The organism is Synechococcus sp. JA-2-3B'a(2-13) (assembly GCF_000013225.1).
GTDB lineage: Bacteria > Cyanobacteriota > Cyanobacteriia > Thermostichales > Thermostichaceae > Thermostichus.
This window is the reverse complement of sequence record NC_007776.1, coordinates 1,196,400-1,427,085: the sequence shown is the minus strand read 5'-3', so window position 1 is coordinate 1,427,085 and position 230,686 is coordinate 1,196,400. Positions and strand designations below refer to the sequence as shown.

The following is a 230,686-nucleotide window of genomic DNA, read 5'->3' as shown; positions in this document are numbered from 1 at the left end:
GGCAAAGAAGGCGGCAATGGGCATGCCCAGCACCACCATCTCCGGCAGATCCAAAACCAAAAGACGCAACACCGTCAGGGGGGGGACGGATCCCTCGACCAGCCGCTCGGCCAGGGTAAACAACCGGCCCACCAGCAGCAGCAGGGTTCCCCCCGCAACACCGGCCAGCACCGGGGTGAGCATCTCCCCAAACAGATAGCGCTCCAGCAGCCAGAACTTGGTGAGCAACCGTGCCATGTTTGAGAATCGAAGGGGATCGCCCTCATCCCCAAGGGAGAGGCGAGTTGCAATGGCCGAAAAATCGGCAGCAAAAGCCCTGAACCAGGCTTATCGATTTATTCTCGCTCAAGGGCTTGGGGAAGCAGGGGGGGGAAACGACTCTGTTTTGTCGGCAGGATCCGAACGCGGCCTAGGAGAGTTGAGGGGAGGTTCGGACTCGGGATCCAGCTTGGCACCCCAGGTGACCAGGTAGGCCCGTTGTTCGGGGGAAAGGCGGTGAGCTTGGCGAAAATCTGCTCCTGCCACGATGGCGCCGGTGTAGGCCCCGGTCTTGAAATCGGGCTTTTGCCCTGGCTGAGCAGGGGAAGCTGTCTGAGGGGATCCCACAAACAGCAAAGCGCGGTAGAGATCGGCCCCGCGCAGGTCGGCATTCCGCAAGTTAGCTCCGCACAGATTGGTGTGGCTGAGATCGCAGCCGCTCAGGTTGGCCCGCTCCAGGCTGGCTTCGCTGAAATCCACCGCTCGCAACAGGGTGCCATGCAGGTCGGCTCCCTCCAGCATCGTGCCCAGGCTGACCACCCGGATGCCGTTCACGCGATCCCGCTGGTAACCCCCTTTGCCGTCCAGAATGGGTCGGCCCAGGTGTTGATCCCGCCGCAGAGGGCTGAGCAGGTTAGCAGTGGAGAGAAAGCGCAGGATCTTGGCTTTGCCGAAGCGATCCACCCCATTCAACAGAGCAGCCGTGCGCCCGGCAGCAATGGCCCGCTCCAGGGGCCAATCGTCCAACTGCCCATCGGGAGACAAGACCAAGTTGGAAATGCCTTCAAAGTAGGCGTCGATGGTCTGCTGCTGGGTAATGATGTTCTGCTGAATGGTGAGATCGCGGGAGATAATGTACTGCCGCCAGGCAATGTAGGCAGCCAGGATGGCAATCAAGATTTGGCCTGTGGCCCCGAACACTTCTCCCAAAGCCCCAATTGCTTCCCAACTCAGGGATCCCAAGGCAGAAAACAGCCCGCTCCCGGCAATCCCTCCCATCACGGCCAAGCTGAGGGCCACTCCCGCCCAGGCCAATTGAGGCCAAGTGGTCAGCCACTGCCAAAGACGGCGTCCGATCTGCACCCAAAGCGGTCGCCCCCACCAGCCCGCCAGGCCCAGCCAAGCCAGCACCGCCCCCCAGCCCAAGACCGGCTGAGCCATCAGCTTTCCCAAGAGCAGCAAGAAGGCCGGGATCCCCAACAGCAGCAGATGAATCAGGGGTTGCCACGGTGAGACCGGAGACAGCAGGATCCCGGATTCAACCAGCGACGGCTCTTGGGGCAGATGTTCGGGGGCAAGGGTTCTGTAGGTCATGGCGCAAGCAGGGAGGTTACTCTAGGGCTAGTGTTAGACTTGCAAAAAAAGCCTGCGTTAGTCCGTATTTGGAGTTGGCGGATAGGGCAGGATCCCGCCTACTCAGTTTGGTAGGATAACCTCGGCCTTTCTTCTCTAGCCCAGCCTGGTGTGAGGATAACCACCATGATCTCTTCCTTATTGTCCTTACTGCCTATTGGTCTGCAGAAATCCGGCGAACACCAATCTACAGCAGTCCTGCCCGGCCTGCGGGCGCAGCGCCATCGTTCTGCAATGCTGACGCGGCTGGCAACCTCTCTGATGCTTGGCACCACCTTACTGCTGACAGCAAAGTTGGATCCCGGCTGGGCGCAAACTTCCCTGGACACCGGCATTACCGGTGAGCAGACCCTGCCTCAAGCTCCCCCTCTCCCGGACAATCGCCCGGCCATTTTTGTGGATGCAGCCAACGGCAGCGATACCCGTGGGGATGGATCCCGCAATAACCCCTTCAAGACGATTACTTATGCCATTCAGCGGGCTGAGGCTGGCAGCGTCATTCAGCTTTTTCCTGGGGTGTATAGCGAGGAGAGCGGCGAAACCTTCCCCATCCGTCTGAAAGCCGGCCTCACCTTGCGTGGGGACGAGTCCACCTTGGGAGAGGGCTATCTCATCACCGGCGGCGGTACCTACATGAGCCCGACCCTAGGCCGACAAAATGTTGCTCTGCTGGCAGAGACCGGCGCAGAAGTGCGAGGAATTACCCTGCGCAACCAGGGGCGGCGCGGCTATGCCCTCTGGGTGGAATCTGCCTCCCCGCGCATTCTCAACAACAGCTTTGTGGGCAGCATCCACGATGGGATCTTCATTGCCGGCGCTGCCAATCCCTGGGTGGAGGGCAACCGCTTCTATAAAAACGGGGCCAACGGCATTTCCGTCTTGGGCACCTCCCAGCCCACCATCATCAATAACCTGTTCCAGGAGACCGGCTTTGGCATCACCATCGACCAGCGCTCGGCGCCTATTGTGCGCAACAACCGCATCCTGCAGAACCGTACCGGCGTGATCGTCGGGGGCAGCTCCAGGCCCATCCTGCGCAACAATCTCATCGCCCAGAACTTGGAGACCGGCCTCACCGCCATCACCACTGCCCAGCCGGATTTGGGCACGGCCACGGATCCCGGCAACAACATCTTTGAGGGCAACGGCCAATACGATATCAACAACGCCACCCGCGGCCTGCGCCTCAATGCCAACGGCAACCAACTGCGGGGCAAAGCCAAAGGGGATCTGGATCTGTCCGGTCAAACCACCGTTGCCGCCCTTCCCGACAGCGCTCCCCGCCCCATTGCCCCTGGCACTTTGGCTCTGCCCAGCGCTCCGGCCCAGCCGGCTACTCCCAGGGATCCCCGGCCAGCGGCTGAGACCCCCTCCACCTTGCCGGTTTTAACGGTGCCCCAGTCTACTGCCCCGGTTCCCCCCTCTCCGCCCCAAGGATCCGGAGGGCGCATCTTGCCAGATCCCTCCAGCCCTCAGGCAACTCCCCAGCCCCAACCTCCGGGGGAGCAGTTTGTGGCTGTCCCCTTCACCCCCGATGGCTCTACCACACCTGCCCAGCCGGCTGACCCTGCCCCCGCAGCTCCTGTTCCCAGGCCACCCTCGGCTCCCCTCACAGATATCACCACCCTTCTGCCCCCGCCGGCCCGTCGCTCATCGGCAGGGATCCCGGCCACTCCCTCTGCTCCCACTACAACTCCAGTTGCCCCCCCTGTGGTTGCTGTGGGTAACGACTCCGTTTCGCCAACGCGAACGGCAACTCAATTTCGCGTGTTGGTGACCCCCAAGAGCAGCGATGACTTGAACCGATTGCGGCAGCTCATCCCCGAGGCGGTGGAAACGGTTTTCAACGGCAGAACAGTGTTGCAGGCGGGCCTGTACGACAGTCGCAGCCAGGCCCAGTCGGTCTTGGATCGGCTGTTGGATGCCGGCTTTGAGGCGGTTGCCGAGATGATTTTCCGCTAGCGACCCCCCACACTGCCGGCTTGCTTCTCCATAGCGGTACGAGGGAGCTTTGATCCCAGTTCTTTGGCGGGGTGGCCAGCCATTGAGCCCAAGTCTCCTTGGTCGCTGGCAAGGGAATTGACTACAAGTGCTTGCCAAGAGCGATGACGGCTCGAACACCCCCTCTCTAGTCCAACGGATCCAGTCGGTAGCGGCTGAGCCAGTGATCCAAATGCACTTCCTCCTCGTCCAGCAGTTGGGCGTTGATCAACCCCCGTTTGAAGGCAAGACGGATGGCTCTGGCCCGCAAGCTGAAGGTGGTTCCCCACTCGTCGCTCTCAATTTGGTCGTTGCTGACTTCTAACTTGTCGTAGAGGTTGCGCAGACGGTTGGTTACCCCTCGGCGGGACAAAAAGCGCCGTGCAGCAATGGCCTGGTCGGTGAGGCCGAGGGCAATGTCGATCAGCACTTCGTACTCGGCATCGCTGAGACCGGTGATTTTGTTTTGTGAACGGGAATCGACCCCGCGCACCTCTCGGTCGATCACGCATTGCTCATCCTGCACCACCGCTTGGATGGCGCTGACCAATTTTTCATCGGTGCAATTTTTCAAAAGGTAGCCATAGACAGTTTGCGGAGGCACGATCTTGTGCAGCTCCCGCACATAGACTTCATCGGCAAAATGCGACCAAAAAATGATGCGCGTGCTGGGGCACTCTGACCAAACCTGCCGCGCTACCTCGATCCCGGTCATCTCAGGCATGCGAATGTCCATCAACACGAAGCTGGGGTGGTGCTGGCGGTAGAGTTCCAACGCCTCTCTACCATTCGAGGCTATATACACCGGGCCGAACTCAGGCAAATGTTGTGTTAGCAGGCTATGAACATGCTGACGGTAGAGAGCGTCATCTTCAGCAAGGAGGGTACTCACAGGCCTTTATCAGAGTTACCGAATACTTTCTTTTCACTTCCTAACTCTAAAAACACCCACAAGGGAAGGCAAGGCACTATTGAGCAGTACTCAAAAGGAGCAAGGGATCCCCTCCGCCGGCTATGAGTAGCAGCTCGGAAAAAGGATTTGGCCCCGCTCTGTCCTGTGGAGGTTGCGGTTTCCCCATAGCGCTCACGCAAACGGCCAATGAACTTCTCCACCGCAGACGTCGAAAACTTTTGATAAGCAGCAGTCTATGCTGTTTCTACGGCAGAGGCCAAAAACGCCTCGATCTCAGAGCGTTGGGGCAAGCTAGGTTGGGCTCCTGCACGGGTTACAACCAAGGCAGCGGCGGCATTGGCAAAACGCAGGGCTTCCCTCAGGGATCCCCCGGCAGCCAAACAAGCAGCTAAGGCCCCACAAAACCCATCTCCGGCAGCGGTGGTATCCACCACTTCCACAGGATGAGCTGGCCAATGGCCACTTTCTTCCCCATCTGCCCAGACCAGCCCTGCCCCTCCCAAGGTAAGGATAACGGCTGGGATCCCGTGTTTCTGCAGTTCTTGAGCCACCTTTTGGGCTTGTTCCGGCGTCTCCACAGGGGATTGGGCAAGGGCAGCCGCTTCGGTTTCGTTGAGCACCAAGTAGCGAACCTGGCGCAACAGGGATCCTGGCAATGGCACGATGGGCGCAGGGTTGAGCAAAATCGGGATCCCTTGGGCAGAGGCTTGTTCTGCTGCAGCCTGCACAGTGGGCAGGGGGATTTCCAGCTGCAGCAGGAGCAGGGCCGCTGGGGTAAAGGGAGGCAAATGCTCCGGCAGATAGCGACCATTGGCTCCAGGGCTGACCACGATTCTGTTTTGCCCGCCGGGATCCACTGTGATCAAAGCTAGGCCGCTGGGCCCCTCCAACTGCCTCAGGTGGCGGGTATCCACGCCGTTGTGCTCCAGGTTCTCTTGGAGCAGACGCCCAAACTCATCGGATCCCACCGCTCCCCACATTTCCACCTGGGCTCCCGCCCGCGCCGCTGCCACCGCTTGATTGGCTCCCTTACCGCCAGGGTAGGTGGCGTAGTCGGATCCCAGCACCGTTTCCCCAGGGCCGGGATGATGGGGCACCTGCACCACCAAATCCATGTTCAAGCTACCCACCACTCGGATCGGGCCTGCCATCGGGCTTGTGGGGAAATCCTGTTGGAAAAGCAGAGATCCAGAGATCTTTGGTTTGGATCCCTGGGCAGCTATTGTATCAGCCGCCGGTCTTGGCCAGGGATCCCCTTGAGCGCCCTACCACGCGACAAGGGCTGATAGCAGTCGTGGTTTTTATTACCATCTATTTCAACTTTTATTACCATCTATTTCAACTGATCGCGCTAGCGGGCCGGAGGCCTTAGCAGGAAGCAACCGGTCGTTTGTTTCACCTCAACGGTGAGATAAATGACTATGCGTTGTGGAACGGTTATCTGTAGGGATTGGTCGCCCTTCGACATATCGCCACTCTGCTGAAAACACAGGGCAAGAACCCGATTCCAAAGGTTGAGGATCCCGACTATCTTGGTGGGTGTTGACCCAGGAAGCAAGCTGATGTTGCTGACCACTACAGACGTGCTCCAAGGTAGAGAGGTTGAGCGTTACTTGGGCATTGTTACCGCCGAGGTAGTTTATGGCACCAATGTTCTACGGGACTTCCTTGCTACCCTCCGCAACATCATCGGGGGACGCACAAGAACCTATGAAGAAGTTTTCGAGAATGCCCAGAAAAAGGTTTTGGAAGAGTTGGAGCAGCGAGCCAAACGTTTGGGAGCAAATGGCATCCTAGGCGTTAGCATTCATACCAACATGAGCACGACAATGATCCTCGTTACCGCCGCCGGCACCGCCGTTAAGCTCCGCTGACGGATGCTTCTGTTGAAGGTTTCCCTTTCTCGGAAGATGATGGCAGCCTGTTCTCAGGCCAGGCTTTCCATCACCGCCTCGTCGATCTCGAAATTGGCGTAGACATTCTGCACATCGTCTAGGTTGTCGAGACGCTCCATCAGGGCAAGCACTGACTTGGCCGTATCGGGATCCTCCACATGCACCTCAGTGGATGGGATCCAGCGGATGGCCGCATCTTGCACTGGGTAGCCCTCTTTTTTCAGGTAGGTGGCCACCTGCTCCAGCAAAGAGTAGTCGCAGTACACCTCTGCTCCTGTGCCTTCCACCTTGAAGTCGTCTCCTCCCGCTTCCGCCACCGCCAGCAACAGGGCTTCGGGATCCAACACCTCCTCCAGGCTGATCACCCCTTTTTGCCGGAACAGCCAGCTCACGCAGCCGGCTTCTCCCAAGCTGCCGCCGGTTTTGCTGAAGGCTTCTCGCACCTCGGCAGCCGTGCGGTTGCGGTTGTCGGTCATGGCCTCGATCAACACAGCCACCCCACCGGGGCCGTAGCCCTCGTAGCGAACTTCTTCCAGGGGGCTGTCGTCGCTCCAGTTGCCGGCTCCCTTGGCAATGGCTCGTTCAATGTTTTCGCTGGGCATCCCCGCTGCTTTGGCTTTCTCCACTGCCGCCCGCAACTGAAAATTCCCATCCGGATCTGGCAAGCCGTTGCGAGCTGCCACGATGATGGCCCGCGAGAGTTTGGTAAAGAGGCTGCCCTTTTTGGCATCTACACGGGCCTTTTGCCGTTTAATGTTGGCCCACTTGCTGTGTCCTGCCATGCCGCCACACACCAGTCAAGCAATGAATTGGAGGGATCCCTCCACTTTTGAAGCCTAGATCACCTCGGCTCAGGACTCAACCCCACGGCAACTGGGAGGGCACCGGCCTGGTCACAAATTATAGTTAGTTATTTCAAACAGCAGTGAAACGGTTCGTTATGTCGATTCCTAACTCCCTCTCCCAGAGAGAAACTGGGGGTAAGGGCAGCGGCGCGGAGCGCTTGGGGAGTATCTCAATCTGGTTTGAAATGACTATAACGAGGGATCCTTCACAACCCAGACTCAGCTACCCAACAAACCCATCAGGGCTGAATCGGCTGCCGCTGAATTACATCCCCTTGAGGTGGAGGTGGAGCGGCTGGGGTTTCTTGAGGGGTAGGCGTTGCCTCTATGGGAGGAGTTTCCCCAGGAGGCGGGGGCAGAGGGGGCACACCTTCTCCAGGCACAGGCCCAGGTGTAGGCGTGGGGGTTGGGGATGGAGTTAGAAAGGGCGTCACCTGTCCCAACAGCTCGGCATAGAAAATCGCATCTTGCTCTGGCCCAAAGCGCCCCACTTCCCAACGGTGACGGGGCACAAACATTGTTTGCAGCAGCACTTCCCGGCTGACAAAAGCGGGAGTACCCGAGAAGACGTAGCCATCGACAATGACCCGATTCAGATCGGGCCGAGTTTGAAACACCCGATCCACCTCCCGCAGCATCTCCGTATCCAGCCGCCCCAGCAGAGTTTCCAGGGTGTCTTCAGGGCTGATCGGTACCCGTACCGAAAAGCGATAGCCTTCGCAACGATAGTCCCCACAGGTCTTGACCAGCTCGTTACGCACCCGGATTTGCGCCCCAGGATCGAGATTGCGCCCCGGCACAAGGACTTCCTCCTGGGGTTGCTGTTCGACCGGCTGGGCCCATAGCTGGAGTTGACTTGCCCATCCTGCCCAAACTAGGGATCCGAAAAACAAGCCAAATCCCCAACCTTTTAGAGGAAGGCTCCAACCCAGACTGCCCTGCTTAGAGCGAGGTGAAACGGGGGGCTCACAATCCTGGATCGGGCTGTTCATAAAGCGTTGACCGATTCCTCAGCGATGGCTACCGCCAAATCTACCCGACATCGGCCAGAGAGGCACTAGGCAGGGAGAAAAATAGGGTATCGGCTCCGAATGGTTTCAAAATAGGGGCAGATAAATAGGGAAGCTTTGACAAACTCCCTGTCCTGGGCAGCAACGGATGTGCTGTGGCAGCGCATGGGTGTAGGATCTTAAGCTCTGGGTTCCCGCTCTGCAGGCAGGCCAGTGCTCTGCTGTGTGGGCAATGGATCCATGGATTGTTATTACCGTTGAGATCGCAAACCCAATTCTCTTCTTCTTCTCACGTCTTCTCATGACCGCGGTTGTTCCTTCACCTTTGCGCTACGCCTACTACCCCGGCTGTGTGGCCCAGGGGGCCTGTCGTGAGCTGTATGACTCCACCGACCAGATTGCGCGGCATCTGGGCATTGAACTGGTGGAGCTGGAAGCCGCTTCCTGCTGTGGTTCGGGCACCTTCAAAGAAGAATCGGAGCTGCTGGAAGATACGGTGAATGCCCGCAACCTGGCTTTGGCGGAAGCGCTGGGGTTGCCGATGCTCACCCACTGCAGCACCTGTCAGGGGGTGTTGGGCCGCGTGAATGAAAAGTTAAAAGCTGCGAAAACCGCGAATCCAGAGTACTTTCACCAGGTGCAGGCCCTGTGCCAGAAAGGAGGCTGCGAGAGCTGCTACCAGGGCACAGGCGATGTGCGCCATTTGCTGTGGGTGCTGGCTCATGACTACGGCCTGGAGCGATTGGCCCAACAGGTCAAACGGCCTCTCCTGGGACTGCGCTGCGCTGCCTTCTACGGGTGTTATCTGTTGCGGGCCTACGACATCTCCCGCTTTGATGTGGCACGGGATCCCCGTTTGATGGAGGATCTCTTCGAGCGTTTGGGGGCCACCCCTGTTTGGTATCGCGGGCGCACCCAGTGTTGCGGCTGGCCCATTTCCAGCTATGCCCCGCAGCAGTCTTTCTCGATGGCAGGCCGGCATCTTCTGGAGGCCATAGAGGCGGGAGCGGATTGTTTGGTCACCCCCTGTCCCCTGTGTCACCTCAACTTGGACTCTCGGCAGCCGGAGGTGGAAGAGGTGATCGGGCGCAAGCTGGGGATCCCGATCCTGCATTTGCCACAATTGGTGGGCCTGGCCCTGGGGATCCCGGCGAAAAACTTGGGACTGAACCGCCATGTAGTACAGGTGGAAAGAGCCCTGCAAAAAATAGGCCGCTAAATCCCACTTGATGGCTGGGGGATCCCTGGGCAAACATCAGGTCTGGGAAGGATGTGTTATTCTGCCCAGCAAGGTACCCGTCCTTGTTCAAAAACCGCAAAGATCCTCGTAAGCTTAGATCCACCTACTCCTGCTTGGCAGCTCCCTATGGTTGTCTCGGATCCCTTTGGCCTTGTTGTGCAAGAAGTGCAGCAGGGCGGGTACGCAGACCGAGTGAAAAAGCTGGTTTACTTTGCCTGCACCAGCACTTGGGAAAGCGATGTCAGCAAGTTGAACCAAATAGACCTGAAAGCTCTGCTGGAGCAGCTCTGCCGCCAGCACGCTACCCTTGATGCTTTGGGCCAGCGCTTTCGAGATGCCATTAGCCGCATCAACAAAAAAGCCGAGTATGCTCGCATCGCCAAGATGCTGCTAAGCAAGCTACAGCCCCTGTATCAACAGCCCCAAGCGGATCCCTCTAGCCCACTCATGCCCTCGCCCAAGGAGCCATCAGCTTGGGCCGCACCCTCGCCTATCTTGTCCTTGGAGTATGGAAGCCCACGACTGCAAAAGCAAGACTATGATCCCTTCGAGTTGCGGGCAGGGGTGATGCGGCAAACCAGTCCTTTGCGGGCCAAGCTGGTTCTGTTCACGGCTTTGTACCACAAAATAGAGCCCACCCTGCAAGGGTTGGCCGCCCTGCGACGCCACAGCCTGGACGAACTGCTCAGAGCCCTTTACGATGCCTGCCACTCCCCCCAAGAACTGGAAACCCGGCTGAAGGAGGCGGTGCAGCAGTTGCAGGAGCCGGATCAGGATGGCCAAGCCGCCAACGCCGTGCTGCAGATGCTGAAGCCTCTTTACGTTGAGGTGCCCCCGGAAACGGTCGCCGCTGGAGGGTTGGCTGCCGAGCTCCCCTCTGCCGATCTGGATTGGCTGAATACGGAAGATGCCGTTCGTGCCGGCAGGACAGAGTCCTTGTCCGGTTCCATGACTTGGATTGACGCTGGGATCCCAGAGGATGAGGAAGAGCCTGCAGAGCTTTCGGCTTTTGCGACCCCGGCAACACCATCCGCCCCCTCTTCTGACCTGCAACAGGAGCTCCCAGAGCCCTGCTGCCAACTGCTCCATCGCAGCGCCGGATCCCTGATGGTTGCCATCGAGAATACCCTAAGCGAGTTGGGCAATGCCCTGGACGAAGGGCTACAGGATGAGGATCCCGCCCAATATCTGACGCTCAAACACCAGGTGCTGCGCGGCTTCTTGAGGGATGTCGAGGGATCCGCCGCAATGTTCATGGGGATCTTGAAAAAGCTAGAACAATCGGAGTGGCGCCTGGTGCAGCCCCTGCGCGTCAGCAATGCAAAACAGGCTCTGCCGGAGGCGGTTACCGAAATGCCCGCTGAGCTGGCGGATCCCTATGCTTCCCTAAGACAGGTGTTGGCCAGCAGCGAGCTGGCCCAGCAAAAGCCGCAGTTGGAGCAGGAGGTGATGCGTTTGGTGCAGCGCAGCGTCGGCTCTGTCAAGACTGCTATCGAACAGGCCCTGAGCGAGTTGGGCAAGGCGTTGGATGAGCAGTTCCAAACCTGCACCCTAGAGGAAGCCTTGGTTCTCAAGTACCAAACACTACGCGCCTTTTTGCAGGAAGTGGGGGAGATCTCCACCAAATTTGCTGCTTTCTTGGATCGCATGGAGGAGGCAGAGCGCCGTCTGTTCGGGCTGGTTTGAAGCTCAAACCCGCTGTTTGGGGATCCCGTTCAACACTCACGATCAGCCGCGCCGAGTGTTGGGGAAACGCCTTGATTTTCTTCTAGAATGGCCGCTAGTTTGGATCCCCTCTCGCTTTTCTGAGCTCTCCCCCCTCCATCTATGGACGCCAAGGATCTGCTCCGGCTTTACCGGGCAGGACGAACCAACTTTGCGGGCGAAAACCTGGCCGCCCTTGACCTGAGCCGGGCCGATTTGATCGGGGTGGATCTCTCCCAAGCAAACCTGCACAGTGCCAATTTGATCTTCGCCTTCTTGGGGCGAGCCAAGCTGCAGAAGGCCAACCTCGTCGGGGCTAACCTTGGTGGGGCCAACCTCAGCCAGGCGGACTTGAGCGAGGCGGATCTCAGAGATGCCCAGTTGCACGGCGCCACCCTACAAGGAGCAGATTTGCATGGGGCCAACCTGACGCTGGCTCTGTTGATCGATGCCAACCTGCTGGATGCGGATTTGCGTTGGGCCAACCTCACCAGTGCCAACTTGGGGGGAGCTTGCTTGCGGGGGGCTAATCTCCGTTTCGATAGCCGCCGGGGAGCGGTATTGCGCAACGCCAATCTTAGCCGCGCTGATCTCAGCGGAGCCAACCTGTCGGGAGCGGATTTGACACGGGCCGACCTGAGCGGGGCCAACCTAAAAGAGGCCAGTTTGATCAAAGCCAACTTGCAAGGGGCCAATCTGCAGCAAGCCCGTTTGCAAGGGGCCATCCTGAGCGAGACCGACCTGAGGGGGGTTTCTTTTTTGGGGGCAGACCTGCAAGGGGCGCAGATGGCGCGGGCCAACTTGAAGGAGGCGATACTTCGCCAGGTGAATTTGACAGAGGCCAACTTAAGCGAGGCGGATCTGGCCGGGGCCGATCTTTCCGCGAGTTCTTTGTGCTCGGCCAAACTGGCGCGGACGGATCTCAGTCGGGCCAATCTGGCCGGGGCCGATTTGCGGTGTGCCAACCTGGTGGATGCCTATTTGGGCCGCACCAACCTGGAAAATGCCGATCTCGGCGAGGCAATCCTAACCCGAGCCGATCTGAGCACAGCCAACCTCAGCGGGGCCAATTTGCGCGGGGCAACTCTGCCGGATGGACGGGTAGGCTGATTGGACAGACTCGCTACCGTATGAGGACGAGGATTCTTGTCCCTGAGTGAGACGGGGATCCGCCCCGGAAAAGGTGAGGTTTTCCCCTGCCCCAGAGGGGCCACAACCGCTACCCTACAAGGGAAGGATGGGTCAAAGAGATCCGTGAACAGCCGCCGATTTCTGTCCTTGATGGAAGCTTTGTGGGCCGATCTGCCCTTGCCGGAATGGTTGCCGGGGGCAGGAGAGCGCTCCTGGCAGCAGACGGTGGCAGCCCTGCTCCAGCTATGGCAAGAAGTTGGACAGTTTGGGGTGGTGATCGGTGGGCCGGTGTCTTGGTGGCCCCCCTGGGTGGTTCGGGATCCGCTGCCTCAACTGCCGTCGCCCATTGACGCTCCAGAACCGAACCTGAAGCTGCGGGAGCTGGCCCGTGAAGATCCCTGGCTGTTTACCCCTGACTTGTCCCCTGAGTCGATTCTGACCCCTGGCCAGACGGTGATCCCTCTCCTGCCGCAGGATCCCCTGGTGGAGGAGCCTTTTTTGCTGGTGCTCACCCCTGTTTTTTCGGCGGTGGCCGCCCAAGGGCATCACCCCCACACGCGGCAGAGGGGGATGATGGTGTCTTTTGAGCCGGAAGTGGTGCATCGGGCTTGGCAGATCCTAGAGCAGCGGGTTCAACAGGGTAGGCCGGATCGCTTGCCCTTCTGGCAGGAGCTGATCAAGCACCATCCCCTCATGGAGCCTCATGTGCGGGTGCTGGCCCGCTTCAGCAGCCTTCTTCTGCTGGGAAACCTGGCCGAGTCGGGATCCCCGCCCGCTCGCTTACCCCCCGCCAGAGCCGAGAACTCCCCTGCGCCCACAACCCGGCCAGAAGATTGGCAGAAGCGGCGGTCTCCTCCTTCCCATGGCCAGCCTGCCGGTCAAGGCCAACAGAACAGCCTTTCGGAGGCAGAACTGTTGCGGGCTCTCATCCACGAGATCCAGACGCCCCTCAGCACCATCCGCACCTTGGTTAGTCTCATCCTGAAGCGGCACGATCTGCCGTCGCGGGTACGGGAATACGTGGAGAAAATTGACCGCGAATGTACCGAGCAAATCAACCGCTTCGGGCTGTTTTTCCAGGCTACAGAAACGGTGATGCCCGCTGCTACCCCACAGGAGGGGCGTCGGCTTCAGCTAGAGCCCATTGCGCTGGTGGACTTGGTGCGGCAAAACCTGCCTCGCTGGCAGGAGCAGGTGGAACGGCGGGGATCCCAACTGGAGTTGGAGATTCCCGATGAGCTGCCGGATGTGGTCAGCGATCCCAAGGCGCTGGAAGCGGTGCTGTTTGGCATGGTCGACCGCATTGCCCGCAGCACGCCGGCTGGCAGCCACATTCGCGCCCAGTTGGTCAGCGCAGGGGAGCTGGTCAAACTTCAGTTTCAGGTCAACACACCTGAGGGCAGCGACGCCACTGTTGCCTCAGAGCCCAAATCCCCTCAGGCGATTGGGCAGTTGTTGGTCGTGCAGCCGGATACCGGTGCAGTGAGCCTCAGCCTTCCCGTCACCCAAACTCTGTTCCGCGCCTTGGGGGGCTACCTCACCGTGCGCCATCGCGCCCGTCGGGGGGAAATTCTCAACATCTACCTGCCCCGCCAGCTATAAGCCACCCAGTTGGGATCCCGATAGCGTCTCAGGATTGATATGGCGGATTGCAGGGGAGGTAGGGCTAGGATCGATCTGCCAGCGCCGGGAGAGTCTAGGGATTGGATCCATGCCGAGAGCCAGAAAAGTTGCTGAACACCATCCAGAGCCTGAACCCGTCTGCGGAGCCGGAGAACCCAAGGTTAAGGGGGTCACTCTTTCTGCCCAGCAGCTTTCCACTTTGCTTCACGAAATGCGCAATCCTCTCACCGCCCTGAGCACGCTGGCCAAGTTATTGCAAAAACGCTTGCCCCCCGAGGATCGCAACCACTGGATTGGCCTGAGCATTGAACAGGAGTGCAAGCATTTGCAGGAGCTGCTCGCGGAGTTCGAGCGTTTGGACGGGATCCCGGCCCCCCTCCAGCTTCAGCCCCTCTCCTTGGCCGACCTGCTGCGGGAGTGGATCCCCATCTATCAAGCCTTGGCCGAAACCCAGGGACACCACTTTCAAGCCGTTCTGCCCCCTTCCCTACCCCCTGTACAAGCCGATCCGCGCGCCCTGCGCCAGGTGCTTGATAACCTGATCGACAACGCTTGCAAGTACACCCCGCCCCCAGGTGAGATCCGGCTGAAGGTGGAGCTGGGTGAAGATCCCTCAACTGCTTCGCAACGGGAAGTGTTCGTTGCCGTCTGCGACAACGGCCCCGGCATCCACCCTGAGAACCTGGAGCGGATCTTCGATCCCTTTTTTCGGGCAGATCTTTCTAAGCCAGGGCAGGGGCTGGGGTTGGCCATTAGCCGCGACCTGGCCACCCGGATGGGCGGAGATCTCCAGGTGGAAAGCTCCCCCCAAGGCTCCTGTTTTCGCCTGAGATTGCCCACAGGTTAGTAGGAAGATTGTAGAGATATGGGATGGCAGGTGCCGCCAAACGCTTGAACGCTACCCAGGAGCTGCAGATGGCCTCTTCTCCCCCAGCCAAACCCGAACCCCCTGCTGCCAGTCCAGCAGCCCGCATTCTGCTAGTAGATGATGAACCCGGCTTACGGGAAGCGGTGCAAGCCTACCTCGAGGACAGCGGCTTTGAGGTGATCCCGGCGGCCAACGCCCAGCAGGCTCTGCAACTGCTCAGCACGGCCCAGCCTCAGTTGATCATCTCCGACATCATGATGCCGGGCATGGATGGCTATCAATTTTTGGCCCAACTGCGAAAACTCGAGCCCTACAGCCATCTGCCGGTGGTGTTCCTCACCGCCAAGGGGATGACCGCCGACCGCATCCAGGGTTACCGGGCCGGTGTCGATGCCTATTTGCCCAAGCCCTTCGATCCGGAGGAGCTGGTGGCCATTGTCTCCAATCTCATTGAGCGATCCCGCGCTGCCAGCCCTTCGGAGGTGGTGGCCCGCGAGCTGGCCTCGATTCGCGCCCTGCTGTCGGAGCGCACCCTTGCCACAGCCACGCCTGCCCAGACCTCTGCCCCCACCCCCCTGCCCCCACCCATCAAGGTAGAGCTGACGCCGCGGGAACAACAGGTGTTGGAGAAGGTGGCAGAAGGGCTGATGAACAAGGAGATTGCCAAGCAGCTGCAAACCAGCGTGCGCAACGTGGAAAAATACGTGACCCGCCTGCTGAACAAGACGGGCACCAGCAGCCGCACCGAGCTGGTTCGCTATGCCCTTACCTATGGCCTAATTCGGCTATAGCCCTCACCCCCAACCCCTAGGAAGACTGAAGAACGTGAGACACGGTTTTATCGCTGGGGCTTTGGTGGCACAGTAACCAGCAGCTCCAACCCAAAGGCGTGATCCCCGGCAGGGTAGCTGGTAATGCCCAGCCCATCGATGCGGGTCAGCAGCTCACGGGCCTCCGGCTCCAAGCCTGCCAAACCACCCGGTAGTGTGGCCTCCAGCACTGTTCGGATCCCTTGCCAATTCAGCAAAAAGTAGCCGTAGTTGGGCTTGGGCAACTGATCGTAGAGGGTTTTCAGCGGCTCGGTTTGGGGAAGCAAATTGCCCTGGCGTTGGGCGAGGGTTTGCAGCGCCGCCGTGCTGCTAGTCACGATCAAATAGTTGCCTTCCCAGGCGCGGGTCAAAAGCGGGCGGTTAAACAAGGGATCCGCCCACGTCACCTGTCCACCCGCCTCCGTTACCCCTACTCCCGATTCTTGGGCCAGCCGATCCAACTGAGTCAGGGCCGCGTTGGCCTTGTCTTTTTGGCTGGTCTCGATCACCAAGGCTGCTCCCATGCCCTGCAACAGGGGATGGGCCTGGGCATCCGGTGCCACCAGCAGGGCCATCTCCCCATCCATCCAAGCCAGCAGATCTTTTTCCAAGTCCAGACGGGTATTGGCGCGAAACTCAGCCCGCAGCTCCTCTAACGACTCCTTGACCGGCGGATCTTTCTCCAGCTCAGGCATAACGGCTTGCCAGCGCTGGGCGATCTGTTGGGTGGTCAGCACCGCCAGGGCATTGCCGGGCAGCCGCTGAATAAGTTCGCCGCGAGCCGGTTGCCACCCCCCCTGCACCTGGGTTTTCGGATCGGTCTGGGTCAACATGCGCAGCCGTAGGCCCTGCTCCTGCCAGTGGGCAGCCATGGCCAAAGAGCGCAGGGGTTGCAGGGATCCCAGCGTCGCCGGATCCAGATCCTGCATCCAGTCTTTGAAAGATTCGGGATCCTCCTGCAAAGCCTGGAAGTTGAAGTAGGCAAAGGCCAGCGTGCCGCTCTTATACAGATCGCCAACAGCGGTGCGGAAACTTTCGGAGCGGCCAATCGGCTCTGCTTCGCCGCGATACACAGCAATCGCCTGCTGCATCACCCTTGGGTCGTTGGCCACTGCCACAAAGCGGTTGCCAAACTCAGCAGTTACCCATCGCTCGCCCGGCTCCCCGTTGGTTTGCACATAGAGGGTGACCCCCTGCTCCTGGCGCTGCTCGAAGTTGGCCCCTTCTGCTGCTGCCTGTTGCCGCACCTGGGCCAAGAATTGCCCAGACAAATCAGCGTTGCGGGTGCTGGCTCCAAACAGGATCCCAGGCACCGGCTCGGCAGCTCCGGGCACCAGATTGGGGATCACCACTGCCATCGTGAATTGCTCGCCAGCCCAAGCTTGCATCTCTTCCCGAGAGAACTCCTTGCCGGTTTCAGCCAAAGCTTCTGCCGTCCAGCTCTCCCACTGGGCCAAAAGGTCAGGGTGAGTGCGAAAAGATTCTTCCGGTTGGGTAGAAAAGGTCAGCACCAGGGGCGCCGACTGGGGAACCAGCGCGGTTTCCGGCAGAACATCGCCGGTCAACTGTACCTGTGGCCCTCTGAGTTGGCAGGATCCCAGGAGCCAAGAGCTCCCCACCGCCATCAACGTCAGAGAGAGAGGGCGCAGCCGAGAATGAAGCTGGACTTGCATGGCGGCTACCTAAGCAGCTAGTGGATATAGCCAATCGTAGCATCTAGGCATGAGCCTGCAAACCCAAATTTTCTGTAAGTGAAAAAATAGTCCACTCTAGCACAAGTCAAGATAGTCTAACAAGATAGTCTAAATTGTGAGTAAACCTACGGCCTGTTCACAGATCAAGGGATACAAAACGTCGTGTTTCTGAGGCTTGATTCCGATGAGTCCAGAACAGGCAGGCTTACAGCTGTATCCTGTAGCCTCTTAATAGGCTGTAGCGTAATAAGATCCCAAACTCGGCCTGGAGGAGCTGTAGTGAACCAAAGTCCACGAAATGCTTGCCCCGCGGCGATAGCAGCCAAGACAGGAATAGTTATCAGTTGAACATTTCCTGCAACAAACTTGAAGCTTTCCTGTACATGTTGCTTTTCCCCAGGCAATGACACTTCTCCCTTTGCCAGAAGTTGCAATCCTTGCTATGCTTGAGCTTAAGCAGAGCTACTCCTTCTCTCTAGCAGGAAGATCAATGGGGGTCATTAGCTGTGACGCAAGCCACCAACTTTGAACAGCTGGGAACTTTATTTTGGCAAGGATCCTACTCTGCCTTTTTTGCCCAGGCCGAACAAGAAAGTATTCCCTCAATTCTCCTAGAGACCATTGCTCTTTCCATCGCTCCTGAGTTTGCAGAAAGGTACAGGGGTGGATCTCTAGAAGGGTTATTGTGGCCACAGACAAAGCGACTTTTGCAAGTTCTGTCGATTGTCTATCAACCTGTTGCAGAACGCATGCGGGAGGAAGCCCTAAAGCTTCCTGTACACCACCACCATAGACTTCAGCTGCTGGCGCACAGCCTTGACTGCTTCGCTAGAGCTGGGGAAGAGGATTGGGTGTGGTTAGTATTGAAGCAAATTCTAGAAGATTGGCCTCCAAATGCCTTTATCAACTCTCTTTACGATCCCCAGACAGGCGAGGAAGTGGCGCGCCTGTGGCTATTTCAGGTTACTCAATACCTTCGTGACCTCTCTCAGGAGGAGGCTGATGCCTTTTTACCCACAGCCAGTTCCTTCTATCATCGAGAAGCTGCTGCTGCGTATGGCCGCTGGGTCAATCAGAAACGGAACGGCGACTCCGCCTGGCCAGAGTGGTATATCCCACCAGAAATCCGGCTAGATGAGCCTTTTGGAGCAGCTCTTGCAGAAATTTGCAGGGATCCCTCCCTGCGGGTGGTGGTCGAGGTAGGGGCCAGTAGTGGAGAAGGATCCACAGCTGTTTTGCGCTACGCCCTTCCTGACTCTGTTCGCATCTACAGCATAGAAGCTCATCCTGAGCGCTACAAAGAGTTGGCTAGAAGGGTAAGCAAGGATCCCCGCTGTATCCCCATTCACGCTGCTGCCCAACCTAGGATCGCTACAGTGGAGGAGGTGGAAGAATGGCTGAAATCTTGCTCCAGCTTTTGGGCCTCCTATAGCCGAGAGCAGGCTCTGGAATGGCACCAGGAGGGACAAGATTTACTCAAGTCTGTTCCCACGGATGGGGCAAGCCGAGTTCCCAACCCCGACCTTCTTCTCATTGACGGCGGCGAGTTTACGGGCTGGTATGACCTGCAGGTTTTTTTAGAGCGAGGTGCTCGTCCCAAGTATATTGCCCTGGATGACATCTTCGCTTTTAAGAACAGCCGTTGCTTGACGGAGCTCCCCAGCTATGGCTACCGACTCATTTGCTGGGGAAATGTCCGCGAAGGCTTTGCCATCTTTAAAGACAGCAGAGCCACTCTTCCCATTCACTTCTTCACCATTGTTTTAGACGGGGAGCCGTACATTGAGCGCCACTACTCCACCCTCTGCGAGTTGGATAAGCTAGGGATCCCCTGGCAGTGGGTGGTGGTCGAGGGCGTTGCTGCCTTACGCCATGACACAGGGTGGAGCTTAGCCAACGGCGGCCGCATCCCTGAGGAATACTCCCAGGGGCACAGCTTGGATGGTACGGTCGAATACTTGAGGGACTTGGCAGCCAAAGACAGCCGTGTTCGGCTTGTTCAGAAGCCCGATGGCCAGTTTTGGGATGGCAAAATTGAAATGGTCAGGGCAGCCCAACCTGACTATCCCTGCTTGCTGTGGCAGTTGGATGCAGATGAAATTTGGACAGTCGAACAAATCCGGCGGGTTCATCGACGCTTTGAAGCAGATCCCACTCTAGAGGCGGCCCAGTTCTACTGTCGTTACTTCGTGGGCCCCAATCTTGTCCTGGACAACAAAGGTAAGTGGGGCAACAACCCCCAGATGGAGTGGTGGCGGGTCTGGAGATGGGATCCCTCTGAGTGCGAGTGGCAAACTCACGAGCCACCTGTATTGATCCGAAAGGGACGACTTCCCGAGAGGGTTCTGACCGCAGACCAAACGGAAGCAGAGGGCTTAGTGTTTGACCACTATGCCTATGCATTGCGAAAGCAGGTGGAGTTTAAGGAATCCTACTACGGCTACCAAGGAGCTGTCAGAGCTTGGGAAGAGTTGCAAAAAGCGGAAAAGCCCTGCTCGCTGCAGCCCTTTTTCCCCTGGGCATACGGGGATCCCTTGGTGGTAGAGGTGCGGCAACGTCTTCACCTATTTGTGGACGGGGTGTTCTTCCAGAGGCACCAAGCTGGTATTGCTACAGTTTGGCGCAACTTACTGCGGGAATTGCCTCAGCTGGGGATTCGCATCACTTTCTACGATCGGGGTGGCATGGGAGAGCTACCCCAGGGTGTCGAGAGAATGCAGGGTCACCCCTTTAGCTACGCCCGCTGGGATGATCCTGAGTTGAGACAAGCTTTTATTTGGTCAGGGGCTGATGTTTTTATGAGCACCTACTATACATACCTGCCCTCTGACATTCCGCAGGTGCTCCTGCTCCATGACATGATCCCAGAAGTGCTGGGTTGGGATCTCTCAGATCCCATGTGGCGCCAAAAGCACGCAGCCCTTGAAGCAGCCGCTCGCATTGTAGCTGTTAGCCAAAACACGGCCTGTGACTTGCTGCGTCTAACTGGCAAAGAGGCAGTAGTAGCTTACCTTGGGGTTGACACCAGTGTATTCAAGCCGGATCCCTCAGCTATTCCCAAGCACTGGCTGCTGATTGGATGCCAGCAAGGCACTTACAAACGACATGAGTTATTTTTTGAAGCTTATCAGCAGTGGTCCTATAAGCCTTTCCCTGTCCTTTGCACTCATTCCTGGTCGACTCCAGAGGCTTATCGACAGGCGGCAGCTCCGCAACCTGTTATGAATGCTTATCTAGATCTGCAGCAGTTGGTTCATCTGCAGCAGTTGGTTCAAGCCTACCAGAATGCCGTGGCGCTGGTTTACCCAAGTGCATATGAGGGATTCGGGCTACCCGTATTGGAGGCCATGGCCTGTGGGACCCCTGTCATTATCTATCCCAACTCTGCCTTAGTGGAAGTAGGAGGAGAAGCTGCATTTTATGTAGAGGACTCTTTGTCGGACACCTTGGTTCAGGTTCTGGATCCCAAGTTGCGCGCTGAGAAAGTCAGGAAAGGCTTAGAGTGGGTTAAGTCTTTTACCTGGGAGCGCATGGCTAAAACCATCCAGGAAGTTCTGCACCTTGCAGTCAAGCCAAGCCTAACAGCCTTGTAGTCTTGGCAAGCATCTTGCTGCTAACCAGTTTCACAGTGCCCCCACTGCCGGTGTGGAACCTCAACCCCTAACTTCTGGAGGAACGGTCACTCTGGCTCGAGCCTGGGCAACCAACCCATCCACGTACTCGTTCCAGCGCAGACCTTGGTGGGCTGGGATCCAGACCACCCGCACCTGAGGGCACTCCTGCTTGAGTTGATATAACTCCTCAACCAGATCCAAGTTTTCCACTGGCCCTGTGCGCCGCCGCCATCCCTGGGCTGCCCAGCGCTCCATCCAATTGTTGTAAGTCTGCACGCAAAGGTGGGAGTCGCTGTAGATGGTATCGACGCCGTTGCCCTGGGTGTGGCGGCAATACCGCAAAGCCCGGATGAGGCCGGTCAACTCCATGCGGTTGCTGGTGCTATCGGGATCCCCTCCCCAAAACTCTTCCACAACCCGATCATCTTGAACCACCACCACGGCCCATCCCCCTGGCCCCGGATTGGGAGAACATCCCCCGTCCGTGAAGATGCCGCTGCGGGGGCAGGCAGCCAGACGGCTGGGGCGCGCTCCTTTGCGGCTGCGCATCCGTGAAACCTTGGCCATGGTGCTCATCCGGCGCTAACGGCAACATTTGGGATCCCGGCTCGACAACAGACACTGCATCTTACCGCACAAGGGCGTGCCAGCACCACTATTTAGTGTATCTAGTTCCGGGAAAGTTTTACTTTACACTATCAGTAGTATAAACCTCGTCAACACCAGCTCACGTGACGTAAGGTTAGAGAGACAGGGAAATTCTGCCAAAACGGCGCGAACAAAAACCCCCAGAAAATCTGGGGGAGGAGTGGTGTGTTGAGGTGATGAATACTCGCATGATATCTCTCAAATTCGGTGAGTAGGCCAAACCGGCGAGAGATCCCTGCGTTTTTTTGCAGAAATCATTGCAGATACTGGAAAGCATCAGACACTAGAAGCCAGCGCATCAAAACTGAGCTTATTTCATCTCGATCAGGTATAGTGCTCGCTCTCGGAGAACTACCTATTTAGACACCAGATGTAGAGAAGCCTTAATGACTTTATCCTACGCACCTACCGCCGACACTAGGGGTTGTGTCAAGTCCAAATGAGCATAGAGACGGGAAAAGTCAAAATTCGCTGACATTAGCTCTTGGATGCAGCGGACTTTCACCTCCTCGTGCAGGCGAATCTGCCCAAAAACCCGTTCGATGCGGTTGATGGTGGTGAAGGTGTCCAGATCCACCGAGAGAATCGGCACTTCCAGCTCTTCTGCTCGAGACCGAATGCGGGGATCCAGAGGGAGCTTGCCGGTCAAGATCAGGCAGAGGGTGGAAGTTTCTAGGGCGGCCAGTTGAATATCGGTGCGGTCTCCGCCGGTGATCACCGCCTTGTGATCCAGCTTACGGAAGTACTTCAAGGCCGAGTTGACGTTCATCGCCCCCACCGCGATGTCTTCGACCATCAAGTCCATCCGGTCCGGACAGCAGAGCACCTCGGCATCCAGTTGCCGCACCAACTCCCCAACGCTGATGCTGCGCAAAATGCGATGGGAGGGCAAAATCCCCAGCACCGGGATCCCGTGTCCCTCCAAAAAAGGCCGAATGATCGTTTTTGCCGGTTGCACCTGGTCGGGCGGCACATCGTTCAGCAGCACGCCTGCCAAGCGGGATCCCAGTTGACGATGGACAAAGAGAAGAGAATCAACAGCCAAGGAGGAATGGTAGCGACTGATCAGCAGTACCGGAGCATCCAGGGCTTGGGCCATCTTGGCCAGCGACAGGCCAAACAATTCCCCCTCGTAAAGATCGGCTGGGCCTTCCAGCAGCACCAAATCGGCAGGGGAGCGCTGGACAAACTCCAACAGAGGGGCAACCGGGCACTCTGGAGCTGGATCCCCGGGAGCTCGCTTCATTTGAGCCAGCAAAGCCTCTTCGTTGAGCCGGAGCAGCATCGGCGGCATTTGATCCATCGTCAGCCGCAGAGACTCCGCCACAAAGCGCATATCCGGATCGGCCCCTTCCAGCGAGCAATCTTCCCGCTCGCAAGAACCGATGGGCTTCCCATAGGTGACTTTTATCCCTTGCTGCTGCAGATGCTTGGCCAAACCCAAGATGGCAGCCGACTTACCGCTGAAGGGCTCAGTAGAACCAATTAAAAGGAACTTGGACACGGATGGCTCCCGGTAACGAGAGGGACGAAGGGATCCCTTACTCAGTCTAACGGAGGCTGCTCTCTCCTCAGTTCTGGACTAACCGATTAGGATCGACTCTTCAGGGTAGGTTACCAACGGGCGGGGCTGTTGTTGAGCCAAGGCCAAGACAATCGTCAATGCCCCCAACCGGCCCCAGAACATCACCAGCACAATGATCAGTTGGCCAAACCAGTTGAGCTCCCCGGTAAAGCCCGTCGAGAGGCCGCAGGTGGCAAAGGCGGAGATCACCTCAAACAACACCGGATCCAACCTACTGTTACTGTGGGTCAGCAAAATCAACCAAGCCGCCAACAATACCACAAACAGAGAAACCGTTAACACCGCTGCCGCCTTGCGCACCATGGAGGGATCCAAGCTGCGCCCGGCAATCTGAGCGCTGGGCAAACCGCGGGCATAGCCCCAGAGGGCCAACACCAACACCGCCAAGGTGCCGGTGGTCATGCCGCCCCCCATAGAAGCTGGGGCTGCCCCAATAAACATGAGAGCCATCAGCAGCAACTGGCTTGCCGGGGTCAAATCCTCAATGGGGATCCCGGCAAACCCAGCCGTTCGGGCAGAAACCGACTGAAAAAACGTCAGGCCCAAGCGGTGGGGCCAGCTTACCTCCAGCAGGGATCCACCGGGCAAGCTCTCTCCCAAGAACAAACCAATGCCGCCCGTGCAGAGCAAAACCACCACCACGCCCAGGGTAATCCGGGTGTGCAGAGAGGGGCGGTGGCCCCGCGGCCAGGTTAACAAATCCGACAAAACCGGGATGCCCAAACCGCCGATAAAAATCAGACCGGCCAAAATCGCCAGCGACAGACCATCTGTAGGGATCCCTTCCCGGCCAAACAGGTCGAATCCCGCATTACAAAAGGCGGACACCGCGTGAAAAATAGCCAGAAAAACCGCCCGCTCCGGCCCATAGAGATCCCGCCAATGCACCCAGAGCAGCAAAGCCCCCCCCAACTCAATGAGAGTGACCCCCAGCAGCACCCGCCGAGTCAATTCCAGGATCGCCCCCGGATCGATGAGCCCCAGCGAATTGCACAGCGCCAAGCGATTGAGGAGGGAAATGCGCCGCCCGATCAATTGAAACACCACCACCGCCAACACCATGAAGCCCACCCCGCCAATCTGAATCAGGATCAGCAGCACAATCTGGCCCAACAGGGTGAGATCCTCCGCCGCCACAATCGTCGAGAGCCCCGTCACGCTCAGGGCCGACATGGCCGTAAACAGCGCCTCATTCCAGCTCAAGGGATCCCCACGCCCGATCCCCGGCAACATGAGCACCAAAGTTCCCACCACTGCCAAGAGCCCCAACCCTGTGACCAGCCGCAATGGCGGCGGCAGCGGGCGACGCCTGTCCCCCCCGAAAAACCACTGCAGACGATTCCCAAAGGCCCTAGAGGACTGAGACAATGCCGAGCCCGGTGTCGGCAGGTGGCGGGCGCGGGATGGTACCGGTGGAACCAAGCGCTCAGAGCCCTCCTCTGGCGGAAGCGGGACGGAGCCCTCTCTCATCGGAGCCCTCCCTACATTTCATTCAGCCGCGAGATGTTGGTATTGGCCCCCAGAACCACCAGCAAATCCCCCTTTTCCAGCAGGTAGTCTGCGGGGGGAGAGACCACCAGCGATTGCTTTCGCTTCACCACCAGCACCGTGATGCCGAAGCGGCGACGCAGATCCGACTCCGCCAGCGTATGGCCCACCAACGCCTCCGGCACCTGTAATTCCGTAATGCTGTAGCCCGGCTCCAGCTCTAGCTGATCTAGGATCCCCGGTGCTGTCAACACCTGAGCCAAACGGCGCCCTGCCTCTTGCTCCGGCAACACCACCCGATCTGCCCCCACTCGCAGGAGAATAGAGCGTTGCCGCTCGGTCGACGCCTTACAGACCACATTGCGCACCCCCAGACTTTTCAGGGCCACCGTCGTCAGCAAATTGCTCTCGAAATCGCTGCCAATGGCCACCACCACCGTGTCGAAGGAGAGGATATCCACCGCTCGCAGCGCATCTTCATCGCTGGAATCGAGTGCCACCACCTGCGTCAGCTGATCCGCCAGGCGCTGCACGATCTCACGGCTGCGGTCGATCCCCAAGACATTGTGCCCTCGCTCCATCAAGGTGAGAGCCAAGCTAGAACCAAAGCGCCCCAGACCAATTACCGCATATTCACGATCCACCCGCTGTCGTTCGCGCCGGCGGAACGCAGTCCCTGCCATAGGATCTCCTGCCCCCTCTTTCAAGAACAGATCATAAGTTCATCCAGCAGGGATCGGAAGGGCCGCGACTCTAGGCCGACTCAGGCTTGGGCAGCGTAGAGGGGTGAGGAATCAGCTCGCGGGTGGAACGGCGCTCCACCATCTCTGCGGTGATGCGGATGTATTTCAGGTCGCGGCGGGAGGGTGCCTCGTACATCACATCCAGCATTAGCTCTTCCACAATGGCCCGCAGGGCGCGAGCCCCGGTCTTGCGGCGATAAGCCTCTTTGGCAATGGCAGCAATGGCGGCAGGTTCAAACTCCAGTTCCACCCCGTCCATGCGCAACAGCTTCTGCGCCTGCTTGAGAATGGCGTTTTTGGGCTGCGTCAGGATCGCCTCCAGCGCCTTCTCATCCAGCGGATCCAAAGTCGCCACTACCGGGAGCCGCCCCGTGAATTCGGGAATCATGCCGTACTTGATCAAGTCTTCAGGCTCCAAAGCCTTGAGGGCATTGGCCATACGTTGCTCGCGGCTAACCGACAATTGCTCCCCTGGCTTGATAAAGCCCATCGATTTCTTGCCAATGCGCTGCTCGATTACTTTTTCCAGGCCAACAAAAGCCCCCCCGCAAATGAAGAGGATGTTGGAAGTGTCGATTTGAATGCAGTCTTGATAGGGGTGCTTGCGCCCTCCCTGGGGAGGCACGTTGGCTATTGTCCCTTCCAGCATCTTCAACAAAGCCTGCTGCACCCCCTCGCCGGAGACATCGCGGGTAATGGAGGGGTTCTCGCTTTTGCGGGCAATTTTGTCGATTTCGTCGATGTAGATGATGCCGCGCTGGGCCTCTTCTACGTCCATGTCCGCCACCTGCAGCAGGCGCAAAAGGATGTTTTCCACATCCTCGCCCACATAGCCAGCTTCCGTAAGGGTGGTAGCATCTGCAACCGCAAAAGGCACATCCAACATGCGAGCCAGGGTTTCCGCCAGCAGGGTTTTGCCGGAGCCAGTGGGGCCAATGATCAAAATGTTGGACTTCTGTAGCTCCACCTCATCCAGTTCCGAAACTCCGACGCTACCGGGGTTGGCCTTGGCAGCCAGACGCTTGTAGTGGTTGTAAACCGCCACCGACAAAACCTTCTTAGCTTTTTCTTGGCCAATCACATATTGGTCGAGATAGCGCATGATCTCCTGCGGCTTGGGCAACTGCGCCAAAGAAGGCAGGCTGCGGGAGGGTTTTTTGGGGGTTTCGCGACGGCCGCCGGCAGGGGCGGCAGCAGGAGGAGTGTTGCCGTCGTAGAGTTCCTCATCCAAAATCTCGTTGCAGAGCTCCACGCACTCGTCACAGATGTAGACCCCCGGCCCCGCAATCAACTTACGCACCTGATCCTGTGACTTGTTGCAGAAGGAGCACTTTAGATGGGAGTCATATTTGGCCATGGGATCCTCGTTGCTGCTTGCTCTTGGCTATCCTAATCCGGCAAAAGCCAGAAGAAAACTAAACCTTCCAATCCAGTCGCAAATTGGCTGCGAAAGCGTAAGGAGGCCGAAGTTGGTGGAATCTCACTGACCTACTAGTCTAGCATCTCCACTGGGCTCGTAGGGCTTGTTTCCGGATCCCCAAGGGGGCAGGGTGCCAAGAGATTCCCATGGGGATCAACTGGAAAGACTGGAGATATAGTCATTTCAAACTGGATTGAGACACTTCCCAAGCGCTCCGTGCCGCTTCCGCGACCACCCACTCTTCAAAAGGGAGCTGGGAAGCAATGCAACGGAGGTGTTTCATTCTTGCTTCAAAGTGACCATAAGCTTCTCCAGCGCTCTGCGCTACCCGTGCAAACGCCACAGCCTCGGTTCTCCCCAAGTGTCTTACAAGGAGGAAAACTGGAAATGGAAGGGGTGAGCCGTTTCGCTGCTATCGGGAATGGTCATACATCCTTTGGACGGATTTATAGAAAAACCGCCCGACTTGACGCCGAGCGGAAGATGGTGTGAGGAGTGAACGGAAACATGCGTCTCCGCTGATCCCATCATAGTTGAACTTATCTGGCACTGGCAAAGGAATCCTTCAGTTAAGTTGGATACTTTTTGGAGGTGTGGCCGCGCCTTTTTGTAACCAAAAAGGGGAAGGAACTGTCCGTGTTTCGTTCGCTTCCCCCTATTGGCGTCCACTCCTCACTAAGGTTGAATCATAAATCATCCCTGCCGCTAAGACAACCCACCCTACCCAAGTTTTTCGGGGATCCACCCTGTCAAGGATGCAGATCACCGGATTCCACGGTGGGATCCAGCGCCAACAGCTCCGCTTCGGTCAGCAGGGGGATCCCCAGTTGTTGGGCTTGCTCCAGCTTGGAGCCGGGGTCAGAGCCCACCACCACGTAGTCGGTTTGGCGGCTGACGCTGGCGGTGACTTTGCCCCCCCGACTCTCAATCCAAGCCTTGGCCTGCTGGCGGGAGAGGGTGGGCAAGGTGCCGGTGATTACGAATTTTTTCCCGGCCAGGATCTGGGAGACGGCAGGGTTCTCCTGCTGAGGAAGAGCGGGGATCCCTAGCGCCTGCAACTCCTGCAACAGGCGACGATGGGCCGGCTCGGCAAACCAGGCCACCACCGCTTCCGCCACTTCCGCGCCTATCCCATAGATCTGGGCGATGGTTTCTGCACTGGCCTGGGCCAAAAGCTCAGGGGTGGGAAAATGGCCGGCCAAAATCTGGGCAGTGACCACCCCCACATGGGGGATCCCCAGCCCGTAGAGCACTCGTTCCCAGGGCTGTTGACGAGAGCGCTGAATGGCTTGCACCAGCTTTTGGCTGGAGCGGGATCCCATTCCCTCCAAACCCTGCAACTGCTCTGGGGTGAGGCGGTAGAGATCGGCTACGGTGCGCACCCCCAAGCTCTCCACCAATTGGGCTGCCCGCTTTTCCCCTAAGCCTTCGATATCCAAAGCATCGCGGCTGGCCCAGTGCTGCAATTGGCCCCGCAGCTTGGCCGGGCACTCGGGGTTGGGGCAGCGGGTCACGGCTTCGCCGGGGGGACGAACCAAGGGGGTGTGGCATTCGGGGCACTGGCTGGGCAGGCTGTAGGGAACGGCATCGGCAGGGCGCAATTCCTTCAGGATCCCGACCACCTCCGGGATGATCTCCCCGGCTTTGCGCACGATGGCAGTATCGCCGATGTGCACGTCCAGCTCCCGCAGGCGATCGGCATTGTGCAGGCTGGCGCGGCTGACAAGGGTGCCGGCCAGAGGAACCGGCTCCAGCTCTGCCACTGGAGTGACGGCGCCGGTACGGCCCACGCTGGCCACGATGGCGCGGATGCGAGTGGGAACCTCTTGAGCTGGGTATTTGAGGGCAATGGCCCAGCGGGGAAATTTTTGCGTAAAGCCGGCCTCCTCCTGCAGCCGCAAGGAGTTCAATTTCACCACCACCCCGTCGCTGGCGTAGGGGAGCTGGGCACCCCGCCATCGCTCATAAAATTGGATCACTTCTCCCAAGCCCCGACAGACCTGGGAAAGGGGGTTGACCGGAAATCCCAATTCCTTGAGCTGCTGCAGACACTGCCACTGGGTTTGCGGGGGATCCCCGGCAGGCCATCCCTCCGGCCAGTGGAGGGCGTAGGCGAAGAAGCTGAGCTTGCGGGCGGCCACAACGCGGCTATCCAACTGCCGCAGGGTACCGGCAGCACAGTTGCGCGGGTTGGCAAAGGGGGGATCCCCAGCGGAACGACGCTCTTGGTTGATCCGTTCAAACTCGGCTAGGGCCAGATAGACTTCCCCCCGCACCTCCAAAACGGGAGGCGGATCTGCTGTCGCCAGCCGCAGGGGAATCGAACGAATGGCGCGCACGTTGGGGGTGATGTCCTCTCCGGCCTGTCCGTCCCCCCGAGTAGCACCCCGCTCCAAAAGACCCTCGATGTAGGTTAGGGCCAAGGCGGCGCCATCAATCTTCAGCTCACATACATATTCCAGCTCTCCCTCTGTCCTGCTGTCGGGAACAGGGGCACGGCCCAAAACTCGCAGCAGACGCTCTTGCCACTCCTCTAGCTCTTCTGGGTTGAAAGCGTTTTCCAAGCTGTAGAGGGGGATGCGGTGGAAGACGGTGGGAAAATGCTCTGCAGGTTTTTCTCCCACCCGCTGAGTAGGGCTATCGGGGGTGACCAGTTCAGGGTAAGCCCGCTCCAGCTCTTGCAGCTCGCGGTAGAGGCGGTCGTAAACGCTGTCTTCCAGGATGGGAGCATCGTGGACATAGTAGGCAATGCTGGCCTTCTGCAGCAGGGTGCGCAGCTCGCGGGCGCGTTCTTCCAACTTGGGATCCATAACGCTTTGGGTGAGCAAGGTCTACCCCTAGGTTAGGGCTCCTGAGGAGCGAACAAGTAGGAGCCGATATTCTCCAAGCTGGGAGGATGTAGGAAGGGGATGGTCAAGATGGCCTGCTGGGAAAATAGCTGGGGGAGCTGGGCCAGAAGAGTCTGGTGACGACGGCGGAGGGCCTCTCCAAAGGGGGTAGAATCCTCTAACCACACTCGATTGAGAACGGCGTAGGGATGAGGGATCCCCAAAGCATCCAGTTCCGCCAAGAGACGCTCGGTTTCTGCCAGAACTGCTTGCTCGGGGTTAAAGACGGGGATAAAGGTAACAAACTGGGGATCCTGGAGCTGCTGCCGGAGCTGTCGCACCTGGGCCAAGAGCTCCCGCATCCGCTGCGCCCATTCCGGCCTGCCCACCACATCCCGATATTTCAGCCACAGCTTCAGGGCCAAGCTTACCCAGCCCTCCAGAGCCTGGGGCATCTGCAGAAACCGCAGGAGATGCCCTGTGGGGGCCGTGTCCAGCACCACCAGGTCAAACTGCCCGCTCGTCTCCTGTCGGAGAACACTCAACAGGGCCATCACCTCATCCAAGCCGGGTGGGGGCATCTGCAGCAGTTGCCGCCACGCCTGCGGGTCGTATTGGACTTCCACCCCTGCCGTCCCCTCCCCCGCCAAGATGGCCGCCACCTCCTCCAGGTAATCCTGCCGGAATTGCTCCAGCACCGCCGCCGCATCGATCTCCTGCCCCAGCAGGTTGGGCAGCAGGGGAATGGGATCCTGACCCAGTTTCGTCTGAAACAGATCCCCCAACGAGTGAGCCGGATCGATGGAGACCAGCAAGAGCTGCTTGTCGGGATGGCGCTTGGCCAAGTTCCAAGCCAGGGCCCCGGCCACCGTCGTCTTGCCCACACCCCCTTTGCCCCCCACCAACACCAGTCGGATCCCTTGGGTCAAAAAATCCGGTAGGGACGGGATCCCCTTGAAGGAAGGGAAGAGGGTGGAGAAGAGAGACTTTCTCTTCTCTTGGCTCTCTGCTTTTTGCTCTGGGATCCCTTCCAACTCCAGCAGCACCTCTGGCAAGGGGCGAAGCTGCTGCACCAGCTCATCCAGGGCCGCCAACCCAACCGGCTCCTGTAGTTGATAAGGACAGACCCAGATAGAGTATCCGGGCAGCTCCTCCTGCAGGGCTTTGAGCACGCGCCCCTGTTCCTGTTGCCGCGCCGAGTAGAGAGGAGAGGGGAGAGCAGCGGGCAGCGAAGGTTGGCTGTTATTCTCTCTTGCAAGCAGCACCTGATTGACCAGAAGACCGCCGATGGGCACGCGGCGGTTTTGCAGTTGCTGACAAAAGCGGCGGGTTTCCGCCACGCTCAACTGCTCCGGGATCATCACCAGCCAAGCAGAGGTGCTCTCCGGATTGGTCAAGCGGGCTTTGCCCCCCTCAAGTTCCCCCTGCAACTGGGCCAAAAACGCATCCGCCTCATCCGGTCGATAGGTGCCTGTCAGGGCTTGGGCGATCTCCCGATGCTTGGCCTGAAAGGTGGCAAACACAGCCAGAAGATTATCCAAAAAGTCGGGCAGCTCCAACAGCCGCAGGGTGTGCCCGGTGGGGGCCGTGTCCAAGATAACGGTATCCACCTCCTCCCCAGCCAGCAGCCGGTTGACCTCCAGAATCGCCATCAGCTCATCCACCCCCGGCCAGGCTAAATCCCAGATCGGCAGCAGATCCTCTCGGCCAAACCAACTGCCCCGCTCGGCAATGAGCTCCAGGGCCGGCCCATAGGTTTGCCGAAAAGATTGCAACAAAATCTCCGCTTGCAAAGCCCGCACCTGCAAATTGGGGCGATCCGGCAAGGGTTGGGCCACATCCGTAACCGAGATTTGCAGCACGTCCCCCAGCGAGTGGGCGGGATCCGTGGACATCAGGAGCAGACGGCGCTGGGGATCCACCTGGGCCAGTTGGCGAGCCAGCGCGCAGGTCAAGGTTGTTTTGCCCACTCCTCCCTTGCCGCTGAACAGCAAGAGGCGTTGGGAAGCCAAGAGCAGAGGATGGCAGGAATGCTCCTCACTGTTAACGCGACTGAGTTGCAAAGGGATCCCCTCCCACATAGGTCGCCCCTATTTTGGCCTGGATCCCTCTTGGGGATGCTCTAGATCACTGCAAAGGTACTCCGCACCGCTGACGGGATGGGAAGAGCTTGTACGGGAGCAGCTCACCGCAGTTTCTCCTCTCCCAGCCACACCCGGCGACGTCCTCTGTCCCACACCAGCAGCGCGTGGATCCCAATCCAAAGTCCTGTCCACAGCCAGTTGTGCAGCCAGATTTTGCCCAGAATGGGCAGGGTCAGGCCCTCCGTTCCCCCCAAAACCAGGCCGGCGGCCAAAATCAGCCCTTCAAAAGCCAGAAACCCCAAGATGAGCATGGCCGGGATCCAGAGATAGTTCAGCAGCAGTTGCCTTGGCCGAAGCGGCTTGGACTGAGAAAACAGAGGTCGGTAACCGCCAGCAAGAGCAATCCCCACCGTGCCGATCCCCAGCACCAACCCCCAGGCAAACGAATCGGGAGTGCGGGGATAGTTGTGCCAGGTGTAGCCAAAGATTTGGTTGGCCAGCCAAATCATCAAAGCACTAATGGCTGCCCTTTGGCGGGTTAAAGTTGTGCCTGCAACAATACCAACAGTTACAAAAGGAAGGGTACATGTATAAGCAATATTGCTGAGACAGCCGACGGTGGTAAACAAGCTGGGCCAGAACCAGCCTTGGGCCAAATCTTGAGCAGCTTGTATCCAAAGTGGGGCTGGGATTAAGCGGCGAGAGCTGGGAATGGGGATAGGTTGAGCACTCGATTGCAGGCCAATCATGACTTTAATCTCCTGGAAAAAGGTGGTCTTTCAGAGGACAGCTATTAAGCAAATGCTCAAAAACAATTTGCCGAGCTACTTGGGGAGTAACCCGCTTGTACCAGGTGCGATCCCCAGAGTAAAAAACCACGGGCCCCTGTTGGCAAACTTCCAAGCAGCCTGAGGTGATAACCTGTACGTCCAGGTTGGCTTCTCGAAGAGCCGATTCCAGAGCTTCCACAACCGGTTGGTAGTTGCGGGAAGGATAACAACGGCTGGAACGACAAACGGCAAGGTAGGGACGTTTAAGAGGGTTATCCTCATAGGGGATCCGCTCTTTCCCCTGCACATAGATGGCGCGGATGCGCTCGTAAAGAGAAAGCTTTTGGTAATCTGCTTTGCCTTCCGGCAGGTAGTCTTCCTCTGGCCCCAAAAAGGGGCTGGGCAGAAAAATCTGCAGCAAAGGCTCTTCTGCTCCATTCCAGAATTGGATCCCCCACATGCGGGGCTGACCTTGGGGATTGAGGCGCCGGTAGAGAGCAGCACGGCTAACCAATCTTTTGCGGCGCAGCTCGGGTGGGGTCTTGCGATGGGGGCCGCCTTGGTGCTCCTCCAGGCACAAATGCAGGTGCCAAGTTTCGGTGGCAACGGTTAGATAGCCATCGTAGAGCACGCACAAAGCTGGAGGTTTCTTGAAAGCCAGCTCCAGCACCCCGCCTTCCGCCACATGGCCCACCTGGATCTCGGCCCAGTGCTCTTGAAACAGCTCGTAGAGCAACGGCCCCAAGCAGTCAATATGGGCAGGGATCCCTTCATAAAGGGTTGTCCAACCCGTCAGAGAAACTTCCTGCCAAGCTTGATGGAGGGGGGTTATCCAGGGGGTAAAAGTGGCCATGAGAAAGCTCCTCAGTGCAGTGGTGGAATACGAGCAATCACCCCTTTTTTGAGAGGGCGCTCGGCCCAGGGTAGGATCCCATCTGGCTTGGTGAGGTAGAGCTCTGCTGTCTGCAGAATGAGATCCACATCTTTTGGATCGAGATCTCCAAAAACATAGGTCATCTTTTGAGGTGCTGCCAACGCAACGACACAAGCATGGCTGCAGCCGCTCATACAGGCAACCGGCTTCAGGGTCAGTTGAGGATTGAGGGTTTGAGATTGCAGGGCAGACAGCAGCATTTCTCCCTTGCTAATCCCTTCTTTTTGGCCGTTAACCCACCGAGATCCGCAAGTGACACAAACCCAAAGACAATGGCTGCTGGGTTGCTGGGCAGCGCTGCCAGCTTGGATGGGCAACTGGGAAGTTGATCGAGACATGGTGCTCCTTGATATAGTCATAGGTTTCTGTCCAAGCAAAGGGTGTGAGAAGAGGCAAAGACGATCTCAATGTCTTGGCCAAGGATTCAGCAGTGAGTTAGACAGCTAAAAGTCAGCCTCAAGTCGCTCTAAAATTGGCCCCTTAAATTAAGCCGAACGGTGCGACCCACTCCGGGGTAGCCGGGGAAAACCTCATATTGCTCATCCAGCAGGTTATCAACCCCCACTTCTAGAGCGAGATTTTCTGCTACTGGGATCCCTCCCCGCAGAGCCAGGTTGGTGTAGCCGGGCAGAGATTGGGTATTGGCGTTGTTGGTAAAGAAAGTGCCAATGTGATGCAGGAAAACTGAGGCATACCGATCCTCTGCATCGCGGTAGCTCAGGCCCAGGTTGAAGCTGTCTGCTCCCACGAAGGCTAGCTGTTTGCCAACCGCTTTGGGATCCAGCGCCGAGCGGATGATGGGATCGTTCAGGGTGTAGTTGGCAAAAAGAGTCCAGTTTTCCCCCAATCGCAAATCCAGGGCTGCTTCCAAGCCCGTGTATTCCACGAGCTCAATGTTTTCGTAGGTTCCCCTGCGCGGGCCAGTGCTGACAAAGGTAATGCCATCGCGGATGCGGTTATGGGCAAAGGTCAAGCGCAGTAGGCCAAAATCTCCCAAAGCCTGATCCAGGCCAATGTCAAAACTCTCTCCCCGCTCCGGTCGCAAATTGGGGTTGCCGTCGACTTCAAAAAAGCCGCGCAGCCGAAAGAACAGGTTTGAGATCAAGGGGGTGCGAAAGCTGCCGGCATAATTGGCCCTCAGGGTGGTGCCTTCTGCCAAAACCCAGCGGATCCCTGCGGCAGGAGAGGTGGCCGAACCGTTGACCAGATTGCTCGAATCTTGGCGAACACCTAAGTTGAGATAAAAGTTGGGCTGTGGCCTGTAATCCAGGCGGGCGAAGAATGCCCCCTGATTCACAGTATTGTCATAGTTGACGTTGGTGGATCCCCTGGCAAAGGAGAAGGTGGTGTTGCGAGCTGAAATGGATCGGTAATCCGCTCCTAGAGTAAGCTCCAGGTTTTCAGCAGCCTTCCAGGTGTATTGCAGTTGGGATCCCCACCCCGTTCGCAGGATCTCATCCCGGGATCCCTGGCTTTGTGGGGCGCTGAAGCGATAGTTGAGGTCGTCAAAAAATACCCTGGCTTGCAGGGATCCCCTCTCTTGATCCCACAGCCAACTGAGATCTAACAGCAGGTCGTTGGTGTTTTGCACTGCATCGGGGGAGGGAAACTCGGTGCTGCCAGGCACCTGAAACGCTTTGTTGAGATAAAGGGCATTTCCGGTTAGGACTTGGCCTTCTGCCAATTGCCAGGTGAGCTTGGCTTGTAGGTTGTGGTACTCCACCGCCGAGTTTTCCCGCCTGCCGGCTTTGCCCAAACGCCTAATTTCAAAAGGAAAGTCGTTGTTGCTCTGCAGACGGCGATAGCTGACCACCCAGCCCAGATCCTGCGCTTGGCCGCGGTTTTGGATCCCTTGCTCGTTGAGGCCGTAGCTGCCGATAGCCGCTTCCAGCACGGTCTCGGATCCCGGCTTTGGCTCCAGGGTTACGATGTTCATGACCCCGCCAACCGCGTCGGATCCGTACAAAGTGGAGCCCCCACCTGGAGAGATCTCAATACGCTCGACCACATCTGTAGTGATCTGGGACAAATCAAACCCGCCAAAAAAGCCCAGGTCGTTAATGGGGCGGCCATCCAAGAGCACCAACACCTGGGCCGTTCGTCCTCCCCGCATAAACTGGGAGCTAAGGGCTCCCAACTGGGTTCCCGCCGTGCCGTCGCTGAGGATCCCGGGCAGGTAGCGCAGGGCCTCCTGAACCGTTCTTGCCCCTTGCTCTCGAATTTGCTGGCGGGTAATGACGTAAACCGGGCGGGAAGAATCCCGCAGCAAACCAGGACGGCGAAAAGGTGTGGTGACGGGTTGATTTAAAATCTCGGCGCTAACACCGGTTTCCAAAACCTCTTGAGCTGAAGGTGAAGAGGCCGCCGGCTGCGCCCACGCTGGGATCCCCAAAGCAAGACCCCCCAGCGCCAGGCTGAGACCTAGAATGGGATTCATTTTCTTTCTTGAAGCTCCTGATTCCGTGCGACGCGGAAGAAATGCGAGCCAAAACCGCAGGCGGGCATCCTGACTGAGGGCATAGGTCTAGCCTAAGCCCATCACAGTTGCGGCACAGCGCCGGATTTGCACCGGACTTTCCCCTTTACATGCCCTGGCTGATCCCCAGGACAACCTGTCGGTACAGCTTTCTCTGCGATTGCTCCGAAAAAGCCGTGCTAGGCATCATACATCCCCTGCTCTGGAGTTCCTATCCTGCCAGGGGGGATGTCATCTCCAGGGGTGAACAGGATCCCAACGGCAATCCCAGGGCTTTGGATGGGCCACATCCCACCAACTTAGAAAACCTGGGCCAGACTTCTTCTTTGCTTTGTAAGCGGTTAAAGAGTAGCCCACTACTATTCCAGATCCTGAGGCCCAGGGATCCCTTAGCCTTTTAGAGAACAGAGATACACCGAGACTTCACAAGACCCAGGGCTTTTGGGAGAGCAAGATAGAGACGCTGGCCTAGCCGCCATCGACTGGATCTGTTGGACTAGTACCCAACCGGATAGAAAAGAGGGGCTTTTTCGGTCGCGTGAGCGGCGCGGAGCGCTCTTTCCGGCAAAGCCGTTGCCTGGTGGGCTGGATCCGGCTCAACTTGGCTGGGAGAGGCAATTGGCACCTCGATCATCCGATCCGGTACCAGCGGCACCATTTCGGAGCGGTCGGCGATTTCCCGCAGAGAATTGGCAATGGATTCTTGAGTCAGCAGAAACTGTCGTTCGTTGCGCTGCATCTGCTGCCACACCTGGTAACGCTGGCTCCACCGGCTTTGGGTATGCACAGTCCAACTGTAAAGGCTTAACACTGAAACCCCAGAGAGGATAGCCATCCCTGTGGAGATCTGCTTCCACCAAGCTAGGTGTTCTGCCCAAGCCGAATGTTGGCTGCGAGGATGGGCTGATTTCAACTTCAAATCCAAAGGCTGGGTGCGGCTGGCTTGAACTGTACCGGAGAGGGGTCGGCTCAGAGCAGAAGGCTGTCTGTGGCGACGAGGGCTTTTGGGACGATCAAGACCTGCGTTCAAAGGCTGGCTAACCATAGGGCTTAACCTCACACACACCAAGGGATCCGACGGTGCAGGACTGCCGGTTCCGCTTCACCCTAGTTCCCCGCGCCCCCCAACAGCAACCCCCTTCTCCCGATTCCCGGCCTCAGCAGGACAGCTGTCCGCTTCACAGTAGCCGATCTCTTGAGAGCGGGAGAACCAACCTAAACCTACATCTGACTGCTGCGGGCAGCCACTCGCAGTTTGGCAGAGCGGGCCCGTGGATTGCGTTGCCGTTCCAGTTCGGAAGGGGACAAGGGCTTGGGGGTGAGCACCTGCCAACGGGGATCCCTGCGGAAGGCCCATTTCACCAAGCGATCTTCAAGGCTATGGAAGCTGATCACGGCCAACCTGCCGCCGGGTTTCAACCAAGTGGGGGCTTGGGCCAGCAAGGTTTCTAAAGCCTCCAGTTCTCGGTTCACGGCAATGCGCAACGCCTGAAAGACCCGAGTGGCCGGGTGGATGCGGCCTCGCCGAGCTGCCGGAGGTACCGCCTGCCAAACCACCTGGGCCAACTGGGTAGTTGTGGCGAGGGGACGAGCCTGCTCGATGTGATGGGCAATGCGGCGGGCAAATCGCTCTTCGCCGTAACGGGTGAAAATCTCGATCAACTCTTCGACCGGGCGATGATTAACCCAATCGGCAGCGGTTTCCTGAGCGGCACTGGGATCCATGCGCATATCCAGCGGCCCCTCTCCGCGAAAGCTAAATCCCCGCTCAGGGCAGTCCAGTTGCGGCGAACTCACCCCCAAGTCGGCCACGATGCCATCGAAGGGGATCCCCTGCCCCTGCTCATCCCGAAAGCCGTGCTGCTGCAGATCGAAATCGGCAAAATTGAGGTGCCACAGTTGGATGCGGCTGCCGGGGATCCCTTCTGCTGCAAAACGCGCTTGCGCCGCCTGTAGAGCCGCCGGATCCCGATCCAACCCCACCACTCGGGCAGCTCCCCCCCGCAGCAGCGCCAAGCTGTGCCCACCCCCTCCCAACGTCACATCCAAAAAAATACCGCCCCCCTGGGGTTGCAGGTAGGCCATCACCTCCTCGGTCAAAACGGAATCGTGTTGATACACCTTGCCAAGCACGGTCTGCGGGGGTTCTATTTCTGCTGCTACAAAGTTCAGTATCTGCAAAAAAAAAAGGCCGAGGCCAGGCCCCGACCGAGGAATCCATGTTGTTAAGGTGATCCTCTGAGAAAAGAGGGGTGGCCGTCAAAAGACAGGCTGTCTTGGGATCCCTGGCAAAATCTCTGGGGCGCGAGTCCCGCTCTGAGTAAGATGAGACTGCTGCCGCTTTTGCCCAGTCTGCCATCAGAGTTGCTGTGTTGACTCACTCTTCTGCTACTGATATCTTGACCCTCTCGCCGGCCAAGGGCCTGCGCGGCCAAGTGAGCATCCCCGGCGACAAATCCATTTCCCACCGCGCCCTGATGCTGGGATCCCTGGCCGAAGGAGAAACCACCATCCAAGGGCTGTTGCTGGGAGAGGATCCCCGCAGTACGGCAGCCTGCTTTCGGGCGCTGGGGGCAGATATTTCGGAGCTCAACAGCGAGTGTGTTCGCATTCGGGGAGTTGGCCTGGGCCAGCTGCAAGAACCGGCAGACGTGTTGGATGCCGGCAACTCCGGCACCACCCTGCGACTGATGCTGGGGATCCTGGCTGGCCAGGCCGGGCGCTTTTTTGCCGTCACCGGCGATCGCTCCCTGCGCTCGCGGCCCATGGGGCGGGTGGTAGAACCGCTGCGGCAGATGGGGGCCAGCATTTGGGGACGGGCCGGTGGGACGTTGGCACCTTTGGCCGTACAAGGGGGATCCCTCAAGGGCATTCACTACCGCTCCCCGGTGGCTTCAGCGCAGGTAAAATCCTGCCTCTTGCTGGCGGGTCTGCTGGCGGAAGGCACCACCCAAGTCACCGAGCCGGCTCTCTCTCGGGATCACTCGGAACGGATGTTGCGGGCCTTCGGGGCCAACATTCAGGTGGATCCGGAAACAAAAACCGTGGCCGTGGTGGGGGGATCCCGCCTGGTGGGCCAGAGAGTTCAGGTGCCGGGGGATATCAGCTCGGCAGCCTTTTGGCTGGTGGCCGTCTCCATTGTGCCCGAGAGCGAATTGCTGCTAAGGGATGTGGGCCTCAACCCCACCCGTACCGGTGCACTACGGGTGTTGCAGGAGATGGGGGCTGACATCCAAATTGAGAACCTCCGGGAAATGGCCGGTGAGCCCCTGGGAGATCTGCGGGTGCGTTCGGCCCGCTTGCGCGGCTGCACCATCGCCGGCGATCTCATCCCCACCTTGATCGACGAGATCCCAGTTTTGGCGGTGGCGGCTGCCTTTGCCGAAGGGATCACGGTGATTCGCGATGCCGCAGAGCTGCGGGTGAAAGAAAGCGACCGCCTGTCAGCCATGGCCCAAGAGTTGAGCCGCATGGGAGCCCAGGTCGCCGAATATCCCGATGGCCTGGAAATCAAAGGAGGGATCCCTCTTCACGGGGCCGAGGTCGACAGCCACGAGGATCACCGCATCGCCATGAGCCTGATGGTGGCAGCTCTAGGAGCGCAGGGATCCACCCTCCTCAGGGGAGCCGACTGTGCCCGCATCTCCTACCCCGACTTCATTCCCACCCTGCAACGATTGACTGCTTCCCCCCTGGAGTCTTGAGAGGGCCCATCTTTAACTTTGCCGCCTCTGCTCCTATGTCGACCTGCCCCAGCCCGCCCGGCCCTATCGCCATCGAACATCTCTGCTTCCGGGTTCCTCCCGGTGGGCAAGCAGCCTTTCTTGAGCAAGACGAGCGGGTTTGGGGATCCGCCCTGCGCCGGCATCCGGGTTTTCTGGGCAAAGAAGTTTGGCTGGATCAAGAGGATCCCGAACTTGTCCACCTCATCCTCCGCTGGGCCAGCCGTGCTGACTGGAAGGCCTTTCCCTCCGAGCAAGTGGAGGCATTGGATCGGCAAATGCGGCCTTTTTATGTGCGCTTGGAACAGGCCAAAGAATACCAGCTCTGGCAGCCCGGCCCTTCTGCAGGGACAGGAAAGCAGGATTAAGGGATCCCTTCAGTCTCAAAACCTACCTCAGAGCCCACCGAGTCAGCCCTGGGGGATCCTGCCACCCGCTCCTGCTCCACCAGCTCCCGCAAACTGGGCATGGTCACGGCCAAAGCTCCTTCTCGCCGCTGCAGCCCCGCTTCAAAACTCTCAGGGGTGACAATGCCGCCGGAAATGAGCATCTTAAAAGCATCTTCCACCGGCATGAACACTTCCACCACCTGGTCTTCCGGCACAATGGCGTACCAGCCCGTCGTTGGATTGGGGGTGGTGGGCACAAACAGGCCAAGGGAGCGCTGCGGCCCATCGGGCCGAATGGGAGTTTGAATGGTGCCCGTCACAAAGGCCAGCGCCCAAGCTCCTGGTCGGGGATATTCCACCAACACCACCCGCCGAAAGCGCTGATTGTTGGGGGCAAACAAAACACTGACCAATTGCTTCAAGGTCTTGTACACCAGCCCCGCCACCGGAATCGCATGGAGCAACTGTTCGCTGAGATTGAGCAGCCACTGGCCGACAATGTTGCGGGCCATGAAGCCAATCAACAGGATGAGCACAATCGGCGTCAACAGGCCCACCGCCAGATCGATGAGGTTGATCAAGATCGGGTGCAAACCCTGGATGGGATTGAACTGCTTCGGAATGCTGGTCAGAAAGCCAATGCTCCAGGTGGCCACCTCCACCGTCAGCCAAATGGTAGTTGCCAGAGGGATCACCACCAGCAACCCCGCCACGAAGTAGTTCTTCAGATGCTGTTTCCATTGTGAAACCATGGTGAGGTCGTCCCGTCGAGTCAACCGAGTGGATGCATCGAACCCTTGCAAGTGAAGCTTGCAGATGGCAATCATGATACCTGCCTTCTGCGTTGCCCTCACGGGGGGCAGCCGCAACTTGCCGGCAAAAGAAATCGGGCTGCCAAAAAGCGCAGAGCCCCAAACTTTCATCAGGCCGATAATGCTATCTTAAGTCGATATAAAATTTTGTAAAGGCAGGGATCCCGTCCCGAGGCGTTGTGGCCAAGCCCCTGGATGGTTTGTGTTTCTGCCGGGTGTTGCGTGGGAGGCCCTATGTCAGAGTCAGATTGGCTAGAGCATACCTGTCAGGTGGAGGTGCCTGTTCCCATTGAGCAGGTATGGGATTTGTGGGCCAACCTCACCCTCATGCCCCGTTGGATGAAGTGGATCCGCTCGGTGGAATTGCTGGATCAGGAGCTATCCCGGTGGACACTGGATACCCGCGGCCTCACCTTCAGTTGGATCTCCCGCACCCACACGGTGGTGAAACACCAACACATCGGCTGGAGTTCGGTGGAGGGGCTGCCCAATCGGGGCGCGCTGCGCTTTTACGACCGCAAAGGCAGTACCATTGTGAAGCTGTCGGTGGCCTACAAGATCCCGGGGATCCTCGGCAAAATCTTGGATGGCCTGTTTGTGGGCAAAGTGGTGGAGAGCACCATCCAGGCAGATCTGGAGCGCTTCAAAGCCTATGCCCTAGAGCAGGCGGGGCCAGCCGCCGACAATGCCTCGGCCAGCTAGCCTCAGTTTGTCAGCTAGAAATCGCAGGAGCCCCGCACTGTACCCGTAGGGTCAGTGTCGGGAGGAATGCGGAAGTTATGGTAGAACCATGACCCAAGTCCTGACCGTCCCCTGCAAGCTCAAGGTGTCCCAGTCGCAAGCCGCAAAGTTGGATGCGACAATGGATGCCTTTGTGCAGGCGTTGAACTGGGTCAACCAAAACACACCAGAAAAAGTAGTCAACGCAGTCAAACTCCAGTCCCTTTGCTATTACCAGATTCGCGCTCGGTTTGGCTTGTCCAGTAATCTGGCCCAGCAGGTCTGCAGACGGCTGGCCGGTGCCCGTAAAGTTGCCCGACAGAAAAACCGTCCGGTCAAAGCGTTCAAGAGAGGCTTTGCGACCTACGATGCCCGTATCTTTTCGTTTCGCGAGAAAGACTGGACGGTGTCGCTGACCACGGTGGAGGGTCGGGAGCGCTTTGAGCTGGCGATTGGCCGCTACCAGAGAGAACAGTTGGCAGGCTCCAACCCCAAATCCGCCACTCTGGTCAAGCGTAAAGACGGTTCCTACTCTATTCAGATCTGTGTGGAAGCGGAGCCATCCCCACCGCAACGCACGGGCAGAGTGCTGGGGGTGGACTTGGGAAGGACAGATATTGCCCATACGTCAGAGGGGGATAACTGGAATGGACAGCAGTTGAACAAAGTCCGAGACCACTACTCCCGGTTGAGGGCGGCACTCCAACGCAAAGCCAGTAAGGGCACCCGCAGTTCGCGGCGCAGATGCCGTCAACTGTTGCAACGGCTGTCTGGCAAGGAGAGGCGCTTTCAGGCGTGGGTCAATCATCGCATCTCCAAAGCTATTGTCTCTAGGGCAAAGGCGACAAACAGCGCTATTGCTCTGGAAGACTTGACAGGGATCCGGGAAAGGGTCAATCAACAGCCACGCAGCAAAGCTGAGCGCCGCAGAACCAATAACTGGGCATTCTACCAGCTTAGGATGTTCGTGGTCTACAAGGCTGCCATTGCCGGAGTACCTGTGGTGCTGGTTCCGCCTGCCTACACGTCGCAGACCTGCCACCGGTGTTTGCACATCCATCCCGATCCTACGCAATCCTATCGCAGTGGAAAGAAGTTTAAGTGTGGACACTGTGGATGGGAAGGGGATGCGGATTTGAATGGTGCGAATGTGATTGCGCTTTTGGGGGCTGCTGTAAACCAGCCTAGAGGTCCGTGGTTGGCTTGCCAACTGCAGGGCTACCGAAAGCCCGCCCTGTACTGCGAAGCAGTCAGGGTCGGGTAGTTTACGCCCAAGTGTTTTGCTGACCTTCCCCATTGTCAACCCTCGCCACTGCAAAGGCCGCTTCATGCCCGATCCCTCTCCTGAGCCTGTCATTGCCCTCTCTCGTCAGCCGGTGGACAACCGCAACATTCGCTTCTCTCTGGAGCGGGGCGAGCTGGATCTGGATCAGCTTCTCCTGCTGTTGAACCGCAACGCCTTTTGGGCGCAGAATCGCCGGCGGGAGGAGATGGAGCGGGCCGTTGCCCACAGCCATCCGGTGGTCAGCGCCTGGGATGGGGAACGCCTGATTGGCTTTGGCCGCGCCACTTCCGATGGGGTTTACCGGGCCGTCCTCTGGGATATCGTGGTCGATCACGACTACCGACGTCAGGGCATTGGGCGCAAGTTGGTGGAAACCCTGATCAGCCATCCCCACCTGCAGTCGGTGGAGCGCATCTACCTGTTCACAACCCATCAGCGCGGCTTTTACGAGCGGATCGGCTTTGTGGAAAACCCCAGCACCACCTTGGTCTTGCACGGGCGCCCTCTGGAGTTTTTGATCCCGGCTGCCGAGCAGGAGCAGGCTTGACCGACAGGGATCCTGGGTGAGTGTATCTTGAACAACAGTGGGTTGGCTCTGCCTTGGGAGGAGGACGCGCTAGCCTGAAAAGCAAAAAGGGTGAGAGGGTGTACTCATGGCCAATCGCCTCGCCACAAGTTCCAGCCTTTATTTGCGCAAGCACGCCGAGAACCCGGTGGACTGGTGGCCTTGGATCCCAGAAGCTCTGGAGAAAGCCCGGGCCGAGGATAGGCCGATTTTTCTGTCCATCGGCTATTCCAGTTGCCACTGGTGTACGGTCATGGAGGGCGAGGCTTTTTCCAACCCGGAGATCGCCGCTTTCCTCAATGCCCATTTTTTGCCCATCAAGGTGGATCGCGAGGAGCGGCCGGATCTCGACAGCATCTACATGCAGGCGTTGCAGCTCATGAGCGGGCAGGGGGGGTGGCCCCTCAATGTTTTCCTCACGCCCGATGACCTGGTGCCCTTTTACGCCGGCACCTATTTTCCCGTAGAGCCCCGCTTTGGCCGCCCGGGGTTTCTGGCCTTGCTGCAGCGCATCCTGCAGTTTTACCGGCAGGAAAAGGAAAAAATAGAGGAGATGAAAGGCCAGATTTTGACGGCTCTGACCACCCTCAGCGACTTAGTGCCGGAAGACCACATTCCCGCCGACCTGCTGCGCTCTGGGATCCCCAAGATCCAGCCTTTGCTCTCCAATGCCGGGGCGGTGCAGCAATTTCCCATGATGCCCTACGCTCAGTTGGTATTGCGTTCGGCCCGCTTCGACCCACCGGAAGGGATCCCCGGCTCCATGAGCGCTCTGGAACGGGCCAAAGAGCGAGGCATGGCCTTGGTGCTGGGAGGGATCTTCGACCATGTGGCCGGAGGATTTCACCGCTACACCGTGGATCCCACCTGGACGGTGCCCCACTTTGAAAAGATGCTCTACGACAACGGGCAGATCCTAGAGTTTCTCTCCGATCTGTGGGCGCACGGTATCCAAGATCCGGCCATCGAGCGGGCGGTGCGGCTGACGGTGGAGTGGGTGGCGCGAGAGATGACCGCCCCTGCCGGGTATTTCTACGCCGCTCAAGATGCCGACAGCTTTGCCCGGGCAGAAGATCGAGAGCCAGAGGAGGGAGAGTTCTACGTCTGGCGCTGGCAGGAGCTGCAGGAGCTCTTGGGGGAAGAAACCTTCCGCGCCTTGCAGCAGGCGTTTGACCTATCGCCGGGGGGCAACTTCCCCGATCGGCCCGGCTGCATCGTCTTGCAGCGCCAACAGGGAGGAGCGTTGCCGCCAGAAGTTGAAGCCGCCTTGACCACCCATCTGTTTCAGGCACGCTATGGCTCTGCGGATCGACGAGTTCCCTTCCCTCCGGCAGTGGATGCCCAATCGGCCCGTCTGCAATCCTGGCCAGGGCGAATCCCACCTGTCACCGACACCAAGATGATCGTCTCTTGGAACGCCTTGATGATCTCCGGCCTGGCGCGGGCCTATCAAGTGTTCGGCAACGCAGACTATCTGCAATTCGCTCTGCGGGCTGCCCAATTCATCCTCAGCCAGCAGCGCCACCCTGAGACCGGATCCCTGTTGCGCCTGAACTACGATGGCACAGCTCAGGTGCCCGCCAAATCGGAAGATTACGCCCTGCTGATCAAGGCCCTGTTGGACTTGCAGCAAGCCTGCCTGCCTCTGGTGGGGGATCCCACCCCTCAAGACTGGTTGCAGGCTGCCCTCCAGCTCCAGCAGGAGATGGATGCGCAACTGTGGGATCCGGCCAGGGGGGGATACTTTGTCAGCGATGCCCAGAGTGCCCCTGAGCTGTTGGTGCGAGAGAAGGAGTTCCAGGACAACGCTACCCCTGCAGCCAATGGGGTGGCCATTGCCAACCTGGTGCGCCTTGCCGCCCTCACTGGAGATCTGGACTACCTGGAGCGGGCAGAGCAGGCCTTGAAAACCTTTGCCCACATCATGAGCACCCAGCCGCGCACCTGCCCCAGCCTTTTTGCCGGACTGGATTGGTACAGCAATTGGGTGAAAGTCACCCTGGAGGCCGATTCCATTCCCGCCTTTCAGCAACGATCTTGGCCCACCACCGTCTTTGCTCTCCCCACCGAAGCCGAACCTCTGCCGGAAGGAGCTCTAGGGCTGGTGTGCTGGGGCAACAAATGCCTGGCCCCTGCCAGTTCTCTCGAGCAAATCCAGTCGCAAATCGGCAAAGGCCAAAATCGAGCTTACTGACCTTTGCCCAACTTTTGCTCAGGGCAGCAGGGATCCCTTTGCCAAGGTTACCGCTGGGGCTCCGCAGGCTTTTCCACCCCAAAAAACTCAATGCGGTAACTTTGGATGCGGGTGCCCGTTTGTTGCTCCACTTGGGCCAGCAGTTCAGGCGGCAGCTCCACGTCCACATCCAAGATGCGGTTGCTATCCAGACAGTTCACGTGGCTGTGGGGATGGGTGCGGTTGCCGTAGCGGCGCCCATCGGCACGATCCAAGCACTCGACAATGTTGTGGCTGGCCAAAGCTTCCAGGTTTTGATAAACGGACGTGTGGCCAATCGGTTTGCCCTGCTGATTTAGGCGATCGTAAATCTCGCGGGCGGAGAGGTGCTCGCCACACTGCCACAGCAGCTCCAGGATATAACGGCGCTGTCGGCTCAAACGCAGATTGCACTCCCGGCACCGTTCCAAAGCAGCTTCCAAAGAATCCAAGGGGCGAGGCATGGAAAACCTCAAGTCATACCGAGTCTGAGATAGGTAGTTGCTCATCTCTACCAAGGTAGCATTTGTGCGTCAACAGTTGTTCAAAAAACACCCCGAACTCTACAAGAGCTGCCGCGCATAGCCATCTTCGAGCCGAGTCCAGGCCGTGCGCAGATGGAAGAGCCCAACATCAGCCTTTTGATTTTCTACAATACCGCTGGAGTGTTGGGGGCAAAGATCATGCAGCGGCGCAAGGTAATTCTGGGTTTGTTGGGGTTGGCCAGCAGCAGTGGATTGGCAGGAGCCTATTGGGCCAGTCGGCAGCAGCCCTCTCATCTAGCCCCAGGGATGGGATCCCCTAGAGCCGCTCTCCCCTCTCCTACCCCCCAGCCCACCCCCACCGTCGTCCCCCATCCAGATGCCCCCCATGGCCTCTACATCCCCCCCCGCCGAGATCTGCGCCTCTTGGTCATCAGTGACATGAACGGCATCTACGGCTCGGTGGAATACGACCCAGAGGTGGATCGGGGCATCGGCCTCATCCCCTATCTTCAGCCGGATATTGTTTTGGGAGGAGGAGATATGGTGGCCGGTCAGGATCCCCGCCTCTCGGAGGAGCGCATCCGGGCCATGTGGGCAGCCTTCGACCGGCATGTGGCCGGCCCAATCCGTGCGGCCAAACTCCCCTATGGCTTCACGCTGGGCAACCACGATGCTTCCTGTGCCCGCACCACCCGGGGCGGCTTTCTCTTTCAAAAAGAACGGGATCTGGCCCGCGAGTTTTGGAACGATCCGGCCCACGACCCAGGTTTGAACTTTGTGGATCGGGGGGACTTTCCCTTCTACTACACCTTTGAAAAAGACGATGTGTTTTACCTAGTCTGGGATGCCACCTGCAATTACATCCCGCCCGAACAAATGGCCTGGGCGGAAGCGGCTCTGGCCAGCGAACGGGCTCAGAAGGCCAAGTTGCGCATTGTCATCGGCCATCTGCCCCTCTACGCCATCACTGTCGGGCGCGACGATCCGGGAGAAGTGCTGCTGGAGGCGGATGCCAAACGGGCTCTGCTGGAGAAGTACCGCGTCCACACCTACATCAGCGGCCACGACCACGGCTACTACCCTGGCCACAAAGGGCAACTGCAACTGCTTCACTGCGGCATTCTCGGCTCTGGCCCTCGTCCTCTCTTGGGCAGCCCTCTGCCCCCCCGCAAGACCCTCACCCTTATCGACGTGGATTTCGAGAGCCCAGATGTTACCTATTACACTACCTATCACATGCGGGATCTGAGCGTGATCGACCAAGCAGAGCTGCCCCGTTTCATCACTGGGCACAATGGCTTGGTGCTGCGCCGCGACGTCAATTGGGACAACCTCACCCCCCAAGAAATCGCCACCTGCCAAGCTCGTATTGGATCCCTGTGTCGGGATTAACGTCTCCGTCTTGGCAAAAGATTGATGAGCCGTTTGTAGATGCTCTCGCGAGGGTTCTGCACACTTCGCGAGCAGCCCAGGCTTTTCAACAGATGATTCAAAGCAGCTTTTTCCAGCAACACCAGCCATAGCCGGTGCAACTGTGTCTCTCGCATAACGGATCCCAGTGATTGATTTCAGCGAAACTGTGGAGAGCTTGTGAAGAAAGTGGTAACTGTACCACCGGCCTATACCTCACAGACTTGCCACAAATGCTTGCCCATTCATCCCGACTCTGGTAAGTCGTACCGGGATGGGAAGGGATTTAAGTGCGGGCATTGTGGTTGGGAAGGGGATGCTGATTTTAACGGTGCAAATGTGATTGCGCTTTTGGGGGCTGCTGTAAACCAGCCTAGAGGTCAAGCCTACGGCTCGCTTCGCGAACGTGGTTGGCTTGCCAACTACAGGGCTACCGTTCGCGCCAGCGGGCCGGAGGCCTTAAGCCTGCCCTGTACTGCGAAGCAGTCAGGGTCGGGTAGTTTACATGACCTATTTCCGAGAGCTGGACAAATCTTGGTACCTGACTCAAGCGGGCTTGGCGGAGTACCTCGATACCCTCAGCGAACTCACGGAACGCTTGGAAGGTTTGCAGTCTTTTGCCAATCTCTGTGAACAGGCCAATCAGAAAGATCCGTATCAACTGATCCCTTCTGAATCGGAAGGTCTGTATTTGCTTGCCTTCGAGTGAGATGCTGCCAAACTGGTTGATTGTCGCGCCTTTCCCCTGCCATCGAATCCATCAGCAGCCGCAGCGCAAAACTCCTGCTACCCTGGTTGAATGATGGTTTCGTTCCTGGTTGAGGTAGAGGGGAATTTGACAGATGAGCAGGTGCGGGAGGGATTCCACGCCCTCTCTGACCCGATTCGCCTGCGCGTGCTGCAACTGCTGCAGGGGCGTGAGTTGTGTGTTTGTGATCTCTGCGAGGAGCTGAAGGTGAGCCAATCCAAGCTCTCGTTTCACCTAAAAACCCTGCGGGATGCGAAATTGGTCAATGCTCGCCAGCAGGGGCGCTGGATTTACTACAGCCTCAACCCACCCGGTTTTCAGCTCCTGCAGCATTTTTTGGATAGATTGGGGCGAGCTGGCCCCGTCAAGGCCGCAGTTCCCTGTGTGGAAGACCTCTAAGGCGAGCAGGGATCCCAAAATGTCCCTAGAAAAACTGTCGGATCCCGCCCTTGTACATTCCGAAGACGGGCTTGCTGCAACACAAGAAATTACAGATGTGAATGGTGTTCCCTGCTGGCAACCCCAGGGATCCCGGCGGGTCAACTCGGAGAAAATGAGGATCCCATCTCCTAAAATCCATCAAAGTTCCCTGACACCAGCTCCCCTGTTGCTTAGTTAGGATTGATACAAGAGAGGTGGGAACAACATGATACGTGAACAGCGACAAGAGTTGGAACGCATCCACCGAGCACACCTGTGGAATCGCCTCAAGGAGCGGGTGAAACGCGCCCAGTTGAATCCATCTCTGCTGGCTTTGCTGGCACGAGAGGCTTTTGAGTTGGGCTTTCCCCTTCCCTCTTTATCTGACCAACCCCAGGTCAATTCCCCTGCTGAGCAGCCCCAAGATGGAAGTCATCATCGCCGCACAAGGCCTCCGGCCCGCTGGCGCGAACGGTGAGTCCACCCTCTCTTCTGGCCGAGAAAGCGGGCAGCCACGATCATAGGAGAATTTCTCTCCAGAGACTCTCAAAGCAGCTAGTCTAGGCAATGATTTTGAATAAATCAGAGCCCATGATGAACACCGCCGAAGCCCTTGAGATTCTCAACCTTCCGCCGGACGCAACCGAGCGGCAGATCCGGGGGCGACTGTTTCAGGAATACCAAACCCTCAGTACTGCCCTCGCAGAACTGGAGGACGAGCGACAAAGACCCTTGCTAGAGGCGCAACTGGCGCGGCTGAATGAGGCGCGGGATGTATTGCTTAGCGGGGGATCCCAGGCTGAGAAGGGTTTGTCTTGGGTCAGCCCAGAGGACTTGCCCCCCCAGGTGATTGTGCTGCTTTACCAAGCCAATGGGCAGGAGGGGATCTGTACGCGCCAGGTTGGGGGTCAAGATATCGTCATTGCTTTCGAGAGCTCGTTTGCGGCAAGAAAATATGCGCAGCGGTTGGCTCAACAGGGACTGCCCAAGCCCTTGGCAGAACGCTTTGACACGCAGGAGATCGTCGATTTTTGCCGCAGCGGAGGGTATGGGTTGATGGTGGTTCCGGCCAGCGAAACGCTGGAGCCTCTACAAGAAAGTACGGAAGCTGCCCGTGATTGGCAGGGCAGGTCTTGATGTCGTTTGGCCTCGATCCACTTGCGTTAAGGGTGCCCTCGATGATTAGTGTGGAACCGATCTCTGTGGACGAGTTTCGCCAGCTCATGGCCGCCGATCTGGACGCTTGCTGCGAGGCCTTTGATTTGCGGGCGGAGTACCTGCGTCTGCAGCAACAGCGGCTACGCTCCTGGGGCATGCTGGCCTTTGGTTTGATAGCAATAGCCTTGGTCATCTTCTTGGGGATGCGGGATCCCGGCTCTTGGGTGCCCTATGCCGCGGCTGCCGGGATCCTACTGCTGCTCCTGTTGGGGATCCTGAGAGCCAACTTGCGCTTGGGAAAAAGCCTGCATCGCATCCGCCAGCGTTGGCAGGAAGCCCACCTGCTCAACAGCACCCCTGAGATGATGAAGTTTGCCACCGATCTGGCCCGCAAAGTAAAAGACTACAACCACTGGGTCAACGAGCTCCAACAATCCCTGCAGGGGGGGCAGCATTGGCGGGATTTTCGGCAACTCAGCGAGGCCGAGCAGAAGTACATCCAATCGCTGTTTTTACAAGTGCGGGCCCAACTGGTGATGGCCCTACAGGTGTGCCGAGCTTTGATCGAGGATCCACAAGCCTCTGTGGCTCAGTATCTCAACCAAATGGTTGCCCGGGATCAGCAACTGTTGGAGCAATTTACCGCCAAAAACCTGACCGCCAACCGCTACGTGACCTTGGCTCGCCAGCTATCTGTGCTGGAGGAAGATTTGCAAGCCCAGCTCAGAGCCTTGGGATCCCGATGATACCCTGTTGGAGGTGTCCAGCAGCGTATTCATGGGCAGTAGAGGCACTCGAAAATTGTACGGCCTGTTGCTTGCCGGCGGACTGGGCTTGCTGGGATGCGGGGATCCGAATGTACCTCTGACCCAACCGCCCCCCGATGCTTTTCGGGTTAGCACCCCACGGCCACCGCGCCTAGATCTGTACCCCACCCCACCACCCACGCCAACTCCTACGCCGACACCACCCCCCAGCTTGCTGGAGCTCACGGCCCGTTGGTTGGGGATCCCTTGGCCGCCCCAAGAGACCAGCCTGGTGAGATTGAGCGCCCGTTTCCTGGAGATCCCACTACCCCCGAAGCCGCGCCGCTCCGCCAGCCCCTCGCCTCAGCCTTCCCCCAGCCCAGAGAGTGAGGAGAGAAGGCAACAAGGCCGCGAAACCTAGTCCGCACCGCTGGCCTCTGGGGATTTAGGCGCCTACGGTCACCGGCTCCGTTTCTCGAACGCGCAGCTTTTCACAGGGGATGGTATCCGCCAGAATAGAGCTGGCCATCATACCCGTGTGAATCTCCAGTTTGGCTCCAGGCACCGCCTCAAACAGCAGCCGCTGGCCTGGAAAGACCACCCGCTCAAAGTACCAGTTTTCGATATTCGTGATGCGAACCACCTGAATGGAGCTGGTCGCATTGATGTAGCTACAGGTTATTCGCTCTGCTCGTTTTTTATCGGGGATTGCATCGAGTGTTTGCATTGTTCAGATCACCAGCCCACTTTGCTCAGCCTATCATCTACCCTAACACCGCCTGGGGATCACTGCGGTAGTCTGCGATACGGCGATCCCAACTGGCAGAAATCAATCCTGGAAAAAATAACTTCTGTATTTTACCTTACTGTTTCGATTTCCAAGAGGGTTCTGCAATTCGAGGAAGATTTGAATTAGGATTTTTCCCCAATATGGGACAATTTCTCATAGAAAATCTCCACAGAGTAGTAGTCAGGATTACATTTTTCCGTTCCCTTGGAGTTTGGGGATCAGGGCTCTTGGATCCTCGATCCGGTCGTCGGCTGCGGCGAGGATTGGCCGGGATCCCAGTTCAGGCCCTCCACCCGCAGCTCCAGAGCCCCCGACTGGCGCACCGGATTGTACTGCAGGCTAAAGCCATAGGTGCGGCGGTCGTAGCCCAGGCGATAGACGACATCCACCTGCTGGCCCGACTGCAAATCTACCGTTGTCTCTGCCCCTACCCGCAGCGGGCCGTACAGTTGTTGCAAAAAGCCCAGGACGAGCTGTTCCCGCGTGGTGATGCGGTCAAACAAAAATGGCGAGGCTCCGGCCAGAAAACCGTTGGAGTAGGTCACCCTCAGGTTGGTGTAGTCGAAGGTATCGGCCACAAAAGCCCCAATCACCGCATCAATGCCAATACTGCCGGCAGTATAGCTCTGGGCTCGGCCATTAGAGTAAAAAGACTGGCTGCTGCTCACACCGGTGCTGAGCCAGATCCCTTGCTCGATGGGCAGAGCGGAAAAGCGGGGTGGGGGATCCGCCGCCGTCTTGGGAGGGCTCCAGAGGGGAAAGGAGCGATTCAAGGTTGCCCCCAGTTGCAGGCGGGAGAGCTGAATGCGGTCGGTGGTGTTGGCTAAGGCCAACTCCGGATCCGTGTCGATTTCATCCGGCTGCCCCAAGGCATCAATGTAGTCGGCGGCTATGCGGTAGCTGAGATCCAAGCCGGTATTGCCCAGGCGGAGGGTGGGTGAGCGGTAGCTGGCACCGAGGCGGTTTTCCACAATTTGAAACCCCAGGCGACCGCTGAAGAAGCGTTCCCGATAGGCGTAGGTGTAGGCGACTTCTCCGCCATCGCCGGTGGTGATGCGGTGTTCGACCTGGGCTCGCAAGCGCTGAGCAAACTCCTGGAAGACGATCCCCCGCAGCTCGGCAAACAGCGAGGTTTGAGCGTTGGCTTCCGGTTGCCGCCAACGAAAATCGGCCCGCAGCCCGATCCCATCCAAAAGGCCCTGCTCACTGCCCCAAAGACGTTGTGGATACAGTTGCGGGGAGAGCACCAAGCTCACGTTGGGATCCCGCAGCAGCTCGAAGTTGGGTTGCAGGATCAGGCCCCGTCGCAATTCTTCTCGGTCGAAATCGTCGTAGAAGATGCTGACCGGAGGCTGACGGTTTAATGAGTCGAAGCGCAACCGAATGGGCAGAGGCAGAAACAAGACCTGGTCGAAGGCCAGTTGGCCGGCCTCGGCAATCAGCAGGCTGGAACCATCTGCCTGAAGAGTGGAGGTCACCCGTGGGCTACGAATCTCCAACTCCGGCGGATCCAGCGGGTCGTTGGTCAGCCGCACCTGTTCTCCTTCCCAGGTGGTGGCATCGAAGCGGATGCGAACGGCACGAAAGCGCACCAGCCGCTGCGGAGAGAGGGCGGCTGCCGGGGATCCACTGGCCTGCAACTGGCCAATATCCACCTGCCCGAAGGCCTCTTCCAAAAATCCCCGCTCTTGCTCAAAGTCGTACTCCAGCCGGGATCCCTGAATGCGCTGCCGATCCAGTTGAATAGAAACATTGCCCTCGGCCACAGCCCGCCGCTGTCGCAGTTCAATGCGCAGGCGATCCGCCCGCAACACAGAGCGGCCCAGCCGCATCTCCACATTGCCTTCTGCTTGGAAGACTTCCGCCCGTTGATCGAAGGTTTGCCGGTCAGAACGCAGCCGTAACGTTCGGTCGGCAACGGCGCTGAGGTCAGTCGTATCCATGGGCTGAGCGCCCCCCTTCTTCTGGGACTCCACCTGAGCCGCAGTAGGGCCGGCAACTGCCAACCCCAGCACCCCCAAGCAGAGCCAGAGCAACCGCAACCCTCTCATAATCACCCGGCGCAAAACTTCAACACAGATCCCCTACGGCTTCCCCAGCCCGCTAGCTTGTGGCCAACTGGGAAAGGTTGAGGACTCGGTTGAGCTTGCCGCTGCGGTAGCCCTCCAAATCGAGACTGACATAGAGATAGCCGAAGGATTGCAGGGCCTTGACCAGCGCTTCCAGATTGGTTTTCTGCACAAACTCCACGATCTGATCCGGAGGAAGTTCGATGCGGGCGGTGTCCTTCTCCGAGCGCACCCTGACCTGCCGCCAACCCAAGCTGCGCAAGTAGCGCTCCGCCGCTCCCACCCGACGCAGCTTCTCAGGGGTGATTGCCTCCCCGTAGGGAAAGCGAGAGCTGAGGCAGGGTTGGGCCGGTTTATCCCACCAAGACAGCCCCAGGTGGCGAGACAATTGCCGCACCTCCAGCTTGCTCATCCCCACCTCCGCCAAAGGGGAACGCACGCCGCGCTCCCGAGCTGCCTGTGTCCCCGGTCGGTAATCGGCCAGATCGTCGGCATTGAGACCATCCACCACATGGTTATATCCCTGGGCTTGGGCCAACAGGCGCAAGGTATCGTGCAAGTGACTTTTGCAGAAGTAACACCGGTTAACAGGGTTGGCAGCGTAGCTCGGATCCTCCAGCTCGTGGGTTTCGACGATCTGATGGCGGATCCCGATTTGCCGAGCCTGCTGAATTGCTTCTTCCAAATCTTCGGGCAGCAGCGAAGGAGAAGCAGCGGTGACAGCCAGGGCCCGCTCCCCCAGCTGATCGCAGGCCAACTTGGCCACCAGGCTGCTATCAACCCCCCCAGAGTAGGCCACCAAGACCTGCTCCATCTCGGCGAAGATCTGGACAAGCTGCTGGAACTTGCGCTGCAGGACGGGATCCCACTCCAGCAGGAGGTTGGCCGTTGTTCCTCCCTCTCCCGGGGGGAGAAGGTCGAGACGAGAGGCGGTTGGGTCTTGGGTTGTGTTCATGAAGCCAGGAGATGCCAAACGTTTGGAGAACCAAGCAAGGGCACCGTCTCGCCACCGCCGGCAGGAGAAAAGCCGGTTGCTATCAGGGGCAGGGATCCCCCCTCTTTCTATTCTTTCCCAGAGATCCCCGACTTTCCAACGCTTCTCCCCAGCATGGGATGCGGGATCCCTCAAGGAAAAGTAGACAATTGGGCAATCTATCCGTAGTCCGCTGACCTGCTGTCGCGATGGTGCTATGCCTCCGGCACCCTACCGGGAACCGCACCGCTTCGCGATACGCTGAATAAGATGGGTTGCAGTGGCCCCTTATAATTTTTTCTGGGTTCTCTGCCGCAATTGACCTCACAGCTTTTTCCGGCGACACTTGCTACAGCCAATGCAGAGATATCTACTTGGTTATAGGGATCCCACCTATCTTGCAGAACTTCATGAAACTTAGAAAAAGCGGTACCCCTCTCCTAGCGCACCATGGCTTTGCAACTTGAACCCGCCAGCCCGCCAGAAGTGGCCGTTTATCAGCCCTATTACGCCGTTGCCCGCCGACAGTACCTAGCCCTCGCGGTGGGCCTCTACAAAAAAGCCAGCCTGGAAGGGCAGAGGGCCATCGAGGGAGAGGGGCCTGTCCGCTTCTTGGCCAGTTGGCACATGTCCCCGTTGCCCTCGGATCTGACGGTGGTTCAGGTGATCTTTGCTCAGGATGCAGATCTCACCTATCAGCTCTCCATTGCCAACTACGAGTTTGTGGATTATCTGATTGATGTCGTCTCTTTGGTGCAGCGCGGACAACAGCCGGATTTCTCCACCGCCTTTTACAAGAAACTGATGCGATATGAAGATTGATCTGGGTTGCTCAGCCACCATCACTCTCTACGACACCACACTGCGGGATGGGGCCCAGCGAGAGGGGCTATCGTTGTCGGTGCAAGACAAGTTACAGATTGCCAAGCTGTTGGATCGGCTGGGGATCCCGTTTATTGAAGGGGGCTGGCCAGGAGCCAATCCCAAGGATGTGCAGTTTTTCTGGCAGATGCGGGAAGAGCCCCTAGAGCAAGCCGAGCTGGTGGCTTTTTGTTCTACCCGCAAGCCGGGGCGGCGGGCGGCAGACGATCCCATGCTGCAGGCCATTTTGGCGGCGGGCACCCGCTATATAACCGTCTTCGGCAAGTCTTGGGATCTCCACGTCACCGAGGGCCTGGGCACCACGCTGCAGGAAAACCTGGCCATGATCCGCGACACCATTGCCTATCTGCGATCCCAGGGGCGGCGGGTCATCTACGATGCCGAGCACTGGTTCGACGCCTACCGCCACAACCCCGACTATGCCCTGCAAACCCTAGCGGCAGCGGCGGCGGCGGGGGCGGAGTGGCTGGTTCTCTGCGATACCAACGGCGGATCCCTGCCCCACGAGATTGCGGCGATCACGGCAGCTGTCTTGGCAGAATCCCATCACCTGCAGCACTTGCCCCTAGGGATCCACACCCACAACGACTCCGGCACTGCTGTGGCCAATGCCCTGGCGGCGGTGCAGGCAGGGGCGCGCATGGTGCAGGGCACCATCAACGGCTATGGGGAACGCTGCGGCAATGCCGACCTGTGCAGCGTCATTCCCAACTTGCAACTGAAGCTGGGCTATCGCTGTCTGCCGCAAGAGAAGCTGCAACACCTGACGGAGATCTCCCGCTCCATCAGCGAGGTGGTCAATTTGGCCCCGGATGACCATGCGCCGTTTGTGGGCCTATCGGCCTTTGCCCACAAGGGTGGGATCCACGTCAGCGCCGTTCAGAAAAACCCTCTCACCTACGAGCACATCGCCCCCGAGCAAGTGGGCAACTGTCGCCGCATCGTGGTCTCAGAACAGGCGGGGCTGAGCAACATTCTCCACAAAATGGCCGGATTCGGGATCCGGCTGGACAAGTCGGATCCACAGGCGCGCTTGATTTTGGAGCGGCTGAAAACTTTGGAGCTGCAGGGCTATCAGTTTGAGGCGGCTGAGGCCAGCTTTGAGCTGTTGGTGAGGGGGTTGTTGGGTCAGCGCTCGCATCCGTTTGAAGTGCTCAGCTTCAACGTGACGACCACCACCCGCTCCGATTGGAACAGCAAAGACTGGGATCCCAGTGGCGAGGCAACGGATGTGCAATCGTTGGCGGCGGTGAAAATCGCGGTGCAGGGGCAGACTCGGGTGACGGCGGCGGAAGGCAATGGGCCGGTGGCCGCTCTGGATGGGGCGTTGCGCAAGGCGCTGCTGGAGTTCTATCCCCAACTGGAGGCGATTCACCTGTCTGATTACAAGGTGCGCATTTTGGATGGGCGAGCCGGCACCTCGGCCAAAACGCGCGTGCTGGTGGAGTTTAGCGACGGTCACCGCCGTTGGACAACGGTGGGGGTTTCCACCAACATCATCGAAGCCTCCTGTCGGGCCTTGGTGGAGGGCTTGGAGTACAGCCTGCTGCCGCCCAGCTCCCCCTTGCCCGCTTCTGCAGAGCACCGTTCTAACGACTCCGTCCGAGTAGCGCAAACGGCAATGGCCGCACCAGCGGCCTCTTCTTGACTATGGCCTACAGCTCGATGAGGATCATCGGCCTGACGGGCGGAGTGGGCACGGGCAAATCCACGGTGGCCCGCATCCTGGAGCAGCACGGGATCCCAGTAGCCGATGCAGATCAAATGGCCCGCCAGGCCTTGGCGGTGGGATCCCCCATTCGCGAGCGGGTACTGGAACGCTATGGGAAGGTCATCCAAACACCCTCCGGGGATCTGGATCGCCGGCGGTTGGGCCAGATCGTGTTTGCAGATGCCGCTGAGCGGGCTTGGCTAGAGGCCCAAATCCACCCTTTCGTTAGAGCTCAACTGCAAGATTTTCTGTCCGCGTTGGCGGAGCAGAGCTCTAAAGTCCATGGGGTGCCGCTTGAGGAAGAGCCTGCCTCCCAAAAGCGTAGCGGGGTAGGATTTTCTTCTGGGCAGGGATCCCAAACCGTTTGTCTGATGATCCCGTTGCTGTTTGAAGCCCACATGGAAAATTGGGCCAGCGAGATTTGGGTGGTGACTTGCACCCCAGAGCAGCAGCGGCAACGCCTTGCCCGCCGGGATCCCCTGACGCCGGAAGAAATCGAAGCTCGCATTGCCAGCCAGTGGCCTTTGGCGGAAAAAGTGCGCCGTGCAGACGTGGTGCTGGACAACTCCGGATCCCTGGCCGAGCTGGAAGCCCAGGTGAAGCAAGCTTTGGCGTCGGCGGGCCAGAGGCCATTTGCCTCACCCCCGCGGGCCGGATACAGTGACGGGTAGGGTCTGGTGGGACGGATCCCTTGGTATCCATGTACGGATGGGTTGAGGGAGAAACGATGCAGGAAGCAGGTTGCATCGGCAAGACGGAGTTTGCCCAAGCTCTGGCTGCGCGGGAGCAGGAAATCCAGCTTTTGCGAGAGCGCAATCGCATCTTGCAGGGCCAGGTAGACCTTCTGGAGCTGCGCCAAGAAAAGCAACACCGACAAATTCGCAGCTATGAGGCGGAGATTGAGCAGCTTTACCAAGAGAAGCAGTTGCTGGAGCAGATGATTCAAGAGTTGCCAGAGCTCTACCGGCGCAAGCTGCAAGCCCGCCTGCAGCCCATCCGCCAGCGCATCGCCGCCATCCAGGCAGAGAATCGCCAGCTCAGGAAGGAGGTGTATCAGCTCAGCTACCGCGTGCAGCACATAGATCAGCTCGACTCGCCCGGCTGGATCCAGCTTCCCTCTCTGCGTCGCCGGGATCCCAAGTCCTCAGCGGAGCGGAGCACAAAAGCTCTGCCGGTCTCCCCCCCTGGTGTCCAGCCCTGCTCTTGATGGGCAGGGAGGGATCCCGCCATCGAGAAGCCAGAATAGGGGAGCCCCGGTGGGATCGCGTCAGCAGAGCAGAGCTCTTGCGCGGTTCCGGTTGGGGCGCTGCTTGCTTGGAGATCCCGGAAATGGCCACCGCTGGCAACTATGAACCCCTGCATTTAAAATACCGCCCGCAGCGCTTTGCCGATGTGGTCGGCCAAGGAGCGGTGGTGCAAACGCTGGCCAATGCCATCCGGCTGGGGCGGGTGGCGCCTGCCTATTTGTTCTGCGGGCCGCGGGGCACGGGAAAAACCTCCAGCGCCCGCATCTTGGCCAAGTCTTTGAATTGTGAACAGGGGCCGACGCCGGATCCCTGCCAGGCGTGCAGCCAATGCCGCGCCATCACTGCGGGAGCCTCCCTGGATGTTCTCGAGATTGACGCGGCCAGCAACACCGGCGTAGACAACATCCGCGAGCTGATCGAGCGGGCCCAGTTTGCCCCGGTGAACAGCCGCTACAAAGTCTATGTCATCGACGAGTGCCACATGCTCAGCAATGCGGCCTTCAACGCCTTGCTGAAAACTCTTGAAGAGCCGCCCCCCCGCGTGGTATTTGTCCTGGCCACCACTGACCCGCAGCGGGTTTTGCCCACCATTGTTTCCCGCTGTCAGCGGTTTGACTTCCGCCGCATCCCCCTCGACGACATGGTGGCCCACCTGGGCAAGATCGCCGCCCAAGAAGGGATCCCTATCACGCCAGAGGCGCTGCAACTGGTGGCCCAACTTTCCCAAGGGGGCCTGAGGGACGCCGAACGCCTGCTGGACCAGCTCAGCCTCTTGGAAGGATCCATCACCCCTGAAGCCGTTTGGGACTTGGTGGGAGGGATCCCGGAACAGCAGCTTTTGGCTCTGATGGATGCGCTGCTGGCTCAGGATGTGCAGGCGGTGCTCAGCCAAACTCGGCAATTGTTGGAGCGGGGCAAAGAGCCCTTAGCCCTGTTGCAGAACTTGGTGGCCCTTTACCGGGATCTGCTGCTGGTCAAGACAGCCCCCCAGCAACGGGAGTTGGTGGCTGTAACGGACTCCACCTGGGCAGCCCTGCAGCAACGGGCCCCTCGCTACTCGGTGGAGATACTGCTGGCAGCCCAGAGCCATCTGCGCCAGTGTGAGCCGCAAATTCGTCAAAGCGGACAGCCCCAACTGTGGTTGGAAATTGCCCTAGTGGATCTGCTGGGCCAGCTGCGCCCAAGCATGGTGGCTGAGGATTCAGCGGAACGGAGTCCTTTCCCAGCCCTTGACCTATCTCCTGCACCCCAGAGAACTCCCCCGGACGGGACAGCCCCTCCGGCCCCTGCTGCGACCATCAGCCCATCAAGCCCATCAACTGTTGGTGAGATAGATGAATTAACTGTTGGGCCTTCAGCCTCCCCTGCTGTTGCGTCGAGCCAGAAGGCAGATCGCGCTACTCGGACGGAGTCCTCGGAGCAGCCCAGAGAACCGGCAAGGGACGCCGCCACAGTCAAGCTGCTGCGCCCCCACTGGGACGAGTTCCTCAAGCGCCTCTCTCCCCTCACCAAGGCTCTGATGGGATCCGGCCACCTGCACCAAGAGACTCCTGAAGCAATTACCCTCGCCTTTCCCAGCAAGGGTCTGGTGGAAAAAGTGCGCAGCAAAGAAGCCGAACTGCGGTCGGTGCTCCACAACCTGCTGCAGCGCCCTGTGCAGCTCAACTTGATTGTGCAGCGCTCCAGCGGGCCGCATGTTTCCATTCGCGTCAGCGGTGCGGAGTCCTCGGCACTGCTCAGCCGAGAAACAGACCTGCCCCCCGCCCCCGTGGCCCCGGATCCTGTCACCACGCCGGGGTTGCAGAGCGATAGCACCAACAGTCGTGCTTCCTCAAGGGAGCCCAGAGCAGAACCGCAGAGCCACGGCCTTGCCCGGCGACAGCAACATTCCCCTTCTGACTCCAACCCACCTTCGCCAGAGCCTGAGCGGGACAATCCTATGGGTGGCCCCAAGGTGGCCGGCTTGGCAACCCAAGGACTTTCTCCCGCCGGTGCGAACAAAGTGCTCCGCACCGCTGTCGCGACCGATTCTCCAAGTCGTGCAGAGCGCCGCGACACCCTGCACGGTGGGCAGTCCTTCGAGCTAACCCAGGAGCTGGCGGAGATTGCCCGCTGTTTTGCCGACCACTTCAACGGCAGCTTGGTGGATTTGGAAGGGGTGTTGGAGTCTGACGTGACGGGATCCACGGAAGAGCTCTCCTCAATAGAGGCTATAGAAGCCGAGGGATCCCCTGACCTGCTCTCCGGTGAGACCTACGGCTCGCCAACAGGAGCAGAGCCGTCCGCGTCAGCGGGGCGGAGTCCTCATCCCGTAGACTTTCCCAATGCAGTAAGGAATCCGTCCTACCGGCGTGAGCAGTCTTCTCAGCTTGCCGTTCGCCTCAGCGGGACGGAGTCCTTGGAGGAGGAGGTGCCTTTTTAAGCGCTATCTAGCGCTATCTTAAGTTTGATAAAGCCAGCCTCATCTTGCCGACGATGACCTTCCCCATCTCTCCCTTAATTCGCTGCGCTGTGCAGGCTCTGTACTGGGGACTGGTTCTGCCCCTACCCATCCTGCTGGCTCGGCAACAGGCAACACCTCTTGAGCTGGGATCCCTTTGGATTGCTCTGCTGCTGGGATGGGGGGTAGTCCTGGGATCCCTGAGCCAGCAGATTCAGTTGGACGAAGAGGGCATGCAGGCCACCTACCCCAGTTGGGTGCCGCCTTTTGTGCGGCAGGAGTGGCAGATCCGGTGGGCCGATATCGAGCGCATTGAGCCCCGCTCCACCAGCCAGGGTGGTATGGTGTATTACTTGGTCAGCCGAGGGGGGGATCGCGTACTTTTGCCGATGCGGGTAGCTGGGTTCAAGCGCCTGTTGGCTGAGATTCGACGGCACGCTCAACTGGAGATTGGCGGGCTGCGCCCCTACGTTCAGCCTTGGATGTACGGCCTTCTTGGATGTTTTGCTCTGCTTCTGTTGCTCTGGGATGGGATGGTCGCCATCTGGGTCTGGGCAAGTTCGGTGGGAACCTAGCGCAACCACAGACGGTTCCGGGTCTAGCCATCCCGACAGGGATCCCAGCTCCAGCGGGCGGTTGCAGTCCAGATCCCGCCCACGCCCTTCTGCGCAAGCGTTGCGGAGCAGCAGGATGGAAATTTGGAGCAGGTTGGAAATGAGCTCCTCCGCTGGGGCGGTGGGGGTATCCTGAGAGCAGTGGAACTTAGCCCCCTCTTGCCAGCTCTTCCCCTTCGCGACAGCGGTGCGGAGCACTTTGTCTGGGATCCCTGCTGCCCCTTCTCTGGAGAGGTTGAGTCTTGAGCAGGTCAACCTCTCCGCCTCTTCGCTGGCCCTGCTGGACCATTGCCCCCGCCTGTTTCGCTATGTATACCTGGAGCGGTTGATCTGGCCCGCTGCCAGTGTTTTTGAGCACGAGCTGGAGCAGAGGCGCGGACGGCAGTTTCACCGTTTGGTGGAGTGGCACAGCCGCGGGCGGCAGGTGGAGCCGCGTTTGTCTGCCCTGGATGAAGTGGTGCAGCAGTGGTGGCAGGTGTTCTTGGCCAGCTCCCATGCCCATCCCCAGGGACGGGTGTTGGCGGAGTTGCCCCTGTGGCAACGGATTGAGGGCTTTAAGTTGATAGCCCGTTTGGATCGGCTGGTGATTATCCCCGGATCCCTGCACATCCTGGACTGGAAAACTGAGCGTCAACGTCCTCGCGATGCACAGTTGGCCCAAGACTGGCAGGTGCGCCTTTACCCTCTGCTGCTCTGCGAGGTGGCCCAGCAGCTGCCCCTGGAAGGCCCTTTTGAGCCGGAGCAGGTGCAACTGACCTTTTGGTATGTGCAACATCCGCAGCAGCCCTTCCACCGGTATTACAGCGCCGCCGCCTATGAGCAAGACCTGGCCCACCTAAGAGCCACTCTGAACCACCTGCGGCAACTGGAGGCGCAAGACTTTCCCATGACCCCCCACACTGAGCGCTGCAACAGTTGTCTGTTTCGCTCCCGCTGCCATGGGCTGCTACCGGAAGGGATCCCCTCTCAAGACCTCACGGATTGGGTCTGGCCAATGCAGGAGCCCGCGACACCTGCGGATCCCATCGCCGATACTTATTGAGGGCCGGGGCAGGAGCTGTTTTGGCAGGAGCTGTTTTGGCAGCAACCCATGCATACCCTATTATGGGGCCATTCGCGATAGCGAGACGGAGTCCTTTGTTCCCAACGTTTCCCATCTGGAAAGGCTACGGCCAGGGATCCCCGTTTGCAGGGCTGAGCGTGGAACTGGTGCCCCTGGTGTGGAGGATAACTGCAATTTTCTCGGAGACTTGCATACTGGGTTAGATGGTTTTATCAGCGCTGTCAACTGTGATCGCGAGTGTCATCTCCAGTACTTCCACCGTCCGGGATCCCGACTGGGATGTAGAAGTGGCGGGCCTCTACAAGCGTTTTGGCGATTTTGTGGCCCTCAATGGCATTGAGCTGAACATCCGGCGGGGGGAATTTTTCGGCCTGCTGGGCCCTTCCGGCTGCGGCAAGACCACCCTGCTGCGCATCCTGGCCGGCCTGGAGATGGCCGATGCTGGGGAAGTGGTGATTCGAGGTCGCCCGGTGGGCCACCTGCCCGCCCACAAGCGCAACGTCAACACGGTGTTTCAGAGCTATGCCCTTTTCCCTTTTATGACGGTGGAGGACAACATCGCCTTCGGCCTGCGCATGCGGGGTGTGCGGGGAGAAGCTCTGCGCAAGCGGGTAGCGGCTGCTATGGAATTGGTGGAGATTGCAGCTCTGGCCAAGCGGAAGCCCCATGAGCTGTCGGGGGGACAGCAGCAGCGGGTGGCCTTGGCTCGGGCTTTGGTGAACGAGCCGGAAGTGCTCTTGTTGGATGAGCCGCTGTCGGCGTTGGATGCCAAGTTGCGCAAGCAGCTTCAGGTGCAGTTGTGCGAGTTGCAGCGCCGCCTGGGCATGACCTTTATTTTCGTTACCCACGACCAAGAAGAGGCTTTGGTGACCAGCGACCGGGTGGCGGTGATGCGGGCGGGGCGCATTGAGCAAGTGGGCCTTATCGATGAGGTGTACGAGCGCCCGGCGACGGCCTTCGTAGCCGACTTTTTAGGGGCCAGCAACCTGATCGAGGGGATCGCCTGTGGGACGGACTGTGTGGATACGCCCTTGGGAAAGCTGAAGGTCTTGGGGATCCCGGCCAGCTCGGAACCGGTGCAATTGGCCATTCGCCCGGAAAAGATCCAGCTCTCTCGCAGCGGCTGGGATCTGCTGCCCAACCAGGTGCCGGTGCGGGTGGAAAACCTCATCTACACTGGGGCTGAGAACCAATACCTGTTGCGGACAAACCAAGGTCAGCAGCTCAAGGCCACGGCCCTCAACACCGATATTGAGGATGCAGGGTTTGAGATCGGCGCAGCGCTGGTGGCCCACCTACCCCCGAAAAGCCTAATCCGTTTGCGACCGGATCCCCGTCAGGAGGAGACTGGATGTTGAAGCTGCCATCTCCTGTGGGCAAGTGGATCCCTGGCCAAGCCCAGGTGCGATTTGGGGAGCTGCTCACCCCTTGGCAGGAGCTGGGACGCAGCCTGATTTTTGCTGGGCCAGGGGTGCTGTGGGTGATGTTTTTTCTGGTGCTGCCGGGGCTGTTGCTGTTGGTGTGCAGCTTTCTCAGCCGCGGGGAGTTTGGCCAGATTCAACTGCCCCTGACCCTGGAGAACTATCTGCGCATTCTCGGCTTTGGCCCCTTGGGATGGACGCCCATCTACTGGCAGATCTTGGGCCGCAGCCTGCTGGTGGCGGGGGTGACCACCTTTTTTTGCGTGCTGCTGGCCTACCCATTGGCTTTCTTCATTGCCGCCCACCCACCCCGACAACGGGATCTGTTGCTCACCTTGGTGGTGGTGCCCTTTTGGACGAACCTGGTGATCCGCACCTACGCCTGGATGGTGGTGCTGGCCCCGGAAGGGTGGCCGGCTCGCTTGGCGGCCTGGCTGGGCTGGATCCCACCGCAAACGGCTCTGTATCCCAGTTGGCTGGCGGTTTATCTGGGCATGGTCTACACGTTTTTGCCCTACATGGTCTTGCCCCTGTACACGGCGGTGGAGCGCATCGATTGGCGGCTGGCGGAAGCGGCACGGGATCTCTATGCCAAGGGTTGGCAGGTCTTTTGGTGGGTGCTTCTGCCCCAGACCTTGCCTGGACTGGCGGCGGGCCTCATTCTGGTGGGGATCCCGGCTTTCGGCATGTTCGTAGTGCCGGATTTGTTGGGGGGCAGCAAAACGCTGTTGATCGGGAATGTGATTCAGTTGCAGTTTGGCTCCAGCCTGGACTATCCTTTCGGGGCGGCCCTCAGCTTTTTGGTTACCGGCCTCACCCTGGGGTTGATCTACGCCTACAGCCGGTATGTTGGCACCCGCAGCCTAGAACATCTGGTTTGAGGAGCTGCTGTGGGCCTTGAGCAAAGCCGCCAGTTGCTTGCGCATCAGGATCCCGGGCTTATCGGTGAGCATGTGCTGCTCGGCGCTGAGGGTGAGGGGCACGTCGGGATCCGTGGTCTCCAAAATGGCTTTGTCTTCCAGGGTCACGGCCCGGTCAAAGCGGATAACCTCGGCGGCTGGGGTATCGGCTTCGGTGTCGTTGCGCAAACAAAACTGCACCACTTGGGAGGCTCGGTCGTTGATGGGGGTGGGGATGTTGACGATGACATGGCTGCGGCCATTGGGGTAGCGGATGTGAAGGTGGTTGGTGAAGGGCAAATGCCAGGTTGAAGTGGTGGTGCGCTCGGTTTTGGCGGCAGCAATGCCCAGGTTTTTTTGTTGCAGCTCTGGGTTGGCTACACCGAGCACTGTGCGGGTGCGGATCCCGTAGTCCAGCTCCTCGACCTCGAAGTGGCTGGGTACCAAGTCTTCCATACTGCCAAAGGTGTTCTGGTGTACAAAGCTGATGTGGGCGGCGTCGAACTCGTTCTCGCAGATGCGCAAACTGGCACATTCCCAGCGTTCGTAGAACTCGTGGATGAGCCGGTAACTGGGATCCTCAGCTTCTGGGATGACCGGGATCCCCCGTAGAGGCTGGGGATGCAAGCACACCCAAGCATAGCCATAGCGGGCCTGGCAGAGATAGGCGGGAATGCGGTAGCTCTCTGGGATGCGGGCCTGATCCGGCAGTTGCGGCACTTTGACACAGGCTCCCGTGCCATCGAACTCCCACCCATGGTAGGGGCAGCGGATATGGCCATCACAGACGATTCCCTTGGACAATTGGGCCGACCGATGACAGCAGCGATCTGCAACTGCCTGGGGCTGTCCGGCTTTGTCCAGCCAAAGGACGATCCTCTCTCCCAGCAGCTCAAAAGGTTGCGGGGATCCCTGCTCCAATCGGCTGAGGGGCATCACCGGGTACCAAAAGCGCCGAAAGACAGGATGCTGGGTCACCAACATGGCAAAACCATCTTTATCGTATGGCCGGATTCTGTATAGCAAATTCGTGAATTCGGTTCCGTAGCCCGCGCCACAATCTCTATTTGGGGATCTTGCAGATCTGGGCAAACTCATTCCCAGGGGAGCTCAACTCATGGGGAAACCCTAGAACCTCTGGTACGGTAAAGATACTGATCTTGCGTTTGAGTTTCCAGAGGGATCCCTTGACCTCAACTTTGCCTTCTCAGACCCTCTTGCAGGCTCTGTACACCCCTTCCCCTGCTTGGGATGCCATCGTCATCGGTGCTGGGATCGGGGGATTGGTCGCGGCCAGCCAGTTGGCTGCCAAAGGATACCGTGTGCTGGTGCTGGAAAAATACCTCATTCCAGGGGGCAGTGCCGGCTACTTTGAGCGTCCGGATCCCTTAGGCAACGGGATCTACCGCTTTGACGTGGGCGCTTCCATGATCTTTGGATTGGGCACCCAAGGCACCACTAACTTGCTGACACGGGCTTTGGCAGCGGTGGGCCAGTCCATAGACTCTATCCCCGATCCGGTGCAGATTGCCTACCACCTGCCCAAGGGGCTGAATCCCCGAGTACACCGGGATTACGAGCAGTTTTTGCAGGAGCTATCCGGCTACTTTCCCCAGGAAGCCGCCGGCATTCGCCGGTTCTACGACAGCCTGTGGCCCATCTTCAACAGCCTCAACGCCATGGAGCTGCTCTCGTTGGAGGAGTGGGGCTATCTATTTCGTTCTTTTGTGGGCAATCCCCTCGGCTGCCTGACCTTGGCGCGCTATTTGCCGGTGAATGTGGGCCAGGTGGCGCGGCGCTGTCTGCGGGATCCGGATTTGCTGCGCTTTGTGGATATGGAGTGCTACTGCTGGTCGGTGGTGCCGGCGGATCGCACGCCCATCATCAATGCCGGGATGGTGTTTTGTGACCGACACTACGGCGGTGTCAACTATCCCAAAGGGGGGGTGGGGCAGATCGCCCAAAAGCTGGCCCAGGGACTAGAGGCCCATGGCGGGCAGATCCGCTACAAAGCACCCGTGCGGCGGATCCTGGAAGAAAGAGGTCGGGCGGTGGGCGTAGAGCTGGCCAGCGGGGAAAAGCTCTTTGCCCGCACGATCATCTCCAATGCCACCCGCTGGGACACCTTTGAGCGCCTATGGCCGGGATCCCTGCCCAGGGCGGAGCGGCAGTGGCAAAAACGCTACCAGCAATCCCCTAGCTTTTTAAGCTTGCACCTGGGGGTGCGGGCCGAGGCCCTGGCCGGCGAACGCTATTGTCACCACATTCTCCTGGAAGACTGGGATCAGATGGAGGCTGAGCAGGGCACCCTTTTTGTCTCCATCCCCACCCTGTTGGATCCCGACCTGGCTCCCCCGGGCCGCCACATTGTTCATGCCTTTACCCCCAGTTGGATATCCACCTGGCAAGGGTTAAGCCCAAGCCAGTACCAGACCCAGAAACAGCAAGCCGCCGACCGCCTCATCCGCCGCCTGGAGGCCCTTTGGCCCCAACTGGGATCCCACATTGAACTGAAGGAGATAGGCACCCCCCGCACCCACCGCCGCTTTTTGAGCCGCAGCAACGGCACCTATGGGCCTATCCCCAGCCGGGATCCCTGGGGCTTGCTGGGCATGCCCTTCAATCGCACCGCCATCCCCAACCTGTATTGTGTGGGGGATAGCACCTTCCCCGGCCAAGGGCTCAATGCCGTTGCCTTCTCCGGCTTTGCCTGCGCCCACCGAGTGGCAGCGGATTTGGTTTAGGTTGCCCTTATCCTTGCTACTCCCTTCTCCCTCTGGGAGAGGGGCAGGGGATGAGGGTTGAGCGGCGCAGAGGGTTTGGGAGGCAGTTGATGGTCAATTCAAACAACAATGAGACGCTAGCCAGTAAGATAGCGTCCGTTCCCGAAAGCAGGCTGTAGGCCTTTGAATCAGGACATTGTCCAGAATCAACACAGATGTCCTCTTCAAACTCGGTATTCAGCTAGAAATCGCAGGAGCCCCGCACTGTACCCGTAGGGTCACTGCCGGGAGGAATGCGCTTTGATGAAGTACAATGAACTTATGAGCCAAGTCCTGACCATATCCTGCAAGCTCAAGGTGTCCCCGTCGCAAGCCGCCAAATTGGACGCGACTTTGGAGGCTTTTGGCCAAGCCTTGAATTGGGTCAACCAGAACACGCCGGAGAAGATCGTCAACGCGGTCAAGCTGCAATCCCTTTGCTACTACGAGATTCGAGCCCGGTTTGGCTTGTCCAGTAACTTGGCAAGGACTACGTCCCGCTTACGCGACCAACAGGTGTGCAGACGGGTAGCGGGTTCCCGCAAAGTGGCTAAGCAGAAAAAGCGTCCCGTCAAGGAGTTTGAGAGCGGCTTTGTTACCTACGACGCTCGCATCTTTTCGTTCCGTCAAAAAGACTGGACGGTGTCGCTGACCACGGTGGAAGGGAGAGAACGCTTTGAACTGGCCATTGGCAACTACCAGCGTGGGATGCTGGCTGGTTCCAACCCCAAATCTGCCACCCTGGTCAAGCGCAAAGATGGCTCCTACTACATCCAGATTTGCGTAGAGAAAAAACCACCCAAGCAACAAGATACCGACAAGGTGATCGGGGTGGATTTGGGAAGGATAGATATCGCTCATACCTCAGAGGGGAAGAACTGGAATGGACAGCAGTTAAACAAGGTACGAGACCACTACTCCCGGTTGAGGGCGGTACTCCAACGCAAAGCCAGTAAGGGCACACGCAGTTCGCGGCGCAGATGCCGTCAACTGCTGCAACGGCTGTCTGGCAAGGAGAGGCGCTTTCAGGCGTGGGTCAATCATCGAATCTCCAAAGCTATTGTCTCTAGGGCAAAGACCACAAACAGCGCTATTGCCCTGGAAGACCTGACAGGGATCCGGGAAAGGGTCAATCAACAGCCGCGCAACAAGGCCGAACGGCGCAGAACCAACAGTTGGGCGTTCTACCAGCTACGCCAGTTTCTGGAATACAAGGCGAGAGTTGCAGGGGTTTCTCTGGTTCTTGTGCCGCCTGCCTACACGTCGCAGACCTGTCACAAGTGTTTACACATCCATCCCGATCCTGCGCAATCCTACCGCAGTGGTAAGTCGTTCAAGTGTGGGCACTGTGGATGGGAAGGAGATGCGGACTTGAATGGTGCAAACGTAATTGCGCTCTTGGGGGCTGCCGTAAACCAGCCTAGAGGTTCGGGCCTGTTTTGTTCTCTGGTAGAGCAGAGCAGGCTCAGGGCTACTGAAAGCCCGCTCCGTACCGCTTAGCGGTCGGAGCCGGGTAGTTTACTATCTCTCCAGCCACCCCTCAAATCCTTATTGGCTATAGTTGCGGCTGTCCGGAAGTGATAGCAGCAGACTTGCTGGACCTGCCGCGGCTGGAGCTGTATGTGGAAGAGGAGTTTGGGGATCCCTGTGCCCTGCTGCAGCAGAAGGGAGTGCCCGAGCGAATTCACGAGGTGAGAGGGGAGCCAGCCAGTTGGCCTAGTTTTGATGCTGTGGTGTGCACAGCTGAGGACTTGCAGCGGCTGGGGCGGCCTGTGAGGGCTAACTTTGCTTTTGTCTTGGCAGAGGACCACCAACTTCTTTTGGCCAATGCCAGTAAGTTAATGGAAGCAGTGTTGACTGGCTTTGACTTTGGCAAACTCAGGTTTTCGGTAAAGCTCTACCCAGACACCGTTTTTTACGAGAGGACGTATCTTAACTTTCCTGTGTTTCTGTCTAGCCAGGTGCAGACGGTTATCGACATCGGAGCTGGGGTAGGCCTTGGTAGCGTTTGTTTTCGGGGTTTCTGCCCTGAGGCGGCCATTCATTGTTTTGAGGTGGATCCCCTAGCTCTACACCTGCTGCAGCAGAATGCTCTTGGCCTGGGCAACTGCTTTGTGCATCCAGTGGGGCTGGCGGGGCAGAATAGCTGCAGAACTTGTCGGCTCTGGCCGGAGGATCCTCAGGCCGAGTGGGGAGTGGAGCAGGTGCTCCCTTTCCGGGAAGCCAGGGCAGCCCTCAAGGAGTTGGGTTTGGAGCCCATCGATGTGCTCAGGGTGGCTACAGGCGGGAATGAGGTGGAGGTGTTGACCAGCCTGCAAGAGCAGCTCGAAGACATCAAGGTGATTTACGTGGAGTTTACTTCTGAGCAAGACCGCAAGCAGATTGACCAGATGTTGGATCCTACCCATCTCCTCTGGCAGGAGGAAGTTTCTCAGGGTAACTACGGGTGCTTATGTTATCTGAATAGATGCATATTCTACGAAAGCAGTGGTAATCTTTAGGAAGCTCTGAGACTGATGAATCCTCGAGTTCTACTAGTTTGGATGACTCCACCTGATTATGTCCCACCTCTCACTCTTTCAGAGCGTCAAGTAACTCTATGTCCGAAAGGAAAGGTTAGAAGACAGATATTCGATTTTTTTAGTGTTCCAAAAAGCTTAGTTGAGTGTCCTGACAAAGACTTTGACCTCTATGAATTTGTCCAGTATTCAGATCAAGTCGAAGACAAAGAATTTGACTTGGTGATTGTCTGGACATCGAGTGTTGATCTGACTAGTCCTTTCAACACGAAAAAATTTGGCTGCCCAACTGTCTTGCTAGCCGGAGATACGCATCATCATGTGCTCCCTATCACCCACCTTCTAACTTACTGGGCCACTGAAGCCTTTGATTATATTGCCACCGCCTATGACCGACAGCACCTCCACTGGTTCGCAGCAGCAGGAGTTCAAAGGCTAGCTTGGCTGCCTTTCATTTCCGCTTGTCTCACCAGCTCCAGTTGGATAGAAAAGAAAGAAATTAGAGTTGCGTTTGTGGGTAACCTTAATTTTAACTCTTATCATTACAGACGTCTTAAGTTGATCATGTCCTTGAAAAAACTGGGTCTACCTCTACTTATAAAGACTCGAGTCCACAATCCTCAACTAATATTTGGTGGCTCGTTAATCTCTTTCAACTGCAGCCAAAATGGGGATCTGAACTTAAGGAACTTGGAAGTGATTTCTGCAGGGGGCTTTCTGCTCACTGACCAGCTCTCCTTCGCCTCAGGATTGGACGAACTTTTGGCGCCCGGCACCTACTGCGACACCTACAACTCCGAAGCCGAACTCCTGGAAAAAGTTCGCTACTACCTAGACCATCCCCAAGAAGCCATTCAAATTGCCCGCCGCGCTTACCACACCTTTGATGAAAAGTGGCATCCCCGCCACCGCATTCAGAACCTGCTGGACTGGGTGTTTGGGGGAGAGCTGCCGGAGCCCTTTCGTTACTCGCCCCGCTCTGATGTGCGCTACTTTGTCAGCACGGCCAGCTCTGCCTGGATAGACACACGACTAGGAATCTACGAGCCCATTCAAGAGCTGCATCGCGTGCAGGAGCGACTGAGGGTATTTGTTGGCCGAGGCTGTCCTGGGGTGATAGCCGCGGACTTGCTGGACTTGCCGCGGCTGGAGCTGTACGTGGAAGAGGGGTTTGGGGATCCCTGTGCCCTGCTGCAGCAGAAGGGAGTGCCCGAGCGAATTCACGAGGTGAGAGGAGAGCCAGCCAGTTGGCCCAGCTTTGATGCTGTGGTGTGCACAGCTGAGGACTTGCAGCGGCTGGGGCGGTCTGTGAGGGCTAACTTTGCTTTTGTCTTGGCAGAGGACCACCAACTTCTTTTGGCCAATGCCAGTAAGTTAATGGAAGCAGTGTTGACTGGCTTTGACTTTGGCAAACTCAGGTTTTCGGTAAAGCTCTACCCAGACACCGTTTTTTACGAGAGGACGTATCTTAACTTTCCTGTGTTTCTGTCTAGCCAGGTGCAGACGGTTATCGACATCGGAGCTGGGGTAGGCCTTGGTAGCGTTTGTTTTCGGGGTTTCTGCCCTGAGGCGGCCATTCATTGTTTTGAGGTGGATCCCTTGGCCTTGCACCTGCTGCAGCAGAATGCTCTTGGCCTGGGCAACTGCTTTGTGCATCCAGTGGGGCTGGCGGGGCAGGATAGTTGCAGAACTTGTCGGCTCTGGCCGGAGGATCCTCAGGCCGAGTGGGGAGTGGAGCAGGTGCTCCCTTTCCGGGAAGCCAGGGCAGCCCTCAAGGAGTTGGGTTTGGAGCCCATCGATGTGCTCAGGGTGGCTACAGGTGGAGAGGAGGTGGAGGTGTTGACCAGCCTGCAAGAGCAGCTCAAAGACATCAAGGTGATTTACGTGGAGTTTACTTCTGAGCAAGACCGCAAGCAGATTGACCAGATGTTGGACCCTACCCATCTCCTCTGGCAGGGAGAAATTGTAGCAGGCCAAAGAGGAGTCCTTTGCTATCTAAGCAGGGCTTGCTTTGTCGACAACAATTCAAGCCTTGGAGGAGAGACTTAAGGTTATGAACTCAACCATTATCGTTACGGCTGCTGACAGCAAGTTTTTTGAATTGGTTCAGGGGACCATTCTCTCCATCCGAGAAAAACCTCAGGGGCACTCTGTAGATATTGGATTCTTGGATGTAGGCTGTACACCGGAGCAGTTGCAATGGATAGGTCAGTACGTTGACCACATTGTTGAGCCAGATTGGGACTATGATATTCCCGACATTGATAGACAACCCAAGTATCTCAAGGCACTAGTTTGTAGGCCTTTCCTTCCTGAATACTTTCCAGGCTATGAAGTTTATATTTGGATTGATGCAGATGCTTGGGTGCAAGACTGGTCTGCAATTGAGCTTCTTACCCTGGGAGCAAGATACAAAAACCTTGCAGTTGTTCCTGAGTTGCTAAATACTCTCTTCGATCCCTATCCATTTTCGCATCAAGCTTTTCACCTCTCGGGATACATCAGGTGCTTTGGACATGTATATGACTTTGGACATGTATATAACCACCTATACATAAGACCAATTCTAAATGCTGGTGTATTCTCTGGAAGTAATTCCGGTATTCACTGGGTAGCATGGAAAAACAGACTGAGCCAAGCTATCTCTATGAGCCTCGATCTACTCTCACCTCCAGATCAGTATTCTCTAAACGTGGCTATTCATAATGACTTAGGGATAGATAACGTTCAAATTTTACCATTGTTTTGTAACTGGACAGTTCATAGTAAACTACCTCTATGGGATCCAAAAAGAAAGCTCTGGGTTGAGCCTTGGAAGCCTTACATCCCTTTAGGGATTCTACACATTACCTATAAAGCTAAGGATAGAAAAACTCATGTAGCTCATACTACCGATGGCTTCAAAGTTGAAGCCAGTCTTTGGTATCCTAGAAGCCATTCTTCTCCAATCAGAAGGTATGACTATGTATCAGCTAATCAAAAGAAAATATATCTCGACTACAGCTTCCCTCTAATGACTGCTATCGATCCAGGGCCTCAGCCCTGGCCTTATCTACGGAAAGAAGTTCCTCACCTTTGGACTGCGGATTTGCGTCAACCTACTATCGGCTTTGTTAGTCGAGACGAGGCTCATATTCTGTACAATACTGCCCTTAAGCTACAAGGAAAAAACGCCCTAGAGATCGGCTGTTGGCTAGGTTGGTCAACTGCGCACCTGGCGGCAGGAGGAGTTATTCTCGATGTGGTAGATCCTGCTCTGGCCGATCCCCAGATTTATGGAAGTGCGGATCAATCTCTTCGCTCGGCTGGAGTTCGCTCTAATGTCAATCTCTACCCTGGCTACAGCCCAGGGAAGGTGGAGGAGATTGCCCAGCAAGAGGATCGTCGCTGGTCTCTGATTTTCATCGATGGGAATCATGACTCACCAGCCCCCTTGCAGGATGCTCAAGTGGCAGAGCGCTATGCTGCTGAGGATGCCTTGATTCTGTTTCATGATCTAGCCTCGCCGGATGTGGCTGAAGGTTTGAATTACTTGAGAGACAGGGGCTGGAACACGATGATTTACCAGACCATGCAAATTATGGGAGTGGCCTGGCGAGGCAATGTCAAGCCCGTTGAGCATATTCCAGACCCTGCTGTGAATTGGACATTGCCAGAGCACCTCAAGGACTATCCGGTCTGTAACCTTGAGTTGTCTAGGGTGCTAGAGAAAGTTAAATCTTTTACCTTGCTGGGCTTTGAGCGTCTTTGGAGCCTTTATTCACTGGCTAAGCAGGTTTGTGAAGAAGACATTCCTGGGAACTTTGTAGAATGTGGTGTTTGCAGGGGTGGAAGCTCGGCTTTGCTGGCCTGGGTGATCAAGAACTACAGCCGTCGACCTCGCAAGCTATATGCTTTCGATACCTTCTCAGGTATGCCTGATCCAACAGAGGTGGATCGAGATTATCGAGGAGTTGCTGCCAACGATACGGGTTGTGGATCCGGTGCTTTAGCGGCACCCATTTCGGAGAACTTAGAGGTGATTGCCAGGGAACTAGGGGTCTGGGATCTCATTGTTCCTGTGCCAGGGCTTTTTGCTGACACCTTGCCTGTTTATCGAGAGCAGGTGAGCGAGATTGCCTTGCTGCATGCAGATGCAGACTGGTATCAGTCGACGATGGATATTTTCCGTCATCTCTACCATCAAGTTAACCCCAGGGGGTTTATCCAAGTTGATGACTACCACGACTGGCAAGAATGTGCAAAGGCTGTTCATGACTTCGAGCAGGAACTTGGAGTCTTCTTCCGGCTACACAGTGTAGCTGAGCCATATGGCTGGAAGCCAGATAGCGCAGAGGTGCAGGGTTGGCCTAGTGCTGTATGGCTAAGTCCCTCTGAGAACTGGCTGGTAATTACAGATGGTTCGATACAAACCTTCAAACCAGAAGGGATCCGTCTAAGCAAGATTAACGTGGGTCTTTTCCCCTACTGGGAGATGGAGACAGAGCAGCTTGTGCAAGAGTTGGAGGTTCTGTTGGAGTCAATTCTACGTAGCCCCAACCCAGAAGACTATGCCCTGATCTTCCTGGGAGACCCGGATCCGCAAGTGGCTAATCGAACCCTGGAGATAGCTGCGGGCAACGTAGTCCTCAAGCTCATGGAAGTAGGGCTGGAGCTAGGCAGAGAGCCATTCTCTTCTGTAGTGGCTGGGTTGAACCCCCATCAATGGGAGAGGCTGATTCCCCAACTGAACTATCGCTATCCTCTGAAGCACGAGCGCTTTCCTCAAGGCCTGCGGCTGGCTGTCCAGAGGTTGCCTGTGTTATAGGCACCTACTTTCTGCCTGGGGGCATGCCCTTGTTTTTTCTTCCTGATGGCTAAGATTGTTGTTGGAGGAAAATTAGGAGCTATGAACTCAACTATCATCGTTACAGGTGCTGACAGCAAGTTTTTTGAGTTAGTTCAGGGGACTATTCTCTCTATACGAGAGAAGCCGCAGGGAAGCTCTGTAGATATTGCGTTTCTCGATGTGGGTTGTACACCCGAGCAGCTAAAGTGGATAAGTCAGCATGTTGATTATATCGTTGAGCCAGGGTGGACTTATGACATTCCTGATATTGATAGGCAGCCCGGCTATCTTAAGGCGCAGTTGTGTAGACCTTTCATTGCTGATTACTTTCCAGGCTATGAAGTTTACATCTGGCTTGATGCAGATACCTGGGTACAAGATTGGTCTGCAATCGAGCTTTTTATCCTAGGAGCTAGGCACAAAGGCTTTGCAATCGCTATTGAGCCGTTAAATACTCTCTTTACTCCTTCGGTTTCTCTTCACGTAAGTTTTCTTTTTGCAAAATACTGGGACTACTTCCATCTCACGGACTGCACTCCAGAGCATAGCAACCTGCACCTGATGCCAGTCCTAAACACCGGTGCAATCTCTGGACGCAGTGACTCTTTCGTTTGGTCAAGATGGAAGTATAGACTAGGTCAATGTATTTCAAATCTATCTCGCGTTTTTAGAGGCCTTGATAAGCCTTACTACGGAGAGCAGCACGCTCTAAATGCGACGATCTATAGGGATTGTGGAATAGATATTGTTGAACTACTGCCTTCACACTGTCATTGGGCTTGCCACCAAAAACTGCCTCTATGGGATCCACAAAGGAAGCTCTGGGTAGATTGTTTTCCACCCCACAATCCAATAGGGATCATGCATCTTGCAGGTGATGCTAAGCTAGCACCAACTCACATTGCACTTACAACTGAGGGCTTTAAGGTTGAAGTCAGCCTTCGGTATCCAGGCCCAGTAGCTAACCCAGCTAGGAGGTACGACTACGTAGCGGCTAGCCTCAGAAGAATACATCTTGACCATAGCTTTCCTTTAATGATTGCGGCCGAGCCAAGCTCTCACCCCTGGCCTTATCTACGGAAAGAAGTTCCACATCTTTGGTACGCAGATCAACGCAAGCCTGGTATTGGCTTTGTCAGTCGAGATGAAGCCCACATTCTTTATAACACTGCCCTTAAGCTACAAGGAAAAAACGCTTTGGAGATTGGGTGTTGGTTAGGTTGGTCAACTGCGCACCTGGCGGCAGGAGGAGTTATTCTCGATGTGGTAGATCCTGCTCTGGCCGATCCCCAGATTTATGGAAGTGTGGATCAATCTCTTCGCTCGGCTGGAGTTCGCTCTAATGTCAATCTCTACCCTGGCTACAGCCCAGGGAAGGTGGAGGAGATTGCCCAGCAAGAGGATTGTCGCTGGTCTCTGATTTTCATCGATGGGAATCATGACTCACCAGCCCCCTTGCAGGATGCTCAAGTGGCAGAGCGCTATGCTGCTGAGGATGCCTTGATTCTGTTTCATAATCTAGCCTCGCCGGATGTGGCTGAAGGTTTGAATTACTTGAGAGACAGGGGCTGGAACACGATGATTTACCAGACCATGCAAATTATGGGAGTGGCCTGGCGAGGCAATGTCAAGCCCGTTGAGCATATTCCAGACCCTGCTGTGAATTGGACATTGCCAGAGCACCTCAAGGACTATCCGGTCTGTAACCTTGAGTTGTCTAGGGTGCTAGAGAAAGTTAAATTTTTTACCTTGCTGGGCTTTGAGCGTCTTTGGAGCCTTTATTCACTGGCTAAGCAGGTTTGTGAAGAAGACATTCCTGGGAACTTTGTAGAATGTGGTGTTTGCAGGGGTGGAAGCTCAGCTTTGCTGGCCTGGGTGATTAAGAACTACAGCCGTCGACCTCGCAAGCTATATGCTTTCGATACCTTCTCAGGTATGCCTGATCCAACAGAGGTGGATCGAGATTATCGAGGAGTTGCTGCCAACGATACGGGTTGTGGATCCGGTGCTTTAGCGGCACCCATTTCGGAGAACTTAGAGGTGATTGCCAGGGAACTAGGGGTCTGGGATCTCATTGTTCCTGTGCCAGGGCTTTTTGCTGACACCTTGCCTGTTTATCGAGAGCAGGTGAGCGAGATTGCCTTGCTGCATGCAGATGCAGACTGGTATCAGTCGACGATGGATATTTTCCGTCATCTCTACCATCAAGTTAACCCCAGGGGGTTTATCCAAGTTGATGACTACCACGACTGGCAAGGATGTTGCAAAGCTGTTCATGACTTCGAGCAGGAAATCAGAGCCTTTTTTCAGCTCCATAGTGTCGATTACTCAGGAGTTTGGCTGAGTCCTTCAGAAAACCTGGTAGTGATGAGAGATAGCCTAACAGAAACCTCCAAACCACAAGGGATCCGCCTGAGCAAGATCAACGTGGGCCTTTTCCCCTACTGGGAAATGGAGACAGAGCAGCTTATCCAAGAACTGGAGGGCTTGCTGGAGCCAATTCTGCGCAGTCCTCAGCCAGAAGACTATGCTCTGATCTTCCTAGGGGATCCGGATCCGCAACTGGCCAATCAAACTCTGGAGATAGCTGCAGGCAACATAGCTCTCAGGCTCATGGAAGAGGGGTTAGAGCTCAGTAGAGAGCCGTTCTGTTCAGTGGTAGCTGGCTTGAACCCCTATCAATGGGAGAGACTTATTCCCCAACTCAACTATCGCTATCTCTTGAAGCGGGAGCGCTTTCCCAAGGGATTACGGCCTGCTATTCAAAAGCTACCTGTGTTGCTGTTGGCCTCCTAGGGATCCATCTGTTGTCTTGAGTTACTTGGCTGTCTACAGGGCGTCTGGATCTACCCCTAGCTCTCGTAGCTTCCGGGCCAGGCGCCCTGCCCGTTGTTCGGCCTGCTCAGCCCTTTGCCGCTCCAGTTCGGCCTCGGTGGGTACCAGTTCCCCAGCAGCAGTGGCCCAGCGAATCCAGGTGGCCTCGATGTCCCGAAACCTGCCCTCCCACTTCACTAGGTACAATCCCAAAACCTCGCTCGGCAAGCAACCCTCGGCATCCTCTTTAATCGGCTCATAGCGGTCGCCCCTCAGCCGAAACCCCGCCCAGTCTTCTGGATCAAACGGGTCAAACCAAAAGTACTCCGGCACCCGGATAATCTGCTCATAAAGTTGCTTTTTGCTTGTCTTGTCCTCCTGGGCAGTGCTGGGAAAAACAAGCTCAATCACCACGTCCGGCCCTTTGCCCTGCTCCCAAATCACCCAGCTTTTGCGCTCGCCTTTAGGCACGCCCAACACCACAAAATAATCCGGCCCTTTGAAATTGCGGCCGCTGGTCTGCTCCAAGCTGTAGTAGAGAAACATATTGCCACCGACAAAGCCATCAGGGCGCTGCTGCAACCAGGTTTGGGTAGTGGAGATGAGCAAGTCCATCTGGCACCTGTGCCGCCAGCTTTCCATAGGTTCGCCGTCGTCGTAGGGGAGCTCGTCTTGGGTGGGGGGCAACTCGGGTAGATAAACCGGATCCAGCACCTCAGTAATTGGGTTCGGGTTAGCTTATGGGGGTGTGGGGGTAGCTAAGCCCCGCACTGTACCCGTAGGGTCAGTGCCGGGATACAGATACCCCCACATGGTGTATGATAGGAGTAGTTGCACAAAACGGCTTTTGCCGGAATCTGGTGCAACTACGCGGTAGGACATTCCGTGTCTGCTCGTGGAGGGTTCTTGCGTAGGCTCCCCGATGAAGCGAGAAGCCCGCTCCGTACTGCCAGCAGTCGGGGTCGGGAGTATGTCACTCATTGCCAGTTCTCCTCTCTTTACCCTTACAAGGTATCGGGATCCACCCCCAGCTCCCGCAGCTTCTGGGCCAGGCGCTCTGCTCGCTGTCGCTCTTGCTCAGCCCTTTGCCGCTCCAGTTCGGCCTCGGTGGGCACCAATTCCCCAGAAGCAGTGGCCCAGCAAACCCACGCGGCCTCAATGTCTGGAAACCTTCCCCCATCTCATTGTTGCCAGCAAAGCAGCTGGGGCGCTGCTGCGACCAGGCTTGGGTAACGCAGATGAGTGAGTCCATTTGGCACTTGCGCTGCCAGCTTTCCGCGAATGCACCGTCTAACTTGGTAGGTGTGTAGGTATAATCAGCACTTGGCTCCTGACTTTGCCATTATGGATGCACGTAGGGCAGGATAGTGCAAAACTAGCCCTCTTTGTAGCCTGGGCAGAAGTTACACTTTGTCAGCAGCACTGATTAGAAGGACGAGCTATGGAAAATTCCAACAAAGAAACTCTGCAACCGCGAGTTCTCCTGAGCTGGCCAGTTGCGCCAGACTACATCCCACCGCCGCAGCTTTCAGATCGGCAAGTAACTGTCTGTCCCAAAAAAAGAGTGGGGGGCTGTGGACTAGGCTATGTCAACCGTCGTGAAGGCTTGGTGGAGTGTCCGGAAGGAGATTATGACCTCTATGACTTTGTCCAGCAGTCTGAGCAGATTGTGGATAAAGAGTTTGACTTGGTGATTGTACTAGCTTCCAGCTGCGACTACAGCAACCCCTTCAACACGAAAAAATTTGGCTGTCCAACCGTCTTACTAGCCGGAGATACGCATCATCGCCACTTCCCCATCCAACATCTTTTGGCCTACTGGGGCGTTGAAGCCTTTGATTATGTTGTTACTGCTCACAACCGCCAGCACCTGCACTGGTTTGCCGCGGCGGGCGCGGAAAACCTGGCCTGGCTACCTCTCATCTTCATGCATACGGTTGTCCACAAGTGGGTAGAAGCAAGAGAAAGCCAAGTTGTCTTTATTGGCCATCAGGGATCCGGGCATCCCAGACGTTCCCGTCTGGTCGAAGCCATAAAGAGGGCACACTTGCCCATTCTTGCCAAAACTGCCAACCGTCAAGAGGCAGCCCGCCTATTTGCCGAATCGCTGATTTCGTTTAACTGCAGCCTGAATGGGGATCTGAACCTTAGGAACCTGGAAGTGATTTCTGCGGGTGGCTTTTTGCTGACAGACAAGCTCTCCTTTGCATCCGGCTTTGATGAGTATCTGAGCCCCGGCTTATACTGCGACGTCTATAGTTCTGAGCTGGAGCTAGTTGAGAAAATCAAGTTTTACCTAGAAAATCCAGGGCTGGCTCTAGAGATAGCTAAAAGAGCTTATGAAAAGTTTCTTGTGGACTGGCATCCCAAGCATCGGATAGCCGATCTGATGAATTGGGTTTTCAAGGGAGAGCTACCCAACTTTTACGCAGCTAAGTCCGATCCCAGATTTTTCATTAGCACTGCCTACAGAGATCTTGTCAATACACGCCTTGCTATCTACGAACCTGTTCAGGAGTTACACCGTGTAGAGGAGCAACTTAAGGTACTGGTTAGCAAAGACTGCCCAGTAGCAGTTGTGGCAGATCTCCTGGATCTGCCGAGACTAGAAGTCTATGTTGAGGCCGGGTTCCCAGTGTCTGAGCTTCCCAAGGACGAGAGGGTCGTTTCCAGAGTACATGTCTGGGAGGAAGAGTCCAGCCACTTAGGTACTGCGACTTGGGATGTTCTGATTGCCAGATCCAACAGCCATCTTACTTCTCGACTCCTGCCCTACTTAAAATTTGTTTTTGTCCTTGATGAACAAAATCAATTGGTGTTCTCGAACGCAACAAAGTTAGCGAACGTTGAAAGAGTTCCCTTGGGCGTGAATAGAGCGGATGGATCTTCTTGGACACTACATCTCAATTTTTATAGGGAGGAAGAAGACGCAGCGCTATTCACGACTGACGAAATCTTTAGTAAGCAGTCATATCCTTTTTTAAACTTCGTCGATGGCGTATCAATAATTGTTGATGTAGGAGCAAACATAGGCATCGCAAGCGCCTACTTTCGAATGCTTTATCCAAATGCTACTATTCTTTGCTTCGAGCCTGACCCTGTAGCTCTTCACTTGCTGAAGCTAAACAGCCTAGAGATAGGCGGCTGCACTGTATACCCTTTTGGGCTGTACAGTGATGATATCACCAAGACTTTCTACAGTAGTCTTGTATCGTCCCTTTGTAGTTCGATACACAAGAACCAACATGGTGACTTTCCAAGAGTTGTACAGCTTGTAAAGGCAAGCTCATTCCTAGGCTCATTTCTAAAGAGTGCTGGCGCTTACAACATCGATATTCTCAAGATAGATGCTGAAGGTAGTGAGACCCAAGTATTAAAGGATTTGTTCGAAATTCTAGTCGACATTAAGATAATATACCTAGAGTTTCACTCTGAAGAAGATAGACGATTAATAGACCAGATCCTATGCCCTACCCATGTTTTGTACAAGGGAAACATAGTTCACACACATAGAGGTACTCTTTGCTACTTGAGTAGAAGGTATATCCTTCATGACGTTTCAATAGAACCTCTTCGGTCAAAAGTTCTCCCAGTCAGTAGCTAAGGCCACTGGGGAAGTTGACAAAGGAGGTTCTAGCTAGAGCATGTAGTTTCAGGATCGACGCCCACTTCGAGCATTTTTGCGTTGGGGGCTCTATCCGTGCTGTTCTGTTCCAGCTTGGCCACACGAGCTTCCAGCTTGCGCAAGGTACGTTGCAGCTCAGGCAAGTGCCGCTGGACGGCCATGCTCTTGCGCCATTCGGCAATGGGTTGGTGGGGGTAGCCGGCCACCGTTTGACCGGCGGGGACGTCGCTGGTTACTCCTGTCTGGGCAGCCACGCGTACGCCATCGCCAATATGCAGGTGCCCAGCCAGGCCGCATTGCCCGGCCAAGATGACGTGGTGGCCCAACTGGGTGCTGCCGGCAATGCCCACCTGAGCCACGATCAGGCAGTGGGATCCGGTGCGCACGCCGTGGCCAATTTGCACCAGATTGTCGATCTTGGTGCCGCGGCCAATACGGGTCTCGCCAACGGCGGCCCGGTCAATGGTGGTGTTGCTGCCTACCTCCACGTTGTCTTCCAGCACCACTCGGCCCGCCTGCAGCATGCGCCGCCAGGAGCCATCTGCCAGAGGAATGTGGCCAAAGCCGTCGTCGCCAATGACAGCGCCGCTGTGGATGAGGCAATCATCCCCAATCTCCGTGCGCTCGTGAATAACGCAGTTGGCGAAAAGCTGACACCGGGATCCAATCCGCACGTGGGGATAGATGGTGACATTGGGGTGAATTTGGGTGTGGTCGCCAATTTTCACTCCCTCCATCACCACTGCGTGCGGCCCGATGGCCACCCCCTCCCCCAGCTCGACGCTGGGATCGATCACAGCGGTGGGGTGGATGCCAACGGGCAGGCGGTAGGGTTGGTAGAACAGCTCAATGGCCTGGGCAAAGAGCAGACGGGGATCCCTGCCCCGCAAGCAGGCAATGGAACAGGGCAAAGCCAGCCCTTCCTCCACGATGACGGCGCTGGCCTGGGTTTGCTCCAAGAGAGGTAGGTAGCGGGCCTCGCTGAGAAAGCTCAGCTCCCCTGGGCGAGCCTCCGCCAGGCTGGCCACGCTGTGAATTTCCAGGGTGGGATCCCCCTCGTAGGCACACCCCAATTTTTGGGCAATTTCCTGTAGCTGCATTGGGGTTGACATCCTGATACATTTACGCTGAACACTGCTGAACATCACTGTTCAACTATGCAGCGATAGCATTCTGTTTGTTTCCAAACAGAATGGCGGTATCCCGCAAAGCTTTGAGTAGAATACCCAAAGCGCAGTTTCCGTGTCGTCTTACTACCAATTTTCTGCTTTGCTTTGGCTACCATGTTGGCAGACTCGAAAGTAAACAGAAAGATCAACTGGTAGTAATCCGTACTGAACATGTTATACATTATTTTCAGTATAGTTGAGCTTATTATTGACTAGAGTCATGCTCTACGATTGCGGCAGCCGCACGTCCATCACGGTGCCGCGCAAGTTGTAGCCAAAGGTCTCTAGCTCTAGGGGAACACCGATTTTGACGCGATTGTTGCCCAGGACGATGCCATTCTCCGTCCGCTGGCCGCGCCCTCGCAAGGTAAACACCAGATCGAGGCGATAGGCTTCGGGATCGGGCAAGTTCTGCACCCGCCCATCGGGGAAAACCACCGGCACCGTGCGGCTGACATTTTCCACTCGCACCACCTCCACCTGGCCGTAGGGCTGGTTGCGGATGATCAGGTCAGCCTTCTGCCCCGCCTGAAAAGGTTCCGTAGAGCGGCTGCTGACCCCGCGCACAATCATGTCCACTTCCACCGGCAGCGTGGGGCCACCTCCCACCTGGACGACACTGCCCGCCTGCCGACCCGGAAAGAACAAGACGGCGACAATGGCCACCACCACAATTGCCAGAGCTCCCAGATCCAAGAGGCTGACCTTTCCCAAAAGCCGCCCCTGCTCGTCAATGAGCCGCATATCACCTCTCCTCGCACACCCTGTCTTGATTCTAGGCAGGTTTGTTCTCCAAGTGGCTTTCCCGCTCTAGGGGATCCAGGCTAGGGCGCTGCTGCCCAGCGGTAGGCGGCGTTCCCGCCAGCGGTGCGAACCACTTTGTCCATCAGGAATGGGCAGCCCGTCCTGCAAATCCACCAACCACACTTGCGAGGCCATGATGGCTTGCCCGCTACGGCTAAGGGGAGCCGAGGGATCCGGGATCCCTGGGAACGGTTCCAAGAGCGTGTAGGCCAGCATGCGTCCATCCGGGGAAATGCTGAAGTCCAGATCGACGGGATAGGTGGCTCGAACCACCTCTATGGCGTTGCCTGCTTCAGTGCCGAGCGTTATCGCCAGCAGGCGGGGCGACTCGGTGTAGCTGGGGGAGTCCATCGCGACCTCGCCAACAGAATAATGCTCCGCACCGCTAACGTGAGAGACCTCACTGACCAAGGCGTAGAAGATGGGCGCCCGAGGGGAAAAAGCCCCTTTCAGGATGGATCCCTGGGTTCTCAAAATCTCCTCGCTGTTGCCGGTATTGCTGACGATGGAGAGGCTGCGGGTGTAGTCGGGATTGAAGCGCAGCAAAGCCCCGAAAGCCCCATCGGGGCGGATGGCTAAGGTTTGGCCGAACTGGGCTAGAAAGCTCTCCGCTGCCGCCCGTGGATGCAAGGGTACGATCCCCACCCCCTGTCCCTGCGAGATGAGCAGGCTGCTCTCATCGGGGCTGATGAAAAAATCTCCCCCCACCGCCGTATCCAGCTCTAGACGTTCAAAGGGATCCCGGCTCGTTTTCTGGATCCACAGCTCCGTCTGGACGGCAGCCATGGGATCCCGTTGCAGCGGGATCCGCTCTGCCACCACCAGTTCCCCCGTCGGCGAGACTTGGAAGCGCAGGTTTTGGTAACCCTGATGATCCAGCAGCAACCGCGAAGACAGATCCTCCAGATCCAGCCGGTACAGATCCTGGTGCTGTAGGTTGGTGGCCGTGGCGAAATAGTACACGAAGCGGCCATCAGCACTGGGCTGCATTTGGGTTACCTTGACCCCAGCTGGAGTCAGCAGAGTAGCGGCTCCCGTCTCCAGGTTGAACAGAAACAGTCGCCCTCGCTGGGCAGGTTCGGTGCTGATCCCCAGCAACTGCCGATCCGGCGTGCGGAATTCCCCCTCAAAGGGCTGGGCCATGGGCTGGCCCCGTTCATCCACGGCTGCCTGCAGGCGCACCCGGTAGGTCTGGCCGTAAGGGGCTGGTTCTGTCAGCGTCCAAAAAAAGCGGCGACCCAGCTTGCGCATTCGGCCTGGCAGAGGGGGCTGGATCTCCAAATGCTCTTCAACACTGACGGGATCCATCGGGCGGTTGAAGGTGAGCACCATCTGCACTTCTTGCGCCCCCACCCGTTGCTGTTGCCAGTTAAAGTCCCGCACGTAAGGAGCTGTGTGGTTGCCCAACACCACCAGGATCACCCCGATGGCCAGGTTGCAGAGGGTAATCCGGGCAACCCAGCGATCCAGAGGCTGTGGGAACCACCGCGTCAGGGTTGCGCGCCAGTAAGATCCCGACCGGGCAGACATCTGACTCATAGGTTACAAACAACAGACAGGTATGGGCAGCCAGAACTTGGGGAGCATGACTCTAGTCAATAATAAGCTCAACTATACTGAAAATAATGTATAATGTGTTCAGTACGGATTACTACCAGTTGATCTTTCTGTTTACTTTCGAGTCTGCCAACATGGTAGCCAAAGCAAAGCAGAAAATTGGTAGTAAGACGACACGGAAACTGCGCTTTGGGTATTCTACTCAAAGCTTTGCGGGATACCGCCATTCTGTTTGGAAACAAACAGAATGCTATCGCTGCATAGTTGAACAGTGATGTTCAGCAGTGTTCAGCGTAAATGTATCAGCTGCCTATTGCAGCATCAAAAAAAGAAAGTCTTCTAGGTTGGTTAGGAAGGTCAGCACCTCAGCGGTTGTTCGTTCTTCATCTGGGGATCCCAACTGGACGGCCTGTTGAATCAGCTCTCGAACCGGCGTTGGTCCTTGAAGCAGTGGCGCCAACCAGCTCACGTTCTCGGCAGGGATGCTGATCCGCCCGTGGGTGGCCCCTGTCCACTGCATTTCGTAGGGCCGCTTCTCTTGCAGGGCTTTGCTGTACTCCTGGCGAAAGCGGGGGTTGTCCATCAACAGGGGATTGAATTGTACGGATCCCGACAGCCAATCTTCGTCACTCCAAGGCAGCACCGGCGAAGAGCCGGCATGCTCCGCCCAAAAGTCGATGAGGCGATGGACAGGGCGAAGGAGTTCATACAGATGCAGCCGCTCCATGATGCTGAGGGTTGCCAACCGCTGCCGCACAAACTCAGGCACCTCTTTAAACAAAGACTCCACCGACCAGTCGGGCCTATCCACCAAGCTCAAAAAGCTCAACCCCGCCTGCTGCAACATGCGAAACAGGTCGGGGATCGTGAACCCTTTGTCGTTGGAGAGTAGGTAATTATTCATAATGGCCGCATCTTCGGCATAGTTGGCCGGGTTCCAGAGCACCGCCTGGGCCACTTCTTCTCGCAGGGATCCCATGAACTCCCGCACATTCTTGGCCCCTACTGCTGGCGGAACGTCAAATTGCCCCACCTTTTGCAACCCCTCTTGCAGGCGGAAAAACACCTGCCGTTGGTAGCGGCTGTGGAGATTGGCCCGGATGATGCCATCGGGCTTGAGGACATTTTTCATGGCCCGCAGGCCCTCGGTGGGATCCTCCAGCAAATACAAAACATCATTGAGGCTAATGAAATCAAACTGGATCCCCAGACGCTCCAGCTCCAGCAGATTGAGGACATAAAACTCGGCATCTGCGAAGCCGTGGTGGCGCAGGCGTTCCTCGGTAAGCTTGACCGAAGCCGGAGACAGATCACAGGCAACAATCTGGGCCCCTGGATTGGCCTCGGCCATCATCAACGTTTCCCAGCCGGAGCCACAGCCGGCATTCAACAACACCTTGCCCTCTGGCGGGACGATGGTATGGGTGCGCAGGTACTGAGCCGTGGTATAGCTCATCTTGAACATCTCCGGCAGGGCGTTGCGGGCCGTCTGCGAGAGGGGCACATTAGGGTAGGGCAGAGCCTCGTAAAGGCTCAAGGCTCGTTCCGAAGCGGAGAGGGCAGAGCTGGCCATAGGCAGGGGAAAGGCTCAACGGTTCAATTTATGATTGAGTGTAGCCCTGGTCGCGACAGCCTCAGGGATCCGCGAAGAACTTGCCATGACTGCTGCTTCCCTGCCCCGTCGCCGCTCTCGCTTCTCCCTGGCAGGCACTCTGGCCGCCGTTGGGGGAGCGTTTCTGTTTGGGATCCTGGTGGTGCGGCTGCAATTGCCGATGCTGGAGCGGATCAATCTGGGAGAATTGGAAAATGCCGAGGCCCGCAAAAACCGCAACATTGCCCTGGCCAATACGCTGGGGTGGCTGGGCTACCGCAACTTGGGGGCTTCCTGGCTGTGGCTGGAGCTGATCCAGTACTACGGGGATGCACCGGCTCGCACCCTGACTGGCTATGGCCTGGCCTACGACTACTTCGATCACATGCTGCGGCTGGATCCCCATTTCCTCTTGGGCTACCGGCTCTCTAGTTTGGTGTTGGCCTATCGGGCCGGCCAGCCGGAAAAAGCCGTCGAGATTTTGGATCGCGGCTTGCAGCAGTTCAACCCCCAAAACAACCCTGACGCCTGGCGACTCTACGTGGATCGTGCTCTACTTAACTTTATGTTTCTGGGGGACGCGGAAGCGGGCCGCACCGATTACTACCAAGCTGCTGCCTGGCGAGAGCAGGTGGGCCTGCCTGGAGATGAATTTCGCCAGTTGGGGGATAACATCGCCCGCAGTCCTCTCAGCCGCCGTTCCCAATTCGATGTTTGGCTGAGCGTGTTTAACTCCACCACCGACCGGGATACCCGCCTGTACGTCCTGGAACAACTGGTCCAGTTGGGTACCGTGCTGCAAACGCTGCCTACGGGGGAGATCGAGATCCTGCCCCCTCCTCTGCCCGACTTCCCCGACGAGGAACCCTATCGCTTGCGCCTGTGATTTGATCCGGGGGACAAAGATTGCGCCTTATGGCTGTGACGTTGCCCCAAAAGGTGAGCTAAACTCTAACCCAAATTAAGCCGACCCCACGAGCCGACTCTTCGAGAGCCGCAGCTTTTCGTGGGAGAGGTTCGCTTTTCCGACGTAGGGAGCAGCTGGCTCTGTTGCCTTTGCCAGGGAAGAGCAGCAGCCAGCCTCACGGCAATCCCCAAGGACGCTCTGGGATTCCGGTTGGTTCCCGAAACTTCCCTATCTTATTATTTCTTAACTTTTGTTCTTGTTCTGCACAATAGGAGTGACCCCCATGACCTCAAGAACTTCCCTTCTGATGACTGTGGCTGTCCTTTCGGGCAGTTGGCTTGTTCTTCCGGCGGCAGCACAATCTTCCGGGACGGCCCGGGTGCGGTCGGTGGTGGATGGGGATACCTTCTGGGCGGACTTGAACGGCAGGCCAACCCGTTTCCGTCTGGCCTATGTGGATGCGCCGGAGCTGACCCAAGGGCGCTGGGGGCGGCTATCCCAAGAGGCTCTGCAAAACTTGCTCCCGACGGGATCCCTGGTGCAGGTGGATACCCTCTATGTCACACCGGAAGGGCTTCACATTGCCCAGGTGTACAACGCCGATGGTTTGGTGAATTTGGAGATGTTGCGCCAGGGTCAGGCGGTGGTTTACGAGCGCTTTTTGCACGGGGCCAATCGGCAACGCTACCTAGAAGCTCAAGAGGCGGCCCAAGCGGCGCGGTTAGGCTTCTGGCAGCAACGCAATCCGGTGATGCCTTGGGAGTTTCGGGAGACGGCCACGCAAACCTCGGCCTTTGCGGGGGTCAATGTTTTGGATGGTTCTTTGATTCGTGAAAATCCGGCGGCAGCTGCGGGTGTGGGGATTGCTACTGCGGTGGTGATGGTGGGTCTGAGCAAGGTGCTGTGGAGAAAGCCCAGCCGACAGAGGGTGAGCATCCGGCAGATGGAGCGGGATCTGAAACAATTGCAGCGCAGCCTGACCACAACCCTGGCCAGTCGCAAGCAACTGGAACGGCGGTACGACGAAATTTTGCAAAAGGCCGAAGATTGGTTTGTCAGGGCTGAGAAAGCCAGCCAACAGAACCAGGATGACCTTGCCCGCGAGGCTTTGGTTCGGCGCAACCAGCACATGAGCGCAGCAGAAGCGGTTCGCAAATCTTTGGATGAAGTTGAAGCACAGGTGGCAACCCTTCGCGAAGGCATTTCCCGCCTGGAAAGCCAGATCTCGATGGCCAAGCTGGAGCGGGAGATGAACAACTGACGCGAACGCAACCATGCCCAACTCCTCTTTTGCGTCTTTTGCGCTAGAGGAGGGGATCTGCGCACTTGGGCTAAGGCAAGGAGGGGGGCAGGTTTTGCAGGATGGTGCGGACAACTGCTGCTGAGTTGAGCGCTGCTGTTTGAAAAAAGCTCAAGAAATCCGTATCGTCCCCTGCATCGCTGACCGAGCGCACCAGCAAACAAGGGATCCCGGCTTCTTGCGCTACTCGCACCACGGCTGCCCCCTCCATCTCCACCACCAAAGCGCCGGTGCGTTCTCGGATTTGTCGGCGTAGGTCTGCGTCGGCCACAAACACATCGCCGGTGGCCACCAAGCCTTGATGAATGACGGGATCCCGGCCTTGTAGGGGGTGGAGAGGGATCCGCTCGGGGTGGGCCACGATCAGGTCGTAGAGAGCGCTATCGGCCTCGGCCAGTGGGTGGCGCAGCTCTGGGATAAAGTCGATCCCCAAAACAAAGCCCTCTGGACGCCCGGTGCCGAAGTCGTGCTCGATCGCCGCATGGGCCAGCACCACATCTCCCATGTGCAGGTGATCGGCCAAGGCCCCGGCCACACCGGTAAAAATGATCCCCTGCAAAGGGAAATGGGCCACCAACAAAGCCGCTGTGGTTGCCGCCCGCACCTTGCCCACCCCACCTTGTACCACCACCACCGGTTGCCCCGCCAGGGATCCCTGGTGGAACTGTCGCCCCAGATGGGTATGGATGGAGCAGGTTTCCATTGCTGCGGTGAGCATGGCCACTTCCTCGGGCAGGGCTCCAAGAATGCCGATGGCTTTCTGGGGGGGATGAGATGGAGATTCCATAGAGCTTCCCTCAGGTTCTTCGAAAGACTTTTGAACAGGCTCTCTCTCCAGTTGGCGGGGGGGATCGCTTGCCCTCACCTGTCCGGCCACTTAGTGAACCATTGCCAACGGTTTCATTCTCGCCTGAGTTGAGGATCCCAAAGCGATGACCGGATAGGTCGGAGTCTTAGGCGGTATAGCGGTATAGTTGAGGTGGTTGGATAGGGAATAGGGGGAAGACCATGGTCTACAGTGAGCCGCTCATGAGCACCTTTAACCCTTCGCCAGAGGTTTTTCCAGAGTCCGTTCGCTACGTTGAGGTTGTCTCGGCGGTGGTTTCCAGCCTCAAGGAGGATGCCGCCTACGAGAACCACGAGCAAGGTCACACCTGGAAATTCACCTACGGCACGGCAGAAGTGTTCGTCCATCTGAGCGGCGAATCCCCAGAAGACACTCTTTTGGTATGGTCTCCCGTTCTCTCTCTGCCGGTGGCAGAACCGGCCAAGCTGATGCAGAAGCTCCTGGAGAAGAATTGGAGCGACACCCTAGAGGCGCGCTTTTGCATCTGGAACAACCAGGTGGTGCTGAACCACTACCGCACCTTGGAAGGGATCACAGCGGGCGAAATTTCCCGGGCCATCACCATTGTGGCCAGCTTGGCCGATGAATATGATGAGCCCCTCCAGGCGGAGTTCCCCAAAGTTTAAGGTCTGGCTTTGCCAGGATGGGATCCCAGGGATACTGGCTCCCCTACCGCGTGGCCTCTGGGGCCCGGCAAATGGAGCAGGATGCCTGGCTTCTGCAGCGGCTGCGCCATGACCCTCACCCCTGCCTGCGCTTTTATGGCTGGGATCAGCTTACCCTCTCGCTGGGACGGCACCAGGTTTGGCCAGATCCCCTGCCAGGGATCCCGATTGTGCGCCGACCCACGGGGGGAAGGGCGGTGCTCCATCAGGCGGCTGAGGATGCAGCAGAGCTGACCTACAGCTTGGTGTTGCCCCTTTCTTACTTGCAAGCCAGGTTGCCCAGTTTGCAGCGGGCCTGGGTGTACGACTTCTGTTGCCGCTTTTGGGTGCAGGGGTTGGCGGAGCTGGGCATTGCCATAGATGAGCCCGCTTTTGCTCACGGCCGAAGCCACCGGGATCCCGGCTACCGCAACAAGACCAGTTGCTTTGCCTCCCGTACCCGTGCTGACTTGAGCTGGCAGGGCAAAAAGCTGATGGGCAACGCCCAACTGTGGCAACCTTGGGGGATCCTGCAACAGGGATCCCTCCTATTGCAACCCAATCTAGAGCTGTGGGAACGGTATCTGCCCGGCTCGCAGGTGATTGGTATCTACGACATTTGCCCCACGGCGCCAGGGATCCCTGCTTTGATCGAACATTTTCTCCAGGCCGCCCGGGAGTGCTTTGAAGTGGAATGGCAAGAAGAAGCCTGGCTCCCTTGGCCGGACTGAGGGCCGGTTGCTGTTAACAATTACTAGCAACAAGAAGCGGCTTGTCTCAACCGTTCCCCAACTTCCCTCTCTCCCTGGGAAAAGGACTGCCAGTCTAGCCGAGACAGCTGTGCTAGAACCTAGGCAGCGCTCAGCCAGGTAAGCCATGCCGAAAGTTTGGGCGGCAGTTTTGCTAGTTGTATTCCTGCTGCCGCAGCCCGCTTGGGCCATTACCCTTGAACAAGTGCCCAACCCCCGCCGTCAGTATGGAGGGTGGGTTTCCGATACCGCCAACATCCTCAGCAGCAGCACCGAAAACGAGCTCAACCGTCTTATCACTCAGCTTGAGCAGCGCACCAGTGCCGAGATGGCAGTGGTTACCGTGCCGAATACTCAGGGATATGCAACACCAAAAGACTTCACCACGCAGCTATTTAACTACTGGGGGATCGGCAAGGCAGGCCAAAACAACGGGGTTTTGTTTCTCATCTCGGTAGGGGATCGGCGGGTGGAAATCGAAACGGGCAGGGGCCTGGTCGCTATCCTCCCCGACAGCCGAGTCCAGCAGATTATCGACCAGCAGATCCTGCCTCGGTTTCGCAATGGGGATTTCGATGGCGGCACTCTGGCGGGGGTGCGGCAGTTGACCTCGGTGTTGCAGGGCCAGCCCGTTGCCAATGTTCCTGCGGCAGCTTCTGGAGTTACCACCTCAACGATTGCAACTTCTTCTGGGGCAGTGGCCCAGGGCATTGATTCTTCCCTGGTGGAAGGGATCCTGCTGCTGCTGGGGATCATCATTTTGGGACTGGGGTGGCAGCGCTCTCGCATGCCCGTCTCTCTAAGGGCTGAGCGAGGGGGAAGACAAGTCCTCTCCCTGACACGCAGAGATCCAAGAACAGGTGCTGTGCTCTCTTCGGTTCAGAGCGACCCCATTCGTCTCTTCCTCTATTCGGGATCCCTCTGCCTTGGCGTGTTCCTAGGATTGTCCAGCGGCAACTGGCTGGGGTTCGCTCTGCCGGTTGTGGCTGCTATGGCCACTGACGGCACCTTGGGCCGGAAGCGTGGGATCCCTTTTCAGCCAGTGGTCTGTCAAGCCTGTGGTCGACCCATGCGCCCAATCCAGCCCCAGCTTCTGGATAAGTACCTTCCCCAAGAGCATCGCCTGGCCAGGAGCCGCGGCAGAGCTCGCTACTACGGCTGGTTTTGTCCTACCTGTCAAGGAATAGCTGTGGTTGTGCGCGAAGGCACGCTCTCCCGACACCTTTACTGCCCTCGGTGCCAAGCCCTCACCCTCGACCTCACCACACAGGTTCTCAGGGAAGCCACCTATTCCTCTAGCGGCTTGAAGCTGGAAATCCTGAGCTGTCCTATCTGCGGGTACCGCAGCGAGCGAGAGGTGGTCATCCCCGAGCTCAGCGACACAGACACAGATTCAGACTTCGGTGGAGATTCAGACTTCGGTGGCGGCAGCAGCGGAGGTGGCGGAGCGGGCGGCAGTTGGTGAGACCCAACTCTAGAGATTTCTCTATCGATCTGAAAAAGGAGTCGGGCTTCTCTTAAATCCGCCAGGACAGTACAGTGGTAAGGGAGCAGCAATAGAAACTGGCTAAGGACGGATCTCTCATGACCCTCGGAGAAGGCGTACAACTGGTTACGTTTGTGGTGCTATCGGCGATGGCCATTGGCTTCGCGCTAGGCGTGGTTTGGGCCCCCAGCATTGTCTATTCCGGTTTTCTGCTCGGGGGCGTTTTCCTGAGCATGGCCGGGTTGTATCTCCTCTTGAATGCCGATTTTGTGGCCGCAGCCCAAGTTCTGATCTACGTCGGCGCGGTTAATGTGTTGATCCTGTTTGCCATCATGTTGGTGAATCGGCGCTACAACTTTGCTCCTCTGAAGCTGGGCTGGCTGCGCAACGGAGTGACGGCGGTGGTCTGTTTGGGTCTGTTTGCCCTTCTAGCCGCGATGGCTTTGAACACCCCTTGGCCGCTGCAGCCGATCCAACCTTTGAGCAGTGTGTTGGTGATCGGCGGCCACTTCTTCAGCGATTATCTTCTGCCTTTTGAGCTGGCTTCTGTTTTGCTGCTGATGGCGTTGATTGGGGCCATTGTCTTGGCGCGGCGGGAGTTTGTTCTTCCCCAAGCCGGAGAAGGGGATCTGAGCTTGCTGGAGCGGGCCCGACCCCAGCTTGAATCAGAGTCAGAACGACCGGCAGAGCTGGTGAGCACCCGTTGAAGCTACCTGCTCTCGATCACAAAATCCAGAGTTTTCCCAGTGCCCTTCTCATTGCGTATCTACTGGAGCCTATCGCGATGTTGCAACTGCAGTTTTTCTTGGTGGTGGCAGCGGTTCTTTTTTGTATTGGCATCTACGGCCTGATCGTCAGCCGCAATGCGATTCGCGTCCTGATGTCGATTGAGCTGATGCTCAATGCGGTGAACCTGAACTTCATGGCTTTCTCCAACTTTGTCGATTCAGCGATGATTCGCGGCCAGGTGTTCTCGGTGTTTGTCATCACTGTGGCGGCTGCCGAGGCCGCAGTGGGCTTGGCCATCGTGCTGGGGATCTACCGCAACCGCGCCACTATCGATATGGAGAGCTTTAACTTGCTCAAGTGGTAGACTTTTTCGATTGTTTAGTTTGTATCAAGGCAAGACTGGCTAATTCAAGTGAAGGCCAGAATGCCTGAGTAGAGCAAAGCTCCCAAAACAGGCAGGAAAACCAGCAGACCCAGCCAGCGGGATTTATTCAGGCGGGGTGGAATGGCAAAGATCACCCAGATACCGAAGATCAAGTTGACTAGGGGAATGAAGAAGAGGATCACCCACCAGCCGGGTTTACCAGCAGCTCGACACATCACCCAGATGTTAGCAATCGGGATCCAAGCTAACCAAGCATTCGGCACGTTTAGCTTCTCTCCAATCACCATTAAGGTGTAGCTAAAGAAGGCGTAAAGGGCAACGGCAATCAGCCCTGGTAAAAGCTCATCCATCGTGACCCTCCCACATATTTGATATTTGCGAATGTCAACTCACTTGTCTCCAGCGTCTCTTTGGTGTCAGAGACAACCCTCGAATCTATACAGCTATAAGGCCAAACCGCAAGAAAACCAACTTTCCAAAGCTGTTCAGGAGCTACTCTGATCCCGCCCACAAAGTTAGCCAAAAGGGATCCCGTTGTCCAGACTTATCTGTCAAGTTTCATCAAGAATTCTGTCAAGTTTCATCAAGAATACAGATCTGACGAATAATCTCTCAAGCACGGGGGGGCAACGGCGGGCATTGGATCCCGGGAACCAGGGATTCCAGCAAGCCGCTACAGGCATCCCAGAGCAGCTCGATCACGTAATGGAATCCAGCCTCACCCCCGTAGGTCGTGTTGATCTTATGTTAGGATAGAGGGAATAATTTATAGAGGAAAGAGGATGAAGTTGGTTTTTTTAGATGAAAACAAATGGCAGAAGATATTGGCTTTTTTACAGACAGAAGAGAGAGTTAACATTGGGAAAGAAGCAAACTGCAAGCAGTTTATTGAAGCAGTTCTTTGGATAGCCCGTTCCGGTGCTCCTTGGCGCTACCTCCCAGAAGGATATGGCAAATGGTACACCATCTATCAAAGATTCCACCGGTGGAGTCGTTTTGGAGTGTGGGAACGGATGTTCAAGTATTTTATTGACGACCCTGATTTAGAGCATCTCATTATTGATTCAACCATGGTTCGAGCGCACTCCTGTGCTGCCGGAAAAAAGGGGAGCAAGCTTTGGGGAGAAGCCGAGGCGGATACAGCACCAAGATTCATGTGAGTGTAGATGGGTTGGGAAATCCGCTGGAATTGAGAATAACTGGCGGAGAAAAGAGCGATATTACTCAAGGGGAAGAATTGATAGAGGGCTGGCAGAGAAAGGATACCAAAGTAATTGGGGATAAAGGATATGATGCGGATAAGTTGATTGAGAAGATAGGGGAAGCTCAAGCGGTTATTCCGCCTAAAAGGAATAGAAAGACGCAGCGGCATTATGACAAGCATCTGTATAAAGAGAGGCATTTAATCGAATGCTTTTTTCATAAGTTAAAGCAGTACCGGCATCTATTTTCTCGTTTTGACAAATTGGCCAGGAACTTCTTGAGTTTTCTCTATCTCGTCAGTGCTCTCTTTTGGCTCAAATGAAAGATCAACACAACCTAGTTTGGAATGACTATGATTTGTAATTTTTTACAGAAAGAGGCGTTTTTCAAAAGCTGAGCTGGCACTTGTTCTCTCGTTTTAACAAGTTGGCCAGAAACTTCTTAAGCTTTCTCTACTCTGTAGGCACGCTCTTCTGGATCCAGCTGATCCAGCTAGACCAGGGCATGGGGTAAGACTACTCCAAGATCCTATTCTCCCTCGGGGGGTGCTGCCGCCTCAGAATCCAAAATGGCCCCTGCTCCGTAAGAGTCAATATCGATGGCCTGGGATCCACCGGCAGCCAACAGAGCCATCAGGGATCCCAACTGCCACCACACCAAGCCTGCCGTGCTCAACACTAGGATCCCACCGACGCAGGCGGCCAAGGCCATAGACAGGCCAAACACGTTCAGACACGCGGCCACAAACCCAGAGGTAAACAGGCAGCAGAGACTGTAGGTGAGGATCACCCCAGGAGTGCGGTAGCGAATTTGCGCTTGGCTATCCCGGTTGAGCTGCCAAAGGGCCACCTGGTATTCCAAATTGTCCTTGAAAATGATGCCAAAGATAACAGCAAAAAAGCTGAATAAGGCGATGGCAGAGTAAATGGGGGGATTGACGAAGGGATCAGAAAGGGATTCCATAGGGCTGACCTCGGTTTGGGATCCAAGTCCTTAGCTTAACACCTCTTAGCATCACAGAAGATGTCTAGCAGGTCAATGTCAACAACACAACCGATAACGCCAGACCCAGTTGGGTCATGATGAGAACTGGTCGGGTATCACCTCATCTGCAAAAGGGCTGTAATCTGAGATGGGGGCTAAGAGCAGTAGGATGTTCGACAAGGGGCTGTAGCTCAGATGGATAGAGCAAGCGCCTCCTAAGCGCTAGGTCGGCGGTTCAAGTCCGCCCAGTCCCGTCTCCTCAAGCCGCCAAATCTCGCCCAGGCAAGTCAATGATAAAGGTTGCAGGAGTTGTGCAGGTCGTAGCCAGAGACCAGAACCTCTTGCTGGCGATCCCCGAGGCCGATGTCACAGCGCAGGGGATTCCCACCAGCAGCTGTGTAGGTGTGAGACTCCGTCATCCAACGAATGCCGCTTGGGCCAGGTGTGGGAGGAACAACTTCGGGAAGACGGTAGTTGTAGGCTTGCCAGGGATCTTGCAGATAACGATCCCCGTGGATCCCTCCGAATTCAATATCGGCGTAGCCGGAGGGATAAACCGTAAAGTCCATGCGGAAGATTTCCGAAGCACGGCCAATGGTCGCCAAAGCTGTTTGGGCTTCAGCAACTCTGGAGCGGCGAATGTGGTTGAGCAGGTTGGGAATGGCCACCGCGCAGAGAGTACCGACAATCACGATGACCACCAGCAACTCGATCAATGTCATGCCACGAGGAGCCGCAGTGGCCAGACGAAAGAGGATTCTCCGGAGATACACTTCATGAGGGGAAAACCGACTCATAGCAGTTCCAGTCCCGCTTCGGGAGAAATCAGGCACTTAGCTAAACCCAAAGGAGCTTGCCCCAGTATTCCAGCCTTTCCTTGGTTTCAGGTTACCCTTTGCGGATCCAAAACTTTCCCTGTCAAATCACGCGAACTCCTGAATCCAAAACCCCACTGGATATCAACTGTAGGTAAATTTTTTGTAAACTGGCTTCAAGTTTTAAGGCCAGATAAATCTGAGTTCACTGTGAACTGTTTTCGCGGCTGTCTATGGGGTGACACTGCCAGTTGCTACTGCCCCAAACTTTTATGTGTTACCCATTTTTGGAACAGCAACAGATGAATTTTTGCCTGTGGCTATCTCAATCCTATGGACGGGAATGTCAGACTTATGGTCATTTCGATTCAAACTGGGGCACTGACCCACGCCTAAAACCTTTACTTTCAGAGCGGCGGGAGCTTTGGCAGGATGAGTACGTCGTTCTCAGCCCCCTGTTGGGATGGGGCAATACCCCGATTAGCCCAAGATGTCTATACAGCGGCGAATCAATACCTCACTCATGCGTTGGCGGTAAAGGGCGCTGGCCCGAAAATCCGCGATCCAGCCGTGGGCTTGCTCTGCCAAAAGTTGGGGAAGGTGTTCTGGATTGGGCCGGGATCCCAGCCGCACCAGTTGTGGGGGTGAAAGGGCGGCATTGAGCCCGAAGCGATAATCGCCTGAGTCGGGATCGCGGGATCCAGCGACGATCACCAAGGCGGGATCCGTTTGGGTGATGCCGAGCCGCTGAAAGGTGCTGGGGCCGCGCAGCCGTTGGGCCGGGATCCAGATGGATCGCAAGGCTTCCCCCGGCTGCAGCAGAGTTTGTTGGGGGCCGGTTTGAAAGTCCTGAGCGGGGATGTGGCGCAGGGATCCCTGCAGATCGATCAGCGTGTAGGTGGCCTCAAGGGCGATCAACACGGGTGCTACGACACCGACACTCAGGGCCAGGCAGAGATTTCCCCCTATCGTTGCCAAGTGGGCCACCTTAAAAGAGGCCAAAGACGCCATTCCCTCGCACAGGGCGCGGATCCCTGGCCAATGGGGTGGCCAATCGTATTGCAACAGTTGCTGGAAGGTACAGGTTGCCCCCAGTTTTAACCCTTCTGCACTGATTTCCAGCTCGTTCCAGTCCAGAGGATGCAAATCGACCAGTCCCCGCAGGTGGGGTTGCGGCTGGGAGAAGAGCCAAGTCCCCCCGGCCAGCCAGTTCCAGCCGGGATCCCAGGCGGTCAAGTCCTCAAGCTGTTGGGGACGAATGTAAGTGTGCAGATGGTGCAGATCCATCGGTTCTCTCAGGCGCTGAAGGGAATCAAGGGGTTGTAGCTTCGCCCCAAAAACCCTGGGCAGGGATCCAGACTGCAGGCTTCAGGGGGCTAGAGAGCTTCCTGAAAGCATTGGGCGAGGGCCTGGCACAGCTCAGGGACAACATCAGCAGGCCAAAAACCTTCTCCGCGCCGGCCTTGATGCAATTGCACGTAGAGGCCCCAGGCGGTGGCGCTGCCGCTGGCAATCAACGTCAAAGCAGGGAAAGTCTGCTCCAGCGTAATGCTCTCCTCCGCCATCAGTTGGGAGGCGATGGCCTCCATATCCTGCTGCAGGCGCTGCACCCCCTGCACAAACGCTTGCCACTCCTCCTGAGTGAGCTCCAGCGCCCAGGTTTCTCCCCCCACCAGGGCAACAAAAGGGGAACGGGTGGGATCCCAGCCCAGCCTCCAGCCGGATCCCTTGTGCAAAGAGGGGCGGCGTCCCGCCGTGGCGATTGGGAACCCGTCGTCGGGAACAGACAGGCGAGGAAAAGCATCCATGGTGCTCCGCACCGCTAACGCGACCACTGCAGGTAGGCCAAAAAAGATGGGGGTAAAATCGACAGGGTGTGTTTTAGGATAAAGCGGCCATGGCCAGTTGTCAGGCTCTCACTGCCAAACCCCGTCGGTTTTTAGGGGCTCCGTCCCGCTGGCGCAAACAGAGCACCCTCATTTCCGGCTTGGGCCTGTTGCTGACGGCCTTGGCGCTCCATGCCGCCGACGCAACCGGAGTTCGTGAAGAGACCTTGGCCACGGCGGCCACCCCCGAAAACCCAATCCTGCACATAGGCATTGTGCAACGCTTTGGCCGTTCTGAGACGGATCAAGTGGAGCTGGCGGCGCCGACGGGATCCCTTCTCACCCTGGAATTCCCTCAAGCAGACGGCAGCACCCAGACCCAGCGAACGCCTCGGGTCAGCATCGGCATTGTCAATCGCGCCCTGACCACCCCGGAAACCGTATACCGTCTAATCCTCAGCAGCCACAAAAGTTTTGAGAGTGCCGAGGCCAACGCCAACCATTGGCAGTCTCTGGGCATCAGCACCGAGATCGCCCAGCCGCAAGAATGGCAGGTGTGGGCCAACCGCGCCTACACCCCGCAACAACTGATCCAGATTCAGCAGTATGCCCAGAAGGAAGGGATCCCCCATGTGCGGCTCGAGGTGCAGGAGCGACGCGAACGGGCGGAGCTAAGCTGGGTTCATGAACACTTTCGCTACCACCGCACCCGCCTCAGGGTGACCTCCGATGCCGGCTATCTACGGGTAAACGACCACTACTATGCCGGATCCATCACCTTTCAGCCCAATGCCTACGGCAGCTACACTGTGGTCAATGCCGTGCCTCTGGAAACCTATTTGCGGGGGGTAGTTCCCCACGAGGTGGGGCCAGGGGCTCCCTTTGCCGCCATGGCTGCCCAGGCGATTTTGGCGCGCACCTACGCCCTCAAGAACCTCCACCGCTTTCAGGTTGACGATTATCAGCTCTGCGCCAATACCCACTGCCAGGTTTACAAGGGATTGACCGGAACCCACCCGCGGGCTGACGAGGCCATTCGCCAAACCAGTGGCCTGGTGCTCACCTACAATGGCGAGCTGGTGGATGCTGTCTATTCCTCTACCAATGGCGGCATCTCGGCGGCCTTTGAAGATGTTTGGGACGGGGATCCGCGCCCCTACCTACGCCCGCAAGCGGATATTGCCCATCGTGCTCCGCAGGGCGAGGAGCGCCATCAACCGGGTAAGCCCCTGGATTTGCGGCAGGAGAGCAGCTTCCAGGCGTTTTTGGCCCAGCGAGAGGGCTTCAACGAAGCAGGAGTATCCCGCCTATTCCGCTGGGAGTTCTCCCTATCTTTGGAGGAGCTGAACACCCAGTTGCGGGCCGGCCAAGACTACCTAGGGATCCCGATGCCCACCTGGAGCAGCATCGCGGGGATGCAGATCCTGGAGCGCTCCGCCAGTGGCCGGGTGCAGGTGATGCAATTGGACTTGCAGACGGCAGAAGGGATCCGCTCGATTCTTTTGCGCAAGGATCAGGTACGCTTGGCTTTTCCTCGCCTGTACAGCACCCTGTTTCGGATAGAGCCTCTGAAACAAGGGGAGCGATTGGCAGGCTATCGCTTCATCGGTGGCGGCTTTGGCCATGGGGTGGGCCTGAGCCAGTATGGCTCCTATACCCTGGCTCGGCAGGGGTTTAACGCGGCACAAATCCTCGCTTTCTACTACCCCGGCACCACCTTGGCCCCGCTGGGATCCCTATCCTTGCAGTTGCCTGCCGCCTCAGCAGCCTACTCTATCCGCTAGAGGTTGGGTGAAAGTTATGGCCGTTCGCGACAGCGGGACAGAGCCTTTAGCTTGTCGGGGTGTGGGGGTAGCTAAGCCCCGCACTGTACTCGTAGAGTCAGTGTCGGGATACAGATACCCCCACATGGTGTATGATGGGAGTAGTTGCACAAAACGGCTTTTGCCGGAATCTGGTGCAACTACGCGGTAGGGCATTCCGTGTCTGCTCGTGGAGGGTTCTTGCGTAGGCTCCCCGATGAAGCGAGAAGCCCACGCTGTACCCGTAGGGTCAGCGATGGGAGTATGTCACAAGAGCTACGAGAGCAGAGCGCCGGACATCCCCATTCTCCTTTAGACGGGAGGGATCCCTCCCCTGAGGGACAGGGATCCATTGGCGACGGCGGGACAGAGTCCTCCGCTGCTGCAGCAGAAGGGGAATCGGCGCCCGGTCGTGTCAGCAGTGGGGAACTGTCTGCGATCCCGGTTGCCCCGCCGGGGTTCAAGTCGGGATTTGCAGCGCTGATCGGGCGGCCCAATGTGGGCAAATCCACCCTGCTCAATGCCCTGGTGGGACAAAAGGTCGCCATCACTTCTCCCGTGGCCCAGACCACCCGCAACCGCCTGCAGGGGATCCTCTCCCTACCCCAAGCCCAGATCATCTGGGTGGATACCCCTGGCATCCACAAACCCCACCACCGCCTGGGGGAAATCTTGGTACACAACGCCCAGGCAGCCATTGCCGCTGTGGACGTGATCCTCTTCGTGGTGGATGGATCGGTGCCGGCAGGACGCGGGGATGCTTTTATTGCCGAGCGGATCCCTGCTGCTTCCCCCTGCCTGATCGTCTGCAACAAAGCGGATCTGCTTCCTCGGGATGCTGCCGTGCGCCAAGCTCACCAAGAGAGCTACCAAGCCCTGCGCCCCGGCGCTCCTGTCGTTTGGGTGTCTGCCTTGGATCCCAGCAGTTTGACACCCCTGATCCAAGCCACCATCGATCTGCTGCCCACCGGCCCCTACTACTACCCGCCGGATCTGGTGACGGATCAGCCGGAGCGGTTCATCATGGCGGAGCTGATCCGAGAACAGGTGCTGCTGCAGACCCGCGAGGAAGTGCCCCATTCCGTGGCCGTGACCATCGACCAGGTGGAAGAAACCCCCAACGTCACCCGCATCTTGGCCACCCTCTATGTAGAGCGGGACTCGCAAAAGGGGATCCTCATCGGCAAAGGGGGGGAAAGGCTCAAGCGGATCGGCCAGGCAGCCCGCCTGCAGATTCAAAAGCTGATCCTGGGCAAGGTGTACCTGGAGCTGTTTGTCAAGGTGCGGCCCCACTGGCGGCGCTCTGAGCACCTTCTGCGCGACTTGGGCTACAGCGCTACGCCCCCCTAGCGGAAAGAAGCCATTTGCGTCAGCAGGACGGAGTTCTTATGCCCCCCTCTCCCCTTGTGGGTAGGAGACTGGGGTATTTGCGCGAGCAGCACGGCGTGCTTGGGGGGAATGCTTCAAAAATGCCTTAAAAATGCCTTGGATCTGCTTGGAATAGATGCCGGATGGGATCCCTGCGTTAGCTTGGATAGCAAAGCCTCTGGAGTCCCACAGCAGTTTTTCTTATCGCTGCTTTGCCCCATGACCGCTTTCTATCCCGCTACGGTTCAACCGGGCGCCCGCACCCTGCCGGGCCACTACTACGTCTCCTCCAGCCGCTTTGAGGCGGAGATTGAGCGGATTTTTTATCGGCAGTGGTTCTGCGTGGGGCGCAGTGCCGATCTGGCCCAACCCGGAGACTTTTTGCAGGTGCAGGTGCTCAGAGAAAGCCTGATCCTGGTACGGGATCCCAAGGGGCAAGCCCATGCCTTCTTCAACCACTGTCGCCATCGAGGAACCCGACTCTGCAGCGAGCTCCAAGGCCATTTTGCCGATGGGATCCCTTGCCCCTACCACGCCTGGCGCTATGGGCTGGATGGACAATTGTTGGCGGCTCCCCAGATGCACGAGGTGGAAGACTTTCGCCGTGAAGATTATCCCCTCCACTCCGCTGCCTTGGCAGAATGGGAAGGCTTCGTCTGGGTCAACCTCAGCCGCAATCCTCAGCCCTTCGATGAGGTTTTTGCCCCATTGCAAGGTCGTTTCCGAGAGTGGAACCTGTCCGCTCTGCGGCGAGGTCATCGTATTGAATACAACGTTCAGGCCAACTGGAAATTGCTGTTTGAAAACTACTCTGAGTGCTACCACTGCCCCCTCATTCACCCGGAATTGGCCCGTCTTTCGCCGGCTCGCAGCGGTCGCAACGACCTGATGGAAGGCCCCTTTTTGGGCGGCTACATGTTGCTCAACCCAGATGTGACCAGCCTAAACATGAGTGGCCAACGCAGCTTGCCCCTGATCTCCACCGTGCGCGGAGAAAACCAACGGCGGGCCTACTACTACACCCTTATGCCCAATCTATTCTTGAGCCTGCAGCCGGACTATGTCATGACCCACACCCTGTGGCCGCAGGGATCCGACCGGACGCGGGTTGTCTGCGATTGGCTGTTTGAGCCGGAGACCTTGGCGCTGGATGGTTTTGATCCCAGCGAGGTGGTGGAATTGTGGGATCGCACCAATCGACAGGATTGGCACCTGTGCGAGCTCACCCAGCAAGGGGTGGGATCCCGTGCCTATGAAGCAGGGCCTCTTTCCCATGCAGAAGGGTTGCTGCAAGCCTTTGGGCGGGAATACCGCCGGCAGATGCAGGAGTTGGAAGAACAAAGCTGCTAAAAAAGTGTTAGGGACAGAGGGTTTTTGTTGATTGGGTTGCCGTTGGCGTTGTTAGGACGAAGTTCTTTGTAAGGTGCTTTGGGCTGAGGTTAACCACAATGTTGCGACTGTACGGGATCCCAACCTCCGGAAATTGCTACAAAGTGGAATTGCTCCTCAAGCAATTGGGGATCCCCTATGAGACGGTTGAAGTCAACTCCAGGGCCGGAGAAAACCGCCGCCCCGAGTACCTGGCCAAGAACCCCCTGGGCCAGATCCCGGCTTTGGAACTGGAAGATGGAACGGTCTTGGCCGAGTCCGCCGCGATCTTGGTCTACCTGGCAGAAGACACCCCCCTCTACGGCCAAAACAAGTTGGAACGGGCCGAGATTTTGAAGTGGTTGCTTTTTGAACAAACCCGCATTGCCCGCTACATCGCCACCACTCGCTTCTGGGTGCGGGCCGGCCAAGCAGAGGCCCATGCTGACGTGATCGCCCAGAACTTGAAATCTGGAACAGAGGCCTTGGAGATCATGGAAGGCCACCTGCAGGGGAAAGCATTTTTTGTGGGCAACCGCTACACCATCGCCGATCTCGCCCTTTTCACCTACACCCATGTGGCGGAGCAGGGCGGGTTTGACCTCAAGCCCTTTCCTCAGATCCGAGCCTGGTGTCAGCGGGTGAAAGCCACCGACCGCTTCTTCCCCCTCCCCGGAGCCTAGAACGCCTTCCGCTAATTGCTGGCTCCCTCCATGCCCTGCAGCAACTGGCCCAGATACCAAATCTCGACCTCGCTGGCCACTTCCCCCTCAGCCAAGAAGGGCGTGCCATCTTGGAAGTTGAGCGGCCCCTTGAAGAGCTGAATGCTGCCATTCCCCAAGCCGGCGATGAACTCCTCCAACTTAGCCCTATCTTCTGGCTCCAGGGCTTCTCCCATGATGAACCCCGCCGAAGACGTGTCCGGGTTGTTGATGTCTGACCAGTCGATGGGCGGACGCAGGAATTGGCTCTCGAAGGTGCCCGCGCGAGCCGCCTCGATCAATTGCTTGTAGCCAGGCCCCCAGTTGTAGTAGGAAACCCCCAGGCAAATTTCGGGCGCAAAGTTACAACCGCTGGCCAGGCCGTAGTGGGTGTAGCGCACTCGCTTTCCGACCTCAGCAGCCCGCTTGCCTTGTACCGCCGCCTCCGGCGTATCCAACCCCGACATCACCACATCAAAGCCGCTGTTGTAAAAGTCATCGGCAACCTTGCTTGGATCCAAAGTAACCCCTGGAATGTTGAACCAGAAGCCAATCCAGGTCACCCGGAACTGCAACTCTTCAGGACGATCTCGGTAAGTTTCCCAGCAGTATTTGGCTCCCAAGTAGGCGGCAGCAGCGTAACGGCGGGTTTCGTCGTTGATCAGAGGCCCCAACAGGCCAATTTTGCCGGTTTCGGATCCCAGAGCCGCGGCACATCCGGCCACCATGCGCATCGCTTCCATCTGGGGCATGATGTTGGCCAAGTTGGGCAGATCGATGTAATTTTTCCCTTCCTTCCAGGCCATGTCCCCAGAAGCATGGATAACTGCGATCTCAGGATGCTTGCGGGCCGTTTCAATCGCATCGTCTTTGTGGTCATCGGAAGTAAAGATGATAACCTTCGCACCTCGGGCGATCATGTCATCCGCCACCTGGGAGGCGCGCACATTGGGCCGATCCGCCGGGTTCACCTTATCCAGGTAATCAAACTCGACACCGGGCAACTTGGCCTTGACGTATTCGCTGCCCTCCACATGCGCCTGGCTCCAGCCGCCATCCTGCATCGGCCCCACCAGCACCATGCCCACTTTGAAGGTCTCTTGCGCTGTTGTGGGGGTGGATCCCAGTAGAGCGGCGACTGCCAGGCCAATAGCCCAGCCTCTCGAGGGAGAAAAAGCGCGGGTAAGATTCCAGTTCACAGGCAGCTCCAACAGAACAGGGATCCAAAGCCGGAAGACTACATCCATCATCGGGATCCCGCTGCAGATCGCTGTATCTGAGAATACAAAAAGGCGCTTGGCAAACGACGTGGAAGCCAGCAGGGGCTCAGGGAGAAATTTATCGTTCCTTCAGTTCCCGCTGAATCTCCCGCTGGGTTTGCCGCTCTTTGATTGCCTGCCGCTTGTCGTGGAGCTTTTTGCCGCGGGCCACGCCCAGATGGGCTTTGATCCAGCCGCGGTTGAGCACCAGCTTGAGGGGAACCACGGTCAGGCCCTTTTGTTCCACCAAGCCCCGTAGGCGGTCGATCTCGCGGCGGTGCAGCAGCAACTTGCGGCGGCGGGTAGGGTCGTGGTTAAACACTTTGCTGGCGGTGTCATGGGGGGAGATGTGCAGATTGTGCAGCCATGCTTCCCCATCCCGAAAGAGGGCAAAAGCGTCTTGCAGGTTGGCTTTGCCCGCTCGTATCGATTTCACCTCTGTGCCGGTCAGTTGGATCCCGGCCTCATAGGTCTCCAAGATGTCGTACTCGAAGCGGGCGCGACGGTTGTCAACCAGGGTTTTGACGTTGGGATCCACAGCCATAGGCTTTCAGTAGACCAGAGGGCCTAACGAGAGGTCAGGGATCTCTCCAATTTTCGCACCGCCCGCCCAACCAAGCGCTCGGATTTGCCGCGCCAGAGAAAGCGAATGGGGGTACCGGTAAAGTCCAGGTTTTGCCGGAAGTGCTTTTCCAGGAAGCGGCGGTAGTTATCCTTAAACAAATCGGGATCGTTGACAAACAGAACAAAGGTGGGGGGCCGATCCGCCACCTGGGTGCCGTAGTAAATTCTGCCCTGCTTGCCCTGGCGGTTGGTGGGGGGCGATTGCCAGGCAAGAGCATCCTGGAGCACTTCGTTGACCACAGCGGTGGGAACCCGTTTGCGGTGGGCGGCCACCACGGTATTCACCTGCTCAAAGATTTTGTGGGTGCGTTGCCCAGTGAGGGCGCTGACAAACAGGAGCGGCGCCCATTCAATAAAGTAAAGCCTGTCGCGAATCTCGCGGGTGAACTCGTTGATGGTGTGGGTATCTTTGTTTTCTACTGCATCCCACTTGTTGACGACGACAACGCAGGCGCGGCCCTCTTCTTCGATGCGCCCGGCCAGCCTCTGGTCCTGTTCGGTAACCCCCTCCAAAGCATCGATCACCAGCAGCACTGCATCCGAGCGCTGGATGGCCTTGAAGGCCCGGTTGATGCTGAAGAACTCAATGCCGTACTGCACGCGGTTTTTTTTGCGGATGCCGGCGGTATCGATGAGGCGATAGGGCTGCCCTTCCCAGGTGACCACGGTGTCGATGGCATCGCGGGTGGTGCCGGAAATGGGGCTGACGATGGCCCGCTCGGATCCTACCAGGCGGTTGAGCAAGCTGGATTTGCCGACGTTGGGCCGTCCCACAATCGAGACGGCGATGGGATCTGGCTCGCCTGCGGCTTCTGCGGTCACTTCGGGCAAGTGAGCCAGCACCGCCTCCAACAGCTCGGCTACCCCATTGCCATGAATGCCGGAACAGGGGATCGGATCCCCCAGCCCCAGCTCCCAAAAGGCTGCTGCCTGAGCCAGGCCCATCTGCCCCGACTCGCACTTGTTTACGGCCACCACCACCGGCAGGGGTTGTTTGCGCAGCCAATCGGCCACTTCTACATCGGCGGGTGTCAGTCCCTCTCGGCCATCCACCACGAAGATCACGGCCTGCGCCTCGGCCATGGCTGCCATTGCTTGCTGGCGAATGTGGGGTAAAAATTCGCTGTCATCCCCAAAAACCAGGCCGCCGGTATCCACCACCCGCAAGCGGCGCCCGTTCCACTCCACCTCCTGGTACAGACGATCCCGGGTCACGCCGGGCTCATCGTGCACAATGGCCGAACGCACCCCCGCCATGCGGTTGACGAGGGTGGATTTGCCCACGTTGGGGCGGCCCACAATGGCCACAAGAGGTAGGGGCACTGTTCGGCTCGTCGATAACTTGAGATGGGATATCTATCCTAGCCGTTCCGGATCCCGGATGCCCAAAGCCGCCAATCTCGATCATTGCTTTGGATGCAGGTCTGGCGGTAAGTTAGGTACCTATCCTCCCATCAGGCACCGGCTGTGCCCCTTCCCCATTCTTGCCATGAACCGCGCTCTCGTTCCCGCCCAGCGGCTGAACAAGCTGCCCGCCTATGTCTTCGCCCGCTTGGATGAGCTGAAGGCCCGCGCCCGCCAGCAGGGGTTGGATTTGATCGATCTGGGCATGGGCAACCCCGATGGTCCCACCCCACAGCCGGTGGTGGAGGCGGCGCAGGCGGCCATTGCGGATCCCGCCCACCACGGCTACCCGCCCTTTGAGGGCACGGCCAGCTTCCGCCAGGCGATCACGGATTGGTACTGGCGCCGCTACGGGGTGGAGCTGGATCCCAATGGAGAGGCGCTGCCTTTGCTGGGATCCAAAGAGGGGCTGACCCACCTGGCTCTGGCCTATGTGGATCCCGGAGATCTGGTGTTGGTGCCCAGCCCTGCCTATCCAGCCCATTTTCGCGGCCCCATGATTGCCGGCGGGCAGATCTACCCGATGATGCTGCGCCCGCAGAAGGGGTGGTTGATCGATCTGCAAGAAATACCGCCGGAAGTGGCCCAGCAAGCGCGGGTGCTCTACTTTAACTACCCCAACAACCCGACGGCGGCAGTTGCGCCCCGCTCTTTTTTTGAGGAGGTGGTGGAGTTTGCCCACCGCTACGATCTCATCCTGGTGCACGACCTGTGCTATGCCGAGCTGGCTTTTGACGGCTACCGGCCCACCAGCCTGCTGCAGATCCCAGGGGCCAAGGACTTGGCAGTGGAGTTCCACACCCTCTCCAAAACCTACAACATGGCCGGCTGGCGGGTGGGATTTGTGGTGGGCAATCGCCAGATCATCCAGAGCTTGCGCACCCTGAAAACCAATCTCGACTACGGCATTTTTGCCGCCATCCAAAAGGCCGCCGAAACTGCCCTGCGCCTGCCGGATAGCTACCTGGAGCAGGTACAAGAGCGCTACCGCCGCCGGCGCGACTATCTGATCGGCCGCCTAGCGGAGTTGGGCTGGCGGATCGAGCCGCCACGGGCGACGATGTATCTCTGGATCCCTACCCCCCGCGCTGCCGACGGCACCCCTGAGGGATCGACGGAGTTTGCCCTGCGGGTGCTGGAATCTACAGGCGTGGTCGTAACCCCCGGCAGCGCTTTTGGAGAGGGAGGAGAGGGCTACGTGCGGATTAGCCTAATTGCCGATTGCGAGCGCATAGGTCAGGCTATCGATCGCTGGGCGGAAGCCGGGATCCGCTACTGCTGAGCCTCAGTCTTGCGGGAGTTGGTACTGCTCCACAATCCGCCGGGCAAAGGGGGGCACGTGCTGCTCCAACTTCTGGGGATAGTGGCGGCGCACGTAGAGGTAGTTGCGGGTGAAGTGGGAATCGATGGAGAAGCGGGCATATTCCAGGCCGCGCGGCCCAAAGCGCTGGATTGCCGCCCCCAAGAGGCGAGCCAGCCACATTGGCAAACTCAGGGCTTGGTCGTAGGCAGGGATCCCCTGCTGCACTGCCGCCCTCCGGGATCCCTGCGAGATCACCGGTTGGGTTTCCAGCTCCTCCCAGACTAAGTCCAACAGCTCTTGCCCCCGCTGATTGCGCACCAGCAGCCATTGCCAGCCCAAGGGGGATCCCATGTAGCCCACCACCAGATCTGCCAGAGCATTCACATAGTCAAAACAACTGAGGCAGGAGGGGGCAAACACGTCCTTGAGTTCTTTGGTCTTGAGGCCGAAGAAGGGCACCTTTTCCACCGAGCCATCTTCGTGTTTGAAGTGGATGTGGAAGTCTTGCATAAACTCGTAGTGCACCACCGTCTGTGGGGAGCGGCTGGTGGTTTCTAGAAACTTTTGCAGCCCGGCACGGCTGACATTGTCCACACAGGGCGTGCCCAACACGTACAGCTTCTCTAGGCCCAGTTTTTTTTCCACCGCCCGCAAAGCCTGAATTTGGCAGCCCACCCCGATCACCAATAGGCGCTTGAGGCCGCTTTGCTCCACCTGCTCCAACACAGACAAGTTGGGAGAAAGAGTTGGCTTGTTAACTCGCGCCGCCCAGACCGCTTCGGGGGTACGGGCCAGGATGGGCCGTGGCTGAAAGCGATCCCGCTCATCCGCCTGCACGCACACCACCCCTTCCACCAAGCCAGTGGTGAGGGCCTTCATGCCAATGCTGCTGACAATGCCCGTCCACTGGGCCCCCGGGATCGGATCCCGCTTGCGGGCTGTGTACATCGCCTCGTAGACACCGAAGTAATCGGTATCAGTGACGGCGAGGGATCCTGAGCGCAGCGATTCCCGGGATCGCCCGTGGGTCTGTTCTTCCAACTGGGTCAGTTGCTGGTTCAAGAAGGCACAGGCTTCTTTGACGTGGGCCACGTAGCGGGTATCGCAAAGGCCGCACTGGCTGCACAGCTCTTTGGCCGGATAGCGGCCGGAACGGATGGGCCGGGCTGGACGCGGTGAACGGGATCCCATGATTTCTAGTGTTTGCGTAAGCGGAATGGAGTCCAATGGATCTTTTGAGCTTTGCTATTTAAGCTTTCTTTGAGATCTAAAGACACAGGCACCTCAGGCGTTCGCAGCAACGGCAACCAAGGTGCTCTCTTCAGTTTGCGGCCAAAACGGCAGATAGCGGCAAAGAACTTCGAGGGATCCCTGCTAAAGGAGCGCAAAATTTCAGCTAGAAATCGCAGGAGCCCCGCACTGTACCCGTAGGGTCAGTGTCGGGAGGAATGCGGAAGTTACGATAGAACCATGACCCAAGTCCTGGCCGTCTCCTGTAAGCTCAAGGTGTCCCAGTCGCAGGCCGCAAAGTTGGACGCGACCTTGGATGCCTTTGTGCAGGCGTTGAACTGGGTCAACCAAAACACGCCCGAGAAAGTCACCAACGCCGTTAAACTTCAATCTCTGTGCTACCGCGAAATCCGTGCCCGGTTCGGCTTGTCCAGTAACTTGGCTCAGCAGGTCTGCAGACGGCTGGCCGGTGCCCGCAAGGTTGCCCGACAGAAAAACCGCCCCGTCAAAGCGTTCAAGGGGGGCTTCGCGACCTATGACGCTCGTATCTTTTCGTTCCGCGAGAAAGACTGGACGGTGTCGCTGACCACAGTGGAGGGTCGAGAGCGCTTTGAGCTGGCGATTGGCCGTTACCAGAGAGAACAGTTGGCAGGCTCCAATCCCAAATCGGCCACTCTGGTCAAGCGCAGAGACGGCTCCTACTACATCCAGATTTGCGTAGAGAAAAAGCCACCCAAGCAACAAGATACCGACAAGGTGATCGGGGTGGATTTGGGAAGGACAGATATTGCCCATACGTCAGAGGGGGACAACTGGAATGGACAGCAGTTGAACAGAGTCCGAGACCACTACTCCCGGTTGAGGGCGGCACTCCAACGCAAAGCCAGTAAGGGCACACGCAGTTCGCGGCGCAGATGCCGTCAACTGCTGCAACGGCTGTCTGGCAAGGAGAGACGCTTTCAAACGTGGGTCAATCATCGCATCTCCAAAGCTATTGTCTCTAGGGCAAAGGCTACCAACAGCGCTATCGCCCTGGAAGACTTGACAGGGATCCGGGAAAGGGTCAATCAACAGCCACGCAGCAAAGCTGAACGGCGCAGGGCCAACAGTTGGGCGTTCTACCAGCTGAGGCAGTTTCTGGAATACAAGGCTCTGCGTGCAGGGGTTGCTTTGATTCTGGTGCCGCCTGCCTACACGTCGCAGACCTGCCACCGGTGTTTGCACGTCCATCCCGATCCTACGCAATCCTATCGCAGTGGGAAGCAGTTCAAGTGTGGGCACTGTGGATGGGAAGGAGATGCGGATTTGAATGGTGCGAATGTGATTGCGCTTTGGTGCTCCGCACCGCTAACGCGACTGGGGGCTGTCGTAAACCAGCCTAGAGGTTCGGGCCTGTTTTGTTCTCTGGTAGAGCAGAGCAGGCTCAGGGCTACTGAAAGCCCGCTCCGTACCGCTTTAGCGGTCGGAGTCGGGTAGTTTACAGCCTCTATAGATTGCTGTAGCGTTCTTCGGCCCAGGGTTCACCGCCCATGTAGTAGCCGTTGCTCCCCCAAAAGCCCAGCTGATCTTAGGGGGGAAACTCCAGGCATATGGGTGAGGGATCAAAGTGCGCACCGGCCCTACCGGGAGCGGTTGTCCTTCCAGGGTATGAACCAGGTAGTTTTCGGGGCGGGTGAACTCCTCCAGAGTCAGGTTGGTGGTGTAGCCGCCATAACAGTGTTGCATCACCGCCTTGGCCTCAGGAGCAATGGATACCAACTGCAACCCATCCGGGATCCACACCCCTGTCCAGTTGACATCCTCCATCTCCTTTCGGTACAACGCAAAGACTGGAGACACGGCACAGCTTGCCCACTGCTGTCGCCCCCATCCAGCCCCACCACTTGGCCGGTGTACTCCGTCATCGAAGGCTTGGTACTGCGCTGGAGTGGCCTTGAGGAGTTTGGCATCTCCGACCAGCGTGGGTGTATCTTATCGCAGGTCTAACAGGGCAAAAGCCGTCCTGGAAGGGCGGGGCTTTGGACCTAGCTTTTTGGTAAAGGTATGGGCTCTAGGGTGGAATCTTGTCCGTGACGGGCCTGTAGGATCGGGTCAACCGGGAACGAGGACTGGCGCTGCTTCAGGATCGGGGAGAATGGATCCCTGTTGGAGCCTGTGAATGGCTGCCGGGGATAGGGGAGAAGAGCCCGGAAGGGACTCCGTCCCGCTAACCCAAGCGGGTGAGGTTGATAAAGCCGACTGGTGGAACTGAGTTGAGCAATTTTGGGGTGCAGAGCGTGTTGTCGATGAACCTATGGAGTGCAGGGCTGTTGGGCCTTACCTTCAGCTCACCTGGAGAATTTGTCTTCCGCTTTCCCCCCGGCACCCCGCTGGTGGGAGGGCTGGGCCTACGCTGGTATGGCCTATTGATGGCAGTGGCCGTGTTGGTCGGCTTGATCTTGACCAAAGCGTTGGCAGAATCTCGTCATCTAGAGAAAGAGCCTGGCAAAGCCAGTGAACGAGTGGAGCTACTGGCCCTGTGGTTGGTAATATCTGGGTTTCTGGGCGCCCGCCTCTACTACGTCCTCACCCACTGGTCAGAGTTCCAAGACAACCCCCTCTCGGCCTTTGCCATTTGGCAGGGGGGTCTCATCATCCACGGTGGGGTGTTGGCCGGCGCGCTTGCCCTTTACCTCTATTGCCGCACCACCGGGATCAACGGCTGGAAGTACGCCGATGTGCTCACGCCGGGGTTAATTTTGGGCCAAGCCATCGGGCGCTGGGGCAACTTTTTCAACTCTGAGGCCTACGGTGCCCCTATTCCTCCCGACAGCCCTTGGCCGCTGCGGGTGTACATTCCTCCCCAAGCCCGCGAGCCGGAATACAGCCAATTTGAGTTTTTTCACCCCATCTTTTTTTACGAAAGCGTCCTCAACCTGCTTCTATTTGCCCTCTTGATGGGAATGTTCTGGCGCTTTCCCAAACTCAAAGATGGCACTTGGGTTTGGACCTATGTTGTCGGCTATAGCCTGATCCGCATCCCCTACGAAATCTTGCGCGTGTCGGCGGTGGCCTATCTGCCGGGAACTTCCATCAAAGCCGCCTATGTAGCCAGTGGCTTGGGCTTGGTGATCGGGATCGGCATGTTGATCTACATGTACCGGCTGCGCTTCGACCCCGATTTGGAACAACTGGCAGCGTGGTTATCGGAGCAAGCGGGATTAGCGCCAGAAGCAGCCCAAAACCTTCTGGAACGGGCTTGGGCCATCCAGCAACAACACCGCCGCGCCGACCTGTTGGATCGTGTTACCCTAGCCATGCCCCACTTTCCCAGCGCCCTTGCCCCCCACCTCTCTCTGGCTCGACGGGAGCTGCTGATGCGGCAACTGTTTTGTCGCCTGGAAGGCAGGGATCCCTCTGAGGAAGGGCTGGCCCAAGCCAGTTAGTGCCGTGGCCATCAGGCTGAATCAGGGTCATTCCCTCACCCCCAAGGAGAAAGCAGGGCCAGGGAGCAAAACCTTTAGGCCAGCAGACCTCGGGCCAGCAAACCCGCCCCCCCTCCCATCAACACCAACAGCCAAGTGGGCTGGCGAAAGCGCATCAAGGCAATGAAGGCCGCTACCCCGATCCCCAAAGCCACCAGCGAAGCGGGAGTTGTTTGTTGTAGCAGCGCATTTTGGGCCAAGGGCACTGTAGCCGCAGCAACAGCCCCCAGGGCCGTTGGGGTAATTGCCTGCAGGGATCCCTTCACCCAAGCATTGTGCCGTATGCGCAACAGAACCGGAGCTGCCAGCAAAATAAAGGCAAAAGAAGGGGCAAAGATGGCCACTGTTGCCGTCAGGGCCCCCAGCACCCCTGCCACCTTGTAGCCGATAAAGGCTGCCGTCAGCACCACCGGGCCAGGAGTAAATTGCCCAATGGCCACCCCATCCAAGAACTCTGTCGGCGTCAACCAGCCCAACTGATCCACCACCTCGTCGGCGATGAAGGGGATGATCACCAGCCCTCCCCCGAAGATGGTGCCGCCTACTTTCAGGAAAAACAAGGTCAAAGGCCAGAAATAGGCACCAATCCGCTCCAGACCCCAAAAGCTGCTCAGGATAAGGGTTTCCGGTGGAACCGTGGCCACTACCGTCTGGGCCAACGTCAATACTGGCCAAGGGAGTAAAATCGGGATCCCCGATAGTGGGCCTTTTTTGGGCCCATACAGCAGCAGCCCCACCAGAGCCGCCAGCCCGAACAGCAACAGGATATTCACCCCCCCGATCAGCAGCAGGGCAAAGGCCGCCACCGCGATCAGCCCCCGGCTCCAATCCTTCACAGCTTTACGGCCCAGTTTCCAGCAAAAGGCCAGGATAATGGCGATCACCACCGGGGCCACCCCAAAAAACATCCCCTCTAGCTGCGGCACCCCCTGAAAGCGAAAGTAAAGCCAAGAAAAAATCACCTCGATCACAAAAGCAGGGGCAATGAAGCAAATCCCCGCCAGCACCGCCCCCAACCAGCCTGCCCGCACATAGCCGACATAGATCCCCATCTGGGTAGAAGCTGGCCCTGGCAACATTTCACATAGGCCCACCCCTTCGGTAAATTGTTCCTGGCTCATCCAGCCCCGCCGGATCACCGCCTCATCGTGTTGCATGGCGATGTGGGCTTGGGGGCCGCCGAAACCCAGGGATCCCAGCCGCAGGAATACCACGGCAATCTCTTTCAGGCGCGTTGAAAGGGAGGGCAAGTTGTCGGGGGCGTTTTCCGGCCTGGGGAACTGACCGGGAGCAGACTCAGAAGACATGGGCAAAGCCCGGCAAGACAACCCCGCCTATCCTGCCATCTGTCCGGGATCCCTTCAAGAGGACAACACTCGCCCGTTTATCCTTTCACCCAAACTGCCCCCTCAGGTCTTCAGGCTTCGCAACCACTCTTCCAGAGCGCGGATCGGCGCGGGATCCCGGTAGACGCGCTCCTGGCGCCTCTTCACCTGTTGGCCCATTTGCTCTCGCCACTCTGGATCCAAGCCCAACTGACTGGCAATCTGGACGTATTCATCGAGGGTGTGGGCGATGGTATCCAGGATCCCCATCTGCTGCAGGATGGCGTAGGTGTGGCGGCCCCGCATCAGGGATCCGGGCAAGGTGACGATGGGCAGGCCGTGGGGCAGGGCTTCCAGGGTGGTGTTGCCCCCTGACCAGCCGAGGCTATCCAGGTAAATATCCCCCAGGGCGTTGTAGGCGGCATATTCTGCAGGCGAGAGTTCCGGTAGGAGCACCACATACTCTTCGGCAGCTAGGTCATAGGCCTGAAAGGCTCGTCGCAGCCGCTGCCAAAAGCGCTCGCGGATCCCTTGGGAGAGGCGGCCCCGCAAAAATAGAAATTGACACTTCCCCACTTCCCGGGCGATGCGGGGGAACACCTCGTCGTACTGAGGTAAGTACTTGAATAGGGATTGGGCGCAGAGGTAAAGCACCCTGTCGGGATCCACCCCCCAAGCTTGCCAGTCCACAGGGGCGGGGTCAACTTCTAGGGGAATATAGTAGGTGCCGATGCCAGGCAGGGGCAGGAGCTGCTCGGTGTAATGGCCGGCCCCGTCCGGCGGCTCCATCAGCTCGCTGCTGAGGAAAACGTCTATTGTCGGCAGGCCAGAAGTTTGCGGGTGGCCCCAGGCCATCGCCTGTACTGGCGCCAAGCGGAGGGCGGCCAGTTGGGCACAGACCGGGTCAATGCCCACTTCCGGGTAGAGGAGCACATCCAGCTGTGCCTCTCGAATAGCCGCTTGCCATTCTTCTATGCTGCGGGATCCGGCCACAAAGTGCTCAAAACGAGGGGGCAGGGAGCACGTGACCTCATCTTGGATGACCGAGGTGTGGAAGCCGTAGAGGGCCACTTGAGCACGATCCAGGGCTTCTACCCAGCCGCGAGTCAGGATCTTCCAAACGGAGTGATCCCGAAACAGGCCGGAGACAATGCCCACCCGCACTCGGCCAGGATGTCGCTGCCAGAGGACGGAGGGCTGGGGATAGCGGGCCGCCATCACGTCCCTCACCAAGGATCCGTAGAGCTGCTGCAGATCGCGGTCGTTCTGGCCTTGGTAGGGCAAAAAGAAGGGTTGGACGGAGCCGATCCCGGCAGCTGCTCGCTCCAGGGTTTCGGGATCCCGCGGCAGGTGTTCCCAGCGGCCCTTCACCTGTTGTAGGGCTTGGCGGTAGCGCTCCCGAGCCACGGAAACTTGGTCTGCCGAGGCGTACAGCAAGGGCAACTGGCTAACACACCAGCCCAGGGCCGCGGCCAAGTCGGCGGGATCCGCTTGCCAGAGTTGGTAGAACAGCTCCGCCGCTTCCTCCTCCCGGCCACAATCCCGCAGCAGGATGGCCAGGGTGTAGGCGGCATCGGCAAAGTCCGGCTGCAGCTCCAGGGCCTGTCCCAAGGGGACAAGGGCCGCCTCCAAATCCCCCTGCTGCCGCAGCACCAGCCCCAGCTGGTACAAAACTTCCGCGTCCGGCCCCCCCTGCTCTAGGGCCAGTTGCAGGTGAGTTTTCGCCTCCGCCAGCTGCCCCGCCTGCTTGAGAACAATTCCCAAATTAAAGTGGGCGTCGGGAAACCAGGGCTGGTGGGCAAGGGCCTGCCGGATCAGGGCAATCGCGTCGTCCAGGGATCCCTGTTGCTGCCGACAGACCCCCAAGAGGTGCAGTGCCTCGGGGTGGGTGGGCTGGGCTTGCAGCACCTGCTGGCAAAGTGAGACAGCCTGTGGCCATTGCCCTGCCTGGTGATGGCGAACGGCTTGGGCCAACAGACGCTGCAGGTGCTCTCCTCTGTCCTTTCCAGCTCTGCCTAGGCCAAAGCCTTTCCCCGGTCCAGACACAGTGAGCTCCTCTCGCCGGCGGATCCTGGGCCTCTACCCCATCAGCCGTTGGGGAAATTGAGAAAGCCCGCCAAGGCCGGAGCAATCGGCAACAGGGTCATGACCATCAAAAAGAGGGCCAGCAATGCCAAAGCATCCCGCTGACCGTCGGTTTCAGTAATCTCATCCTGCGGTGGACGCTCTGGCTCGCGGGCGATGAACAGGATCAGCAGCGCCCAGTAGAGGGCCAAGACGTTGCTGATGGCCGCCACCGCCAAGGCAATCAGGGTGATGAAGGTGGCGCGGGCCGCCGTCTTCCGCCCGTACACCGCCTGCACAATGCGACCCCCGTCCAGCTGCCCTGCCGGCAGCAGGCTCAAGGCGGTGATTGCCAGGCCAATCCAGCCCACGGCAACAAAAGGATGAATGGGAACCAGCTCCGCCTGCAACTGGGATCCCAGCACCAGCCGCGCTAGGGTGCCTACCAGGATGGAGCTGCGGAAGATCTCCGTGGGCACATACAGACCCTCGGAGCCGGAGAGCTTCAGGCCAGCCAAGAGCACCAGCAGCGACAGGATCCCGCTCGCTGCCGGGCCGGCAAAGGCAATGTCGAAGAGGGCCTTGCGGCTGGGCACCGGCGATTGGATGCGGTTTAGGGATCCCAGCGTGCCAATGCCCAAGCTGGGGATAACAAAGGCAGGGCTGAGGCGCACGCCGTACTTGCCCGCCATCCAGCGGTGTCCGGTCTCGTGCACCAGCAAGATGGCGAAGATCCCGGCCGCCACCGGCAGGGCTTCCACCCAGCGCCCTGGCGCATCCAACAGCCGGAAGCCCAAGAGATTGGCTCCCACCTCCAACGTGGCGACGAAGCTGAAGACCAGCAACGCCCCCGCCAGGATCTGCGCCCCCACGGAAGCGCGGTAATTGACGATGGGATCCGGCAAGACCACCACCGCCGGCTTTTCCGCCGGATCCTCCACCAAAAAGAGCTGGTAGCGACTGCCCACCTGCTCTTTGAGCTTCTCCACCAGCAGGGGTACCACCACCTCCGCCTCCTGGCGCAGGTTGCCCTTAAAAATTGCCCCTTCCCCATAGGGGACGGTCTCGGTGACGAAAAAGGTATCGAGGCCGAAAATAGACTGAATGGCCTGCAGATCCTCAGCCGAGATCCGCTGCAGAACCGCAGGCGCTTCCAAAGGCGCCTCCCCTGCCGAAGGGGCTTCCCCCTGCTCTTCCAGACGAGCCAACTGCTCGCGACGGGCCTGCAGCTCCTGCTGGGCCAACTGGCGGGTCTTGCGCCCCACAGCAATGTAAAGCCCTGTAAAGACCAACAGCAACACCAGGAAGCCTGCAAAATTGAGGTAGATCCCCAGCAGCAACAGCCCTAGGAAGACCACCCAGGGCAGCAGCAGCAGGGATCCCTGTAACCACACCCAAACGGCTAAGGATCCCCGCCGACGGGCTCTCCAGAAGCCCCAACCCAAAAAGGCCAGCGTTCCCAGCAAAAAGAGCGGCGTAATCTCAGCGGCAATGTTCATGGCTGACCTATGAGGCTGTACGGGTACCAAGCTGAGGGCAAGACGGCTCAAGCAGAAACAGCCGTTCCTTCAAAACGGGGCTCCGGCTGCTCCCACAGGTAGAAGCCAGCTTTCCGAGGTTTCAGGAGGAACAGCCGCAAAAACTGATAGAAGTTATCCAAGTAGAGGGGCAGCTTGCGCAAACCCTTGAAGGGGCCGGATCCCCGGGCAATCTCCCTCAGCTTAGCGTTGTTGGCCACGCACTTTTGCAGCCGCCGCACAAACTCAGGGTTTTCCACATCCAACACCACCGGGAACACCTTGGCCGCCTCGCGGTTGGTCTTGTAGATCACCTCCATGTCATAAGCATGGGGATCCAGCCCGATGAGGCGGTAGAAATCCGGGCGCTCTCCCACATCATTGAGGTACATAGTGGCGAACACCGACAGCAAGAAGAAACGGCACCACAGCTTGGCCACCCATCCCTTGAGCAGCCGCGGCTGGCTTAGGAGCATGAGCGCAAAGAAATCGCCGTGGCGGTTCTCGTCCTGGCACCAGTTCTTGAAGAAGTTGAAGATGGGGTAGATGCGGTCTTCGGGATGGGCCTCCAGGTGGCGGTAGATGAGGATGTAGCGCCAGTAGCCAATCTTCTCCGAGAGATAGGTGGCATAGAAGATGAAACGCGGCGCGAAATAGGTATAGGACTTGTGCTTGGTCAAAAAGCTCAGGTCAAAGGCCAAGTTAAAGTCGCCCATAGCCCGGTTCAGGAAGCCGGCATGGCGGGCCTCGTCGCGGCTCATCAGGGCAAAGCACTCGGCCAAAACGGGGTTGGTCTCTTTCAGCTTGCGCGACAGCTCCTTGTAGAGGAGAAAACCGGAGAACTCGGCTGTGCAGGAGCGCTCCAAGAACTCCACAAACAGCCGCCGCGCCTCCGGATCGAGCTGACTTTCCCAATCTTGGTTGAACTCCTCACCCCGGACGAAGTGATGGCGGTTGTAGTCGGCGCGAAACTCCTGCAGGATGGCCCGGAAATCGGCCTCTCGATCCCCTAAGCCCATTTTGCCGATGGCCTCGAAATCGGTGGTGTAGAAGCGCGGCGTCAGGATGGTCTCGGTGGGCACTCGCGCTTGAGTTTGAGCAGCTTGCAAACTGGGACTCATAGTGATTTAAAGCGGATGAAAAGGCCAGGTATACTCTCGCAGTTTACCAGCCTCTCTGGCCGTCGTGGGGATAAGAAGTGTTACCGGCAGGCTCTGAGAGATCCTTAAGACTCCACTGCCAGCGGCTGGGATCGCAAGGGATCCGTCAGCTCGCTGCCCTCCTCCGAAGGCGGGATCACCTGCCAAAACAGAGGCAAATAGGATTCCCAATTTTGCAGAATGCGCTCCGCTTTGGGGGAATGGGTGCGGCGATAGTGCTCTTGGATCAGGCTCTTCAGTTGTGCCTCTGCTGCTGCTGTCTGCACCCGCTGAATGCGCACGATCTCCCCGTTGACCTTGGCGGGGAAGTTGCCCTCCTCATCCAGCACATAGGCAAGGCCGCCGGTCATCCCCGCTCCCAGGTTGCGGCCCACCCGCCCCAGCACCACCACCACCCCACCGGTCATGTACTCGCAGCAGTGGTCGCCGGATCCCTCGATCACCGCCTGCGCTCCCGAGTTGCGCACCGCAAAGCGTTCCCCCGCCTGGCCGTTGGCAAACAGGGATCCGCCCGTGGCCCCGTACAAACAGGTGTTGCCCAGGATTACATTTTCCGCCGGATCGCGGGGCGCCTCAGGGGGAGCCAGGATGACGATCTCGCCGCCACACATGCTCTTGCCCACGTAGTCATTCGCTTCTCCTGTCAGGGTCAGGCGCATCCCCGCCAGTGTAAAAGCGCCAAAGCTCTGGCCGGCGCTGCCGACAAAGCGCAGATCCAACTGCCCCCCCTGTTGGGCGAAGCCGGTATCTCCGTACAAGCGGGCCAAGGTTCCGGCAATGCGCCCGCCCACACAGCGGTCGGTGTTGGCGATAGGGATCTCCACCGTGGCCGTGCCGCAGGTTTCCACCGCCTTCTGCACCTCCGGCTGAGCCAGGATCTGCTCATCCAGCACCGGGCCGTTGGAATGCACCGGCTCATGCTCCAACCAGTCGGGCAGGGTGTTGGGATCAAAACCGGGGGGAGTTCGCAGCAGACACTCCAAGTTCAAGGATTGGGTCTTCTGCAGAACCGCATCGGCCCGCGGACAGAGCAGATCCACCCGTCCAATCACCTCCTTCAGAGAGCGGTAGCCCAGTTGCGCTAAGACTTGGCGCACCTCCTCCGCCACAAAGGTGAAGAAGGTCACCACGTGATCTGGCGTGCCGGGGAAGCGCTTGCGCAACTCCTCCTTCTGGCTGGTCACTCCCACAGGGCAGTTGTTAGTGTGGCACACCCGCGCCATGATGCACCCCTCCGCAATCATGGCCACCGTGCCAAAGCCAAACTCTTCTGCCCCCAGCATGGCCGCCATCACCACTTCCCAACCCGTGCGAATGCCGCCATCCACCCGCAGGATGGAGCGCTGCCGTAGGCCGTTTTCCAGCAGGGTATGATGCACCTCCACCAGGCCCAACTCCCAAGGTGCCCCGGCATGTTTGATGGAGCTCAAGGGGGAAGCCCCTGTGCCCCCTTCATGGCCGGAGATTTGGATGATGTCGGCGTTGGCCTTGGCTACTCCTGCCGCCACTGTGCCGATGCCCACCTCCGCCACCAGCTTCACCGACACCTGTGCCTGGGGGTTCACCTGGTGCAAGTCGAAGATCAACTGCGCCAGATCCTCGATGGAGTAGATGTCGTGGTGGGGCGGCGGCGAGATCAAGGTCACCCCCGGCTTGGAGCGGCGCAGCTTGGCGATGTAGGGGCTGACCTTTTTGCCCGGCAGTTGCCCGCCCTCGCCCGGCTTGGCCCCCTGGGCAATTTTGATCTCAATTTGCCGCGCGTTGAGCAAATACTCCGGTGTCACGCCAAAGCGGCCCGAGGCCACCTGCTTCACCGCCGAGCTGGCGTTGTCCCCCATGCGCAGCCCCTTCAGGTGGGGAAAGCGGGCCGAGGTGCCATCTGGGCCTACATCGGTGATGGGGAGGTATCGTTCCGGATCTTCCCCGCCTTCACCGGAGTTGGACTTGCCGCCGATGCGGTTCATGGCAATGGCCAGGGTCTCGTGGGCCTCGCGGCTGAGGGCCCCCAAGGACATCCCACCTGTGGCAAAGCGTTTGAAAATCTCCGACACCGGTTCCACTTCCTCCAAGGGAATGGGATCCCGGTCGCTGCGGAAATCCAGCAGGTCTCGCAACGCGGTGGGGGTGCGGCTGCGCAGGTGCGCCCTGTAGATCTCATAGTGGGCAGGCTGACCCGATTCGATGGCCTTGTGCAGCAGTTTGGCCATTTCTGGACTGTTGATGTGGTATTCGCCTTTGGGCCGCGCCTGGATAAAGCCAAAGTTCTCCAGCTTTTTCGAGGTGAGTTCGGGAAAGGCCCGCTGGTGATTCACCATGCCCTCGCGGGCCAGATCCGCCAGCGTCATGCCTCCCACCCGCGACACCGTGCCGCGGAAGGCCAGATCGATCACCTCTTGGCTCAGGCCAATGGCCTCGAAAATCTGCGCTCCGTGGTAGCTGGAGAGCAGAGAAATGCCCATTTTGGAAAGAATCTTGAGCAGCCCTGCCTCAATGGCGGCGCGGTACTTCAGTTGCACCTCGGCCAGGGAAAGCTGGGGCAACTTGCCGGCAGCCATCTGGGTTTGCGTCTTGGGCTTGTGCCACCACTGCCGCACAGCTTCATAGGCCAGATAAGGACAAACGGCGCTGGCCCCGTAGCCGATCAAGCAGGCAAAGTGGTGGGTGCTCCAGCATTGGGCAGTCTCCACCACCAGGGAAGCGCGTAGGCGCAGCCCCTCCTGGATGAGGTGATGGTGGATGGCGCCCACCGCCAACAGAGGTGGGATCAGAGCCTGCTCGGCATCAAGGCCGCGATCCGAGAGGATTAAAATCTCAGCTCCCCCCCGCACCGCCTGGGCCGCCTGCTGGCAGAGGGCCCGTACCTGGACCTCCAGTCCTTCTGGGCCGGCAGCCACCGGATAGAGAATCGGGAGCGTGTGGCAGGGAAAAGGGGTATGCTGCAGAGCGGCCAGCTCCGCTTCGTTGAGCACCGGGCTGCGCAACTGCAACAGGCGGGCATGCTCAGGGCGGATCTCCAGCAGGTTGCCCTTGGATCCCAGATACACATCCAAAGACATCACCAGGCTCTCCCGCAGGGGATCGATGGCAGGGTTGGTGACCTGGGCAAAGCGCTGCTTGAAATAGTCGTAGAGGGGATGAGGCTGGGTGGACAGCACAGCCAGCGGTGCATCGTCCCCCATGCTGAAGGTGGGCTCCTTGCCCGTAGCCGCCATCTCCTCGATGATCATCTCCACATCTTCTGAGGAGTACCCGAAGGCGGTTTGGGCTTGTAACAGTTGTTCTTCCGAGAGGTGAGGGGTATTTTCAAAGCCTTGGGTGCTGAGCTGAACGCGATGGGCTTTGAGCCATTCGCCGTAGGGGTGCTGGGCTGCCACCTGGGTTTTGATCTCCCAGTTTTTGCAGATTTGCCCGCTCTGCAGATCCACCGTCAGCATCTGCCCCGGGCCTAGCCGCCCTTTTTCCAAAATGTCGGTCTCCGGCAGAGGAACCACGCCAGCTTCCGAGGCCACCACCAGCAGACCATCGCGGCTGCGAGCGTAGCGGGCTGGGCGCAGGCCATTGCGATCCAACGTGGCCCCGATGGTTTTGCCGTCGCAGAAAACCACCATCGCCGGGCCATCCCAAGGCTCCTGCAGGCCGCCGAAGAACTCGTAGAAATCCACCACTTCCGGGTGATTCTGCAGTTCTGGCTGGTTGCGATAGGCTTCCGGGATCAGCACCATCATCGCCTGCTGAGTGGAGTAGCCCGACTGAATCAACAGCTCAAACACAGCGTCCAGACCTGCTGAGTCGCTGGTGCCCGGGTCAATAATCGGCTTCAGATCCTCGACCGCTGTACCCCAGCGGGGATGGGAAAGGGTTTGTTCGCGGGCGGCCATCCAGTTGACATTGCCCAGGTAGGTGTTGATCTCGCCGTTGTGGCAGAGGTAGCGGAAAGGCTGAGCCAGCGACCAACGCGGCAGGGTATTGGTGCTGAAGCGGCGGTGGTAGGTGGCGTAGGTGGTGGTGTAGAGGGGGTTTTGCAGATCTCGATAAAACTGGCCCAGAACCGACGATTGCACCATGCCTTTGTAAACGACAACCCGGCAGGACAAAGAGGCAAAATACAGAGCATAAAAGCCAAACCGAGCCTCTACCCGCCGCCGAATGCGCCGCCGCAACAGATAGAGCTGCTGCTCTAGCTCGTCTCCTTCCAGCGTGGGATGGGTGAGGAGCATCTGCCAAATGGAGGGCATGGTCTGCCGCGCCATCGGCCCCAGGCAATTGGGATTGACCGGTACCTGCCGCCAAACCACCCGCTGCCAGTCGGTGGTGGTCAAGTACTCATCGATCACCTGCTGCACCGCCTGACACTCAGCAGGATCCTGAGGCAAAAAGACCATCCCCACCGCGCTGTGAGTGGGATCCCAAGCTCGAATTTCTTCCCTCTCTGCCTGCAACAGCGACCAGGGGATTGCCGTTGCAATGCCCGCCCCATCACCGCTCTGGCCGTCGCCGCCACAGCCACCCCGATGTTCCATACAGGTGAGGGCCTGAAGGGTTTTCTGCAAGAGGTCGTGGCTGGCTCTCCCCTGCTGATTCACCAAAAAGCCGACCCCGCAAGCATCCCGCTCTTGAAAGTGCCAGTTTTCCTGCAGGATAGGGGCCGAGACCTGAGAGGGATGGGGATTCATAGGAGTAAAAACAGTTTGGAATAAATCACGCTTTCAGAGGTGGAAAACCAGCATATCGCACTCCAATCCGACAGGAAAAGGGGGGCAGTCTCAAGTCACGGCTGGCTCTTGCCAACAGGGCAACCGTTGGGGCAATCGGCTCAGCGAAGTAAAGACAAAAAAGCTCGCCATGAACAGATTTTTCGAGTTTCTTCTGCAGCTTTCCCCGACGGACTGCGGACGATCTGAGAAAGCTAGGGCGAATGCGCCAGCTCACACCGGCTCCGCTCGCTGGCAACTGGCCCTGTGGAGAACTGCGGTAGGGAGACAGCCGTAGGGTATGTCCAGGAAGAGGGCAACCCCACAGATGTACAACAGATGTACAAATGTACAAAGTCAGGCGTGCAACGGTCTATCGCTGGCTGAACCTAGAAGACCTCAGGCCGACAAAAGTCAAGACCCAGAAGCCAAAGATAGACTTGGCCGCCCTGCAGCAAGACATAGGCCAGGATCCAGGAGCTCAATTGTAAGGATAGAGCTCAGAGATTCGGGTCGCGCCAGCGGGACGGAGCCCTTGCCCTATTGACTATACTGGTGGTGCTCTGGGAGCAATGATACTATTACCCTAGATTTTTCGTGTTTCTGAGTAAGCTCATGCTGACTTGCCCAAGCCGTCATTCTTTTAACTTAGATACGACAAGATCCATAATGGAAAGCAGCATTATCGATGCCAGGATTGTCACAGGCAATTTATACCTGAATCTACTCAAAAGATTGTCTCAGAAGTCAATATATCCCTAGTTAATAAACTTAAGCGACTTTCCATTGCTGCTATATCTTATGTAAATGAACTACCAGAACTCTGGACAAAATTATGTTAATCACAAATCAACTTATCCTTCCCAAATCATGGAGGTCTACCCGTCAAAAGAGGTACTTTGATCCTGCGATGCGACGAGCTATTGCCATTTGTGCTAGCAGGTTGGAGCTTGAAAGCAGGACGAGCTTCCCAAACTTGTTCAGAATGATTGTTCAGAATGACTGTGTCTCCACATGGGTTGGAGTCAGTGTTGCCGAGAAAAGCCATATCCTTGCTAGATTGAAGTCATGGGATCCCTGACTCTACCCGGTAGAACTGAACTTTATGACCGTCCCTCTGATTCACAGCCGTGACGTTCTAGAGAGCCGTCTCAAGGAGATTCCTGCTGAACCCGGCGTATATTTAATGCGAGATGCCACGGATCAGATCCTCTATGTAGGCAAGTCCAAGAAATTGCGCTCTCGAGTGCGATCTTATTTCCGCTTCACCAGCGACCTGTCCCCTCGCATTCAGCGCATGGTAGCTCAGGTTTGCGAGATCGAGTTTATCGTAACCGACAATGAAAGTGAAGCTTTAGCCCTAGAAGATAACCTGATTAAAACCCATCAGCCCCCCTACAATGTTCTTCTCAAGGATGACAAAAAGTATCCCTATTTGTGTATTACCTGGTCGGAGCCTTATCCCCAGCTTTACATCACCCGCCATCGTCGCCTTGATCGGAATCAAGACAAATACTATGGCCCCTACACCGATGTTGGCCTGTTGCGCCATACCCTTGGGTTGGTCAAACGAATTTTTCCCTTGCGCCAACGGCCCAAACCTCTGTACAAAGATCGCACCTGTTTGAACTACGACATTGGGCGCTGCCCCGGGGTATGCCAAGGCTTGATCAGCCCAGAAGAGTATCGCAAAACGCTGACTCAAGTGGCCATGATCTTCCAAGGCCAGACAGATGAGCTGATCCGAGAGCTGCAGGAGAAGATGATCCAGGCCGCCGAACAGGAAAATTACGAGGCAGCCGCACGATATCGGGATCAAATTCGCGGTTTGGAACAATTGGGAGAATCCCAGAAGGTCTCTTTGCCTAACTCTACCGTCAGCCGTGATGCTCTGGCCTTGGCCATGAATGATTCACGAGCCTGCATTCAATTGTTTCAGGTGCGGGCAGGCAAGTTGGTGGGGCGGCTGGGGTTTGTGGCCGAAAACCGCGGTGACGACCCAGGCCTTATCTTGCAGCGGGCTTTACAAGAGCATTATCAATACTGCGATCCGGTGGAAATTCCCTCTGAGATTTTGACCCAGTATGAATTGCCCGATCACGATTTTCTGGAGTCTTGGCTGAGTCAGAAAAAAGGCCGCAAGGTCAGCCTTGTTGCCCCCCAACGGCAGAGCAAAGCCGAGCTGATCGAGTTGGTTGAGCGGAATGCCCAACTGGAGCTAACCCGCACTCAGCGCTTGGCGGATCGGGATGCCGCGGCCTTGGAGCGCTTGGCAGAAGTCTTGGATTTGCCGGATGTGCCCCGCCGTCTAGAAGCCTACGATATTTCCCACATCCAGGGATCCGATGCTGTGGCCAGTCAGGTGGTGTTTATCGATGGCCTGCCTGCCAAACAGCACTACCGCCGCTACAAGATTCGCAACCCTGAGGTGCGCCCCGGTCACTCCGATGATTTTGCCAGCCATGCAGAAGTGGCCCGGCGTCGCTTCAGCAAAATGACCCCTGAGGATCAGCCGGATTTGGTGCTCATCGACGGGGGCAAGGGGCAGTTGTCGGCAGTCATGGCCGTCTTGGCGGATTTGGGGCTGGATCACCTGCCGGTGATTGCCTTGGCCAAACGAGAAGAAGAGATCTTTCTGCCGGGGAATCCTGTGCCCTTGCGGTTGCCGGCCCAAGATCCGGCTCGCTTGTTGTTGCAACGCCTGCGAGATGAAGCCCACCGATTTGCTCTCGCCTTTCATCGCCAGCAACGGAAAGCGCGTCAACATGCCTCTACGCTGGACGAGATCCCCGGCCTGGGCAAGTATCGGCAAAAGCTGCTGATGGAAGAATTTCGGTCGATTGCCCGCATTCAGGTGGCTTCAGAAGACCAGCTGGCCCAAGTGCCCGGCATTGGCCCGAAGATTGCCCGGCAGATTTACCGCTACTTTCACCCGGAAACTCAGGCGGAATCCCCGGAGACAGCGCAGGTGGAGTAGTTGAGAATCCGCACAGGGATCCCTGCTCCCCCAGCACTCGGTGGGGTGATATCCACAGAAGCCTGAGCACCCTTCCTCGCCCGTGATTTTACGAGATCACGGGGGAACTTGTAGTGCGGAAAACATCGCTCAAAGCAAAAATGATACATAATCTCAGGGGCAGGCGTTCTTAGTGCCCTGGTACTGCTTGCGAAAACATAGGGGATCCTGATGCTGGCCGAACTTGATGTGCTCCTGGAAAATGCCCCCATTGGGATCTTTCGTGTGGATCTGCAGGGACGATACCGGTTTGCAAATGCCAAGCTTGCCAAGATATACGGCTATACTTCCTCTGCCCATTTGATGCGCCATCTGTCGGATTTTGGCCATCATCTCTATGCTGACGCTGCCGGTCGTCGTCAGATTTTCCAGGATCTGCTTGCAGGCAAAGTCGGCGATGGGAGAGTGGCGCAAGAGTTTTTGATCCACAGTCGCAAGGGCTTGGACTTGTGGGTGCGAGAACAAATTCAAGTTGTCCGCAATCCGGCAGGGGATCCCCTCTGTTTTGAGGGGTATGTGGAAGACATCACGGCGCGGAAGCAGGCTGAACAAGCGCTTGCAGAGAGCCAACTCCGCTACGAAAGGCTGGTTTGCGCTATTCCACAAGCCTTGATGATTTTTAGCCGAGAAGGCCAATGCCTAGAGCCGATTTCTTCCCCGGAGAATACTTATTTTGCTTCACTCTCAGCAGAGCATATTCAGGGAAAAGCAGTGGGAGAGCTGTTCGGCCCTGAGGTTGGCGATCAACTGCAGAGGCTGATTGACCGTTGCTTGAGCAGCGGATCCCAGCAAACCTTGGAATATCCCCTAACCAACTCAGCGGGAGAGCTCCGTTACCAAGAAATTTGCATAGTTCCCTACGGAGCAAATTGCGTGCTTGGCTGCATTCAAGATATTACCGAGCGTAAGCGTCTAGAGCTGGCCTTGTTGGAGATTCAACAGCGATTCTGGGGAATTGTGGAGTCCTGCAATTTGGGCATCTCTCTGCTGCCTCTTGAGCCAGAAGCTAGTCCGCATGGCATGAACTCAGCCCTCAAGGATATAACAGGATATTCTGCAGAGGAATTGAAGGCTTTGCCTCTGGAGGCTTGTATCCCAGACTTGGCCGATGTTGAAACTCTAAAAAAACTTTGGCAGGAGTTGGTTGATGGCCGGCGCAGTCATTATGAATGGGAACATCCCTACACCCGTAAGAATGGCCGAATCATCTGGGTAAAGTCTCAGGTTTATGTTGTGAGAGATGAAGAACAAAAGCCTCTGTTTGCCGTTTACTTCCTGGATGATATTAGCGAGCGCCGATCCATCAAATCTGCTCTTGAGGAAATTCAAAACCAATTGCAGGGGATCTTCAACTTCTGTAGCCAAGGGATTGCTCTGATGAGCTTGGATCCTGATCCCCGGTATCTCAGCCTCAACCCGGCAATGGCAGAGATTACAGGGTACAGCGAGGAAGATTGGTCGGCTCTGAAAGCGGAAGATTACACTCCCTATCCCGAAGACCGAGAACGGGGCGAGATACTCTGGAATGAACTGCTTTCCGGGTACACCAACAACTATGAATATGAAAAGGTGATTTGCCGTAAAGATGGCAGAGAGATCTGGGTTCGCTTACAACTCTTCGCGGTGCGAAACGCTCAAAACGAGCCTCTGTTTGCCATCCAATTTCTAGAAGATATTTCCGAGCGAAAAAGGGCCGAAACTCACCTGCGAGAAAGTTTGGCCGATCTGGCCCGCAGCGAAGCACGTTACCGCGCTCTTTACGAAGCGATCCCAGATATGCTTTTGCAAGTGGATCGGCAAGGGCTAGTCTTGTCCTATAAGCCCCCCAGAGGATTTGCATTCGCCTATCCCGATGACCGCTATCTCAACCAATACATTCAAGATCTGTTTCCAGAGCATTGGAAAACCTACTTTGCCCCTTTGCTAGAGAAAGCCTTTCAAACGGGAGAAATTCAGGTTATTGAATATCCGCTTCCCAAAACTTCTCAAGACACTGCGGAAGCATTGCCGGAATATCGCGAGGCCCGTCTGTTGCCCTTTGGGCCGGATGAGGCCATTGTTTTGGTGCGCGATATTACTCTGCGCAAGCGCCTGGAGCTGGCCCAGCAAACGCGAGAAGCTGAGTTAACAGCCCTGGTGCAACAGCGAACCCAGCAACTGGAACGCAGTCTGCAGTTTGAATCGATTCTGCGCCGCCTCATCCATCAGATACGGGCAACTCTGGATGAAAGGCAGATCTTGCAGACAGTTGTGAACGAGCTGGGGAAATTTTTGGGCGTTCTTTTTTGCAATGTCGGCCTTTACGATAGCCGCCGAACCTACTCCCTGATCAGCTATGAATACACGACGCTTTCGACCTCTGGGGTCGGGGCTCGGGTTCAGATGAAAGATTTTCCCCTCTTCTACGAACAGCTATGGCGAGGTTGGTGCTTTCAACTGTGCGCTCGGGATCACCAACGGGATCCCAACACTCTGCCCCCCTATCTGACCAAGCTGGCCTGCCCCATTGCGGACGATCAGGGCATTCTTGGGGATCTGTGGCTGGCTCGGCCTCCTGAGGAGAGCATGCCTCTAACCCCCAAAACCCTGAACTTTGCTGAATTTACTGAGCTTTAGGCGGTTTGGCAAAAGTCATTGAGAGGGATATAGTAGACCAAGTTTCCCCCTGATCCTTGAGTCCACCGCAACGGTTGCCGGGAAGTGAAGGGGGAAAGCGCTCGGGGGGTATTCCTCAGGGCTTTGCGGGATACCGCCTTCCTGCTTGGACTCCGTCCCGCTGACGCGAACAGAGATAGGCAGGATGCGATCGCTTCTTTCCTGAACCATGTTCAGGAGAGTTCAGCGTGAATGTATCAGTTTTAGCGATTGGGAAATCGATTTGGCCCAGCAAATGGCGGCCCAGTGCGCGATTGCCCTGCGACAGGCCAGGCTCTACCTCAGCAGCCAGGCTCAGGTGACGGAATTGAAAAAACTCAGCCAAATTAGGGATAACTTCCTGGCCGCCGTCTCCCATGAGCTGCGCACTCCCCTTACCAGCATTAGCCTCTCGGTTCACCTGCTGAAACTGAGCTATCAAGTTTCTCCTCTCACCCCCAAGCAAATCCAGTATCTTGAGGTTCTGGAGCAGGCGTGCGAGCGAGAGATCTCCCTAATTAACGATCTTCTGGATCTACAAAATTTGTCGGGCAATACGCTCAAGCTGCCCTCTGAGCAGGTTAACCTGCCTCTCCTTTTGGCACCTCTTATCAATCGGTTCCAAGACCGGATGCGCAAGCGGCAGCAAACCCTAGAAGTTCACTGGGATCCCCACCTGCCCTATCTGCACACCCATCCCCGCCTGTTGGAACGCTTGGTCTGTGAGCTTTTGACCAATGCCCACAAATTCACGCCCGCCGGCAAACACATTGTCCTAGAGGTTGTTGCTTTGGGTTCCGACCGCTGGGAGCTGCGCTTGACCAACACGGGCACCACCATTCCCCTCGAAGAACAAGAACGCATTTTCGAGCAGTTTTATCGCATCCCCCACTCGGATCCCTGGCAGCAGGGGGGAACAGGCTTGGGATTGGCTCTGGCCCAAGCCATTGCCAACCACTTGGGCGGCTCTTTGCAGGTGGAAAGCACTGCCCACCAAACCACGTTTATTCTTCGCTTGCCCGCAGCAGAATCTTGTTGACGATTCGGTTTGGGCCACTTATGGTGAGATTTACCATATGGGGGGCAGGGTGAAGGTAGCGCTGTTGCAACTGAACTACATCGTCGGCGATCTAAGCGGAAATGCCGAGCGCATCCGTTCGGCAGTCGAGGCAGTGGCGGCGGCGGGAGCAGAGTTGGCCATCACCTCCGAGCTGGCGTTGCTGGGATATCCACCCCGCGATTTGTTGCTCTATCCGGCCCTGGTCGAGAGGGCAAGCCAGGTTTTGCAGCACTTGGCCAGCCGGTTACAGGCCAGCATTCCGGTAGTCGTGGGATCCGTGCAGCCCAATCCTCTGCCTGAGGGTCGGCCCCTTTACAATGCTGCTGCCTGGCTGGAGGGAGGCCAGATCCGCCACTGGTTTCAGAAGTCGCTCTTGCCCACCTACGATGTCTTCGACGAAGATCGCTATTTTGAGCCGGGATCCCAGCCCCAACCCATCGAGTACCGTGGCCGCCGCCTGGGCTTTACCATTTGTGAAGACATTTGGAACGACCGCGACTTTTGGCAGCACCGCCGCTACCACTGGGATCCGGTGGAACAGATGGCCCGCTGCGGTGCCGACCTGCTGATTAACCTCTCGGCTTCCCCCTTCAGCCTAGGCAAACAGAAGTTGCGGGTGGAGATGCTGGGATCCCTGGCCCGCAAGCACGCCCTGCCCATTCTCTACGTCAATCAGGTGGGGGGCAATGATGATTTGATCTTCGATGGGGCCAGTTGTGCCGTGGATCGCCGGGGTCGGGTTGTGGCCCAAGCGGCTGCCTTTCAGCCGGATCAGCTCATCCTGGATGTGGACGAGTTGACGCAGTCTCCCAACCCAGACCAGAGCCCACCGACCGCGGGATCCCGCTGGCCGACCGAGCCGGAAGCTGAGCTGTACGAGGCGTTGGTTTTGGGCACCCGCGATTACGTCAGCAAATGTGGCTTTCGCGAGGTGCTATTGGGCCTGTCGGGAGGGATCGATTCTGCCGTCACTGCTGTGATTGCTGCCGATGCTTTGGGGCCGGAGCGGGTGCTGGGGGTGCTCATGCCCTCTCCCTATTCCAGCCCTGGCAGCCTGACCGACGCCTACCAACTGGCGCAAAACCTGGGGATCCCGACCCTGAAGCTGCCGATTCAGTCCATCATGGAGAGCTACCACCAGCTTTTGGCAGAGCCCTTTGCCGGCCTCCCCCCAGACATCACGGAAGAAAACCTGCAATCTCGCATTCGCGGCACCCTCCTCATGGCCCTTTCCAACAAGTTCGGGCGGCTGCTGCTGACCACAGGCAACAAATCAGAGCTAGCAGTGGGCTACTGCACCATTTACGGGGATATGTCCGGCGGCCTGGCGGTGATCTCCGATGTGCCCAAAACCTGGGTGTACCGCTTGGCCCGCTGGATCAACCGACAGCAGGAGCGGATCCCGCTTGCTACTCTGACCAAGCCCCCCTCGGCAGAATTGCGACCCGGCCAACAAGATAGCGACAGCTTGCCCCCCTACGATTTGCTGGACAGGATCCTGCAGCGGCACATCGAGCAGCATCAATCCGGCCCCGAGTTGGTGGCTCAAGGGTTCGATCCCGACACGGTGCAGCACGTGCTGCGGCTGGTTCAGAATGCCGAGTTCAAGCGACACCAAGCTCCCCCTGGGCTGCGCATCACCGATCGCGCCTTCGGCACCGGCTGGCGGATGCCAATCGCCAAGCGGCAGGAAGGGATCAGTTGAAACCCTCATCTCAATTCAAACCAGGACACCGCACCCACACCTGAAACATTAGAATGCACGGGGCCAGAAGGCTTTTCAAGGACTCCGTCCCGCTGGCGCGACCAGTAGCCCAAGCGTCTCACCCTAACCTGGAATAACTGTAGTTGCCATTTAGGAACTGCTGCAGCCAGCACAGGTATATTTCCTGCTCAGTCAAAGACAACAAAGGGCCTGCAGACCGGCAGACCCCAGGAAAAATCTAAAGAATAAAGAGTGGCAAGCTGATCCCTCTCAGATCAGGCCCAGCCAGGAGGCAACGCCTTGGCCCGTCACCGCTTCGATGACAATGGCCAACACAAAGCCAATCATGGCAGCCCGACCGTTGAGGCGCTCGGCATACTCGTTAAAGCCAAACTTGGGCTCAGACAAATTGGGATTAGACATGAGAACCTCCAGGGTAAATGGGAACGACAGAGAGTGGGATCCGTAAAGAACGAAAACGAGAACGGCACTTGACCTTCAGTATAGTTTGCATTTCTTCATGATCGCAAGCAAGGTGGTCACCCGCTGCCGATGGCGGCGATGATCTGCCGCGCCAGGGGAATGGCCGCCTCATAGGCTTTGCCCTGATGCAGGTGCAGCACCAGCGTCCAGTTGGGATCCGGCAGGGGCCAAAAGGCCAGCAACCAGGCTTGAAAATCTTCTGCCCAGAGAATTGGTCGTCCTCGTCGTTGAGGATTGAGGATGGTGCCAGACTTGGCTGCCACTGGGATCCCTTCTGGGGCAATGCCGCGACAGGTGCCCGCTGTTGCCGCCAGGCTCATGCCAGCATGGAGAGCCTCCCAAATCCACTCCGGTAAAGAGAAAGCGGGCAGAGAGACCTCGCCAGAAAGGGGTACACCTCGGCGGGCAATCACGCCCCCATAAACCAACAGCTCCCAGGGATCCACCGGCCCAGCCAGACCGGTCGCCAAGAGCGGAGCCGGAGCCGTATTCTGCGCACTCTCTAGGCCGAAGCGCCGCAGCCACTCCACCAGGGTATTGGCCCCCAGCTCCCAGCCCAACTGGTAAAAATGCACGTTGCAAGAGTGGGCCAGGGCTTGGCGCAAGTTCAAGGTTCCATGTCCGCGGGGATCCCAGCAGGGTAGGCGGCCCAACCCCAGTTGCGGCGGCGGATCCCACCAACCCGGACAGTGGATCAAGCGCTCCCCAGAGCTGATCCCAGTCTGCAGAGCAGCGGCGGCAACGGCGCATTTGACGGTTGAGCCAGGGCTGGCCCTGATTCTGGAAGCCTGCTCCGGCTGCCAAACCCTTGTTAAACGACCGGTGTTCAGGTTGAGGACGGCGGCAAAATCGCTCGGATGGGGCAGCCCTGCAGATTTCCCCTGCAAGCCCCAGGTCAAAGCAGAACCCAATAGCCAGGCTCCACAGGTGCGACGGTTCATCTGCTGTCGGCCCCGAAAACCCAGCCAGACAAAAGCGGATCCCTGTTACAAAAATTCGGAAATCGCAGCCTTCTCACGGACTAGGGTAATCTGAGTTCAGGTCAATGGAGATAACCCTCATGGCAATTCAGCGTGGTGCCAAAGTCCGTGTGCTGCGGAAAGAATCCTACTGGTACCGGGATGTGGGAACGGTTGCGGCGGTGGATACCAGCGGCATTCTCTACCCGGTGATCGTCCGCTTTGACAAGATCAACTACTACAACATCAACACCAACAACTTCCGCGAAGATGAACTGGAAGTGTTGGAAGCTCCCAAAGCCAAGGCCAAAGCTGCGGCCAGCTAAGCCAAAGTTCTGATGCCGGGGACTGTGTTCTTGAGCAAGTCGTTCTGTGCCTGAACTGCCGGAAGTTGAAACAGTTCGGCAAGATTTGCAACGCCTCACCTTGGGGCCGCGGATACTTGCGGTGGAGGTGCTCCTGGCCCGCACCATTGCCTACCCTGCAGGGGAGATGTTTGGGCGGAGCTTGATTGGCACCCGTTTTACCCAGTGGCAGCGGCGAGGAAAGTATCTCCTGGGATCCCTGGATTCGAGAGCTGTTCTGGGCGTGCATCTGCGCATGACCGGGCAGTTGCTCTGGGTGCAGGGATCCACCCCTTTATCAGCTCACACTCGTGTTCGTTTGGCCTTCGAGGAAGGGTGGGACTTGCGCTTTGTGGATCAGCGCACCTTTGGCCAGATGTGGCTGGTGCCTGCCGGTGTTGAGCTGGAGGCGGTGATCCCCACCCTGCAGACTTTGGGGCCGGAGCCCTTTTCGCCAGCTTTTTCTGAGGCCTATTTCCAGGCTGCCCTGCAGAAGAGCCGCCGTCTTATTAAAGCCGCGCTGCTGGATCAATCGCTGGTAGCCGGGGTGGGCAACATTTACGCCGACGAAGCCCTGTTTCTGAGCGGCATTCACCCTTTGACGCCAGCAGTTCAGCTTTCGGATGTGGCCAAGGCACGCCTGCGAGAAGCTTTGATCGAGGTGTTACGGGCCGGGCTGGAGCAGCGGGGCACCACCTTGCGGGATTACCGGGATCTGCGTGGGCTCAACGGCAACTATCAAGGGCAAGCGTGGGTGTACGGTCGGGAAGGGGATCCCTGTCGCCTCTGTGGCACCCCAATTCAGCGGATGAAGCTGGCAGGTCGGTCGGCTCACTTTTGCCCCCACTGCCAGCCGCAACAGAGCTAGTGGCGCTCCTCAAGATATGGGGGATCCCTGGGGAAATGGGCCAGAGCGGCTACCATCAGCAGTAGGAGGGGATCCCGGTGAAAACCATGGGATGGGCACGGCTCCAACCTGTAAAGCCCTTGATGAGGGGAAGTCGCCTCTGGTCGGGAGCGCTGTTGGCGCTGGGGATCCCGACGGCTGCGGCCTTTGCCCAACTGGAGTTGGATGCCCAACTGGGCCGCTCCCAAATTGTTTTTCCCAGCAAAGATTGCCCCGCCTGCAACCTAACGGGGGCAGAACTGCCGGGAGCTGACCTCAGTGGGGCCAACCTGAAAGAAGCGATCCTCAGACAGGCCAATCTCCAAGCTGCCGACCTCTCCCAAGCAATCCTCAATCTGGCCGATTTGAGAGGGGCCAATCTGAGTGGCTCAGCTCAGGCAGGGGCTTTCTTGTGGGAAGCCGATCTGGCGCAGGCCAACCTGCAGCAGACAGATCTGACGGGTGCCAATCTGCAGGTGGCCAACTTAAGCGGGGCCGACTTGCGTCGAGCCATCCTCACCCGCGCCGACCTCACAGGGGCCAAGTTACACAATGCCGATCTGCGGGGGGCCGACCTGCGAGGCGCTTTTCTGGAGGGGGCGGATCTGACCGGCGCCCTGTACAATGCCCAAACCCGGCTGGATCCCACCTTTGACCCCCAGGCCCGCGGCATGGTCTTGGTGAAGCCATAACCCCCCTCTCCCCAAGGGAGAGGGGCTGGGGGTGAGGGCGCTTTATTTGGGATCCCCCCTTGGGCAGATTAAAACCAGCACCCCCTCGGCTGGGATCCCCTGCCATGACTTCCCCTGTCCGCGTTCTCATTGCCGACGATCATCCCCTCTTCCGGCTGGGGCTGAAGTTTGCCCTGCAAGCGCAAGGATTTGAGGTGGTGGCCGAAGCCGAGACGGGATCCCAGGCCGTTCAGTACTGCCGCAGTTGCCCCATCGACGTGGCCATTTTGGATGTGCGCATGCCGGATGGGGATGGGATCGCCGCCTGCCAGCAAATCACCGAGCTGGGCCTGCCGGTGGTGGTGGTGATGATGACCACCTTTCAGGAGCCGGGTCTGATTGAGGCAGCCCGCCGCGCCGGGGCCAAAGGCTACCTTTCCAAAGAGACCGACCCGGCGGAATTGGCCCGCGTCATCCGTCAGATTTTGTCCAACCCCGAACGAGACTGGCTGCCTGCCCGACAGGAGCTGCCCAAGCTCACCCCCCGCGAGCTGTGTGTGCTGCAACTGATGAAAGAGGGCCTGGCCAACAAGCAGATTGCCCGCCGCCTGGGCCTGAGCATCGAAACTGTCAAAGAATACGCCAGCACCGCCTACCGCAAGCTGGATGCCAGCGACCGCGTCACCGCCCTCCTCAAGGCGCAACAACTGGGGATTTTGTGAAAGGATATTGAGGATTCTTAAGAATCTTGCAGAGAGGGGGCTGGCAGCTCCCCCCAGCGGTGGGGATGTCCGAAACTCCGGATCCCTTGCATACTGTTGCTATCTTGGCATCTGCCCAAGTGCCCCTTCTCACCTGCGTTATCTGAGATACGGCCATGTCTGCTCCTTCCCCGCTGCTGCTCAAGCTCACCCTGCGCTTGCTCGCCTCTTTGAAAGCACGGGTGGATCGGCGCAAGATCCGAGAGCGGGGCTTTGTCCTGCCGGTCGCTGTTTTGATCGTGCTGGTCTTGAGCTTGGTGACGGTAGGGCTGCTGACCCGCTCTACCCAGCGCACCATCCAAACCCAGGTGGAACGGGCGGAGCTGACCATCAGCCGGCAACTGAATGCTGCCATCGACCGGGCCAGGGCCAAGATTGACAACCTCATTCGGGATCGCCGCCTGCCCAACAGTGCCCCCACCGATGCCCAATTCACCTCTGCGCTGCTCAACGATGGCGCATTGGTGCCTGCAGAGCCCTCGGATCCCTATACCCTTCCCGATGAGCGGCGCTTTTTGCTGAACTACAGCGCCCTTGTTCGGGATCCCCAGAATCGGAGCCAGGGAATTGAAGTGCAGCGGCAAGCCCCAGTCTGGTGGTTCTTGGTGGATACCGACAACAACGGGATCGACGACTCCGTTACCGCCTACACCATTCTGTACAACCGCCGAGCGCCGGTTACGGGGCAAAGGAACCTCCAGGACTTTGAGGAAAACATTTCCGATACTGAGCGGGCGCGGCGACTGGTGATCCGCGGTGGGCCACTGCAGGGTTCGGCCTTGGCGGGGTGTACCGATTCTCCGGCTGAACAGACGGTCAACCCCAACGTGGGGGACTGGTTCCAGGTGGGCTCATCTTTGCAAAAGCCCTTTCAGGTCTATGCAGTTACTCTTCCCATTGAGGGGGCCGACTCCACCACCCGCGCCGTTTCGGCTCTGCAGTTTCAGCAAGATCGGCGGCGGGATCTGCTGAACAAGTGGGGAATTTTCAACCGCGGCGACGTGGAGTTTTTCTTTACTCCTGGCTACAACTGGAACGGTGCTATCTACGCAGGCGGTAGCCTTTTCTTCCGGTACACTGCCAACAACTTGTTCCGGGCTTTCACCATCAGCTCGGAGCAGTCTTGCTTCTACATGCCGCCGGAAAACTCGGAAATTACAGCCTATGGAGAGCTGGTGGCAGGGGCCATTGGCTACGCCGGACAGGAGGCGAGCGACACCCTAATTTTTGATGCCCACCCTAGGGAGGCGAATGTACCGCCAAGTGTGCCGCTTCCCCGCCTGAATAACCTCAATTTCGATTCAGTTCAGAACTCGGCAGCCCCCGAAATGGTAGCTCTGGATCCGCTGGAGCTCCAGCTTTTTGGCCGCATTCGCACCCGCGGAACCTACGCCCAAGATGCAACAGGATGGGCAAATTCTCCTCTCAGAAGGAGGGAGAACCCTGACGCCCAAGAGAGGGAGAACCCTGGCCGGATTAAAGCTGGCGGCTTTCGGTCCGACCAGACCTGCCCCCCCTACGTGGACGATGTTTACCGGGCCGACAACCGCTTTGGCCCCAAGGCCAGCTATGACCGTCCACCGGTCGAACCTGACCTGCAGAGGGGCTGCGATGTGGACACCTTTGCTCAGAGGTTTGGTGTCAGTGCCGGTAGCCCGATTCCTGCTAATGCCAGGAACAACCAGAATGAGTCTTTGACCGAGGACAACCCACCCCCAGGCGCCCTTTCCGAGGTGGGCTTGGATGGCTATTGGGAGCGGCGGGCCCGTGTGGAAGGTCTGCGGGTGATCGTGGGCCAGCGGCTGGAACTAACCCGCACCGATTCTTTGCCTTTGCCTCTGGTGCCCACCGGGAATGCGGATGATCCCACCAAGCTGCAGGCCATTTTCATCAGCAACGAGGCGCGGCAACGCCTGACGCTGCGGGATAACCCGGCGGCAGTGCAGGCTACAGCCGTTTACCACTACAGCCACAGAGATGGCCGCTTTCCGATAGCCTGCCTGGCTACGGTGGCCCACCCAGGCTCTCCCTGGAGCTTGCAGCGGGCTTCCACCTTCCCTACCGGCGACCAGCGCACTCAACTGGGCATCAACTTCTTTACTGGAGAGGGCACCAACGTTTGGGAGTATGACCCCGAGCCGATGCGGGAGCAACTGCGGCCTGGCACTCCTTTGTGGACAGCGCTCACCAACCTGGCCAATTTTGCCGGCGATCCCGATGGGGCCTATCCACCCAGGCAAGAAGCGGGCCGCATTCACCCGGATCCGTTTATTACGGCCTTTGGCAACTTCTCCGAGCTGCGGCGGGTCATCGATACCGTTAACAGAGGCACCTCTGTTGACCAACTGAGCCTAGCTGACCAAACCACCCTGCAAACGGCAGGCTGCATGTTGGGCATGCTGGCCGACAACATCCTGCGCATTGAGGCGGCTGCCACTGCCAGCAATCCCATAGCCGAAATCCTCCGGGATGACATCCAAGCCAGCCGAGCTGGGAACCGAGAGGCAGCCAACCGGTTTTATCTGCCGCTGCGCTACATTTTCCCTCTGCAGACCTTCCACCACAGCGTGCCCCCCAACCCCAACGATCCCCTTGAAGATGAGCGGAGGCAGGCCTACCCCTTCCTACAGGGGCCAGTAACCTATCAAGCCGTGGTGGATCTGGAATCCATGAGGCTGAGGCCCCGGGCCACCATTGACCAGTGGACTTTGCCCCGTGCCACTGCCAACTGCCCCAATAACACTGCTGGCCCCAACAGCAACCAGTTTGAGCTGATTCGGGTTGGTAACCAGTGTCATCGCGTGCCCTTCAAAGATTCCGTCTTTTACGATGGCCGCGAGGCAATGGCGGTGCGGGCCCTCAACATCGACCTGGCCCTGCTGACCAACAACGTCAACGGACAGGCCAGGGGGTTGATTAACGGAGACACTTGGCTGCCTGCCGGCATTGGCGAGAACCGAGAAGGGGGGATTTTCTACGCCTTCCGGGAAGATGCCGTGCGGGAAGATGCCATTGCCCGCCCACCCTTGGGCACCTTTAGCACTTACCTGACCAACTGGCGCAACGGAAATGCCCGCGGTGACTTGGGCAGCGCCGGTATTATGAACGCCGGTCAGCCAGGTCGCGGCACGGCCAACGGCCAAACGGTCTGGGATCCCCCTGTTTCCAATCCGGGTGGACTCAGCCCCAAACCGGTGGACTACTATGCCGATCCGGATCGGCGGCCCTACGGCTTCCGGCTGCGCAACGGGGCGGTGCTGGCCCGCGGCGGGTTCAACCCTGATGACGCGATTTTTGGCCTCTCCTTCGTTTCCGACAACCCCGTCTATATCCAGGGGGACTTTAACCTGCACCGGACGAGGAACGGGCAGCGGCTGGAGGAGTTCACAACTCTCCTCAATTTCGGAGCAGACGGCCTCTACAGCAACTTCTACGGGCGGCTGCGGGCCAATGAAGATCGGCGCTTTGCCCGGGCGGCGCAGGATCTCTGGCGGCCTAGCGACGTGTTGGGCGACTCGGTGAACATCCTCTCTGCCGATTTCTGCGATGGCAGCATCGACGACGGCTTTGTGCAGGATGCTACGCTCAACGGCGGTGGCACTAGTTTTGTAGCCGATCGTAACTACCAGGGTAGCCCAGCGCGGGCCTCTGCTCCTCGCCGCAACGAACACTACGGCTGCAGCGGGCCAAACCTAGGAGCCAACACCTCCTTCCTCAACCAAGCGCTGGTGATCCGAGGCAACAACTGGCCGGCTCCGGATCCCAACAAACCTGGTGCTGGTGTCCTCCGCTTCGACAACACCAACGGGGCGCAGAATTTGGGCAACCACGTGCGGCGGCCAGGCTGGCCGGAGGTCTTCGCCCGCGACACCATCTTTGCCCGCCGCGACAGTGCCGACCCGAGCTCAAATAACGCTGACAGGACAGCAGGGCTTGGCGTGCCAGAAGTGCGGCTCTTGCGCGCACCCGATGCGGGCTATGCCAACTTTGGCACCCGCATTTCGGCTTTGGGCAACCCGGTGCTGGACACCTCCCGCTGGCTGCTGATAGCTTCCCTCCAGCCTTGCCGACCGCCTGAAATGGAAGGAGGCGGTGGCCTGTTGGCCGAGTACTACAACGGCTGGATAACCAGCCCGCAGAACCAGTACAACCGCGACACAGGGTTTGGGGACACCGGCGTTGAAGTCTCTGAGCTTCTGAGGGCTCCAGATGCTAACCTGCCCTACCTGCGGGCGGTGCGCTGGCCGGATCCAACCTATCCTGTTCAGCATTGGAGGCTTGGCGTTCCAAATGAATCCTTCATGAGAGAAGAAGACCAGGGAGGACCAAAGTGCGATCCCTCAGGTGATTGGAACACTCCATACGACGAGCGAGCCTCACGGTGGTGGGCCTGCATTCGGGACGCTTTGGAAACAGATAAAGATGGCCAGGTTTCCGGCTGGCAGCCAGATAGTTTTGCCCGCTGGGTCAGCGGTACCAATCTGCCGGTTTGGGGTGGGTTCTACTACCTGTTTGCCAACCAGAATTATCCGAGCACCAACTCCCCCTTCCTCTGGCCCTTTGGCTGGGACGGCTGGCCTTTGTGGAATACTCAACCCACTCTTCCTCCGAATACTCAACACACTCTTCCTCTTCCCAAGGCTGACTTTTTGTGGATGCCAAGATGCAGTGAGCCGGATATGGATCCGCCTCAACTTCCCGCTGATGCTCCAGACATAGACAGGGGCAACATAGGCTTCTGGCGCTCCTGCTGGCGGCGCAGAGAAGGATCATGGGGAAGTGGCAACAACTGGGGCAACGACTTTTTCGTGGTGCGCTGGGTAGGGGAGCTGTATCCCCGTTGGCCGGGTGTTGCCACCTACAACCTCAACACCGACGATGGGGGCCGACTCATCATCCGCAGAAACCCCAACTACACTCCTAACCCAGATGAGGAAGAGCCAGCTTTTAGAGGCTTCTATCGCAATGCGGGCACTCGTCTAGAAGAGCTGTCGGAGGATGAGGCTGTTGGCGTCGAGGCGTGGTGGGATGGCGGCAATAACCAGGTGAGTTTCCGGCTGGAGCTGCAGTGCGTTACCGACTACACTCGGCCTTCTCCCTACCTGGTGGAGATTCAGGCCTACGAGAACATGGGCAATGCCTTCGTCCGCTTTACAACCCAGGGAGATGGGCAGCCGCTGGAAAACTATGACCTTCGCTACCTGAAGCCGCTGAAGCCGGTCAACCAACCTTGCCAGCCGGATCAGACTAAACCTCCGGCACCCAACCAGCAGTACTGCGCAGAACCCCTCAATTGCGATCCCATCTGGAAAGACTGGACTCCTGCGTGTCCGACCAACATCTGTCAGCAAACCACTATTAAACAAACCAGAACTGCCACCTTGCCTGCCGGTTGCCCTGGCACTCCGCCGTCGGAAACTCGGACGATCATCTGCTACCCTCAGTACAACTACGGGCCTTGGTCAGATTGGACGCCTCAGTGTACCGAGCAGCAGCAGTGTAGCGGCACCAGCATCACCCAAACCCGCACCCGCACAGTAACCCCGCTCTGTACCAGCCAAAGCCCCTTCACCGAAAAAGAAACCCGAGCCTTTACCTGCCAGCCTCCGGGGGCTACCTGCACCGACACAGGCTGGACTCCTCAGTGTACGGTGGCCAACGGCGGCCAGACAATAACTCAGAGCCGCACCGTGACCTGCACCTCAAGCTGCGGAACCACTACTTCTACAGAAACCCGGACATTTCCTTGCCCGCAGACCTGCAACTACAACTGGGGCCCTTGGTCACCGGCCAGTTGCGATGAGGTCATCAACCAGATCGCCTGCGGCACAACCAAAACCTTTACCCAAACCCAGACGGGCACCCTCATCGACAGCACCAGCAGCCCCACCTGCTCGCCCAATGCAACGAAGACCCAAAGTTTGACCTGTCGAGGGCGTCCCTGCGGGCCCAGCACCTTTGCCCCAGAAACGCCCTCCAAGAGCCCCTTGGGCGAGTGGATGGCGGCCAAGCCCAACACGGTGGAGCTGCGCCCCATTCAGGCAGTCGAGGCCGATCCGGAGCCGGAGACCATCAGCGTGAATACGGTGGCTGCGGCTCCTGCCGAGGGCGTAACCATTGCTCTGCAGCCGGAGCTTTCCCCGGTGCTGGAGGTGAAAGCCGGGGTGCCCAAGCCACCCAAGTGGCCCAACCCTGCCGAGGCTCTGCAGGCGGCCTTCAATTGGATGTTTGGCGAACCGGCCTATGCTGCCCGCGAGGGCTTGGTGAGAGGTGGCGTTCTCTCCGAGATCGTTTCTCAACCCAACCGCGAGCCCGGCATCCGCCCGGCTATCAAGGGAGAGGCTCTAGAAGACCCGTTTATAAAGGGAACCGACCTCTGGGCCCGAGCGCTGAGGCGCAAATTACTTAGGGAAGATCTGACGGTGGGCTGCCCCTCGGAGGAGGAAGGCCCAGATTCCAAAGGCGGCTTCTGGGTGCCCGGAGTGTTTCGCCCCAACTTCAACACCACCTTCAAGTACACCGCCTACACCGGTGACAGCCGCCCCAGCACGTTGCGCATCAAAGACTGGAACGGAGACGGCCAACTGAACTTCTGGGACAAAAACGACAACCGCGTTCGCGACTCCAACGAGCCTTGGGATGTTGTACTGGATCGGGATCCGCTGTTTGCGGAGAAGGATCCTGCCAATCCCAATAAACTGCTGGTTCAGCCCCAGATGGCGTTGAACCCCTATGCTTGGGTAAACGAAGGTGACACTCAGAACTACTCCCCAAGCTCCAACTATCTTGGCGGTTACTACATTGACACCAAGGGGAGCGAAGATATCCGCAATGGCCTGTGCTTCTACGTCAGGGTGGGCTCCGACTCGGGCACCAAGAGGGTTCAAATCCAGATTGATCGCAACGGTTCCACAATGACCGACAGCGATTTCCCCAGCGATACCGCCGCTTTTGCTTGGGTGGATGTGGAGCCGTTCACCCTGGACCTGAACAAGGCTCCCACTGGCTTTGCCGGCGAAAACCCGGTGCTGGGGGTGATCCTAGATGAGGTGACCCGTCGGCCCATTCCCATTCCCCGCTTCCAGGAGCTGGCCTCAACCGATGTGAACCAGCGCCGCCGCAACGACGATGGCAGCCAAAACCGGCAGCTGCAGCCGGCCAGGGAAACGCGGGTGAATGCCACTGCCATCAGCGGCACCCTGCCCTCGCGGCTAGACCAAACTGCCGGCGGCATGCACAACTTCCTGCGTCTCAACGAGCTGTGGAGAAATACCAACCTCTTCTTCAGCGGCTCGATGATCCAGCTCAACTACAGCACCTATGCCACCGGCCCCTTCCTGCAGCAGAGCTTTGAGCCGCCCAACTTGGTTACGGGCTCGGCCCTCACGCGCGGCTTCGACTACTACTTCCCGCCCAATCGCCGCTTCGGCTACGATGTGGGCCTGCAAATTGCCCGTCGTCCCAGCGCGGTGTCGGCTCGCTTCCAATTCCCCTCCAATGCCCGCACTGAGTTCTTGCGGGAGTTGGATCCTCAGGATCCGTATGTGCGGCGGCTGCGCTGCGGGCTGCAAGCTCAGCCAGATGTGCCCCTGCAGGCGGCTGCTCGGATTGGAGGCTGCAACGAATTCAACTGATATTGACTTCCCATGCCAGGGGTAGATTCAAGGTAGGCAGATCTGGGCGAGCGCTGGAGGGGATATGAAAAAGTGGCGGCTTTTGCGGCAGCAATTGGAAGCAGAAGGCTTCACGCTCATTGAGGTCTTGGCCTCGGTGGTCATTGTGGCTTTGGCTATGGCCGCTCTTGCTCCTGCTCTCACCCTGATCGCCTACCGGCGGGCCATGACGGAGCGGATAGAAGTGGCCAATCAACTGGCCCGGGCTGAGGTGGATCGCATTCGCACTCTGGTTGACCTGGAACTGGCCGCCAACCCAGCTGCTTTCCAGAACCCGGCTCAGTTGGCTCGTCTGCCCAGGATTGGAGCAAGCCCCTTGGCCAATACCCCGCCTCCTGCTGATATGGACAACCCCGGCCCCAACTACTCCATTCGCCTGGCCGAAGTGCGGTTGCCGGGGCGAAACCCCGAGGTCTATGTCATCCAAACCTTTCGGGATAGGGGCGGGGAATGCATTGACCGACGCAACAACACCGTCATCCCAGGGGTGCCCTGCAGCTTTATGATGGGAGTCAGGGTCTACCATCGCTTTTCCTTTAACCCAAACACTCGGCAAGCTCTTCCTGGCCTGGGCATTGAGACGGTCTCCGCCAATCAGAACTTGGCCAATGCCGATGTGTGGCTCTTTCCCATGGCCAGCTCGATTGTGGAAGTCAACCTGGCTGCCAATTTGGGGGATGTTTGCCGGGCCATTTTGGCCGATGTTCAAGCTAGGGGTGGGATCCCGACCAACAACTGCAATGCCTTCCCGCTGCCCAGCCCAAGCCCTACCTCGCTTTGAAGCGACGGGTAAGCTCCTCCTGCAGGCTCACAAAAAGGTGGTGTTTTCCTATGTTCAAGGTTTTTCGCCACAGGGTTTACCAGAGTGCGGGGTTTACCCTCATCGAGCTTTTGGTGTCGCTGGTGGTAGCCTCGATCTTTCTGTTGGCCACGGGCATGATCGTCATTGAAACCATGCGGGTGGATCGGGAAGAGACAGGGCGCACCCAGGTGCAGGCAGAGCTGACCCAGGCCATGCAGTATATCCAGCAGGATCTGGCAGAGGCGCTTTACATCTACAACGATGCGGAACAGCCCAACGGAGACGGAACGCCAGATCTCATCCAAAGGCTTTACACCCCCGGCTGGATTCGCCGCCCCAATGGTGCCGTTCCGGTTGTCGCTTTTTGGAAGCTGAATCCGATCCCACGCGATTGCTATCAAGGCCCTCCGACCTTGCAACAAATTCGAGAAGGCCGAGTAACTTTGAAGGAGAGACCTACGGGTATTTCCGAAGCTGACTGGGATAACATCCGCAGCCGCCGCAACATCTATACCTTGGTTGTGTACTACTTGCAACGTAACTACAACAACGCCGGTAACCCAGACGGCAACACCCCCTGGGAGGGCAACGCGCGCATTGCTAGGTTTGAGTTGCAACCTTTTAATGATACATGCATTGAGCGCAGCCCATTCTTCAGGGTTGATCCCGATCCATATCGGCAAGGCTTCCTTGACTGGCCCGCTGAGAAGGATCTTCAAGATCTCGAGCAGAGGGGGACACCCCAGGAACCCATTGCCGCGGCAGGCAATCGAGGCCCTCGTCTTGTAACTCTGGTCTCCAATATCTTTAGCAGCCGGCAGGGCAGCCCGCAGGTTGCACCCGCTTGCCCGCAGGGCTATGCTTTTGGTGGCGGCAAGCCCAACGGCGTCACCTTCCCAGGGCTGGGAGATAACCAAAACGACGTGGGCTTCCATGTCTGCGTGCGGCAAAGCGTCGGCGCTGACCGACCGCAGGATGTGATCATCAACATCACCGCCACGGCCATGGAGCGGGCCAACCCTGGCCTTTTCCGTCGCTACATCCGAAATGCCACCAGCGTTGATGCGGAGCAGGTGTCGCGGTATCTGACGACAATGCAAACTCAGGTGTTGGCCCGTGGTGTGTTTAATCGTCAAGCCTAGTCAAGCCTATGTGACTTGCCCCGAAGGAGGATTCCTACCTATGTTGGCCTCGACGAGCAGATTCAGACGGATTGCACCTGCCCAGATGAAGGGCTTTACCCTGGTAGAACTCTTAGCGGTCACCGTCATCATCGGCATCTTGGCCGCGCTAGCCGTTCCCTCTGGGATCAATATCTGGGCGCGGATCCAGCTTGATGATGCGCAAAACAAGGTGGAGCGGGCTTTGCGCACCGCCCGCACCAATGCCAGGGCTTCTCTCTTGGGCCGAGCTTGGGTGGTGAGGGTGGACAATTCGGAGCCGAATGTACCGACTCTGGTTATTCAAGATGAGCAGGGCCTTTGCGATGAACCCACCCCCTGTCAGCGGGTGCGCCTGAATAATTTTGTAACCGTCAACAGTATCTTCCCTGATGAAGTGACATCCACTTTAATTGCCATACCAGAGCGGTCAACTTTAATTGCCATACCAGAGCGGTCAGTGGAGGTTATGCGGTCAGTGGAGGTTGAGGTTATAGAGAAAGCCCCCACCTTCGCCAACGGGAGGCCAGTTTTTGAATCCGATGGCCGCGCCCGTCAACTGGATCGCTTTGTGGTCAGCAGCCCTGATGAAGTGACATCCACTTTAATTGCCATACCAGAGCGGTCAACTTTAATTGCCATACCAGAGCGGTCAGTGGAGGTTATGCAGTCAGTGGAGGTTGAGGTTATAGAGAACGCCCCCACCTTCGCCAACGGGGGGGCAGTTTTTGAATCCGATGGCCGCGCCCGTCAACTGGGTCGCTTTGTAGTTAGCAGCACCTACTCCCAGGGCGAAAACCGCTGCGTGGTGGTGAGCACCTTGATAGGCACCATCCGCAAGGACAACGACCCGGCTTGTGCAAGTAGAACAGATGCAGAAGACTAGCCAGGCTTGCAACCTTCTTGAAAGAGGGTAGGATGGTCAGGCCGATGTTTTTGGGTGGAGCATGGCTTCTCCTTCCCTGATCCCTCAGGAAAAAACTTTCCCTTGGCAAACTCGTCAGCCTGCTTTGCTGGTGCTGGCGGATGGCACTTCCTTTGCCGGTTGGTCTTTTGGGGCGCCGGGCACGGCGGTGGGCGAGGTGGTGTTTAACACGGGCATGACCGGCTACCAGGAGGTGATCACCGATCCTAGCTACCGGGGGCAGATGGTTACCTTCACCTGTCCGGAGCTGGGAAACACCGGAGTCAATGAGCTGGACGAAGAATCGGCTCGGCCCCAAGTCGCGGGGGTGATTGCCCGCAATGTATCGCGCTTGGCCAGCTCCTGGCGGGCTACTTCCACCCTTCCCCACTATCTGCAACAGCATGGGATCCCGGCCATTGCTGGGGTAGATACGCGGGCTTTGGCACGGCGGCTGCGCTCCCAGGGGGTGATGAACGGGGCCCTTTCCACGGAGACTTTGGATCCCCAGGTTTTGTTGGAGCGGGTGCGCCAGGCCCCTTCCATGCAGGGGTTGAGCTTGGTGGCGGAAGTTACTACTCCTCAACCCTACGAGTGGCTGGAACCTACCCCCGCCGACTGGGACTATGGGCGCAGCCAAGGGATCCCGATCCCGGAGCCGCCCCTGCGGGTGGTGGCCTTGGATTTCGGCGTTAAGCGCAACATTCTGCGCCGCCTCACCCGCTATGGCTGTCGGGTGATGGTGTTGCCGGCCAATGCCAGCCCGGAGCAGATTTTGAGTTACAACCCCGATGGGATCTTCCTCTCCAATGGGCCAGGGGATCCGGCGGCAGAGACCACGGCCATCCGCACCACCCAAGCTCTGCTGCAAACCGGGAAGCCCCTATTTGGGATTTGCCTGGGCCATCAGATCCTCAGCTTGGCCCTAGGGGGATCCACCTACAAGCTCAAGTTTGGCCACCGCGGCCTCAACCATCCCTGTGGGCTGGACAAGCAAGTGGAGATCACCAGCCAGAACCACGGGTTTGCGGTGGATGCCGACTCGATCCCTGCCGATGGGGTGGTAATCACCTACCTCAACTTGAATGACCGTACCGTGGCCGGGATCCGCCACCGTCACCTGCCCCTGTTTTCCGTGCAGTATCACCCGGAAGCCAGCCCCGGCCCCCACGACGCCGATCACCTCTTCCGCGAGTTCGTGGAGCTGATGCTGCAGCACCGCTCCCGTTAGCCTCACCCCCGGCTTTTTTCCCTCAGGGCCAGGGCAGCGCGGGCTTCTTCTCGGTCGTCGAAGTGAATCTTCTCGGTGCCCAGGATCTGGTAGTCCTCATGGCCTTTGCCGGCAATGACCACCGTATCCCCTGGCTGGGCTGCGAGGATGGCCAGGCGAATGGCCTGCCGCCGATCCACCTCCACCGCCCTGGGGGATCCAGGGATCCCGGCCAGAATATCCCGCAGGATCTGCTGGGGATCTTCGGTGCGGGGGTTGTCGGAAGTAACAATCACCTGATCGGCCCAGGTGGCGGCAATGCGGCCCATCTGCGGTCGTTTGCCCCGATCCCGATCCCCCCCACAGCCAAAGACACAGATAAGCTGACCTTGCACCTGGGAGCGCAGGGCCTTGAGCAGGTTTTCCAGCCCGTCGGGGGTGTGGGCATAGTCCACAATCACCGCGATATCCTGCCCCGGCAGGGTCACCCGCTCCATCCGCCCCGGTACGCCCGGAAAGTGGGGCAGGGCCGACTGGATGATCTCGACAGGGATCCCCAAGTGCAGGGCTACCCCCACCGCCGCCAGCAGGTTGGCCAGGTTGAAGGATCCCACCAGGGGGGCTGCCACGGCAAAGGCGCCAGAGGGGGTGTGGAGCGTCGCCTGTAAGCCGCTGGGGTGCAATTGAACGTTGCTGGGCCAGAGGCCGGGGATCCCCTGCAGGGGCTGCAGCGAGTAGGCCCAGGGCTGCAGATCGGGCCGAATGGCTTGCAAGAGCCGCCGTCCCCCAGCATCGTCGGCGTTGATCACCGCCCGCCCTTGGAGATACTCCTGTCGGAAGAGGGTGGCCTTGGCCTGCCAGTAGTTCTCCATGCTGCCGTGGAAATCCAGGTGATCCTGGGTAAGGTTGGTCCAGACGGCAGCGGCAAAGGAACATCCCCACACCCGATCTTGAGCGAGAGCATGGGAGCTCACCTCCATCACCGCCACCTCCGCCCCGGCTCTCTGGGCTTCCCTGAGGCTGCGCTGCAGTTCAGGCGGAAAAAGGGTGGTGTGGGAGGCCACTTCGCTATAGCCAGGCCAGCGGTTGTACAGAGTGCCCAGCAAAGCCGCGGAGCGGCCGGCAGCTTGCACCAAATGTTCGATTAAGTGGGTGGTGGTGGTTTTGCCATTGGTGCCCGTCACCCCCACCAAGGTCAGTTGGCGGGCGGGAAACCCATAGAAAGCTGCCGCCACCTGGGCCACGGCCCTGTTCAGGCTGGCGCGAGGCAAAACCAGGACGGGCTGACTTCCCCATCCAGCCTCTCCGCTGACGCTCTCCCACGCCTCCTGGGAGATCAGGGCGGCCACTGCCCCTGCCGCCAGGGCTTGGGCCACGAAGCTACCTCCATCCACGCGGGATCCCGGCATCCCCAAGAAGAGATCCCCCGGCTGTACCTGGCGAGAGTCGGCACAGAGGCCCCAGACCTGCACCCCCTCCAGGGATCCCTGGGCCAATTGAGGCTGGATCCCAGCTTGGTGGAGCAATTTGGACAAAGTGATCCCAGCAGTTTCCATCGTTGCCACTCCCCACAGCTTTGCCGGTTAGGGTAGCGGCCAGGGATTGCCGCCGTCAAATTAGGCCAGGGCTTCCTCCAGCTTTTGCTTGGCCCACAGAGAAGCGTAGAGGCCCTTCTCGTCCGCCAGCAATTCGGCATGGGATCCCTTCTGCACAAGGCGGCCCTGGTCCATCACCCAAATCTGATCGGCCTCCACCGCAGCCGTAAGGCGATGGGTGATGAAGATCACCGTTTTCTGGGCCGTGACCCGACGCAGATGGCGAAGAATGGCCTGAGCCGTCTGATTGTCCACGCTGGAGAGAGAGTCATCCAGGATCAAGATGGGAGCATCCACCAGTAAAGCCCGAGCCAAGGCCACCCGCTGTCGCTGGCCACCGGAGAGGGTAATGCCCCGCTCTCCCACCAGAGTGTCGTAGCCCTTGGGAAAGTTGAGGATCTCGGCGTGGATGTGGGCGGCTTTGGCAGCCCATTCCACCTCCCAATCTTCGGCATCCGGCTTGCCGTAGCGAATGTTATCCCGGACCGTGGCGCTGAACAGGAAGCTCTCCTGGGGCACATAGGCAATGGCCCGGCGCAGGGATCCCAGTTGAATCTGGGTGATATCCTGCCCATCCAAAAACAGTTGCCCCGGCTGGATCTCCAGCAGCCGAAGAAGGGCATTGGCCAGAGTGGACTTGCCCGCCCCAATCGGCCCCACCACCGCCACCATCTGGCCCGGTTCTATGCAAAAGTGCAAATCCTCTAGAGCCGGAGCTGCCGCAGGGCCGGCGAAGGCAAACGCGAGACCTCTGGCCTCGAGGCGACCCTGCACCCTCTCCAGAGACAACGGCAAAGCGCCTGGGGCGTCTCGGATGGTGGGTTCTACCCCCAACAGAGCATCGATCCGCTCCAAGCTGACCTGCCCCCGCTGGTAGGCCGTGATGGTGAAGCCCAGCAGGGCGGTGGGAAATACCAACCGTTCCACGTAGAGGGTGAGGGCCGAAAAATCCCCGATGGTCAGCGTCCCTGCCGCAATCTGCGGCCCCCCCACCGCCAGCAGTAGCAACAAACTGAGGCTGACCAGCGCCACCAAAGAAGGGAAAAGCAAGTTGCGAGTGAGGGCCAAGCGCAAATTGGCCTGCAGCAGCCGCTGGTTCTGGCGGCGAAACTCCCGCTGCTCGTGCTGTTCCTGGCTGTACACCTTGATCAGGGCAATGCCGTTCAGGTCCTCTTGAATGAGATCGCTCAGATCCGCCAACTCCTGCTGCACCTGGAGCTGCTCCTGCTGCAGGCGGTTGCTGCTCAACTTCACCAGCACCAACATCACCGGAAACACCGACAGCGCCAAGGTGCTCAGACGGGGCTCGATGCCAAACATGGCGGGCAAGGTGGTGGCATAGGCAAAGATCGTGTTGGCCAAATTGAGTAGGGCGAACCCCAACAGGCGGCGGATGTTTTCCACATCGCTGGTGATGCAGGTGAGAATGTCCCCGATGGTCTGCTGGGCAAAGTAGGAAGGCTGCAGGGTGAGCAAATGCTCGAAGATGGCTTGCTTGAGGTGAAACTCCACCTGCCGTCCCACCCCAAACATCCACACCCGCGAGGCAATGCGAATGCCCATCATCAGGCTGGAGACGACCAGCACCGTTAGGGCGTAAAGGGCAATGCGCCGGGCCGACAAAGTGGCCAGGTTCTGGCTCAGGTCATCGATGACCAGCTTGACGTACCAGGGCAGGAACACCCCCAGGCCATTGACCAGGAGCAGGGATCCAATGCCCAACCCCACCTGTCGTCGATAGGGGCGCAGATAATGGGCCAATTGTCGGAGATGGGATCCGGTCACTCACTTGCTCCCTGCATCCTCTTCCACTCTAGCGTTCAGCCGGATCCCCCCGGTAGGGATCAGGCCAGAACCTGAGCCGGGGCTTGCTGGGCCAGTTGCGCCGTTTCCCGCCGTGCCCAGGCATCTGCCTGCAAAATGTCCTCCAGGCTGGGATCGGCAATGACTTGATGCCGCTCACAAACCCGCTCCAAGAGACGGGGAATATCCAAAAAACGGATGCGCTCCTGCAAGAACAGGGCTACCGCCGCTTCGTTGGCTGCATTCAACACTGCCGGCAGCGTCCCCCCCCTCCGCCCGGCGGCATAGGCCAACTCCATGCAAGGATACTTGCGGTGATCCGGAGCCTTAAAGGTGAGGGATCCCAGCTTGACCAAATCGAGGGGATCCCAGGGGGTGGCCAGGCGTTCCGGCCAACTGAGGCCGTAGAGGATGGGCAGGTGCATGTCCGGCCAGCCCAACTGGGCCAGAACCGAGGTATCGGCCAGCTCGATCAGGGAGTGGACAATGCTCTGCGGGTGGATGAGGATGTCGATGTGGTCGTAGTCCAGGCCGAAGAGCCAGTGGGCCTCGATCACCTCCAGGCCCTTGTTCATTAGGGTAGCCGAGTCGATGGTGATTTTGCGCCCCATCACCCAATTGGGATGCTTGAGGGCATCGGCCAGGGTGACCTGATCCAATTTTTCGGCAGGCCAATCCCGAAAGGCGCCACCCGAGGCAGTCAACAGGATTCTTCGCAGGGATCCCGCCGGCACCCCCTGCAAACATTGGAAAATGGCCGAATGCTCAGAATCGACGGGGATCAGGTTCACCCCGTACTCGCGCACCAGGGGCAGCACCACCGGCCCCCCTGCCACCAGGGTTTCTTTGTTGGCCAGGGCAATGTCTTTGCCGGCACGGATGGCCGCCAGGGTTGGCAATAAACCGGCGCAGCCGACGATCCCCGTCACCACCCGCTGGGCCGCCGGGTGAGCCGCCACCTGACACAGCCCCTCCGTTCCGGCCACCAACTCCGGCAGCGGTCGGATCCCCGTCAGCAGCGACCGCAGCTCCGGCAGCAGCTCCTCCCGGCCAATGGCAACCATCTGGGGCCGAAACCGCCGCACCTGCTCGGCCAAGAGGGCAACGTTGCTGTAGCTGGTCAGGCCAACAACCTGAAAACGCTCTGGATACTGGGCCACCAAGTCCAGAGTTTGGGTGCCAATCGAGCCGGTGGAGCCGAGCAAGGTGATGGCTTGCATAAAGGATCCCTTTACCCCTGAAAGAGCGTGACGTCCTCTCAACGCAGACTTCCCCTCGCGCAACTTGCCCAAGGACTCCGTCCCGCTATTGCGAACGGCCCCACCTCGCGTTCGGGGATCCCTGCCTCACGCCCCTTCATCTTATTCTTATCTGGTTCTGATCTGGAATCTGTGTGCTCCCTCCGATCCCCGACAGCGGGATCCTATGCGGCTGTGGGGTCCGCGATGCCCCCCTTCCCCAGATTTTGGTTTCAAACCTTTCCCGACTGAGAACGCAGCCACTGGCTGAGCAGCGCCTCGATCAGCTCCGAAAGATCTTGATCCGATTCCAACAGGATGCGCTTCACGGCTCGGTGAGTCTCTTTGGGGATGTAGGCCGTCAATTTGACGTACTCAGAGCTGTTGGGCTTGGCGCCTGCTTCCGGTTGCTCGAGGGTCGGCTTGGGTTCTGGAATCTTGTAGGCTTGGGCGCTCAGCTTTTTCGGGGCGGGTCGGGCCGGGATCCCCTCTGGCTGCCGGTCGAGAAGGCGCTCAAACTTGCTCATGACGAGATTTCCTCCCCCACAGCAACGTAGTCTGACCAAGCTTGTTTGGCTCTCGGCTCTGGGATCTCGTGAACACAGACCCCCTCCAGAGCAGCCCGTTGAAAAGCCACCGTGCGGCGAATGGAATGGTGGCAGAGAGGAATCCCGACTTGCTTGAGAAAGTTGCGGGCCTCCGCTCCATCTCGGTTGGGCCAGGGGGGAACCAGCGTCAGCAAGACCTTGTAGTGCTTTGCCCCCAACCGGTCTAGGGCCTTGGCGGTCAGCATCAAGGCATCTAGAGCCAAGGCATCCGGGGAACAGGGCAAAAGCAGCAGATCACACCGCTGCGCCAGAGCGTGTAACTGTTCCGGGGTGGGACGGGCAGGGGTGTCGATCACCGTGTGCTGAAAGCCTGTGGGCGTGGGAGTGGTGGGATCCCCGGCCAATACCTTGATAGGAAAGGATGATCCCCGTTCTGCCCAGCGAGAGGCCGAGCGATTGGGATCGGCGTCGATCAACAGGGCCATCCCCGACCCACCCGCAGGAGCTGCCCCTTGTTTTTGCTGAAGGTAGAGGGCCAAATGCACCGCTGTGGTGGTTTTGCCCACGCCCCCTTTGAACCCCAAGACCGCGATATTCATCTGCCACACACCCTCCCACCCTGGTTTTACTGCCCAGGTGCACGGGCGGCAAGAGGCAAAAGTGGGCATTGGGGTCTTGGGGCAACTCGGGAGAGCCGGCCGCGGGGAGAAGTTCTCCCGGTTGCGCAATCTTTAGGCTTCGCCGGTAGGATATCCTTGGCTGGCATAACCGGCTGGCTTTGGAGAATCTGACCATGCCTCATCTCTCGCGATCCCATTCCTCCTTGGGCTTGGCTCGCTCTTGGTCTATTCCGCTGGGGTTGTGTCTGGCCCTGAGCATAAGCGCCTGTGGCGGCGGGGGTTCCAGTCGCCCGCTTCCCCCAGTCTCAGCTCCTCCCACAGGACGAATTGAGGGATCCCATTTCGACGATCTCAACGGCAATGGGCTGCGGGATCCGGGGGAGCCGGGGCTGCCGGGCATCGCCACCTTTTTGGACTTAAACGGCAATGGCCGCCTCGACCCGGGGGAGCCCAGCACCGTCAGCGATGCCAGCGGTAACTTTCGCTTCTCCAACTTGCCCCCTGGCACCTACCGCGTCACTGCCCTTTTGCCCCCGGGGCGAGTGTTCACCACGCCGCGCTCAGGCTTGGGGCTGGAGCGGATTGTGGGCGGCAGTCCTGCTCCCGAAGGGGCCTTTCCCTGGATGGTGGCTTTGCTGAGGGCGGCTGAGCCGGATCCCTCTCGAGCGCAGTTTTGCGGGGGATCTCTAATTGCCCCGGAGTGGGTGCTCACCGCTGCCCATTGTTTTTTCAACGATCAAGGCCAGCAGGATGTGAATGCACGCAACCTGGATCTGTTGTTGGGAACCACCCGTCTGCAATTGGGCGCTGGCCAGCGAATTCGCGCCGCGCAAATTGTCCTCAACCCCGGCTACAACCCCCAGGTGGGGAAACTTGGGGGGAACGACATTGCCCTGGTGCGCCTCTCTCGGCCAGTGGCCCTGCCTACCCTGCCGCTGGTGCAGCCCAACCAAACCAACCTGACGGCCCCTGGCACTGCCGCCACCATCCTCGGCTGGGGAGCCACCTTCCCCAGCGCCCCGGATCAAGAACCCAGCGGCTTTCCCCGAGATTTGCAGCAGGCCACCGTTCCCATCGTCTCCAATGCGGTGTGCAATGCGCCCCAATCCTACAATGGCACCATTTTAGATACCATGCTCTGCGCCGGCTTTCCTCAGGGGGGAGTCGATACGTGTCAGGGCGATAGTGGTGGGCCTTTGATTGTGTCCAGCGGCAGGGGTTTTGCCCTGGCCGGGATCACCAGTTTTGGCAGAGGCTGCGCCCAGCCCAATTTCTATGGGGTGTATACGCGGGTGTCTAGCTTCGCCGGTTTTGTGCAATCGGTAATCGGCAGTGCCCCCAGCCCAACTCCAGCACCACCCTCCCCTCCACCCCCCACCGGGACAACTGCTTCATTCGTTGTCAATTTGAGGGAAGGTGAGGTGGTTGCGGGGCTCAACTTTGGCAGCCGGGCGCAGTGAACACGAACTGTGGCAGCAAGCAGTGGTGTGGCGATCGTTTAGCTAGGCCGCCGTTCGCGCTAGCGGGACGGAGTCCTTGAAGCCCCGCCCTCTGTCCGTAGGACGAGGGTCGGAATGAAAGGCGGACATCCCCTGTTCTATAATCAACCTGGCTGTGCAAAACGGCATTGCCGGAATCTGGTACAGCTACGCGGTGGGGCATCCCGTGTCTGCTCGTGGAGGGTTCTTGCACTAGCTCCCCAATGAAGCGAGAAGCCCGCTCCGTACCGCCAGCAGTCGGAGTCGGGAGTATGTCACGATAGGGATCCCTGTTGTAACCAAACCCATTTGATTGACGGAGGAGATGTCTTTCCTATGACCCAAGTGACGATTGGCGAAAACGAAGGGATCGAATCTGCGCTGCGTCGCTTCAAGCGTCAGGTTTCTAAGGCGGGCATTTTGCGGGATTTGCGCAACCATCGGCACTTTGAAACCAACCTAGAAAAGCGCAAGCGCAAAGCGGTAGCCGTCCGGCGCAACCGCCGCAAATCTATGGCCTAGGCCATTGCCGACACTCGGAAATCTGAACCCCTCTGAACAGGGCTTGTGGCCTTGCCTGAGGTTCTGACGTTAGTTTCTCGGATTCTGGGTTGAGCCAGCCTGCAGGGATCCGCTCAACACGTTAATTTCCAGCATCAGTTCTTCGCCAACATAGCTCTCGGGCAAAGGAGCAAAGGGGGCTGAGCGCTGGATGGCACTGAGCACGGCTGCATCCAACAGGGGATCTTCTGAGGGGGTTTGCAGGCGCAGTTCCCGCAGGGATCCCTGTCGATCCAGACGCACCTGCACCACTGTTACGTAGGAGCCGGATGCCCGCCGTACCATCCAGTGTTGGCGAACCCTTTCTTGGAATTGAGCCAAGTAGTCTCCCCAATCCGGATCGGCGGTGGCATTTAGGCTGGGTGGGCCTGCCCGCGAGGACTCTATCCCACTGGTGCGACCAAGGCTGGAGCTGTGGGATCTGGTAGGAAAAGTCGGGGGCAAGGTGGGAGAAGGCTCTTCCAACGGGGCTGCGATCGGCTCTGGAGAGGGCAAAGTTGGATGCGGATCCGCTGGAGCCGACAGGTAGGGTTGTGGCAAAACCTCAGGAGAACTTGCTGCTCTTTCGGGTTGAGGCTTGAGGGATTGAGCAGGAGAGATCTGAGCCGATTTGGTCTCCACTGCTGCTGCCGAGGAGGTAGCCAGTAGGCTTTGCAGATGCTGACGATAGTCCTGCAGTTGCTGGCGCTGTGGAGAGGACAGAGGCCAGTGATCCAGCCATTCTTCCGTCAGATGTAGCGCCTCCGCCCAATTGTGATCGGCAACTGCCTGCTCCAGAGCTGCTAAACCCGCTGACAGATTTTCTAACCTGGCCTTTGGCTGCTGCTGAGGAGAGGCAGAGTCGCGGTTGGGTTGGGGCATCTCAAGCTCCCTTGGGGATGGGGGGAGGATCCCAGGGACAGGACTCCCTGCGGCTGAGGCAACCAAAGGCTGTGCCGCCGCAGAAGTGGCCTCTTCACTTGGGCTGGGCACTTGCGACTGCCGCACCGATACGTGATCCCGAGGTTCAGAGACACCGGACTCACGGGCGGAGACGGGCGCAATCCACTGCGGCTCTGGGGGCGGCTCATCCGCCATCTCCACCCACTGAAAGGAGATTATCTCCTCCTCTTCCCGGATCCTAGGCTGCCAACCCACCCAGCTCATCGCGATGAAATGCAACCCTGCCGAGAGCACGTTGGCCAGCCCCAGACGCCAAGGTAAGGAGCGGCGTTCCTGCTCTCGTTTTTGTTGAGAACAGCTGAGGCGAGGATCTGGATCCGTCAGTTGGTTTGGCCGGCTCTCAGCAGCCGGTTCTGGTTTGGGGGAGGTGGACTCTGCAGTAGGTTGGGCCGGGATCCCTGCGCTACAAGGATCTCGAGCGGGGTTCAATTCGTTTTGCACCTTTCCACCTTTCCTCACAGCCACATGCCAACAGAAGCCCACCGACGCTTCTCTGCTTCCTTCGATCAATAGCCCATCCCCGGGCAGGGGGGTAGCCATCGATGCACAAACGCGCCCAGGGCAAAGCTGTGTTGGCTTATACGGACTTCTGCCATTTCAACGCCTATCTTTTTCACGGGGGGCGGTGCTTTGAGCCACCTAGGCTCACGAAAAGCCAGCTCATGATTCTCCGAACTAGAGCTTGTGGAGCGGGTTTATGCTTGTTACCCAGCAACCTGTCCTGAGGCGGTTTTGGTACCCCGTGATCCCGATGTCGGCCCTGGAAACCGGCCCACAAGCTTTCACGCTGCTGAAGACTCCTCTGGTGCTTTGGCTCAATGAGTCAGGGCAGCCTTGCGCCGTCTTGGATCGTTGCTGCCATCGCTCGGCCCAACTTTCCAAAGGGGTTGTTTGCAATGGCCACATCCGCTGCCCCTATCACGGCTGGGAGTTTGACGGCTCCGGCACCTGTGTGAAGGTGCCCCAACTTACAGACAACTTCATCCCCCCTACCTACAAGGTGGAGGGGTTTCGCTGCCAAGAGCGCTATGGCTATGTTTGGGTGGCATTGGCGGATCCCTTGACCGATATTCCCGAGATCCCAGAGGTGGCGGATTCCCGGTTTCGCCAAATTCATCAGTTCTATGAGGTCTGGAAATGCGCCGGCCTGCGCCTGATGGAAAACTCCTTTGACAATGCCCATCTCCACTTCGTCCATCACCAGAGCTTTGGGGTGATCTCCGAGCCTGTACCCCCAGATCTGGACAGCCTTGAAGAACTGGAATATGGCCTTCGGGCCACCTCTGTTTTGCCGGTGTTCAACAGTGACTTGCAGAAGCAAAACTTGCGGATGTCAGAGGATCGCACAGTGCGTATCCTGGAGGGCACCTGGTTTATGCCTTTTGGTCGCAAGCTCAAAATCACCTACCCCAACGGCCTCATCCACATCATTTTCACAGCGGCTACCCCCATCGACGACCAAACCTCGCAGGTGGTGCAATTCTGTTTGCGCAACGATTCAGAAGCAGAGGTGAGTGGTAAACTACCCGACTCCGACCGCTAAAGCGGTACGGAGCGGGCTTTCAGTAGCCCTGAGCCTGCTCTGCCCTACCAGAGAACAAAACAGGCCCGAACCTCTAGGCTGGTTTACGACAGCCCCCAAGAGCGCAATCACATTCGCACCATTCAAATCCGCATCCCCTTCCCATCCACAGTGCCCACACTTGAACGACTTGCCACTGCGGTAGGACTTGCCCTGCTCAGGGTGGATGTGTAAGCACCGGTGACAGGTCTGCGACGTGTAAGCAGGCGGCACAGGAATCAGAGAAACCCCTGCAACCCTCGCCTTGTATTCCAGAAACTGGCGTAGTTGGTAGAACGCCCAACTGTTGGCCCTGCGCCGCTCGGCTTTGCTGCGCGGCTGTTGATTGACTCTTTTCCGGATCCCTGTCAGGTCTTCCAGGGCGATAGCGCTGTTGGTAGCTTTTGCCCTAGAGACAATAGCTTTGGAGATGCGATGATTGACCCACGCCTGAAAACGTCTCTCCTTGCCAGACAGCCGTTGCAACAGTTCTCTGCATCTGCGCCGCGAACTGCGTGTGCCCTTACTGGCTTTGCGTTGGAGTGCCGCCCTCAACCGGGAGTAGTGGTCTCGGACTCTGTTCAACTGCTGTCCATTCCAGTTATCCCCCTCTGACGTATGGGCAATATCTGTCCTTCCCAAGTCCACCCCCAGCACTCTGCCCGTGCGTTGCGGTGGGGATGGCTCCGCTTCTACACAGATTTGAATGGAGTAGGAGCCGTCTTTACGCTTGACCAGAGTGGCCGATTTGGGATTGGAGCCCGCCAGCCGTTCTCTCTGGTAGCGGCCAATCGCCAGCTCAAAGCGCTCCCGACCCTCCACCGTGGTCAGCGACACCGTCCAGTCTTTCTCGCGGAACGAAAAGATACGAGCGTCGTAGGTAGCGAAGCCCCCTTTGAACGCTTTGACGGGGCGGTTTTTCTGTTGGGCAACTTTACGGGCGCCGGCCAGCCGTCTGCAGACCTGCTGGTCGCGTAAGCGGGACGTAGTCCTTGCCAAGTTACTGGACAAGCCGAACCGGGCACGGATTTCGCGGTAGCACAGAGACTGGAGCTTAACGGCGTTGGCGACTTTCTCGGGTGTGTTTTGGTTGACCCAGTTCAAGGCTTGGCCAAAAGCCTCCAAAGTCGCGTCCAATTTGGCGGCTTGCGACTGGGACGCCTTGAGCTTGCAGGATACGGTCAGGACTTGGGTCATGGTTCTATTGTAACCTCGCATTCCTCTCGGCACTGACCCTACGGGTACAGTGCGGGGCTCCTGCGATTTCTAGCTGAGAGTATCATCGCCTTCGATCGGCAGGTGACCCTTGAGGATCAACGGGTTCTGGAAAGCACCGACTATGACGTTCCCCTCGATATCAAGGCGGAGCAGCACATGTTTACCGATAAACCCAGCATCGTCATGCGTCGCAAGCTGGCTGCCCTCTTGAAAGCTCACGGAGAGGTGGAAGCGCGGCGGAGCAGGGATCCTGAACTCACGCCAATGGTCGGGCAGACCCAAAAGAGGGGCCGAAGCAGCCCCCCTTCTTGGGTTTGAGTGTCTCGATTGGATTTCTCGTTAGACCAGAAAGAAGCGCTTTCCCCGTAACTTGAACTACTTGATCTTGACGGTAGCGCCGGCTTCTTCCAGCTTCTTCTTGATGTCGTTGGCTTCCTCTTTGGCAACCCCTTCTTTGACGGGTTTGGGAGCCGCCTCGACCAGATCTTTGGCATCCTTCAGACCCAAGCCGGTCAACTCGCGCACCACCTTGAGGATGGCGATCTTCTTGTCGGCTGGCACAGCCTCGAGGATGACATCAAAGGCAGTTTGCTCTTCCACCGGCTCAGGGGCTGCCGCCGGAGCTGCCGCAGCCGCTGCCACAGGAGCTGCCATGACCATGCCGCCGGCTGGGGCTGCTGCACTGACGCCAAAGGTTTCCTCGATGGCTTTCACCAGCTCGGAAGCTTCCAGCAAGCTCAAGGCTTTCAACTCTTCCAAAATCTTTGCAACGCGCTCTGAAGGCATGATGGTTTCTCCTTAAGGGGTAATGGAATGGATGACATAGGTTTGGGCTGATGAACCGAAGCCCTTTAGGCAGCCTCCTTGTCGGCAATGGCCCGGATGGCCCGCCCCAGAGAGGCTGGGATCTCGTGGATACCGCGCGCCACTTGCGTGGGCACAGCATTGAGCCCGACCGCCAGGCCGGTGGCCACCGACTTGAGGCTGCCCGCCACTTGGGCCATGAGCACTTCCTTGGGCGGTAGCTCGGCGATGGCCTTGGCCTGCTCCAAGGTCAGGGATAGCCCTTCAATGCCAGCACCGCGGAACTCGGTTTTCTTGGTTTGCTTGGCAAAATCTTGATACGCCTTCAGGGCGGCTGAAATATCGCCCCGAATCAAGATAAAGGCCGTCGGCCCCGCCAAAAAGGGAATGATCCCTGCCCAAGCTTTTTGGTCGGCGATGGCTCGCCGCATCAGGGTATTCTTAACAACCATGCAAACCGAATCCGACTTGCGCAGCTCTGCCCGCAGTTGGTCCATCTCCGCAACGGTCAGCCCCTTGTAGTCGATCACCAGCACCATTTGGCTGGCCTGCAGCAGGGATCGGACTTTATCGACGATCTCCGCTTTCTTCGCTAAAGGTTGCTTGCCCATGCGCTCACCTCCTTTGTTGTCAATGGTCACCCAGGGTTGAACGGGTGGTGAATCTGGGTTCTACCAAACAGAATGCGCCCCAGCCGTGGCCGAGACGCATGGAGATAAGCGCACCATCAAAAGCGATCCAAGAAGGGATCCCTTTGAACTTCGCTCAAACCTCGGCAGGACATTAAGCCCGCGGGCACCTGCTGTCTTCGGCTTGCTATTCGACTGGGGAAAGATGTTCTGCCGGGATCCTCCTCCAAATTACACTCACTCAAACCCTTTTCAACCCATCGCAGCGCCGAAGCCAGGCTTAGGTCGCCAACTTCAGCTCCCGCAGGGCATTGATATCAACCTCAATAGAGGGCCCCATTGTAGCAGAAACGTGTAGGGTTCGCCAATACTTGCCCTTGGCTCCAGAGGGACGGTTGCGATCGATGGACTCCTGCACTGCCTTTAGGTTCTCCAGCAGAGCTTCGACGGGGAACTTGCACTTGCCGAAGATCAAATGCACAATGCCGGTGCGATCCGCCCGGTACTCCAGCTTGCCGGCCTTGAACTCCTTAATCGCTTGGGCCAGATCCATGGTTACCGTTCCCCCCTTGGGAGAGGGCATGAGGCCGCGCGGCCCCAACAGCCGCCCCAGCTTGGCCACTTGGGGCATCACATCGGGGGTGGCGATCAGAAGGTCAAAATCCATCATGCCCTTGCTGATTTCCTCGATCAGGTCTTCATAGCCAACCCGATCCGCCCCTGCATTTTGGGCCTCCACCACTTTCTCGCCACGGGCAATCACCGCCACCCGGATCTCTTGGCCGGTGCCCCTGGGCAAGACTACAGTGGTGCGCAGTTGTTGGTCGGCGTACTTGGGGTCAATCCCCAGGCGGATGTGAACCTCTGCCGCCTCCTCAAATTTGGCGGTGGCCGTCTCTTTCATCAGGGCCAAAGCGGCTTCGGGAGCATAGGCAATGGGCTTCACCTTCTCCCGCAAAGCCTGCATACGTTTGGAAAGCTTTCGAGCCATCGTTTCTCCTCGGGGTACTGGCGAGAACTTCTCTCCCCCACAGTGGTTTGCTAGAACAACTTTTTCAAGACCGTGAACACCTCAGATAGGGCAAGGGATCCCTCCATCAATCCACCACCGTCACCCCCATGCTGCGAGCAGTTCCGGCAATAATTTTCATGGCCGCCTCCACATCGTGGGCATTCAAATCCGGCAGCTTCTGCTCGGCGATCTGGCGCAGTTGAGCTCGGGTCAGGGATCCCACCTTGGTTTTGTGGGGCTCGCTGGAGCCAGACTCAATGCCCAGAGCCTTCTTGATCAACACCGAAGCCGGCGGCGTCTTGAGGACGAAGGTAAAGCTGCGATCCTCGAAGATGGAGATTTCAACAGGCACCACCATCCCGGCCTGATCCGCCGTCTTGGCGTTGTACTCCTTACAAAAGGCCATGATGTTGACCCCGTGTTGACCCAAGGCTGGGCCAATGGGGGGAGCGGGGGTGGCCTTGCCCGCCTGAATGGCCAACTTGACCACGGCCACCAACTTCTTAGCCATGAAACGCAGTTACACCTCTTTTCGCACTTGACCAAACTCTAATTCTACCGGGGTATCGCGCCCGAAAATCGAGATCAACGCCTTGAGCTTGCCCCGTTCTGGGCTGACTTCCACCACCTCGCCGTAGAAACCTTGGAAGGGGCCGGACAGCACCTCGATGCGATCCCCAGGGGCCATGTCGATTTTGAGGGGCACTTCCTCCACCTCGACGCTGCTGAAGATGCGCTGGACTTCGCTTTGGCTGAGGGGACGCGGTGTAACATGCCCCCGACCGCGACCGTAGGCCCGCTTTTCTTCGGTGCCGACAAAGTTGATCACATTGGGGGTTGTTTTCACCACCATCCAAGTGTCGTCGTTCATGTCCATGCGCACCAGGACATAGCCGGGAAAAATCTTCTCCTCTTGCTCCTGGCGCTTGCCGGATCGATCCAGCTTGAAGCCCGTCCGCTTCGGGATCACCACCTCGACAATTTGATCCGCCACATCCAAAGCAGCCGCCCGTTGCATCAGGGTGCTCTTCACTTTGTTCTCGCAGCCGGAAGCCACCTGCACGGCGTACCAGCGCAGGTTACGACGCTCTTGACCTTCCCCCTCGTCCGGTTCCGGGATCGCGTCTGCAGGCTCAAAGTGCTCCACACGGCCCCCACGACGTTTTCGCTGCTGCTCTGGCCTCATCACCTCACATCCTCCCTGTAGCCATCCTTGAACATGACTCTCTTGCCCCTCAGGACAGAACATCACAAGAACAGCTGAGTGGCTACCCAAGCAAACACTTGATCGACCAGGTAGATGAAGGAAGCAAAAGCCAACACAATCAGTAAGACCCCTACCGACTCGCCGATCAATTGCCGGCGGCTCGGCCAAACAATCTTGCTTAATTCTGTGCGGGTCTCTTGAATAAAACCCGGGATCCCTTTGGGTGCGGTGGAACTGTCTTTGGAGTGACCCCGGCTGGCGGGATCCAAACGCTGCTCCGTATCGGCTTTGCTGGAGGGGGTGCTCTTAACCACGGCGGTGTTCTCCTAATGGATCCCGAAAACGGTGTACCGCATTTCAGCAGGCACGGGATCGGCTTTGCGATCCTAACAGATTTACCGGGAATGGGATCCAACCTTAGGGAGTGGGGGTGGGCTCAGGTGCCAAGGAACCGGGAGAAAGCGGGAGGGAGCGGCGGCGGGATTGGTTAAATTGCTCCACAGCAGCATCAACGCTGGCCTTGCCGTCCCAGCGGGAAGCAGCATTCTGGCGGGAGAGGAAGTCGGCAGCCCGGAAGAGATCGTTGACGTTGATGCTGGTGCCATCGAACAGAGGGGGATTGCTGTCGCGGCGAATGGCATCGTTGACACTTCCGCTTTGGGCCAGGGCCACCCCAGAACCGCTCAGAACCGAGCTCAAGGCCATTCCCACCAGAAGCAGCACTGGGGGCGAGGGGATCCCACGCCAGCAGACGGGCGATGGATTCAGGAGACGGTTGAGAAGCTTGCCGAGCATGATTTATTTCTCCACATCGTTCACGCCAGGGTGCTGCTCCGCCAACCCCTCTGCCAACAACTGTTGCTCTTCGGCGGTCAAGGGGCGCTTGGCCAACAGGTCTGGCCGCCTTTGCCAGGTTCGAACCAACTGCTGCTGCAGACGCCAACGGGCAATGGCTTGATGGTCGCCTGAGAGGAGCACCGGCGGCACCTTGTGCCCCTGAAACTCTGCCGGGCGGGTGTATTGAGGATAGTCCAACAGCCCCGCCTGGAAGCTTTCGCTCTTTAACGAGTCTACCTTGCCCACAGTGCCCGGCAAGAGCCGCACCACGCCGTTGATCAGGGCCAGCGCCGGAATTTCCCCCCCGGTCAGGACAAAATCCCCCAGCGACACCTCGCGGGTGGCCAGGTATTGGCGGATGCGTTCGTCAAAGCCTTCGTACTGGCCACACAGCAGGATCAGTTGCGCTTTCTGGGCCAGCTCCTGCAGCAGCGCCTGGTTCAGCGGTTGCCCCTGGGGCGTCAGCAGAATGATCTCGCAGGGATCCAACCGGGGCAGGGAGGCGACAGCAGCGAAGAAAGGCTCTGGCTTGAGCACCATGCCCACCCCACCCCCGTAGGGCTCATCATCGACACGGCGGTGCTTATCGGTGGCGAAGTCGCGTGGATTGGTGCAGTGGACTTCGGCGATCCCCTGCTGTAGGGCTTTGCCCACCAGCCCAATGCGCAGCGGCGTTTCAAAAAATTCGGGGAAAAGGGTAAGGATATCGAACCGCACAGGACTCAGGACGAGGTGCGCAACCGCTCCAAATCCAGGCGCAAGGACTCGATCTGGTGGATCAGCTCCATCAACTCAGCCATCTCTTCTCTGGAGATAGCCGGCTTGTTGGGGGAGGAAGCTGGTGTCGGGGGAGCAGTCTCGACAGGCGCTTCAGAGTCAGGACTTGCCGAGGGGGCGTTGGCGGCTGGATCCCTGAGACTCTCAACGTAACGAATTGCCTCCTGCTCGATCAACTCTCCCTTTTGCTCCAGCTCTGCCGCCAGTTGGCCCAAGTCCATCGAAAGGCGGTTGAGGTTTTCGGTGCGCTTTTCCGGGTCTTGCAGGATTTCCACCAGAGCAGTGGCCGTGCCGTAAAAAATGTGGCGAGCCCGCGTGAACCAATCTGAAGAGTGAGAACTCATGGCAGCAGAAAGAGGTGGGTTGTGGATTATTCTAGGCGATCCACCCGACGGGATGAGCCCAAGGATACAAGCAGAATACCCGGCGTTCGAGGACAGACTGGAGTCTAGTTCTCCAAAGTCTTGAGGGCAATCTCAACCTGAAGACAGGGTTTAATCGACGGCGCGGATCTCGCCGCTGTTCAGGCGCTCCACAACCGACTCCAGCAGCTCGTGCTCTTCTGGGGAAATTTCTTGATCGGCCATGACGGCACTGAGAATCTGCTGTTGCTCGGCGCGAGTCAAGACTTTGTCCGCCAAAGCCCGGTTGATTAGAGCTCTCAGCTCAGAGGGTTGAGAGGGTTCCACCGTTTTTCTCCTAGCGCTGGAGGGCAAGGGATCCCATAATGGGGTTCTGGATCCCAGAAGCAATGGACAGCGGCCCACCACCCAGTATAACGGTACGGCTGTGGAAACCCAGGTATCCTCAAAAGACCAGAGATCCCAACCTGTGGGGGTGATTGGCGGCGGGCAGTTGGCGCAGATGTTGGCCTTGGCAGCTCGCCAGATGGGGATCCCGCTGGTGGTGCAGGCTGCTGCTCCCACCGATCCGGCGGTGGCAGTGGCCGATGGGGTGGTTTGGGGATCCACAGCCGACAGCCAGGCCACGGCCCAGTTGTTGGAGCGCTGCCCGGTGGTTACTTTTGAAAACGAGTTTATCCCTCTGCCGGAGCTGAAAAAACTGGATCCGGAGGGATCCCGCTTTCGTCCCAGCCTCAGCACGCTAGAGCCGCTGCTGGACAAGTTGCACCAACGGCAGTTCCTGGCGCGGTTGGGGTTGCCGGTGCCGACTTTTTTTCCGCTGGAGGCGGTGTTGGATTCGGCAGACCTGGCTGGACTGGGCTTTCCGGTGGTGCTCAAGCGACGGCGGCAGGGCTACGATGGGCAGGGCACCCGCATCTTGCACGAGCGAGCGGCTTTGCAGCAGGCCCTTAGCCAATCTGAGGGGATCCCGCTATTGCTGGAGGAATGGATCCCGTTCGAGCGGGAGCTGGCGGTGATGGTAGCGCGGGGGCTGAAGGGAGAGATCCGGGTTTACCCGGTGGTGGAAACTGTGCAGATTGAGCAAATCTGCCGCCACGTCCTGGTGCCTGCCCGCATCCCCCCAACCACCGAGGCGGAGATCCGGCGCTTAGCAGCCGATCTGATGGAAAAATTGGGTGCAGTTGGCGTGTTTGGCATCGAGCTGTTCTGGGTGCCGCCGCCCCACCCCAAGGCCGGGATCTGGATCAACGAAATCTCGCCGCGGGTCCACAATTCCGGCCACTACACCCTAGAAGCCTGCCGCACCTCACAATTCGAGCAACACCTGCGGGCCATCCTCGGCCTGCCCTTGGGGGATCCCTCCCTCAAGTGTGGGGGGGCAGTGATGGTGAACCTCTTGGGCTATGAGCATTCCACCGGCGATTACCCAGAAAAGCGGCAGCGCCTGGCCCAGCTCCCCAATGCCACGGTGCATTGGTACCACAAAACCCCTGCCCGCCCAGGGCGGAAACTGGGCCATGTAACCGTCTGTCTGCCGACTGCTCCCTCTCCTTTCGAAGCAGCAGCCCTTGTCCGCACCCTCGAATCCCTCTGGTACCCCCAGCCATGAGCCAAGTGTCGGATCCCTCCTTCTCCCCAGACATTCAAGCCCTGATCCAGGCCATGCAACGGCGGGATGTGCCCGCGGTAGCCCAGCAGGTCAACCGCCTCTCCCCCCAAGAGCGCCCCGCCGTGTTGACCCCTGCCCTTCGATACCTCGCCGAGGTGGATCCCGCCAGCGCCCAGTGGTTTGTTCGCCACCTCATGGCCCCTGCGGTCAAAGCGCAACTGCGAGAAGGGATCCTCAAAGCCGCCCAAGACTACCTACAGGAAGCCGGCTTCACCGAAGGGATCGACTACGAACTCAAGCCTGTTCTCGAAAGCGGTGCGGAGCACCATCCCCAATCGGGGGGCAACATCTTGAGCATCAGCCGCAGAGCCTTGCCCTACGCGGCTCCCGATGACGATCCCTTGGGGCAGTTGTTGTTGGCGGAATTCTGCGAATTGCGAGACTAGGCCACCATGAGCGGTACGAGTTATCGGCTGCAGCTGTTGGACATCACTGCCCTGCCCCAACTGCTGGAGCTGGATCGGCGGTGCTATGGGGGATACTGGGGAGAACAGGGATATCGAGCGGAGCTGGAACGACCCACAAGCACGGTGATTGGGGTAGTGGCGGAACCCGCTGCCGTTGGCGCTTCGTGTGGCTCGGGCCGAGCCGAGTTTCCCCTTCCCTCTCCAAACCCCACTTCGCCGACGCAGGTGACAAAAGAGCTGGTGGGCTTCGGCATTCTCTGGCGCATTGAAGAAGAAGCACATATCATCTCTCTGGCGGTGGATCCCGAGCACCGGCAACAGGGCTTGGGCCGGCGGATTCTGGAAGAACTGCTGAACCAAGCGAGAGCAGCAGGCTGCCGCTGGGCCACTCTGGAGGTAAAGGCTTCCAATCAAGCGGCAATCCGCCTGTACGAATCGGCAGGGTTTCAACGGCTGGGACGTCGCAAGGGGTATTACAACGGAGAAGATGCGCTGGTGTATTGGAAGAAACCGATTTAGAAGGCTATCAATTGTAAATTGAAGAACTGCAAACGTATTTCGGGATACACCTTAGGCCAGACAGTGAGCAAGCCAATAGGCTAAGCATATCAAGGCTACAGGGGATCCAACCCATTGACCGAGTGTCGATTGCCCGTTTGATTCTTTATATAGGTCATCAAAATGCTCTCATTCTGTGGATGCAAACTGCCCGCTGCAGTTCCTCCCAGCAACACTGACTCTAGCCAATGCAGCCGCATCCATCGCACAACAGAGATCCTGACTTAATCTACAAAGCTCCTGCTCGGTGGGGAAAAGCTATAATCTGCGGTATCAACAACTTGAATTCGATCCTTGCCGTTCGATGGCCCATCGGAGCTTTGACTGATGGCTGGAGCCCTTGGGTTAATAGAATGTGAAGTTTTATTTCGAGATCCGATATTTCTGCCTCAATATATATTTTTCATATCATATTCCCCCTTTGGCCAACTTGCCTGAAAAAACACTTCAGGTTAACCTACACTTGTTATCTGTCCATCCTGAGCATTTTCAAGCTGTGAGGATCATTATGGACACCTCTGGAAACACCATTGGAGATGAGGCCATCTCTTTTGTCGTCAGTCTTTGGTCTAGGCTTATCGATTTTATGCCCAATCTCCTTGCGGCGATTGCCATCTTAATTCTGGGTTGGATAGTGGCCACGGCAGTAGCCTTCGGCATCAGAGGACTTCTCAAGAGGACGCAACTGGACAATCGCTTGGCTGCTTGGGTTTTGGGCCAAAAGCCCGGCGAGAAGCTGCCCCAAACGGAGCGCTGGGTGGCCGCTGCCGTCTACTGGGTGATTCTTGCTTTTGTGTTGGTGGCGGTACTGAATGCCCTGCAGCTTCAAGCTGTCTCCGATCCGCTCAACAGGTTTTTGGGGGAAATCTTCGTTTATCTGCCACGGGTGGGTGGGGCGCTGGTGCTGCTGGCTGTGGGCTGGGTGGTGGCCACTGTTGCTCGGCTGGCGGTCATCCAGGGGCTGCGGCGTTTCAACCTCGATGAGCAGTTGGCCCGGCCTCTGCAACAGGAAAGCACTGCCGGTGAGGCAGGTGCAGAAGGAACCCCAACCGGCCAAGAGGGAGGTACAGAGGTCACCCCTTTCCTGCTGAATGAAACTTTGGGCAATGCCCTTTACTGGCTGATTCTGCTGTTCTTTTTGCCGATCATCCTGGATACCCTGAACCTGCAGGGGCCGCTGCAGCCGGTGCAAAACCTGCTGGATCAGTTGCTGTCGATGGTGCCGCGGATTTTGGGAGCGCTGATCATCGGTGCAGTGGGCTGGTTTTTGGCCCGCATCGTGCGTGGGATCGTCTCCAATTTGTTGGTGGCAGCAGGGGCAAATCGGTTGGGGGCACGCTTTGGCGTTCCCCAGTTGGCCCAGATCGTCGGGACGGTGGTGTATGTCTTGGTGTTGATCCCGGCGGTGATTGCGGCGCTGAATGCCTTGGAAATTCGGGCCATCTCCGATCCGGCGGTGGCGATGCTGGAGCAGGTGTTGCGGGCCATTCCCTTGATCGCGGGATCCGCTTTGATCCTGGCCGTCTTTTACTTGCTGGGGCAATTTTTGGCCAGCTTGGTAACCCAGTTGCTGCAGGCGGTGGGTTTTGACCGTCTGGTCGCGGGGCTGGGCTTGCCCCTGGCCGCTGCTCCTGAGCCTGAAGGGGATCCCGCTGCCAAACGTCGCACTCCCTCCGAGATCGCCGGCTTGGTGGTCTGGGTAGGCGTGGTCTTGTTTGGGGCGGTGCCGGCAGTGGAGTTGCTGCAGTTTGCCGCCCTAACCGACATTGTGCAGGGGCTGTTGCTGATTTCCGGTCGGGTGCTCATCGGCGCCCTGGTGTTTGGGATCGGTCTTTATTTGGCCAATTTGGCCCACTCTATGATCAAGAGCTTGGGTAGCCCTTCCTCAGGGGTACTGGCCCAGGCGGCGCGGGTGGCTATCTTGGTTTTTGTTGGCGCCATGGCCCTGCAGCAGATGGGCGTGGCCACCGACATTGTGGTGTTGGCTTTTGGTCTGGTTCTGGGGGCGATTGCCGTGGCGGTGGCGTTGGCTTTTGGGTTGGGAGGTCGCGATGTAGCTGCCGAGCAGATCCGGCAATGGCTCAAGAGAGAGTGAGAGCAGGTTTTGTAGATATCGCCAAGGGGGACTTTGGTAGAATCGCTCGGCTGTGCTACCACCTAGACGATCTGCAATCTAGGCTGAGCAAAGCGCCGAGGCCCAAGCGTAGGCGAATGCGGCAAGCGGCGTTTCGTCTGCGGGAGAGAATCAGGAACTTGGTGGACGAGTGCCATCGCAAGGTAGCGGCGTTCCTGACGGATAACTACCGATTGATATTTCTCCCCACTTTCGAGTCAGCCAAGATGGTTGCCAAGGCGGGGAGGAAGTTTGGTAGTAAGACAGCAAGGGCGATGCTCACCTGGGCGCACTATCGGTTCAAGCAGTTCCTGAGGTTCCAAGCCAAAAAGAAAAACGTGGTCGTCGTGGAAGTATCGGAAGCGTACACCAGCAAAACCTGTACCAGGTGCGGGCACATCCACACCAAGTTGGGTGGCGCAAAGGTGTTTAGATGCCCAAAGTGCAGCCATAGGCTACCACGAGATTGGCAAGGCGCTCTGGGTGTTATGCTCAGAGCTTTGCGGGATACCGCCTTTCTGTTCGGAAACGGACAGAATGCTATCGCTTCACCGTTGAGCAGTAATGCTCAGCAGTGTTCAGCGTAAATGTATCAGCCTTTCTCTGTAGACGTTCGATTGCACCTAAAAAATTGCCCCGCCCATCACCGGGCGGGGTTATTGCTGCATCCTCAGGCCAGCTTAAACTGCCTCTGGAACTTTGGCCTCTTCCGCCGCCACTTCCTGCACCACGATCTTGCCCCGGAACACCACGTAGTTGTAGATGTTGTAGGACAAGATAACCGGGATCAGAAAGCCAATAAAGGTGAGCATAAACACCAGCGAGCTGGGGGAGGCTGCCGCTTCGTAGATGGTGACGCTGGGGGGGATGATGTTGGGGAAGACCATGAACCCCAAGCCGATAAAAGAAAGCGCAAAGATCAAAAAAGTGTAAACCAAAACGCTATTTTCTTCCCGCCGGCGCAGGCTGCGCAGCAACAACGCCACCAACAAAAGTCCCAGAACTGGGATGGCAGCAAAGATGTAGAAAAGGGGGGGCGAGAAAAGCTGAGCACGCGCCTGCTCGGACATGATAGGAGTGCTGATGGTGATAAACACTGCCCCCAGTAAAGTTGTCCAGGTGGCGATGGTTGCCGTCTTGTAGTAGGTTTCCTGAAGCTCGCCGGTGGTCTTAACGATTAGGTAGGCTGAGCCGATTAACACATAGCCCTGGATCAAAGTAAGAGCCACCAACAGCGTGCGCCAGGTCAGCCAATCCCAGGGGCTGCCGGCAAAGTGGCCGGCTTCGTCCACGCGGATCCCTTCGAAGACGCTGCCCAAGGCAAATCCCTGGCCCAAGGCTGCCAAAAAGCTGCCCACTCCAAAGGCTAGGTTCCACACCAACTTGTTGTCGGCGTTTTCCCGAAACTCGAAGGAAACGGCCCGCAAGATCAGGCCCACCACCATGATCACCAAGGGTATGTAGAGGGCATTGAGAATGGTGGCGTAGGCGAGAGGAAAAGATCCAAATAGGGATCCCCCCATCAACACCAGCCACGTCTCGTTGGCATCCCAAACATTGCCCAAGCTGGTCATGAGAATGCTGCGCCGCGTCTCGCTGGAGGCCGTCAGGGAGAGGATACCAACTCCCAGATCAAACCCGTCCAGCAGAACGTAGAGAAATAGGAATAGGCCCAGGATAAAAAACCAAACCTGGGGCAGAAACCGCTGTAAAGGCTCAAAAGATTCCATCGCTGTTCCCTCTGCTTTGAGTATTTCTGACCAGTGCGAGACAGTTCCCGATGGCGATCCCCAGTCCCTCTCCCTCCAGGGAAGGGAAGTTGGGAGTTGACGTAGCGAAGGGTTTCACTGCTGTGGGGAATGGGCCTGCTACGTTGCCCTGTTGCTACTTGGAGTCACCAGTTAGATGGCTACCAAACTGCTGCTACCGAGCTTCTGCAGGACGGCGATCTGGCTCGTGGCGGGCAGGCTCGACCACGATCACCGGCTGCGTTGCCGGGGCAGGAGCGGGCAACTCCAGGTTGGGCCCTTTGCGGATGATGCGGCTGCCAAAGTAGAGAGCGGCAACGAAGAACACAGTGTACAACGCGGTCAGGCCAACCAGAGAAAACAGCACTTCTCCTGCCGGCAGGGGCGAAACCGATTCCACCGTGCGCAGTTGTCCATACACAATCCAGGGCTGCCGACCCACACAGCGGACGATCCAACCGGTTTCAACGGCGATGTATCCCAGGGGTGCTGCGAAGATCCAAGCTCTCATCAGCCACTTTTGCTGAGAAAGGGCCTCCACTGAGAGCTTGCCCCTCAGCCATTGCACAAGGGTAACTCCGACAAGCCCGGCTAGGAGGAGGCCAATGGCCACCATTGTCCTAAAGGAGTAGTAGATGAGGCCAACCATGTGGGGACGATTTTGGGGATCCCAGCTTTTGAGCCCTTGAATGGGTCGATCCAGCCTGGGTTTGAACTCCAGCAGATAGCCCAGCGCGCCAGGGATCTTCACCTCCCACTCGTTGCGCTCTTCGCGGTCGTTGGGCACAGCCAACAGGCTCCAGTCCGCCCGCTCACCGGCGGGGATCGTCTCCCACTGGGCCTCCATGGCCGCCAGCTTGGCCGGCTGATAGCGATACACTTGCTCTGCGCTCAAATGGCCGATATACACCTGCAGGGGGGCAACCACCAGGGCCATCGCCAAGACCACTTTGAGGGAGCGGGAGAAGAACTCGCTGTGCCGCCGCTTGAGAATGTACCAGGCACTGATGCCACCGATAACAAACAAAGAGGTTTCCAAGGTGGCAAAAAACATGTGCAGAAAGCTGTTGACCATGAAGGGGTTGACAATAGCTTGCAGGTAGTCCCGCACCACAAATTTCCCATCGACGAACACGCCACCTGCCGGCGTCTGCAGCCAAGAGTTGGCCGTCAGGATCCAAAAGGTGGATAAGTTGGCGCCAAAGGCCACCAGGATCGTCGAGATCCAGTGAATCACCGGCGGGACGCGCTCCCAGCCGAACAGCATGATCCCCAGAAAGCTGGCCTCCAGCATAAAGGCCATCGTGCCCTCAAAGCCCAGGATGGTTCCAAAGAAGTCCCCCACTGCTTCGGAAAAAGGTGCCCAGTTCATGCCAAACTGAAAAGCCATTGGCAAGCCTGAGGCCACGCCAATACCGAAGTTCAACACATAGAGTTTTGACCAGAAACGGGCGTGGCGGTAGTAATCTAAGTTGCGGGTTTTCAGCCAAAGCCCCTCAATCACAACAAGATAAATGGCCATTCCTGTTGTTAAGACCGGCCACAACATGTGAAAAATGGCCGTGAGGGCAAACTGTAGACGAGAAAGGGCAACGGTATCTAGAAACATGATTTGTACCAAGCTTAGATGAATTGGCCAATACAGCTTTTTCCGACAACATCCTCTGCAGTTGATGCAGCTACACCTCTTGCATGAAAAACATCTTGCTCCCTAGCAGACATCAGATGAGGCCGGGAAAGCCGCGCTTTGTGGTTCCTTCTAACATCGAATCTTGGCTAAGACAATCGACAAGCCGTCCGACTCTAAAGGTTAATTTTAGGATTCTGTGAGATATAGACCTTTTTTTGTAATTTGGACTACAAAGCAAAAAGCCCTCTGTGAACCTAGCGGCCAAAAACTGGCAGGCCATTGACATAGGGTTCTGGTTTTCTTCGTCTTTAAACAACAAAACTGTTGTCCCAATAGATCGAGGAGCAATTCCCAGCAAGGGAGGACTTCCGGTTTACAGAGCCGGCAGACGGCTGCTGATCGTCCCCGGAGCCTGCCAGAATTGGGATCCCAGTTTGCAGGGTGGGGTGGAAGATGTCGTTTATTCCGCTGGTGCGCTTTCTGGCCCAATCTGGCTTGATGCAAGAGTTGGCCGCCCGGTTGAGATCACGGCGACAGGCAGATCTGCAGGGGGCAGGGCGGATCCCGAAGGGGTTGATCGCCTCGGCTTTGGCCCAGCAGGAGGGAAGATCCCTGCTGGTGGTCACTGCCACGCTGGAAGAAGCGGGCCGGTGGACAGCGCAATTGGAGGGCATGGGCTGGGAGAGTGTGCAGCTCTACCCTACTTCAGAGGCTTCCCCTTACGAACCTTTTGACCTGGAACCGGAGCTGGTGTGGGGTCAGTTTCAGGTGCTGGCCGATTGCCTCCAGGGGAAGAAGGGCATGGCCATTGTGGCGACAGAGCGGGCCCTCCAACCCCACCTCCCTCCCCCAGAGGTGTTGCGGGCCTTTTGTCTCCAGCTGGAACCCGGCTTGGAGATGTTTCCCCAGCAACTGGGGCAGCAGTTGACCCGTCTGGGCTACCAGCGGGTGAGTCTGGTGGAAAGCGAGGGGCAGTGGAGCCAAAGGGGCGACATTCTCGACGTTTTCCCGGTGGCCTGCGAATGGCCGGTGCGCCTAGAGTGGTTTGGCAACGAGCTGGAGCGGCTGCGGGAGTTTGACCCAGTCAGCCAGCGCTCCCAAGATGGGATCCCCCACGTCTGGCTGACCCCCACTGGCTACGGACCCATCCTCTGGCCGGCTCTGCAGGAAAAAGCCGATCAGCTCTCCCAGGGCCTACGGCAGCAGTTGGAGCAGTCGCCCACCCCCCCGGAGGGCTTGCGCCGTTTTCTTGGCCTACTCTACGATCCGCCAGCCAACCTGCTGAGCTATCTGGATCCCGAGGCTTTGATCCTGATCGACGAGCCGGAGCAGTGCCAAGCCCACAGCCAGCAGTGGCTCTACCACGCCCAAGAACAGTGGAAACAGGCCCAGGTTGCGGAGCCGGCTCTGCAGCCCTTTCACCGCCCCTTCGATCTCCATGCTCCCGACTGGGATCCCTTCCCCTGCCTGTTGGCCCGCACCTTTGCCCCTGCTGGCGAAGCCGAAGCTGCCCTTGACCTAAAAAGCCGGCCTGTGCCTACTGCTCCCCACCAGTTTGGATCCCTGGCCAAAACCCTGCGCGAGTACCGCAAGCAGCAGTTGCAGGTGTGGATCCTCTCTGCCCAGCCCTCCCGCACCGTGGCCCTGCTGCAGGAACACGACTGCCCGGCCCAGTACGTGCCCAATCCCAAAGACTTCCCGGCCATCGAGCGCCAGCTACAGTCCTACACCCCAGTGGCCCTCAAGTATTCCGGCCTGGCCGAGCTGGAGGGGGTTCTCCTGCCCACCTTGGGGTGGGTGGTGCTCACCGACCGCGAGTTTTTCGGCCAACACAGCCTGGCCACCCCCACCTATGTGCGCAAGCGCCGCCAGGCCAGCTCCCGCCAGGTGGATCCCAACCTGCTCAAGCCGGGGGATTTTGTTGTCCACAAGGCGCATGGCATCGGCCAATTCCTGCGCCTGGAAACCCTCACCATTGGGGGCGAAACCCGCGAGTACCTGGTTATTCAATACAGCGATGGCCTGTTGCGGGTGGCTGCCGACCAGGTCAACTCCCTTTCCCGCTACCGCGCCAGCGGGGATGGACCACCTGCCCTGCACAAGATGTCCGGCAGCACCTGGGAAAAGACCAAACAGAAGGTGAAAAAGAGCCTGCGAAAAGTGGCCTTTGACCTGCTGCAGCTCTATGCCAAACGCGCCGAACAGGAGGGCTATGCCTTCCCGCCCGATTCTCCTTGGCAACAGGAGCTGGAAGATTCTTTCCCCTATCCCCTGACGCCGGATCAACTCCGAGCTGTCCAGGAGATCAAGCGGGATATGGAATCTCCACGCCCTATGGATCGGCTGCTGTGTGGGGACGTGGGCTTTGGCAAAACGGAAGTGGCCATCCGCGCCATTTTCAAGGCCGTAACCGCCGGCAAGCAAGTGGCTCTTTTGGCGCCAACCACCATTCTTACCCAGCAGCACTACCACACCCTCAAAGAGCGCTTTGCTCCCTATCCTATTCAAGTGGGCTTGCTCAACCGCTTCCGCACCTCGGAGGAGAAAAAAGAAATCCTATCCCGTCTCAAGAGTGGCGAACTGGATGTTGTGGTGGGCACCCACCAGCTTTTGGGCAAGGATGTGCAATTTCGGGATTTAGGCCTTTTGGTTATTGACGAAGAGCAGCGCTTTGGCGTCAACCAAAAAGAGAAAATCAAACTTCTCAAAACCCAGGTGGATGTACTCACCCTCACCGCCACCCCTATTCCCCGCACTCTGTATATGGCCTTGTCGGGTTTGCGGGAAATGAGCTTGATCCAAACTCCGCCTCCTTCCCGCCGGCCTATCAAAACTTACCTTTCTCCCTACAACCCCGAAGTCATCCGCACGGCTATCCGCCAAGAGTTGGATCGCGGCGGTCAAGTCTTCTATGTCGTCAACCGCATTGAAGGCATCGAAGAAGCCAGCGCCAAATTGCGGGAATGGGTGCCCGGCGCCCGCATTGCCATTGCCCACGGGCAGATGCCGGAAGGGGAGCTAGAGGCAACGATGCTGGCTTTTAACAATGGGGAAATCGATATCCTGGTCTGCACGACGATTATCGAATCCGGTTTGGATATTCCCCGCGTCAACACCATTTTGATTGAAAATGCTCAGGAGTTTGGATTGGCTCAGCTATACCAGCTGCGGGGGCGGGTGGGCCGGGCTGGGATCCAAGCCCATGCTTGGCTGTTTTACCGAGAAGACGGGATCCTCACCGAGGAGGCCCGCAAACGCCTACAGGCCATTCAGGAATTTACCCAACTGGGATCCGGCTATCAGTTGGCAATGCGGGATATGGAAATTCGCGGCATTGGCAACCTGCTGGGAACGGAACAATCCGGGCAAGTCAATGCGGTGGGCTTCGATCTTTACCTGGAAATGTTGCAAGAAGCCATTCGAGAAATTCGCGGCCAGGAGATCCCACAGGTGGAGGACACGCAAATCGACCTGAATGTTACCGCCATGATCCCGCAAAGCTATATCCCCGACGAAGATCAAAAGATGCAGGCTTATCGACACCTGGCTGCTGCCGGCTCTCGGGTCGAGCTGTTGCAAATTGCCCAAGAATGGCAAGACCGCTTTGGCCCCCTGCCCAAGCCTACCCAGGAGCTGCTGCGGGTGATGGAGCTGAAGATCCTGGCCCGCACCCTGGGCTTTTCCCGCATCAAACCGGCCAAAGAGCATGTGCTTTTGGAAACCCCCATGGAGGAGCCGGCTTGGAATCGCCTGAAAGAGGCTCTGCCCACTCACCTGCAGCCTCGCTTTGTCTACCAACCGGGCAAGGTGACGGTGCGAGGGCTGGGGATGGTGCCGGCGGCGCAGCAACTGGAGAACCTTTTGCAGTGGCTGGACAAGATGAGCCTGGCCCTGAGCCGGATGGAGGCTGGGATCCCAATGACCCCCTAGATCTTGCCGGATCCCTCTCGAGGCGGGCCCATGCTCTGGTGTGAGAGAGTGGAATGGCCGGCCCTCCTCTCTTCAGCGCTCCTTTTTGCATCGGCTTCGCGTTTGCATCGGGTTCGCGTCATGAAAGTTCTAGAAGCTCACCACCTCCAAAAAACCTACCGGCAAGGAGGCAGGGAGGTGCGGGCGGTGGTGGATGTCTCCCTGACGCTGGCAGCAGGGGAGATCCTGGCTTTTTTGGGGCCCAACGGGGCCGGCAAGACCACCACCATTAAGATGATTGCCGGCCTGATCCAACCCGACGCGGGCACAGTGTGCGTTCTCGGACGGGATCCCCACAGGGATCCTGGCACATTGGCCCAAGTAGGGGCGGTGCTGGAAGGCAACCGCAACCTCTACTGGCGGATGACCCCCCTACAGAACCTGGAGTACTTCGGTGTGCTGCGGGGGCTATCCCCCAGAACCGCTCGGCAACGGGGGCTAGAGCTCCTGGAGACCTTTGGCCTGTGGGAAAAGCGGGATGTTGCCGTGCAAACCCTTTCGCGGGGCATGCAGCAGAAGGTGGCCATTGCCGTCGCCCTCCTGCATCAACCGGCCCTGTTGCTGCTGGATGAGCCCACCCTGGGGTTGGATGTGGAATCGGCGCAAGCGGTGAAATCCCTGATCCGCCAAATTGCCGCTTCGGGTCGAGCCATCTTGCTCACCACCCATCAACTGGATATTGCGGAAGCGCTCTCGGATCAGGTAGCCGTTATTCGACAAGGGGTGATCATCGCCCAAGCCCCCACGGGAGAGTTGATCCGGCACTTTGCCGGCGCCGTCGGTACTTACCGGATCGAGCTGGAACAGGGGCTGGATCCCTGGAGGTTTGAACAACTGGCCCGCCAAGGGGTGGAGATTCTCGGATCCCATCGGGTGCGGTTCAGCGGCCCGCCAGAGATGCTCTATCAGGTGCTGGAGATCTTGAAGCCTTTGCCCTTGCTCAGCCTCAAACGAGAGGAAGCCGATCTCACCCATATTTTCCTCGAGTTGTTGAAAAGGGGAGAGGGGCAAGGATGATGCCGGTGATACACCTGTTTTGGGCTGAACTAAAGCGGGCCTGGATCCAGTACATTCGCTATCCGGCGGAGGCCCTGGGCGGGATCCTGATCACCACGTTCTTCTTCTATGCCCTCTTTGCCGGCGCCCAATATGTGGCAGGGCCTGCCTCCCAATTTGGCAAACGGCTGGACGCGGTGGTGATCGGCTATGTGCTCTGGACGCTGGTCATTTTTGTGGTGAACGACATCGCCCTCAACCTGCAGGTGGAAGCCCAGACAGGCACCTTGGAGCAGGTGTTGCTCTCGCCATTTTCGGCAGCCACTCTCTTCTTGGCACGGGCTTGTGCCAGCTTGGTGTTGCGCTTTTCCATTGTCGTCGTCATTCTGGGCGTCATCTTATTGCTGACGGGCAGCCGGTTGCGGTTTCCCCCTGCTCTGGTGTTGCCTTTGGTGAGCGTGGTGCTGGGGGCCTACGGCTTCTCGTTTTTGCTGGGATCCGCCGCTCTGATTTGGAAGCGAATTCAGCAGCTTTTGATCATCAGCCAATTCGGCCTGCTTTTCCTGTTGGCTGCTCCCACGGAAGAATGGCCGGGATCCCTGAGGTGGCTAGGGCAAAGTCTGCCCATGACGGCGGGGGCTGGGCTGCTGCGAGACGTGATGGTGCGGGAGGCGGGCTTGGATCCCGTGCGGCTGATCATGGCTCTGACCAGCGGCGTTTTCTACTTCGGCCTGGGCTTGCTGACCTTTCGCCGGGCGGTTCGGGCAGCCAAGCGCCGAGGGATCCTGGGATCCCAGTAGAGGTCTGCAGGAGGGCATCTAGAGCGAACGTTGGTTGGGGGAGCGGTGCAGCAGGTGAGGGAAGTGGTATTCTACCGCTCCAGTGACCGGGTTGTTTTCGGGGAAAGCCATGCTCCGCCGGCTCAGCTCTTGCAGCGCCTTTTCAATTTCGTCAAAGTCGGCAGGTAAGTCGATAGCTATCTCCGCAAGGGTGAGGATCCCTTGCCGCTGTTGGGCTAGCCGCAGGATCTCCCGCATCAGAGCTTGACCTTTGAGGGGCTGAGGAGGTGCTGAGGTGTTTTTTGAGGAAGCTGGGGATGGGGAGGGTCGGGATCCCTGCAGGACGGCCAGCTTGAAGTTGTAGTTCTCCACCATGCCTGGGATCAAAAACAGGTCAATTAACTGGCCAAAGCCCAGCAGGCCAAAGGTGAACAGCCAGAGGATGCCTGTTCCAGTCTTGCCCAGGTAGAAGCGATGGACGCCACAGATCCCGAAGATGCCCAACGCCCAGAGGATATAGGCAGTACCGACAGACTTGGGTTCAGCGGGGGGCAGCAGGTAGCGAGAACTCATGGGGATTTGACGAGATAACTCCGAGCGGGTACTTCCAGTTTGTCATCTCCTGGCCTGGACGGGCAGAAGAGAACCGGCGTGATCTCTGCAAGCAAGCTGGGATCCCTTCTACGCTCTTGTCTGAGGGAGGGCAGCCTCAACGGGAAAACAACCGGAATAATGAGATCCAAGTCCCCCAGGCTCAAAGAACTCCGTCTCCCGCTCACGCAAGCAGTGGACATGCCTATAGAAGGCAAGGGAAAGTCGATGTTTGAGCCAATTTTAATCGGGTTGAGCGCTGTGCTCTGGGGCCTCCTCTGGGGCTACGCTACACTGCTGGTTGTGCTGGTGAACTTTAAGGAGCAAGGATCGGTTTACGCCTACCCTATGCAGGCGGTGCTGGATCGCTTTGTCGAATCCTTGGGGCTGGGCTGGCTTAAGGATCTGCATGCCCTGCAACTGAGGCCGCTGCGCCGGATCAGCTATGCTCTGTTTGGTGCCGTCACCCTAGGGGTGGCTTTCATGCTCTGGGTGTTGGGGTGAGGCGATGACCAGATCGACAGGCGCATTCCCGCAGCAACTGCAAATGCGTTAACCCAACCCGAGTTCTCGACAGGCTCATAATGACCGCTGCCCAACTGGTTGCTATTCTCTCCACTGCCATTGCCACCGCTACACCGGTGGTCTTCGCCTGTGTGGGGGAAACCATTACCGAGCGGGCAGGGGTGATCAACCTCTCCGCAGAGGGGACGATCATGCTGGCGGCCATGGTTGGGTTCGCCGTGGCCAAGCTGACGGGAAGTCTGGCGTTGGGCTTTTTGGCTGCCGCCGCGGTGGGAGCGCTGTTTGCTGGGATCGTGGCCTTTGGCTCGCTGACCCTGAAGGGATCCCAAATTGCCATTGGTTTCGTCTTGACCCTATTGGGGGCGGATTTGTCTTCCTTTTTGGGCAATCCGTTCGTGCGGATCCCAGGGCCAACGGTGCCCAGTCTGCCCATCCCCTTCCTGAGAGAGGTGCCGCTGCTGGGGCCACTCCTGTTCCAAGGGGATCTGTTGCTGTACGCCAGCTACGCGCTCATCGGGGGAACTTGGTTCTTTTTGTATCGCACTCAGCCTGGCCTGATGTTGCGGGCTATGGGAGAACAGCCGGCGGCGGCTTTTGCCCGCGGCACCAATGTCATTTTCTGGCGCTATGTTTACACCCTTGTGGGGGGATCCCTATTGGGCTTGGCGGGGGCTGCCTTTTCTCTGGATTTCAAGGCCGGCTGGAGCCACCGACATACAGCAGGGTATGGCTGGATTGCTTTGGCCATCGTCATCTTCGGTGGCTGGAACCCCTTGCGGGTAGCCCTGGGGGCCTACCTGTTCGGCATTTTGCAGTCCTTTGCCGGAGTTGCCCAGACTACCATCCGCGCCGTGCCCACCCAAGTTTTTACGGTGGCCCCCTTCGTGTTGATGATTTTGGTGTTGGTGCTCACTTCTGGGGAATGGTGGGAGTGCGGCTTGCGCGGGATCCCACCTCGGCTGCGGCGCTGGATCCAGCAGGCGGTGAAGGCCACTCCGCCGGCAGCTCTGGGGCAGCCGTTTGAACCGGGCTAGAGGTTGCTTCCGGCACTGCGGCTTGGGGGTCGCTGATCAGCCGGATCGGAGAGGGGAATGTAAACTACCCGACTCCGACCGCTAAAGCGGTACGGAGCGGGCTTTCAGTAGCCCTGAGCCTGTTCTGCTCTACCAGAGAACAAAACAGGCCCGAACCTCTAGGCTGGTTTACGACAGCCCCAAAAAGCGCAATCACATTCGCACCATTCAAATCCGCATCTCCTTCCCATCCACAGTGCCCACACTTAAACTTCTTTCCACTGCGGTAGGATTGCGCAGGGTCGGGATGGATGTGTAAACACTTGTGACAGGTCTGCGACGTGTAAGCAGGCGGCACAAGAATCAGAGAAACCCCTGCAGCCCTCGCCTTGTATTCCAGAAACTGACGTAGTTGGTAGAACGCCCAACTGTTGGCCCTGCGCCGCTCGGCTTTGCTGCGCGGCTGTTGATTGACTCTTTTCCGGATCCCTGTCAGGTCTTCCAGGGCAATAGCGCTGTTGGTAGCTTTTGCCCTAGAGACAATAGCTTTGGAGATGCGATGATTGACCCACGCCTGAAAACGTCTCTCCTTGCCAGACAGCCGTTGCAACAGTTGACGGCATCTGCGCCGCGAACTGCGTGTGCCCTTACTGGCTTTGCGTTGGAGTACCGCCCTCAACCGGGAGTAGTGGTCGCGGACTCTGTTCAACTGCTGTCCATTCCAATTGTCCCCCTCTGACGTATGGGCAATATCCGTCCTCCCCAAGTCCACCCCCAGTACTCTACCCGTGCGTTGCGGTGGGGATGGCTCCGCTTCTACACAGATTTGAATGGAGTAGGAGCCGTCTTTACGCTTGACCAGAGTGGCAGATTTGGGATTGGAGCCCGCCAGCCGTTCTCTCTGGTAGCGGCCAATCGCCAGCTCAAAGCGCTCCCGACCCTCCACCGTGGTCAGCGACACCGACCAGTCTTTCTCGCGGAACGAAAAGATACGAGCGTCGTAGGTAGCGAAGCCCCCCTTGTTCGCGTTAGCGTCGCGTAGCGACAACGCTTTGACGGGGCGGTTTTTCTGTTGTGCCACCTTGCGAGCATACGCTACCCGTCTGCATATCTGTTGAGCCAAGTTACTGGACAAGCCGAACCGGGCACGGATTTCGCGGTAGCACAGAGACTGGAGCTTAACGGCGTTGGCGACTTTCTCGGGTGTGTTTTGGTTGACCCAGTTCAAGGCTTGGCCAAAAGCCTCCAAAGTCGCGTCCAATTTGGCGGCCTGCGACTGGGACACCTTGAGCTTGCAGGATACGGTCAGGACTTGGGTCATAGTTCTATTGTAACCTCGCATTCCTCTCGGCACTGACCCTACGGGTACAGTGCGGGGCTCCTGCGATTTCTAGCTGAAAGCGCTAGAAAATAGCCTGCAGTTTTTTAAGGCAAGCCTGGATCTGCGCCATCTCCGAGGGATCCAGCTTTTGGAAGCGCTCTTTCAAGTAGGCGACGTGGGCCGGGAAAATTTCCTCAAACAGTTTTTCCCCCGCTTCTGTCAGCACGACCTTAAAGCAGCGTCGGTTTTCCGGGGGCACTTCCCGGCGCACCAGCCCTTTTTGTTCCAGGCGATCCACAATGCCGGTCAGTGTCCCTTTGGTCACCAGCGTTTTTTGGGCCAAGACATTCATGGTCATCCCAGGGGTATTGCCAAGGGTAACCAACACATCGAATTGGGGGGCCGTCAGCCCCATTTGCCGAATGTGAACCCCGGCGTAATTTTCAAAAGCTTGGTAGGCCCGCGCCAGATCCCGCAACAGCCCCAAAAAAGGCTCACGGGCCGCCAATACCGTCCCCCTCAGCGGAACAGAGTCCTCAGGCTTGAGAACCTCGTCGCTTTGGAGAAGGGGGGATGGAGAGGAGTCAGCGGGAGTGGGCATGGTTGAAGATCGCAGTTCGCGTTGGTGGAACAAACTCAAACCCAAAGGACAGTCTCGGCTCCATGATAGCCCACTGTAGTACAGTTCTAACGCAAAATGAACTACGTCTATCTGCTTTGCTGAGCTAGCCCCTTCGCCGTTATGTGGTTCTCATAAAAAAAGGGGATCCACTGGATGGATCCCCCGTGACGGACAGAGCTTGTGGGGCAAACACCCGCCCAAGGCAGGTGACCACAGCAGACACTAGGGCTTCAGCTCGCTGGGGATGCGCTCCCCAAAGAGCACGAAGTAGAGAATGCGGTAGATGTCTGTGTTCAGGATTCCAGTGACCGGCACTAGCTCTCGAGCGTTCAGGCCCGCAGCGCGAGCGATGACTCCACTGCCGACGTCATCTCCGGTAGCCCAAGCCACGGCAAAGGGAAAGCGCTTGCCATTCTTGTCAGGAGCAGAAATAAACGGCTTTGTGCCCGTGCCGTCAACTCCGTCAATGGGGGCACCACTGCCTTTGGGGTCAGTAGGGGGCAGCGGCTCCTCGGCGGATTCGATATCCACCAACTGCATCCCGCCGGCGTTGCTGTCGCTGGTGGTAATCATGAAGGTCTTGGGATTCTTCTCGATAAAGTTGAGAATCACCCCGATGGCATCGTCGGCCCGCTTCATGGCCTCCAGGCAGCCAGAGGCATTGAGGTTGTTGCACATGTTATCAGTGCCCTCTTCTTCGATGACGGCGAAGAAGCCCTTAGGATTGCGGGAGATCCGCGCCAGGGCAAATTCGGTCATCTCGGCAATGGTGGGGGCGCTGGCGATGTAGTTGGGCAAGTTTTCTTTCCGCAACTCTTCTTCAGGCTTGTCGTAGAAGGTGTCCTCGACGTTGAACACCCCCAAAACCTTGGAGACATCTGCCGGCAGCTTGAGCAGCTCGTCGCGGGTGTAGACAACGGCGTACCCCTTTTTCTTGGCCTCCTCAATCAGGTTGCGGCCATCCTTGCGCTTCCCTTTGCCAAAGCGGCCCTGGACACCTTCCGGCAGCAGCCATTCCTCGCCAGCGCCGAGGATGATGTCTACCCCTGACTCCACCACCTGCAGGGCAATCTCCTCATAGTCGCTGCGCTTGGCAGCTTTGGCAACGAAGGCAGCCGTCCCCGGCTCAATGATGGATCCCGTTTGCACCAGAGCCGTACCCAAGCCTGCCGCCACAGCCTCTTCCATGATCGTGTTCAGGGTGCCGTTGGCAGAGGAGTACTCTTTGCCGTCCGGATCCAACCCAAAGCTCTTGGCGTGGGCACGAGTTCCTGTGGCATGGGTCACCGCTCCGGCGTTGGAAGTTCCCCCAAGCTGGTCGAAAAGGTGCCCGCGATAGGTGGTAATCACGGGAAGACGATCCCAGTTCAGAAAGCCATCGGGGCCGTAGTGGAGAATGCGTGTGATGTCCCAGTGAGAAGCCGAAGTGCCATCCGGGTGGAAGAAGATGGCCCCGTTTCCGGTCGGCTGAGGCGCTGCTTGAGCCAGGCTAGAGGAGAAGACGGAAGAAGACAAAACGCATACAGTCGCAGCCAACGCTGCCCTCAGAGAATAGCTACGCGTAGCTAGCACGCTCTTGCTCGTTCAAAGCTGAACGTTAAGAAAAGTAACACAGCTTCGGACGAGTTTGCAAGAGCAGAGCAACTTACCAGTGTGCGACGTGCCCAAAGTGAGTACGCCGCCTCCCATCCCGCTATTCTGGCAGGCCAGCTTACGGGGTCCATAACTGTTGTTAACTATCTCTTAACTATCTCTTAACTGTCAAGGTTTCTCGCAGGGCTTTTGGGGTACCTGCTCCAGGGCATAGCCGTCCTTCTGGTCAGGCGGCTCTTCTGGGGGTTTTGGCCAGTGGCTGCCATGCTCGTCTGAGCCGTTTGAATTGCTGTTGCCAGCGCTGCAATTCGCCCGCCTCCAACGGGATCCCACCGAAGCGCACCTCCAGGTAGCGCTCCAAGAACTGGATGGCCACCTGGGCTTGTGGTAAGTCGGAGTGGCGCAAGTGTTCCAGGCAGGCCTCAGGGCCTAGGTGGGCTGGGATCCCCACCGCCGTCGCCAGATCCCGCAGTTGCAGATAAAGCCTTGAGATAAGCTGGCGGCGCTGCTGCGACTTGGGTAGAGCCGCCGGGATCCAGCGCATCCCAGCAAAGGCCAGACTCGGTAGCAAGAGGCCAACCATCCAGGTGGGCCAGGGGGGCGGAGGCTGCCACAGGGATCCCAGCAAAACCCCATTGCCGGCAGTGGCCAACAGAATCCACCCCCCATCCTGCCAGCGCAAAGCCCGATAGCGGCGGCGGCGACCCCAATAGGCCATGGATCCGGTGATCAAAACCACCCCCAACACCGGCAGGCCATTCTGCTGCAACGTTTGCCCCAAGGCAACCAGGTTGCGACGGAAGCCAGCACCGACATCCTCTCGATCCGGAGAGGCGGCTACAGCGCTGGCCATCTCCTGAATCTGCCGCCAGATCTGCTGCTGGGTGGATAGGTCGTACTGGATGACGTACTTGAACCAGCGAAAGCGCAAGCTGTCGTAAAAATCCTGAATCGGATCCCACCAGGTTTCCCGCCGGCTGACATTGGCCTCTGCCGGTGTGGCATCGAAAATGATCCACCCGTAGGAGCCAAAGGGGATCTCTGTCCAGGAATGGGCGTCGGCATTGCGCACTGCCAGATACCGTTCCTGCGCCACCCAGCGCCCGCCCAAAAAGCCATTCACCATCCGGGCCGGGATGCCAATGCTGCGGGCCAGTATCGTCAGGGCTGTGGCGAAATATTCGCAGTGGCCCCGCCGATGGGTGAACAGAAAGGCTTCCAAAGGCGGTTCAGGGCCGGGATCCGGCAGATCGGTGGTATAGGCGTAGTTCTCCAGCAGGTAGTTCTGCAAAGCCGTCACCTTGCCAAAGACATCGGGGATCCCAGCGGTAACGTCTTCAGCCAAGGCGGGAATGCGCGGATCCAGGTCTGCTGGCAACTGCAGATAGGCTTGTTGCTGGACTGGGTCAAGAGCGCTCAGCAGCTCCTCCCGGCCAAGCTGGCGCAGGCGGGGTTCCAGATCCCGTGGGATCCGGCTCACGGCACGGTAGAGATAGGGCATCCGGGGGGGCAGAGAATGGCTGACATCCCCGGTCTCGCGCAGGAGCAGGCGGCGGTTTTGCCATTGCCACCTCTGCTGTGGGGTCATCGCCCCACCTCGATCCAGCCATTCCACCTCCACCAGCGGCGCCACCCCAAAAACGGTGTTGGTGGCCAGCGGCTCCAGATAGATAAGCTGCTCCAAGGGGAGAAGCAGCAGGTCAGGAGCAGTGGGGATCAAGCTGGAGGCAGAGAGATCAAATACCCCTGCTGCGTTGGGGAAAATGGGGATGAAGCGGTCTAGCGTCCGCGACCAGGCCAGCCCGTCGTAGCGATCGAAGCTGATCCCGCGCCAGTAGAGGGACTCCACACGGGGCGGCACCCCTGCCGGAAATTCCACCCGCATGACAACGGTGTTATCGGTTTTGAGGGTGCCGAATGCTCCCAGGCTGACTTCCTCGGCAAAGCCGGTGGTCATCACCGGCGAGCGGGCCTGGCGACCCAGAATTCCTAAACTGACCCGCGGGAACAAGAAAAACAAAGCCACGGACAGGATCACCGCCAGCAAAGCCAGGGATCCGAGAAAGCCCAAGAAGTTGAGGTTGATGCCACGGGTTTGGCTGGCTGCCTGCGGGTGCTGCTCTGCTTGCAGGCGCAGGTGGTAAAGGGTGAGGTTGATTAGCCCTACCCCCACGTACAGCAAAAACAGCAGCCCAAAGCTGATGTCTTCGTTGAACAGGGTGGCAATGGCCATCAGCAGCAGAGACAGCACCGCCAACTGGATGTGATCGGCTGCCCGTTCCCGCTGAAACAGCTTGGCCCCCGTTAGGTAAAGCACCAAGCCAATGGCCCCATCGGAAAAGGGAAGGATCCCAAAGATAACCAAAGCCAGCAGGCTAAGCAACACCGCCACCGTCAGGGGCATCCACAGGGGGGCATAGCGGGCAAAAGCAATCCTTGGCGGCTCCCAAAACCAACTGCAGGCCCCTGCGGCCAAGCAAACGGCAATGACCGGTGGCGACAGAGCCTGATCCCCCAGACAAAGGGCCGTGAAGGCGATCCCCACCAACAGGTAAACAAACACCTTTTGAACGGATGGCAGTGTCCAGGTCATGGCCCTTGGGATTCAATCCTTTCCAGCATAGCCAAGTCTTTTTTGCTACCGGTTTGCCCTCCCTGGGATCCCCTTCTGGACAAAGCGAAGGGCATTAGAATCGTTAGCTAAGAATCGTTAAGATTTTGTTACTCGCCGGTCTCGACGGGATACCTGTGACACGCTGCGCGAAAAGGTGGTGAGATGTCCAGCCAAAACGAAATTCACGTGGTGGGGGCGCGGCAGCACAACCTCAAGAATGTCGAGCTGCGGATCCCGCGGGATCGCCTGGTGGTGTTCACCGGCGTCTCCGGCTCTGGCAAATCTTCTTTGGCCTTTGACACCATTTTTGCCGAAGGGCAGCGGCGCTATGTGGAATCCCTCAGTGCCTATGCGCGGCAGTTTTTGGGGCAACTGGACAAGCCGGATGTGGATCGCATCGAAGGGCTGAGTCCGGCCATCTCCATCGATCAAAAGTCCACCAGCCACAACCCCCGCTCGACGGTTGGCACCGTTACCGAAATCTATGACTACCTGCGGCTTCTGTATGGGCGAGCTGGGATCCCGCACTGTCCCCATTGCAACCGGGTGATCGCCCCCCAGACGGTGGATCAGATTGTGGATCAGATCATGGCCCTGCCGGATCGGACGCGGTTTCAGTTGCTCTCGCCGGTGGTGAAGGGGAAAAAGGGCACCCATGCCAACCTGTTGCAAAGCTTGCGCCAGCAAGGGTTTGTGCGCGTGCGCATCGACGGCCAGGTGCGGGATCTGAGCGAGGAGATCGAGTTAGCCAAAAACAAAACCCACACCCTTGAGGTTGTGGTGGATCGGCTGGTCAAGAGCCCCGACATAGCGGAGCGACTGGCCGATTCTCTGGCAACCTGCCTGCGCCAGTCGGGAGGAATTGCGGTGGTGGAGCTGCTGCCGCGGGAAGAGGAGCGAGAACAGCTGCTGCAAAAGGTGGCCGAGTCGGCGGGGCAATACCTGAACAGCAAGCCAACGGAGCTGATTTTTTCTGAGCAATTTGCCTGCCCGGAGCACGGTTCGGTGATGGGCGAGCTGTCGCCGCGCCTGTTTTCCTTCAACTCGCCGATTGGGGCCTGTCCTGTCTGCCACGGGCTGGGTTTTGAGCCCATCTTCGACCCCGAGCGGATCGTGCCCGATCCGAAGCTACCCCTGTACGCCGCCATCGCCCCTTGGGCAGAGCGGGAGAACCCCTACTATCTGGCCCTGTTGGCGGGAGCCGCCAAGGCTTTTGGCTTCGACCTCAGCAGCCGCTGGTGTGATCTCACCCCCCAGCAACAGCAGATCATCCTCTACGGCGCCGACCAGGAGGTCTACATCGCCGAGGCGGAATCTCAGTACCGAGGCCGGGGGTACTATCGCCGCTATGAGGGGGTGATTCCCCAATTGCAGCGGCACTACCAGGAAACCACTTCCGAAATCTATCGGCAAAAGCTGGAAGCCTACCTCACCTACCGTCCCTGTTCCGCCTGTGGGGGATCCCGTCTCAAGCCGGAAGCTCTGGCCGTGCGCATCGGCGGCTACCGCATTACCGATCTCACCGAGATCTCCATCCGCGACTGCCTGCACCGCCTGGAGCAGCTAAACCTTACCCCCCGCCAAGCGCAGATCGGCGAGTTGGTGCTGCGGGAGATCAAAACCCGGCTGCAGTTTTTGGTGGATGTGGGCCTCGACTACCTCACCTTGGCCCGCCCGGCCATGACCCTCTCCGGGGGCGAGGCGCAGCGGATCCGGCTGGCCAGCCAGATGGGCTCCGGCTTGACGGGGGTGCTCTACGTGTTGGACGAACCCTCGATTGGCCTCCACCAGCGGGACAACGAGCGCCTGTTGCAAACCCTGTTTCGCCTGCGAGATCTGGGCAACACCCTGATCGTGGTGGAACACGACGAAGAAACCATCCGTGCCGCCGACCACATCGTCGATATCGGCCCTGGAGCCGGGATCCACGGGGGGGAAGTGGTGGCCCAGGGATCCCTGGCGGACATCATGGCCTGCGAGCGCTCCATCACCGGAGCTTATCTTTCGGGGCGGCTGCGGATCCCTACCCCTGCGCAGCGGCGGGCTGGCAAGGCGGTTTCTCTCAAGCTCACCAATGCCCACAAAAACAACCTCAAGCACATTGATGTAGAGATCCCCCTGGGCAAGTTGGTCTGTGTTACAGGCGTCTCCGGCTCCGGCAAATCCACCTTGGTCAACGAATTGCTCTACCCTGCCCTGCAGCACCATCTTGGACACAAGGTGCCCCAACCCACGGAGATGGGAGCACTTGAGGGCATCGAACACATTGACAAGGTGATCGTGATCGACCAATCTCCCATTGGCCGTACCCCCCGCTCCAACCCTGCCACCTACACCGGCCTGTTCGACCCGATCCGCCAAACCTTTGCCCAAACCTTGGATGCCAAGGCCAGAGGCTACCCATCCGGCCACTTTTCCTTCAATGTCAAGGGGGGGCGCTGTGAAGCCTGCAAAGGGCAGGGGGTGAACGTGATTGAAATGAACTTTCTGCCCGATGTGTACGTCACCTGCGAAGTCTGCGGGGGCAGCCGCTACAGCCGCGAAACCCTGCAGGTCAGGTACAAGGGCAAGAACATCGCCGAAGTCCTGGATATGACGGTGGGGGAGGCGCTGGAGTTTTTCGCTGCCCTGCCTCCTGCCGCCAAGATCCTGCAGACCTTGGCCGATGTGGGCCTCGATTACATCAAGCTGGGCCAGCCAGCTCCTACCCTCTCCGGTGGGGAAGCGCAACGGGTCAAGCTGGCCGCAGAACTGGCCCGCCGCTCCACCGGCAAAACCCTCTATCTGCTGGATGAGCCCTCCACCGGCTTGTCTTTTTACGATGTCCACAAGCTCTTGAACGTCCTGCAACGGCTGGTGGATACAGGCAACACCGTGCTGGTGATCGAGCATAACCTGGACATTCTCCGCTGTGCTGATTGGATTATTGACTTGGGGCCAGAGGGCGGCGACCGCGGCGGCCAGATCATCGCCGTTGGCACCCCAGAACAGGTGGCTGAGCACCCCGGATCCCATACAGGGCGATATTTGAAGCAGGTTTTGCAACAACATCCCCCAGGTCGCTGAGCAACTCAGCCTGCTCCAGGGAGAAAGTTGACCGAAAGCGGCTGTCGGGATCCCCTTTCGCTTTTTGCTCTGCTCACCTCAGCCATGGCGGTGGAGGACTGATGCGGCGAGGACTCTATCCCACCCAGGCGCTCCGCACCGTGAACGCAAGGGTAAACTACCCGACACCCGCGCTATGCGCAGGGTGCGGGCTTTATCCCAATCCCTAGCGGCCCCAGAGGACAGCTAAGTTTCGGAATTTCAGGCGAGTTTACAGTCGCCCCAAGGAGAGAGATTACTTGAGCAGCGTTATGGTCAGCATCCCCTTCCCACCCGCAGTGCCCACACTTGAACGACTTACCATTGCGGTAGGACTTACCCCGCTCAGGGTGGATGTGCAGGCATTTGTGGCAGGTCTGACTGGTGTAGGCAGGCGGCACCAGCACCACAGGCACTCCAGCAATGGCAGCCTTGTAGGCTACAAACATCCTGAGCTGGTAGAACGCCCAGTTGTTAGTCCTGCGCCGCTCAGCCTTACTTCGAGACTTCTGATTCAAGCAATCTCTGATGCCTGTCAAGTCTTCAAAAGCCAGTGCCGCACCAATAGCCTGGGCATCCCTGACCAAGGTTTTGCTGATGTTATGGTTCAGCCATGTCTGGTAGCGCCGTTCTCTCCCAGAGAGCCTTCTCAGCAGCCTCCTAGAGCTGCGAGTGCGTTTGGATTGAACCTTGGCGCGTACACGGCTGAACCGGTCACGGACGGCCTGGATGTGCTCTCCACTCCAAGAGCGTCCATTGCTAGCGGTGGCGATATCCCGCCTGCCCAAGTCAACTCCGATTACCTTTGGAGTTTTGCCAGTCGGGGGAGTATCCAGCTCAACAGCGATGTTGATGTAGTACTCCCCTTGCTTGGTCTTGGACAGAGTAGCGCTGGTGGGCGTTTGCCCCCGCAGCAAAGCGATTTGATAACCGCCAATCTTGAGCTTGAGCCAAACCCGTCCGCTCATCAGGGTCACGCCCACGGCCTGGTCGGACTCTCGGTACTTAAAAGTACGAGCGTCCAAAGTCAGACTGGTGGGGCGGAACTTGTGGACTTGCTTCACCGCCTTGGCATTGCTAATCACCCGACGGAGCGCCTGACAGACGTGGTTGGCTTTCAGCCCCGTTGCTGCTCTTACCGGTCGATAGACCAGGTGATGCAGCTTGACGGTGTTCCAGCACTTCTCACGCTTGGCGGTATCCAGAATCTGGTTGCAAGCGTCAGCAAACCTCTGCAGGGTGCGGTCAATTTCTTGACGCAACTCTACAGGGACTATCAGCTTGCAACGTACAGATATGGCCTGGCTCATAGGCTTATTGTAGTTCATCCAGACTTTTGACCAGCAAACCTATATGGAGGAGGGCTTTCCTCCCGACACCAAGCCTGCGGCTATGGTGCGGGCCTCCAGCCCGAAAATTTGGTGAACGGTTAGCCTGAGTCTCACGTCGCCATGGCATGATGGGTCGGAAGGAAAAGGTTCGCACTCTCCCCATGGTAGGGCAGACCCTGGGTGGCCGCTATCAGATCTTGGAAGCACTGGGATCCAGCGGACAAACCTACTTGGCACAGGATAGCCATCATCCTGAGCGGCTTCGGGTGGTGCTCAAACGCTGGCAGGCCGGCCAAAATGCTCCGCACCGCGAACACAGTGAGGACTCCGCCTCGCTACGGCATCTCTTTCAGCAAGAAGTGGCGCTGCGGGAGCACCTGGGATCCCACGAGGGTATCCCCCGCCTGTTGGCCTGCTTTGAGCAAGAGGGGGAGTTTTATTGGGTGGAAGAATGGGTTGAAGGGCCCACCCTGGAACAAGCTCTATTGCTAGGTAACGCAACCGAGAGGGGCCAGCTAACGACTCCGTCCCGCCAAATGCACTGCCATTGGGGGCACGACTGGACAGAGGCTGAGGTACGAGCCTTGTTGCAGGATGTGCTGCAAACCTTGGCCTTCCTGAATGAGGAAGGGGTGAGCTGCTGCAACCTGCAGCCCTCTCGCTTGATCTACCGTCAGGCGGATGGCCGATGGGTGTTGTTGAAGTGGGGGGGTGAGGAACAGGGTCTGGCTTTTTCCGGCTCTGGCTTCGGGAACCCCTATGGCCCCAGGCATTGCAGCGACCTCTATGCTCTTGGGCTGATTGCCCTGCAGGCCCTCTGCGGGATCCCGCCCCAGAAGCTGTTTCGCGACCCGTTGACGGGGGAGTTGCGCTGGCACGATCTGGCCTCTACTAGCGCTCCTTTTGCTGCTTTTCTGGATCGTTTGGTGAGCTGCAACCCACAACAGTGCTTTCCTTCAGCAACAGCAGCTCTGGCCGCTTTGCAGGCTTTGCCCCCCGCCGAGAGCCCCCCTGCCGCCGAACTCCTGTCCCAGCCCAGCCCTGTCGCCGCCGAGCCCTTACAGGAGCCAACCACCCCACCGCGTTCTCCGGTATCGCTGCGGGCGCGTCCCCGGATCCCACCGGTTTGGGCAGGAGGCAGCTTGGCGGCTTTGCTGGCGTTGACGGTGGCAGGGGTATGGCAGATGAGGGCGAACCTTGGCCTGCGGGGGGAGCCCAAGGATTCTGTCCCCCTCACGAGAACGGGATCCTCTGGCCCGGCAAAGCGCAACGGCCTGGGACTCCATCCTACTCGCGAGAACGGTTCTCATGCCTCCGTCCCCACCGCCGTCACGGTCGCGGAAGCGTCGCGTAGCGATAACGACCCGGCAGACTGGGCCAAGTCTTTGCAGCTCAAGGCTACGCTGGAAGGCCCTGTCGCCGTCACTGCTCTGGCCATCAGCCCGGATGGAAATCTCCTTGCTGCCGGGGGAGACGACGGCGTGATCCGGCTTTGGGATCCCCAGGCTGGCCAACTGCTCCAGAGCTGGGCAGGCCACGAGGGATCCGTTGAGGCACTGGCCATCAGCCCAGATGGTACCTTTTTGGTGAGTGGGGGGGCAGACAAGACGGCACGGGTCTGGGATCTGGCGACCCTGGGGGATCCGGCTCTCTCGCCTGGGGATGTGCTGGCGCGGCTGCAGTTGCAAGGGCACACCGGGTTGATCAACAGTGTCGCCATTAGCCCCGATGGTCGTTGGATTGCCAGTGGCAGCGCCGACCGCACCATCCGCCTTTGGCAGGCCGACAACGGCCAGTTGATCCGCACCCTATCGCCTCACACTGCTGCCGCCGCCCAGGATACCCCTCAGAGGGCAGGCATTACAGCGGTGGCCTTTGGCCCAAGACCCACCCGTATGAATACTTCCCGCCAGTCTGAAGGGATCCCCCCTTGGATCTTGGTGGCCGCCAATGGAGATCCCACCGTTCACCTTTGGGATCCTGGCAGCGGGGCCTTGCTGGAAACCCTAAAGGCCGACTACCCCATCGAGCAGGTGCTTCTGAGTCCAGATGGCCGCTATTTGCTCGCCGGCAGTACCGGTGGCATCTTGGTCTGGAACTTGGGCACGGGATCCTTGGAGCGCACCTTGCCCCAGACTTTGTCCGGCTTGGCCGCCCTTGCCCTCAGCCCTGATGGCCGCTTGCTCGCCAGCGGCACCGATTACCGCGCTCACCAGATTAAGCTCTGGGATCTGCGCAGCGGAGAACAGTTGCGCACCCTGGGCGGCCAGACTTGGATGGTGAGCGTCTTGCTGTTTGGCCCCGGTCGCGGAAGCGTCGCGCAGCGATATGGGCAGACCCTTCTCAGTGGTGGCGCCGATGGCTCAATTCGCATTTGGGGGCCAGCCGACCCAGCTCAGCCCTAGTGGGATCCAAGCAGATACTAGTGGGATCCAAGCAGATAAAATACTCGACGAAGAAGGGATCCCGGCAGAGCATGACTCTAGTCAATAATAAGCTCAACTATACTGAAAATAATGTATAATATGTTCAGTACGGATTACTACCAGTTGATCTTTCTGTTTACTTTCGAGTCTGCCAACATGGTAGCCAAAGCAAAGCAGAAAATTGGTAGTAAGACGACACGGAAACTGCGCTTTGGGTATTCTACTCAAAGCTTTGCGGGATACCGCCATTCTGGTTGGAAACAAACAGAATGCTATCGCTGCATAGTTGAACAGTGATGTTCAGCAGTGTTCAGCGTAAATGTATCAGCATGGGCAAAGTTGTCATCATTGGGGCGGGGCTGGCCGGCTTGGCTTGCGCCAAAGTGCTGAGCCAGGCGGGGTGGAGGGATGTCCTGGTTCTGGAAAAAAGCGACGGCCCTGGGGGGCGGGTGCGTACCGACAAGGTGGATGGCTTTCGCCTGGATCGCGGTTTTCAGGTGCTGTTCACCGCCTATCCCAAAGTGCGACAGCATTTGGATCTAGGCAAGCTCGATCCCCGTCCCTACCGGCCCGGCGCTATTTTGGCTCAACCCGGTCGCTGCTGGCTGTTGGGGGATCCCCTACGGGATCTGTCCAGCCTTCTCCCCTCTTTGCTCAACCCCTTGGCCAGCTTTGGGGACAAGCTCAAGGTGCTGCAATTGCGATCCGAGCTGGCGCGCCGCAGCCCGGAGCAGGTTTTTCAAGAAGGGCTAGGGGGATCCGATTGCTCGCTGCGGGAGTTTCTGGAGCAGTACGGCTTTTCCCAACAGATCTGCCAGCACTTTTTCTACCCCTTTTTCCGCGGGATCCTTCTAGATCCGGATCTGGGCAGTAGCGCCCGCCTCTTTGCCTTTTATTTCAAGATGATGGCCGAGGGATCCATTGTCACCCCGGCCTTGGGCATGGGAGAACTGGCCCGACAACTGGCCGGTCACCTGTCCCCCGAACAGATTCGCTACCAAACCCCGGTGGAGCGCATCCTGGCAGAAGACGGGAAAGTGCGCGGGATCCGCACCGCCAAGGGTGAAGAGATCCCTGCCGAGTGGGTAGTTTGTGCTACTGATGCCCCTCAGGCACGGGCCTGGCAGGCGGAGCTGTGCCCTCAAGCCCCCACCCCCATTCCCACCCAGGGGCGAGCGGTGACCTGTCTCTACTTCTGCGCCCCCTTTTCCCTCAGCCGCGGCGCCTACTTGTACCTCAACGCCACCGGCCAGGGCTGGATCAACCATTGGGTCCAACTTACCCGCATCAGCCCGGCGCTGGCTCCTCCTGGCCAACACCTGTACTCTGTGGTGGTGCTAGGGGATCCCCCCTTGAGGGACGAGGAACTGGCCCAAGCCTGCCAGGCCGAGCTGCAAACTTACTTCCCCGTCGCGGCAGCGTCGCGTAGCGATAAAGCCCCCTTGGAGCAACTGCGCCTGCTGCGGGTGTACCGGATCCCTTTTGCCCAGTTTGTACAACCCCCCGGCTTTCAGCAGCATTTGGTTCCCACCCATAGCGGCCTGCCAGGCCTTCTCTGGGCTGGAGAGTACACTCACCAGAGCAGCATCGAGGGATCCCTGCGCAGCGGCGAACAGGCAGCGGCGTGGATCCTCCAAAAATCCGCCTAGATCTGTACAAAGCAATACAGACTTTCTTAAGCCTGCTCCCAGAACCAAAGCCGGGATCCCGTGGTATGAAGGGGGTGAACTTGGTCGCCCACGAGGATCCCTCTGTTATGCAGAATGTTACCCTCAACCCCTTCTCCCTTTTGCAGCGCTCGCTGGAACTGGTAGGCCCTATCTATGGGCCGCTGCTGATCCTGGCTTCTCCTGGCTTTGTCATTCCCATCGTTGCGGAGCTGATCCCGCTTGCCGGGGGGATCCTCAACTTGGCCTATGGCCTGATTGGTGCGCCCATCCTGGCCGGGGCAGCCTTCTGGTTGGTGGATCAGCACTTGAAGCAGCGAACTCCCCCGCTGGGCAACAGCCTGGATCGGGCTGTCTCTAGGGCAGTGCCTCTGGTATTCGGCAGCATTCTGCTGGTGTTGATTGTCTCGCTGGGGATGCTGTTGTTTGTGCTTCCCGGAATCTACTGGGGGGTGAGGCTAGCTTTTACCCTCTACGCGATTGTCCTGGAAGACAAAGGTGCCACGGAAGGGTTGGGCTACAGTTGGAACCTCGTCAGGGGCCGTTGGTGGGGGGTGTTTTGGGCATTTCTGGCCGTGGGTTTGATCTTCGGCATCGCGATCCTGATTTCGTTTTCTGTTGGGGGGATCCTGGGAGATACCCTAGGTGCGGCTGTGGTTGGGAATGCTGCCGCCACGGCAGTTGCGCCTATCCTCAATATCTATACAGTGCTCCTGTTCCGATCCCTGCAGCAGCTGCAAGCGCAAGCAGCGTAGTTTGGCTTGCCCTCACCCCCAATCCTTCCCCCCTGGCGAGAGGGAAGTTGCAGTTGGCCTAGGGAGAAGGGCGCTCCAGGATCCCTCCCCCCAGCAGGAGATCCCCGTGGTACCAGACGGCGGCTTGGCCAGGAGTGACCCCAAACTGCGGCTCGGCAAACTGCAGCTTTACCCGCTCTGGCGATTCCGGGATCACCATGGCGGGCACTGGGGGGGTACGGTAGCGCACCTGAACCTCAACAGCCAAGGATCCCGTCGGCGCCGGGATAGAGACCCAGTTGACTTGGCTTACCCACGCTTCAGCCTGGGTAGCCTCCTCCCGTTCCCCCACGACAACGCGGTTCATGGCCGCATCGATGCGCACCACGTAAAGCGGACGGGAAGAGGCAATCCCCAACCCCTTGCGCTGGCCCACCGTGTAGTGGTGGATGCCCTCATGGGATCCCAGCACTCGCCCCTGGGTATCGACGATTTCCCCTGGCCTTTGCCCAAGGTACTGATCCAAAAAGCTCCGCATCGAGCCATAGGTTTCAATCAAGCAGAGATCCTGGCTTTCGGGCTTGTCGGCTGTAACCAGCCCGTAGCGGGCAGCCAACTGACGGGTTTGGGCCTTGGTGTACTCGCCCAAGGGGAAGAGGCTATGGGCTAGGTGCTCTTGGCTGAGGTCGTAGAGAAAATAGGACTGATCCTTCTGCCGATCTACCGCCCGCAGGAGTTGGTAACGTCCTAGCTCGGCGTTAAAGCGCACCCGTGCGTAGTGGCCGGTGGCCATCTGCGAGATGCCCAGCTTTTCGCGGGCATAGGCCAGCAACGGGCCGAATTTCACCAGCTTGTTGCATTGGGAGCAGGGCAGGGGAGTAATGCCCTCCGCGTAGCCGGCTACCAGGTAATCGACAATGTTGGCCTGGAACAGCTCGCGGCTATCCACCACATGGTGCGGGATCCCCAGCTGCTCACAAACAGCTGCCGCATCCACCAAGCCTTCGGTACAGCACTGCCCCTTCCCCCTCATGAGCCAGAGGGTGACCCCCTCCACGGCGTAGCCCTGTTCCTGCAAAAGGGCCGCCACCGTAGAGCTATCCACACCCCCAGAAAGGGCCGCCACAATGCGGGGCCGCGACGGGGATGCAACAGGTGAAACCGATGAGTGGGGGCTGATAACCATTGAGACAAGGGATCCTAGGAAAAGAAAGGCTCAGCCGGAAACAGAGGAGGCCTCTCTCTGGGGATTGGGGAACCCGGAACAAGCTGAGCCGGGATCTTTACTTTAGCCTTCCTCAGAATTGGCTGGCCCGGATCCCTTCTCAGGGGTGGTTTCTGAGATGCCCCTTTGCCGCAAGCGCCGCAGCGAATCCAGAGCCGCCGCCGCAACGCTATCGTGGGGATCCCTGGCCAGGTAGTTGAGAGCAGAAACGCTCTTGGGGGAAGGCAAATTGCCCAGCGCTTGGGCCAGCCGCTGCCGCACCAGCCAGTCTTCCGATTGGGCAAACCGCAGGATGTGATCCAGGGCCCGCGGATCCCCCAGTTCTCCCAAAGCTGCGATGGCCGCCTGTTGTAGCAGCTCTTCTGGCCCCTCCAACGCCCGCAGCAGCACGTCGTAAGCCCGCGGATCCTTCAAGTTCCCCAAGGCCACCGCGGCACTGAAGCGCACCAGCCATTCTACATCCTCGTAGAAAGCACGCACTAAAGCTTCAAAAGCCCGCGGATCTTCCAAGTAGCCCAGGGCACCTGCCGCGTCGGCGCGAATGCCATAATCCGGGTCTTGGGTGAGGATTTCCAGCAATTTGGGCAGACAGGCGTCCGTTTGCTTGATCCCCAGGGCAAAGACGGCAAAAGAGCGCACCTGCAGGTTCTCATCGTCGATGACCTGCAAAATCAGCGGCACCGCCTGCTCTGCCGGCACATCCCGCAACTGGGCCAAGGCCACCATCCGGTCTGCAGAACGCGGGCTGCGCAAGCGTTGAGCGATCTCCTGTAAACGGGCGGGGTTGGCGGGATCCAAAGCAGAGACAGTCATGGCGTTAACAAATATTTACAATCTTTCTTCAGTATGGCAAACGAGGCTGCGCTTGGACAGAGGCCGTCTTTGTCTGGCCCGGTCGGGATCTCTGGGGACATGGTGCCACTGTTTCGATCGACAAATCCTAGCACTGTTGTCGAGAAAAGCAGCTCGGCTTGGCCCCATCACGAAGATTTTGGATATTTTGGTGGAGAGGATACGAGGCTGATACATTTACGCTGAACACTGCTGAACATCACTGTTCAACTATGCAGCGATAGCATTCTGTTTGTTTCCAACCAGAATGGCGGTATCCCGCAAAGCTTTGAGTAGAATACCCAAAGCGCAGTTTCCGTGTCGTCTTACTACCAATTTTCTGCTTTGCTTTGGCTACCATGTTGGCAGACTCGAAAGTAAACAGAAAGATCAACTGGTAGTAATCCGTACTGAACATATTATACATTATTTTCAGTATAGTTGAGCTTATTATTGACTAGAGTCATGCTCTCCCGGTGGTCTCTATGCTGAAATCGCTGCCTGCTCGCCCATTGTCCTGCTTTCTTGTAGCCGGCCTGCTGTTGGCAGGGGGCGTTGCGTTTTTGGCCCCCCGTTGGTTCCCGGCTCTGGCCAACGAACAGGCTGTTCCTGAGGCCGAACTGGCGCTTCGGCCCCTCTTGCCTCCGGGATCCCGGATCCTCAGCTCGCGGCGATTGAGCGACACAGAAGCGGAAATTTGGGTGGAGTCTCGGGGGGGAACCAGCCCTGTGATCATGCGGCTGAATGCTGCAGGGACTTGGGAACAGGATATGAGCGCCACCTTGGCCCGCGGAGCCAGCCAGATGCAAGCTCTCGCCCGGCAACAAACGGTGAACTTGCCTGCCGGTTTTGGCCAGACCGCCCCCGATCAACCCCCGCCGCCGGTGCCCTCCCTTCTGCAGTCCCTCCCCCGGCTCCTCAGGCCCCTCCCCGATCAACCCCCGCCGCCGGTGCCCTCCCTTCTGCAGGCTACCCAAGCTGCCTCTAGCCTGATCCCGCCAGTGGATCGAGAGCAGGAAACCCAGCGGGCCTTGAGTGGGGCTGGCCGTGTGGATCCCTTTGTGCCTCAAAACGTGCGTGCTCCTGAACCGCAGATTGTCCTGCCGCCCCTGCCTCCACCTCCGGTTTTGCCCCCTCCTGGCGACGGCAATGGAGCGCCTGTAGCAGTGGCCACCCCGATCCCAACGCCTACCCCCGACCCGGCTGCCTTTGCCCGCAGTGTACAGGTTTCCGGGATGATACAGATCGGCGGCGAGTCCTTTGCTCTGGTTTCTGGCCCAGGTGTCATTCCCGCTGTGGTGCAGGCCGGGCAAAACTACCAAACCGCCAAGGTGGCCGGAGTATCGGTGCCAGAGCGACGGGTTGTGCTCTCGGAAGGGGGAGAAACGGTCGTGAAGCAAATGGAAGACACCAGCGTGATTGTAGGTGCGCCCTAGCTTCAGCAGCAGCAAGACACCGACGGTAGAACGGGCTTATTCCAAGTAGCAGCCAACTAGCAGTAAAACAGTTGGCTGGCTTGATTCCCAACTCCCCCTTCCAGAGGGGCCGGGGGCAAGGGTCAGAGGCTACTTGAACGGGCTCGGAACAACCCTAGTTGGAAGATAGGAGTTGCCAGATCTCCAGATCCCGAGATCTTGGCGGCAAGGCCGAGAAGACTTCAAAAGCGGGGTTCGCTGCTGAGGCGGGAGGGCTGCTGTTTTAGGTAGCGCAAAAACTCCCGCAGCTCGGCGTCGCTGAGTTGGTGGCGAGATTTCTTCTGAAAGCGACGTTCCAAAAACTCTTGTCCTTCCTTGCGGCCCCAGCCAATGCGCTGCATCTCCACATCCGTTTGGGCAATGATGTCCGATAGGTCATCCCCATAGGCCGCCGGCTCACTTAGACCGGGCAGCTCTGGGGAACTTGGCTTTGCAGGGATCCCTATCGACTCGGGGGCTGGAGAAGCAGGGGAAGACTGAGCGTGTCCGTTGGCCAACTCAGGAGTTGGCAGATAAGGCACCCTGGCGGCAGCAGAATCCATGCCCAAACTCAAAGAGGAAGTGGGGCGACCAAATCCTGCGTGGTGGAGGGCGCGCTTCAAGGCAGCATCTTCCGCCTCTTCGACGGTGTTCGAGCCAGCCATGCCACTGCCCAAAACCGTGTTGTTCACCACCACCTGGGCTCTGACAATGTAGATCCCTTCTTCCACACGCAACAGATCGGTGAGCAAACTGCCCATAGGGTACCGCTCTCGAAACTGTTGAATCATGTTTGCGCCGGAACCTGTCGCTGCTCGAGGCTTGATCACAAGCTAGCTTGAAAGTCAACCTCACATCCAGATCTCAATGTCTTAATAATCAGTAATAATCAAATTGTCCTCTCAAATTGTCGGATCAATATCGGCAAAGAAGTCTGCCACCCAATTCCAGAGAGACCCTTCTAGGCAAGCAACGTTCAGCTTGGCAAGGGTATGCTAAGGCCAAGGGATCCAGTCGCAAAGGTTGCCCCAGGTGGCTGGCTAGGGAGAACTGATCTATCATCGGCGCACAGCGAGGCATGACGGAAACCTATGGCTAGCGATACGACCGGGGCCAGCTCAGCGAGTTTGGGACGGGCAGCCATTCGAGAGCGCAACTACGGCACTGCTTTGCAGTTGCTCCGGCGAGCTTATCGTGCGGATCCCAGCCCAGAGAATGCCCGTTGGCTGGCCACTGCCTATGAAGAAGCGGGGTACCTGCAATTGGCCGCTCTGTACCGAGAATTGGCCCAAGAGCGCAGGGAGACTCCCAAAGCGATTCAATTTCAGGCCCCCAAACCTCCCAGCACCCTTGAGGAGCTGAAGCAGCCATCTCCTGAACCGCCGGATCGCAAGACCATTCCCTTGCCGCAGCCGATCCCACGCCCAACCCCACCCGCATCTCCTCCGGATCAGCCAATTTGGGTTTACAAGCCCACCCCCATCGATCCCAAAAGCATCAGCCGCCAAGCGCCCCTTCGACCTCAAGCTGCAGAGCCTGCCCCTTCCCCTCAACCATCGGCGGAGAGGGACGACTATCTGCCGGTTCAGCACGCCCCGGATTTGAAAAACCCGCAGCAGGGATCCCCCTTTGTGCGGCGACTGAACCAACTGCATCGCCAGTTTAAGGATCAGCCCACAGCGGAACTGGCGCTACAACTGGCCGAAGCCTACGACGAGCAAAAGAACTTTAAAGAGGCCCAGCGCTACTACCGAGAGGTTTTGGATCTGGATGACTCTTGGCTGTTACGACCGATGGTGCAAGAGCGCCTAGAAGAGCTGCGGCAACTGCAGGAGCCAACAGCCGAACAGAATCCTTGGGCAGATCTCTCAGCCCAAAACTTGCTCAAGCTGGGAGAAAAGTTGGAACGGGAAGGGGAAGTGGCTCGTGCCGAGCAAGTTTACCGGCAGATCCTGAAAATGGATGCCACCCTGGATGTCCATGCTAAGGCTCGCAAGGGTCTAAACCGGCTCTATCCCGACGGAAAGCGGTGATTTGCAGGCCACTCCATTCCCTTCACTCGGCGCAATGGGGAAGCAGCTCACCCTTCCCGAGGATCGAGGGCGTCCCGCAAACCATCCCCCAGCAGGTTAAAGGATAGAGAGGTCAGCACCACCATCAGCGTTGGGGCCAGCACCAGCCAGGGTTGTAGGATGATCACCGAAGCGTTGGTGGCCAGCGAGAGCATGTTGCCCCAAGAGGCATCCGGCTGTTGGATCCCCAACCCAATGAGGCTCAGCACCGACTCTGCCGCAATGTAGCCGGGCACCGCCAAGGTTGCCGAGATCACCACATAAGTGGCTGTCTGGGGCAAAATATGCCGCACCAGCAGGTACAGGGATCCAGCCCCGGCTACCCGCGCTGCCTGCACAAAGTCCCGCTCTCGCAAGGACAGCACCTGCCCACGAATCACCCTGGCTAGGCCCGCCCAACCCACAAAAGAGAGGATCACCACAATCACCAAGAAGCGCTCGGCATTGCTGAAGGGCACCCCGGTCAGCGGATTCACCTGCAACACCGCTGCCAGCGACACCAGCAGATACAGCGTCGGAATCGACATCAACACCTCTGCCAAGCGCATCAGGAGCGTATCCACCCAGCCCCCAAGGTAGCCGGATATGGCCCCCACCAGCAGACCAATGGGGAAAGAGATGCCAATGCCCACCAAGCCGATAAACAGGCTGACGCGCCCGCCATAGACCAAGCGACTGAAATAGTCCCGACCTTGATCATCGGTGCCCAGCAGGTGTAGCCGTGCCACAGAGGGCTCTTCGCCGATTGGGGATCCCACCTGTCCCTCTTCTGCAACAGGCCGCAGCGGGACGGTGCCAAACAGATGCCGATTGGAGGGGATCAACCCCAACCAACGGTAGGGAGTACCGGCCACAAACAAGCGGATCCCGGCTGGACGGCTGGTATCCACCAAGAGCGGGCGTTCTCCCGTTTCCAGATCCACTGGCCCCTGGCGGGTTGGATAAACGTGGGGCCCAATCCAAGCGCCCGATTCATCCCAAAAGTGAATGGCGGTGGGCGGCAGAAGGGATCCCCCCGGTTGAGATTCCAGTGGGCTGTAGGGGGCAACGAACTCGGCAAAAATGGCGCAGGCGTAGAAAACAAGGAGAATGTAAGCTCCTACTTGGGCCCATCGGTTTTGGCGAAGCCGTTTCCACCACTGCATGAGGCAAAGATTCCAGTCGAGTCCAGTTGAACCAAATGCCAGCAGTGTAGCTGATCGTGTCTTGTTCCAGTTGCAGAGAGGGCTGCAAGGTGTCACCGATTCATGCTGGCAGGACGAGTCCCTTCCCCAGTCCAAGACAAGCTCAGCCTGCCAAGGAATAGCTGGGGCTGTAGAGGGCCGTCATCTCCATCCGCACCGCAGCAATCGTCTGGGGCAGCACCCCCACCAGCCGTGCCAAAATGTCATCGGGCAATTGGCTAACCAAATCCGCAGAGAAAAATTCCTCTAAGCTAAAGAGCAAAACCCGCGCCCGCTGGGCCGGCAAAGGATTGTCGGTGATTTGCTGTAGCCAACGCATCCAGTGCAGCCGCTTGGCATAGGCACTTTGCCGCTCTTGGTGGTCTTGCGGATGCAGCAAAACCACATCCCCAATGGGGACAACGCCGCCGGACTCCACATCCAAGGGCCCCCCAACAGCAGCACCCGGCCCGGCAAACTCAGCATGAAACGTCTTGCAGATGATCAGGGCGTTGTGCCGCTGGGGATCCACCATCAGCAATTGCCCACTGCTGAGGGTTCGAATCAGCTGGCCAGGCTCAACTCGCTGAACCAGACTACGGCTGGGGGGAAGCTCGCTCATAGATCTCAGGATATCCTAACCTTCCCTTGCCTTACATGGTATCTTTAACTTTCTCAGAGCTGCTTGACGCAATCTTCATACTGAGCCCTCTATCGAGACTTTGCATGAGACTTTGCATGGTGAGTATTGCCAGAGGGTCTTCTTCAGGCTGCCGCTGGGCTGAGGCTGATCTTGCCGGTAACATGGATTCTGGTGTCTCCAGCTTGGCATCGGCCGATGCGACGGGCGTAGGGGTAGCCGGCACTGTGCAGCTCTTGCAAGAGGTCTGAGGTGTAGCCGGGATCCACCGCCACCAGCAAGCCCCCGCTGGTTTGGGGATCTGCCAGCAGCAGTTGCTGCCACTCGGGCAGGGATTCTGCCTGTACCCCCTCATAGCCCTGCCAATTGCGACGAGCCGCCCCTGGAAAGATCCCCGCCTCTGCCAGCGAGAGCGCTTCTGCCAAAAACGGAATGGAAGCCAGATCCAAACTGGCCCCCACCCCCGAGCCGCGACAGACTTCCAGCAAGTGTCCCACCAGGCCAAACCCTGTTACATCCGTCATGGCGTGAACTTGCGGTCGCTGGGCCAGTTGCGAGCCGATGCGATTCAGCTGGGTCATCACCTGCAAAACTTCCGCGTAGCCTGCCGCACTGAGCTGACCCTTTTTCAGAGCGGTGGTCATCACCCCGATCCCCAGCGGTTTGGTCAGGATCAGATCGTCCCCGGCTTGGGCCGTGGCATTGCGGCGAATGTGGTGTGGATGGGCCAAACCTGCTGCCACCAAGCCGAAGATGGGCTCCGGCGAATCGATGGAGTGCCCCCCTGCCAAAGGGATCCCGGCTTCTTGGCAAACCTGGATCCCTCCGGCCATGATCCCTTGGATGGCCTGCATCGGCAGGGTATTGACCGGCATGCCCAAAACCGCCAAAGCCAGAATGGGAGTGCCCCCCATCGCGTAGACATCGGAAAGGGCATTGGTCGCCGCGATCCGACCAAAATCCACCGGCTCATCCACAATCGGCATGAAGAAGTCGGTGGTCAAAATTAGGGCTTGGTGGTCGTTTAGTTGATAGACAGCCGCATCATCGCTGGTTTCAGCTCCCACCAACAAAGCCGGATTTGGGGATAGCAGGGGCACATCCTTAAGAATTTGTTGCAGCAGGGCCGGGGCAATTTTACAGCCGCAGCCACCGCCGTGGGAGTACTGGGTGAGGCGAATGGGAGCATCCATAGATTCAAGAAAAGGGAAAAAACATCAGCTGACTTTACTGTAGCGGCATCTGCAGGCAGTCGAGAAATGGACACGCTGAGTTAAGGTTAAAGGGATCCCACTATCCGTAGCGTTGCCATGTCTTTTGTTCCTTTGCATCTCCACAGCGAATACAGCCTCTTGGATGGTGCCAGCCAATTGCCGCGTTTGGTCGAGCAGGTGGTGGCTATGGGTTTGCCGGGGCTGGCCCTGACGGATCACGGTGTCATGTATGGGGCATTGGAGCTGGTGAAACTGTGTAAAAGCAAAGGGATTACTCCAATCATCGGCAATGAAATGTATGTAATCAACGGCGATATCCGCGACAAAAGCCGCAAGTACCCCAAGTATCACCAAGTGGTTCTGGCCAAAAATACCCAGGGCTACAAAAACTTAGTGAAGCTAACCACCATTTCTCATCTACACGGCATTCAAGGCAAAGGGATTTTCTCTCGCCCCTGCATTAACAAAGAGTATTTGGTGCAATACAAAGAAGGGTTGATCGTCACCAGCGGCTGCTTGGCAGGAGAAGTGCCTCAAGCTATTTTGCAGCGGCGGCCAGAAATTGCCCGTGAAGTTGCCGCTTGGTACCAAGAGCAGTTTGGGGATGATTATTACATCGAGATTCAGGATCACGGTTATCAAGAAGATCGCTTTGTCAATGTGCAGTTGGTGCGCATCGCCCGCGAATTGGGGATCCCGATCATCCTCACCAACGATAGCCATTTTATTTCCTGCTGGGATGTAGAGGCCCACGATGCGCTGCTCTGCATTCAAACAGGCAAATCCCTTACTGAAAAAAATCGCCTTCGCTACACCGGAACCGAATACCTGAAAAGCCCAGAAGAGATGCGCCGTCTCTGCCGTGACCATTTGGAACAGGAGGTGATTGACGAGGCCATCGCCAACACCCTGAAGGTGCTGGAAAAGATCGAGGGCTATGACCTATTTGGGGAAATGCGCATGCCCGACTACCCGGTTCCACCGGGCCATTCTGCCGATAGCTATCTCACAGAATTGGCCTGGCAGGGGCTGGCGAAGCGCTGCGGTGTTGCTCAGCCGGATCAGATCCCCCAAAACTACCAGGAGCGCCTGCGCTTTGAGCTGAACATCATCCAACAAAAGGGCTTCTCCAGCTATTTCCTGGTGGTCTGGGACTACGTTCGCTATGCCCGCGAGCAGGGGATCCCGGTGGGGCCGGGGCGAGGCTCGGCAGCAGGATCCCTGGTGGCCTATGCCCTACAAATTACCAACATTGACCCGGTTAAATACGGCCTACTGTTTGAGCGATTTCTCAATCCAGAACGTCAATCGATGCCGGATATTGATACGGATTTTTGCATCGAGCGGCGGGGAGAGCTGATCGACTATGTGACCCGCAAATACGGCCAAGAGCGAGTCGCCCAGATCATCACCTTTAACCGCATGACCTCTAAAGCCATTCTCAAAGATGTCGGTCGAGTCTTAGACATTCCCTACTCAGAAGCCGACAAAATGGCGAAATTGATCCCGGTATCCCGAGGCAAGCCCGCAAAATTGGAAGAGATGATTGGCGAGGATACTCCCGCTCCAGAGTTCAAAGAAAAATACGAGAAAGACCCAACCACCCACCGCTGGATCGAGCTGGCACGTTTGTTGGAGGGCACCAACAAAACCTTCGGGGTTCACGCTGCCGGTGTGGTGATTGCTAAGGATCCCTTAGATGAGATCGTGCCTCTGCAGTACAACAATGAAGGCCAAATTATCACCCAGTACTCGATGGAAGATATCGAGTCTTTGGGCTTGCTGAAGATGGACTTTTTGGGTCTGCGCAACCTGACGATGATTCAGCGGGCAGTGGAACTGATCCGAGAACACAATGGCGTCAATATAGATCTGGATAACCTACCCCTAGACGACAAGAAAACCTACCAGCTTTTGGAAAAGGGAGAGCTGGAAGGGATCTTCCAACTGGAATCTTCTGGCATGAAGCAGGTGGTGCGGGAGCTCAAACCTTCCAACCTGGAAGATATTTCTTCAGTATTGGCCTTGTACCGGCCAGGCCCATTGGATACGGGAATGATCCCCGACTTTATCGATCGCAAGCACGGTCGCAAACCGGTAACCTATGCCCACGAACTCCTCAAGCCCATTCTTCAGGATACCTACGGAGCCATCCTCTACCAGGAACAGATCATGCGCATTGCCCAAGACATGGCCGGATACACCTTAGGCCAAGCCGATCTGCTGCGGCGAGCGATGGGGAAAAAGAAAGTCTCCGAGATGGAGAAACACCGCGAGCAATTTGTGCAGGGGGCAGCCAAGCGGGGTGTAAGCCAAGAAGTTGCCACAGAATTGTTTGATCAAATGGTTGCTTTTGCCGAGTATTGCTTCAATAAATCGCATTCTACTGCCTATGGGTTGATTACTTTTCAAACAGCTTACCTCAAGGCCAATTACCCAACGGAATATATGGCAGCCTTGCTCTCTTCTGTGGGGGGAGATCAGGACAAGGTACAGCGCTACATTACCTATTGCTTGTCAATTGGGATCCAAATTCAGCCGCCGGATATCAACCGTTCTGGAATGGACTTTACTCCCCAGGGATCCAGCATTTTGTTTGGTCTGGGGGCAGTGAAGAATGTAGGGGAGGGGGCCATTCAAAACATTTTGGCTGCCCGTCAAGCTGATGGCCCCTTCACCTCTCTGGCGGATTTTTGCCAGCGGGTGGATCTGCGCATTGTTAACCGTCGTGCCCTGGAGGCCCTGATTTGTGCGGGCGCTTTTGATTGTATTTCTGGAAATCGTAAACAACTAATTGCCGATTTGGATCCCATCCTCAGTTGGGCAGCGCAGCGAGCCAAGTCCAAAGCCATCGGCCAAGCCAGCTTGTTCGATTTACTGGGGAGCAGTGGCAGCGCCGGCAATGGATTTGTGGAAGCTCCGCGTGGGCCGGTTACCGAGGATTTTCCACCCCAGGAAAAGTTGAGGCTGGAACGGGAGCTGCTGGGGTTTTATGTCTCGGATCATCCGCTGCGGCGCATTCAGGAGCAAGCGCGGCTGCTGGCCCCTGTAAACCTAGCTGACTTGGGCGGCTGCGCAGCCGATGCCTCTGTGGGCGTTCTCGCCCTGGTGACTGCCATTAAAAATGTCACAACCAAGAAAGGGGATCGCATGGCCATTTTGCAACTGGAAGATCTCACCGGCAGTTGTGAAGCAGTGATCTTCCCCAAAACCTATGAACGTTTGCGCGGTTGCCTGGAGGTGGATCAACGGCTATTGGTTTGGGCCAAAGTGGATCAGCGGGATGAACAGGTGCAACTGATTGTGGAAGATTTACAACCGATTGAATCTGTTAGTTGGGTAACGGTGGAGCTCCCTCTCGACTCTGCTGGGACACTGGAGGATCGATACCGTTTACAGACGCTAATCGCTCGCCAACGCTCGGAAATTAAAGAAGAAAATCGCATTCCTGTCGTGGCTGCCATCACCGCCCATCCCCATACCCTTTGGGTGAGAATGGGATCCCAATTTTGGGTTAACAATGCCCAAGCCGCCGTTGAAGCCCTGCGTCAAGCCGGCTACACCGCCCGCAGCGAATCGCTGCTCTCTCCATAGGCATGGCAGAGAAAGCTCCGGCAGCAGCAGGAGAAATTCAACGGAGCTGTTTCTCAAGCCAAGCCCGCAACTGGCTCACCGTCAGCCGAGGGGAAGGACGTGGCAAAGGTCGCTCGGGATCCCCTGCCAGGGTGAGCACGGGAACTTCCAGTTGGTATTGCTCCCACCAACTCGGGTTGGAGGTGATGTCGCGGACTTCCAGATCACGGATTTCGGGGATCTGCCGCAACTTCTCCACCAAGCTCTCGCAGAGGTGGCAGCCGGGTTTGCTGTAGAGAATCAGGGGGGGCCAAGGCACAGCGGATCCCTAGCGGGTGACGGTGCAGGCCAGCCGACGGTGTTGTAGGGAAGGCATCTGCCGCCTGACCAACTGGAAACGCTCTGGGTTAATTTCAGCAATGGCCACCCCCGGTTTTTCGCCACCCGCATCCGCCAAGATAGTCCCCCAGGGGTCCACGATCATGGCATGGCCGTGACACTGTCGCCGCTCGTAGTGGGTGCCCACCTGGGCGGGGGCTATCACGTAACAGGTGTTCTCAATGGCCCGGCATTGCAGCAAAACCTGCCAGTGATCCCGACCCGTGTAGGCCGTGAAGGCGGCAGGGATGAGCAAAATCTGGGCTCCGCGATCCACCAGGGATCGGTACAGCTCTGGAAAGCGTACGTCGTAGCAGACCGACAAACCGAGGTTCCCCAGTTGCTCTTGCTCGCAGGTGACCACCTCATCTCCGCTGACCACCGTGTTCGACTCGCGGTAGGTATTGCCGTCGGGCAGATTGACATCGAACAGGTGGATTTTGCGATAGCGGGCCAGCTCTTTGCCGTCAGGGCTGTAGAGGGCAGCGGTATTGTAAACTTTGCCCTGCCCGTCCGGCACAGGATACCCTCCTCCCAAAATAAATACTTGGTAACGCTGGGCCATCTTGGCCAAAAACTCCTCCGCCCGCTCCGCAATCTCAGGAGCAAGGCGGGCTTTCTCGGCTTCCGGCCCCATGAAGGCAAAGTTTTCTGGTAGCGTCACCAGCTCGCATCCCTGGCGCACTGCAAAGTCGATCCACTCTTCCGCCTGCTGCAAGTTGCTGGCCAGATCGGGAATGCTGGTCATTTGAATGGCGGCTGCCAGATAAGAGCGCATAGACGGAAACTCCAAAGGATGCTAAAGGGGATCCGGCCGGCTAGCCGACCAGATGCCACCAGCCCAAGGCAGGCCCCACAAATCGGATCACAACCCAAACAATCGCCAGCAGAATAATGCCTGCCCAAGCACCACGGGTTGTCCAATTGTAGATGGCGCGAGCTTGCCCTTTGGTGAGGGGAATGTCTTTGAGGTTGGGAAACACCAGCTCTTGGTCGGGATCTTGGCTGATGCGGGTTTTACGGCGCTTCGCTTCGCCCATGGGGTGGCCTCCAAGTTCTTCGCTGGGGTGGCGACTTTTATCTTAAGGCCTTCTGCCTTGGTCACAAGACTGGGTTGACATCCATCTGCATCACAATCGCCTACTTGTGCCATCGGGCCACGCCAATCCATCCCTAGCCGGAAATCCACAAAGGGGATCCCTGGTGCTCTTGGGGACGATTGCCATCCTCTTCGGTAATGGCCACAGCCCGCACCCATTCTGTAGATTCAAACACCGGCGGTAGGCGCAGCTCCTGTTGGCGATTTCCTGTTTCATCCACCGGAAAAGCTGCCACGAGAACGGCCCCCGCTCTATCGGTGGTAAAGGGCGCCTCCGGTTCCAGCACCACCCACAGGGCATAGACCCGGCCTTCCGGCAAAGGCGGCAACCCTTGGGCCACCAATCGCCCTTGCAGGCGCTGGGGATCCACCTCAAGCTTGACCGAGCCGGCCAGGTTCTCCGCAGTCGGCTGCAATTCATAGGTCAACACCTCGGCAGGGATCCCTTGCGTCTGGGCTAGCTGCAGCCTGCGCCACAGGTAGAGGTTCCCCAGCCCCAAAGCGACGATCAAGCCTGCGGCCACCGCCCCCAAGCCCCGTTGCCAGAGACGGGATCCCTTGGCAATCCAGGCGGGGGTGCGCATCGGTTGGGCTGCCTGCTCCGCATGTGCCTGCAACAGAGAAGCCCGCAGGGCGGGGGGAGGTTGCTTTTCCTCCACGCCGTAGGCTGTCTCCAATGCCTGTTGCAAAGCCTGCAGTTCTCGGTGCAGCTCCGGGCGCAGCTTGAGCAAGGCTTCCAGCCGCTCGGCCTCTTCCGGGGAGAGATCCCCCAGCACGTAGCCCGCCAGCCACAGTTGCAGTTCTTCGGGAGACACAGATTCGGCTTTCATGAGGGGCCTCCCAACAACTCGCGCAGCCGCAGCAGAGCCCGCCGAGCTCTGGCTTTGACCGTTCCCAAAGGCAGATCCAGTTGCTTGGCAATTTCCGTTTGGCTCATGCCTTCGTAATAGGCCATCTTTAAGACTTGCCGTTGACTTTCGGACAACTCGGCCAAGGCCGTTTGCACCTCGGCCACCCGTTCCGCTTGGGCCAACTGCTCCAAGGTGGGATCCGCAGCAGGACTACCCTGCAATTCCACTCTGCCCCGTTCCAGGGGGCGCTGTCGATTCCGCCAAGAGCGCAGCCGATCCAAACAGCGAGAGCGGGCCAAGATGCTCAGGTAGGTGCGCAGGGATCCCCGTCTGGGATCAAAGGAGGAACGAGCCAAGTTCAAAAAAATATCCTGGGTGAGATCTTCGGCTTCGGCAGTACTGCCCAGCATTTTGCAGGCAATTCCGTACACCAAGCCGGCATGTCGGTCGTAGAGAATGGCCAGAGCTTGTGACCGGCCTGCTTTTAGGGCTGCAAACACCTCTGCATCGGTTTTTTCCTGCAGGGATCCCTCAGCTTTGTCACCCTCGATCTTCATGAGTGGGAAGAGGAAACGGGATGGAAAAGAGAAAGAAACTGCAGAGGCACAAGCATCGCCCAGAGTAATCCAAGCAGGGCAGCGGCTCTCATAATTTATCGTCTGCATAGGCGGAGGTCAACCCCGAGCTAAGGGGAGATAGAAGACCCAATCCTGAGCTGGGATCGGACCGGGTCAAGGATCAACAGCAGCAACGATCTCAAAACGATTCCAACAATTGGTTCCAAATCAATGAATCCAAAACATTGATTAATGTTGATTAACCTTGATTTAGATAGGCAAATGGGAATCGGCTTTCCTAGAGGGCGGCCAAGCCAAAGAACGGCCCACCCGGCAGGGTGCCCAGGGATGTGGCCCGACCGGTGTTTAGGTCAATTCGATACAAGGTGGAGCCGCCGATGGCAAAGCCGGTATCCACTCCATCAGCAGTACGGATGTCAAACCCACCCATAGGGCCGAAGTTCACCCCCAGGGGGCCAATGGGCACCTGAACCCCATCGTTGGGGGGATTCTGCAACACCAGCAGGTTCCGTTGCCCGTCGATGTTCAGCAGCCGCGTGGATTGGGCACCCGCCACATTGTTGGTGTAGGCGGCGGCGGTGATGGCCGGCTGGGATCCCCGTAGTTCCATTGGGCCAAAGGCCAAAGGTCTATCTTGGATCACTTCGCCCGTATCCACATTGATGCGGAAGTTCTGGCCATTGGCTCCCACCAAGCGCAGCCGATCCGGAACAGGGTTGAAATCCATGCCAGAAAGCATGCCCGCCGTAAAGGGCGCTGACAGGGTACTGGCTACGGTAGCAGCACTGGTCTGCAAGTTGATGGTGTAAAGGATGCTGGTGTCGGTCAGCCCGTAAAGCAGCCGGTTGGCAGGGCGCACATCGACACCAATGAGGCTGCCGTTCACTCCTGTTACCGTCAGGGATCCCTGCACAAAGGCATCGGCAGAGCGGATGAAAGTGAAGCGATTGCCGCCGCTCAAAGCCACCAAATCCGCTTGGGAAGGCATCATCGAAGACGAAGTGCTGCTGCCACAGCCCAAGAGAGCAAAACTGCCGGCTATCACAGATGCTGCTACAAAGCTTCTGTGTTTGTGCATTGAACAGGCTCCTCAAAAGATCGACAAACCATCAAAACCACTGACAGACAAGCCCCCCTAAACCACAGAGCCTGTGGCTGCAAAGCGCTGCAGTGAAAACTTTTTTGCCCTCAACCCAGAGAACTCTGCGATTCCCTCTGCCTTGTACTGAAGGCAGTTGTTCTCTGCGATGGCAGCGCATGGGGCGCGTCTGTAGAAATTACTCAACTCCTGGAAACTCGGATGCGTGGGATCCAAGCTTTTTGGCCCAGACTTTAACTGGAAGCGCTGGTGTAAAAGCGCAGGGCAAAGCGCCAGAAGAGATGGGATCCCCACAACAGCCCTGCCGCCAGCAGAGCGGATCCCAGCAGCCACGGCCATTGGGCTCGCCCCAGCAGGGTCTCCGCCGGGATGGTGGTCAGGAAAGCCACCGGCACGACGAAGGTGAAAAACACGCGGTAGGCCACCGGATAGGCCACTATCGGAAATCGTCCTGCCTCTACTAGGCCCCGCAGCACCTCGGTGACGTTGTAGATTTTCACAAACCAAATGCTGGTGGCTCCCAACATAAACCAGAGGCTGTAGAGGATGATCAGCCCCAGCAGCAGAGGCAGCAGCCCCAGAGCATAGGCCCAAGCAGGCAAATGGAGCTGGATCCCGGCGTAGAGAATCAGCAACAGGCCAAAGCCGATATCCACCAGGCCCCAGGGGGAAAACACCCTGGCCGACAGCCAAAACTGGCTGCTTATTGGCTTTAGCAAAACAAAATCCAAGGTGCCTTCCTGCACCTGCTGCACAATGCGATTGAGGTTGACGTTAAAGAGACTGGCCGACACCCCCTGCAGAATGGTGAACACCCCCAACACGATGAGGGCTTCCGGCCAACTCCAACCGCCCAGCCAGTGCCCCTGCTGGTAAAACAACGACAGCCCAAACAGAGCGGATCCCAAGCCACCCAGACTGCTGAGGCTGGCAAAGAAAAAATTGGCACGGTACTCCATTTCTGCCGCGATTGAGGTGCTCCAAAACAGCCACAATATCCGCAAATAGCGCAGCACCTTGGTTTTCTCCAATCTCAGCTTTTATCCCACTTGCGGTAACAGCGGGCGGTAATGAAATAGGGGTGAAACACCTCCAAAAAACAGCTTTGCAGCACCTGAAAGAATTGCTCTACCTTTTGCGGGTCGTCCAGGTGAAAAGGAAACTCGCCGTTAAACCCCTTGAAAAAGTACCAGTTGATCAAAAGCTTACCTGACGGCTTGAGCCAGTCGTAAAACTGCCGCAACTGCGCTGCCGGATCCGCCAGATGTTCCACCACATCGAAGCAGATGACCGTGTCAAAAAAGATCTCTTCTGGGAAGTTTTCTGGACAGTGGATGCGCTCAGTTAAGCCCAGCTTTTCCGCCCGCCATTGCACAAACTGCCGATGGATGGGGTTGATATCCCAGAAGATCACCTGATCCACCGCTGCGCAGAGGGCCGCCCCGATAGCATGGGTGCCGATGCCGCCGCCAAAATCCAACACCAACCCGCGGGCATGATCCGCCACCAGGCGTAAGGTATCGCCGATGTAGTCGGTGCTGCTCAGGTGCCAAGCCGCCAAATCCAGCAGATAGGCGGATCTCACCTGATCCCGATAAAACGCATCTGCCCGATCCCAGCCAAAGTCTCGCCGGCCCAACTCCGCCAATTGCTGCTGCCCTGCCCGCAGTTTCTCCCGCAGATCGGCAGCCCCAAGGCCCAGGAAGGATCCCAGATGGGCTTCTAGGTCAAAGGCATTTTGCCAGTAGCCGCTCAGAGCAGGTGGGATGGGGGGCACAGGAGGATTCAGAAGACTGGTTGGGTTGGCTTAGGCAACAGTGAAATCCTCTTCCTCTGGCTGAGCCAGGTTTTCCGGGTTCGGCTCCGTGTCTTTATTAAAATCAAAGGTGGATGGGGATGTAGAGCTAGCAGCATCCAGAGGCTGCAATAACTTGGCTAGGGTTTCCGGGCTGAGTCGATCCGTTGTCTCCACAATTGCTGTTACGTTCGGCCCAAACCTTATCTTATCTAGGAGCTGAAGGCGATGGGACAAAACCCGTTTTCCGTTGACGAATAGGCCATTGGTGCTGGGCCTGGATCCCGGACTGCCATCGAATACCATGTAGCTGTACTGCAGGGATCCCTGTGCAGTTGGCCCTGAACCTGGGATGCGGATGAGGGAAGCGTGTTTCCGAGAGACGCAGGGATCGTAAAGGCGAATATGATTGTCTTTAGACCGTCCCACTGAGTAATAGATACTATCCAGAACAACCCCCCTCTGCCCCAATCGATCCCTGAAGATCAAGACCCAGTGAACAGGGACAGGCTGAGTACTGCAGCGAGCAGAAGAGGCCATGATGAATCAAGCTGCACCTAGAGTCGCTGGTGTCAACAAAAGGGAAACTCAATGAAGGTGGGTAGTCACTTAGCTCTTAAAGGCCAAAGCAGCAGCTGCTTTCCCCATTATAAGTAGCCATCCCCCTGAGTCCAAAAGCCCAAGTTCAGCTAGGAGTAGGGGTGTTGCCGAAACAGAAACCGGCCCAGAAAACCCATTCTTATTGCCAGAAAACCCATTCTTATTGGTCTAAGATGCATCCAGAGTTACCCCGTTTTGGGGAAGAACCCTGAGAGCTCAACTCTCGGCAGGCTGGCGAGCAGTCTAGCATGCCCAAAGTCTTTTAGACTAGAGCGCAGGGAGGTAGGTTGCAGGTTTGGCTTGGACAGGAGATCATAGAGTTTCGTCGAAACCCAAAGCTCCCATTGACAGCGTGACGGTGGAACACAAGCACATTCAGTTAGACAGTCGGCCCGTTGGCCTGAACACAGCCACCGGTACCATCAAAGCCCAGTTGGACTTGCTACTGCTGGGGTTGGAGTCCCTGAGCGGAGAAAGTTCCGAAGCGGTTCTGGCCGCAGCCAAAGCCCTCAACTTGGAAGAGCAGATTGGCGATCGGGTGACTCTCTGGCGACTGCGCAATGCTAACCCCTTGCGCCGCAGCAGCGGTGGGCGCAAAAAGGTCGATATCGAAGAGGCCCGCGCCCTGGTGATGGTGATTGCCTATCTGGCTGCTCAGCAACAAGCCCGTATCCGCAGCACCTTGGAGCAACTGGAAGCCGCTGTCGATCAAGAGCTCAGCCCCTTCCGTCAGCCGCTGGTGGGAGATTACTTGGATGAATTCCTCTCTCACTACCGCAGCCGCATGGTGGATGGGGACGTGCGCGATGAGAATAGCCTCACCGAGCTGGCCCTGCGCATCTTGATTGAGCTGATGTTCTACAGTAGCCCGAAAGGCGCTCAGCGCCTGTGGAAAGCCTTGCTCAGCCGTCCTGAGATGGATTTGCCTGCCGGCAGCGATCTGGAAGAAGAGGGGGTAGCCCACAGCTCCGGCCCCGATGCCTCACCCTCTTCTTGAGGCAGGTTCGTCAATTATCACCTCTGTTATCGCCTTTGTAGCCCTCTACCCGTGTTGTTTGCCCGCAGTTGCCATGCCCAACCTTACCCTGGTTAGCCACACCTATCAACAGCCCACTTCTACGCTGACTGTACGGGGAGAAGCCCCTGCCGATTCCAATTCTTCAGACTCCTCTGCAACGCCGCCGCTGCAAGCCATCCAGCGCAGCTTCGAGTGTCAGTTGGAAATCCGCCAGGGGGAGACAGTCAAAACTTTACACGGCGATAACGTTTGGCTCAACGATTTGATCACCGTAATCGACCGCTACGTGGGATCCCACTTGAGTGGGGAACCCAAGGGAACCTTCAGCGGTACCGTGGCCATCCGTCCGCTTGATTTTATTTTTCATCGTCTCACGGTGCGCCAAGGGGAAGATCGCATCGCGCAGGTGGATTTGTCGATGACGCAGTTGTACGACCTGCTGGAGAACCTCTCCCAGGTGGCGGATGACATTCCCCAACTGGCCAATCTGGGAACTCCGGTGACGCGGGCTTGGTATCGACAGCCCACTGGGATCGCGGCCCTGCTGGTGGGAGGGATCGCAGTTGTGGCCGGTGTTGGGATCTGGGCCAGTCGCCCCCCTAGGGATCCCACAGCTTCCCCTTCCCCGCAAGAGCAGCTCACCACCCCTGCCTTGACGGATCAGTCACAGCCTTTGGCCACATCCCCTCAAGAATCTGACCCCACAGCGGGAAGAGAGGCAGCAGGTGCGGATCCCCTTTCCCGTCTGCGAGACATTCTGGCGGAGCAGTGGCAGTCTCCCCCCGATTGGCCAGAGAGCTTGGTCTACCGGGTAACGGTGGATAGGACGGGATCCCTGCTGGCTGCCGATCCGGAGAATGAGCTTGCCCGAGAGCGCCGAGCCGAAACCCCATTTGCCGACCTGCCGGAGCTACCGCCGGATCCCTTGCCAACAGGCGCCCAACAGTTCCGCGTCAGCCTAGAGCCGGGCAACCAGGTGGAAGTAACCCAGGACAGGTAGGCATCCCGACAGGCCAAGCTGGGGTGGGTCAGCACTATAGTCTACCTAGGGATGTTATCGATAGTCACTTCAGGTTAGGGTGAGACCCGTGGGCCACTGAGAACAGCTCTCTGGCCCCCTGCGTTCAACGTTTTAGGTGTTGGGTGCATTGTCCCAGTTTGAATCGAAATAACCCTACTTTCAGGGCCAGGGGATTAGAGGAAGCAATCTGACCCTGAAGAGTAAGCCAGAAAGAGAGAGGCCGCCGAGTTGGGAGAGCCAGGGCCACACTGGCGACGCCGCCAATGCCGAGGCGCAAAGGCTCTACCGACCGCATCTGAGAGGTTCACCCGGCCTCAGGGGACAAGGGCAATGAGGGTAAAGTGGAAGAGTTCCCTCTATATCGGATCGCTGCCACTCTATGACCGCAACCATCGAAGTGCCTAAGCGAGGCTTACCTGTCACCATCATCACAGGTTTTTTGGGCAGTGGGAAAACCACCCTTCTCAACCACATCCTCAACAACCAGAAAGGGATGCGCACAGCGGTGCTGGTCAACGAGTTCGGCGAGATCAGCATCGATGCGGAACTGATCGTCTCCAGCGAAGAAGACTTGGTGGAGTTGAACAACGGCTGCATTTGCTGCACCATCCGAGATGACATCGCCGAGAGTGTTTTGCGGCTGATGGAACGCTCTGACCACATCGACTACTTGGTGGTGGAGACCACGGGATTGGCCGATCCCTTGCCGGTGGCCCTCACCTTTTTGGGGCCAGAATTGCGAGATCTGACGCGGCTAGACTCGATTATCACCCTGGTAGATGCCACCAACTTTGCCCCCGATCTGTTCAACAGCAACGTGGCCTACAGCCAAATTGCCTATGGGGATGTGATTCTCCTCAACAAAATCGATTTGGTCGAGGAAGCCGAGATCGAGCGTCTGGAAAAACGCATCCGCGAGATCAAAGAAGATGCCCGCATTTTGCGCACCGTCAACAGCGCAGTTCCCCTGGAGCTAATCTTGGATACCGATTTGTTTCAGGCCAGTTCCTTGCCCCAAGAAGAAGCCCATGATCACGACAGTCACGACCACCATGACCATGAGCACGATCATGACCACCACCACTCCCATCACAGCCACATCGAGGCCGACGGCTTTAACTCCCTAGCCTTTGAGAGCGATCAGCCCTTCTCTTTGGATGCTTTCCAAAATTTTCTCAACGAGTTGCCCGATGCAGTCTTTCGTGCCAAAGGGGTGTTGTGGTTCGAGGAAAGCCCAGAGCGACATATCTTTCACCTCAGCGGTCGGCGCTATACCCTCAGCAGCGATGAGTGGCCTCGCCAGCCCAAAAACCAGTTGGTGCTCATCGGTCAGCGCCTCGATACAGCCCAGCTGCGGAAAAAACTCCAAGCCTGTCTTGCCCGCCCGGCCACGCGGGGTCAAGGGTTTGGTCGCTGAATCAGGACTTGGCGGCAGTCCAGGCTAAAGAAAGTCGGGCTACATTCCAGCACCCTCGATCATAAACCCCTGAGGTGATGGCGCACCCTCCATGTCCGACATCTTCGTGATGATCCGCAACCAGGCCAACAACGCGCTCACCTCCATCGATGGGATCCCTTTTCTCAGTTTCCTGGAGCGAGAGGGGCAGTTGATTGCAGAAGAAACCATTGAGTTGATCTATGCGGACGCTGGATTTGATGACCTGCCAATTGGAGAATACACTGTGGGGGTACGGCATGAACGGGTGGAGCCCCCGAAAGCCACCTGCCCGGTCAGTATTGCCTCTGAGGACGAGGTTGTTTTGGTAACATTTGTTTACCTTGAGCCCGAGCGGGTTCTGCTGACTATTCACGTCTCTGTGGAGAAGAGGTTGTAGCCATGACTGTCAAGGTCATCCCATCGCGCTCGATCAAAGCCTTTCGTTATCGGGTGTTTTGTTTGGGACAGGATCTCTGGAATGCCCGGGATCCGATTAGCCGTGCCAACCTTGCTCTGCAACTGGCGGATGCCGCTACGACTTTGGCCCGAATGGAAGTCCAAGCCGCTCAGCCCTTCAGCTCAAGCCCTTCCTATTCCCTGCCGGAAGCTGGCCATAGGTAGCCATCGATCCAGCCGGGAATCGAGGCCAGACGCAAGGGATCCCGCCTACTCCCACTCGATGGTGCCAGGGGGCTTGGAGGTGATGTCGTAAACCACGCGGTTGATGCCGGGCACCTCGTTGACGATGCGGTTGGAAATGGTGGCCAAGAGGTCGTAGGGAACTCGCGCCCAATCGGCGGTCATACCGTCTTCGCTGGTAACCAGCCGCACCACCACCGGGCAGGCATAGGTGCGCTTATCCCCCATCACCCCCACCGACCGCACCTCTGGCAGCAGCACGGCAAAGGCTTGCCAAAGTTTGGGATAGTAGCCGGAGCGGTTGATCTCCTGCCGCACGATCATGTCCGCTTCTCGCAGGGTTTCCAGCCGTTCTTTGGTAACCTCGCCTACAATGCGGATGGCCAGCCCCGGCCCCGGAAAAGGATGGCGGCCCACAATCTCTTCCGGCAGCCCCAAAGAGCGGGCCAGTTGCCGCACCTCGTCTTTGAAGAGCTTGCGCAAAGGCTCTACCAGCTTAAAGCGCAGATTTTCGGGCAGGCCGCCGACATTGTGATGGCTTTTGATCTTGACGGCAATGCGTTCTCCAGTAACCGGATCCACATGGGTATTGGCAGACTCGATCACGTCTGGGTAGAGAGTGCCTTGGGCTAAGTACTCAAAAGGACCCAGCCGCTGGGATTCTTCCTCAAACACGCGAATAAACTCTGCCCCAATTCGTTTGCGTTTTTCTTCGGGATCGGTAACCCCCTGCAACTGCCGGAGAAACCGCTCCTGGCCATCCACGTAGTGGACGGGAATGTGAAATTGCTCTTGGAAAAGGCGCAGCAGCCGTTGGGGCTCGTCCTTGCGCATAAACCCTTGGTCGATGAACACGCAGGTGAGCTGGTCGCCGATGGCCTTGTGCAGCAGAAAAGCCAAAGTAGAGCTGTCTACCCCCCCCGAGAGGGCCAACAGCACCTTCTTATTGCCCACACGGGCACGTACCTCTCGAATGGCTTCCTCCAGAAAAGCTGCCGTTGTCCAGGTGGGCTCGCAACCGCAGATGTGATAGACAAAGTTGCGGATGAGAAAGGCGCCAGCCTCTGAGTGGGCCACCTCCGGATGAAATTGCACCCCGTAGAGACGACGCCTTGGATCGGCAATGGCGGCACAGGGGGTGTTGTCGGTAGAGGCCAAGGTGTGAAAGCCCGGCGGCAGTTCGGTAACCGAATCCCCGTGGCTCATCCACATGATGCTGTTTTCCGGCAGGTTGGTGAGCAGGTCGGTGGGATCCAAAATGTGCAGAGCGGCACGGCCATATTCCCCCTTCTGGGCTGCTTCCACCTTGCCCCCCAACTGCTGCACCATGAGTTGCATGCCGTAGCACACCCCCAGAACCGGGATCCCTAGGTTCCAAATCTCGGGGTCACACACCGGAGCGGCTGGCTCATACACCGAGTTGGGGCCCCCGGAGAGGATAATGCCCTGCGGTTGCAGTTGCCGCAGTTGCTCAGCAGTGGTGCGATAGGAAAGGATTTCCGAATAGACGTGGGTTTCGCGAATGCGGCGGGCAATCAGCTCAGAGTACTGGGATCCAAAATCGAGAATGACGATCATCTGGCGCTGCACTTCGAGGGGGGAAAGGCCGGAACTGGGAGGAGATGCAGAAGGGATCACAAAACCTGGCGCAGTGCACAATAAAAAAGCCGGTCCAAGAGACTAGCTTGGCTATGGATACGATGGATACGAAAGAAACATTAAGGGCTCTTCCATGGTAACAGGGGTGGAGAGCTTGCACGCGGCTGCCTGCTCTAAAAAGCCTCTGTCAGGCTTGCCGAGAAAACAGCGCTTCTCGGAGGAGTCTCGCCGAAAAACCGCCTGATGAGCCCCTGAAAAAGCTGGCCACCGGCTGGGCATGACTCCCGCCAACAACGCAATACAGAAGCCAGATGACCTAGCAAAGTTAAGACTTATGATCGTGAAGGAGCGCTCCAGGCCGGTGGGGGTATTGGTAGGGATCCGCAGTGCCATTTTTTTATGTCGATTGTTGCCGAGTCCTTTCAAACCTATCTGCGCCGCCGCCGTCGTCTTCTAGCCCGCCGTCTCAAGCGACAGCAGGGCTGGGTCGTGGTTTTGGCTCTGCTGGCTTTGTACTTGCTCAGTTGGGATGCGCTGGGCGAAGATGGGTCACTATCGCACCTGTGGAGGGGACAACCCCTGTGGCTGGTGTTGATCCCGCTGTTGGGGGGAGGGCTGTACAGCTTGGGCGCCGGGGTGATCTGGATGCTGCGCCAGCGCTGGTCTGCCCAGCTGTTGGCCGAGATGATCAGCTTGCCCCATTTGACTTTGGCTGCCCTGATCTGGCTGGGGTTAGCCGTTTGGGGAGAGCACCTTTCGCCTTTCCTGTTGCGACAAAAAAACCAATTGTTGGCGGGCCTGTTGATCAGTTGGCTGTTGGCCCAGGGGTGGAGTTTTTTCCAGACAGGTTGGGTAGTAGAGGCTGGGCAACTGTGGGCCGACTATCTGCAGGAGCTGCGCGGTTCTGTATTACAGCCTTGCTACCAGCGCCTGGAAGCCTGTCGTCGCTCGCTTCATCTTTACCACGCCATTTGGCAAGACCTGCAACTGGAAGAACTGGAGGCCCAGCACCTGATTCAACTGTTGTCTGAGTCGTTGCTGCCGCTGACCCTGCCGCTCAAGGTCTATGCTCAGCGGGTTCACCATTGCTGTCAGCAGTTGGCAGCCCTGCTGGCGCAAATGCAGGAGCGGGTAGAGCGGTTGGAGCAGGTGCTTTTGAATGTAGAGCTGGAGTTGGCCTCTCATCAGTTGCTTCAGGCTCAGCCGCAGCCGATTAACTTGCTGGCGGAAGATTGGGCCAGCTGTCAGGAGCTGGATTTGCAGGAGTTGGTTTGCTTAAACCAAGAGCTGCTGGGCACCGACCGTTCTTTGCAGGGCTTGACCCAAGAGCTGAAAGGCTGGGCCGACAGAGCCATCCCCGCTGGATTGAAACTGGGATCCCTGGGATGAAGAAGGCTGACGCTCCTTCCTCTGAGCCTCCAGAGCTCAAGGCCCTGTGGGAAAGCTGGCTGGCGGATCTGGGTTGGCAGCCTTCTGAACAGCAGCAGCAACAACTGCAACAGCTCTATCCGCTGGTGATGGCCGGAAACCGAACCCAGAACCTGACCCGCATCACCGATCCCATCGACTTTTGGGAGAAACACCTGTGGGATTCGCTGCGGGGCCTACGCCTGCTGGGATCCTGGGAGGCAATCCAAGCTCAGCCCTGGCGGGGGATCGACATCGGCACCGGGGCAGGGTTTCCAGGGATCCCGGCCCAAATTGCCCTGCCCCAAACCCGCTTTACCCTGCTGGACAGCACCCAACGCAAGATTGCCTTTGTGCAGGACATCTTGCAAAGGCTCTCCCTCACCCAAGCGCGGGCAGTGGCTCAGCGGGCCGAAATTTGGGGGCAAGACCCGCAGGAACGGGGCAGCTATGATATTGCTCTGGCCAGGGCCCTGGCCTCGGCGGAGATCTGCGCCGAGTATTGTCTGCCACTGCTCAAGGTGGGGGGACGCGCCATCCTCTATCGCGGCCATTGGACCGAGGCAGAAGCCCAAACTTTGGAGCAGGCCCTTGAGCTCCTGGGCGGAAAACTGATCCATGTAGAAGCCTTCACCACACCCCGCAGCCGTGGGGTGCGCCACTGCCTACTGCTGGAGAAAGTAGCCCCCACGCCGCCTCCTTATCCCCGCTCTCCCGGCACTCCCAAACGCCAACCGTTGGGCCAAAGCAATCGCCCATGAAGGTTAGGATCCTGAGTTTCCATCTTGCTACAAAAGCTTCTCCCAATTCTCGGACAAAAAGCTGGAAGGATGGCTTTGCAAATGCCATTGGGAAGACTAAGATGTGGTTGGCATGAGGTTCGGATTGAGCGAATGGTTTAACCAGGTGAGCCTCCGAACTGAACGCTAAAGGGTAAGGTTCGGAGTTTGCTACACCATGACCATTTTTGTAGGTAATTTGTCCTTCAAGGCCAGCGAAGAAGACCTGCGGCTTGTGTTCGCCGAATACGGCACCGTTAAGCAAATTAAGCTGCCGGTGGATCGGGAGACTGGCCGTAAGCGAGGTTTTGCCTTTGTGGAACTGGAAAACGAAGCCGATGAGCAAAAGGCCATCGACGAGCTGGACGGTGCTACTTGGATGGGCCGGGATCTGAGGGTCAACAAGGCGTTGCCTCGGCAGACCAGCGCAGGCGGTCGGGATGGCCGCTCTTCCCGCTTTTGAGTTAACATGCATCTACCCTTCCTCAGATGAGGTTTGAGCCAGGGATCCCAACCCGCGATCCCTGGTTTCTAGCGCGTTCCTGAGAACACTCTGCCCAGAAAGGCCAGGCTAAACCAGGCGGAGGCCACCAGGACGATGGCTGGGCCGGAGGCGACGTTGAGGTAGTAGCTGGCGTACATCCCCAGCAGGCTGGCGCTCACCCCAAATAGGGATCCCAACAGCATCACCTGGTGCAATCGAGGCACCACCAGATAGGCGGTTGCCGCTGGCGTGATCAGCATGGCCAACACTAAGAGCACGCCCACTGCCTTCATGCTGGCCACCAACGTCAGGGAAGTGAGCACCATCAGCCCCCACCCCAGCCGCTCGGTGGGCAGGCCGGCTGCTTTGGCCCCCAAGGGATCGAAGCTGTAAAAGGTCAATTCCTTGAAGAAGAGGGCCACTAACCCCAACACCAAAAGGGTGATGCCCACCACTGTCAGCACATCGACAGCATTCACCCCCAGGAGGTTGCCGAAGAGGAAGTGGTTGAGATCGATGCGAGCCCGCCGTTGGATCAAAGTGATCAACAGGATCCCCAAGGCAAAAAAGGCCGAAAAGACGATCCCCATGGCTGCATCCGGCTTGAGGGGGCTGGCGGAGCGGATCCATTGAATTAAGAGGGCGCTGAGGAGACCGGCCACGAAGGCTCCCACAAACAGGTTAAGGCCCAGCATGTAGGCAATGGCCAGGCCCGGCAGCAGCGAATGGCTGATGGCATCCCCCAGGAGGGCCAAGCTTTGCACCAGCAGATAGCTGCCCACCACGGCACAGAGAATGCCGACGGCCACCGCCACCAGCAGAGCCCGTTGCATGAAGGCAAAACTCAAGGGATCCGCCAGGCTGTGCCAGAGCCATTCCATAACGTTGTTGACCTCAAACTCTCCCTAGGCAGCTGAGTCCAGCAGCAGGGCTCGGCCATAGGCCCGCTGCAACACCGCTGGCTGCAACACCTCCCGCGGGGATCCCTGGGCAATTAAGACACGGTTGAGGAGGAGCACTTCGTCGAAGTAGGCCCGGGCCTGCCCCAAATCGTGGTGCACCACCATCACGATGTGGCCGGCATCTGCCAGCTCCCGCAACACCTGGAACAAAATAGCTTCGCTGGGCTGGTCGATCCCGGCAAAGGGTTCGTCAAGGGCGTAGATCTCCGCTTCTTGCGCCAAGGCCCGCGCCAGGAACACCCGCTGCTGTTGTCCCCCCGACAGCTTTCCAATGGGGCGATCCCGGTAGGCCCCCATCCCCACCCGCTCCAGGGCTTGAGCAGCCCGCTGCTGCCCCTTTTTCCCGATGCGGCGAAACCAGCCAGCAGCTCTCACCTGCCCCATCAACACCACATCCCACACCGTGGCGGGAAACGACCAGTCGATGGCCGAGCGCTGGGGTACATAGGCCACTTGCTCTCCCCACAGCGCTTGCCCACCGTAGCGCACTTCCCCCCGTTCCAGCGGCACCAACCCCAACAGCCCCTTGAGAAAGGTGCTTTTGCCGGCCCCGTTGGGCCCGAGGATGCCCGTGACGCGGCCCGGCGCGATTTCAGCTTGGATCCCTTGCAGCACCTGCAGGCTGCCGTAACGCACCGTCAGATCCCGCACCACCAGGGATCCCCTGGCCGGACCAAGAGGGAGAGGAGGAAGTTGCTTTTTCATTTTGTTTTCATTTTCGGTAAGTCCAGTGTACCCTAAAGGGACATCTAAACCATGAAACGATGATCAAAAGTCTTGTCTTCCTTTGGGGGCGGCGCCGTTGGGTAGCGGCCTTCGGCTTGGCAATAGGACTCTGTCTCGCTGACGGGAACGGCAGTTTTCTGGCCTTGGCCGGTTCGGGATGGGCGCGTCCCCGCGTTGTGGCTACCACTACGTTGATCGCCGATTGGGTAGAGCAGGTGGGCCAAGATCGCATCCAGCTCACCAGCCTGCTGCAGCCGGGAATGGATCCCCATGTCTACGAGCCAACGCCGGCGGATGGGGTGGCCCTAGAGCAGGCAGACTTGGTGTTCTGGAATGGCTACAACCTGGAGCCGGGGTTGATGCGTCTCATCGAAGCCACGGCCCAAGGAGCGCGGCGGGTTGCCTTGGCCGAGATCCTTGAACCTATTGTTGCCAACGAGGACGGGATCCCCACTCCCGACCCCCACGTGTGGGGCAATGTGGAAAACGTCATCCGCATGGTGGAGCGCATCGCCCAAGAGCTGGCGGAACAGGTGCCTGGCGAGGCGACCTTCTTCCAAACCAATGCTGCTGCCTATCGAGCAGAGCTGGAGGAGCTTCATGCCTGGATTGGGGAGCAAATTCAGACCATCCCCCCTCCCAACCGGGTTTTGGTGACCACTCACGATGCCTTTGCCTACTACACCCAAGCCTACGGCCTGAAAATGGGGGGATCCCTGCTGGGGATCAGCACCGAAGAACAGCCCAGCGCCCAGACAGTGGCCCGCTTAGTGGAGGAGATCCGCGCTCTGCGGGTGCCGGCTATCTTTGCTGAGACCACCCTCAACCCGGCCCTGATCCAAACGGTGGCCGCTGAAGCGGGAGTCAAGGTAGCGGAACAGGAGCTGTACTCCGATTCTTTGGGGGAAGCAGGCAGCGGTGCTGAAACCTACATCGCCATGATGCGCCACAACACCTGCACGATTGTGGTAGCCCTGGGCGGATCCCCTGACTGCTCTTGAGAAGCTGAGTCGAGGCAGGAGGTCTGAGTTTTGTATGATAGGGGCTCAGACCCTTGTTCTCTCACCTCTTCCATGCCTGCTGCCATCCATCGCCCGGCCCGCACCCTCTACTGTGGCGAAGTCCGCCCGGCCCACATTGGCCAGACCGTCACCCTCTACGGCTGGATCGACCGCCGCCGCGACCACGGGGGGGTGATCTTTCTGGATTTGCGGGATCGCTCTGGCATTGTGCAACTGGTGGCGGATCCGCAGAAAACTCCGCAGTCATATCCACTGGCGGGGGAAGTGCGCAACGAATATGTGGTGCGGGTAACGGGAACTGTCCAGCAACGGCCCCCCGACTCCTTCAACCCTCGCCTGGCCACCGGCGAGGTCGAGATCTACGCCGAACAGTTGGAAGTGCTCAGTCCAGTCGGCAAGCAGCTCCCCTTCAGCGTCTCGGGAGAAGAAGCAGAGGAAGTGCGAGAAGAGATCCGCCTGCGCTATCGCTACCTGGATTTGCGGCGGGAGCGCATGTCCCGTAACCTGCAACTGCGCCACCGGGTCATCCAGGCCATCCGCCGTTTCCTAGAAGACGAGGAGGGCTTTGTCGAGGTGGAGACTCCCATTCTCACCCGCTCCACCCCAGAAGGGGCCAGAGACTACCTGGTGCCCAGCCGCGTCAACCCCGGCGAGTGGTTTGCCCTGCCGCAGTCGCCCCAGCTCTTTAAGCAGCTGCTGATGGTGGCTGGCGTGGATCGCTACTACCAGATCGCCCGCTGCTTTCGGGATGAGGATCTGCGGGCGGATCGGCAGCCGGAGTTCACCCAGTTGGACATGGAGATGAGCTTCATGGATCAAGAAGGGATCCTGGAGCTCAACGAGCGACTGATCTGCCATATCTTCAAAACTGTCAAAGGGATCCACCTGCCCCGTCCCTTCCCGCGCCTGACCTATGCCGAGGCCATGGCCCGCTACGGCTCCGACAAGCCTGACACCCGCTTTGGGATGGAGTTGGTGGATGTTTCGGAGGTGTTTCAGGGATCCCGATTCAAAGTCTTCGCCAAAGTGCTGGCTGAGGGCGGTTTGATCAAAATCCTGCCAGTGCCCGGCGGCGATGAAAAGATCTCCAACACCCGCATCAAACCAGGCGGGGATCTGTTCAAGCTGGTCACCCAGTATGGGGCGGGCGGCTTGGCCTTTATCCGGGTGCGGCCCGACAGCCTCGATACCATCGGCGCCCTGAAAGAGAGCTTGAGCCCCGAGCAGGAGAAGCGGTTGCTGGATCTCACCCAGGCCAAGCCAGGGGATCTGTTGCTGTTTGGGGCAGGGCCGGCGGCAGTGGTGAACGAGTCTTTGGGCCGGCTGCGGCTGCACCTGGGCCAGGAGCTGGGTTTGATCCCAGAGAACGCCTTGAATCTCCTCTGGATCACCGACTTTCCCATGTTTGAGTTCAACGCCGAAGAAAATCGCCTGGAAGCCCTGCACCACCCCTTTACCGCCCCCCACCCCGACGACTTGGCCGACCTGAAAACGGCGCGGGCCCAGGCTTATGACCTGGTGTGGAACGGCGTGGAAGTAGGAGGGGGATCCCTGCGGATTTACCAGCGGGAAATTCAGGAGCAGGTTTTTCAAGCGATTGGCCTCACCCCCGAACAGGCGCGGGACAAGTTTGGCTTTTTGTTGGAAGCCTTTGAGTATGGCACCCCGCCCCACGGCGGCATTGCCTACGGCCTGGATCGGCTGGTGATGTTGCTGGCCGGGGAAGATTCCATCCGGGATGTCATCGCCTTTCCCAAAACCCAGCAGGCGCGATGTTTGCTCACCGGCGCTCCTTCCAGCGTTGAGGCGAAGCAGCTCAAGGAACTGCACGTTGCTTCCACCTATCAGCCCGGTTGAGGGAGGTATCTTCCAACGACCACGGGTGCTCGATGATTTCGGCACGGGTAACAGGGCTGCGGAGATCCAGCAGACAATATTCCTTTTCAACCAAAAGGACTTTCATTGTGGAAGCCGGGCCTTTTTAACGGGAGTTCAGGAGTGCCTGGGATCCCTTCTCCCAGCCCCAGCTCCCACCTGTGGGAGGATAGAAAGGAATACACCCCTACTTTTTTTGCCATGCTACAGCTGACGGGAAAGAAAGCCTTGGTAACCGGCATTGCCAACGAGCGCTCCATTGCCTGGGGCATTGCTCAGCAACTGCACAAAGCGGGGGCCAGCCTAGGGGTTACCTATCTGCCGGACGAGCGGGATCGCTTCAAAACCAAAGTTCAGCAACTCACGGATCCCTTGCAGCCAGATTTTCTTCTCCCCTGCGACGTGCAAAGCGATCAGCAGATCAGCGATCTGTTTCAGGGGGTAACCGAAAAATGGGGTCAGGTCGATATTCTGGTTCACTGCCTGGCCTATGTCAAAAAAGAGGAGCTGAGCGGCAACTTCAGCGATATCTCGCGGGAGGGGTTTGCCCTGGCCATGGATGTGAGCACCTACTCCCTGATTGCCCTCTGCCGGGCTGCCAAGCCCCTACTGAGATCCGGCAGCAGTGTCCTCACCTTGACCTACTTGGGAGGAGTGCGAGTGGTGCCCAACTACAACATGGCTGCCGTCACCAAAGCGGGCCTGGAAACCTGTGTCCGCTACCTGGCTGCCGAGCTGGGCCCTGCCGGGATCCGGGTGAACGCCATTTCTGCCGGCCCAATCCGCACCTTGGCCTCATCGGCCATTTCCGATTTTCATGCCATGCTGCATGCTGTGGAGGAGAAAGCTCCCCTACGGCGCAATGTCACTCAAATAGAGGTGGGCAATGTGGCGGCTTTTCTGGCCAGCGACCTGGCCAGCGGCATTACCGGCCAGGTGATCTACGTGGATAGTGGGTATAGCATCCTGGGTTTTTAAGCGCTTTGGGATCCCTTGGGGATGGCTCCGGCATGAATCGCTTCTCACCCTTGCAGCGGTTGCTGCTCACCTGGATCTTGATCGTCATCAGCGGCTGGCTGGCCATACAGGTGGGTCGGCTGTTTGGGCATTTGCTCACCACCATCCTGACAGCGGCGGTGCTGGCCTTTTTGCTCAACTACCCGGTGCAGGTGCTGCGGCGCTATCGGGTCAGTCGAGGTTTGGCGGTCACCCTGGTCTTTGCTCTCTCGGTGGTGCTGCTGGTCTTGGTGGGGATCGCCGTGGTGCCGGTCTTGGCCAAGCAAGTGGTGCAGCTGGGGGCGCGGATCCCAGAGTGGGTGGACACCTTACAAAATTGGCTCGACCAGATTAGCCTTTGGGCCGCCGAGCGCAACATCAACCTTGGCCAGACGGAGCTGGTCAATACCCTTCTCAACCGCCTGCAGGCCAGCGCCGAGAAAATTGCCGGCCAATCCCTAGATCTCCTTCTGGGTACGTTCAACCAGGTGATCGACTTGGTGCTGGTGCTGGTGTTGGCCCTCTACATGCTGCTCTACGGGGGCCAGTTCTGGCAGGGGTTGCTCAGCCTCTTCCCCAAACCTTGGGGGCCGCGCATTGGCGAAGCCCTAGCCCTCAGCTTTCAGAACTTCCTCATCAGCCAGTTGGTGTTGGGGTTCATCATGGCCCTGATGCTGGTGCCGGTTTTTGGGTTTTTGCGGGTACCTTTCGGGCTCCTGTTTGGCCTGCTGATCGGCCTGCTGGAGGTCATCCCCCTGGTGGGGGGGGTGATTGGCATTGGGGCGGCGGCGGTGTTGCTGGCCTTTCAGGACATTTGGCTCAGCCTTAAAGTGGTGCTGGTTTCCCTGATCGTGCAGCAGGTGAAGGATCGGGTCATCGCCCCCCGCCTGATGGGAGAGCTGATCGGGCTAAATCCAGTGTGGATCTTGATTGCCCTGTTGGTGGGGGCGCAACTGGGGGGCATCCTGGGCGTGATCGTCGCCATTCCCCTCAGCAGTGTGGTGAAAAGCCTTTACGAGATCGCCCGCTCTGCCGACCTGGCCGCCGAAGATGAGTTGGGTTCCGGTGTAAAAGGATCCCCGCAAGGGCTCCGTCCGAGTAGCGCCAACGGCGAACCCCGCCGGGATCCTACCCTGCCCAAGCCGGAGACCCAGCAGATCTAGCTGCTCCAAAAGGGAAGAGGCTCTGCCCATGCGATTCAGGCGATCGCGTTAACCGGCAGGCAAACAGAGGCTCAATCCTGGTAAGCCCAGTTGCTGGGCTATCGATGGCCACCCTTGTCCTCAGGGAGAGGGGCTGGGGGTGAGGGCCTCATCCTAGCGAATCTTGCCCTCGATAAAAGGCACCTCCAGCACTTTTTCGTGGTGGATAGGGCCGTGGCCGAAGTAGCCTCCCTCCCCAAACAGTTCGCCGTGATCGGCTGTAACCGTGATGTAGGTGTTTTTGGGAACCAGGTCGAACAGCTGTTCAAAGATCCCATCCAGGTAGCGCACCGCCTGGATCTGTCGCTGCCGTAGCTCTTCCAACTGGGCCGAATCGAAAAAGGGGATCCCGTCCTCTTCTCCTTCATCCAGCCGCTTCAACACCCCATTCACCCCCGAGATGCGGGGCCACAAGCTGGGATCCTCATCGGGCAGCGCGTAGGGATAGTGAGTTTCGCCCACGTTTAACAGGTAAAAGCTGGGGCGATCCGGCTCGAAGCGCAACTGTTCCACCATGGCCGCCATATCGTTGTGCTGGGGCATGAGGCGGTAGGAATCGAAATCCCGATTCAGCA

The 230,686-nt window shown here is 58.1% G+C and carries 191 protein-coding genes, 1 tRNA gene, 4 pseudogenes, 1 riboswitch and 1 other annotated feature (2 of these 198 only partly in view); of the genes and pseudogenes, 103 read left to right on the top strand and 93 right to left on the bottom strand.

Going from position 1 to position 230,686, the window contains the following annotated elements; translation table 11 throughout:
* Both CYB_RS06450 and CYB_RS06445 read right to left on the bottom strand, forming a co-directional pair.
* On the bottom strand, window positions 1-237 hold the 5' end (the start) of the coding sequence (locus CYB_RS06450) for an LptF/LptG family permease (protein WP_011432980.1). The gene continues 876 nt to the left of window position 1, outside the view; the window shows 237 of its 1,113 coding nt (coding positions 1-237); it begins with the start codon at window positions 235-237; the stop codon falls past the left edge of the window.
* A 108-nt stretch (window positions 238-345) separates the two neighbouring features.
* Entirely contained in the window at window positions 346-1,572 is a 1,227-nt protein-coding gene (locus CYB_RS06445; protein ID WP_011432979.1) for a pentapeptide repeat-containing protein, read from the bottom strand.
* A 165-nt stretch (window positions 1,573-1,737) separates the two neighbouring features.
* On the opposite strand from CYB_RS06445, the gene CYB_RS06440 reads away from it, so the two are divergent.
* Window positions 1,738-3,573, top strand: a complete 1,836-nt coding sequence (locus CYB_RS06440) for a DUF1565 domain-containing protein (protein WP_011432978.1) — start codon at window positions 1,738-1,740, stop codon at window positions 3,571-3,573.
* 166 nt (window positions 3,574-3,739) lie between these two features.
* On the opposite strand, the gene CYB_RS06435 is transcribed toward CYB_RS06440, so the two are convergent.
* Both CYB_RS06435 and rbsK read right to left on the bottom strand, forming a co-directional pair.
* A complete protein-coding gene (locus CYB_RS06435) occupies window positions 3,740-4,483 on the bottom strand; it encodes a response regulator transcription factor (protein ID WP_011432977.1) in 744 nt (247 codons plus the stop codon).
* A 254-nt stretch (window positions 4,484-4,737) separates the two neighbouring features.
* A complete protein-coding gene (gene rbsK, locus CYB_RS06430) occupies window positions 4,738-5,655 on the bottom strand; it encodes a ribokinase (RefSeq protein ID WP_011432976.1) in 918 nt (305 codons plus the stop codon).
* Window positions 5,656-6,066: 411 nt separating this feature from the next.
* Here rbsK and CYB_RS06425 point away from each other — a divergent pair, with 411 nt between their 5' ends.
* Window positions 6,067-6,378: a YbjQ family protein gene (locus CYB_RS06425; RefSeq protein WP_011432974.1), complete on the top strand. Its 312-nt coding sequence runs from the start codon at window positions 6,067-6,069 to the stop codon at window positions 6,376-6,378.
* A 53-nt stretch (window positions 6,379-6,431) separates the two neighbouring features.
* On the opposite strand, the gene CYB_RS06420 is transcribed toward CYB_RS06425, so the two are convergent.
* Together CYB_RS06420 and CYB_RS06415 are read right to left on the bottom strand one after the other, a co-directional pair.
* Window positions 6,432-7,181 (bottom strand): YebC/PmpR family DNA-binding transcriptional regulator, encoded by a 750-nt coding sequence (locus CYB_RS06420; protein ID WP_011432973.1) that lies wholly within the window; start codon window positions 7,179-7,181, stop codon window positions 6,432-6,434.
* A 302-nt stretch (window positions 7,182-7,483) separates the two neighbouring features.
* Window positions 7,484-8,236: a hypothetical protein gene (locus CYB_RS06415; protein WP_071818158.1), complete on the bottom strand. Its 753-nt coding sequence runs from the start codon at window positions 8,234-8,236 to the stop codon at window positions 7,484-7,486.
* A gap of 319 nt (window positions 8,237-8,555) precedes the next feature.
* Between CYB_RS06415 and CYB_RS06410 the strand changes: the two genes are divergently transcribed.
* From CYB_RS06410 to CYB_RS06385, 6 genes are all read left to right on the top strand, one after another.
* Window positions 8,556-9,473 carry a CoB--CoM heterodisulfide reductase iron-sulfur subunit B family protein gene (locus CYB_RS06410; RefSeq protein WP_041436423.1) on the top strand — a complete coding sequence of 306 codons (918 nt, stop codon included), beginning with the start codon at window positions 8,556-8,558 and terminating at the stop codon, window positions 9,471-9,473.
* Window positions 9,474-9,620: 147 nt separating this feature from the next.
* The gene (locus CYB_RS06405; RefSeq protein WP_041436421.1) at window positions 9,621-11,180 is read left to right on the top strand and encodes a hypothetical protein; all 1,560 of its coding nucleotides are present in this window, start codon (window positions 9,621-9,623) and stop codon (window positions 11,178-11,180) included.
* 141 nt (window positions 11,181-11,321) lie between these two features.
* A complete protein-coding gene (locus CYB_RS06400) occupies window positions 11,322-12,308 on the top strand; it encodes a pentapeptide repeat-containing protein (protein WP_011432969.1) in 987 nt (328 codons plus the stop codon).
* Window positions 12,309-12,452: 144 nt separating this feature from the next.
* Window positions 12,453-13,931, top strand: coding sequence for a sensor histidine kinase (locus CYB_RS06395; RefSeq protein ID WP_011432968.1), 1,479 nt, complete (start codon window positions 12,453-12,455; stop codon window positions 13,929-13,931).
* 109 nt (window positions 13,932-14,040) lie between these two features.
* Window positions 14,041-14,799 carry a sensor histidine kinase gene (locus CYB_RS06390; RefSeq protein ID WP_011432967.1) on the top strand — a complete coding sequence of 253 codons (759 nt, stop codon included), beginning with the start codon at window positions 14,041-14,043 and terminating at the stop codon, window positions 14,797-14,799.
* 68 nt (window positions 14,800-14,867) lie between these two features.
* The gene (locus CYB_RS06385; RefSeq protein WP_011432966.1) at window positions 14,868-15,611 is read left to right on the top strand and encodes a response regulator transcription factor; all 744 of its coding nucleotides are present in this window, start codon (window positions 14,868-14,870) and stop codon (window positions 15,609-15,611) included.
* 47 nt (window positions 15,612-15,658) lie between these two features.
* On the opposite strand, the gene CYB_RS06380 is transcribed toward CYB_RS06385, so the two are convergent.
* Window positions 15,659-17,302, bottom strand: a complete 1,644-nt coding sequence (locus CYB_RS06380) for a DUF3352 domain-containing protein (protein WP_011432965.1) — start codon at window positions 17,300-17,302, stop codon at window positions 15,659-15,661.
* An 872-nt stretch (window positions 17,303-18,174) separates the two neighbouring features.
* Here CYB_RS06380 and CYB_RS06375 point away from each other — a divergent pair.
* The gene (locus CYB_RS06375) at window positions 18,175-20,916 is read left to right on the top strand and encodes a glycosyltransferase (protein WP_187147270.1); all 2,742 of its coding nucleotides are present in this window, start codon (window positions 18,175-18,177) and stop codon (window positions 20,914-20,916) included.
* 60 nt (window positions 20,917-20,976) lie between these two features.
* Here the strand turns inward: CYB_RS06375 and CYB_RS06370 are convergent, their stop codons facing one another.
* The 13 genes from CYB_RS06370 to rsmH all read right to left on the bottom strand — a co-directional run bounded on the left by CYB_RS06370 (window position 20,977) and on the right by rsmH (window position 38,046).
* Window positions 20,977-21,504, bottom strand: a complete 528-nt coding sequence (locus CYB_RS06370; protein WP_148202715.1) for a ribonuclease H family protein — start codon at window positions 21,502-21,504, stop codon at window positions 20,977-20,979.
* 478 nt (window positions 21,505-21,982) lie between these two features.
* Window positions 21,983-23,089 (bottom strand): phosphotransacetylase family protein, encoded by a 1,107-nt coding sequence (locus CYB_RS06365; protein ID WP_011432962.1) that lies wholly within the window; start codon window positions 23,087-23,089, stop codon window positions 21,983-21,985.
* Between the two features lie 78 nt (window positions 23,090-23,167).
* Window positions 23,168-24,592 carry a TrkH family potassium uptake protein gene (locus tag CYB_RS06360; RefSeq protein WP_238376951.1) on the bottom strand — a complete coding sequence of 475 codons (1,425 nt, stop codon included), beginning with the start codon at window positions 24,590-24,592 and terminating at the stop codon, window positions 23,168-23,170.
* Between the two features lie 59 nt (window positions 24,593-24,651).
* Window positions 24,652-25,341, bottom strand: coding sequence for a potassium channel family protein (locus CYB_RS06355; protein ID WP_011432960.1), 690 nt, complete (start codon window positions 25,339-25,341; stop codon window positions 24,652-24,654).
* Between the two features lie 70 nt (window positions 25,342-25,411).
* The gene (gene clpX, locus CYB_RS06350; protein WP_011432959.1) at window positions 25,412-26,758 is read right to left on the bottom strand and encodes an ATP-dependent protease ATP-binding subunit ClpX; all 1,347 of its coding nucleotides are present in this window, start codon (window positions 26,756-26,758) and stop codon (window positions 25,412-25,414) included.
* Window positions 26,759-27,570: 812 nt separating this feature from the next.
* The gene (gene ligA / locus CYB_RS06345; protein ID WP_011432958.1) at window positions 27,571-29,631 is read right to left on the bottom strand and encodes an NAD-dependent DNA ligase LigA; all 2,061 of its coding nucleotides are present in this window, start codon (window positions 29,629-29,631) and stop codon (window positions 27,571-27,573) included.
* A 32-nt stretch (window positions 29,632-29,663) separates the two neighbouring features.
* On the bottom strand, window positions 29,664-31,712 hold the full coding sequence (locus tag CYB_RS06340) for an ArsA family ATPase (RefSeq protein ID WP_238376950.1): 2,049 nt from the start codon (window positions 31,710-31,712) through the stop codon (window positions 29,664-29,666).
* Between the two features lie 122 nt (window positions 31,713-31,834).
* Window positions 31,835-32,242, bottom strand: a complete 408-nt coding sequence (locus CYB_RS15375; protein ID WP_238376949.1) for a hypothetical protein — start codon at window positions 32,240-32,242, stop codon at window positions 31,835-31,837.
* Window positions 32,243-32,486: 244 nt separating this feature from the next.
* The gene (locus CYB_RS06330) at window positions 32,487-33,356 is read right to left on the bottom strand and encodes a (2Fe-2S) ferredoxin domain-containing protein (protein ID WP_011432955.1); all 870 of its coding nucleotides are present in this window, start codon (window positions 33,354-33,356) and stop codon (window positions 32,487-32,489) included.
* A gap of 11 nt (window positions 33,357-33,367) precedes the next feature.
* A complete protein-coding gene (locus CYB_RS06325) occupies window positions 33,368-33,775 on the bottom strand; it encodes a DUF1636 domain-containing protein (protein ID WP_041436418.1) in 408 nt (135 codons plus the stop codon).
* 128 nt (window positions 33,776-33,903) lie between these two features.
* Window positions 33,904-35,874, bottom strand: a complete 1,971-nt coding sequence (locus CYB_RS06320) for a TonB-dependent receptor plug domain-containing protein (RefSeq protein ID WP_011432953.1) — start codon at window positions 35,872-35,874, stop codon at window positions 33,904-33,906.
* Window positions 35,875-35,915: 41 nt separating this feature from the next.
* A riboswitch (cobalamin riboswitch) is annotated at window positions 35,916-36,068 on the bottom strand.
* A gap of 341 nt (window positions 36,069-36,409) precedes the next feature.
* The gene (locus tag CYB_RS06315; protein ID WP_011432951.1) at window positions 36,410-36,958 is read right to left on the bottom strand and encodes a hypothetical protein; all 549 of its coding nucleotides are present in this window, start codon (window positions 36,956-36,958) and stop codon (window positions 36,410-36,412) included.
* 176 nt (window positions 36,959-37,134) lie between these two features.
* A complete protein-coding gene (rsmH, locus tag CYB_RS06310; protein WP_202943713.1) occupies window positions 37,135-38,046 on the bottom strand; it encodes a 16S rRNA (cytosine(1402)-N(4))-methyltransferase RsmH in 912 nt (303 codons plus the stop codon).
* A 236-nt stretch (window positions 38,047-38,282) separates the two neighbouring features.
* Here rsmH and aroA point away from each other — a divergent pair, with 236 nt between their 5' ends.
* Together aroA and CYB_RS06300 are read left to right on the top strand one after the other, a co-directional pair.
* Window positions 38,283-39,617, top strand: a complete 1,335-nt coding sequence (gene aroA / locus CYB_RS06305) for a 3-phosphoshikimate 1-carboxyvinyltransferase (RefSeq protein ID WP_041436416.1) — start codon at window positions 38,283-38,285, stop codon at window positions 39,615-39,617.
* Window positions 39,614-40,003, top strand: coding sequence for a TIGR03792 family protein (locus tag CYB_RS06300; RefSeq protein ID WP_238376948.1), 390 nt, complete (start codon window positions 39,614-39,616; stop codon window positions 40,001-40,003). The genes aroA and CYB_RS06300 overlap by 4 nt, the downstream gene beginning before the upstream one ends.
* Here CYB_RS06300 and CYB_RS06295 read toward each other — a convergent pair.
* Window positions 40,000-40,776, bottom strand: coding sequence for a DUF502 domain-containing protein (locus CYB_RS06295; RefSeq protein WP_238376947.1), 777 nt, complete (start codon window positions 40,774-40,776; stop codon window positions 40,000-40,002). The genes CYB_RS06300 and CYB_RS06295 overlap by 4 nt on opposite strands.
* Window positions 40,777-41,070: 294 nt before the next feature.
* On the opposite strand from CYB_RS06295, the gene CYB_RS06290 reads away from it, so the two are divergent.
* From CYB_RS06290 to CYB_RS06275, 4 genes are all read left to right on the top strand, one after another.
* Window positions 41,071-41,538: an SRPBCC family protein gene (locus CYB_RS06290; RefSeq protein WP_011432946.1), complete on the top strand. Its 468-nt coding sequence runs from the start codon at window positions 41,071-41,073 to the stop codon at window positions 41,536-41,538.
* Window positions 41,539-41,626: 88 nt separating this feature from the next.
* Window positions 41,627-42,820 carry an RNA-guided endonuclease InsQ/TnpB family protein gene (locus CYB_RS06285; RefSeq protein ID WP_011432945.1) on the top strand — a complete coding sequence of 398 codons (1,194 nt, stop codon included), beginning with the start codon at window positions 41,627-41,629 and terminating at the stop codon, window positions 42,818-42,820.
* Between the two features lie 16 nt (window positions 42,821-42,836).
* Window positions 42,837-43,388, top strand: a complete 552-nt coding sequence (locus CYB_RS06280; protein ID WP_238376946.1) for a GNAT family N-acetyltransferase — start codon at window positions 42,837-42,839, stop codon at window positions 43,386-43,388.
* A 106-nt stretch (window positions 43,389-43,494) separates the two neighbouring features.
* Window positions 43,495-45,600: a thioredoxin domain-containing protein gene (locus CYB_RS06275; protein WP_011432943.1), complete on the top strand. Its 2,106-nt coding sequence runs from the start codon at window positions 43,495-43,497 to the stop codon at window positions 45,598-45,600.
* Window positions 45,601-45,647: 47 nt separating this feature from the next.
* On the opposite strand, the gene CYB_RS06270 is transcribed toward CYB_RS06275, so the two are convergent.
* Entirely contained in the window at window positions 45,648-46,082 is a 435-nt protein-coding gene (locus CYB_RS06270; RefSeq protein WP_011432942.1) for a Fur family transcriptional regulator, read from the bottom strand.
* 153 nt (window positions 46,083-46,235) lie between these two features.
* Here CYB_RS06270 and CYB_RS06265 point away from each other — a divergent pair, with 153 nt between their 5' ends.
* The 8 genes and pseudogenes from CYB_RS06265 to CYB_RS14340 all read left to right on the top strand — a co-directional run bounded on the left by CYB_RS06265 (window position 46,236) and on the right by CYB_RS14340 (window position 51,006).
* A complete protein-coding gene (locus CYB_RS06265) occupies window positions 46,236-47,495 on the top strand; it encodes a metallophosphoesterase family protein (RefSeq protein WP_238376945.1) in 1,260 nt (419 codons plus the stop codon).
* Between the two features lie 207 nt (window positions 47,496-47,702).
* Window positions 47,703-48,013, top strand: a pseudogene (locus CYB_RS14805) (zinc ribbon domain-containing protein); the annotation flags it as partial.
* Between the two features lie 5 nt (window positions 48,014-48,018).
* Window positions 48,019-48,222 (top strand): hypothetical protein, encoded by a 204-nt coding sequence (locus CYB_RS15135; protein ID WP_041436413.1) that lies wholly within the window; start codon window positions 48,019-48,021, stop codon window positions 48,220-48,222.
* A 93-nt stretch (window positions 48,223-48,315) separates the two neighbouring features.
* Window positions 48,316-48,660, top strand: a complete 345-nt coding sequence (locus CYB_RS06255) for an ArsR/SmtB family transcription factor (protein WP_011432940.1) — start codon at window positions 48,316-48,318, stop codon at window positions 48,658-48,660.
* A gap of 247 nt (window positions 48,661-48,907) precedes the next feature.
* A complete protein-coding gene (locus CYB_RS06250; RefSeq protein WP_011432939.1) occupies window positions 48,908-49,159 on the top strand; it encodes a hypothetical protein in 252 nt (83 codons plus the stop codon).
* Between the two features lie 89 nt (window positions 49,160-49,248).
* Window positions 49,249-49,818 carry a DUF3110 domain-containing protein gene (locus CYB_RS14070; protein ID WP_011432938.1) on the top strand — a complete coding sequence of 190 codons (570 nt, stop codon included), beginning with the start codon at window positions 49,249-49,251 and terminating at the stop codon, window positions 49,816-49,818.
* A gap of 41 nt (window positions 49,819-49,859) precedes the next feature.
* On the top strand, window positions 49,860-50,585 hold the full coding sequence (locus CYB_RS06240; protein WP_011432937.1) for a hypothetical protein: 726 nt from the start codon (window positions 49,860-49,862) through the stop codon (window positions 50,583-50,585).
* A gap of 31 nt (window positions 50,586-50,616) precedes the next feature.
* Window positions 50,617-51,006: a hypothetical protein gene (locus CYB_RS14340; protein WP_011432936.1), complete on the top strand. Its 390-nt coding sequence runs from the start codon at window positions 50,617-50,619 to the stop codon at window positions 51,004-51,006.
* A 24-nt stretch (window positions 51,007-51,030) separates the two neighbouring features.
* Here CYB_RS14340 and CYB_RS06235 read toward each other — a convergent pair whose 3' ends face one another.
* The 3 genes from CYB_RS06235 to larE form a co-directional block, all read right to left on the bottom strand.
* The gene (locus CYB_RS06235) at window positions 51,031-51,312 is read right to left on the bottom strand and encodes a DUF1830 domain-containing protein (protein ID WP_011432935.1); all 282 of its coding nucleotides are present in this window, start codon (window positions 51,310-51,312) and stop codon (window positions 51,031-51,033) included.
* A 281-nt stretch (window positions 51,313-51,593) separates the two neighbouring features.
* Window positions 51,594-53,426, bottom strand: coding sequence for a DUF3769 domain-containing protein (locus CYB_RS06230; RefSeq protein WP_041436411.1), 1,833 nt, complete (start codon window positions 53,424-53,426; stop codon window positions 51,594-51,596).
* A 52-nt stretch (window positions 53,427-53,478) separates the two neighbouring features.
* Window positions 53,479-54,399: an ATP-dependent sacrificial sulfur transferase LarE gene (gene larE, locus CYB_RS06225; RefSeq protein ID WP_011432933.1), complete on the bottom strand. Its 921-nt coding sequence runs from the start codon at window positions 54,397-54,399 to the stop codon at window positions 53,479-53,481.
* A 468-nt stretch (window positions 54,400-54,867) separates the two neighbouring features.
* Between larE and ebsA the strand changes: the two genes are divergently transcribed.
* From ebsA to CYB_RS06180, 9 genes are all read left to right on the top strand, one after another.
* Window positions 54,868-55,239 (top strand): type IV pilus biogenesis protein EbsA, encoded by a 372-nt coding sequence (gene ebsA, locus CYB_RS06220; RefSeq protein WP_011432932.1) that lies wholly within the window; start codon window positions 54,868-54,870, stop codon window positions 55,237-55,239.
* Complete coding sequence (gene cimA / locus CYB_RS06215) at window positions 55,229-56,947, top strand: citramalate synthase (protein ID WP_011432931.1); 1,719 nt, start codon at window positions 55,229-55,231, stop codon at window positions 56,945-56,947. Before ebsA ends, cimA begins: the two co-directional genes overlap by 11 nt.
* A 17-nt stretch (window positions 56,948-56,964) precedes the next feature.
* On the top strand, window positions 56,965-57,681 hold the full coding sequence (coaE, locus tag CYB_RS06210; RefSeq protein WP_011432930.1) for a dephospho-CoA kinase: 717 nt from the start codon (window positions 56,965-56,967) through the stop codon (window positions 57,679-57,681).
* Window positions 57,682-57,737: 56 nt separating this feature from the next.
* Window positions 57,738-58,217, top strand: a complete 480-nt coding sequence (locus tag CYB_RS06205; protein WP_011432929.1) for a hypothetical protein — start codon at window positions 57,738-57,740, stop codon at window positions 58,215-58,217.
* A 122-nt stretch (window positions 58,218-58,339) separates the two neighbouring features.
* Complete coding sequence (locus tag CYB_RS14065; RefSeq protein ID WP_011432928.1) at window positions 58,340-60,679, top strand: DNA polymerase III subunit gamma/tau; 2,340 nt, start codon at window positions 58,340-58,342, stop codon at window positions 60,677-60,679.
* A gap of 53 nt (window positions 60,680-60,732) precedes the next feature.
* Entirely contained in the window at window positions 60,733-61,272 is a 540-nt protein-coding gene (locus CYB_RS06195) for a hypothetical protein (protein WP_041436409.1), read from the top strand.
* 226 nt (window positions 61,273-61,498) lie between these two features.
* A complete protein-coding gene (locus tag CYB_RS06190) occupies window positions 61,499-62,353 on the top strand; it encodes a PD-(D/E)XK nuclease family protein (RefSeq protein WP_011432926.1) in 855 nt (284 codons plus the stop codon).
* Window positions 62,354-62,601: 248 nt separating this feature from the next.
* Entirely contained in the window at window positions 62,602-63,732 is a 1,131-nt protein-coding gene (locus tag CYB_RS06185) for an ABC transporter ATP-binding protein (protein WP_238376942.1), read from the top strand.
* Window positions 63,726-64,676 carry an ABC transporter permease gene (locus tag CYB_RS06180; RefSeq protein ID WP_011432924.1) on the top strand — a complete coding sequence of 317 codons (951 nt, stop codon included), beginning with the start codon at window positions 63,726-63,728 and terminating at the stop codon, window positions 64,674-64,676. The genes CYB_RS06185 and CYB_RS06180 overlap by 7 nt, the downstream gene beginning before the upstream one ends.
* Here CYB_RS06180 and CYB_RS06175 read toward each other — a convergent pair.
* Window positions 64,659-65,678, bottom strand: a complete 1,020-nt coding sequence (locus CYB_RS06175; protein WP_011432923.1) for an aromatic ring-hydroxylating oxygenase subunit alpha — start codon at window positions 65,676-65,678, stop codon at window positions 64,659-64,661. The genes CYB_RS06180 and CYB_RS06175 overlap by 18 nt on opposite strands.
* 203 nt (window positions 65,679-65,881) lie before the next feature.
* Here CYB_RS06175 and crtH point away from each other — a divergent pair, with 203 nt between their 5' ends.
* The 6 genes from crtH to CYB_RS06145 all read left to right on the top strand — a co-directional run bounded on the left by crtH (window position 65,882) and on the right by CYB_RS06145 (window position 77,599).
* Window positions 65,882-67,438, top strand: a complete 1,557-nt coding sequence (gene crtH / locus CYB_RS06170; protein ID WP_011432922.1) for a carotenoid isomerase — start codon at window positions 65,882-65,884, stop codon at window positions 67,436-67,438.
* Window positions 67,439-67,738: 300 nt separating this feature from the next.
* Window positions 67,739-68,956 (top strand): RNA-guided endonuclease InsQ/TnpB family protein, encoded by a 1,218-nt coding sequence (locus tag CYB_RS06165; RefSeq protein WP_011432921.1) that lies wholly within the window; start codon window positions 67,739-67,741, stop codon window positions 68,954-68,956.
* Between the two features lie 92 nt (window positions 68,957-69,048).
* A complete protein-coding gene (locus CYB_RS06160) occupies window positions 69,049-69,957 on the top strand; it encodes an FkbM family methyltransferase (RefSeq protein ID WP_238376941.1) in 909 nt (302 codons plus the stop codon).
* 15 nt (window positions 69,958-69,972) lie between these two features.
* Entirely contained in the window at window positions 69,973-72,024 is a 2,052-nt protein-coding gene (locus CYB_RS06155; RefSeq protein ID WP_011432919.1) for a glycosyltransferase family protein, read from the top strand.
* A gap of 4 nt (window positions 72,025-72,028) precedes the next feature.
* Window positions 72,029-74,782: a TylF/MycF/NovP-related O-methyltransferase gene (locus tag CYB_RS06150; protein ID WP_011432918.1), complete on the top strand. Its 2,754-nt coding sequence runs from the start codon at window positions 72,029-72,031 to the stop codon at window positions 74,780-74,782.
* An 81-nt stretch (window positions 74,783-74,863) separates the two neighbouring features.
* Complete coding sequence (locus CYB_RS06145) at window positions 74,864-77,599, top strand: TylF/MycF/NovP-related O-methyltransferase (RefSeq protein WP_011432917.1); 2,736 nt, start codon at window positions 74,864-74,866, stop codon at window positions 77,597-77,599.
* A 33-nt stretch (window positions 77,600-77,632) separates the two neighbouring features.
* Here CYB_RS06145 and CYB_RS06140 read toward each other — a convergent pair whose 3' ends face one another.
* Window positions 77,633-78,331 carry a Uma2 family endonuclease gene (locus tag CYB_RS06140; RefSeq protein WP_011432916.1) on the bottom strand — a complete coding sequence of 233 codons (699 nt, stop codon included), beginning with the start codon at window positions 78,329-78,331 and terminating at the stop codon, window positions 77,633-77,635.
* Between the two features lie 727 nt (window positions 78,332-79,058).
* Here CYB_RS06140 and CYB_RS06135 point away from each other — a divergent pair.
* Window positions 79,059-81,221, top strand: coding sequence for an FkbM family methyltransferase (locus CYB_RS06135; RefSeq protein ID WP_011432914.1), 2,163 nt, complete (start codon window positions 79,059-79,061; stop codon window positions 81,219-81,221).
* Window positions 81,222-81,250: 29 nt separating this feature from the next.
* On the opposite strand, the gene lpxD is transcribed toward CYB_RS06135, so the two are convergent.
* The 4 genes from lpxD to CYB_RS06115 all read right to left on the bottom strand — a co-directional run bounded on the left by lpxD (window position 81,251) and on the right by CYB_RS06115 (window position 86,345).
* Window positions 81,251-82,354, bottom strand: a complete 1,104-nt coding sequence (gene lpxD, locus CYB_RS06130; protein WP_238376938.1) for a UDP-3-O-(3-hydroxymyristoyl)glucosamine N-acyltransferase — start codon at window positions 82,352-82,354, stop codon at window positions 81,251-81,253.
* Between the two features lie 282 nt (window positions 82,355-82,636).
* Window positions 82,637-83,155 carry a DUF4330 domain-containing protein gene (locus CYB_RS06125; RefSeq protein WP_011432912.1) on the bottom strand — a complete coding sequence of 173 codons (519 nt, stop codon included), beginning with the start codon at window positions 83,153-83,155 and terminating at the stop codon, window positions 82,637-82,639.
* Between the two features lie 66 nt (window positions 83,156-83,221).
* On the bottom strand, window positions 83,222-84,745 hold the full coding sequence (locus tag CYB_RS06120; RefSeq protein WP_049749631.1) for a hypothetical protein: 1,524 nt from the start codon (window positions 84,743-84,745) through the stop codon (window positions 83,222-83,224).
* Window positions 84,746-85,082: 337 nt separating this feature from the next.
* Complete coding sequence (locus CYB_RS06115; RefSeq protein WP_011432910.1) at window positions 85,083-86,345, bottom strand: class I SAM-dependent methyltransferase; 1,263 nt, start codon at window positions 86,343-86,345, stop codon at window positions 85,083-85,085.
* 85 nt (window positions 86,346-86,430) lie between these two features.
* On the opposite strand from CYB_RS06115, the gene CYB_RS06110 reads away from it, so the two are divergent.
* Window positions 86,431-87,249 carry a hypothetical protein gene (locus CYB_RS06110; protein WP_071818156.1) on the top strand — a complete coding sequence of 273 codons (819 nt, stop codon included), beginning with the start codon at window positions 86,431-86,433 and terminating at the stop codon, window positions 87,247-87,249.
* A 328-nt stretch (window positions 87,250-87,577) separates the two neighbouring features.
* The gene (locus tag CYB_RS06105) at window positions 87,578-88,531 is read left to right on the top strand and encodes a PspA/IM30 family protein (protein ID WP_238376937.1); all 954 of its coding nucleotides are present in this window, start codon (window positions 87,578-87,580) and stop codon (window positions 88,529-88,531) included.
* Window positions 88,532-88,601: 70 nt separating this feature from the next.
* Here CYB_RS06105 and CYB_RS06100 read toward each other — a convergent pair whose 3' ends face one another.
* Window positions 88,602-89,357, bottom strand: coding sequence for a 5'-methylthioadenosine/adenosylhomocysteine nucleosidase (locus CYB_RS06100; RefSeq protein WP_011432907.1), 756 nt, complete (start codon window positions 89,355-89,357; stop codon window positions 88,602-88,604).
* A 221-nt stretch (window positions 89,358-89,578) separates the two neighbouring features.
* Between CYB_RS06100 and CYB_RS06095 the strand changes: the two genes are divergently transcribed.
* The 5 genes from CYB_RS06095 (at window position 89,579) to nuoK (ending at window position 93,389) form a co-directional block, all read left to right on the top strand.
* The gene (locus CYB_RS06095; RefSeq protein WP_011432906.1) at window positions 89,579-90,043 is read left to right on the top strand and encodes a YbjN domain-containing protein; all 465 of its coding nucleotides are present in this window, start codon (window positions 89,579-89,581) and stop codon (window positions 90,041-90,043) included.
* Between the two features lie 17 nt (window positions 90,044-90,060).
* Complete coding sequence (locus CYB_RS06090; protein WP_011432905.1) at window positions 90,061-90,792, top strand: lipoyl protein ligase domain-containing protein; 732 nt, start codon at window positions 90,061-90,063, stop codon at window positions 90,790-90,792.
* Window positions 90,793-90,937: 145 nt separating this feature from the next.
* A complete protein-coding gene (locus tag CYB_RS06085) occupies window positions 90,938-92,275 on the top strand; it encodes a TPM domain-containing protein (RefSeq protein ID WP_238376936.1) in 1,338 nt (445 codons plus the stop codon).
* Window positions 92,276-92,394: 119 nt separating this feature from the next.
* Window positions 92,395-93,003: an NADH-quinone oxidoreductase subunit J gene (locus tag CYB_RS06080; RefSeq protein ID WP_011432903.1), complete on the top strand. Its 609-nt coding sequence runs from the start codon at window positions 92,395-92,397 to the stop codon at window positions 93,001-93,003.
* Window positions 93,004-93,083: 80 nt separating this feature from the next.
* Entirely contained in the window at window positions 93,084-93,389 is a 306-nt protein-coding gene (gene nuoK / locus CYB_RS06075) for an NADH-quinone oxidoreductase subunit NuoK (RefSeq protein WP_041437244.1), read from the top strand.
* Window positions 93,390-93,433: 44 nt separating this feature from the next.
* On the opposite strand, the gene CYB_RS06070 is transcribed toward nuoK, so the two are convergent.
* On the bottom strand, window positions 93,434-93,760 hold the full coding sequence (locus CYB_RS06070; protein WP_011432901.1) for a DUF5684 domain-containing protein: 327 nt from the start codon (window positions 93,758-93,760) through the stop codon (window positions 93,434-93,436).
* Between the two features lie 432 nt (window positions 93,761-94,192).
* Between CYB_RS06070 and CYB_RS14515 the strand changes: the two genes are divergently transcribed.
* Window positions 94,193-94,935 (top strand): IS5-like element ISSoc13 family transposase gene (locus CYB_RS14515; RefSeq protein ID WP_076611515.1). Its coding sequence is split into 2 segments (ribosomal slippage): window positions 94,193-94,511 and window positions 94,511-94,935, totalling 744 coding nucleotides; the frame shifts between segments, so codons are not numbered across the junction.
* Window positions 94,936-95,141: 206 nt separating this feature from the next.
* On the opposite strand, the gene CYB_RS06055 is transcribed toward CYB_RS14515, so the two are convergent.
* Complete coding sequence (locus tag CYB_RS06055; RefSeq protein WP_011432900.1) at window positions 95,142-95,576, bottom strand: hypothetical protein; 435 nt, start codon at window positions 95,574-95,576, stop codon at window positions 95,142-95,144.
* A 201-nt stretch (window positions 95,577-95,777) separates the two neighbouring features.
* Here CYB_RS06055 and CYB_RS06050 point away from each other — a divergent pair.
* A tRNA-Arg gene (locus tag CYB_RS06050) sits at window positions 95,778-95,851 on the top strand.
* A gap of 33 nt (window positions 95,852-95,884) precedes the next feature.
* On the opposite strand, the gene CYB_RS14060 is transcribed toward CYB_RS06050, so the two are convergent.
* The 3 genes from CYB_RS14060 to CYB_RS06035 form a co-directional block, all read right to left on the bottom strand.
* Complete coding sequence (locus CYB_RS14060) at window positions 95,885-96,319, bottom strand: type IV pilin protein (RefSeq protein WP_049749571.1); 435 nt, start codon at window positions 96,317-96,319, stop codon at window positions 95,885-95,887.
* A gap of 573 nt (window positions 96,320-96,892) precedes the next feature.
* Window positions 96,893-97,699 carry an FAD binding domain-containing protein gene (locus tag CYB_RS06040; protein WP_011432898.1) on the bottom strand — a complete coding sequence of 269 codons (807 nt, stop codon included), beginning with the start codon at window positions 97,697-97,699 and terminating at the stop codon, window positions 96,893-96,895.
* A gap of 89 nt (window positions 97,700-97,788) precedes the next feature.
* Complete coding sequence (locus tag CYB_RS06035; protein WP_049749570.1) at window positions 97,789-98,220, bottom strand: DUF1818 family protein; 432 nt, start codon at window positions 98,218-98,220, stop codon at window positions 97,789-97,791.
* An 89-nt stretch (window positions 98,221-98,309) separates the two neighbouring features.
* Between CYB_RS06035 and CYB_RS06030 the strand changes: the two genes are divergently transcribed.
* The 4 genes from CYB_RS06030 to CYB_RS06015 all read left to right on the top strand — a co-directional run bounded on the left by CYB_RS06030 (window position 98,310) and on the right by CYB_RS06015 (window position 103,459).
* Window positions 98,310-100,022 (top strand): SpoIID/LytB domain-containing protein, encoded by a 1,713-nt coding sequence (locus CYB_RS06030; protein ID WP_071818155.1) that lies wholly within the window; start codon window positions 98,310-98,312, stop codon window positions 100,020-100,022.
* Between the two features lie 282 nt (window positions 100,023-100,304).
* Window positions 100,305-101,390 carry a GTPase Era gene (gene era / locus CYB_RS06025; RefSeq protein WP_011432895.1) on the top strand — a complete coding sequence of 362 codons (1,086 nt, stop codon included), beginning with the start codon at window positions 100,305-100,307 and terminating at the stop codon, window positions 101,388-101,390.
* Between the two features lie 237 nt (window positions 101,391-101,627).
* A complete protein-coding gene (locus tag CYB_RS06020; protein ID WP_041437237.1) occupies window positions 101,628-102,758 on the top strand; it encodes an aromatic ring-hydroxylating oxygenase subunit alpha in 1,131 nt (376 codons plus the stop codon).
* A 98-nt stretch (window positions 102,759-102,856) separates the two neighbouring features.
* Entirely contained in the window at window positions 102,857-103,459 is a 603-nt protein-coding gene (locus tag CYB_RS06015; RefSeq protein WP_011432893.1) for a glutathione S-transferase family protein, read from the top strand.
* Window positions 103,460-103,470: 11 nt separating this feature from the next.
* Here CYB_RS06015 and CYB_RS06010 read toward each other — a convergent pair whose 3' ends face one another.
* The 3 genes from CYB_RS06010 to der all read right to left on the bottom strand — a co-directional run bounded on the left by CYB_RS06010 (window position 103,471) and on the right by der (window position 106,683).
* Window positions 103,471-104,727 carry a BMP family lipoprotein gene (locus CYB_RS06010; RefSeq protein ID WP_148202713.1) on the bottom strand — a complete coding sequence of 419 codons (1,257 nt, stop codon included), beginning with the start codon at window positions 104,725-104,727 and terminating at the stop codon, window positions 103,471-103,473.
* A gap of 88 nt (window positions 104,728-104,815) precedes the next feature.
* Window positions 104,816-105,280, bottom strand: a complete 465-nt coding sequence (gene smpB / locus CYB_RS06005; protein WP_011432891.1) for an SsrA-binding protein SmpB — start codon at window positions 105,278-105,280, stop codon at window positions 104,816-104,818.
* Window positions 105,281-105,303: 23 nt separating this feature from the next.
* Window positions 105,304-106,683: a ribosome biogenesis GTPase Der gene (der, locus tag CYB_RS06000; protein ID WP_011432890.1), complete on the bottom strand. Its 1,380-nt coding sequence runs from the start codon at window positions 106,681-106,683 to the stop codon at window positions 105,304-105,306.
* Between the two features lie 166 nt (window positions 106,684-106,849).
* Here der and CYB_RS05995 point away from each other — a divergent pair, with 166 nt between their 5' ends.
* Entirely contained in the window at window positions 106,850-108,046 is a 1,197-nt protein-coding gene (locus tag CYB_RS05995; RefSeq protein ID WP_011432889.1) for an aspartate aminotransferase, read from the top strand.
* Window positions 108,047-108,049: 3 nt separating this feature from the next.
* Here the strand turns inward: CYB_RS05995 and CYB_RS05990 are convergent, their stop codons facing one another.
* Window positions 108,050-109,258 carry a Coenzyme F420 hydrogenase/dehydrogenase, beta subunit C-terminal domain gene (locus tag CYB_RS05990; protein WP_011432888.1) on the bottom strand — a complete coding sequence of 403 codons (1,209 nt, stop codon included), beginning with the start codon at window positions 109,256-109,258 and terminating at the stop codon, window positions 108,050-108,052.
* 279 nt (window positions 109,259-109,537) lie between these two features.
* Between CYB_RS05990 and CYB_RS05985 the strand changes: the two genes are divergently transcribed.
* The gene (locus CYB_RS05985) at window positions 109,538-110,773 is read left to right on the top strand and encodes an RNA-guided endonuclease InsQ/TnpB family protein (protein ID WP_011432887.1); all 1,236 of its coding nucleotides are present in this window, start codon (window positions 109,538-109,540) and stop codon (window positions 110,771-110,773) included.
* Here CYB_RS05985 and CYB_RS05980 read toward each other — a convergent pair.
* The gene (locus CYB_RS05980) at window positions 110,753-111,136 is read right to left on the bottom strand and encodes a molybdopterin-dependent oxidoreductase (RefSeq protein WP_049749569.1); all 384 of its coding nucleotides are present in this window, start codon (window positions 111,134-111,136) and stop codon (window positions 110,753-110,755) included. The genes CYB_RS05985 and CYB_RS05980 overlap by 21 nt on opposite strands.
* Window positions 111,137-111,549: 413 nt before the next feature.
* On the opposite strand from CYB_RS05980, the gene lgt reads away from it, so the two are divergent.
* Entirely contained in the window at window positions 111,550-112,722 is a 1,173-nt protein-coding gene (lgt, locus tag CYB_RS05975; protein WP_238376933.1) for a prolipoprotein diacylglyceryl transferase, read from the top strand.
* A gap of 74 nt (window positions 112,723-112,796) precedes the next feature.
* On the opposite strand, the gene chrA is transcribed toward lgt, so the two are convergent.
* The 5 genes from chrA to CYB_RS05950 all read right to left on the bottom strand — a co-directional run bounded on the left by chrA (window position 112,797) and on the right by CYB_RS05950 (window position 123,500).
* Entirely contained in the window at window positions 112,797-114,068 is a 1,272-nt protein-coding gene (gene chrA, locus CYB_RS05970) for a chromate efflux transporter (RefSeq protein WP_011432884.1), read from the bottom strand.
* A 102-nt stretch (window positions 114,069-114,170) separates the two neighbouring features.
* Window positions 114,171-116,132: a tetratricopeptide repeat protein gene (locus tag CYB_RS05965; RefSeq protein ID WP_011432883.1), complete on the bottom strand. Its 1,962-nt coding sequence runs from the start codon at window positions 116,130-116,132 to the stop codon at window positions 114,171-114,173.
* Between the two features lie 41 nt (window positions 116,133-116,173).
* Entirely contained in the window at window positions 116,174-117,649 is a 1,476-nt protein-coding gene (locus CYB_RS05960; RefSeq protein ID WP_011432882.1) for a site-2 protease family protein, read from the bottom strand.
* A 47-nt stretch (window positions 117,650-117,696) separates the two neighbouring features.
* Window positions 117,697-118,788, bottom strand: coding sequence for a magnesium-protoporphyrin IX monomethyl ester (oxidative) cyclase (gene acsF / locus CYB_RS05955; RefSeq protein ID WP_011432881.1), 1,092 nt, complete (start codon window positions 118,786-118,788; stop codon window positions 117,697-117,699).
* Between the two features lie 104 nt (window positions 118,789-118,892).
* Window positions 118,893-123,500: a glutamate synthase-related protein gene (locus CYB_RS05950; protein WP_011432880.1), complete on the bottom strand. Its 4,608-nt coding sequence runs from the start codon at window positions 123,498-123,500 to the stop codon at window positions 118,893-118,895.
* A 359-nt stretch (window positions 123,501-123,859) separates the two neighbouring features.
* On the opposite strand from CYB_RS05950, the pseudogene CYB_RS15655 reads away from it, so the two are divergent.
* From CYB_RS15655 to CYB_RS05925, 5 genes and pseudogenes are all read left to right on the top strand, one after another.
* Window positions 123,860-124,009, top strand: a pseudogene (locus tag CYB_RS15655) (IS630 transposase-related protein); the annotation flags it as partial.
* Window positions 124,010-124,623: 614 nt separating this feature from the next.
* Window positions 124,624-126,495: an excinuclease ABC subunit UvrC gene (uvrC, locus tag CYB_RS05940; protein ID WP_011432878.1), complete on the top strand. Its 1,872-nt coding sequence runs from the start codon at window positions 124,624-124,626 to the stop codon at window positions 126,493-126,495.
* A 210-nt stretch (window positions 126,496-126,705) separates the two neighbouring features.
* Window positions 126,706-129,150 (top strand): PAS domain S-box protein, encoded by a 2,445-nt coding sequence (locus tag CYB_RS05935; RefSeq protein ID WP_011432877.1) that lies wholly within the window; start codon window positions 126,706-126,708, stop codon window positions 129,148-129,150.
* A gap of 262 nt (window positions 129,151-129,412) precedes the next feature.
* Window positions 129,413-130,207, top strand: a complete 795-nt coding sequence (locus CYB_RS05930) for a sensor histidine kinase (protein ID WP_187147269.1) — start codon at window positions 129,413-129,415, stop codon at window positions 130,205-130,207.
* Between the two features lie 37 nt (window positions 130,208-130,244).
* Window positions 130,245-131,933 (top strand): NAD+ synthase, encoded by a 1,689-nt coding sequence (locus CYB_RS05925; RefSeq protein WP_041436405.1) that lies wholly within the window; start codon window positions 130,245-130,247, stop codon window positions 131,931-131,933.
* 270 nt (window positions 131,934-132,203) lie between these two features.
* On the opposite strand, the gene CYB_RS14785 is transcribed toward CYB_RS05925, so the two are convergent.
* Together CYB_RS14785 and CYB_RS05915 are read right to left on the bottom strand one after the other, a co-directional pair.
* Window positions 132,204-132,356: a chlorophyll a/b-binding protein gene (locus CYB_RS14785; protein ID WP_011429120.1), complete on the bottom strand. Its 153-nt coding sequence runs from the start codon at window positions 132,354-132,356 to the stop codon at window positions 132,204-132,206.
* Between the two features lie 116 nt (window positions 132,357-132,472).
* Window positions 132,473-133,357, bottom strand: coding sequence for a penicillin-binding transpeptidase domain-containing protein (locus CYB_RS05915; protein ID WP_011432874.1), 885 nt, complete (start codon window positions 133,355-133,357; stop codon window positions 132,473-132,475).
* Between the two features lie 119 nt (window positions 133,358-133,476).
* Here CYB_RS05915 and CYB_RS05910 point away from each other — a divergent pair, with 119 nt between their 5' ends.
* The 9 genes from CYB_RS05910 to carA all read left to right on the top strand — a co-directional run bounded on the left by CYB_RS05910 (window position 133,477) and on the right by carA (window position 147,807).
* Window positions 133,477-133,701 carry a photosystem I reaction center subunit IV gene (locus tag CYB_RS05910; RefSeq protein WP_011432873.1) on the top strand — a complete coding sequence of 75 codons (225 nt, stop codon included), beginning with the start codon at window positions 133,477-133,479 and terminating at the stop codon, window positions 133,699-133,701.
* A 46-nt stretch (window positions 133,702-133,747) separates the two neighbouring features.
* On the top strand, window positions 133,748-134,587 hold the full coding sequence (locus CYB_RS05905) for a DNA-formamidopyrimidine glycosylase (RefSeq protein WP_011432872.1): 840 nt from the start codon (window positions 133,748-133,750) through the stop codon (window positions 134,585-134,587).
* A gap of 86 nt (window positions 134,588-134,673) precedes the next feature.
* The gene (locus CYB_RS05900; RefSeq protein WP_011432871.1) at window positions 134,674-135,297 is read left to right on the top strand and encodes a pentapeptide repeat-containing protein; all 624 of its coding nucleotides are present in this window, start codon (window positions 134,674-134,676) and stop codon (window positions 135,295-135,297) included.
* A 104-nt stretch (window positions 135,298-135,401) separates the two neighbouring features.
* On the top strand, window positions 135,402-135,998 hold the full coding sequence (locus tag CYB_RS05895) for a response regulator transcription factor (RefSeq protein ID WP_011432870.1): 597 nt from the start codon (window positions 135,402-135,404) through the stop codon (window positions 135,996-135,998).
* Between the two features lie 155 nt (window positions 135,999-136,153).
* Window positions 136,154-143,671, top strand: a complete 7,518-nt coding sequence (gene hpsA / locus CYB_RS05890) for a hormogonium polysaccharide biosynthesis protein HpsA (protein ID WP_011432868.1) — start codon at window positions 136,154-136,156, stop codon at window positions 143,669-143,671.
* Window positions 143,672-143,735: 64 nt separating this feature from the next.
* Window positions 143,736-144,491 carry a prepilin-type N-terminal cleavage/methylation domain-containing protein gene (locus tag CYB_RS05885; protein ID WP_011432867.1) on the top strand — a complete coding sequence of 252 codons (756 nt, stop codon included), beginning with the start codon at window positions 143,736-143,738 and terminating at the stop codon, window positions 144,489-144,491.
* A gap of 50 nt (window positions 144,492-144,541) precedes the next feature.
* Window positions 144,542-145,654 carry a PulJ/GspJ family protein gene (locus CYB_RS05880; protein ID WP_011432866.1) on the top strand — a complete coding sequence of 371 codons (1,113 nt, stop codon included), beginning with the start codon at window positions 144,542-144,544 and terminating at the stop codon, window positions 145,652-145,654.
* Window positions 145,655-145,694: 40 nt separating this feature from the next.
* Entirely contained in the window at window positions 145,695-146,558 is an 864-nt protein-coding gene (locus CYB_RS05875) for a pilus assembly FimT family protein (protein ID WP_011432865.1), read from the top strand.
* 61 nt (window positions 146,559-146,619) lie between these two features.
* Window positions 146,620-147,807: a glutamine-hydrolyzing carbamoyl-phosphate synthase small subunit gene (gene carA, locus CYB_RS05870; protein ID WP_011432864.1), complete on the top strand. Its 1,188-nt coding sequence runs from the start codon at window positions 146,620-146,622 to the stop codon at window positions 147,805-147,807.
* Window positions 147,808-147,809: 2 nt separating this feature from the next.
* Here carA and CYB_RS05865 read toward each other — a convergent pair whose 3' ends face one another.
* The 5 genes from CYB_RS05865 to CYB_RS05845 form a co-directional block, all read right to left on the bottom strand.
* Complete coding sequence (locus CYB_RS05865; protein WP_011432863.1) at window positions 147,810-149,342, bottom strand: UDP-N-acetylmuramoyl-L-alanyl-D-glutamate--2,6-diaminopimelate ligase; 1,533 nt, start codon at window positions 149,340-149,342, stop codon at window positions 147,810-147,812.
* Between the two features lie 60 nt (window positions 149,343-149,402).
* On the bottom strand, window positions 149,403-151,166 hold the full coding sequence (locus CYB_RS05860) for an ABC transporter ATP-binding protein (RefSeq protein ID WP_011432862.1): 1,764 nt from the start codon (window positions 151,164-151,166) through the stop codon (window positions 149,403-149,405).
* 59 nt (window positions 151,167-151,225) lie between these two features.
* Window positions 151,226-152,404, bottom strand: coding sequence for a 1-deoxy-D-xylulose-5-phosphate reductoisomerase (locus CYB_RS05855; RefSeq protein ID WP_011432861.1), 1,179 nt, complete (start codon window positions 152,402-152,404; stop codon window positions 151,226-151,228).
* Window positions 152,405-152,655: 251 nt separating this feature from the next.
* The gene (locus CYB_RS05850; protein ID WP_011432860.1) at window positions 152,656-152,949 is read right to left on the bottom strand and encodes a hypothetical protein; all 294 of its coding nucleotides are present in this window, start codon (window positions 152,947-152,949) and stop codon (window positions 152,656-152,658) included.
* Window positions 152,946-153,569, bottom strand: coding sequence for a ParA family protein (locus CYB_RS05845; protein ID WP_041436401.1), 624 nt, complete (start codon window positions 153,567-153,569; stop codon window positions 152,946-152,948). The genes CYB_RS05850 and CYB_RS05845 overlap by 4 nt, the downstream gene beginning before the upstream one ends.
* 194 nt (window positions 153,570-153,763) lie before the next feature.
* Between CYB_RS05845 and CYB_RS05840 the strand changes: the two genes are divergently transcribed.
* Together CYB_RS05840 and rpsU are read left to right on the top strand one after the other, a co-directional pair.
* On the top strand, window positions 153,764-155,050 hold the full coding sequence (locus CYB_RS05840) for a trypsin-like serine protease (RefSeq protein WP_011432858.1): 1,287 nt from the start codon (window positions 153,764-153,766) through the stop codon (window positions 155,048-155,050).
* Window positions 155,051-155,404: 354 nt separating this feature from the next.
* Window positions 155,405-155,590, top strand: a complete 186-nt coding sequence (rpsU, locus tag CYB_RS05835) for a 30S ribosomal protein S21 (protein ID WP_011432857.1) — start codon at window positions 155,405-155,407, stop codon at window positions 155,588-155,590.
* A gap of 69 nt (window positions 155,591-155,659) precedes the next feature.
* On the opposite strand, the gene CYB_RS14055 is transcribed toward rpsU, so the two are convergent.
* On the bottom strand, window positions 155,660-157,012 hold the full coding sequence (locus CYB_RS14055) for an energy transducer TonB (protein WP_187147268.1): 1,353 nt from the start codon (window positions 157,010-157,012) through the stop codon (window positions 155,660-155,662).
* Window positions 157,013-157,268: 256 nt separating this feature from the next.
* On the opposite strand from CYB_RS14055, the gene CYB_RS05825 reads away from it, so the two are divergent.
* Window positions 157,269-158,114, top strand: a complete 846-nt coding sequence (locus CYB_RS05825; protein WP_011432855.1) for an aromatic ring-hydroxylating oxygenase subunit alpha — start codon at window positions 157,269-157,271, stop codon at window positions 158,112-158,114.
* On the opposite strand, the gene CYB_RS05820 is transcribed toward CYB_RS05825, so the two are convergent.
* Window positions 158,094-159,329, bottom strand: coding sequence for an RNA-guided endonuclease InsQ/TnpB family protein (locus CYB_RS05820; protein WP_011432854.1), 1,236 nt, complete (start codon window positions 159,327-159,329; stop codon window positions 158,094-158,096). The genes CYB_RS05825 and CYB_RS05820 overlap by 21 nt on opposite strands.
* Window positions 159,330-159,431: 102 nt before the next feature.
* Here CYB_RS05820 and CYB_RS15370 point away from each other — a divergent pair, with 102 nt between their 5' ends.
* Window positions 159,432-159,668, top strand: coding sequence for a hypothetical protein (locus tag CYB_RS15370; protein WP_011432853.1), 237 nt, complete (start codon window positions 159,432-159,434; stop codon window positions 159,666-159,668).
* 57 nt (window positions 159,669-159,725) lie between these two features.
* Here CYB_RS15370 and rplL read toward each other — a convergent pair whose 3' ends face one another.
* The 10 genes from rplL to CYB_RS05770 form a co-directional block, all read right to left on the bottom strand.
* The gene (gene rplL, locus CYB_RS05815; RefSeq protein ID WP_011432852.1) at window positions 159,726-160,136 is read right to left on the bottom strand and encodes a 50S ribosomal protein L7/L12; all 411 of its coding nucleotides are present in this window, start codon (window positions 160,134-160,136) and stop codon (window positions 159,726-159,728) included.
* Between the two features lie 65 nt (window positions 160,137-160,201).
* Window positions 160,202-160,765 (bottom strand): 50S ribosomal protein L10, encoded by a 564-nt coding sequence (gene rplJ / locus CYB_RS05810; protein WP_011432851.1) that lies wholly within the window; start codon window positions 160,763-160,765, stop codon window positions 160,202-160,204.
* Between the two features lie 59 nt (window positions 160,766-160,824).
* Window positions 160,825-160,984, bottom strand: a sequence feature (ribosomal protein L10 leader region).
* 79 nt (window positions 160,985-161,063) lie between these two features.
* The gene (gene rplA / locus CYB_RS05805) at window positions 161,064-161,774 is read right to left on the bottom strand and encodes a 50S ribosomal protein L1 (RefSeq protein ID WP_011432850.1); all 711 of its coding nucleotides are present in this window, start codon (window positions 161,772-161,774) and stop codon (window positions 161,064-161,066) included.
* A gap of 106 nt (window positions 161,775-161,880) precedes the next feature.
* Window positions 161,881-162,306 carry a 50S ribosomal protein L11 gene (gene rplK / locus CYB_RS05800; RefSeq protein ID WP_011432849.1) on the bottom strand — a complete coding sequence of 142 codons (426 nt, stop codon included), beginning with the start codon at window positions 162,304-162,306 and terminating at the stop codon, window positions 161,881-161,883.
* Window positions 162,307-162,315: 9 nt separating this feature from the next.
* Complete coding sequence (nusG, locus tag CYB_RS05795; protein WP_011432848.1) at window positions 162,316-162,981, bottom strand: transcription termination/antitermination protein NusG; 666 nt, start codon at window positions 162,979-162,981, stop codon at window positions 162,316-162,318.
* A 62-nt stretch (window positions 162,982-163,043) separates the two neighbouring features.
* Window positions 163,044-163,316: a preprotein translocase subunit SecE gene (gene secE, locus CYB_RS05790; RefSeq protein WP_011432847.1), complete on the bottom strand. Its 273-nt coding sequence runs from the start codon at window positions 163,314-163,316 to the stop codon at window positions 163,044-163,046.
* 103 nt (window positions 163,317-163,419) lie between these two features.
* Window positions 163,420-163,797, bottom strand: coding sequence for a hypothetical protein (locus tag CYB_RS05785; protein ID WP_011432846.1), 378 nt, complete (start codon window positions 163,795-163,797; stop codon window positions 163,420-163,422).
* A 3-nt stretch (window positions 163,798-163,800) separates the two neighbouring features.
* Complete coding sequence (gene trmD / locus CYB_RS05780; protein ID WP_011432845.1) at window positions 163,801-164,556, bottom strand: tRNA (guanosine(37)-N1)-methyltransferase TrmD; 756 nt, start codon at window positions 164,554-164,556, stop codon at window positions 163,801-163,803.
* A gap of 5 nt (window positions 164,557-164,561) precedes the next feature.
* Window positions 164,562-164,960, bottom strand: coding sequence for a hypothetical protein (locus tag CYB_RS05775; protein ID WP_011432844.1), 399 nt, complete (start codon window positions 164,958-164,960; stop codon window positions 164,562-164,564).
* Between the two features lie 150 nt (window positions 164,961-165,110).
* Complete coding sequence (locus tag CYB_RS05770; protein WP_041436399.1) at window positions 165,111-165,305, bottom strand: hypothetical protein; 195 nt, start codon at window positions 165,303-165,305, stop codon at window positions 165,111-165,113.
* Between the two features lie 100 nt (window positions 165,306-165,405).
* Between CYB_RS05770 and CYB_RS05765 the strand changes: the two genes are divergently transcribed.
* From CYB_RS05765 to CYB_RS05745, 5 genes and pseudogenes are all read left to right on the top strand, one after another.
* On the top strand, window positions 165,406-166,590 hold the full coding sequence (locus CYB_RS05765) for a 5-(carboxyamino)imidazole ribonucleotide synthase (protein WP_011432842.1): 1,185 nt from the start codon (window positions 165,406-165,408) through the stop codon (window positions 166,588-166,590).
* A complete protein-coding gene (locus tag CYB_RS05760; protein ID WP_011432841.1) occupies window positions 166,587-167,036 on the top strand; it encodes a hypothetical protein in 450 nt (149 codons plus the stop codon). Before CYB_RS05765 ends, CYB_RS05760 begins: the two co-directional genes overlap by 4 nt.
* Window positions 167,037-167,042: 6 nt before the next feature.
* Window positions 167,043-167,576 (top strand): ribosomal protein S18-alanine N-acetyltransferase, encoded by a 534-nt coding sequence (gene rimI, locus CYB_RS05755; RefSeq protein ID WP_011432840.1) that lies wholly within the window; start codon window positions 167,043-167,045, stop codon window positions 167,574-167,576.
* A 547-nt stretch (window positions 167,577-168,123) separates the two neighbouring features.
* Window positions 168,124-169,710, top strand: coding sequence for a mechanosensitive ion channel (locus CYB_RS05750; RefSeq protein ID WP_148202712.1), 1,587 nt, complete (start codon window positions 168,124-168,126; stop codon window positions 169,708-169,710).
* A 2-nt stretch (window positions 169,711-169,712) separates the two neighbouring features.
* Window positions 169,713-170,315, top strand: a pseudogene (locus tag CYB_RS05745) (zinc ribbon domain-containing protein); the annotation flags it as partial.
* Between the two features lie 93 nt (window positions 170,316-170,408).
* Here the strand turns inward: CYB_RS05745 and cydB are convergent.
* Both cydB and CYB_RS05735 read right to left on the bottom strand, forming a co-directional pair.
* Entirely contained in the window at window positions 170,409-171,458 is a 1,050-nt protein-coding gene (gene cydB, locus CYB_RS05740; protein WP_011432837.1) for a cytochrome d ubiquinol oxidase subunit II, read from the bottom strand.
* Between the two features lie 193 nt (window positions 171,459-171,651).
* Window positions 171,652-173,085 carry a cytochrome ubiquinol oxidase subunit I gene (locus CYB_RS05735; protein ID WP_041436395.1) on the bottom strand — a complete coding sequence of 478 codons (1,434 nt, stop codon included), beginning with the start codon at window positions 173,083-173,085 and terminating at the stop codon, window positions 171,652-171,654.
* 474 nt (window positions 173,086-173,559) lie between these two features.
* On the opposite strand from CYB_RS05735, the gene mfd reads away from it, so the two are divergent.
* From mfd to CYB_RS05720, 3 genes are all read left to right on the top strand, one after another.
* A complete protein-coding gene (gene mfd / locus CYB_RS05730; protein WP_011432835.1) occupies window positions 173,560-177,036 on the top strand; it encodes a transcription-repair coupling factor in 3,477 nt (1,158 codons plus the stop codon).
* A 120-nt stretch (window positions 177,037-177,156) separates the two neighbouring features.
* Entirely contained in the window at window positions 177,157-178,092 is a 936-nt protein-coding gene (locus tag CYB_RS05725; protein WP_011432834.1) for an ABC transporter ATP-binding protein, read from the top strand.
* The gene (locus CYB_RS05720) at window positions 178,089-178,871 is read left to right on the top strand and encodes an ABC transporter permease (protein ID WP_148202711.1); all 783 of its coding nucleotides are present in this window, start codon (window positions 178,089-178,091) and stop codon (window positions 178,869-178,871) included. Before CYB_RS05725 ends, CYB_RS05720 begins: the two co-directional genes overlap by 4 nt.
* 18 nt (window positions 178,872-178,889) lie before the next feature.
* Here the strand turns inward: CYB_RS05720 and CYB_RS05715 are convergent, their stop codons facing one another.
* Window positions 178,890-179,423: a TM2 domain-containing protein gene (locus tag CYB_RS05715; RefSeq protein ID WP_011432832.1), complete on the bottom strand. Its 534-nt coding sequence runs from the start codon at window positions 179,421-179,423 to the stop codon at window positions 178,890-178,892.
* Between the two features lie 219 nt (window positions 179,424-179,642).
* On the opposite strand from CYB_RS05715, the gene CYB_RS05710 reads away from it, so the two are divergent.
* A complete protein-coding gene (locus CYB_RS05710; RefSeq protein WP_187147267.1) occupies window positions 179,643-179,945 on the top strand; it encodes a hypothetical protein in 303 nt (100 codons plus the stop codon).
* A gap of 80 nt (window positions 179,946-180,025) precedes the next feature.
* Window positions 180,026-181,000: an ABC transporter permease gene (locus tag CYB_RS05705; RefSeq protein ID WP_011432830.1), complete on the top strand. Its 975-nt coding sequence runs from the start codon at window positions 180,026-180,028 to the stop codon at window positions 180,998-181,000.
* Window positions 181,001-181,064: 64 nt separating this feature from the next.
* On the opposite strand, the gene CYB_RS05700 is transcribed toward CYB_RS05705, so the two are convergent.
* The 4 genes from CYB_RS05700 to CYB_RS05685 all read right to left on the bottom strand — a co-directional run bounded on the left by CYB_RS05700 (window position 181,065) and on the right by CYB_RS05685 (window position 187,108).
* Window positions 181,065-182,300: an RNA-guided endonuclease InsQ/TnpB family protein gene (locus CYB_RS05700; RefSeq protein WP_011432829.1), complete on the bottom strand. Its 1,236-nt coding sequence runs from the start codon at window positions 182,298-182,300 to the stop codon at window positions 181,065-181,067.
* An 82-nt stretch (window positions 182,301-182,382) separates the two neighbouring features.
* Complete coding sequence (locus CYB_RS05695; RefSeq protein WP_238376932.1) at window positions 182,383-182,901, bottom strand: MarR family winged helix-turn-helix transcriptional regulator; 519 nt, start codon at window positions 182,899-182,901, stop codon at window positions 182,383-182,385.
* A 243-nt stretch (window positions 182,902-183,144) separates the two neighbouring features.
* A complete protein-coding gene (locus tag CYB_RS05690; RefSeq protein WP_238376930.1) occupies window positions 183,145-184,458 on the bottom strand; it encodes an alkaline phosphatase in 1,314 nt (437 codons plus the stop codon).
* 283 nt (window positions 184,459-184,741) lie between these two features.
* Complete coding sequence (locus CYB_RS05685; RefSeq protein ID WP_011432825.1) at window positions 184,742-187,108, bottom strand: transglutaminase TgpA family protein; 2,367 nt, start codon at window positions 187,106-187,108, stop codon at window positions 184,742-184,744.
* 183 nt (window positions 187,109-187,291) lie between these two features.
* On the opposite strand from CYB_RS05685, the gene uvrA reads away from it, so the two are divergent.
* Window positions 187,292-190,195 (top strand): excinuclease ABC subunit UvrA, encoded by a 2,904-nt coding sequence (gene uvrA / locus CYB_RS05680; RefSeq protein ID WP_011432824.1) that lies wholly within the window; start codon window positions 187,292-187,294, stop codon window positions 190,193-190,195.
* A gap of 173 nt (window positions 190,196-190,368) precedes the next feature.
* On the opposite strand, the gene CYB_RS05675 is transcribed toward uvrA, so the two are convergent.
* The gene (locus CYB_RS05675; protein ID WP_011432823.1) at window positions 190,369-191,523 is read right to left on the bottom strand and encodes an RNA-guided endonuclease InsQ/TnpB family protein; all 1,155 of its coding nucleotides are present in this window, start codon (window positions 191,521-191,523) and stop codon (window positions 190,369-190,371) included.
* A gap of 182 nt (window positions 191,524-191,705) precedes the next feature.
* On the opposite strand from CYB_RS05675, the gene CYB_RS05670 reads away from it, so the two are divergent.
* The 4 genes and pseudogenes from CYB_RS05670 to CYB_RS05660 all read left to right on the top strand — a co-directional run bounded on the left by CYB_RS05670 (window position 191,706) and on the right by CYB_RS05660 (window position 196,392).
* Entirely contained in the window at window positions 191,706-193,949 is a 2,244-nt protein-coding gene (locus CYB_RS05670) for a WD40 repeat domain-containing serine/threonine-protein kinase (protein ID WP_148202710.1), read from the top strand.
* Between the two features lie 123 nt (window positions 193,950-194,072).
* Window positions 194,073-194,256: pseudogene (locus tag CYB_RS15650) on the top strand (hypothetical protein); the annotation flags it as partial.
* Window positions 194,257-194,299: 43 nt separating this feature from the next.
* Complete coding sequence (locus CYB_RS05665) at window positions 194,300-195,619, top strand: NAD(P)/FAD-dependent oxidoreductase (protein WP_011432821.1); 1,320 nt, start codon at window positions 194,300-194,302, stop codon at window positions 195,617-195,619.
* A 65-nt stretch (window positions 195,620-195,684) separates the two neighbouring features.
* Window positions 195,685-196,392 (top strand): glycerophosphoryl diester phosphodiesterase membrane domain-containing protein, encoded by a 708-nt coding sequence (locus tag CYB_RS05660; RefSeq protein WP_148202709.1) that lies wholly within the window; start codon window positions 195,685-195,687, stop codon window positions 196,390-196,392.
* A gap of 58 nt (window positions 196,393-196,450) precedes the next feature.
* Here CYB_RS05660 and mnmA read toward each other — a convergent pair whose 3' ends face one another.
* Window positions 196,451-197,557, bottom strand: a complete 1,107-nt coding sequence (gene mnmA, locus CYB_RS05655; RefSeq protein ID WP_011432819.1) for a tRNA 2-thiouridine(34) synthase MnmA — start codon at window positions 197,555-197,557, stop codon at window positions 196,451-196,453.
* A gap of 102 nt (window positions 197,558-197,659) precedes the next feature.
* Window positions 197,660-198,409, bottom strand: a complete 750-nt coding sequence (locus CYB_RS05650) for a HEAT repeat domain-containing protein (protein WP_049749566.1) — start codon at window positions 198,407-198,409, stop codon at window positions 197,660-197,662.
* Window positions 198,410-198,912: 503 nt separating this feature from the next.
* Here CYB_RS05650 and CYB_RS05645 point away from each other — a divergent pair.
* Complete coding sequence (locus CYB_RS05645; RefSeq protein WP_071818154.1) at window positions 198,913-199,863, top strand: hypothetical protein; 951 nt, start codon at window positions 198,913-198,915, stop codon at window positions 199,861-199,863.
* Window positions 199,864-200,084: 221 nt separating this feature from the next.
* On the opposite strand, the gene CYB_RS05640 is transcribed toward CYB_RS05645, so the two are convergent.
* Window positions 200,085-200,672 carry a hypothetical protein gene (locus CYB_RS05640; RefSeq protein WP_238376927.1) on the bottom strand — a complete coding sequence of 196 codons (588 nt, stop codon included), beginning with the start codon at window positions 200,670-200,672 and terminating at the stop codon, window positions 200,085-200,087.
* Window positions 200,673-200,972: 300 nt separating this feature from the next.
* On the opposite strand from CYB_RS05640, the gene CYB_RS05635 reads away from it, so the two are divergent.
* Window positions 200,973-201,914: a tetratricopeptide repeat protein gene (locus tag CYB_RS05635; protein WP_011432815.1), complete on the top strand. Its 942-nt coding sequence runs from the start codon at window positions 200,973-200,975 to the stop codon at window positions 201,912-201,914.
* 47 nt (window positions 201,915-201,961) lie between these two features.
* On the opposite strand, the gene CYB_RS05630 is transcribed toward CYB_RS05635, so the two are convergent.
* The 3 genes from CYB_RS05630 to selD form a co-directional block, all read right to left on the bottom strand.
* Window positions 201,962-203,098, bottom strand: coding sequence for an ABC transporter permease (locus CYB_RS05630; protein WP_041436389.1), 1,137 nt, complete (start codon window positions 203,096-203,098; stop codon window positions 201,962-201,964).
* A 142-nt stretch (window positions 203,099-203,240) separates the two neighbouring features.
* Window positions 203,241-203,738, bottom strand: coding sequence for a hypothetical protein (locus CYB_RS05625; protein ID WP_011432813.1), 498 nt, complete (start codon window positions 203,736-203,738; stop codon window positions 203,241-203,243).
* Window positions 203,739-203,881: 143 nt separating this feature from the next.
* Entirely contained in the window at window positions 203,882-204,949 is a 1,068-nt protein-coding gene (gene selD / locus CYB_RS05620) for a selenide, water dikinase SelD (RefSeq protein ID WP_011432812.1), read from the bottom strand.
* 117 nt (window positions 204,950-205,066) lie between these two features.
* On the opposite strand from selD, the gene CYB_RS05615 reads away from it, so the two are divergent.
* Window positions 205,067-208,564, top strand: coding sequence for a DNA polymerase III subunit alpha (locus CYB_RS05615; RefSeq protein WP_011432811.1), 3,498 nt, complete (start codon window positions 205,067-205,069; stop codon window positions 208,562-208,564).
* A gap of 37 nt (window positions 208,565-208,601) precedes the next feature.
* Here CYB_RS05615 and CYB_RS05610 read toward each other — a convergent pair whose 3' ends face one another.
* The 9 genes from CYB_RS05610 to CYB_RS05570 all read right to left on the bottom strand — a co-directional run bounded on the left by CYB_RS05610 (window position 208,602) and on the right by CYB_RS05570 (window position 214,772).
* On the bottom strand, window positions 208,602-208,862 hold the full coding sequence (locus tag CYB_RS05610; protein WP_011432810.1) for a glutaredoxin family protein: 261 nt from the start codon (window positions 208,860-208,862) through the stop codon (window positions 208,602-208,604).
* 9 nt (window positions 208,863-208,871) lie between these two features.
* Entirely contained in the window at window positions 208,872-209,699 is an 828-nt protein-coding gene (locus CYB_RS05605) for a carbon-nitrogen hydrolase family protein (protein ID WP_011432809.1), read from the bottom strand.
* A gap of 40 nt (window positions 209,700-209,739) precedes the next feature.
* A complete protein-coding gene (locus CYB_RS05600; protein WP_011432808.1) occupies window positions 209,740-209,961 on the bottom strand; it encodes a DUF2839 domain-containing protein in 222 nt (73 codons plus the stop codon).
* A gap of 133 nt (window positions 209,962-210,094) precedes the next feature.
* On the bottom strand, window positions 210,095-210,850 hold the full coding sequence (locus tag CYB_RS05595) for an anti-sigma factor domain-containing protein (protein WP_011432807.1): 756 nt from the start codon (window positions 210,848-210,850) through the stop codon (window positions 210,095-210,097).
* Window positions 210,847-211,428, bottom strand: coding sequence for a sigma-70 family RNA polymerase sigma factor (locus CYB_RS05590; protein WP_011432806.1), 582 nt, complete (start codon window positions 211,426-211,428; stop codon window positions 210,847-210,849). Before CYB_RS05590 ends, CYB_RS05595 begins: the two co-directional genes overlap by 4 nt.
* Before the next feature lie 298 nt (window positions 211,429-211,726).
* On the bottom strand, window positions 211,727-212,440 hold the full coding sequence (locus CYB_RS05585; protein WP_238376926.1) for a DUF4394 domain-containing protein: 714 nt from the start codon (window positions 212,438-212,440) through the stop codon (window positions 211,727-211,729).
* A gap of 341 nt (window positions 212,441-212,781) precedes the next feature.
* Window positions 212,782-213,564, bottom strand: coding sequence for an ABC transporter permease (locus CYB_RS05580; protein ID WP_011432804.1), 783 nt, complete (start codon window positions 213,562-213,564; stop codon window positions 212,782-212,784).
* A gap of 17 nt (window positions 213,565-213,581) precedes the next feature.
* Window positions 213,582-214,325, bottom strand: coding sequence for a class I SAM-dependent methyltransferase (locus tag CYB_RS05575; protein WP_011432803.1), 744 nt, complete (start codon window positions 214,323-214,325; stop codon window positions 213,582-213,584).
* A gap of 30 nt (window positions 214,326-214,355) precedes the next feature.
* Window positions 214,356-214,772 (bottom strand): FHA domain-containing protein, encoded by a 417-nt coding sequence (locus CYB_RS05570; RefSeq protein ID WP_238376925.1) that lies wholly within the window; start codon window positions 214,770-214,772, stop codon window positions 214,356-214,358.
* 523 nt (window positions 214,773-215,295) lie between these two features.
* Here CYB_RS05570 and CYB_RS05565 point away from each other — a divergent pair.
* From CYB_RS05565 to CYB_RS05545, 5 genes are all read left to right on the top strand, one after another.
* On the top strand, window positions 215,296-215,940 hold the full coding sequence (locus CYB_RS05565; RefSeq protein ID WP_011432801.1) for a DUF3038 domain-containing protein: 645 nt from the start codon (window positions 215,296-215,298) through the stop codon (window positions 215,938-215,940).
* Window positions 215,941-216,013: 73 nt separating this feature from the next.
* A complete protein-coding gene (locus CYB_RS05560; protein WP_148202708.1) occupies window positions 216,014-216,961 on the top strand; it encodes a DUF4335 domain-containing protein in 948 nt (315 codons plus the stop codon).
* Window positions 216,962-217,361: 400 nt separating this feature from the next.
* A complete protein-coding gene (locus tag CYB_RS05555; protein WP_041436386.1) occupies window positions 217,362-218,399 on the top strand; it encodes a CobW family GTP-binding protein in 1,038 nt (345 codons plus the stop codon).
* Window positions 218,400-218,490: 91 nt separating this feature from the next.
* Window positions 218,491-218,817, top strand: a complete 327-nt coding sequence (locus CYB_RS05550) for a hypothetical protein (protein ID WP_238376924.1) — start codon at window positions 218,491-218,493, stop codon at window positions 218,815-218,817.
* Between the two features lie 2 nt (window positions 218,818-218,819).
* Window positions 218,820-219,041 carry a hypothetical protein gene (locus CYB_RS05545; protein ID WP_011432797.1) on the top strand — a complete coding sequence of 74 codons (222 nt, stop codon included), beginning with the start codon at window positions 218,820-218,822 and terminating at the stop codon, window positions 219,039-219,041.
* Between the two features lie 45 nt (window positions 219,042-219,086).
* Here the strand turns inward: CYB_RS05545 and guaA are convergent, their stop codons facing one another.
* Window positions 219,087-220,637, bottom strand: coding sequence for a glutamine-hydrolyzing GMP synthase (gene guaA, locus CYB_RS05540; RefSeq protein ID WP_049749628.1), 1,551 nt, complete (start codon window positions 220,635-220,637; stop codon window positions 219,087-219,089).
* 420 nt (window positions 220,638-221,057) lie between these two features.
* On the opposite strand from guaA, the gene CYB_RS05535 reads away from it, so the two are divergent.
* The 3 genes from CYB_RS05535 to CYB_RS05525 all read left to right on the top strand — a co-directional run bounded on the left by CYB_RS05535 (window position 221,058) and on the right by CYB_RS05525 (window position 223,307).
* Window positions 221,058-222,047, top strand: coding sequence for a hypothetical protein (locus tag CYB_RS05535; protein WP_011432795.1), 990 nt, complete (start codon window positions 221,058-221,060; stop codon window positions 222,045-222,047).
* Window positions 222,044-222,826: a 16S rRNA (guanine(527)-N(7))-methyltransferase RsmG gene (rsmG, locus tag CYB_RS05530; RefSeq protein WP_011432794.1), complete on the top strand. Its 783-nt coding sequence runs from the start codon at window positions 222,044-222,046 to the stop codon at window positions 222,824-222,826. Before CYB_RS05535 ends, rsmG begins: the two co-directional genes overlap by 4 nt.
* A gap of 196 nt (window positions 222,827-223,022) precedes the next feature.
* A complete protein-coding gene (locus CYB_RS05525; RefSeq protein WP_011432793.1) occupies window positions 223,023-223,307 on the top strand; it encodes an RNA recognition motif domain-containing protein in 285 nt (94 codons plus the stop codon).
* 68 nt (window positions 223,308-223,375) lie between these two features.
* On the opposite strand, the gene CYB_RS05520 is transcribed toward CYB_RS05525, so the two are convergent.
* Entirely contained in the window at window positions 223,376-224,209 is an 834-nt protein-coding gene (locus tag CYB_RS05520) for a metal ABC transporter permease (RefSeq protein ID WP_011432792.1), read from the bottom strand.
* Between the two features lie 24 nt (window positions 224,210-224,233).
* Window positions 224,234-224,995 carry a metal ABC transporter ATP-binding protein gene (locus CYB_RS05515; protein ID WP_011432791.1) on the bottom strand — a complete coding sequence of 254 codons (762 nt, stop codon included), beginning with the start codon at window positions 224,993-224,995 and terminating at the stop codon, window positions 224,234-224,236.
* Between the two features lie 59 nt (window positions 224,996-225,054).
* Here CYB_RS05515 and CYB_RS05510 point away from each other — a divergent pair, with 59 nt between their 5' ends.
* From CYB_RS05510 to CYB_RS05495, 4 genes are all read left to right on the top strand, one after another.
* Window positions 225,055-226,017 carry a metal ABC transporter solute-binding protein, Zn/Mn family gene (locus CYB_RS05510; RefSeq protein WP_083757637.1) on the top strand — a complete coding sequence of 321 codons (963 nt, stop codon included), beginning with the start codon at window positions 225,055-225,057 and terminating at the stop codon, window positions 226,015-226,017.
* A gap of 72 nt (window positions 226,018-226,089) precedes the next feature.
* On the top strand, window positions 226,090-227,895 hold the full coding sequence (aspS, locus tag CYB_RS05505) for an aspartate--tRNA ligase (protein ID WP_011432789.1): 1,806 nt from the start codon (window positions 226,090-226,092) through the stop codon (window positions 227,893-227,895).
* Between the two features lie 219 nt (window positions 227,896-228,114).
* Window positions 228,115-228,891, top strand: a complete 777-nt coding sequence (fabI, locus tag CYB_RS05500) for an enoyl-ACP reductase FabI (protein WP_011432788.1) — start codon at window positions 228,115-228,117, stop codon at window positions 228,889-228,891.
* 32 nt (window positions 228,892-228,923) lie between these two features.
* A complete protein-coding gene (locus CYB_RS05495; RefSeq protein ID WP_011432787.1) occupies window positions 228,924-230,072 on the top strand; it encodes an AI-2E family transporter in 1,149 nt (382 codons plus the stop codon).
* Window positions 230,073-230,225: 153 nt separating this feature from the next.
* On the opposite strand, the gene CYB_RS05490 is transcribed toward CYB_RS05495, so the two are convergent.
* Window positions 230,226-230,686: the 3' portion of a sulfatase-like hydrolase/transferase gene (locus tag CYB_RS05490; RefSeq protein WP_011432786.1), read on the bottom strand. The gene runs 436 nt beyond the window's last position; only the last 461 of its 897 coding nucleotides appear in the window; its start codon lies off the right edge, out of view; it ends in the stop codon at window positions 230,226-230,228.

Bases quoted from the DNA above. Each gene is read 5' to 3' on its own strand.
- CYB_RS06425 (WP_011432974.1), top strand. From the start codon at position 6,067: ATGTTGCTGACCACTACAGACGTGCTCCAAGGTAGAGAGGTTGAGCGT.
- CYB_RS06325 (WP_041436418.1), bottom strand. From the start codon at position 33,775: ATGTCTCGATCAACTTCCCAGTTGCCCATCCAAGCTGGCAGCGCTGCC.
- CYB_RS05670 (WP_148202710.1), top strand. From the start codon at position 191,706: ATGGTAGGGCAGACCCTGGGTGGCCGCTATCAGATCTTGGAAGCACTG.
- CYB_RS06020 (WP_041437237.1), top strand. From the start codon at position 101,628: ATGACCGCTTTCTATCCCGCTACGGTTCAACCGGGCGCCCGCACCCTG.
- CYB_RS05850 (WP_011432860.1), bottom strand. From the start codon at position 152,949: ATGAGCAAGTTTGAGCGCCTTCTCGACCGGCAGCCAGAGGGGATCCCG.
- CYB_RS05695 (WP_238376932.1), bottom strand. From the start codon at position 182,901: ATGCCCACTCCCGCTGACTCCTCTCCATCCCCCCTTCTCCAAAGCGAC.
- CYB_RS05550 (WP_238376924.1), top strand. From the start codon at position 218,491: ATGTCCGACATCTTCGTGATGATCCGCAACCAGGCCAACAACGCGCTC.
- larE (WP_011432933.1), bottom strand. From the start codon at position 54,399: ATGAACACAACCCAAGACCCAACCGCCTCTCGTCTCGACCTTCTCCCC.
- hpsA (WP_011432868.1), top strand. From the start codon at position 136,154: ATGTCTGCTCCTTCCCCGCTGCTGCTCAAGCTCACCCTGCGCTTGCTC.
- CYB_RS05600 (WP_011432808.1), bottom strand. From the start codon at position 209,961: ATGGGCGAAGCGAAGCGCCGTAAAACCCGCATCAGCCAAGATCCCGAC.
- CYB_RS06100 (WP_011432907.1), bottom strand. From the start codon at position 89,357: ATGGAATCTCCATCTCATCCCCCCCAGAAAGCCATCGGCATTCTTGGA.
- CYB_RS06110 (WP_071818156.1), top strand. From the start codon at position 86,431: ATGACTGCTGCTTCCCTGCCCCGTCGCCGCTCTCGCTTCTCCCTGGCA.
- CYB_RS06165 (WP_011432921.1), top strand. From the start codon at position 67,739: ATGAGCCAAGTCCTGACCATATCCTGCAAGCTCAAGGTGTCCCCGTCG.
- CYB_RS06070 (WP_011432901.1), bottom strand. From the start codon at position 93,760: ATGGATGAGCTTTTACCAGGGCTGATTGCCGTTGCCCTTTACGCCTTC.
- CYB_RS06285 (WP_011432945.1), top strand. From the start codon at position 41,627: ATGACCCAAGTCCTGACCGTCCCCTGCAAGCTCAAGGTGTCCCAGTCG.
- CYB_RS06015 (WP_011432893.1), top strand. From the start codon at position 102,857: ATGTTGCGACTGTACGGGATCCCAACCTCCGGAAATTGCTACAAAGTG.
- rimI (WP_011432840.1), top strand. From the start codon at position 167,043: ATGAGCGGTACGAGTTATCGGCTGCAGCTGTTGGACATCACTGCCCTG.
- CYB_RS06320 (WP_011432953.1), bottom strand. From the start codon at position 35,874: ATGAATCCCATTCTAGGTCTCAGCCTGGCGCTGGGGGGTCTTGCTTTG.
- CYB_RS06085 (WP_238376936.1), top strand. From the start codon at position 90,938: ATGCCGAAAGTTTGGGCGGCAGTTTTGCTAGTTGTATTCCTGCTGCCG.
- CYB_RS05915 (WP_011432874.1), bottom strand. From the start codon at position 133,357: ATGAACCGTCGCACCTGTGGAGCCTGGCTATTGGGTTCTGCTTTGACC.
- CYB_RS06400 (WP_011432969.1), top strand. From the start codon at position 11,322: ATGGACGCCAAGGATCTGCTCCGGCTTTACCGGGCAGGACGAACCAAC.
- CYB_RS05950 (WP_011432880.1), bottom strand. From the start codon at position 123,500: ATGAATCCCCATCCCTCTCAGGTCTCGGCCCCTATCCTGCAGGAAAAC.
- CYB_RS06195 (WP_041436409.1), top strand. From the start codon at position 60,733: ATGACCTTCCCCATCTCTCCCTTAATTCGCTGCGCTGTGCAGGCTCTG.
- CYB_RS05595 (WP_011432807.1), bottom strand. From the start codon at position 210,850: ATGAAAGCCGAATCTGTGTCTCCCGAAGAACTGCAACTGTGGCTGGCG.
- CYB_RS06040 (WP_011432898.1), bottom strand. From the start codon at position 97,699: ATGGATCTGCACCATCTGCACACTTACATTCGTCCCCAACAGCTTGAG.
- CYB_RS06270 (WP_011432942.1), bottom strand. From the start codon at position 46,082: ATGCCTCGCCCCTTGGATTCTTTGGAAGCTGCTTTGGAACGGTGCCGG.
- CYB_RS06055 (WP_011432900.1), bottom strand. From the start codon at position 95,576: ATGGAATCCCTTTCTGATCCCTTCGTCAATCCCCCCATTTACTCTGCC.
- CYB_RS05510 (WP_083757637.1), top strand. From the start codon at position 225,055: ATGATCAAAAGTCTTGTCTTCCTTTGGGGGCGGCGCCGTTGGGTAGCG.
- CYB_RS06240 (WP_011432937.1), top strand. From the start codon at position 49,860: ATGATTAGTGTGGAACCGATCTCTGTGGACGAGTTTCGCCAGCTCATG.
- CYB_RS15375 (WP_238376949.1), bottom strand. From the start codon at position 32,242: ATGATTTGGCTGGCCAACCAAATCTTTGGCTACACCTGGCACAACTAT.
- CYB_RS05675 (WP_011432823.1), bottom strand. From the start codon at position 191,523: ATGAGCCAGGCCATATCTGTACGTTGCAAGCTGATAGTCCCTGTAGAG.
- CYB_RS05560 (WP_148202708.1), top strand. From the start codon at position 216,014: ATGCCCAACCTTACCCTGGTTAGCCACACCTATCAACAGCCCACTTCT.
- CYB_RS06420 (WP_011432973.1), bottom strand. From the start codon at position 7,181: ATGGCAGGACACAGCAAGTGGGCCAACATTAAACGGCAAAAGGCCCGT.
- lpxD (WP_238376938.1), bottom strand. From the start codon at position 82,354: ATGTCAACCCCAATGCAGCTACAGGAAATTGCCCAAAAATTGGGGTGT.
- CYB_RS05785 (WP_011432846.1), bottom strand. From the start codon at position 163,797: ATGCTCGGCAAGCTTCTCAACCGTCTCCTGAATCCATCGCCCGTCTGC.
- CYB_RS05545 (WP_011432797.1), top strand. From the start codon at position 218,820: ATGACTGTCAAGGTCATCCCATCGCGCTCGATCAAAGCCTTTCGTTAT.
- CYB_RS06315 (WP_011432951.1), bottom strand. From the start codon at position 36,958: ATGGTTAGCCAGCCTTTGAACGCAGGTCTTGATCGTCCCAAAAGCCCT.
- CYB_RS06265 (WP_238376945.1), top strand. From the start codon at position 46,236: ATGGAAGAGCCCAACATCAGCCTTTTGATTTTCTACAATACCGCTGGA.
- CYB_RS05615 (WP_011432811.1), top strand. From the start codon at position 205,067: ATGTCTTTTGTTCCTTTGCATCTCCACAGCGAATACAGCCTCTTGGAT.
- CYB_RS05900 (WP_011432871.1), top strand. From the start codon at position 134,674: ATGGGATGGGCACGGCTCCAACCTGTAAAGCCCTTGATGAGGGGAAGT.
- coaE (WP_011432930.1), top strand. From the start codon at position 56,965: ATGAGGATCATCGGCCTGACGGGCGGAGTGGGCACGGGCAAATCCACG.
- CYB_RS06105 (WP_238376937.1), top strand. From the start codon at position 87,578: ATGACTGTGGCTGTCCTTTCGGGCAGTTGGCTTGTTCTTCCGGCGGCA.
- rplL (WP_011432852.1), bottom strand. From the start codon at position 160,136: ATGCCTTCAGAGCGCGTTGCAAAGATTTTGGAAGAGTTGAAAGCCTTG.
- ebsA (WP_011432932.1), top strand. From the start codon at position 54,868: ATGGCTTTGCAACTTGAACCCGCCAGCCCGCCAGAAGTGGCCGTTTAT.
- CYB_RS05725 (WP_011432834.1), top strand. From the start codon at position 177,157: ATGAAAGTTCTAGAAGCTCACCACCTCCAAAAAACCTACCGGCAAGGA.
- guaA (WP_049749628.1), bottom strand. From the start codon at position 220,637: ATGATCGTCATTCTCGATTTTGGATCCCAGTACTCTGAGCTGATTGCC.
- CYB_RS05820 (WP_011432854.1), bottom strand. From the start codon at position 159,329: ATGACCCAAGTCCTGACCGTATCCTGCAAGCTCAAGGCGTCCCAGTCG.
- CYB_RS06230 (WP_041436411.1), bottom strand. From the start codon at position 53,426: ATGAGAGGGTTGCGGTTGCTCTGGCTCTGCTTGGGGGTGCTGGGGTTG.
- CYB_RS05885 (WP_011432867.1), top strand. From the start codon at position 143,736: ATGAAAAAGTGGCGGCTTTTGCGGCAGCAATTGGAAGCAGAAGGCTTC.
- CYB_RS05880 (WP_011432866.1), top strand. From the start codon at position 144,542: ATGTTCAAGGTTTTTCGCCACAGGGTTTACCAGAGTGCGGGGTTTACC.
- CYB_RS05665 (WP_011432821.1), top strand. From the start codon at position 194,300: ATGGGCAAAGTTGTCATCATTGGGGCGGGGCTGGCCGGCTTGGCTTGC.
- CYB_RS05865 (WP_011432863.1), bottom strand. From the start codon at position 149,342: ATGGAAACTGCTGGGATCACTTTGTCCAAATTGCTCCACCAAGCTGGG.
- CYB_RS05875 (WP_011432865.1), top strand. From the start codon at position 145,695: ATGTTGGCCTCGACGAGCAGATTCAGACGGATTGCACCTGCCCAGATG.
- era (WP_011432895.1), top strand. From the start codon at position 100,305: ATGTCACAAGAGCTACGAGAGCAGAGCGCCGGACATCCCCATTCTCCT.
- CYB_RS05935 (WP_011432877.1), top strand. From the start codon at position 126,706: ATGCTGGCCGAACTTGATGTGCTCCTGGAAAATGCCCCCATTGGGATC.
- CYB_RS14060 (WP_049749571.1), bottom strand. From the start codon at position 96,319: ATGACATTGATCGAGTTGCTGGTGGTCATCGTGATTGTCGGTACTCTC.
- CYB_RS05960 (WP_011432882.1), bottom strand. From the start codon at position 117,649: ATGAACATTGCCGCTGAGATTACGCCGCTCTTTTTGCTGGGAACGCTG.
- carA (WP_011432864.1), top strand. From the start codon at position 146,620: ATGGCTTCTCCTTCCCTGATCCCTCAGGAAAAAACTTTCCCTTGGCAA.
- CYB_RS06030 (WP_071818155.1), top strand. From the start codon at position 98,310: ATGGCCAGTTGTCAGGCTCTCACTGCCAAACCCCGTCGGTTTTTAGGG.
- CYB_RS05855 (WP_011432861.1), bottom strand. From the start codon at position 152,404: ATGCAAGCCATCACCTTGCTCGGCTCCACCGGCTCGATTGGCACCCAA.
- CYB_RS05910 (WP_011432873.1), top strand. From the start codon at position 133,477: ATGGCAATTCAGCGTGGTGCCAAAGTCCGTGTGCTGCGGAAAGAATCC.
- CYB_RS14785 (WP_011429120.1), bottom strand. From the start codon at position 132,356: ATGTCTAATCCCAATTTGTCTGAGCCCAAGTTTGGCTTTAACGAGTAT.
- CYB_RS05750 (WP_148202712.1), top strand. From the start codon at position 168,124: ATGGACACCTCTGGAAACACCATTGGAGATGAGGCCATCTCTTTTGTC.
- CYB_RS05555 (WP_041436386.1), top strand. From the start codon at position 217,362: ATGACCGCAACCATCGAAGTGCCTAAGCGAGGCTTACCTGTCACCATC.
- CYB_RS05605 (WP_011432809.1), bottom strand. From the start codon at position 209,699: ATGCGCTCTTATCTGGCAGCCGCCATTCAAATGACCAGCATTCCCGAT.
- acsF (WP_011432881.1), bottom strand. From the start codon at position 118,788: ATGAGTCCCAGTTTGCAAGCTGCTCAAACTCAAGCGCGAGTGCCCACC.
- CYB_RS05700 (WP_011432829.1), bottom strand. From the start codon at position 182,300: ATGACCCAAGTCCTGACCGTATCCTGCAAGCTCAAGGTGTCCCAGTCG.
- uvrA (WP_011432824.1), top strand. From the start codon at position 187,292: ATGTCCAGCCAAAACGAAATTCACGTGGTGGGGGCGCGGCAGCACAAC.
- CYB_RS06295 (WP_238376947.1), bottom strand. From the start codon at position 40,776: ATGGTTTCACAATGGAAACAGCATCTGAAGAACTACTTCGTGGCGGGG.
- CYB_RS06150 (WP_011432918.1), top strand. From the start codon at position 72,029: ATGAACTCAACCATTATCGTTACGGCTGCTGACAGCAAGTTTTTTGAA.
- ligA (WP_011432958.1), bottom strand. From the start codon at position 29,631: ATGGATCCCAAGTTGGAAGAACGCGCCCGCGAGCTGCGCACCCTGCTG.
- rbsK (WP_011432976.1), bottom strand. From the start codon at position 5,655: ATGGCAGGCCCGATCCGAGTGGTGGGTAGCTTGAACATGGATTTGGTG.
- CYB_RS05645 (WP_071818154.1), top strand. From the start codon at position 198,913: ATGCTGAAATCGCTGCCTGCTCGCCCATTGTCCTGCTTTCTTGTAGCC.
- CYB_RS06145 (WP_011432917.1), top strand. From the start codon at position 74,864: ATGAACTCAACTATCATCGTTACAGGTGCTGACAGCAAGTTTTTTGAG.
- CYB_RS05520 (WP_011432792.1), bottom strand. From the start codon at position 224,209: ATGGAATGGCTCTGGCACAGCCTGGCGGATCCCTTGAGTTTTGCCTTC.
- CYB_RS14070 (WP_011432938.1), top strand. From the start codon at position 49,249: ATGATTTTGAATAAATCAGAGCCCATGATGAACACCGCCGAAGCCCTT.
- CYB_RS06035 (WP_049749570.1), bottom strand. From the start codon at position 98,220: ATGGATGCTTTTCCTCGCCTGTCTGTTCCCGACGACGGGTTCCCAATC.
- clpX (WP_011432959.1), bottom strand. From the start codon at position 26,758: ATGGCCAAATATGACTCCCATCTAAAGTGCTCCTTCTGCAACAAGTCA.
- CYB_RS06125 (WP_011432912.1), bottom strand. From the start codon at position 83,155: ATGCGGCTCATTGACGAGCAGGGGCGGCTTTTGGGAAAGGTCAGCCTC.
- rplK (WP_011432849.1), bottom strand. From the start codon at position 162,306: ATGGCTAAGAAGTTGGTGGCCGTGGTCAAGTTGGCCATTCAGGCGGGC.
- CYB_RS06380 (WP_011432965.1), bottom strand. From the start codon at position 17,302: ATGCAAGTCCAGCTTCATTCTCGGCTGCGCCCTCTCTCTCTGACGTTG.
- CYB_RS05535 (WP_011432795.1), top strand. From the start codon at position 221,058: ATGTCGATTGTTGCCGAGTCCTTTCAAACCTATCTGCGCCGCCGCCGT.
- CYB_RS06250 (WP_011432939.1), top strand. From the start codon at position 48,908: ATGATACGTGAACAGCGACAAGAGTTGGAACGCATCCACCGAGCACAC.
- CYB_RS05525 (WP_011432793.1), top strand. From the start codon at position 223,023: ATGACCATTTTTGTAGGTAATTTGTCCTTCAAGGCCAGCGAAGAAGAC.
- rplA (WP_011432850.1), bottom strand. From the start codon at position 161,774: ATGGCTCGAAAGCTTTCCAAACGTATGCAGGCTTTGCGGGAGAAGGTG.
- rplJ (WP_011432851.1), bottom strand. From the start codon at position 160,765: ATGGGCAAGCAACCTTTAGCGAAGAAAGCGGAGATCGTCGATAAAGTC.
- CYB_RS06175 (WP_011432923.1), bottom strand. From the start codon at position 65,678: ATGTTGGTGACCCAGCATCCTGTCTTTCGGCGCTTTTGGTACCCGGTG.
- CYB_RS06090 (WP_011432905.1), top strand. From the start codon at position 90,061: ATGGGATCCCAGGGATACTGGCTCCCCTACCGCGTGGCCTCTGGGGCC.
- CYB_RS06155 (WP_011432919.1), top strand. From the start codon at position 69,973: ATGAATCCTCGAGTTCTACTAGTTTGGATGACTCCACCTGATTATGTC.
- CYB_RS05715 (WP_011432832.1), bottom strand. From the start codon at position 179,423: ATGAGTTCTCGCTACCTGCTGCCCCCCGCTGAACCCAAGTCTGTCGGT.
- nusG (WP_011432848.1), bottom strand. From the start codon at position 162,981: ATGAGGCCAGAGCAGCAGCGAAAACGTCGTGGGGGCCGTGTGGAGCAC.
- CYB_RS06445 (WP_011432979.1), bottom strand. From the start codon at position 1,572: ATGACCTACAGAACCCTTGCCCCCGAACATCTGCCCCAAGAGCCGTCG.
- CYB_RS06135 (WP_011432914.1), top strand. From the start codon at position 79,059: ATGGAAAATTCCAACAAAGAAACTCTGCAACCGCGAGTTCTCCTGAGC.
- CYB_RS06440 (WP_011432978.1), top strand. From the start codon at position 1,738: ATGATCTCTTCCTTATTGTCCTTACTGCCTATTGGTCTGCAGAAATCC.
- CYB_RS06235 (WP_011432935.1), bottom strand. From the start codon at position 51,312: ATGCAAACACTCGATGCAATCCCCGATAAAAAACGAGCAGAGCGAATA.
- CYB_RS05985 (WP_011432887.1), top strand. From the start codon at position 109,538: ATGACCCAAGTCCTGGCCGTCTCCTGTAAGCTCAAGGTGTCCCAGTCG.
- CYB_RS05925 (WP_041436405.1), top strand. From the start codon at position 130,245: ATGGGGGGCAGGGTGAAGGTAGCGCTGTTGCAACTGAACTACATCGTC.
- CYB_RS06115 (WP_011432910.1), bottom strand. From the start codon at position 86,345: ATGGCCAGCTCTGCCCTCTCCGCTTCGGAACGAGCCTTGAGCCTTTAC.
- CYB_RS05495 (WP_011432787.1), top strand. From the start codon at position 228,924: ATGAATCGCTTCTCACCCTTGCAGCGGTTGCTGCTCACCTGGATCTTG.
- CYB_RS06330 (WP_011432955.1), bottom strand. From the start codon at position 33,356: ATGGCCACTTTTACCCCCTGGATAACCCCCCTCCATCAAGCTTGGCAG.
- CYB_RS06080 (WP_011432903.1), top strand. From the start codon at position 92,395: ATGACCCTCGGAGAAGGCGTACAACTGGTTACGTTTGTGGTGCTATCG.
- CYB_RS06255 (WP_011432940.1), top strand. From the start codon at position 48,316: ATGGTTTCGTTCCTGGTTGAGGTAGAGGGGAATTTGACAGATGAGCAG.
- uvrC (WP_011432878.1), top strand. From the start codon at position 124,624: ATGACCGTCCCTCTGATTCACAGCCGTGACGTTCTAGAGAGCCGTCTC.
- CYB_RS05995 (WP_011432889.1), top strand. From the start codon at position 106,850: ATGAACCGCGCTCTCGTTCCCGCCCAGCGGCTGAACAAGCTGCCCGCC.
- CYB_RS05640 (WP_238376927.1), bottom strand. From the start codon at position 200,672: ATGATTCAACAGTTTCGAGAGCGGTACCCTATGGGCAGTTTGCTCACC.
- CYB_RS05840 (WP_011432858.1), top strand. From the start codon at position 153,764: ATGCCTCATCTCTCGCGATCCCATTCCTCCTTGGGCTTGGCTCGCTCT.
- CYB_RS05845 (WP_041436401.1), bottom strand. From the start codon at position 153,569: ATGAATATCGCGGTCTTGGGGTTCAAAGGGGGCGTGGGCAAAACCACC.
- CYB_RS05650 (WP_049749566.1), bottom strand. From the start codon at position 198,409: ATGACTGTCTCTGCTTTGGATCCCGCCAACCCCGCCCGTTTACAGGAG.
- CYB_RS05760 (WP_011432841.1), top strand. From the start codon at position 166,587: ATGAGCCAAGTGTCGGATCCCTCCTTCTCCCCAGACATTCAAGCCCTG.
- CYB_RS05775 (WP_011432844.1), bottom strand. From the start codon at position 164,960: ATGAGTTCTCACTCTTCAGATTGGTTCACGCGGGCTCGCCACATTTTT.
- CYB_RS06205 (WP_011432929.1), top strand. From the start codon at position 57,738: ATGCAGGAAGCAGGTTGCATCGGCAAGACGGAGTTTGCCCAAGCTCTG.
- chrA (WP_011432884.1), bottom strand. From the start codon at position 114,068: ATGTCTTCTGAGTCTGCTCCCGGTCAGTTCCCCAGGCCGGAAAACGCC.
- CYB_RS05630 (WP_041436389.1), bottom strand. From the start codon at position 203,098: ATGCAGTGGTGGAAACGGCTTCGCCAAAACCGATGGGCCCAAGTAGGA.
- smpB (WP_011432891.1), bottom strand. From the start codon at position 105,280: ATGGCTGTGGATCCCAACGTCAAAACCCTGGTTGACAACCGTCGCGCC.
- CYB_RS14065 (WP_011432928.1), top strand. From the start codon at position 58,340: ATGGCCACCGCTGGCAACTATGAACCCCTGCATTTAAAATACCGCCCG.
- CYB_RS05685 (WP_011432825.1), bottom strand. From the start codon at position 187,108: ATGACCTGGACACTGCCATCCGTTCAAAAGGTGTTTGTTTACCTGTTG.
- aspS (WP_011432789.1), top strand. From the start codon at position 226,090: ATGCCTGCTGCCATCCATCGCCCGGCCCGCACCCTCTACTGTGGCGAA.
- CYB_RS05625 (WP_011432813.1), bottom strand. From the start codon at position 203,738: ATGAGCGAGCTTCCCCCCAGCCGTAGTCTGGTTCAGCGAGTTGAGCCT.
- rsmG (WP_011432794.1), top strand. From the start codon at position 222,044: ATGAAGAAGGCTGACGCTCCTTCCTCTGAGCCTCCAGAGCTCAAGGCC.
- CYB_RS05825 (WP_011432855.1), top strand. From the start codon at position 157,269: ATGCTTGTTACCCAGCAACCTGTCCTGAGGCGGTTTTGGTACCCCGTG.
- cydB (WP_011432837.1), bottom strand. From the start codon at position 171,458: ATGGAATCTTTTGAGCCTTTACAGCGGTTTCTGCCCCAGGTTTGGTTT.
- CYB_RS06405 (WP_041436421.1), top strand. From the start codon at position 9,621: ATGGTTGTCTCGGATCCCTTTGGCCTTGTTGTGCAAGAAGTGCAGCAG.
- CYB_RS05515 (WP_011432791.1), bottom strand. From the start codon at position 224,995: ATGAAAAAGCAACTTCCTCCTCTCCCTCTTGGTCCGGCCAGGGGATCC.
- CYB_RS05705 (WP_011432830.1), top strand. From the start codon at position 180,026: ATGACCGCTGCCCAACTGGTTGCTATTCTCTCCACTGCCATTGCCACC.
- CYB_RS05990 (WP_011432888.1), bottom strand. From the start codon at position 109,258: ATGGGATCCCGTTCACCGCGTCCAGCCCGGCCCATCCGTTCCGGCCGC.
- selD (WP_011432812.1), bottom strand. From the start codon at position 204,949: ATGGATGCTCCCATTCGCCTCACCCAGTACTCCCACGGCGGTGGCTGC.
- CYB_RS15135 (WP_041436413.1), top strand. From the start codon at position 48,019: ATGACCTATTTCCGAGAGCTGGACAAATCTTGGTACCTGACTCAAGCG.
- CYB_RS05585 (WP_238376926.1), bottom strand. From the start codon at position 212,440: ATGATGCCTTCCCAAGCGGATTTGGTGGCTTTGAGCGGCGGCAATCGC.
- fabI (WP_011432788.1), top strand. From the start codon at position 228,115: ATGCTACAGCTGACGGGAAAGAAAGCCTTGGTAACCGGCATTGCCAAC.
- CYB_RS05635 (WP_011432815.1), top strand. From the start codon at position 200,973: ATGGCTAGCGATACGACCGGGGCCAGCTCAGCGAGTTTGGGACGGGCA.
- CYB_RS06010 (WP_148202713.1), bottom strand. From the start codon at position 104,727: ATGATGGATGTAGTCTTCCGGCTTTGGATCCCTGTTCTGTTGGAGCTG.
- CYB_RS06095 (WP_011432906.1), top strand. From the start codon at position 89,579: ATGGTCTACAGTGAGCCGCTCATGAGCACCTTTAACCCTTCGCCAGAG.
- CYB_RS05720 (WP_148202711.1), top strand. From the start codon at position 178,089: ATGATGCCGGTGATACACCTGTTTTGGGCTGAACTAAAGCGGGCCTGG.
- mfd (WP_011432835.1), top strand. From the start codon at position 173,560: ATGTCGTTTATTCCGCTGGTGCGCTTTCTGGCCCAATCTGGCTTGATG.
- CYB_RS06370 (WP_148202715.1), bottom strand. From the start codon at position 21,504: ATGGCCAAGGTTTCACGGATGCGCAGCCGCAAAGGAGCGCGCCCCAGC.
- cimA (WP_011432931.1), top strand. From the start codon at position 55,229: ATGAAGATTGATCTGGGTTGCTCAGCCACCATCACTCTCTACGACACC.
- CYB_RS06385 (WP_011432966.1), top strand. From the start codon at position 14,868: ATGGCCTCTTCTCCCCCAGCCAAACCCGAACCCCCTGCTGCCAGTCCA.
- CYB_RS05710 (WP_187147267.1), top strand. From the start codon at position 179,643: ATGCCTATAGAAGGCAAGGGAAAGTCGATGTTTGAGCCAATTTTAATC.
- CYB_RS05735 (WP_041436395.1), bottom strand. From the start codon at position 173,085: ATGTTTCTAGATACCGTTGCCCTTTCTCGTCTACAGTTTGCCCTCACG.
- CYB_RS05660 (WP_148202709.1), top strand. From the start codon at position 195,685: ATGAAGGGGGTGAACTTGGTCGCCCACGAGGATCCCTCTGTTATGCAG.
- CYB_RS06355 (WP_011432960.1), bottom strand. From the start codon at position 25,341: ATGGCAGGGACTGCGTTCCGCCGGCGCGAACGACAGCGGGTGGATCGT.
- CYB_RS06275 (WP_011432943.1), top strand. From the start codon at position 43,495: ATGGCCAATCGCCTCGCCACAAGTTCCAGCCTTTATTTGCGCAAGCAC.
- CYB_RS06415 (WP_071818158.1), bottom strand. From the start codon at position 8,236: ATGAACAGCCCGATCCAGGATTGTGAGCCCCCCGTTTCACCTCGCTCT.
- CYB_RS05590 (WP_011432806.1), bottom strand. From the start codon at position 211,428: ATGAAGATCGAGGGTGACAAAGCTGAGGGATCCCTGCAGGAAAAAACC.
- CYB_RS06390 (WP_011432967.1), top strand. From the start codon at position 14,041: ATGCCGAGAGCCAGAAAAGTTGCTGAACACCATCCAGAGCCTGAACCC.
- CYB_RS14340 (WP_011432936.1), top strand. From the start codon at position 50,617: ATGGGCAGTAGAGGCACTCGAAAATTGTACGGCCTGTTGCTTGCCGGC.
- CYB_RS06120 (WP_049749631.1), bottom strand. From the start codon at position 84,745: ATGTCTGCCCGGTCGGGATCTTACTGGCGCGCAACCCTGACGCGGTGG.
- rpsU (WP_011432857.1), top strand. From the start codon at position 155,405: ATGACCCAAGTGACGATTGGCGAAAACGAAGGGATCGAATCTGCGCTG.
- mnmA (WP_011432819.1), bottom strand. From the start codon at position 197,557: ATGGTTATCAGCCCCCACTCATCGGTTTCACCTGTTGCATCCCCGTCG.
- CYB_RS05895 (WP_011432870.1), top strand. From the start codon at position 135,402: ATGACTTCCCCTGTCCGCGTTCTCATTGCCGACGATCATCCCCTCTTC.
- CYB_RS06410 (WP_041436423.1), top strand. From the start codon at position 8,556: ATGACCGCGGTTGTTCCTTCACCTTTGCGCTACGCCTACTACCCCGGC.
- CYB_RS06180 (WP_011432924.1), top strand. From the start codon at position 63,726: ATGTTGAAGCTGCCATCTCCTGTGGGCAAGTGGATCCCTGGCCAAGCC.
- CYB_RS06290 (WP_011432946.1), top strand. From the start codon at position 41,071: ATGTCAGAGTCAGATTGGCTAGAGCATACCTGTCAGGTGGAGGTGCCT.